Source organism: Streptomyces sp. CG4 (assembly GCF_041080655.1).
GTDB lineage: Bacteria > Actinomycetota > Actinomycetes > Streptomycetales > Streptomycetaceae > Streptomyces.
Genome location: NZ_CP163525.1, coordinates 7,571,211 through 7,798,488, shown reverse-complemented (window position 1 = coordinate 7,798,488; position 227,278 = coordinate 7,571,211). Strand labels below are relative to the sequence as shown.

General features: G+C 71.2%; 202 protein-coding genes, 7 tRNA genes and 8 pseudogenes (2 of these 217 only partly in view). 62 read left to right on the top strand and 155 right to left on the bottom strand.

Features of this window, described 5'->3' with window-relative positions; genetic code table 11:
• The 6 genes from AB5L52_RS35675 to AB5L52_RS35650 all read right to left on the bottom strand — a co-directional run.
• A protein-coding gene (locus AB5L52_RS35675; protein WP_369367664.1) for a nitrate- and nitrite sensing domain-containing protein crosses the window boundary here: on the bottom strand, positions 1-2,424 show its 5' portion. The gene continues 201 nt to the left of window position 1, outside the view; only the first 2,424 of its 2,625 coding nucleotides appear in the window; the start codon lies at positions 2,422-2,424; its stop codon lies off the left edge, out of view.
• 142 nt (positions 2,425-2,566) lie between these two features.
• Positions 2,567-4,033 (bottom strand): HAD-IA family hydrolase, encoded by a 1,467-nt coding sequence (locus AB5L52_RS35670; RefSeq protein WP_369367663.1) that lies wholly within the window; start codon positions 4,031-4,033, stop codon positions 2,567-2,569.
• A gap of 14 nt (positions 4,034-4,047) precedes the next feature.
• A complete protein-coding gene (locus tag AB5L52_RS35665; RefSeq protein ID WP_351028347.1) occupies positions 4,048-5,127 on the bottom strand; it encodes an ABC transporter ATP-binding protein in 1,080 nt (359 codons plus the stop codon).
• The gene (locus tag AB5L52_RS35660; protein WP_351028349.1) at positions 5,124-5,945 is read right to left on the bottom strand and encodes an ABC transporter permease subunit; all 822 of its coding nucleotides are present in this window, start codon (positions 5,943-5,945) and stop codon (positions 5,124-5,126) included. The genes AB5L52_RS35665 and AB5L52_RS35660 overlap by 4 nt, the downstream gene beginning before the upstream one ends.
• Positions 5,930-6,829, bottom strand: a complete 900-nt coding sequence (locus tag AB5L52_RS35655; RefSeq protein ID WP_351028351.1) for an ABC transporter permease subunit — start codon at positions 6,827-6,829, stop codon at positions 5,930-5,932. The genes AB5L52_RS35660 and AB5L52_RS35655 overlap by 16 nt, the downstream gene beginning before the upstream one ends.
• On the bottom strand, positions 6,826-7,986 hold the full coding sequence (locus tag AB5L52_RS35650) for an ABC transporter substrate-binding protein (protein ID WP_369367662.1): 1,161 nt from the start codon (positions 7,984-7,986) through the stop codon (positions 6,826-6,828). Before AB5L52_RS35650 ends, AB5L52_RS35655 begins: the two co-directional genes overlap by 4 nt.
• 205 nt (positions 7,987-8,191) lie before the next feature.
• Here AB5L52_RS35650 and AB5L52_RS35645 point away from each other — a divergent pair, with 205 nt between their 5' ends.
• Positions 8,192-8,932: a GntR family transcriptional regulator gene (locus AB5L52_RS35645; protein WP_369367661.1), complete on the top strand. Its 741-nt coding sequence runs from the start codon at positions 8,192-8,194 to the stop codon at positions 8,930-8,932.
• A 168-nt stretch (positions 8,933-9,100) separates the two neighbouring features.
• On the opposite strand, the gene AB5L52_RS35640 is transcribed toward AB5L52_RS35645, so the two are convergent.
• The 9 genes from AB5L52_RS35640 to fmt all read right to left on the bottom strand — a co-directional run bounded on the left by AB5L52_RS35640 (position 9,101) and on the right by fmt (position 18,532).
• Positions 9,101-9,553 carry an Lrp/AsnC family transcriptional regulator gene (locus AB5L52_RS35640; protein ID WP_189951605.1) on the bottom strand — a complete coding sequence of 151 codons (453 nt, stop codon included), beginning with the start codon at positions 9,551-9,553 and terminating at the stop codon, positions 9,101-9,103.
• Between the two features lie 27 nt (positions 9,554-9,580).
• Entirely contained in the window at positions 9,581-11,068 is a 1,488-nt protein-coding gene (locus AB5L52_RS35635) for an amino acid permease (RefSeq protein ID WP_369367660.1), read from the bottom strand.
• 376 nt (positions 11,069-11,444) lie between these two features.
• Positions 11,445-12,887 carry a GuaB1 family IMP dehydrogenase-related protein gene (locus tag AB5L52_RS35630; RefSeq protein WP_351028360.1) on the bottom strand — a complete coding sequence of 481 codons (1,443 nt, stop codon included), beginning with the start codon at positions 12,885-12,887 and terminating at the stop codon, positions 11,445-11,447.
• 132 nt (positions 12,888-13,019) lie between these two features.
• The gene (locus tag AB5L52_RS35625; protein WP_351028363.1) at positions 13,020-13,382 is read right to left on the bottom strand and encodes a barstar family protein; all 363 of its coding nucleotides are present in this window, start codon (positions 13,380-13,382) and stop codon (positions 13,020-13,022) included.
• A complete protein-coding gene (locus tag AB5L52_RS35620; protein WP_351028471.1) occupies positions 13,379-13,798 on the bottom strand; it encodes a ribonuclease in 420 nt (139 codons plus the stop codon). Before AB5L52_RS35620 ends, AB5L52_RS35625 begins: the two co-directional genes overlap by 4 nt.
• Positions 13,799-14,139: 341 nt before the next feature.
• Positions 14,140-15,183, bottom strand: coding sequence for a sugar-binding transcriptional regulator (locus AB5L52_RS35615; protein ID WP_023552123.1), 1,044 nt, complete (start codon positions 15,181-15,183; stop codon positions 14,140-14,142).
• A gap of 90 nt (positions 15,184-15,273) precedes the next feature.
• The gene (rpe, locus tag AB5L52_RS35610) at positions 15,274-15,960 is read right to left on the bottom strand and encodes a ribulose-phosphate 3-epimerase (RefSeq protein ID WP_369367659.1); all 687 of its coding nucleotides are present in this window, start codon (positions 15,958-15,960) and stop codon (positions 15,274-15,276) included.
• A gap of 130 nt (positions 15,961-16,090) precedes the next feature.
• Positions 16,091-17,518, bottom strand: a complete 1,428-nt coding sequence (locus tag AB5L52_RS35605; protein ID WP_351028370.1) for a transcription antitermination factor NusB — start codon at positions 17,516-17,518, stop codon at positions 16,091-16,093.
• Positions 17,519-17,599: 81 nt separating this feature from the next.
• On the bottom strand, positions 17,600-18,532 hold the full coding sequence (fmt, locus tag AB5L52_RS35600) for a methionyl-tRNA formyltransferase (RefSeq protein WP_351028372.1): 933 nt from the start codon (positions 18,530-18,532) through the stop codon (positions 17,600-17,602).
• A 328-nt stretch (positions 18,533-18,860) separates the two neighbouring features.
• Between fmt and AB5L52_RS35595 the strand changes: the two genes are divergently transcribed.
• Positions 18,861-19,403 carry a hypothetical protein gene (locus AB5L52_RS35595; protein ID WP_351028374.1) on the top strand — a complete coding sequence of 181 codons (543 nt, stop codon included), beginning with the start codon at positions 18,861-18,863 and terminating at the stop codon, positions 19,401-19,403.
• Between the two features lie 232 nt (positions 19,404-19,635).
• On the opposite strand, the gene AB5L52_RS35590 is transcribed toward AB5L52_RS35595, so the two are convergent.
• The 14 genes from AB5L52_RS35590 to pyrR all read right to left on the bottom strand — a co-directional run bounded on the left by AB5L52_RS35590 (position 19,636) and on the right by pyrR (position 36,509).
• Positions 19,636-21,795 carry a primosomal protein N' gene (locus AB5L52_RS35590; RefSeq protein ID WP_369367658.1) on the bottom strand — a complete coding sequence of 720 codons (2,160 nt, stop codon included), beginning with the start codon at positions 21,793-21,795 and terminating at the stop codon, positions 19,636-19,638.
• A gap of 371 nt (positions 21,796-22,166) precedes the next feature.
• Positions 22,167-23,375: a methionine adenosyltransferase gene (gene metK, locus AB5L52_RS35585; protein WP_351028380.1), complete on the bottom strand. Its 1,209-nt coding sequence runs from the start codon at positions 23,373-23,375 to the stop codon at positions 22,167-22,169.
• A 261-nt stretch (positions 23,376-23,636) separates the two neighbouring features.
• Complete coding sequence (gene coaBC, locus AB5L52_RS35580) at positions 23,637-24,839, bottom strand: bifunctional phosphopantothenoylcysteine decarboxylase/phosphopantothenate--cysteine ligase CoaBC (RefSeq protein ID WP_351028473.1); 1,203 nt, start codon at positions 24,837-24,839, stop codon at positions 23,637-23,639.
• A gap of 132 nt (positions 24,840-24,971) precedes the next feature.
• Positions 24,972-25,244, bottom strand: coding sequence for a DNA-directed RNA polymerase subunit omega (gene rpoZ, locus AB5L52_RS35575; protein WP_005319902.1), 273 nt, complete (start codon positions 25,242-25,244; stop codon positions 24,972-24,974).
• A gap of 38 nt (positions 25,245-25,282) precedes the next feature.
• Positions 25,283-25,840, bottom strand: a complete 558-nt coding sequence (gene gmk, locus AB5L52_RS35570) for a guanylate kinase (RefSeq protein ID WP_076092326.1) — start codon at positions 25,838-25,840, stop codon at positions 25,283-25,285.
• A 60-nt stretch (positions 25,841-25,900) separates the two neighbouring features.
• Positions 25,901-26,224, bottom strand: coding sequence for an integration host factor (locus tag AB5L52_RS35565; RefSeq protein ID WP_003977346.1), 324 nt, complete (start codon positions 26,222-26,224; stop codon positions 25,901-25,903).
• A 299-nt stretch (positions 26,225-26,523) separates the two neighbouring features.
• Complete coding sequence (pyrF, locus tag AB5L52_RS35560) at positions 26,524-27,369, bottom strand: orotidine-5'-phosphate decarboxylase (protein WP_351028386.1); 846 nt, start codon at positions 27,367-27,369, stop codon at positions 26,524-26,526.
• Positions 27,366-28,472 (bottom strand): quinone-dependent dihydroorotate dehydrogenase, encoded by a 1,107-nt coding sequence (locus AB5L52_RS35555; protein WP_369367657.1) that lies wholly within the window; start codon positions 28,470-28,472, stop codon positions 27,366-27,368. The genes pyrF and AB5L52_RS35555 overlap by 4 nt, the downstream gene beginning before the upstream one ends.
• A 66-nt stretch (positions 28,473-28,538) precedes the next feature.
• Complete coding sequence (gene carB, locus AB5L52_RS35550; protein ID WP_351028391.1) at positions 28,539-31,847, bottom strand: carbamoyl-phosphate synthase large subunit; 3,309 nt, start codon at positions 31,845-31,847, stop codon at positions 28,539-28,541.
• Positions 31,840-32,982 (bottom strand): glutamine-hydrolyzing carbamoyl-phosphate synthase small subunit, encoded by a 1,143-nt coding sequence (gene carA, locus AB5L52_RS35545; protein WP_369367656.1) that lies wholly within the window; start codon positions 32,980-32,982, stop codon positions 31,840-31,842. Before carA ends, carB begins: the two co-directional genes overlap by 8 nt.
• The gene (locus tag AB5L52_RS35540; RefSeq protein ID WP_351028397.1) at positions 32,979-33,539 is read right to left on the bottom strand and encodes a hypothetical protein; all 561 of its coding nucleotides are present in this window, start codon (positions 33,537-33,539) and stop codon (positions 32,979-32,981) included. The genes carA and AB5L52_RS35540 overlap by 4 nt, the downstream gene beginning before the upstream one ends.
• Positions 33,536-34,822 carry a dihydroorotase gene (locus tag AB5L52_RS35535; protein ID WP_351028400.1) on the bottom strand — a complete coding sequence of 429 codons (1,287 nt, stop codon included), beginning with the start codon at positions 34,820-34,822 and terminating at the stop codon, positions 33,536-33,538. The genes AB5L52_RS35540 and AB5L52_RS35535 overlap by 4 nt, the downstream gene beginning before the upstream one ends.
• A 5-nt stretch (positions 34,823-34,827) precedes the next feature.
• Positions 34,828-35,808 (bottom strand): aspartate carbamoyltransferase catalytic subunit, encoded by a 981-nt coding sequence (locus AB5L52_RS35530; RefSeq protein WP_351028403.1) that lies wholly within the window; start codon positions 35,806-35,808, stop codon positions 34,828-34,830.
• Positions 35,809-35,933: 125 nt separating this feature from the next.
• Complete coding sequence (gene pyrR / locus AB5L52_RS35525) at positions 35,934-36,509, bottom strand: bifunctional pyr operon transcriptional regulator/uracil phosphoribosyltransferase PyrR (protein WP_369367655.1); 576 nt, start codon at positions 36,507-36,509, stop codon at positions 35,934-35,936.
• Between the two features lie 264 nt (positions 36,510-36,773).
• On the opposite strand from pyrR, the gene bldD reads away from it, so the two are divergent.
• Entirely contained in the window at positions 36,774-37,277 is a 504-nt protein-coding gene (gene bldD, locus AB5L52_RS35520) for a transcriptional regulator BldD (RefSeq protein WP_014671524.1), read from the top strand.
• A gap of 253 nt (positions 37,278-37,530) precedes the next feature.
• Here the strand turns inward: bldD and nusB are convergent, their stop codons facing one another.
• The 13 genes from nusB to AB5L52_RS35455 form a co-directional block, all read right to left on the bottom strand.
• Positions 37,531-37,959: a transcription antitermination factor NusB gene (gene nusB, locus AB5L52_RS35515; protein ID WP_351028409.1), complete on the bottom strand. Its 429-nt coding sequence runs from the start codon at positions 37,957-37,959 to the stop codon at positions 37,531-37,533.
• A 2-nt stretch (positions 37,960-37,961) separates the two neighbouring features.
• Positions 37,962-38,528, bottom strand: a complete 567-nt coding sequence (efp, locus tag AB5L52_RS35510; protein ID WP_351028412.1) for an elongation factor P — start codon at positions 38,526-38,528, stop codon at positions 37,962-37,964.
• 44 nt (positions 38,529-38,572) lie between these two features.
• Positions 38,573-39,706, bottom strand: a complete 1,134-nt coding sequence (locus AB5L52_RS35505) for an aminopeptidase P family protein (protein WP_351566981.1) — start codon at positions 39,704-39,706, stop codon at positions 38,573-38,575.
• Positions 39,707-39,817: 111 nt separating this feature from the next.
• The gene (locus AB5L52_RS35500; protein WP_369367654.1) at positions 39,818-40,738 is read right to left on the bottom strand and encodes a Pro-rich N-terminal domain-containing protein; all 921 of its coding nucleotides are present in this window, start codon (positions 40,736-40,738) and stop codon (positions 39,818-39,820) included.
• Between the two features lie 326 nt (positions 40,739-41,064).
• Complete coding sequence (gene aroB, locus AB5L52_RS35495; protein ID WP_351028421.1) at positions 41,065-42,210, bottom strand: 3-dehydroquinate synthase; 1,146 nt, start codon at positions 42,208-42,210, stop codon at positions 41,065-41,067.
• On the bottom strand, positions 42,207-42,689 hold the full coding sequence (locus tag AB5L52_RS35490) for a shikimate kinase (RefSeq protein WP_351567215.1): 483 nt from the start codon (positions 42,687-42,689) through the stop codon (positions 42,207-42,209). The genes aroB and AB5L52_RS35490 overlap by 4 nt, the downstream gene beginning before the upstream one ends.
• Before the next feature lie 32 nt (positions 42,690-42,721).
• Positions 42,722-43,906: a chorismate synthase gene (aroC, locus tag AB5L52_RS35485; RefSeq protein WP_369367653.1), complete on the bottom strand. Its 1,185-nt coding sequence runs from the start codon at positions 43,904-43,906 to the stop codon at positions 42,722-42,724.
• Positions 43,907-44,071: 165 nt separating this feature from the next.
• A complete protein-coding gene (locus tag AB5L52_RS35480) occupies positions 44,072-44,911 on the bottom strand; it encodes a shikimate dehydrogenase (protein ID WP_351566987.1) in 840 nt (279 codons plus the stop codon).
• A complete protein-coding gene (gene mltG / locus AB5L52_RS35475; RefSeq protein ID WP_351028429.1) occupies positions 44,892-46,553 on the bottom strand; it encodes an endolytic transglycosylase MltG in 1,662 nt (553 codons plus the stop codon). The genes AB5L52_RS35480 and mltG overlap by 20 nt, the downstream gene beginning before the upstream one ends.
• A gap of 121 nt (positions 46,554-46,674) precedes the next feature.
• Positions 46,675-47,139 carry a Holliday junction resolvase RuvX gene (ruvX, locus tag AB5L52_RS35470; RefSeq protein ID WP_023552096.1) on the bottom strand — a complete coding sequence of 155 codons (465 nt, stop codon included), beginning with the start codon at positions 47,137-47,139 and terminating at the stop codon, positions 46,675-46,677.
• A 25-nt stretch (positions 47,140-47,164) separates the two neighbouring features.
• Entirely contained in the window at positions 47,165-49,837 is a 2,673-nt protein-coding gene (gene alaS, locus AB5L52_RS35465) for an alanine--tRNA ligase (RefSeq protein ID WP_369367652.1), read from the bottom strand.
• Positions 49,837-50,196 (bottom strand): hypothetical protein, encoded by a 360-nt coding sequence (locus AB5L52_RS35460; RefSeq protein ID WP_351028435.1) that lies wholly within the window; start codon positions 50,194-50,196, stop codon positions 49,837-49,839. Before AB5L52_RS35460 ends, alaS begins: the two co-directional genes overlap by 1 nt.
• A 15-nt stretch (positions 50,197-50,211) precedes the next feature.
• Positions 50,212-50,646, bottom strand: a complete 435-nt coding sequence (locus AB5L52_RS35455; protein WP_351028438.1) for a DUF948 domain-containing protein — start codon at positions 50,644-50,646, stop codon at positions 50,212-50,214.
• Positions 50,647-50,798: 152 nt separating this feature from the next.
• Between AB5L52_RS35455 and AB5L52_RS35450 the strand changes: the two genes are divergently transcribed.
• On the top strand, positions 50,799-52,988 hold the full coding sequence (locus AB5L52_RS35450; protein WP_369367651.1) for a regulator: 2,190 nt from the start codon (positions 50,799-50,801) through the stop codon (positions 52,986-52,988).
• A gap of 315 nt (positions 52,989-53,303) precedes the next feature.
• Here AB5L52_RS35450 and rpsD read toward each other — a convergent pair whose 3' ends face one another.
• The 3 genes from rpsD to AB5L52_RS35435 form a co-directional block, all read right to left on the bottom strand.
• Positions 53,304-53,918 (bottom strand): 30S ribosomal protein S4, encoded by a 615-nt coding sequence (gene rpsD, locus AB5L52_RS35445; RefSeq protein ID WP_067046311.1) that lies wholly within the window; start codon positions 53,916-53,918, stop codon positions 53,304-53,306.
• A 306-nt stretch (positions 53,919-54,224) separates the two neighbouring features.
• A complete protein-coding gene (locus tag AB5L52_RS35440; protein WP_369367649.1) occupies positions 54,225-55,580 on the bottom strand; it encodes a replication-associated recombination protein A in 1,356 nt (451 codons plus the stop codon).
• Positions 55,581-55,664: 84 nt separating this feature from the next.
• Positions 55,665-56,324 (bottom strand): vitamin K epoxide reductase family protein, encoded by a 660-nt coding sequence (locus tag AB5L52_RS35435; RefSeq protein WP_351028448.1) that lies wholly within the window; start codon positions 56,322-56,324, stop codon positions 55,665-55,667.
• 146 nt (positions 56,325-56,470) lie between these two features.
• Here AB5L52_RS35435 and AB5L52_RS35430 point away from each other — a divergent pair, with 146 nt between their 5' ends.
• The 4 genes from AB5L52_RS35430 to AB5L52_RS35415 are packed head-to-tail and all read left to right on the top strand — an operon-like array spanning position 56,471 to position 60,001.
• A complete protein-coding gene (locus tag AB5L52_RS35430) occupies positions 56,471-57,337 on the top strand; it encodes an ABC transporter ATP-binding protein (protein WP_351028451.1) in 867 nt (288 codons plus the stop codon).
• Positions 57,334-58,179, top strand: coding sequence for an ABC transporter permease (locus AB5L52_RS35425; RefSeq protein ID WP_369367648.1), 846 nt, complete (start codon positions 57,334-57,336; stop codon positions 58,177-58,179). Before AB5L52_RS35430 ends, AB5L52_RS35425 begins: the two co-directional genes overlap by 4 nt.
• Complete coding sequence (locus AB5L52_RS35420; RefSeq protein WP_369369018.1) at positions 58,155-59,378, top strand: sensor histidine kinase; 1,224 nt, start codon at positions 58,155-58,157, stop codon at positions 59,376-59,378. Before AB5L52_RS35425 ends, AB5L52_RS35420 begins: the two co-directional genes overlap by 25 nt.
• A complete protein-coding gene (locus tag AB5L52_RS35415; RefSeq protein WP_369367647.1) occupies positions 59,375-60,001 on the top strand; it encodes a response regulator in 627 nt (208 codons plus the stop codon). The genes AB5L52_RS35420 and AB5L52_RS35415 overlap by 4 nt, the downstream gene beginning before the upstream one ends.
• 40 nt (positions 60,002-60,041) lie before the next feature.
• On the opposite strand, the gene hisS is transcribed toward AB5L52_RS35415, so the two are convergent.
• A complete protein-coding gene (gene hisS, locus AB5L52_RS35410; RefSeq protein ID WP_351028459.1) occupies positions 60,042-61,304 on the bottom strand; it encodes a histidine--tRNA ligase in 1,263 nt (420 codons plus the stop codon).
• A gap of 12 nt (positions 61,305-61,316) precedes the next feature.
• The gene (locus AB5L52_RS35405; RefSeq protein WP_351028461.1) at positions 61,317-62,027 is read right to left on the bottom strand and encodes an MBL fold metallo-hydrolase; all 711 of its coding nucleotides are present in this window, start codon (positions 62,025-62,027) and stop codon (positions 61,317-61,319) included.
• Positions 62,028-62,196: 169 nt separating this feature from the next.
• Here AB5L52_RS35405 and AB5L52_RS35400 point away from each other — a divergent pair, with 169 nt between their 5' ends.
• Together AB5L52_RS35400 and AB5L52_RS35395 are read left to right on the top strand one after the other, a co-directional pair.
• Complete coding sequence (locus AB5L52_RS35400; RefSeq protein WP_351567012.1) at positions 62,197-63,024, top strand: peptidylprolyl isomerase; 828 nt, start codon at positions 62,197-62,199, stop codon at positions 63,022-63,024.
• A gap of 153 nt (positions 63,025-63,177) precedes the next feature.
• Complete coding sequence (locus tag AB5L52_RS35395; RefSeq protein ID WP_351028465.1) at positions 63,178-64,407, top strand: DUF349 domain-containing protein; 1,230 nt, start codon at positions 63,178-63,180, stop codon at positions 64,405-64,407.
• A 60-nt stretch (positions 64,408-64,467) separates the two neighbouring features.
• Here the strand turns inward: AB5L52_RS35395 and relA are convergent, their stop codons facing one another.
• The 15 genes from relA to pgsA all read right to left on the bottom strand — a co-directional run bounded on the left by relA (position 64,468) and on the right by pgsA (position 79,889).
• Complete coding sequence (gene relA / locus AB5L52_RS35390; RefSeq protein WP_351567015.1) at positions 64,468-66,999, bottom strand: GTP pyrophosphokinase; 2,532 nt, start codon at positions 66,997-66,999, stop codon at positions 64,468-64,470.
• 260 nt (positions 67,000-67,259) lie between these two features.
• A complete protein-coding gene (locus AB5L52_RS35385) occupies positions 67,260-67,799 on the bottom strand; it encodes an adenine phosphoribosyltransferase (protein ID WP_351567018.1) in 540 nt (179 codons plus the stop codon).
• On the bottom strand, positions 67,796-68,899 hold the full coding sequence (gene secF / locus AB5L52_RS35380; RefSeq protein ID WP_351021685.1) for a protein translocase subunit SecF: 1,104 nt from the start codon (positions 68,897-68,899) through the stop codon (positions 67,796-67,798). The genes AB5L52_RS35385 and secF overlap by 4 nt, the downstream gene beginning before the upstream one ends.
• 3 nt (positions 68,900-68,902) lie before the next feature.
• The gene (secD, locus tag AB5L52_RS35375; RefSeq protein ID WP_351021687.1) at positions 68,903-70,690 is read right to left on the bottom strand and encodes a protein translocase subunit SecD; all 1,788 of its coding nucleotides are present in this window, start codon (positions 70,688-70,690) and stop codon (positions 68,903-68,905) included.
• Between the two features lie 142 nt (positions 70,691-70,832).
• Positions 70,833-71,336: a preprotein translocase subunit YajC gene (gene yajC / locus AB5L52_RS35370; protein ID WP_351021688.1), complete on the bottom strand. Its 504-nt coding sequence runs from the start codon at positions 71,334-71,336 to the stop codon at positions 70,833-70,835.
• Between the two features lie 198 nt (positions 71,337-71,534).
• Positions 71,535-72,605, bottom strand: coding sequence for a Holliday junction branch migration DNA helicase RuvB (gene ruvB, locus AB5L52_RS35365; protein WP_369367646.1), 1,071 nt, complete (start codon positions 72,603-72,605; stop codon positions 71,535-71,537).
• Positions 72,606-72,644: 39 nt separating this feature from the next.
• Positions 72,645-73,253 carry a Holliday junction branch migration protein RuvA gene (ruvA, locus tag AB5L52_RS35360; RefSeq protein WP_369367645.1) on the bottom strand — a complete coding sequence of 203 codons (609 nt, stop codon included), beginning with the start codon at positions 73,251-73,253 and terminating at the stop codon, positions 72,645-72,647.
• Positions 73,250-73,789 carry a crossover junction endodeoxyribonuclease RuvC gene (gene ruvC / locus AB5L52_RS35355; protein WP_351567221.1) on the bottom strand — a complete coding sequence of 180 codons (540 nt, stop codon included), beginning with the start codon at positions 73,787-73,789 and terminating at the stop codon, positions 73,250-73,252. The genes ruvA and ruvC overlap by 4 nt, the downstream gene beginning before the upstream one ends.
• A 145-nt stretch (positions 73,790-73,934) precedes the next feature.
• On the bottom strand, positions 73,935-74,687 hold the full coding sequence (locus AB5L52_RS35350) for a YebC/PmpR family DNA-binding transcriptional regulator (protein WP_351021694.1): 753 nt from the start codon (positions 74,685-74,687) through the stop codon (positions 73,935-73,937).
• A 50-nt stretch (positions 74,688-74,737) separates the two neighbouring features.
• Positions 74,738-75,343, bottom strand: a complete 606-nt coding sequence (pdxT, locus tag AB5L52_RS35345; protein ID WP_369367644.1) for a pyridoxal 5'-phosphate synthase glutaminase subunit PdxT — start codon at positions 75,341-75,343, stop codon at positions 74,738-74,740.
• A gap of 13 nt (positions 75,344-75,356) precedes the next feature.
• Positions 75,357-76,262, bottom strand: coding sequence for a pyridoxal 5'-phosphate synthase lyase subunit PdxS (pdxS, locus tag AB5L52_RS35340; RefSeq protein WP_351021698.1), 906 nt, complete (start codon positions 76,260-76,262; stop codon positions 75,357-75,359).
• A gap of 114 nt (positions 76,263-76,376) precedes the next feature.
• A complete protein-coding gene (locus AB5L52_RS35335) occupies positions 76,377-76,919 on the bottom strand; it encodes a hypothetical protein (RefSeq protein ID WP_351021700.1) in 543 nt (180 codons plus the stop codon).
• 245 nt (positions 76,920-77,164) lie between these two features.
• Positions 77,165-78,328, bottom strand: a complete 1,164-nt coding sequence (locus AB5L52_RS35330; protein ID WP_351021702.1) for a glycosyltransferase family 4 protein — start codon at positions 78,326-78,328, stop codon at positions 77,165-77,167.
• On the bottom strand, positions 78,325-79,233 hold the full coding sequence (locus AB5L52_RS35325; RefSeq protein WP_351021704.1) for a phosphatidylinositol mannoside acyltransferase: 909 nt from the start codon (positions 79,231-79,233) through the stop codon (positions 78,325-78,327). The genes AB5L52_RS35330 and AB5L52_RS35325 overlap by 4 nt, the downstream gene beginning before the upstream one ends.
• Positions 79,230-79,889 (bottom strand): phosphatidylinositol phosphate synthase, encoded by a 660-nt coding sequence (gene pgsA, locus AB5L52_RS35320; RefSeq protein ID WP_351021706.1) that lies wholly within the window; start codon positions 79,887-79,889, stop codon positions 79,230-79,232. The genes AB5L52_RS35325 and pgsA overlap by 4 nt, the downstream gene beginning before the upstream one ends.
• A gap of 292 nt (positions 79,890-80,181) precedes the next feature.
• On the opposite strand from pgsA, the gene AB5L52_RS35315 reads away from it, so the two are divergent.
• On the top strand, positions 80,182-82,383 hold the full coding sequence (locus tag AB5L52_RS35315; protein WP_351021708.1) for an elongation factor G-like protein EF-G2: 2,202 nt from the start codon (positions 80,182-80,184) through the stop codon (positions 82,381-82,383).
• 212 nt (positions 82,384-82,595) lie between these two features.
• On the top strand, positions 82,596-84,242 hold the full coding sequence (locus tag AB5L52_RS35310) for a hypothetical protein (protein ID WP_369367643.1): 1,647 nt from the start codon (positions 82,596-82,598) through the stop codon (positions 84,240-84,242).
• A gap of 31 nt (positions 84,243-84,273) precedes the next feature.
• Here AB5L52_RS35310 and AB5L52_RS35305 read toward each other — a convergent pair whose 3' ends face one another.
• The 4 genes from AB5L52_RS35305 to AB5L52_RS35290 all read right to left on the bottom strand — a co-directional run bounded on the left by AB5L52_RS35305 (position 84,274) and on the right by AB5L52_RS35290 (position 88,892).
• On the bottom strand, positions 84,274-84,831 hold the full coding sequence (locus tag AB5L52_RS35305; protein ID WP_351021711.1) for an HIT domain-containing protein: 558 nt from the start codon (positions 84,829-84,831) through the stop codon (positions 84,274-84,276).
• Between the two features lie 130 nt (positions 84,832-84,961).
• Positions 84,962-86,938: a threonine--tRNA ligase gene (gene thrS / locus AB5L52_RS35300; RefSeq protein ID WP_369367642.1), complete on the bottom strand. Its 1,977-nt coding sequence runs from the start codon at positions 86,936-86,938 to the stop codon at positions 84,962-84,964.
• Positions 86,939-87,096: 158 nt separating this feature from the next.
• Positions 87,097-88,329 carry a hypothetical protein gene (locus AB5L52_RS35295; RefSeq protein ID WP_351021715.1) on the bottom strand — a complete coding sequence of 411 codons (1,233 nt, stop codon included), beginning with the start codon at positions 88,327-88,329 and terminating at the stop codon, positions 87,097-87,099.
• On the bottom strand, positions 88,326-88,892 hold the full coding sequence (locus AB5L52_RS35290) for a DUF4365 domain-containing protein (protein ID WP_351021717.1): 567 nt from the start codon (positions 88,890-88,892) through the stop codon (positions 88,326-88,328). The genes AB5L52_RS35295 and AB5L52_RS35290 overlap by 4 nt, the downstream gene beginning before the upstream one ends.
• A gap of 168 nt (positions 88,893-89,060) precedes the next feature.
• Here AB5L52_RS35290 and AB5L52_RS35285 point away from each other — a divergent pair, with 168 nt between their 5' ends.
• Complete coding sequence (locus AB5L52_RS35285; RefSeq protein WP_369367640.1) at positions 89,061-89,786, top strand: 3'-5' exonuclease; 726 nt, start codon at positions 89,061-89,063, stop codon at positions 89,784-89,786.
• 45 nt (positions 89,787-89,831) lie between these two features.
• Here the strand turns inward: AB5L52_RS35285 and AB5L52_RS35280 are convergent.
• The 7 genes and pseudogenes from AB5L52_RS35280 to AB5L52_RS35250 all read right to left on the bottom strand — a co-directional run bounded on the left by AB5L52_RS35280 (position 89,832) and on the right by AB5L52_RS35250 (position 94,754).
• Positions 89,832-89,903, bottom strand: a tRNA-Val gene (locus AB5L52_RS35280).
• A gap of 39 nt (positions 89,904-89,942) precedes the next feature.
• Positions 89,943-90,389 (bottom strand): SRPBCC family protein, encoded by a 447-nt coding sequence (locus tag AB5L52_RS35275; RefSeq protein WP_369367639.1) that lies wholly within the window; start codon positions 90,387-90,389, stop codon positions 89,943-89,945.
• Between the two features lie 154 nt (positions 90,390-90,543).
• Positions 90,544-91,203, bottom strand: a pseudogene (locus tag AB5L52_RS35270) (carbohydrate ABC transporter permease); the annotation flags it as partial.
• A gap of 156 nt (positions 91,204-91,359) precedes the next feature.
• Positions 91,360-91,763, bottom strand: a pseudogene (locus tag AB5L52_RS35265) (extracellular solute-binding protein); the annotation flags it as partial.
• 187 nt (positions 91,764-91,950) lie between these two features.
• Positions 91,951-92,955: an alpha/beta hydrolase gene (locus AB5L52_RS35260; RefSeq protein WP_369367638.1), complete on the bottom strand. Its 1,005-nt coding sequence runs from the start codon at positions 92,953-92,955 to the stop codon at positions 91,951-91,953.
• A gap of 1,166 nt (positions 92,956-94,121) precedes the next feature.
• Positions 94,122-94,193: transfer RNA gene (locus tag AB5L52_RS35255), tRNA-Val, on the bottom strand.
• Positions 94,194-94,277: 84 nt separating this feature from the next.
• On the bottom strand, positions 94,278-94,754 hold the full coding sequence (locus AB5L52_RS35250; RefSeq protein ID WP_369367637.1) for a TIGR02611 family protein: 477 nt from the start codon (positions 94,752-94,754) through the stop codon (positions 94,278-94,280).
• A gap of 191 nt (positions 94,755-94,945) precedes the next feature.
• On the opposite strand from AB5L52_RS35250, the gene AB5L52_RS35245 reads away from it, so the two are divergent.
• Positions 94,946-95,359 (top strand): SsgA family sporulation/cell division regulator, encoded by a 414-nt coding sequence (locus AB5L52_RS35245; RefSeq protein WP_004002642.1) that lies wholly within the window; start codon positions 94,946-94,948, stop codon positions 95,357-95,359.
• Between the two features lie 309 nt (positions 95,360-95,668).
• Positions 95,669-96,229 carry a CGNR zinc finger domain-containing protein gene (locus AB5L52_RS35240; protein ID WP_369367636.1) on the top strand — a complete coding sequence of 187 codons (561 nt, stop codon included), beginning with the start codon at positions 95,669-95,671 and terminating at the stop codon, positions 96,227-96,229.
• Positions 96,230-96,460: 231 nt separating this feature from the next.
• On the opposite strand, the gene AB5L52_RS35235 is transcribed toward AB5L52_RS35240, so the two are convergent.
• The gene (locus AB5L52_RS35235; RefSeq protein WP_351021727.1) at positions 96,461-96,616 is read right to left on the bottom strand and encodes a hypothetical protein; all 156 of its coding nucleotides are present in this window, start codon (positions 96,614-96,616) and stop codon (positions 96,461-96,463) included.
• Between the two features lie 197 nt (positions 96,617-96,813).
• Positions 96,814-97,257 (bottom strand): hypothetical protein, encoded by a 444-nt coding sequence (locus tag AB5L52_RS35230; RefSeq protein ID WP_351021728.1) that lies wholly within the window; start codon positions 97,255-97,257, stop codon positions 96,814-96,816.
• Between the two features lie 282 nt (positions 97,258-97,539).
• On the opposite strand from AB5L52_RS35230, the gene AB5L52_RS35225 reads away from it, so the two are divergent.
• On the top strand, positions 97,540-98,064 hold the full coding sequence (locus AB5L52_RS35225; protein WP_351021730.1) for a DsbA family protein: 525 nt from the start codon (positions 97,540-97,542) through the stop codon (positions 98,062-98,064).
• A gap of 89 nt (positions 98,065-98,153) precedes the next feature.
• Here the strand turns inward: AB5L52_RS35225 and AB5L52_RS35220 are convergent, their stop codons facing one another.
• The 3 genes from AB5L52_RS35220 to AB5L52_RS35210 form a co-directional block, all read right to left on the bottom strand.
• Positions 98,154-98,981 (bottom strand): GNAT family N-acetyltransferase, encoded by an 828-nt coding sequence (locus AB5L52_RS35220; protein WP_369367635.1) that lies wholly within the window; start codon positions 98,979-98,981, stop codon positions 98,154-98,156.
• A 108-nt stretch (positions 98,982-99,089) separates the two neighbouring features.
• Positions 99,090-99,911, bottom strand: coding sequence for an aminotransferase class IV (locus tag AB5L52_RS35215; RefSeq protein ID WP_369367634.1), 822 nt, complete (start codon positions 99,909-99,911; stop codon positions 99,090-99,092).
• Positions 99,908-100,963, bottom strand: a complete 1,056-nt coding sequence (locus AB5L52_RS35210; protein WP_369367633.1) for a chorismate-binding protein — start codon at positions 100,961-100,963, stop codon at positions 99,908-99,910. The genes AB5L52_RS35215 and AB5L52_RS35210 overlap by 4 nt, the downstream gene beginning before the upstream one ends.
• 177 nt (positions 100,964-101,140) lie before the next feature.
• Between AB5L52_RS35210 and AB5L52_RS35205 the strand changes: the two genes are divergently transcribed.
• The 5 genes from AB5L52_RS35205 to AB5L52_RS35185 all read left to right on the top strand — a co-directional run bounded on the left by AB5L52_RS35205 (position 101,141) and on the right by AB5L52_RS35185 (position 101,618).
• Positions 101,141-101,213: transfer RNA gene (locus AB5L52_RS35205), tRNA-Gly, on the top strand.
• 38 nt (positions 101,214-101,251) lie between these two features.
• Positions 101,252-101,325: transfer RNA gene (locus tag AB5L52_RS35200), tRNA-Cys, on the top strand.
• A gap of 1 nt (position 101,326) precedes the next feature.
• Positions 101,327-101,398: transfer RNA gene (locus AB5L52_RS35195), tRNA-Val, on the top strand.
• A 47-nt stretch (positions 101,399-101,445) separates the two neighbouring features.
• A tRNA-Val gene (locus tag AB5L52_RS35190) sits at positions 101,446-101,517 on the top strand.
• 29 nt (positions 101,518-101,546) lie between these two features.
• Positions 101,547-101,618 (top strand) — tRNA-Val (locus AB5L52_RS35185).
• A gap of 61 nt (positions 101,619-101,679) precedes the next feature.
• Here AB5L52_RS35185 and AB5L52_RS35180 read toward each other — a convergent pair.
• The 3 genes and pseudogenes from AB5L52_RS35180 to AB5L52_RS35170 all read right to left on the bottom strand — a co-directional run bounded on the left by AB5L52_RS35180 (position 101,680) and on the right by AB5L52_RS35170 (position 103,510).
• On the bottom strand, positions 101,680-101,994 hold the full coding sequence (locus AB5L52_RS35180) for a zf-TFIIB domain-containing protein (RefSeq protein WP_351567070.1): 315 nt from the start codon (positions 101,992-101,994) through the stop codon (positions 101,680-101,682).
• A gap of 80 nt (positions 101,995-102,074) precedes the next feature.
• Positions 102,075-103,021, bottom strand: a pseudogene (locus tag AB5L52_RS35175) (phosphotransferase family protein).
• A gap of 312 nt (positions 103,022-103,333) precedes the next feature.
• A complete protein-coding gene (locus tag AB5L52_RS35170) occupies positions 103,334-103,510 on the bottom strand; it encodes a hypothetical protein (protein WP_023552040.1) in 177 nt (58 codons plus the stop codon).
• A gap of 637 nt (positions 103,511-104,147) precedes the next feature.
• On the opposite strand from AB5L52_RS35170, the gene AB5L52_RS35165 reads away from it, so the two are divergent.
• Positions 104,148-105,671 carry a protein kinase gene (locus AB5L52_RS35165; RefSeq protein ID WP_369367632.1) on the top strand — a complete coding sequence of 508 codons (1,524 nt, stop codon included), beginning with the start codon at positions 104,148-104,150 and terminating at the stop codon, positions 105,669-105,671.
• A gap of 181 nt (positions 105,672-105,852) precedes the next feature.
• Here the strand turns inward: AB5L52_RS35165 and AB5L52_RS35160 are convergent, their stop codons facing one another.
• Both AB5L52_RS35160 and AB5L52_RS35155 read right to left on the bottom strand, forming a co-directional pair.
• The gene (locus AB5L52_RS35160) at positions 105,853-107,703 is read right to left on the bottom strand and encodes an FG-GAP-like repeat-containing protein (RefSeq protein WP_369367631.1); all 1,851 of its coding nucleotides are present in this window, start codon (positions 107,701-107,703) and stop codon (positions 105,853-105,855) included.
• A 67-nt stretch (positions 107,704-107,770) separates the two neighbouring features.
• Positions 107,771-108,490: a hypothetical protein gene (locus AB5L52_RS35155; protein ID WP_351021748.1), complete on the bottom strand. Its 720-nt coding sequence runs from the start codon at positions 108,488-108,490 to the stop codon at positions 107,771-107,773.
• Positions 108,491-108,899: 409 nt separating this feature from the next.
• On the opposite strand from AB5L52_RS35155, the gene AB5L52_RS35150 reads away from it, so the two are divergent.
• Together AB5L52_RS35150 and AB5L52_RS35145 are read left to right on the top strand one after the other, a co-directional pair.
• Entirely contained in the window at positions 108,900-110,006 is a 1,107-nt protein-coding gene (locus AB5L52_RS35150; protein ID WP_369367630.1) for a hypothetical protein, read from the top strand.
• Positions 110,007-110,050: 44 nt separating this feature from the next.
• Positions 110,051-110,551, top strand: a complete 501-nt coding sequence (locus AB5L52_RS35145) for a hypothetical protein (RefSeq protein WP_369367629.1) — start codon at positions 110,051-110,053, stop codon at positions 110,549-110,551.
• Between the two features lie 65 nt (positions 110,552-110,616).
• On the opposite strand, the gene AB5L52_RS35140 is transcribed toward AB5L52_RS35145, so the two are convergent.
• Positions 110,617-112,143 (bottom strand): RICIN domain-containing protein, encoded by a 1,527-nt coding sequence (locus AB5L52_RS35140; protein ID WP_369367628.1) that lies wholly within the window; start codon positions 112,141-112,143, stop codon positions 110,617-110,619.
• Positions 112,144-112,683: 540 nt separating this feature from the next.
• On the opposite strand from AB5L52_RS35140, the gene AB5L52_RS35135 reads away from it, so the two are divergent.
• Positions 112,684-113,277, top strand: a complete 594-nt coding sequence (locus AB5L52_RS35135; protein WP_351021754.1) for an isochorismatase family protein — start codon at positions 112,684-112,686, stop codon at positions 113,275-113,277.
• A 112-nt stretch (positions 113,278-113,389) separates the two neighbouring features.
• On the opposite strand, the gene AB5L52_RS35130 is transcribed toward AB5L52_RS35135, so the two are convergent.
• The gene (locus AB5L52_RS35130; protein WP_369367627.1) at positions 113,390-114,283 is read right to left on the bottom strand and encodes a TauD/TfdA family dioxygenase; all 894 of its coding nucleotides are present in this window, start codon (positions 114,281-114,283) and stop codon (positions 113,390-113,392) included.
• Positions 114,284-114,374: 91 nt separating this feature from the next.
• Between AB5L52_RS35130 and AB5L52_RS35125 the strand changes: the two genes are divergently transcribed.
• Positions 114,375-115,346, top strand: a complete 972-nt coding sequence (locus AB5L52_RS35125; RefSeq protein WP_369367626.1) for an aldo/keto reductase — start codon at positions 114,375-114,377, stop codon at positions 115,344-115,346.
• A gap of 160 nt (positions 115,347-115,506) precedes the next feature.
• On the top strand, positions 115,507-116,658 hold the full coding sequence (locus AB5L52_RS35120; protein WP_369367625.1) for an alpha-hydroxy acid oxidase: 1,152 nt from the start codon (positions 115,507-115,509) through the stop codon (positions 116,656-116,658).
• 8 nt (positions 116,659-116,666) lie between these two features.
• Here AB5L52_RS35120 and AB5L52_RS35115 read toward each other — a convergent pair whose 3' ends face one another.
• The 10 genes from AB5L52_RS35115 to AB5L52_RS35070 form a co-directional block, all read right to left on the bottom strand.
• Complete coding sequence (locus tag AB5L52_RS35115; protein ID WP_369367624.1) at positions 116,667-117,836, bottom strand: aminotransferase class I/II-fold pyridoxal phosphate-dependent enzyme; 1,170 nt, start codon at positions 117,834-117,836, stop codon at positions 116,667-116,669.
• Positions 117,837-117,975: 139 nt separating this feature from the next.
• Positions 117,976-118,863 carry a TrmH family RNA methyltransferase gene (locus AB5L52_RS35110; RefSeq protein WP_369367623.1) on the bottom strand — a complete coding sequence of 296 codons (888 nt, stop codon included), beginning with the start codon at positions 118,861-118,863 and terminating at the stop codon, positions 117,976-117,978.
• 151 nt (positions 118,864-119,014) lie between these two features.
• Positions 119,015-120,247, bottom strand: a complete 1,233-nt coding sequence (gene cobA, locus AB5L52_RS35105; protein ID WP_369367622.1) for a uroporphyrinogen-III C-methyltransferase — start codon at positions 120,245-120,247, stop codon at positions 119,015-119,017.
• Positions 120,248-120,467: 220 nt separating this feature from the next.
• Positions 120,468-125,072: a nicotinate-nucleotide--dimethylbenzimidazole phosphoribosyltransferase gene (gene cobT, locus AB5L52_RS35100; RefSeq protein ID WP_369367621.1), complete on the bottom strand. Its 4,605-nt coding sequence runs from the start codon at positions 125,070-125,072 to the stop codon at positions 120,468-120,470.
• Positions 125,073-125,486: 414 nt separating this feature from the next.
• Positions 125,487-126,743, bottom strand: a complete 1,257-nt coding sequence (gene cbiE / locus AB5L52_RS35095) for a precorrin-6y C5,15-methyltransferase (decarboxylating) subunit CbiE (RefSeq protein ID WP_369367620.1) — start codon at positions 126,741-126,743, stop codon at positions 125,487-125,489.
• A gap of 87 nt (positions 126,744-126,830) precedes the next feature.
• Positions 126,831-127,469, bottom strand: a complete 639-nt coding sequence (locus AB5L52_RS35090) for a GNAT family N-acetyltransferase (RefSeq protein ID WP_351021772.1) — start codon at positions 127,467-127,469, stop codon at positions 126,831-126,833.
• Between the two features lie 218 nt (positions 127,470-127,687).
• Positions 127,688-128,518: a MetQ/NlpA family ABC transporter substrate-binding protein gene (locus AB5L52_RS35085; protein ID WP_369367619.1), complete on the bottom strand. Its 831-nt coding sequence runs from the start codon at positions 128,516-128,518 to the stop codon at positions 127,688-127,690.
• A 66-nt stretch (positions 128,519-128,584) separates the two neighbouring features.
• Positions 128,585-129,322, bottom strand: coding sequence for a methionine ABC transporter permease (locus AB5L52_RS35080; protein WP_351021776.1), 738 nt, complete (start codon positions 129,320-129,322; stop codon positions 128,585-128,587).
• The gene (locus tag AB5L52_RS35075) at positions 129,319-130,353 is read right to left on the bottom strand and encodes an ATP-binding cassette domain-containing protein (protein ID WP_351021778.1); all 1,035 of its coding nucleotides are present in this window, start codon (positions 130,351-130,353) and stop codon (positions 129,319-129,321) included. The genes AB5L52_RS35080 and AB5L52_RS35075 overlap by 4 nt, the downstream gene beginning before the upstream one ends.
• A gap of 342 nt (positions 130,354-130,695) precedes the next feature.
• Complete coding sequence (locus AB5L52_RS35070) at positions 130,696-131,346, bottom strand: HAD family hydrolase (protein ID WP_369367618.1); 651 nt, start codon at positions 131,344-131,346, stop codon at positions 130,696-130,698.
• Positions 131,347-131,427: 81 nt separating this feature from the next.
• Between AB5L52_RS35070 and AB5L52_RS35065 the strand changes: the two genes are divergently transcribed.
• Entirely contained in the window at positions 131,428-131,787 is a 360-nt protein-coding gene (locus AB5L52_RS35065) for a hypothetical protein (RefSeq protein WP_351021782.1), read from the top strand.
• On the top strand, positions 131,768-132,211 hold the full coding sequence (locus AB5L52_RS35060) for a hypothetical protein (RefSeq protein ID WP_369367617.1): 444 nt from the start codon (positions 131,768-131,770) through the stop codon (positions 132,209-132,211). The genes AB5L52_RS35065 and AB5L52_RS35060 overlap by 20 nt, the downstream gene beginning before the upstream one ends.
• Here AB5L52_RS35060 and AB5L52_RS35055 read toward each other — a convergent pair.
• The 3 genes from AB5L52_RS35055 to AB5L52_RS35045 all read right to left on the bottom strand — a co-directional run bounded on the left by AB5L52_RS35055 (position 132,201) and on the right by AB5L52_RS35045 (position 134,599).
• Positions 132,201-132,698 carry a GNAT family N-acetyltransferase gene (locus AB5L52_RS35055; RefSeq protein ID WP_351567124.1) on the bottom strand — a complete coding sequence of 166 codons (498 nt, stop codon included), beginning with the start codon at positions 132,696-132,698 and terminating at the stop codon, positions 132,201-132,203. The genes AB5L52_RS35060 and AB5L52_RS35055 overlap by 11 nt on opposite strands.
• 44 nt (positions 132,699-132,742) lie before the next feature.
• Positions 132,743-133,249 carry an RNA polymerase sigma factor gene (locus AB5L52_RS35050; RefSeq protein WP_369367616.1) on the bottom strand — a complete coding sequence of 169 codons (507 nt, stop codon included), beginning with the start codon at positions 133,247-133,249 and terminating at the stop codon, positions 132,743-132,745.
• A gap of 144 nt (positions 133,250-133,393) precedes the next feature.
• Positions 133,394-134,599, bottom strand: a complete 1,206-nt coding sequence (locus AB5L52_RS35045; RefSeq protein ID WP_369367615.1) for a glycerophosphodiester phosphodiesterase — start codon at positions 134,597-134,599, stop codon at positions 133,394-133,396.
• A gap of 344 nt (positions 134,600-134,943) precedes the next feature.
• Here AB5L52_RS35045 and AB5L52_RS35040 point away from each other — a divergent pair, with 344 nt between their 5' ends.
• Positions 134,944-135,615 (top strand): lysophospholipid acyltransferase family protein, encoded by a 672-nt coding sequence (locus tag AB5L52_RS35040; RefSeq protein ID WP_351021792.1) that lies wholly within the window; start codon positions 134,944-134,946, stop codon positions 135,613-135,615.
• Positions 135,616-135,724: 109 nt separating this feature from the next.
• Here the strand turns inward: AB5L52_RS35040 and AB5L52_RS35035 are convergent, their stop codons facing one another.
• From AB5L52_RS35035 to AB5L52_RS35015, 5 genes are all read right to left on the bottom strand, one after another.
• Entirely contained in the window at positions 135,725-137,248 is a 1,524-nt protein-coding gene (locus AB5L52_RS35035; RefSeq protein WP_369367614.1) for an MFS transporter, read from the bottom strand.
• A gap of 38 nt (positions 137,249-137,286) precedes the next feature.
• A complete protein-coding gene (locus AB5L52_RS35030; protein WP_369367613.1) occupies positions 137,287-137,835 on the bottom strand; it encodes a TetR/AcrR family transcriptional regulator in 549 nt (182 codons plus the stop codon).
• A 107-nt stretch (positions 137,836-137,942) separates the two neighbouring features.
• The gene (locus AB5L52_RS35025) at positions 137,943-138,914 is read right to left on the bottom strand and encodes an aldo/keto reductase (RefSeq protein ID WP_369367612.1); all 972 of its coding nucleotides are present in this window, start codon (positions 138,912-138,914) and stop codon (positions 137,943-137,945) included.
• Between the two features lie 56 nt (positions 138,915-138,970).
• On the bottom strand, positions 138,971-140,398 hold the full coding sequence (gene argH, locus AB5L52_RS35020; RefSeq protein WP_351021800.1) for an argininosuccinate lyase: 1,428 nt from the start codon (positions 140,396-140,398) through the stop codon (positions 138,971-138,973).
• Between the two features lie 41 nt (positions 140,399-140,439).
• Positions 140,440-141,633, bottom strand: a complete 1,194-nt coding sequence (locus tag AB5L52_RS35015) for an argininosuccinate synthase (protein ID WP_351567135.1) — start codon at positions 141,631-141,633, stop codon at positions 140,440-140,442.
• 167 nt (positions 141,634-141,800) lie between these two features.
• On the opposite strand from AB5L52_RS35015, the gene AB5L52_RS35010 reads away from it, so the two are divergent.
• The 3 genes from AB5L52_RS35010 (at position 141,801) to AB5L52_RS35000 (ending at position 144,132) form a co-directional block, all read left to right on the top strand.
• Positions 141,801-142,667: a hypothetical protein gene (locus AB5L52_RS35010; RefSeq protein ID WP_369367611.1), complete on the top strand. Its 867-nt coding sequence runs from the start codon at positions 141,801-141,803 to the stop codon at positions 142,665-142,667.
• Between the two features lie 169 nt (positions 142,668-142,836).
• The gene (locus AB5L52_RS35005) at positions 142,837-143,424 is read left to right on the top strand and encodes a pyridoxamine 5'-phosphate oxidase family protein (protein ID WP_351567141.1); all 588 of its coding nucleotides are present in this window, start codon (positions 142,837-142,839) and stop codon (positions 143,422-143,424) included.
• A 3-nt stretch (positions 143,425-143,427) separates the two neighbouring features.
• A complete protein-coding gene (locus AB5L52_RS35000) occupies positions 143,428-144,132 on the top strand; it encodes a L,D-transpeptidase (RefSeq protein WP_369367610.1) in 705 nt (234 codons plus the stop codon).
• A gap of 52 nt (positions 144,133-144,184) precedes the next feature.
• Here the strand turns inward: AB5L52_RS35000 and AB5L52_RS34995 are convergent.
• Positions 144,185-145,086, bottom strand: a pseudogene (locus tag AB5L52_RS34995) (sensor histidine kinase); the annotation flags it as partial.
• 3 nt (positions 145,087-145,089) lie between these two features.
• On the opposite strand from AB5L52_RS34995, the pseudogene AB5L52_RS34990 reads away from it, so the two are divergent.
• From AB5L52_RS34990 to AB5L52_RS34960, 7 genes and pseudogenes are all read left to right on the top strand, one after another.
• Positions 145,090-145,272, top strand: a pseudogene (locus AB5L52_RS34990) (FMN-binding protein); the annotation flags it as partial.
• A 59-nt stretch (positions 145,273-145,331) separates the two neighbouring features.
• Positions 145,332-146,714, top strand: a complete 1,383-nt coding sequence (locus tag AB5L52_RS34985) for a ferredoxin reductase family protein (protein WP_351021809.1) — start codon at positions 145,332-145,334, stop codon at positions 146,712-146,714.
• A gap of 45 nt (positions 146,715-146,759) precedes the next feature.
• Positions 146,760-147,590, top strand: a complete 831-nt coding sequence (locus AB5L52_RS34980) for an FMN-binding protein (RefSeq protein ID WP_369367609.1) — start codon at positions 146,760-146,762, stop codon at positions 147,588-147,590.
• A 4-nt stretch (positions 147,591-147,594) separates the two neighbouring features.
• On the top strand, positions 147,595-148,386 hold the full coding sequence (locus AB5L52_RS34975) for an FAD:protein FMN transferase (protein ID WP_369369017.1): 792 nt from the start codon (positions 147,595-147,597) through the stop codon (positions 148,384-148,386).
• 117 nt (positions 148,387-148,503) lie between these two features.
• Positions 148,504-148,674 carry a hypothetical protein gene (locus tag AB5L52_RS34970; RefSeq protein WP_351021813.1) on the top strand — a complete coding sequence of 57 codons (171 nt, stop codon included), beginning with the start codon at positions 148,504-148,506 and terminating at the stop codon, positions 148,672-148,674.
• A 75-nt stretch (positions 148,675-148,749) separates the two neighbouring features.
• Entirely contained in the window at positions 148,750-150,567 is a 1,818-nt protein-coding gene (locus AB5L52_RS34965; RefSeq protein ID WP_369367608.1) for an ABC transporter ATP-binding protein, read from the top strand.
• Positions 150,564-151,499 carry a serine/threonine-protein kinase gene (locus AB5L52_RS34960; RefSeq protein ID WP_369367607.1) on the top strand — a complete coding sequence of 312 codons (936 nt, stop codon included), beginning with the start codon at positions 150,564-150,566 and terminating at the stop codon, positions 151,497-151,499. The genes AB5L52_RS34965 and AB5L52_RS34960 overlap by 4 nt, the downstream gene beginning before the upstream one ends.
• Before the next feature lie 49 nt (positions 151,500-151,548).
• On the opposite strand, the gene AB5L52_RS34955 is transcribed toward AB5L52_RS34960, so the two are convergent.
• The 7 genes from AB5L52_RS34955 to argC form a co-directional block, all read right to left on the bottom strand.
• Complete coding sequence (locus AB5L52_RS34955) at positions 151,549-152,313, bottom strand: hypothetical protein (protein WP_369367606.1); 765 nt, start codon at positions 152,311-152,313, stop codon at positions 151,549-151,551.
• On the bottom strand, positions 152,303-152,890 hold the full coding sequence (locus AB5L52_RS34950; protein ID WP_351021821.1) for a sigma-70 family RNA polymerase sigma factor: 588 nt from the start codon (positions 152,888-152,890) through the stop codon (positions 152,303-152,305). The genes AB5L52_RS34955 and AB5L52_RS34950 overlap by 11 nt, the downstream gene beginning before the upstream one ends.
• Before the next feature lie 110 nt (positions 152,891-153,000).
• Positions 153,001-153,546 (bottom strand): arginine repressor, encoded by a 546-nt coding sequence (locus AB5L52_RS34945; RefSeq protein ID WP_351021823.1) that lies wholly within the window; start codon positions 153,544-153,546, stop codon positions 153,001-153,003.
• A 7-nt stretch (positions 153,547-153,553) separates the two neighbouring features.
• On the bottom strand, positions 153,554-154,795 hold the full coding sequence (locus AB5L52_RS34940) for an acetylornithine transaminase (protein ID WP_369367605.1): 1,242 nt from the start codon (positions 154,793-154,795) through the stop codon (positions 153,554-153,556).
• Positions 154,792-155,706: an acetylglutamate kinase gene (gene argB / locus AB5L52_RS34935; RefSeq protein WP_351021827.1), complete on the bottom strand. Its 915-nt coding sequence runs from the start codon at positions 155,704-155,706 to the stop codon at positions 154,792-154,794. The genes AB5L52_RS34940 and argB overlap by 4 nt, the downstream gene beginning before the upstream one ends.
• A complete protein-coding gene (gene argJ, locus AB5L52_RS34930) occupies positions 155,703-156,881 on the bottom strand; it encodes a bifunctional glutamate N-acetyltransferase/amino-acid acetyltransferase ArgJ (RefSeq protein ID WP_351021829.1) in 1,179 nt (392 codons plus the stop codon). Before argJ ends, argB begins: the two co-directional genes overlap by 4 nt.
• On the bottom strand, positions 156,878-157,906 hold the full coding sequence (gene argC / locus AB5L52_RS34925) for an N-acetyl-gamma-glutamyl-phosphate reductase (RefSeq protein WP_351021831.1): 1,029 nt from the start codon (positions 157,904-157,906) through the stop codon (positions 156,878-156,880). Before argC ends, argJ begins: the two co-directional genes overlap by 4 nt.
• A gap of 209 nt (positions 157,907-158,115) precedes the next feature.
• Between argC and AB5L52_RS34920 the strand changes: the two genes are divergently transcribed.
• The 5 genes and pseudogenes from AB5L52_RS34920 to AB5L52_RS34900 all read left to right on the top strand — a co-directional run bounded on the left by AB5L52_RS34920 (position 158,116) and on the right by AB5L52_RS34900 (position 164,340).
• Entirely contained in the window at positions 158,116-158,937 is an 822-nt protein-coding gene (locus AB5L52_RS34920; RefSeq protein ID WP_369367603.1) for a TnsA-like heteromeric transposase endonuclease subunit, read from the top strand.
• Positions 158,937-161,225, top strand: coding sequence for a transposase (locus AB5L52_RS34915; protein ID WP_369367602.1), 2,289 nt, complete (start codon positions 158,937-158,939; stop codon positions 161,223-161,225). The genes AB5L52_RS34920 and AB5L52_RS34915 overlap by 1 nt, the downstream gene beginning before the upstream one ends.
• Entirely contained in the window at positions 161,222-162,505 is a 1,284-nt protein-coding gene (locus AB5L52_RS34910; protein ID WP_369367601.1) for a TniB family NTP-binding protein, read from the top strand. Before AB5L52_RS34915 ends, AB5L52_RS34910 begins: the two co-directional genes overlap by 4 nt.
• A gap of 8 nt (positions 162,506-162,513) precedes the next feature.
• Positions 162,514-162,963 (top strand): annotated as a pseudogene (locus AB5L52_RS34905) (TniQ family protein); the annotation flags it as partial.
• A 141-nt stretch (positions 162,964-163,104) separates the two neighbouring features.
• Positions 163,105-164,340 carry a hypothetical protein gene (locus AB5L52_RS34900; protein WP_369369095.1) on the top strand — a complete coding sequence of 412 codons (1,236 nt, stop codon included), beginning with the start codon at positions 163,105-163,107 and terminating at the stop codon, positions 164,338-164,340.
• 195 nt (positions 164,341-164,535) lie between these two features.
• On the opposite strand, the gene AB5L52_RS34895 is transcribed toward AB5L52_RS34900, so the two are convergent.
• The gene (locus AB5L52_RS34895; RefSeq protein ID WP_369367600.1) at positions 164,536-165,138 is read right to left on the bottom strand and encodes an ABATE domain-containing protein; all 603 of its coding nucleotides are present in this window, start codon (positions 165,136-165,138) and stop codon (positions 164,536-164,538) included.
• Positions 165,139-165,220: 82 nt separating this feature from the next.
• Here AB5L52_RS34895 and AB5L52_RS34890 point away from each other — a divergent pair, with 82 nt between their 5' ends.
• Together AB5L52_RS34890 and AB5L52_RS34885 are read left to right on the top strand one after the other, a co-directional pair.
• Positions 165,221-166,453 (top strand): cysteine desulfurase, encoded by a 1,233-nt coding sequence (locus tag AB5L52_RS34890; RefSeq protein ID WP_351021834.1) that lies wholly within the window; start codon positions 165,221-165,223, stop codon positions 166,451-166,453.
• Between the two features lie 158 nt (positions 166,454-166,611).
• On the top strand, positions 166,612-167,352 hold the full coding sequence (locus tag AB5L52_RS34885) for a class I SAM-dependent methyltransferase (protein ID WP_369367599.1): 741 nt from the start codon (positions 166,612-166,614) through the stop codon (positions 167,350-167,352).
• A gap of 32 nt (positions 167,353-167,384) precedes the next feature.
• Here AB5L52_RS34885 and AB5L52_RS34880 read toward each other — a convergent pair.
• Positions 167,385-168,455: pseudogene (locus AB5L52_RS34880) on the bottom strand (alpha-L-arabinofuranosidase C-terminal domain-containing protein); the annotation flags it as partial.
• A 104-nt stretch (positions 168,456-168,559) separates the two neighbouring features.
• Between AB5L52_RS34880 and AB5L52_RS34875 the strand changes: the two are divergent.
• The gene (locus AB5L52_RS34875) at positions 168,560-169,012 is read left to right on the top strand and encodes a DUF6314 family protein (RefSeq protein ID WP_351021838.1); all 453 of its coding nucleotides are present in this window, start codon (positions 168,560-168,562) and stop codon (positions 169,010-169,012) included.
• On the opposite strand, the gene AB5L52_RS34870 is transcribed toward AB5L52_RS34875, so the two are convergent.
• Complete coding sequence (locus AB5L52_RS34870) at positions 168,994-169,587, bottom strand: histidine phosphatase family protein (protein ID WP_351021840.1); 594 nt, start codon at positions 169,585-169,587, stop codon at positions 168,994-168,996. The genes AB5L52_RS34875 and AB5L52_RS34870 overlap by 19 nt on opposite strands.
• Positions 169,588-169,768: 181 nt before the next feature.
• Positions 169,769-171,244, bottom strand: a complete 1,476-nt coding sequence (locus AB5L52_RS34865) for a PLP-dependent aminotransferase family protein (protein ID WP_369367598.1) — start codon at positions 171,242-171,244, stop codon at positions 169,769-169,771.
• Between AB5L52_RS34865 and AB5L52_RS34860 the strand changes: the two genes are divergently transcribed.
• Positions 171,243-172,154 carry a DMT family transporter gene (locus AB5L52_RS34860; RefSeq protein ID WP_369367597.1) on the top strand — a complete coding sequence of 304 codons (912 nt, stop codon included), beginning with the start codon at positions 171,243-171,245 and terminating at the stop codon, positions 172,152-172,154. The genes AB5L52_RS34865 and AB5L52_RS34860 overlap by 2 nt on opposite strands.
• 18 nt (positions 172,155-172,172) lie before the next feature.
• Positions 172,173-172,370: a DUF1918 domain-containing protein gene (locus AB5L52_RS34855; RefSeq protein WP_069781885.1), complete on the top strand. Its 198-nt coding sequence runs from the start codon at positions 172,173-172,175 to the stop codon at positions 172,368-172,370.
• 1 nt (position 172,371) lies between these two features.
• Here AB5L52_RS34855 and AB5L52_RS34850 read toward each other — a convergent pair whose 3' ends face one another.
• Complete coding sequence (locus tag AB5L52_RS34850) at positions 172,372-173,607, bottom strand: glycoside hydrolase family 10 protein (RefSeq protein ID WP_369367596.1); 1,236 nt, start codon at positions 173,605-173,607, stop codon at positions 172,372-172,374.
• Positions 173,608-173,777: 170 nt separating this feature from the next.
• Between AB5L52_RS34850 and AB5L52_RS34845 the strand changes: the two genes are divergently transcribed.
• Together AB5L52_RS34845 and AB5L52_RS34840 are read left to right on the top strand one after the other, a co-directional pair.
• Entirely contained in the window at positions 173,778-174,653 is an 876-nt protein-coding gene (locus AB5L52_RS34845) for a 3-hydroxybutyryl-CoA dehydrogenase (RefSeq protein ID WP_369367595.1), read from the top strand.
• A gap of 217 nt (positions 174,654-174,870) precedes the next feature.
• Positions 174,871-175,131: a hypothetical protein gene (locus AB5L52_RS34840; protein ID WP_351021852.1), complete on the top strand. Its 261-nt coding sequence runs from the start codon at positions 174,871-174,873 to the stop codon at positions 175,129-175,131.
• Here AB5L52_RS34840 and AB5L52_RS34835 read toward each other — a convergent pair.
• The 10 genes from AB5L52_RS34835 to infC all read right to left on the bottom strand — a co-directional run bounded on the left by AB5L52_RS34835 (position 175,128) and on the right by infC (position 186,067).
• Entirely contained in the window at positions 175,128-175,664 is a 537-nt protein-coding gene (locus AB5L52_RS34835; RefSeq protein WP_351021854.1) for an NUDIX hydrolase, read from the bottom strand. The two genes, AB5L52_RS34840 and AB5L52_RS34835, sit on opposite strands and share 4 nt — an antisense overlap.
• A gap of 65 nt (positions 175,665-175,729) precedes the next feature.
• Positions 175,730-177,070, bottom strand: a complete 1,341-nt coding sequence (locus tag AB5L52_RS34830) for a transcriptional regulator (RefSeq protein WP_369367594.1) — start codon at positions 177,068-177,070, stop codon at positions 175,730-175,732.
• Positions 177,071-177,299: 229 nt separating this feature from the next.
• Complete coding sequence (locus tag AB5L52_RS34825; protein ID WP_351567293.1) at positions 177,300-178,379, bottom strand: PP2C family protein-serine/threonine phosphatase; 1,080 nt, start codon at positions 178,377-178,379, stop codon at positions 177,300-177,302.
• 255 nt (positions 178,380-178,634) lie between these two features.
• A complete protein-coding gene (pheT, locus tag AB5L52_RS34820; protein WP_351567296.1) occupies positions 178,635-181,163 on the bottom strand; it encodes a phenylalanine--tRNA ligase subunit beta in 2,529 nt (842 codons plus the stop codon).
• Positions 181,163-182,284 carry a phenylalanine--tRNA ligase subunit alpha gene (pheS, locus tag AB5L52_RS34815; protein WP_351021862.1) on the bottom strand — a complete coding sequence of 374 codons (1,122 nt, stop codon included), beginning with the start codon at positions 182,282-182,284 and terminating at the stop codon, positions 181,163-181,165. Before pheS ends, pheT begins: the two co-directional genes overlap by 1 nt.
• 155 nt (positions 182,285-182,439) lie before the next feature.
• Positions 182,440-183,582 (bottom strand): ATP-binding protein, encoded by a 1,143-nt coding sequence (locus tag AB5L52_RS34810; protein WP_369367593.1) that lies wholly within the window; start codon positions 183,580-183,582, stop codon positions 182,440-182,442.
• 50 nt (positions 183,583-183,632) lie between these two features.
• On the bottom strand, positions 183,633-184,493 hold the full coding sequence (locus tag AB5L52_RS34805; protein WP_351021866.1) for an RNA methyltransferase: 861 nt from the start codon (positions 184,491-184,493) through the stop codon (positions 183,633-183,635).
• 116 nt (positions 184,494-184,609) lie between these two features.
• Entirely contained in the window at positions 184,610-184,993 is a 384-nt protein-coding gene (rplT, locus tag AB5L52_RS34800) for a 50S ribosomal protein L20 (protein WP_006141703.1), read from the bottom strand.
• Positions 184,994-185,099: 106 nt separating this feature from the next.
• Positions 185,100-185,294: a 50S ribosomal protein L35 gene (gene rpmI / locus AB5L52_RS34795; RefSeq protein ID WP_003977225.1), complete on the bottom strand. Its 195-nt coding sequence runs from the start codon at positions 185,292-185,294 to the stop codon at positions 185,100-185,102.
• 110 nt (positions 185,295-185,404) lie between these two features.
• On the bottom strand, positions 185,405-186,067 hold the full coding sequence (infC, locus tag AB5L52_RS34790) for a translation initiation factor IF-3 (RefSeq protein ID WP_078630469.1): 663 nt from the start codon (positions 186,065-186,067) through the stop codon (positions 185,405-185,407).
• Positions 186,068-186,424: 357 nt separating this feature from the next.
• Between infC and AB5L52_RS34785 the strand changes: the two genes are divergently transcribed.
• Positions 186,425-186,793, top strand: a complete 369-nt coding sequence (locus tag AB5L52_RS34785; protein WP_351567303.1) for a DUF1844 domain-containing protein — start codon at positions 186,425-186,427, stop codon at positions 186,791-186,793.
• A 35-nt stretch (positions 186,794-186,828) separates the two neighbouring features.
• Here AB5L52_RS34785 and AB5L52_RS34780 read toward each other — a convergent pair whose 3' ends face one another.
• Positions 186,829-187,560 (bottom strand): SseB family protein, encoded by a 732-nt coding sequence (locus tag AB5L52_RS34780; RefSeq protein WP_351021871.1) that lies wholly within the window; start codon positions 187,558-187,560, stop codon positions 186,829-186,831.
• Positions 187,561-187,689: 129 nt separating this feature from the next.
• On the opposite strand from AB5L52_RS34780, the pseudogene AB5L52_RS34775 reads away from it, so the two are divergent.
• Positions 187,690-188,634: pseudogene (locus tag AB5L52_RS34775) on the top strand (serine hydrolase).
• 196 nt (positions 188,635-188,830) lie between these two features.
• Here AB5L52_RS34775 and mycP read toward each other — a convergent pair.
• A complete protein-coding gene (mycP, locus tag AB5L52_RS34770) occupies positions 188,831-190,018 on the bottom strand; it encodes a type VII secretion-associated serine protease mycosin (protein WP_351021872.1) in 1,188 nt (395 codons plus the stop codon).
• Positions 190,015-191,304 (bottom strand): hypothetical protein, encoded by a 1,290-nt coding sequence (locus AB5L52_RS34765; RefSeq protein ID WP_369367592.1) that lies wholly within the window; start codon positions 191,302-191,304, stop codon positions 190,015-190,017. Before AB5L52_RS34765 ends, mycP begins: the two co-directional genes overlap by 4 nt.
• A 672-nt stretch (positions 191,305-191,976) precedes the next feature.
• Here AB5L52_RS34765 and AB5L52_RS34760 point away from each other — a divergent pair.
• A complete protein-coding gene (locus tag AB5L52_RS34760; protein WP_369367591.1) occupies positions 191,977-193,179 on the top strand; it encodes an amino acid deaminase/aldolase in 1,203 nt (400 codons plus the stop codon).
• Between the two features lie 13 nt (positions 193,180-193,192).
• Here AB5L52_RS34760 and AB5L52_RS34755 read toward each other — a convergent pair whose 3' ends face one another.
• The 3 genes from AB5L52_RS34755 to AB5L52_RS34745 are packed head-to-tail and all read right to left on the bottom strand — an operon-like array spanning position 193,193 to position 196,754.
• Positions 193,193-193,975 carry a 3-oxoacyl-ACP reductase gene (locus tag AB5L52_RS34755; protein WP_351021878.1) on the bottom strand — a complete coding sequence of 261 codons (783 nt, stop codon included), beginning with the start codon at positions 193,973-193,975 and terminating at the stop codon, positions 193,193-193,195.
• Positions 193,972-195,360, bottom strand: coding sequence for an aldehyde dehydrogenase family protein (locus tag AB5L52_RS34750; RefSeq protein WP_351021880.1), 1,389 nt, complete (start codon positions 195,358-195,360; stop codon positions 193,972-193,974). Before AB5L52_RS34750 ends, AB5L52_RS34755 begins: the two co-directional genes overlap by 4 nt.
• Before the next feature lie 35 nt (positions 195,361-195,395).
• Positions 195,396-196,754 (bottom strand): glutamine synthetase family protein, encoded by a 1,359-nt coding sequence (locus AB5L52_RS34745; RefSeq protein WP_369367590.1) that lies wholly within the window; start codon positions 196,752-196,754, stop codon positions 195,396-195,398.
• A gap of 97 nt (positions 196,755-196,851) precedes the next feature.
• Between AB5L52_RS34745 and AB5L52_RS34740 the strand changes: the two genes are divergently transcribed.
• Positions 196,852-197,589, top strand: coding sequence for an FCD domain-containing protein (locus tag AB5L52_RS34740; RefSeq protein ID WP_351021884.1), 738 nt, complete (start codon positions 196,852-196,854; stop codon positions 197,587-197,589).
• 53 nt (positions 197,590-197,642) lie between these two features.
• Positions 197,643-198,329, top strand: coding sequence for a gamma-glutamyl-gamma-aminobutyrate hydrolase family protein (locus AB5L52_RS34735; RefSeq protein ID WP_351021886.1), 687 nt, complete (start codon positions 197,643-197,645; stop codon positions 198,327-198,329).
• Between the two features lie 66 nt (positions 198,330-198,395).
• Here the strand turns inward: AB5L52_RS34735 and AB5L52_RS34730 are convergent, their stop codons facing one another.
• Positions 198,396-199,319 carry a LysR family transcriptional regulator gene (locus AB5L52_RS34730; protein WP_351021888.1) on the bottom strand — a complete coding sequence of 308 codons (924 nt, stop codon included), beginning with the start codon at positions 199,317-199,319 and terminating at the stop codon, positions 198,396-198,398.
• A 70-nt stretch (positions 199,320-199,389) separates the two neighbouring features.
• Between AB5L52_RS34730 and AB5L52_RS34725 the strand changes: the two genes are divergently transcribed.
• Positions 199,390-200,556 carry a TDT family transporter gene (locus AB5L52_RS34725; RefSeq protein WP_369367588.1) on the top strand — a complete coding sequence of 389 codons (1,167 nt, stop codon included), beginning with the start codon at positions 199,390-199,392 and terminating at the stop codon, positions 200,554-200,556.
• Here AB5L52_RS34725 and AB5L52_RS34720 read toward each other — a convergent pair.
• The 4 genes from AB5L52_RS34720 to AB5L52_RS34705 all read right to left on the bottom strand — a co-directional run bounded on the left by AB5L52_RS34720 (position 200,468) and on the right by AB5L52_RS34705 (position 205,032).
• On the bottom strand, positions 200,468-201,184 hold the full coding sequence (locus AB5L52_RS34720; protein ID WP_369367587.1) for a helical backbone metal receptor: 717 nt from the start codon (positions 201,182-201,184) through the stop codon (positions 200,468-200,470). The two genes, AB5L52_RS34725 and AB5L52_RS34720, sit on opposite strands and share 89 nt — an antisense overlap.
• Complete coding sequence (locus AB5L52_RS34715; protein ID WP_351021894.1) at positions 201,184-201,753, bottom strand: helix-turn-helix domain-containing protein; 570 nt, start codon at positions 201,751-201,753, stop codon at positions 201,184-201,186. Before AB5L52_RS34715 ends, AB5L52_RS34720 begins: the two co-directional genes overlap by 1 nt.
• Before the next feature lie 395 nt (positions 201,754-202,148).
• On the bottom strand, positions 202,149-203,963 hold the full coding sequence (locus AB5L52_RS34710) for an ABC transporter permease/substrate binding protein (protein ID WP_369367586.1): 1,815 nt from the start codon (positions 203,961-203,963) through the stop codon (positions 202,149-202,151).
• Entirely contained in the window at positions 203,956-205,032 is a 1,077-nt protein-coding gene (locus AB5L52_RS34705; RefSeq protein ID WP_351021898.1) for a betaine/proline/choline family ABC transporter ATP-binding protein, read from the bottom strand. The genes AB5L52_RS34710 and AB5L52_RS34705 overlap by 8 nt, the downstream gene beginning before the upstream one ends.
• 202 nt (positions 205,033-205,234) lie before the next feature.
• Between AB5L52_RS34705 and AB5L52_RS34700 the strand changes: the two genes are divergently transcribed.
• Complete coding sequence (locus tag AB5L52_RS34700; RefSeq protein WP_369367585.1) at positions 205,235-206,155, top strand: 5'-3' exonuclease H3TH domain-containing protein; 921 nt, start codon at positions 205,235-205,237, stop codon at positions 206,153-206,155.
• A 112-nt stretch (positions 206,156-206,267) separates the two neighbouring features.
• Positions 206,268-207,113, top strand: a complete 846-nt coding sequence (locus AB5L52_RS34695) for a siderophore-interacting protein (RefSeq protein WP_369367584.1) — start codon at positions 206,268-206,270, stop codon at positions 207,111-207,113.
• Between the two features lie 4 nt (positions 207,114-207,117).
• Here AB5L52_RS34695 and AB5L52_RS34690 read toward each other — a convergent pair whose 3' ends face one another.
• Together AB5L52_RS34690 and AB5L52_RS34685 are read right to left on the bottom strand one after the other, a co-directional pair.
• Positions 207,118-208,056: a 5'-nucleotidase gene (locus tag AB5L52_RS34690; protein ID WP_351021904.1), complete on the bottom strand. Its 939-nt coding sequence runs from the start codon at positions 208,054-208,056 to the stop codon at positions 207,118-207,120.
• Positions 208,057-208,102: 46 nt separating this feature from the next.
• Positions 208,103-208,684 (bottom strand): GNAT family N-acetyltransferase, encoded by a 582-nt coding sequence (locus tag AB5L52_RS34685; protein WP_369367583.1) that lies wholly within the window; start codon positions 208,682-208,684, stop codon positions 208,103-208,105.
• Between the two features lie 64 nt (positions 208,685-208,748).
• Between AB5L52_RS34685 and AB5L52_RS34680 the strand changes: the two genes are divergently transcribed.
• On the top strand, positions 208,749-209,699 hold the full coding sequence (locus AB5L52_RS34680; protein ID WP_369367582.1) for an RluA family pseudouridine synthase: 951 nt from the start codon (positions 208,749-208,751) through the stop codon (positions 209,697-209,699).
• 6 nt (positions 209,700-209,705) lie between these two features.
• Here AB5L52_RS34680 and AB5L52_RS34675 read toward each other — a convergent pair whose 3' ends face one another.
• The 16 genes from AB5L52_RS34675 to AB5L52_RS34600 all read right to left on the bottom strand — a co-directional run bounded on the left by AB5L52_RS34675 (position 209,706) and on the right by AB5L52_RS34600 (position 226,411).
• On the bottom strand, positions 209,706-211,199 hold the full coding sequence (locus AB5L52_RS34675; protein ID WP_369367581.1) for a cytochrome P450: 1,494 nt from the start codon (positions 211,197-211,199) through the stop codon (positions 209,706-209,708).
• A 73-nt stretch (positions 211,200-211,272) separates the two neighbouring features.
• Positions 211,273-211,893, bottom strand: a complete 621-nt coding sequence (locus tag AB5L52_RS34670; RefSeq protein WP_351021912.1) for an ATP/GTP-binding protein — start codon at positions 211,891-211,893, stop codon at positions 211,273-211,275.
• The gene (locus AB5L52_RS34665) at positions 211,874-212,290 is read right to left on the bottom strand and encodes a DUF742 domain-containing protein (protein ID WP_351021914.1); all 417 of its coding nucleotides are present in this window, start codon (positions 212,288-212,290) and stop codon (positions 211,874-211,876) included. The genes AB5L52_RS34670 and AB5L52_RS34665 overlap by 20 nt, the downstream gene beginning before the upstream one ends.
• On the bottom strand, positions 212,287-212,691 hold the full coding sequence (locus AB5L52_RS34660) for a roadblock/LC7 domain-containing protein (RefSeq protein ID WP_023551950.1): 405 nt from the start codon (positions 212,689-212,691) through the stop codon (positions 212,287-212,289). Before AB5L52_RS34660 ends, AB5L52_RS34665 begins: the two co-directional genes overlap by 4 nt.
• The gene (locus tag AB5L52_RS34655) at positions 212,688-214,352 is read right to left on the bottom strand and encodes an ATP-binding protein (protein ID WP_351021916.1); all 1,665 of its coding nucleotides are present in this window, start codon (positions 214,350-214,352) and stop codon (positions 212,688-212,690) included. The genes AB5L52_RS34660 and AB5L52_RS34655 overlap by 4 nt, the downstream gene beginning before the upstream one ends.
• 335 nt (positions 214,353-214,687) lie before the next feature.
• Positions 214,688-217,540, bottom strand: coding sequence for a DEAD/DEAH box helicase (locus AB5L52_RS34650; protein ID WP_351021918.1), 2,853 nt, complete (start codon positions 217,538-217,540; stop codon positions 214,688-214,690).
• Between the two features lie 110 nt (positions 217,541-217,650).
• Positions 217,651-218,595 carry a twin-arginine translocase subunit TatC gene (tatC, locus tag AB5L52_RS34645; RefSeq protein ID WP_351021920.1) on the bottom strand — a complete coding sequence of 315 codons (945 nt, stop codon included), beginning with the start codon at positions 218,593-218,595 and terminating at the stop codon, positions 217,651-217,653.
• A gap of 47 nt (positions 218,596-218,642) precedes the next feature.
• Positions 218,643-218,930, bottom strand: a complete 288-nt coding sequence (tatA, locus tag AB5L52_RS34640) for a Sec-independent protein translocase subunit TatA (RefSeq protein ID WP_351021922.1) — start codon at positions 218,928-218,930, stop codon at positions 218,643-218,645.
• 241 nt (positions 218,931-219,171) lie between these two features.
• Positions 219,172-219,366: a hypothetical protein gene (locus AB5L52_RS34635; protein WP_351021924.1), complete on the bottom strand. Its 195-nt coding sequence runs from the start codon at positions 219,364-219,366 to the stop codon at positions 219,172-219,174.
• Between the two features lie 76 nt (positions 219,367-219,442).
• Positions 219,443-219,703 carry a hypothetical protein gene (locus tag AB5L52_RS34630; protein WP_351022344.1) on the bottom strand — a complete coding sequence of 87 codons (261 nt, stop codon included), beginning with the start codon at positions 219,701-219,703 and terminating at the stop codon, positions 219,443-219,445.
• Between the two features lie 224 nt (positions 219,704-219,927).
• Entirely contained in the window at positions 219,928-220,932 is a 1,005-nt protein-coding gene (locus AB5L52_RS34625; protein WP_351021927.1) for a WYL domain-containing protein, read from the bottom strand.
• Positions 220,933-220,947: 15 nt separating this feature from the next.
• A complete protein-coding gene (locus AB5L52_RS34620) occupies positions 220,948-221,901 on the bottom strand; it encodes a WYL domain-containing protein (RefSeq protein WP_351021930.1) in 954 nt (317 codons plus the stop codon).
• A gap of 192 nt (positions 221,902-222,093) precedes the next feature.
• Positions 222,094-222,465 (bottom strand): FKBP-type peptidyl-prolyl cis-trans isomerase, encoded by a 372-nt coding sequence (locus AB5L52_RS34615; RefSeq protein ID WP_132889134.1) that lies wholly within the window; start codon positions 222,463-222,465, stop codon positions 222,094-222,096.
• 84 nt (positions 222,466-222,549) lie between these two features.
• The gene (locus tag AB5L52_RS34610) at positions 222,550-223,554 is read right to left on the bottom strand and encodes an FKBP-type peptidyl-prolyl cis-trans isomerase (RefSeq protein WP_369367580.1); all 1,005 of its coding nucleotides are present in this window, start codon (positions 223,552-223,554) and stop codon (positions 222,550-222,552) included.
• A 226-nt stretch (positions 223,555-223,780) separates the two neighbouring features.
• Complete coding sequence (gene pafA / locus AB5L52_RS34605; protein ID WP_351021939.1) at positions 223,781-225,142, bottom strand: Pup--protein ligase; 1,362 nt, start codon at positions 225,140-225,142, stop codon at positions 223,781-223,783.
• Positions 225,143-225,151: 9 nt separating this feature from the next.
• Entirely contained in the window at positions 225,152-226,411 is a 1,260-nt protein-coding gene (locus AB5L52_RS34600) for an MFS transporter (protein WP_351021942.1), read from the bottom strand.
• A gap of 134 nt (positions 226,412-226,545) precedes the next feature.
• Here AB5L52_RS34600 and AB5L52_RS34595 point away from each other — a divergent pair, with 134 nt between their 5' ends.
• Positions 226,546-227,278, top strand: the 5' portion of a protein-coding gene (locus tag AB5L52_RS34595) for a LacI family DNA-binding transcriptional regulator (RefSeq protein WP_369367579.1). Its footprint extends 284 nt past the window's final position; only the first 733 of its 1,017 coding nucleotides appear in the window; the start codon lies at positions 226,546-226,548; its stop codon lies beyond the right edge, outside the window.

The window sequence follows — 227,278 nt, the reverse complement described above, 5'->3', positions numbered from 1 at the left end:
GGCCGCGCCGTCGCCCGCGTCCCTGGGGGTTTGCTGTGACGTCGGCTTCGTGGTGCCGGTCGTCGGCAGGCCTCTGCGGCCGCGGTCCAGGCCGCGCTGGAAGGCGCCGAAGATCGCCCGCATCTCCTCGGCGTCGACCTCCGTCCCGGTGCCGCTCTCGCGAGTGGGCGGCTCGTCCCGCAACTCCGGTGCCAGAGAGGCCTGCCGGATCCGGGTGGGCAGTGCGGGCGAGGAGGACGGCCGCTCCCCTGTCGACGGCTCCCCTGTCGACGGCTCGGGTGCGGCGCCCGCGTCGGGCGCGGGCACGGAGGCGAGACGGTTCCGCGCGGGCGGTTCCGCCGCGGGCTCGCTGTGCGGTTCGCGCGGCGCGGCGGATCGTCGCCGGGACGGCAACTCGCGTACGGCAGACCCCTGTTCACGCTGCCCAGGCACCGCCGACTCGGGCGTCACCGGCTCCCGCACCGTCCGCTCGGGCAGCAGCGGCACCGGTGCCACCTGCCCGGGCGCCGGCCGCTCCACTTCCGCCAGCACCCCCTCCGGCAGCAGTACCACCGCCGTCGTACCGCCGTACGGGGAGTCCCCGAGGCTCACCTCGATGCCGTGCCGGGCGGCGAGACGGCCGACGACGTAGAGGCCCAGCCGGTCGTGGCGGGTGGGGTCGAAGGCGTCGGGGTCGGTGAGGGTGGCGTGGGCCCGCACGCGCGCGTCGGTGTCGAGGCCGAGCCCCCGGTCGTCGATCTCCAGCACGAACCCGCTGCCGACGCGCCCGGTGCGCAGGGTGACCTGGGTGTGCGGCGGTGAGAACACCGTGGCGTTCTCCAGGAGTTCGGCCAGCAGATGGACGACGTCGGCGACGGCGTCGGCCGCGACGCCGACCTCGGGCATCGGCGGCACGACCACGCGCGCGTAGTCCTCGATCTCGCTGACGGCCGAGGCGACCACGTCCGCGACCGGCACGGGCCGGCGCCAGCGCCGGCCGGGTGCCGCGCCGGAGAGGATGATGAGGCTCTCCGCGTGCCGGCGCATGCGCGTGGTGAGGTGGTCGATGCGGAACAGCTCGCGCAGCACGTCGGGGTCGTCCGTGCGCCGTTCCAGGGTGTCGACCAGCTTCAACTGCCGGTGCACGAGAGCCTGGTTGCGGCGGGCGATGTTGAGCAGCACCGCGAACAGGCCCCGGCGCAGGCCGGCCTGGATGACGGCGGCCTCGACGGCGGCGAGCCGCGCGGCGTTGAAGGACCGGCCGACCTGGGCGATCTCGTCGTCGCGCACCTCGTCGGCGGCCACCGGCGGCGCCTCGACAGCTGCGTCCACCTCGTCCCCGGCGCTCAGCCTGCGCATGACGTCGGGCAGTTGTTCCCTCGTCAGGACGTCGGCCGCGTCCCGCAGGGTCTCCAGGCGCCGCGAGATGCGCCGGGCCCCGCGCACCGCGAACCACAGTGACAGCCCGGCCGCGGCGAGGCCCGCACCGCCGACGACGGCCGCCTTGGTCAGCTCCCGGTAGGCGAAGGCCCGGCCGCGGGCGGCGGAGTTCTCGGCGGACGTGGTGCACAGTTCCCGGTAGCGGACGACAGCCCGGTCGGTGGTGGACCGCCAGGTGTTCGCCGCGACGGCCTTCCCGGCGCCGACGGCGCCGGCCCGCAGCAGCGCGTCCTCGCCGTGCACCAGCGAGCCGTACAGGCCGCCGCGCTGGAAGCCCTCGAACAGCCCCCGCGAGTCGGCGGGCAGGTCCGGCACATACGTCCGCTCGAACACCCGCCGGTCCTCGATGGTCGCGGTCAGCCTGTCGTACTGCCGGTCGGTCAGCGTGCCGGCCGCGCGCGCCCCGGCGACCAGTGCGTCCTCCCGCGAGACGAACTCCCGCACCCGCACCAGCTCGATGACGACCTGTGCCTCACGGGCGAGCTGTCCGGCCTGGAGGGCGGTGAGCGTGGACTGCACGTCGAAGCCGGGCTCCACGAGCGCGCTGTAGTCGTCCACGGCCCGGTCCCAGGTGATGTGCCGGGACAGCACCTGCGCACGCAGGTCGTCCAGTTTGCCGGTGGCGGTGACCATGGTGTCCAGCGACTGCCGCTGACGGTCCGTGAGCCGGCCGCGGTCGCCGTGCTGGACCGCCTGCCGCAGGGCGTCGACGGCCTGGTCGGTACGGCGTTGCTGCCCGAGCAGGTCGCTCGCGGTGGCCGTGTCGAGCGGGGCGCCCAGGTAGGCGGCGGACATCCGGCGCTCGATCTGGATCTGCCCGATCGCGGTGTCCACGGGGGTGCCGAAGTCCTCGTACACCCCCTGGACCCGGATCAGCGCGCGCAGTTCGCCGGTGACGGACCACATGGCGAAGCTCCACAGCCCCATCAACGCGACGGCCGGGGCGAGCGCGAGCGCCACGATCCGCGCGCGGACGGTGGTGGGACGGCCGAGGGGCCAGCGCATGAAGTACCTGCCGGTGTTACCAGTCAGTAGTGGGCAATGAGCGCGGCACAACCTACGGGATGGTCACCCCGGACCGCAATGGTGACCTGCGGTAACCCGGGGTCACCGCGCAGCCGGCCCGATCACCGCGCAGGCAGCCCGATCACCGCGCAGGCAGCACAAAGGTCGTGACGACCGCCGCGTGGTCGGAGGGCCAGTCGTTGTCCGCGACGTCCGGCCAGGGGCGCGGGGTGCCCGTGACGAGGGTCCGCGCGTCCCGGACGGTCAGGCCCCGGTGCAGGACGTAGTCGATCCGGTCCTGCGGCTCGGGCCGCCCGCTGCCGTCCTCGTGCACCGGGTGGATCGGCGACCAGGTGTGGCCGGGCTCGGCGACGGGGTCCGGATGGGCCTCGCGGTAGGAGTCGGCGAAGCCCGCGTCCTCGGCGGCCTTCGTCACCGGCCAGGCCACGTCCGGCCAGTCCAGGTGCGAGGGGCAGTTGAAGTCACCGACGAGGACGACCGGGACACCCCCGGCCGAGGACCCGGCGATGCGGTCCAGCGCGTCCCGCATCTGGGTCAGCCGCAGCTCCTCGTGGGCGATCAGCTCCGGCGCCGGCAGCCCGTCGAAGGCGGACTCGTAGGGGCCGTACGGCGTGTAGTGCAGATGCGCGGTCCACACGTCGACCTCGCGGCCGGGCGCCACGGCGATCCGGACGCCCGCGGCGCCGTAGAAGCCGACGTCCGGGTCGCCGAAGCGGGCGGTGATCGGATGACGGCTGATCACGCCGAGGTTCTCGCCGGCCCGGTGGTGGTGCCAGCCGAGCGCCTCGGCCAGCTCCTGGGCGGATGTGCCCCCCGTCTCCTGGAGGCCCACGACGTCGGCGCCGCTCTCCAGGATGGCCTTGAGCTGCTTGGCGCGGTGGTCGTCGACCTCGCTGCCGCCCAGCCACAGGTTCCAGCTCATGACGCGGAGTTCGGGCGCGACCATCTGCCGCAGCTCCTGGACCGTGACGCCGGTGAGGCTGTCCCGTACGGTCCGGCCGGGCGCGGTGCCGATCGGTGCGAGGGACGGTACGGCGAGGACGGCGCAGCCGGCGGCCTCGGCGGAGGCGACGCCGGTCTCGGTGTCCTCGACGGCCACACAGGCGGCGGGGTCGACGCCGAGGGCACGGCAGGCGGCCCGGTAGGGGTCGGGGGCCGGCTTGGTGCGGGCGGTGTCGTCGGCGGTGACGGAGACCGCGAACCGGTCGGCGCCGAGGGCGTCGAGGACGACGTCGGCGACCGCGCGCGGGGACGCGGTGACCAGGGCGGCCGGGATGCCGGCGGCGGCCAGCGCGTCCAGCAGGTCCAGTGCGCCGGGCCGGGGCACGATCCCGGTGCGGACGCGGTCGGCGAACTCGCGGTGCAGCTCGGCCGCGAGGTCCGCCGCCGGGCGGGCCGTCGCCGCGGCGAGCCAGGCGGCGGTGTGCTCGACCGGGCGGCCGAGCACGTCCGGCTGGTCGTCCTCGGTCAGCGGGCGCCCGGCGACCTGCTCGACCGCCTCCCACCACAGCCGCTCGGTGTCGACGAGCGTGCCGTCCATGTCGAACAGGACTGCCTGCAGCGGGTGTTGGGGGGTGTGGGGGGTCACGTTCGGGAAATTCCTCACTTCTGGATACGTTCGGCCACGAGCACCGGCCGTTCGGGCAGCGACACGTCGACGGCGGTTCCGGCGCCGAGCCCGGTGGCCTCGTGCGCGGGCAGGTCGGCCTTGGCCTCGGTGCCGTCGGCGAGTCGCACGGTGACCCGGACGACCGCGCCGAGGAAGGCGGTGGCGACGACGCGGGCGGTGCCCTGTTCGTCGGCGCTCACCCGGAGGGCCTCGGGCCGCACCAGCACGTCCACGGCGCCGTCCGGCACCTCGCCGTCGGCCGGCAGCCGCTGCCCGAGCACCTGGACCGTGCCGTCCGTCAGCTCGCCCGGGATCCGGCTCATGGTGCCGACGAACTCGGCGACGAAGGCGGTGGCGGGACGGCCGTACAGCTCGGCGGGTTCGGCGCACTGTTCGAGGCGTCCGGCGCGCATGACGGCGACCCGGTCGGCAACCGACAGGGCTTCCTCCTGATCATGCGTCACGAAGAGGGTGGTGATGCCCAGTTCCTGCTGGAGGCGGCGGATCTCCTCGCGCAGGGTGAGCCGCACCTTGGCGTCCAGCGCGGACAGCGGCTCGTCGAGCAGCAGCACGCGCGGGCGCAGGGCCAGGGCGCGGGCCAGCGCGATGCGCTGCTGCTGGCCGCCGGAGAGCTGGTGCGGGTAGCGCTCGCCCTTGTCGGCGAGGCCGACCAGGTCCAGCAACTCGGTGGCTCGGGCGCGCCGTTCGGTCGTGCGGACCCCGCGCATGCGCAGCCCGAAGGCGACGTTGTCCACGGCGTTCAGGTGCGGGAAGAGGCTGTACGACTGGAAGACCATGCCGGCGTCACGGCGGTGGGCCGGTACGTGCGTGACGTCCTCGCCGTCGACCAGCACCGCGCCGGAGTCGGGGTGTTCGAACCCGGCGAGCATGCGCAGCGCGGTGGTCTTGCCGCAGCCGGACGGGCCGAGCAGGGCCAGGAACTCTCCGGGGCGGACGGTGAGGTCGAGTCCGTCGAGGGCGACGGTGGCCCCGAACTCCCGCCGGAGCCCGCGGAATTCGACGGTCGCGGCCTTTTCAAGTGTCTCGGTCAGGGTGGCGGTCATGGTGGTCATCCCCGGGAAGAAGCGGTTCGGTTGCGTCCGCCGCCGGCACCGGCGAGCGCGAGGAGCAGGGCCCAGGTGACGAGCAGGCTGAGCACGGACACGGCGACGGACATCTGGGCCTGTTCGCCGCCGACGTTGTAGATCCATACGGCAAAGGGCGCGTAGCCGAGCAGATGGGAGACCGTGAACTCGCCGAGGACCAGGGCCAGCGTGAGGAAGGACGCGTTCAGCAGAGCCCCGCGCAGATTGGGCAGGACGGCCTGCAGAAGGGCCTGCGGCCAGGAGGCGCCGCAGCTGCGGGCGGCCTCGACGAGGGTGCGTACGTCCATGGCGCGCAGGCCGGCGTCCAGGGCCCGGTAGACGAACGGCAGGGCCATCACGACGTAGGCGAGGACCAGTACGACGGGGAAGTTCTGGTTCTGGATCACCACGAACGTCTCGAACAGCGGTGTCCGGGAGAGATGCTCAGGGCCCCACTTCAGCACACTGGCGATACCGGCGACGAACGCGATGGGCGGTACCACCAGCGGCAGCGAGCAGACCACTTCCACCACCGGGCGCAGCCGGGGCGCGCCGAGCCGCAGCGCGACCACGGCGGGCACCATCAGCAGCAGGACGGCCGCGATGGTGGCGACGGCCAGCTCCAGCGAGAGCAGCAGGCTGGAGAGGAAGCCGTCGGCGGAGAGGATCTTCGTGTAGGCGTCGAAGGTGACGCCCTGGCCGGGCACGTCCACCGTGAAGATCACGGAGGCGGCGAGCGGCACCAGGAAGTACAGGGCGGCGAGGCCGAGGACGACCCACCGCCACGGGGTCAGGCGTCGAGCCATCGGGCACTCCGTCGCTGAAGGGGCAGGTACACGGCCATCACCAGGCCCGCCACCAGGACCATGTCGAGGCTGAGGGCGAGGGCGACGTTCTCCTGGCCGACCAGGACGTTGCCGGACAGGGCGTCGGCGATCTGCAGGGTGACCAGCGGGACCGCGCTGCCAACCATGGCGGCGGCGGTGGCGTAGGCCGCGAAGGCGCTGCCGAACAGCAGGACCAGGCCGCCGAGCAGCGAGGGCGCGAGCACGGGCAGGGCCACGTGCCGCCAGTACTGCACGCCGGTGGCGCCGTTGTTCAGCGCGGCCTCGCGCCACTGTGCGCGCAGGCCGTCCAGCGCGGGGGTGATGGTGAGGACCATGAGCGGAATGAGGAAGTACAGGTAGACGAGGACCAGGCCCCAGAAGCTGTAGAGGTCCCAGCCGCTGTCCTTCAGGCCGAGGTGCACGGTGAGGACGCCCGCGTTGCCGAGGGTGGCGACGAAGGCGAAGGCCAGCGGGACGCCGCCGAAGTTGGCGAGCACACCGGAGGCGGTCAGCACGGCCTCGCGCAGCCAGCGGGAGCGGGAGCTGACCACGGCCTGCGCGAGCGGCAGCCCGAGCAGGGCGCCGAGCGCGGCGGAGATCGCGGACAGCTTGACGCTGCCGAGCAGGGCGGTGAGGTACGGGCCCTTGAGCGAGGCCGTCATGTTGGCGCCGGTGTAGGTCGTGGCGCCCGTGGTGGCGTCGTCGACCGAGAAGGCGCCGTTCACGATGGCCACGGCCGGCAGGCCGAAGGCGATGGCGACGAAGACCAGCAGCGGTACGACCGCCAGCCAGCCGGGGGCGCGGCGCCGCCGCTTCGCCGAAGCGACGGGCGCCACGTCCGCACGCGGGAGAGCGGCGGTCATCCGGAGACGGCCTTCTGCCAGCCCGTCGCGATGGCCGTCTTGGCCTTGCTCTGCTGGTCCTCGGTCGGGAAGGAGGGCGTGCCGGTGACCTTCGGGAGCTTGGCGGCGGCGGTCTTGTCGAGCGTGCCGGCCTTGTCCAGGGTGGCCATCAGGGCCGGGCGGGCGTAGCCCTTGAGCCACAGGTTCTGGCCCTCGGCGCTGTAGAGGTACTCCTGCCACAGGCGGGCGGCCGCCGGGTGCGGAGCGTCCTTGTTGATGGCCTGGGAGTAGTACTGGGCGTACTGGCCGTCGGCCGGGATGTTCACCTTCCAGTCCAGGCCCTTGGACTTGAACTCGTCGGCGTAGCCGGCGTTCAGGTAGTCCCAGTCGATGGAGATGGGCGTCTCGCCCTTCTCGACGGTGGCCGGGGTGGACTCGACGGGCGTGTAGTTGCCGCTCTTCTTCAGCTTGGCGAAGAAGTCCAGGCCGGGCTGGATGTTGTCGAAGGAGCCGCCGTCCGCGAGGGCCGCCGCGTAGACGCCGCCGAAGGCGGAGCCGGACTTGGTGGGGTTGCCGTTGAGGGCGACCTGGCCCTTGTACTCGGGCTTGAGCAGGTCCTTGAAGCTGGTCGGGCACTCCTTGACGCGCTTGTCGTCGCAGCCGATGGAGATGTAGCCGCCGTAGTCGTTGTACCAGCGGGCCTGCGGGTCCTTCTGGGCCTCGGGGATGTCGCCGTAGGAGGCGACCTTGTACGGCGCGAGCAGGCCCTGCTGGGCGGCGCTCAGTGCGAAGGAGGAGCCGAGGTCGAGGACGTCGGGGGTGCGGTCCTGGCCCTTGCGCGAGGTGACGGCGTTGATCTCGTCCTGGCTGGTGCCGTCGGGGCTCTCGTCCTGGATCTTGATGCCGTACTTCTTCTGGAAACCGTCGATGATGGCACCGTAGTTGGCCCAGTCGCGGGGCACCGCGATGATGTGCAGCGTGCCCTCCTTCTTGGCCGCCTTCACGAGGGCGTCCATGCCGCCGAAGTCGGCTGCGGAGGTGGCGGTGGCGGCGCTCTTGCCGTCCTTGGTCTTGGCGGACGCGTTGTCGGGGGCGGCGCCGCAGGCGCTCAGCGCGAGCGCGGCGACGACGGCGAGGGAGCCGCCGAGCACGGCGTTTCTCGGCAGGGACACAATCACGGTCTCTCCAGGGGGACGCATGAAGGAGGGTGGGGAACTTGTCTGAACAAGTTGGCCTCAGTACGCCGGTCCCGGGTGTCCTGACCGTAAACACCGGCGAAACTCCAGGCCCTGATTCCCTGCACACTTCCGACTGACACGGATCACCAAGGCGTGTCGATTACGCTGGTCACGCTGTGCACAGTGACCTGAGCAGAGGGGAAGCATGACGGCGCGACACGAGGAGATCGCCGACGAACTGCGGCGGGCGATCGACCGCGAGGAGTACACGGTCGGCAGCCGCCTGCCCTCGGAGGCGGAACTCGCGACGCACTACGGCGTCTCACGCGGCACGGTCCGCCAGGCCGTCGCGACCCTCACCTCCGAGGGACTGATCGGCTCCCGCCAGGGCGCCCGGCGCGTCGTGCTCGCCAGCCGGCGCAGCCAGAGCTTCGAGGAACTGCGCAGCTTCGCCCAGTGGGCCCGCGCGATGGGCCGCGAGGCCACCGGCCACGTGGTGAGCCAGGAGTACCGGCCGGCGACCCACGAGGACGCCGCCCGCCTCCAACTCCCCATTGGAACACCGGTGTTGCACGTACTCCGGGTCCGCGGCCTGGACGGCGAACCGGTACTGCTGGAGCGCACCGTGTACGCCGACTGGATCTCCCCGGCGGTGGAGTCGATCGAGCCGGAGTGTCCGTCGGTCACACAGCGGTTGTACGACGACACCGGACTGGTCTTCGCGTACGGGGAGCACATCATCGACGCGGTCGCCTGCGGCGCACAGGACGCCGAGTTGCTGGGGGTCCGCCGGACGAGTCCGCTGCTGCGGGTGCGGCGGGTGACGACGACGCGTGAAGGACGGCCGGTGGAGTGGTCGGACGACCGGTACCGCTCGGACGCGGTGAGCTTCAGCGTGCGGAACTCCATCGGCAGCAACTCGCTGGCGCGGAAGACGGCGGAGTAGAGCTCGGGGCGCATGCGCCGTCGCCGGGTGCGGGTGCGTCGTGGTTTCTCGCGCAGTTCCCCGCGCCCCTGAGGATGCTGCAGTCCAGCATGCCTGAAAGGGGCGCGGGGAACTGCGCGATCAGCCACAGACCACCCGCACCCGGCGACGGTGAAAGCCCCCCGAGTTCTACCCCGGCGCCCCCGAAGAGAAGCGGCGCAGCAACGGCGAAAGCACCAGCACCGACTTGGTCCGTTCCACGAACGGCTCCCCGGCGATCCGCTCCAGCACTCGCTCGAAGTGCCGCATGTCGGACGCGAAGACCTGCGCGATCGCATCCGCGTCGCCGGTGACGGTCGACGCGGCCACGACCTCCTGATAGCGCTCCAGCCCCCGCTGAATGGTCTCCGGCGAGGTGTTTCGGCGGCAGTGGATCTCGATGTACCCCTCGGTCTCCCAGCCGAGCGCCGCCGGATCCACCCGGACGGTGAATCCGGTGATCGCTCCGGTGGCGCGCAGCCGGTCCACGCGCCGCTTCACCGCGGGCGCGGACAGTCCGACCATCTGCCCGATGTCCGCATAGGAGCGGCGGGCGTCCTCGGCGAGGGCGTGCACGATGCGTTCGTCGAGATCGTTCAGCACAGCGGGTGGTTCACTTCTTCGGTTCGGTCACTTCTCTGCCGTCACCGCGAGATCCTCGGCGGCCGCGAGACGGGAACGGCGATAGCCGTATACGAAGTAGAACACGAGCCCGACAGCCATCCAGACACCGAACACGATCCACGTGACGGCCGACAGGCTGCCCATCATCCAGACGCAGAAGGCGAAGCCCAGCACGGGCAGCACCGGCGACAGCGGGACGCGGAAGGTGCGGTGCATGTGCGGGCGCGTCCGGCGCAGCACCACGACCGCCACGTTGACCAGCGCGAAGGCGAACAGCGTGCCGATGCTGGTGGCGTCCGCCAGCTGACCCAGCGGGATCGCGGCGGCGAGGACACCGCAGAACAGGGAGACGATCACCGTGTTGGCGCGGGGCGCGCCGGTCCTCGGGTGGACCTTGGAGAAGATCTTGGGCACCAGGCCGTCGCGGGACATGGCGAACAGGATGCGGGTCTGGCCGTAGACCACGGTCAGGACGACGCTCGCGATGGCGATGACGGCACAGGCGGCCAGCAGGGTGCCCCAGAAGCTCTGCCCGGTGACGTTCTTCATGATCTCGGTGAGCGCGGCCTCGGAGCCGTTGAAGGTCCGCCACGGCTTGGCGCCCACGGCGACGGCGGCGACCAGCACGTACAGGGCGGTCACGATGACCAGGGACAGCATGATCGCGCGGGGCAGGTCGCGCTGGGCGTTCTTCGCCTCCTCACCGGCGGTGGAGGCGGCGTCGAAGCCGATGTAGGAGAAGAACAGCGTGCCGGCGGCGCCGCTGACGCCCGCCATGCCGAGCGGCATGAAGTGCGCGTAGTTGCCGGACTTGAAGCCCGCGAAGCCGATGGCACAGAACAGGATCAGCGCGCCGATCTTCACGCACACCATGATGGTGTTGGCCCGCGCGGACTCCCGGGCGCCGCCGAGCAGGAACACCATCGCGAGGATCACGACGATCAGGGCGGGCAGGTTGAAGATGCCGCCGTCGCCGGGTGGAGCCGACAGGGCCGTCGGGATGGTCACGCCTATCGTGCCGTCGAGCAGCTCATTCAGGTACTCGCCCCAGCCGACGGCCACGGCGGCCACCGAGACGCCGTACTCCAGCAGCAGACACCAGCCGCAGATCCACGCGATCAGCTCGCCCATCGTTGCGTATGCGTACGAGTACGAGGAGCCGGAGACCGGGATGGTGCCCGCCAGCTCGGCGTAGGACAGGGCCGAGAACAGCGCGGTGAGACCGGCGATCACGAAGGCGAGCGTGACGGCCGGGCCCGCCTTGGGGACGGCCTGGCCGAGGACGACGAAGATGCCGGTGCCGAGCGTGGCACCGATGCTGATCATGGTCAGCTGCCACAGCCCGAGGGAGCGCCGCAGCGAGCCTCCCTCGCCCTGGCCGCCCTCCGCGACCAGGCGTTCCACGGGCTTACGCCGCATGAGGCGCGCGGCGAGGCCCGGGGACGCGGGGGCGGTCGCTGTGCGGTCGTGCGGGGGTGCGCCTTGGTCGAGCACGCGCTGGCTCCTTAATCCTGCCGGTCATTGCGGACGGGGACCGGTGGCAGCCCTGCGAGGACAGGAACCCACCGAGCGGAGTCCCCGCCACGCCACGTACAGACGAGCACCCTATGAGTCAGGCCTTCACGGGCGTAATGCAGCAACCTTGCGCGTCCCCGCATGATCATTGCGTTCCTCGCACCGGATTGACAAATCGTTGCGCGCGGGCTGACAACCGTTGCGCAGCATCCTCACCGCCGCCTTCGTCCCGACCATTTGGGGGGCGAGGGAGGCCGTCCGGATATCCAGACATCCGGGGGCCCGGAAACGCGGACGGCCCCCGCCCCTCCCGCTCGGGGAGGAACAGGGGCCGTACCGGACGACGTTTCGCCGGTCAGCTCCAGCTGGCGTGCAGCGGCTTGCCCTCGGCGTAGCCGGCGGCGCTCTGGATGCCGACGATGGCCTTCTCGGCGAACTCCTCCAGGGAACCGGCACCCGCGTAGGTGCAGGAGGAGCGGACGCCCGCGATGACCGAGTCGATCAGGTCCTCGACGCCCGGGCGGGTCGGGTCGAGGAACATGCGGGAGGTGGAGATGCCCTCCTCGAACAGCGCCTTGCGGGCACGGTCGTACGCGGACTCCTCGGACGTGCGGTTGGCCACCGCGCGCGCGGACGCCATGCCGAAGGACTCCTTGTAGGCACGCCCGTTGGCGTCGTGCTGGAGGTCGCCCGGCGACTCGTAGGTGCCCGCGAACCAGGAGCCGACCATCACGTTGGACGCGCCGGCCGCGAGGGCCATGGCCACGTCGCGCGGGTGCCGGACGCCACCGTCGGCCCACACGTGCTTGCCGTACTTCTTCGCCTCGGCGGCGCACTCCAGGACGGCCGAGAACTGCGGCCGGCCCACGCCGGTCATCATGCGGGTGGTGCACATGGCGCCGGGGCCGACACCGACCTTGATGATGTCCGCACCGGCGTCGATGAGGTCCTTGACGCCCTCGGCGGAGACGATGTTGCCCGCGACGATGGGCACCTGCGGGTCGAGGGCGCGCACCAGCCTGATGGCGCTGATCATCGACTCCTGGTGGCCGTGCGCGGTGTCGATGACGAGCGTGTCCACGCCCGCGTCGAGCAGCTGCTTGGCCTTGCCCGCCACGTCGCCGTTGATGCCGACGGCGGCGGCGATGCGCAGCTTGCCCTGCGCGTCGACGGCCGGGGTGTACAGCGTGGCGCGCAGGGCGCCCTTGCGGGTGAGGATGCCGGCCAGCTTGCCGTCCTTGTCGACGGCCGGGGCATAGCGCCGGTTGTGGTGGTCCAGGGTGTTGAAGGCCTCGCGCGGGTCGATGTCCGCGTCGAGCAGCAGGAGGTCCTTGGACATGACCACTTCGAGCTGCGTGAAGCGGTCGACGCCGGTGAGGTCCGCGTCGGTGACGACGCCGACGGGCCGCTGCTCCTCGTCCACGACCACACCGGCGTTGTGGGCCCGCTTGGGCAGCAGTGCGAGCGCGTCGGCGACGGTCTGGTGCGGGGCGAGCACGATCGGCGTGTCGAGCACCAGGTGGCGGCTCTTCACCCAGGAGACGACGTCGGTGACGACGTCGATCGGAATGTCCTGCGGGATCACCACGAGACCACCGCGCCGGGCCACGGTCTCGGCCATGCGGCGACCGGCGATCGCGGTCATGTTGGCGACGACGAGCGGGATGGTGGTGCCCGTGCCGTCCGGCGAGCTGAGGTCCACGCCCTGACGCGAACCGACCGCGGAGCGGCTCGGCACCATGAAGACGTCGTCGTACGTCAGGTCGTACGCGGGCTGGATGTCATTGAGGAAACGCACGTGCTGCTCATCCCAGTCGTTCAGAAGTGGCCCCCGGACAGGTGTGCCAGGGGGAAAGAGCACGTACTTCATTGTCCCATGTCGGGGCCGTTGTCACGCCCCGACGGAACATCCAGGGTGCCGGCCGATCACCTAGGAGGATCCTCCAAGTGGCGATCCGCCCAGGGCCAGCACGACGGCCAGCGCGGGCGTACGGTCCACCGCCTCGCCGAACACCTCCTGGGCCGTCCGCCACTCCCCCGGGTTCGCCTCGGCGTACGGCTGCCAGCCGCGCACCACGATCAGCAGCCCCTGCTCGACGGCCCCCTCGGGCCATACGGTGTGGTCGGAGAGGGAGTCGGCCAGCGCGTCCCAGTTGCGCCCGAACCAGTCGGGCAGCGCCAGCGCCCGCGCGGTGCGGTCCATCAGCCCGGCCTTGTCGGTGACACCGTCGAGGTCGAGGTCGACGACGAGCCGCCCTGCCGGCTCCGACGTGCCCGTCGGGTCTTCGCTCATCTCAGTACCGCCCGGAACGTGTTGTAGTGATCATCGGTGTAGTAGATCTCCCCGCCCTGCCCGGTGACGATGCGCCGGGCCCCGCGGTCGCGCGAGCCGGGCGTCCTGACCGTGTATTCGTGGTAGTAGCCGCGCTGGTGCTTGGGCAGCCGCCCTTCGAAGTTCCCGAAGACGACGCCGTCCTTGGCGTACGGGAAGGGGCCGCCCTTGTCGATGCGGGCGAGCGTCGTACGGGCCTCGGCCGGCAGCTGAGCCTCCCTGACCGTGCCCATCCCGTGCACCCACGCCGGCACGGACACTCGCGCACCGGCCGACCTCGCCCCCGCACTGGCTCCGCCACCGGCTCCCGGGCCGGCCCCGGACGAACATCCCGCGAGGAGGACGCCGAGGACGGCAGCCAGCAGCCCCCAGAGCAGGCGGGGCGGCTTCCGGGGCGGTGCGGAGGCGCGGGGCGGGGTGAGGGACCGTCCGTGAGCGGGGGACGGCGCCTCGGACAGCCAGGCGCTGTGGAGCAGCGTGAGGGACCGTCTGAGCGTGTGGGAGATGAGCCGCGGCAGCATGCCGACGATGCTGCCACGCAGGTCCCACTCACCGCCTCGACTCGCCGCGCCCCGCGGGTCCCGCCCGGCCCCCGGGCCGCCACGCCGACACACCGCCTGCACCGCCACGGGGCGCCGCGGGGTTCGCGGCTCGCCCCAGGCCCCCTCCGCGTGTCCCCTCCGCCTGTCCCCTCCGCCTGTCCCCTGCGCGGGGCCCGTCAGATGCCGTCCGGGTCCGCTCGGCTGAGGGCCGGCTTCGGGGTGGGGCCCGCGGTCATCAGGTAGTCCGCGGCCGAGGTGTCCGTGACCAGGCTGGTGACCAGGCCGGAGCGGAGTACCGCGTCGATCGCGGACGCCTTGCGCTGGCCGCCGGCGATCGCCACGACCTCCGGGACCCGGCGCAGTTGGTCGGCCTTGACCGTGATGCACCGCTCCCCCAGGTCCCGCCCGATCCGGCGCCCCTCGGCGTCGAAGAGGTGCGCCGCCATCTCCGCGGCCACGCCGAGCGAGGCGTAGTGCGCCCGTTCCTCGTCGCTGAGCATGTCGTGCACCGTCGAGATGCCCGGCTCCCAGGAGCCGATGGAAACACAGGCGACCGTGACCTTGTCGAAGTACTCGAAGGCCCGGGCGATCCCGGTCTGGTTGCGCAGGGCGGCCGCGGTGGCCGCGTCCGGCAACAGCATCGGCGCATAGATCGGATGGGCGTCGCCGCCCGACACCTGGGCGGCGCGGCGTACGGCCTCGACCGAGCCGCGCTCCGAGGTCCCGGCGTCGTACACACCCGTCAGCTGCACGACCGTGCACGGCGGCAGCCGGTCGAGCGCCGCCGCCATGTGGATGGTGGACCGGCCCCAGGCCAGACCCAGCACGTCCCCTTCGTTGACGAGCTCGCCGAGCAGGTCGGCGGCGACCTCGCCGAGGTTCTCGGGGTCGGGGGTCTCCTCGGCCTCGGCCGGGGACTCGACCACCACGGCGTGCCGCAGGCCGTAGCGGGCGCGGAGCGCGTCGGAGCGCTCGGCGTCCAGCTCGGCCGGGACACGGATCTCGATACGTACGAGATCCCGTTCGAGAGCCGTCTCCAGGACCCGGGCCACCTTGAAGCGGCTGACGCCGAACTCCTCCGCGATCTGGATCTTGGACTTGCCCTCGAGGTAGAAGCGGCGGGCCATGGCCGCCGCCTGCACCAGCTCAGCGGGTCCCATCCGCATGGCTGACCGGCCCGCCGACATACCCGACACGGCGATCTCCTCACTGCTGTTCACACTCTGGATTCGCCGTTCATCCTTGCAGATTCGGCGCTACGGATCTGCCCTGATGGGGGCCGTTCACTTAACCGTTCACGTAGCCGTGGCTCAGTGGTCGCATGCCCAGGATGCCTTGGCGGTGGCGGTCTGCGCCTGTGTGCGCAGGGCACGCACCGCCTCCGCCGGGTCCTCGGCCCCGTACACGGCCGAGCCGGCCACGAACACGTCCGCTCCCGCGTCCGCGCACCGCTCGATCGTCGAGGCCGAGACACCGCCGTCCACCTGGAGCCACAGCTGCAGGCCGTGCTTGCCGATCAGCTCACGGGTGCGGCGGATCTTCGGCAGCATGATGTCGAGGAACGCCTGACCGCCGAAGCCGGGCTCGACCGTCATGATCAGCAGCATGTCGAGTTCCGGGAGCAGGTCCTCGTACGGCTCGATCGGCGTCGCCGGCTTGAGCGCCATGGAGGCACGGGCACCCTTGGCGCGGATCTCCCGGGCGAGCCGCACGGGCGCGGCGGCCGCCTCCACGTGGAACGTGACGGAGGAGGCGCCCGCCTCGACGTACTGGGGCGCCCAGCGGTCGGGGTCCTCGATCATCAGGTGGCAGTCCAGCGGGGTGTCCGTCGCACGCGCCAGGGACTCCACGATGGGCACGCCGAGCGTGAGGTTCGGGACGAAGTGGTTGTCCATGACGTCGACGTGGAGCCAGTCGGCGCCTTGGACCGCCTTGGCCTCCTCCGCGAGGCGAGCGAAGTCGGCGGACAGGATGCTGGGGTTGATCTGCACGGCCATGCCCCAAGCCTGCCATGTCGCTGCGCTTGGCTGTAACCGCGGTCGCCTGGGGTCGTGCGTCGGCTGCGGGCCGGTGGGGGCTGGACGCGCAGTTCCCCGCGCCCCTCGGTTGGCTGTCGTCAGCGGTGTTTCAGCCGGTTCTGCGGATCAAGGCCAGGTACATCGCGTCCGTGCCGTGCAGATGCGGCCACAGCTGTACGTCCGGCCCGTTGCCGAGCGCCGGGACGCCCGGCAGCAGCGGACGCGCGTCGATCAGCTCCGCCTCCGGGCGCTGCTTGAGGACGTCGGCGACGACCGCGCGGGTCTCGGCGAGGTGCGGCGAGCAGGTCGCGTAGCCGACGATCCCGCCGACGCGCACCGAGTCGAGCGCGGTGCGCAGCAGCGCCCGCTGCAGCGGCGCGAAGCTGTCCAGATCCTCCGGGCGGCGCCGCCAGCGGGCCTCGGGGCGCCGGCGCAGCGCGCCGAGCCCGGTGCACGGCACGTCCATCAGCACCCGGTCGAAGGTGCCGGGCCGCCACGGCGGCCGGGTCCCGTCGGCGGCGATGACCTGGTACGGCCCCGGATTGCCGGCCAGTGCCTTGGCGACCAGCCCCGCCCGGTGCGGCTGCTTCTCGGAGGCGAGCAGCGTGGCTCCCCGCTCGGCGGCGAGGGCGGCCAGCAGCGCGGCCTTGCCACCGGGCCCGGCACACCCGTCGAGCCATGTCGTGTCGGACCCCTCGATGGGCGCGTTGGCGAGCGCCAGGGCGACCAGCTGGCTGCCCTCGTCCTGCACTCCGGCCCGGCCCTCGCGGACGGCCTGCACCGCGCCCGGCTCACCGCCCTCGGCGAGCCGCACGGCGTACGGCGACCAGCGCCCCGCCACGGCTGCCTCCTCGCGCAGCAGCTCCTCGGTGGTGGCCCGCCCCGGCCGCGCGACCAGGGTCACCTCGGGCCGTTCGTTGTCGGCCTCCAGCAGGTCCTCGATACCGGCGCGCCCGCCGCCCAGGGAGTCCCAGAGCGCGGAGACGACCCAGCGGGGATGCGAGTGGACGACGGCGAGGTGGTCCTCGGCATCCTCGTCGTACGGCGGCGCGACCTTCTCCAGCCAGCCGTCGAGATCGTCCTGCGCGACCTTGCGCAGCACCGCGTTGACGAACTTGGCGCGCCCGTCACCGAGCACTACTCGCGCCAGCTCGACGGAGGCGGACACGGCGGCGTGCGTCGGGATCCGCGTCCCGAGCAGCTGGTGCACACCGAGGCTGAGCACATCGAGCACCGGCGGGTCGACCTCGCGCAGCGGCCGGTCGACACAGGCGGCGATCACCGCGTCGTACGTCCCCTGCCGGCGGAGCGTGCCGTACACCAGCTCGGTGGCGAGGGCCGCGTCCCGTGCGTCGAACTTCTCCGGTCCCTCCTTCTCGCGCGCCTTGCGCAGCAGCGGCGGCAGCACGAGGTTGGCGTACGCGTCCCGCTCGTCGACCGCGCGCAGCGCCTCGAAGGCCAGGATGCGGACGGGGTCCTTCTGCGGACGGCGGTAGGGCTTGGCGGGCCTGCGCGGCCGCCGGGACTGCTCGCTCACGAAAAAGGTGCTCCGGATGTCAGGAAGGGAGTGCGGTTCCCAGCCTACGTCGGCGCACCGTCACCCCCTCCTACCGGGCTCTCAGCCGCCGAGCTTCTCGCCCTCGGCGATCCGCACGCCACGGGCCCAATCGGCCGCCCGCATCGGCTTCTTGCCCTGCGCCTGTACCCAGAGCAGCTCGACGGCGTACGAACCGGTGCCCACGTGCACGCTGTTCTTGCCGACCGCCATCCGCCCCGGCGCGAGATCGGTGCGCTCGGGCACGGGCGTGACCTGGATGAGCTTGAGCCGCTCGCCGCGGAAGGTGGTCCAGGCGCCGGGGGCCGGGGTGCAGCCGCGCACGACCCGGTCGACCCGCAGCGCGGGCGCGGCCCAGTCGACCTGCGCGTCCTCGACGGTGATCTTCGGCGCGAGGGTGACGCCCTCGGCCGGCTGCGGTACGGCCTTCAGGGTGCCGTCCTCGATGCCGTCCATGGTCGCGGCGAGCAGCCCCGCGCCGGCGAAGGCGAGCCGGGTCAGCAGGTCACCGCTGGTGTCGGTGGCCCGGATCGCCTCGGTCACGGTGCCGTAGACGGGCCCGGAGTCCAGCCCCTCCTCGATGAGGAAGGTGGAGGCGCCGGTGATCTCGTCGCCCGCCATGATGGAGTGCTGCACCGGAGCCGCGCCGCGCCAGGCGGGGAGCAGCGAGAAGTGCAGATTGACCCAGCCGTGAGCGGGGACGTCGAGGGCGACCCGGGGCAGCAGCGCGCCGTACGCGACGACCGGGCAGCAGTCCGGGCCGATCTCCTTCAGCCGCTCCAGGAACTCGGGGTCCCGCGGCTTGAGGGGCTTGAGCACCTCGATCCCGGCCTCCTCCGCCCGCTCGGCCACGGGCGATGCGACCAGCCTGCGCCCGCGCCCGGCCGGTGCGTCGGGCCGCGTGACAACAGCGGCCACCTCATGCCGCCCGGAGGCGATCAGAGCGTCCAGAGCGGGAACGGCGACCTCGGGGGTACCGGCGAAGACAAGCTTCATGGGCGGGATCGGGCCTCTCGGGCGGGGGTGGGCGGGCAGCGCACCAGTCTATGACCACCGGCGGCCGGACGGGTTAGAGCCACGGGTGTGTGGACGCCGACGGCGCGGGGCCCCAGGTTGTCCGGTCTCTTGGCCCACTGGACGACGGGTGGTGCGCGGGTGGCAGAGGGAACCCGGGCGCGCGCCGGGACGACCGGCGTACGCATATGCCCGTACGCCCCCACCCCGTGACCAGCGGAGCGCACAGGCGTTGGTCAAGAAAGAGTTGACAACACAGGGCCGCTTTCGCGGCCCAATTCCTTTCAACGCCGGTTCGAGAGGCTTGTTCATGGCCGACCATGCAACCCACGACGCCCAGGCCCGGGCCAGCCTGCACTTGCTGGTGCGGGACATCGAGCGAGTCCGCCGGCAGGTGGACGCGCTGCGCACGCTCACCGCCCAGCTGGGAAACGTCTACCGCCCGCGCCGCTCCGGCCCGTCCACGGGCTTCGTCGTCTACGGACGCGCGCCAGCCCCGACGGTGCGCCTTGCCCAGGAACTCCGGGACAGTGTCGAAACCCTGGTCACGGCCGCCGTGGACTTCGACCGCTCACTCGGCTTCTCGTGGGACGCGGTGGGCTCGGCGCTCGGGGTCACCAAGCAGGCGGTGCACCGCCGTTACGGCGCCCGCCGCGCCGCGACCCAGGCGGCCGCCGAGGCCGAGCGCGGCCCGGAGCCCTCAGGGACCCGCACCCTCAATGTGCCCACCGGCCTGCCCGCGGTCCCGACGGTTCCCGCGGCCCGCTCGATGCCCACACAGCCGACGGCGGGCAGCCCCGCCCTGCGCGACGAGGCCCGCCCGACGGCTTTCCCCGGCCCACGCAACGGCTGACACCACGGCCGACAGTTCTGCCCCGCCCTCCCGGGCACGTCCGGGAGGGCGGATACGTATGCGGACACGGCGGCCGGGACACCCGGCACGACCACATCACTTCACCATCACTTCAACGACAGCCCGGCGACCCTCGCCTCACCGCGCGCCCGGCGCCCGACGGCACGTCACCTCACGCACTGCCCCGTGCCCCTGGTCCGGGGCCGGGTGCTCGGTGCCCGCCGCATCGACCTCACCCGATGTCCGCCGGATCGATCCGCACCCGCACCGCCTCCCCGCTCCCCCGTGCCATCCGAGCGGCCTGGGCGGTCTTCAGCGCGGCGGCCAGCGCGGCCCCGCTGCCCGGCCGTACCCGCACCAGTGCCCGGTCCCAGTGCTCGCCCGGCGGTGGCGCCCCGGGCCTGCGAGGCCGCCCGGGCGGGGCTGACGGTATCGGCACCGGCCCCAGCACCTCCGCGTCCGGCGGCAGTTCGGCCGAGGCCAGGAACTCGGCGACGGCCGCCGGTGTCCCGGACACGGCCGCCATCCGCGACACCGGGGGGAAGCCCAGCTCGGCCCGCTCGGCCAGTTCCCGTACCGCGTGCCCGACGGGGTCCCACCGCACCAGCGCCTGCACCGGCCGCAGGGTCGGCTCGGCCACCACGACCACCGTGCCGCCCTCGCTCTGCGGCCGTACCAGCGCGCCCGCCGCGATCCACCGGCGCAGCGCGTCCTCGCCGGCCCGCAGGTCGGGTCGTACGAGCATGGCCCAGCCGTCCAGCAGCAGGGCGGCCGCGTAGCCGCCCTCGGCGACCGGTTCGGCGCCCGGTGTGCTCACAACGAGCGCGGGTGTGCCCGGCACCGTGTCCAGCACATGCTCGCGCCCCGAGGTGCGCACCGGGACCGCGGGAAAGGCGCGCCCCAGCTCCTCGGCCGTCCGCCGCGCCCCCACTATCTGGGCGCGCAGCCGGAAGCCGCCGCACTCCGGGCAGTGCCACGCGTTCTCCTCGCGCCCGCACCAGCCGCACCGCAGCACCCCGGCGTCCTGTCCCTGGAGCGGCCCGGAGCAGTGCCGGCAGCGGGCGGGCGCCCGGCACCGGTCGCAGGCCATGCGGGGGGCGTAACCGCGTCGGGGCACCTGCACCAGCACCGGTCCGTGCCGCAGCCCCTCGCGGGCCGTCTGCCAGGCGAGGGTCGGCAGCCGGGCGGCGCGGGCCGCCTCGTCGCGCGCGAGATCCTCGTCCCCGACCGTCCGGACCAGCGGCGCGGCCCGGCGCACCTGCTCCCGGTCGGCGGCCAGCGGCCGGGCCCAGCCGCTCTCCACGAGCTGGGCGGCCTCCACGGTGCAGGAGAACCCGCCCAGCAGGAAGGCGCACTTGTCCAGCGCGGCCCGCAGCAGCAGCACATCGCGTGCGTGCGGCTGGGGGGCGTGCTGCTCGCTGTGGCTGTCGTCGCCGTCGTCCCAGATGGCGACGAGCCCCAGGTCCTGCACGGGTGCGAACATGGCGGCCCGCGTCCCGACCACGGCCCGTACGGAACCCCGGCGCACCGCCAGCCACTGCGCATACCGCCTCTCGGGCCCCGCGTCGGCGGTGAGCAGCGCATGCCGCCCCGCACCGAGCAGCGCGGTGAGCGCGGCGTCGACCCGCGCGGCGGTCCGCCCGTCCGGTACGACGACGAGGGCGCCGCGTCCCGAGGCGAGCGTGGCGGCGACGGCGCGGGCCAGTTCCTCGCTCCACAGCGGGCCCGGCAGCGCGGTCCAGACCGCCCTGGGCGATCCGCCGGAGGCCAGCGCGTCGAGGAACGCGCCGCCGTGCTCGTACCGCCCCCAGGAGGCCTGTTCCGGTGGCTTCGGCGGCGGGAGCGGAGCGGGCGAGGGCCGTTGCTCGGCTCGCACGCTGCGCGGCGGCACGGCCAGCTGGAGCACGTCGGCGAGGCTTCCGGCGTACCGGTCGGCCACGGCCCGGGTGAGCCCGAGCAGTTCCGCGCTCAGCACCGGCTCCGGCGAGACGACCTGGGCCAGGGCGGCCAGCGGACCGGTGTAGTCGGACTCGGCCCGCCGCTCGATCAGGAAGCCGTCGATGAGCCCGCCGCCCTCCCGGCGCCCTTCGCGCACCCGGTGCCGCCCGGCTCCGAACCGCACCCGCACCCGCACGCCGGGCTGCGCCTGCGCGTCCAGTTCCTCGGGCACCGCGTAGTCGAAGTACCGGTCGAGGTGCAGCACGCCCTTGTCGACCAGCACCCGCGCGACGGGCAGTTCCTTGGCGAGCGCGGCGCCCCGCCAGGTCCGCGGCTTGGCTCGGGGCGTCTTCGCCTGGCGCACGCTCTCCCGGATGAGCGCGAGCTGCTCCGGCGGCGCCCCTTCGGCCCCGCCGTCCCCCTCTGCCCGGGACACCCCGTTCTCGCTGCTCACGCTTGCATTCTTACCAAACGGCTCTGACAACGGCCCCCGGCCGCCCTGCACCGCCCGAGATCCTCTCGGCCCCGGCAACGCCGTCCGGCGCTTCCGCCATGGCCCACTCGGCCATACCGCTCCCGATCGGGACCGGCAGCAGGATTCGAACCTGCGAGGGTGTTCTCACCCAGAAGTAGCCGGGGCCCGCGCACCGGGCGGTGTCGGCCTCCACAGCGTAGGAGCCGCCCACTCGCGCACGCCACCGCATTCGACCGCCGGCAGCTGGCTCGTTGTCCCACGAAGGCTGCCCCATGACGCCTGCCCCGTGACAGGCCGAGGCCCGGCATCCCCGAAGGGAAGCCGGGCCTCGGAGAGAGGAAGGCGCGGGCTTACAGGCCCACGGCCGCGCGCAGGGCGTCCACGCGGTCCGTGCGCTCCCAGGTGAAGTCCGGGAGCTCGCGGCCGAAGTGACCGTAGGCGGCCGTCTGGGAGTAGATCGGGCGGAGCAGGTCGAGGTCGCGGATGATCGCGGCCGGACGGAGGTCGAAGACCTCGTCGATCGCCTTCTCGATCTTCTCGGCGTCGACCTTGGCGGTGCCGAAGGTCTCGACGAACAGACCGACCGGCTCGGCCTTGCCGATCGCATAGGCGACCTGCACCTCGCAGCGGGAGGCCAGGCCCGCCGCCACCACGTTCTTCGCGACCCAGCGCATCGCGTACGCGGCCGAACGGTCCACCTTGGACGGGTCCTTGCCCGAGAAGGCACCGCCACCGTGGCGGGCCATGCCGCCGTACGTGTCGATGATGATCTTGCGGCCGGTCAGGCCGGCGTCACCCATCGGACCGCCGATCTCGAAGCGGCCGGTCGGGTTGACCAGCAGACGGTAGCCCTCGGTGTCCAGCTTGATGCCCTCGTCCAGCAGCGCCTTCAGCTCCGGCTCCACGACGAACTCGCGGATGTCGGGCGCCAGCAGCGACTCCAGGTCGATGTCGCTCGCGTGCTGGGAGGAGACGACCACCGTGTCGAGACGGACGGCCTTGTCGCCGTCGTACTCGATGGTGACCTGCGTCTTGCCGTCCGGGCGCAGGTAGGGGATGGTGCCGTTCTTGCGGACCTCGGACAGGCGCTTCGACAGGCGGTGCGCCAGGAAGATCGGCAGCGGCATCAGGGTCGGCGTCTCGTCGGACGCGTAGCCGAACATCAGGCCCTGGTCGCCCGCGCCCTGCTTGTCCAGCTCGTCCTCGTCGCCCTCGACCCGGGTCTCGTACGCCGTGTCGACACCCTGTGCGATGTCCGGGGACTGTGCGCCGATGGACACCGAGACACCGCAGGAGGCGCCGTCGAAGCCCTTCTTGGAGGAGTCGTAGCCGATCTCGAGGATCTTGCTGCGGACCAGGGTCGCGATGTCCGCGTAGGCCTTGGTCGTCACTTCGCCGGCCACATGGACCAGGCCGGTGGTGATCAACGTTTCGACGGCGACCCGGGAGGTCGGGTCCTCGCGCAGAAGCGCGTCGAGAATGGTGTCGCTGATCTGGTCAGCGATCTTGTCGGGGTGACCCTCGGTCACGGACTCCGAGGTGAACAGGCGACGGGACACAACGCTCCCTGTGGTTGCAGCGGCTGCTGGCTGATCATTTGCGGCGACGCGCGGGGCTGCGCCCGGCGTCGACCGTGAACAGTTTATCGGTCGCACTCGGCCAATGGGCCACTGTCTCGCCTCTCGGGAGCGCTGTGACCTGCGGCACGGGCATTCTGCACAATGCCGGGCGGCCTTGGCCAGGGCCGCCACACCCGATTTGATCGGTCCACGGGCCTGCCGTCAACGGGTCCACGCGGTCCGGCCGGGGACGCGCCGGGGTCAGCCGAGCCGTCGGACGACCAAGTCCCAGACGGTGTCGGCCAGGGCTTCCTTGGGGCCGTGCGGCACCGGAGTCTCGCTGCCGTCGGCGCCCAGCACCACGGCCTCGTTCTCCTCGGAACCGAACGTCTTGCGCTCCCCCACCTCGTTGACGACGAGCAGGTCACAGCCCTTGCGGGCGAGTTTGGCGCGGCCGTTGGCGAGGACGTCGTCGGTCTCGGCGGCGAAGCCGACGATCACCTGGCCGGTACGTGCCCGATCGGCCGAGATCTCCGCGAGGATGTCCGGATTTCGCACCAGGACGATCGGGTCGGGGTCCTGGCCGTCCTTCTTCTTGATCTTGCCTGTGACATAGGTCTCCGGGCGGAAGTCGGCGACCGCGGCGGCCATGACGACCGCGTCGGCGTCCGCCGCCGCCTTCAGGACGGCCTCGCGCAGCTGGACGGCCGTGCCGACCGGTACGACGTCCACGCCCGCCGGGTCGGGCAGGCCCGCGTTGGCCGCGATCAGCGTGACCCGGGCGCCGCGGGCGGCGGCGGTGCGGGCGAGGGCGTAGCCCTGCTTGCCGGAGGAGCGGTTGCCGAGGAAGCGGACCGGGTCGAGGGGCTCGCGGGTGCCGCCGGCGGAGACGACCACGTGCCGCCCCTCCAGGTCGGGTTCGGCGGCGCCCCGGGCCAGTACGCGGCGACAGACCTCGAAGATCTCCGCCGGGTCGGGCAGCCGGCCCTTGCCGGTGTCGACGCCGGTGAGCCGGCCGACGGCGGGCTCGATGACGACGGCGCCGCGGCGGCGCAGCGTGGCCACGTTCTCCTGGGTGGCCGGGTGCTCCCACATCTCGGTGTGCATCGCGGGCGCGAAGACGACCGGGCAGCGAGCGGTCAGCAGCGTGTTGGTCAGCAGGTCGTCGGCGAGGCCGTGAGCGGCCTTGGCGAGCATGTCGGCCGTGGCGGGCGCGACGACCACCAGGTCGGCGTGCTGGCCGATGCGGACGTGCGGGACCTCGTGGACGTCGTCCCAGACCTCCGTGGAGACGGGGTTGCCGGACAGGGCGGACCAGGTGGCGGCCCCGACGAAGTGCAGCGCGGAGGCGGTGGGCACCACGCGGACGTCGTGATCCGACTCCGTGAACCTTCTCAGCAGCTCACAGGCCTTGTACGCGGCGATGCCGCCGCTGACCCCCAGGACCACCCTCGGCTTGTCCACCATCTCTCCCCGGCTCGGCAACGAACGCGACGGAACGTATGAGTCCATCACACACCACAGGCCCGGCAACGTGCTGCCGGGCCTGTGGACAAGTCGATCGCAGTCTGAAAGTACTACTGCTACTGCGCAGGACTACTGAGCGGGGCCCTCGATGGCCTCGGACGTCAGCAGACCCGCGTTGATCTCGCGCAGGGCGATCGACAGCGGCTTCTCGTGAACGTGGGTGTCGACGAGCGGACCCACGTACTCGAGGAGACCCTCGCCGAGCTGGGAGTAGTACGCGTTGATCTGACGGGCCCGCTTGGCGGCGTAGATCACGAGGCTGTACTTCGAGTCGGTGGCCTCAAGCAACTCGTCGATCGGCGGGTTGATGATGCCCTCGGGCGCGGTGATGGAAGAGGACACGCTCTACCTTCCGAAAGAGGGGAAAAGATCAGTCATGATCACACAACGTCCATCAAGGCTAGCAGCTCGCGCGCCACGTCCTCGACGGAGGTGTTGACCAGGGTCGTATCGAACTCCGGCTCGGCCGCCAACTCGGTCCTGGCCGCCTCCAGGCGGCGCTCGATGACCTCGGGCGGCTCGGTGCCGCGGCCGGTCAGCCTGCGCACCAGCTCCTCCCAGGAGGGCGGAGCCAGGAACACCAGCTGAGCGTCGGACATCGACTCCCGCACCTGCCGGGCGCCCTGGAGGTCGATCTCCAGCAGGACGGGCTCGCCGTTCTCCAGGCGCTCCAGCACGGCCGCGCGGGGCGTGCCGTAGCGGTTGCCGGCGAACTCGGCCCACTCCAGCAGCTCGCCGTTGGCGATCAGCTTGTCCATCTCCTCGTCGGTGACGAAGAAGTAGTGGACTCCGTGCCGCTCGCCGGGCCGCGGCTTGCGGGTGGTGGCCGACACGGAGAGCCAGACCTCGGGGTGTTCCTTGCGCATATGGGCGACGACCGTGCTCTTGCCGACCCCCGAGGGGCCGGAGAGCACGGTCAGCCGCGGACGTTCACTCATGCAGCGATTATTCCAGCAATCCCGGAGTGCCCGGGACGCCCGGTCCGGCAGGGCCCGGACTCAGGAGCCGGTGCTGCCGAACTCACGCTCCAGGGAAGCGATCTGGTTGGAACCGAGGCCGCGCACGCGACGGCTCTCGGAGATCCCCAGACGCTCCATGATCTGCTTGGCGCGGACCTTGCCCACGCCCGGCAGGGACTCGAGCAGCGCGGAGACCTTCATCTTGCCGATGACGTCGTTCTCCTGGCCCTGCTTGATGACCTCGTGCAGGGAGGCGCCGGAGTGCTTGAGTCGATTCTTGACCTCGGCCCGCTCCCGGCGAGCCGCGGCGGCCTTTTCGAGCGCGGCTGCGCGCTGTTCGGGGGTAAGGGGCGGAAGAGCCACGCCTACGTCACCTCGGATGTCGAACTGTCGGATACGGACCGGTGAGGAACCTAGTCGCCCCACACCTGGGGAGCTACGAGCAACACGCTGCCCGGTCTCCCCCACTGCCTTAACGGCGTGGGAGGTGCCCCCACTGCTCGGAGACTAGCGGTCAAGTCCGCCAGAGTCAGCGAGAACAGCGGAAAAGTCCTGGTCAGCCTCCGCCAGGACGGACATTTCAGACATAATGCCCACGATTTGAGGATGTATTCACACTCAAGTCGCCGAGCCGCCGCTTCCCGGGGCACCCCTCCGAGGACTCAGGCACCCACGACGGCGGCCTGGATCTCCTCCGCGAAGCGCTCGGCGGACGCGCGCAGCGCCCCGGCCTCGGGTCCGTGCCGCAGCACACCCCGGCTGACGTTCGGAACGACGTTGCGCAGCGCCGGTCCGAAGACCTTCGGAAGGTCGGCCGCGGTCGCGCCCTGCGCGCCGACGCCGGGCGCGAGGAGCGGGCCGTTGATGGCGAGGTCGTAGGACGAAAGGTCGCCGACCGTGGCGCCGACGACGGCGCCGAAGGAGCCCAGCGGCTCCTCCCCCGCGTTCTCGGCGGCCAGGTGGGCCAGCATGGTCGCGCCCACGGTGCGGCCGTCGGCGCGGACCGCGTGCTGGACCTCGGGGCCTTCCGGGTTGGAGGTCAGCGCCAGCACGAACAGGCCGGTGCCGCTCTCCCGGGCCAGCGCGACGGCCGGGCTGAGCGAGCCGTAGCCGAGGTACGGCGAGACGGTCAGGGCGTCGGAGAACAGCGGGGAGTCCTGGTGCAGGTAGGCCTCGGCGTACCCGGCCATGGTCGAGCCGATGTCGCCGCGCTTGGCGTCCATCACGACGAGGGTGCCGGCCGCGCGCGCCTCCTGGACGATCTTCTCCAGGACGGCGAGGCCGCGGGAGCCGAAGCGCTCGAAGAAGGCGCTCTGCGGCTTCATCACGGCGACCCGGTCGGCCACCGCCTCGACGACCGTGCGGCCGAACCGCTCCAGACCGGCCACGTCGTCGTTCAGACCCCACTCGGCGAGCAGGGAGGCGTGCGGGTCGATGCCGACGCACAGCGGGCCGCGCTCGTCCATGGCGCGGCGCAGCCGGGCGCCGAAGGGCTCCATCGAGGTCATGCGGGCTTCCTCACGTCGGCGCCGACCGCGTCGGCGAGGGTGGCGTACGGGCTGGTGCGCAGGCGGGCGGCGAGGCCCTTGTGGAGGGCGCGGGTCCAGAAGGGGCCCTCGTAGATGAAGGCGCTGTACCCCTGGATCAGCGTGGCACCGGCCAGGATGCGCTGCCAGGCGTCCTCGGCGGTCTCGATGCCGCCGACGCCCACGAGCGTGATCCGGTTGCCCACCCGCGCGTACAGGCGGCGCAGCACCTCCAGGGAACGCGCCTTGAGCGGGGCGCCGGACAGTCCGCCGGTCTCCTTCACCAGCGAGGCTTCGGAGGCCAGACCGAGACCGTCGCGGGCGATGGTGGTGTTGGTCGCGATGATGCCGTCCAGGCCCAGCTCCACGGCCAGGTCGGCGACGGCGTCGATGTCCTCGTCGGCGAGGTCCGGGGCGATCTTCACCAGGAGCGGGACGCGCCGGTTCGCGACCGTGCGGTCGGCGGCCTCGCGGACGCCGGTCAGCAGCGGGCGCAGCGCCTCGGTGGCCTGCAGGTTGCGCAGGCCGGGCGTGTTCGGCGAGGAGACGTTGACGACCAGGTAGTCGGCGTACGGGGCGAGGCGCTCGGCGGACTTCACGTAGTCGAGGACGGCCTCCGCCTCCGGGACGACCTTCGTCTTGCCGATGTTGACGCCCACGACCGTCCTGAAGACCGGCCGGCGGGTGGCGAGACGGGCGGCCACGGCCAGCGAGCCGTCGTTGTTGAAGCCCATGCGGTTGATCAGCGCGCGGTCCGCGACGAGGCGGAACAGCCGCTTCTTGGGGTTGCCGGGCTGCGGCTCGCCGGTGACCGTGCCGATCTCGACGTGGTCGAAGCCCAGCATCGACATGCCGTCGATCGCGACGGCGTTCTTGTCGAAGCCGGCGGCGAGCCCGAAGGGGCCGTGCATGCGCAGCCCGAAGGCCTCCGTGCGCAGTTCCTTGTAGCGGGGCGCGAGGGCGGCCGCGATGAACGTGCGCAGGACGGGGATGCGGACGGCGCGGCGGATCCAGCGGAAGGCCAGGTGGTGGGCCTGCTCGGGATCCATCCGGGTGAACACCAGACGGAAGAACAGTTTGTACATCTCGGAAAAGTCCTCGGGGTCCTCATACAGAGGGGGACACCGTTTCCGGTGTCCCCCTCAGGGCTGCTAGTCGCGGGCCGCGGTCAGGTGTTCCGCGTGTTCCTGGAGCGAACGGACGCCTACGTCACCGTGGTTGAGGGCGTCGATGCCCTGGACCGCCGCGGCGAGCGCCTGGACCGTGGTCAGACACGGCACGGAGCGGGCCACCGCGGCCGTACGGATGTCGTAGCCGTCGAGGCGGCCGCCGGTGCCGTACGGGGTGTTGACGATGAGGTCGACCTCGCCGTCGTGGATCAGCTGGACGATGGTCCGCTCGCCGTTCGGGCCGGTGCCCTCGGACTGCTTGCGCACGACGATGGCGTTGATGCCGTTGCGCTTGAGGACCTCGGCGGTGCCGGAGGTGGCGAGCAGCTCGAAGCCGTGCGCGACCAGCTCACGTGCCGGGAAGATCATCGAGCGCTTGTCGCGGTTGGCGACCGAGATGAACGCGCGGCCCTTGGTGGGCAGCGGGCCGTAGGCGCCCGCCTGCGACTTGGCGTACGCCGTGCCGAAGACGGAGTCGATGCCCATGACCTCGCCCGTGGAGCGCATCTCCGGGCCGAGGACCGTGTCGACGCCGCGGCCCTGGACGTCGCGGAAGCGCGACCACGGCATCACGGCCTCCTTGACGGAGATCGGCGCGTCCAGCGGCAGCTCGCCCCCGTCGCCGCGCTTCGGCAGCAGGCCCTCCGCGCGCAGCTCGGCGATGGTCGCGCCCAGCGAGATCCGGGCGGCGGCCTTGGCGAGCGGCACCGCGGTCGCCTTCGAGGTGAAGGGGACGGTGCGGGAGGCGCGCGGGTTGGCTTCGAGGACGTAGAGGATGTCGCCGGCCATGGCGAACTGGATGTTGATCAGTCCGCGCACCCCGACGCCCTTGGCGATGGCCTCCGTAGAGGCGCGCAGCCGCTTGATGTCGAAGCCGCCGAGGGTGATCGGGGGCAGGGCGCACGCCGAGTCGCCGGAGTGGATGCCGGCCTCCTCGATGTGCTCCATCACGCCGCCGAGGTACAGCTCCTCGCCGTCGTAGAGCGCGTCGACGTCGATCTCGATCGCGTCGTCCAGGAAGCGGTCGACGAGGACCGGCCGCGAGGGGCTGATCTCGGTCGACTCGGCGATGTAGGCGGCGAGACGGGTCTCGTCGTAGACGATCTCCATGCCGCGCCCGCCGAGCACGTAGGACGGCCGGACCAGGACCGGGTAGCCGATCTCGTCGGCGATGGCCTTGGCCTCGTCGAAGGTGGTGGCCGTGCCGTGCTTCGGCGCCGGCAGGCCCGCCTCGGCGAGGACCCGCCCGAACGCGCCCCGGTCCTCGGCCGCGTGGATGGCCTCGGGGGACGTGCCGACGACCGGCACGCCGTTGTCCTTCAGGGCCTGGGACAGGCCGAGCGGGGTCTGGCCGCCGAGCTGCACGATGACGCCCGCGACCGGGCCGGCCTGCTGCTCGGCGTGGACGATCTCCAGCACGTCCTCCAGCGTGAGCGGCTCGAAGTACAGCCGGTCGGAGGTGTCGTAGTCGGTGGAGACGGTCTCCGGGTTGCAGTTGACCATCACGGTCTCGTAGCCCGCGTCGCTCAGCGCGAAGGAGGCGTGGACGCAGGAGTAGTCGAACTCGATGCCCTGGCCGATGCGGTTCGGGCCGGAGCCGAGGATGATGACGGCCGGCTTCTCGCGGCTCGCGACCTCGGACTCCTCGTCGTAGGCGGAGTAGAAGTACGGCGTCTTCGCGGCGAACTCGGCGGCGCAGGTGTCGACCGTCTTGTAGACGGGGCGGATGCCGAGGGCGTGCCGGACCTCGCGGACGACGTCCTCGCGCAGGCCGCGGATCTCGCCGATCTGCTGGTCGGAGAAGCCGTGCCGCTTGGCGTCGGCGAGCAGCTCGGCGGTCAGCTCCGGCGTCTCGGCCAGCTCGTCCGCGATCTCCTTGATCAGGAAGAGCTGGTCCACGAACCACGGGTCGATCTTCGTGTACTCGAAGATCTCCGCCGGGGTGGCGCCGGCGCGGATGGCCTGCATGACCGTGTTGATCCGGCCGTCGGTGGGGCGTACGGCCTCGCGCAGCAGCGCGTCCTTGTCACCGGGCTCGCCGACGAACGTGAACTGGGAGCCCTTCTTCTCCAGCGAGCGCAGCGCCTTCTGGAAGGCCTCGGGGAAGTTGCGGCCGATGGCCATGGCCTCGCCGACCGACTTCATGGTGGTGGTCAGCGTGGAGTCGGCCTGCGGGAACTTCTCGAACGCGAAGCGCGGGGCCTTCACGACCACGTAGTCGAGCGTGGGCTCGAAGGAGGCCGGGGTCTCCTGCGTGATGTCGTTCGGGATCTCGTCCAGGGTGTAGCCGACGGCCAGCTTGGCGGCGATCTTCGCGATCGGGAAGCCGGTCGCCTTGGAGGCGAGCGCGGAGGACCGGGACACACGCGGATTCATCTCGATGACGATCACGCGGCCGTCCTCGGGGTTCACCGCGAACTGGATGTTGCAGCCGCCGGTGTCGACGCCGACCTCGCGGATGACGGCGATGCCGATGTCGCGCAGGATCTGGTACTCGCGGTCGGTCAGCGTCATCGCGGGCGCGACGGTGATGGAGTCACCGGTGTGCACGCCCATGGGGTCGAAGTTCTCGATGGAGCAGACGACCACGACGTTGTCGTGCTTGTCGCGCATCAGCTCCAGCTCGTACTCCTTCCAGCCGAGGATGGACTCCTCCAGGAGCACCTCGGTGGTCGGCGAGAGCGTGAGGCCCTGCCCGGCGATGCGGCGCAGCTCCTCCTCGTCGTGCGCGAAGCCGGAGCCGGCGCCGCCCATGGTGAAGGACGGGCGGACGACCACCGGGTAGCCGCCGAGGGTCTCGACGCCCTGGAGGACGTCCTCCATGGAGTGGCAGATGACCGAGCGGGCGGACTCGCCGTGGCCGGTCTTGCGCCGGACCTCCTCGACGACCTCCTTGAACAGGTCGCGGTCCTCGCCCTTGTGGATGGCCTCGGGCTTGGCGCCGATCAGCTCGACGCCGTACTTCTCCAGAACGCCGTTCTCGTGCAGCGAGATCGCGGTGTTCAGGGCCGTCTGACCGCCCAGGGTGGGCAGCAGGGCGTCGGGGCGCTCCTTGGCGATGATCTTCTCGACGAACTCCGGGGTGATCGGCTCGATGTACGTGGCGTCGGCGATCTCCGGGTCGGTCATGATCGTCGCCGGGTTGGAGTTGACCAGGACGACGCGCAGGCCCTCGGCGCGCAGGATGCGGCACGCCTGGGTGCCGGAGTAGTCGAACTCGGCGGCCTGGCCGATGACGATCGGGCCGGAGCCGATGACCAGGACGGACTGGATATCGGTGCGCTTAGGCACGCTGGCCCTCCATCAGGGAAACGAAGCGGTCGAACAGGTAGGCGGCGTCGTGCGGGCCCGCTGCCGCTTCGGGGTGGTACTGGACGGAGAAGGCCGGCTGGTCGAGCAGCTGCAGCCCCTCCACGACGTCGTCGTTCAGGCAGACGTGCGAGACCTCGGCGCGGCCGAACTTCGTCTCGCTGACCTGGTCGAGCGGCGCGTCGACGGCGAAGCCGTGGTTGTGCGCGGTGACCTCGACCTTGCCGGTCGTACGGTCCTGGACGGGCTGGTTGATGCCCCGGTGGCCGTACTTCAGCTTGTAGGTGCCGAAGCCGAGGGCGCGGCCGAGGATCTGGTTGCCGAAGCAGATGCCGAACAGCGGCGTCTTCCGCTCCAGGACGGCGGTCATCAGGGCGACCGGGCCGTCGGCGGTGGCCGGGTCGCCGGGGCCGTTGGAGAAGAACACACCGTCCGGGTGCACGGCGTAGACGTCCTCCTCGGTGGCCGTCGCGGGCAGCACGTGCACCTCGATGCCGCGCTCGGCCATGCGGTGCGGGGTCATGCCCTTGATGCCGAGGTCGATCGCGGCGACGGTGAACCTCTTCTCACCGATCGCGGGGACGACGTAGGCCTCCTTGGTCGCGACCTCGGCGTAGAGGCTCGCGCCCTTCATGTGCGGCTGGGCCTGGACGCGCTCGAGCAGCTCGGCCACGGGGGCGATCGCCTCGCCGGAGAAGACGCCGGCGCGCATGGAGCCGCGCTCGCGCAGATGGCGGGTGAGGGCGCGGGTGTCGATCCCGGAGATGCCGACCACGCCCTGCGCGACCAGCTCGTCGTCCAGGGAGCGCTGGGCGCGCCAGTTGGAGGGCACGCGCGCGGGGTCGCGCACGACGTAGCCGGAGACCCAGATGCGGCTCGACTCGTCGTCCTCGTCGTTCCAGCCGGTGTTGCCGATCTGCGGGGCGGTCGCGACGACGATCTGGCGGTCGTACGACGGGTCGGTCAGCGTTTCCTGGTAGCCGGTCATGCCGGTGGAGAACACGGCCTCGCCGAAGGTCTCCCCCACGGCCCCGTAGGCACGGCCGCGGAAGGTGCGGCCGTCCTCCAGGACGAGTACGGCGGGAACCTTGGCGGCTCCCCTGGTGGAGGTCGTCATCGTGCGCCTTCCGTGTCGTTGATCATCTGGTTCAGGGTGTCGACCCATTCGGTGTGCTCGGCCGCGTGGTCGGAGCGGAAGCCGGAGTCGATCAGCTTCTCCCCGTGTGCCCAGGTCACCACCAGCAGGCCGCCCTCGGTGAGGACCTTGCCGGCGATGCCCTTGTCCAGCCGGGCCTCGCGCAGTGCGGCGGCCGGGACGAAGAAGTCGGTCGCCCCGGGGCGTACGACCTCCAGGCCCGCGTCCGTGAGGGTCAGCTCGGCGCGGCTGCGGGTGCCGAGGCCGTGGGCCACGATGCGGTCCAGCCACTGCCCGGCGGTGGTCGAGCCGTGGTAACGGCCACTCATCGTCAGTCTGGCCGTACCGGGCTCGTCCGGCGCGCTGGGGAGCTCGGGCAGGTCGCCCTGGAGCGTGCCGCGCCACTTCCAGCCCTCGCGCATCAGCCAGTAGACGAGCGCGATGAAGAGCACGAGTCCGACGAGCCAGCCGATACGGGCCGGCCAGTCGGTGACCGCGGCCGACTTCTTGGCCTCGGCCAGCAGGATTACAGGTGTCACGTGAGCTTCCCGTCGACGAGCGTGGCCTTGCCCCGCAGCCACGTGTGCGTCACACGGCCTGGCAGCGCACGCCCCTCGTAGGGGGTGTTGCGGCTGCGCGAGGCGAAGCCCGCGGGGTCCACCTGGCCACGGTATTCCGTGTCGACCAGGGTGAGGTTGGCGGGCTCACCGGCCGAGACGGGACGGCCGTGCCCGGTGGCCTGTCCGATCTGCGCGGGCTTGACGGACATGCGGTCGGCGACGCCGGCCCAGTCCAGCAGGCCCGTGTCGACCATGGTCTCCTGGACCACTGACAACGCGGTCTCCAGTCCCACCATCCCCATGGCGGCGGCGGCCCACTCGCAGTCCTTGTCCTCGTGCGGGTGCGGGGCGTGGTCGGTGGCGACGATGTCGATCGTGCCGTCGGCGAGCGCCGCACGCAGGGCGTGCACGTCCCGCTCCGTGCGCAGCGGCGGGTTGACCTTGTAGACGGGGTTGTACGTGCGCACCAGCTCGTCGGTGAGGAGCAGGTGGTGCGGGGTCACCTCGGCGGTGACGTCGATGCCGCGGGACTTGGCCCAGCGGACGATCTCCACGGACCCCGCGGTCGACAGGTGGCAGATGTGGACGCGGGAGCCGACGTGCTCGGCGAGCAGCACGTCCCGCGCGATGATCGACTCCTCGGCGACGGCCGGCCAGCCGCCCAGGCCCAGCTCGGCGGAGACGACGCCCTCGTTCATCTGGGCGCCCTCGGTGAGCCGCGGCTCCTGTGCGTGCTGGGCGACGACACCGCCGAAGGCCTTCACGTACTCCAGCGCGCGGCGCATGATCACCGCGTCGTCCACGCACTTGCCGTCGTCGGAGAAGACGGTGACCCCGGCGGCCGACTCGTGCATGGCGCCCAGCTCGGCGAGCTTCCTGCCCTCCAGGCCGACGGTGACGGCGCCGATGGGCTGGACGTCGCAGTAGCCGTGCTCCTGGCCGAGCCGGTAGACCTGTTCGACGACACCGGCGGTGTCGGCGACCGGGAAGGTGTTGGCCATGGCGAACACGGCGGTGTAGCCGCCGGAGGCGGCCGCGCGGGTGCCGGTCAGGACCGTCTCGGAGTCCTCGCGGCCCGGCTCGCGCAGATGGGTGTGCAGGTCGACCAGGCCCGGCAGCAGCACCTTGCCGGCGGCCTCCACGACCTCGGCGCCCTCGGCGCTCAGACCGGTCCCCACCTCGGCGATCGTCTCGCCGTCGATCAGCACGTCCTGCGGCTCGCCGCCGAGCACCTTCGCACCACGGATCAGGATCTTGCTCATGGGTCTTACTTCTCCTCGTTGGTGCGGGCGTGGGTGACGGCGGGCTCGTTGCCGCCGAGCAGCAGGTACAGCACGGCCATCCGGATGGAGACGCCGTTGGCGACCTGCTCGACGGCGGTGCAGCGGTCGGAGTCGGCGACCTCGGCGGTGATCTCCATACCGCGCACCATCGGGCCGGGGTGCATCACGATGGCGTGCTCGGGCAGCTTGGCCATGCGGTCGCCGTCGAGGCCGTAGCGGCGGGAGTACTCGCGCTCGGTCGGGAAGAAGGCGGCGTTCATCCGCTCGCGCTGGACCCGGAGCATCATCACCGCGTCCGACTTCGGCAGCGCGCCGTCGAGGTCGTACGCCACCTCGCACGGCCAGGTCTCGACGCCGACCGGGACCAGGGTGGGCGGGGCGACCAGGGTGACCTCGGCGCCGAGGGTGTGCAGCAGGTCGACGTTGGAGCGGGCGACCCGGCTGTGCAGGACGTCGCCGACGAGGGTGATGCGCTTGCCGGACAGGTCCTGGCCGAGCCCGGCGTCCCGGCCGATCAGCCGGCGGCGCATGGTGAACGCGTCCAGCAGGGCCTGGGTGGGGTGCTGGTGGGTGCCGTCGCCGGCGTTGATGACGGCCGCGTCGATCCAGCCGGAGTTCGCGAGGCGGTACGGGGCTCCGGAGGCGCCGTGCCGGATGACCACGGCGTCGACGCCCATGGCCTCCAGGGTCTGGGCGGTGTCCTTCAGGGACTCGCCCTTGGAGACGCTCGACCCCTTGGCGGTGAAGTTGATGACGTCGGCGGACAGGCGCTTCTCGGCGGCCTCGAAGGAGATCCGGGTGCGCGTGGAGTCCTCGAAGAAGAGGTTGACGATCGTGCGGCCGCGCAGGGTCGGCAGTTTCTTGATCGGCCGGTCGGCGACCCGGGCCATCTCCTCGGCGGTGTCGAGGATCAGGACGGCGTCGTCGCGGGTGAGGTCGGCGGCCGAGATGAGATGACGCTGCATCTGTCAGGCTCCGTAAGGCAGTTCATTCGGGATCCGGGGGGTCTGGGGGATGTCCCCCAGAGGGCACAGTGGGGCAAACGGGAGCGTGCGCGGGTACGCCGAAGCGGGCCCTCGCGCCCGACTTGCTACTGGCCGGCCTGCTTCACACCGAGCAGCACGGTGTCGCGACCGTCCTCCTCGGCGAGCTGGACCTTGACCGTCTCCCGCAACGACGTGGGGAGGTTCTTGCCGACGTAGTCGGCGCGGATCGGCAGTTCGCGGTGGCCGCGGTCGACGAGGACCGCGAGCTGGACCGCGCGGGGGCGCCCGATGTCGTTCAGGGCGTCGAGAGCGGCGCGGATGGTACGGCCGGAGAAGAGCACGTCGTCGACGAGGACGACCAGCTTGCCGTCGATGCCGTCACCGGGGATCTCGGTGCGGGCCAGCGCCCGCGGCGGATGCATGCGCAGGTCGTCGCGGTACATCGTGATGTCGAGCGAGCCGACCGGCACCGTGCGGTCGGTGATCTGCGCCAGCTTGACGGCGAGCCGCTGGGCGAGGAAGACACCCCGGGTGGGGATGCCGAGGAGCACCACGTCGTCGGCGCCCTTGGCGCGCTCGACGATCTCGTGGGCGATACGGGTCAGCACCCGCGCGATGTCGGGGCCTTCGAGAACGGGCCGCGCATCGGACGCGGTGGCGTGCGAGTCCTGCTTGTCCATACGAAACGGACCTCCTTCTCCGCCTCACGGGACGGACCTTAAAGGACGTCGGATTTGCGCCATCCACCCTAGCAGGCCGCGGGGAGGCCCTGATCACCCCGTCCTTCACCCGCTTGGCCTAATGGGCCGCCACTACCACGGAAGAGTCGGTGTGGACCATTCGGCTTGACGCACAAGAGTCACGCTGCGTAACCTCACAGTGAGTTACCAGCCGCGCGGCGGGAACACCCTCCGACCGCGTCGACACAGTGTCCGGGGAGCTATATGTCCAGCGAATACGCCAAACAGCTCGGGGCCAAGCTCCGGGCCATCCGCACCCAGCAGGGCCTTTCCCTCCACGGTGTCGAGGAGAAGTCCCAGGGTCGCTGGAAGGCCGTTGTGGTGGGGTCGTACGAGCGTGGCGACCGTGCGGTGACCGTACAGCGGCTCGCCGAGCTGGCTGATTTCTATGGTGTTCCGGTGCAGGAGCTGCTGCCGGGCACCACGCCTGGCGGCGCCGCCGAGCCGCCGCCGAAGCTGGTCCTGGACCTGGAGCGGCTGGCCACCGTGCCGGCCGAGAAGGCGGGCCCCCTCCAGCGCTACGCGGCCACGATCCAGTCCCAGCGCGGTGACTACAACGGCAAGGTGCTCTCCATCCGCCAGGACGACCTGCGCACTCTGGCCGTGATCTACGACCAGTCCCCCTCGGTCCTCACCGAGCAGCTGATCAGCTGGGGCGTCCTGGACGCGGACGCGCGCCGCGCCGTGGCCACTCACGAAGAGGCCTGAGCCGCCCTACAGCCGAGCAGAAACGTGCCGCCGGGGTGGCCGGACCCGTATGGGTTTCCGGCCACCCCGGCGGCGTTTTTACGACTTTTTCGGTGCGGTCTCGCTACCGGGTGGCACCAACGCCAAAGGGGCGCGGGGAACTGCGCGAGCAACCACGGACGACCCGCGGATCACCCGGTTGCCGCAGTCCCACGGCACCCCTCTGTCGGCTGGGCCCGGCGAAGCGTTCGGCCGGGCCCGGCGAAGCGTTCGGCTAGGCCCGGCGGAGCGAAGGCTTGAGTTCCTTCAGCCGGCCCAGCAGGCCGTTCACGAACGACGGCGACTCGTCGGTCGAGAACTCCTTCGCCAGCTGCACCATCTCGTCCAGGACGACGGCGTCCGGGGTCTCGTCGACCCAGATCAGCTCGTACGCGCCCAGCCGCAGGATGTTGCGGTCCACGACCGGCATCCGGTCGAGCGTCCAGCCGACCGCGTACTGGGCGATCAGCTCGTCGATGCGCTTCGCGTGCTTGGCGTAGCCCTCGACCAGCTGCATCGTGTACTCGCTGACCGGAGGCTGCCGTGTGTCGGACCGGGACAGCCGGACCCAGTCTGCGAGGACCGTCAGGACGTCGGCGCCGCGCTGGTCGCCCTCGAAGAGGATCTGGAAGGCGCGCTTGCGGGCCGTGTTGCGGGCAGCCACGGTTAGCTGTTCACCCGGCCGAGGTAGTCGCTCGTGCGGGTGTCGACCTTGATCTTCTCACCGGTGGTGATGAAGAGCGGCACCTGGATCTGGTGACCGGTCTCCAGGGTGGCGGGCTTGGTGCCACCGGTCGAGCGGTCGCCCTGGACGCCCGGCTCGGTCTCCTGGATGGTCAGCTCGACGGCGGCCGGCAGCTCGACGAAGAGCACCTCGCCCTCGTGCTGGGCGACGGTGGCGGTGAAGCCCTCGATCAGGAAGTTGGCGGCGTCGCCGACAGCCTTCCGGTCGATGTGCAGCTGGTCGTAGGTCTCCATGTCCATGAAGACGAAGTAGTCGCCGTCCATGTACGAGAACTGCATGTCGCGCTTGTCGACAGTGGCGGTCTCGACCTTGACGCCGGCGTTGAAGGTCTTGTCGACCACCTTGCCGGACAGCACGTTCTTCAGCTTGGTGCGCACGAAGGCCGGGCCCTTGCCAGGCTTGACGTGCTGGAACTCGACGACGGACCAGAGCTGGCCGCCTTCGAGCTTGAGCACCATGCCGTTCTTGAGGTCGTTCGTGGAAGCCACGGTTGCGGAATCTCCTGGACTGACGTACGACCCCGGATCACGCGCTACAGCGCGAGCAGCTCCTTGGTCGTGATGGTGAGTAGCTCGGGTCCGCCGTCCGCCTCGGGGCGTACGACGAGCGTGTCATCGATCCGGACACCGCCCCGGCCCGGGAGGTGGACCCCCGGTTCGACGGTGACCGGCACGCAAGCGTCCAGTTTACCCATGGCCGCGGGCGCCAACTGCGGGTCCTCGTCGATTTCGAGTCCGACGCCGTGTCCGGTCAGCGGTGGGAGGGCCTCCGCATAGCCGGCGGAATCCAGTACCTGGCGTGCCGCGCGGTCCACATCACCGAAGGCCGCGCCTGGTGCCAGGGACTCGCGTCCGGCGCGCTGGGCGGCGAAGACGAGGTCGTACAGGTCGATCTGCCAGTCGGCGGGCGAGGTGCCGATGACGAAGGTCCGGCCGATCTCGCAGCGGTAGCCGCGGTAGGTCGCGCCCAGGCACACGGTGAGAAAGTCGCCCTCCTCCACCCGCCGGTCGGTGGGCCGGTGACCGCGCCGGCCGGAGTTCGGACCGGTGGCCACGGACGTGGGGAAGGCCGGGCCGTCCGCGCCGTGGTCGACCAGACGGCGCTCCAGCTCCAGCGCGAGGTGCCGCTCGGTGCGGCCGACCAGGATGGACTCCAGCAGCTCACCGAGGGCCTGGTCGGCGATCTCGGCGCCGATGCGGAGGCAGGAGATCTCCTCCTCGTCCTTGATCACCCGGAGCTGCTCGACGGCCCCGCCGAGGTCACCCAGGCGGATCCCGGGGGCCACGGTGGAGAGGGCTCTGTGCCGGGTGACCGTGAGGTGGTGTTCCTCGACGGCCAGGGAGTCGGCGCCCTGGGCCACGGCCAGGCCCGCAGCGGCGACCGCGGCGTCGCCGGGGCCTGGGCCCGTGCCTGCTCCGGTGGCGTTCGGGGGGAGGACGTGTACGCGCAGGTTGTCGTCGGGCCGGCCCTCGTAGGGGCGGTCTTCGGGCGGGCCTGCGCAGACGAGGAGGTCCTCGCGTCTGCCGAGCAGCAGAGCGGAGCCCTGCGGGGCCGCGGCGGCGAGGTAGCGCACGTTGGCTGGGCGGGTGACGAGCGCTGCCGCGGTGCCGGCCGCGGTGACGTGGTCTCTCAGCCGGGATCGGCGGGTCGCGTACACCTCTGACATGAGATGAGCGTAGAAGTTTTGTCGCGTTTGTGCCGATTCGGGAGGGCCGAGTGGGGTCCGCGAGGCCGATACAGTCCCGCGCCCCTTCAGGTGGGGCCGCTTGCCCCCTGCCTACCAGCTCGGGGGGCTTGCTATCGCTCTCGCCAAGACCTCGTCCAGGATCCTGGCCGTGCCGGGGACGTCCAGCTGGGAGTTGTCGATGATCGGGAGGCCCGAGCCGTACCAGCCCGCCATGCGGCCGTGGATGCGGGCCACCTCCTCGTCGGTGAGGCGGCGGTTGCCCGAGCGCTCGGCGTTGCGTTCCAGGACGATGTCCAGGCCCGGCAGGAGGACGACCGGAAGCAGGCCGGGGCCGACATGGCGCTTCCAGCCGCCGAGGCCGACCACCGGGCGGTCCGGGAAGACGGCGTCGTCCAGGATGCAGGAGATGCCGTTGGCGAGGAAGTTCCGGGCGGCGAAGCCGCAGGTGCGGCGGGCCAGGCGGTACTGGGCCTCGGAGTTGTCGTTCCAGCCGGACTGAGGGTCGGCGAAACCTGAGCGGACCCATTCGCGGACGTCGTCCAGGCTGATGTGCGCGGTGGGTACGCGGCGGTGGTCCGCCCAGTACTTGGCGACGCTGGTCTTGCCCGCGCCGGCCGGGCCGATCAGCAGGACGGCCAGGGTGGTGGTCGCCGGGTCGGGGAGCGCAGCGGGGGCCGGGGGCACCGTCGGCACGCCGACCGGGCCGCCGGGCGGCAGCGGTACATGGCCGGTGGTGTCGGGGGCCGGCGGGGCGGCCGCGACTCCGGGGTGCGGGACCGGGGACGGAGGCGGGAGCTGGGTGACCGGAGGCTGGGGCGCGGGGGGTTGCGGGGGCGTCGGCGGGACAGCGCCGGTCGGTGCCGGGAAGCCCGGCGGCGGAGACACAGGGGCGGGCCCCTGAGGGGCTCCCGGGTGCGGGCCGGGGTGGTGTGCGGCCGACGCCCAGCCGGCGTGCGCCAGCTGCCCCGGCTGGTGGGGCGGCGGCAGCGGAGACCCCACTGCGTGCTGCATCCGTGGCCACTCCGTCTCGTCTCTTCGGCTCGCTCGCCTCCGGGGCGCCGCGGTATCCGGTATGCGGCTACCGCGGCGTGGCGGTGTCGACAGCCCGATCGTGCTCGGCCCTTCGGGCCTCCGCGCGTTCGATCCGTCGCCTCCGACACTCCCCTCCAGCTCACTCGCGGCAAACAGTTCGCGCTGGCAGCGGGGCCGGACCCCGCTGCCTACCGAACGGTACCGTCCCCCGCCGTCATTTGGTGAAACGGCCGGGGGCCGCCTGAAGTGCCCATTCCGCAAAGGAAGTCGAGGCCGGGAATCGGGCAGACGGAACAGCCGGGGACTTACTGGCCCACTTCTCCGTACGCGGCGAGCAGCACGGCCGGGTCCGGGCCCTCCAGGACGGTCGGCTTGGCGAGGCCGTCGAGGACGATGAAGCGCAGCAGGTCGCCACGGGACTTCTTGTCGATCTTCATCGTCTCCAGCAGCTTGGGCCACTGGTCATGGCGGTAGTACAGCGGGAGGCCGACCGCCTCGAGGACCGTACGGTGGCGGTCCGCCGTGGCGTCGTCCAACCGGCCCGCCAGCCGGCCCAGTTCGGCGGCGAAGTGCATGCCGACCGCGACCGCGGCGCCGTGCCGCCACTTGTAGCGCTCGTTCTTCTCGATGGCATGGCCGAGCGTGTGGCCGTAGTTGAGGATCTCGCGCAGCCCGGACTCCTTCAGGTCCGACGAGACGACCTCCGCCTTCACCCGGATCGATCGCTCGATCAGCTCGGCCGTGTGCGGGCCCTCGGGTGTCCGGGCGGCCTCCGGGTCGGACTCGATCAGCTCCAGGATCACCGGGTCGGCGATGAAGCCGGCCTTGATGACCTCGGCCAGCCCGGAGACGTAGTCGTTGACCGGCAGGGAGTCCAGCGCGGCCAGGTCGCACAGGACGCCGGCCGGCGGGTGGAAGGCACCGACGAGGTTCTTGCCCTCGGCGGTGTTGATGCCGGTCTTGCCGCCGACCGCCGCGTCCACCATCGCCAGGACGGTGGTGGGAACGGCGATCCAGCGCACCCCGCGCAGCCAGGTCGCGGCGACGAACCCGGCGAGGTCCGTGGTCGCGCCGCCGCCCACGCCGACGACGACGTCGGAGCGGGTGAAGCCCGACTGGCCGAGCGCCTTCCAGCAGTAGGCGGCGACCTCGGCGGTCTTGGCCTCCTCGGCGTTCGGCACCTGGATGGCGATCGCCTCGTAGCCCTGCCCGGCCAGGTCGGCGCGGAGCGCGTCACCGGTCTCGGCGAGCGCCTCCGGGTGGATCACCGCGACCCTTTGGACATCACTGCGGCGCGAAGCGCCTCCGTTAAGGGTGGTGGTGGGCGACGGGCGGGACTTCGGACCGATCAACCCGGCCAGCTCGCCCAGCAGTTGCCGGCCGACCAGCACCTCATAGGGGTCGGTGCCCGCCGTGCCGGCGACCTGGATCCGGGTGACTGCCTCGCTCATGCTTCTTTCAACTCCAGTGCGTCCAGCGCTGCTTGGGTGACCTCTTCGGGGGTACGGCCGTCCGTCGCCACGACGGCGGTGGCGACCTCCTCGTACAGGTGCCGCCGGGCCTCCATCAGCTCGCGCCACTGCTTGCGCGGGTTGACCGCGAGCAGCGGGCGGGCCACGTTCAGGCCGGTGCGCTTGACGGCCTCCTCCACGTCCATCGAGAGGTAGACCACCCGGTGCCCGGCGAGCAGCGCGCGCGTGTCGGCGTCCAGGACGGCACCGCCGCCGAGCGCGAGGACGCCCTCGTGCTCGGCGAGCGCGCTGTGCACGGCCCGCTTCTCGATCGCCCGGAAGGCGGGCTCGCCCTCGTCGACGAAGATCTCGGCGATGGTGCGGCCCTCGGCGGCGACGATGTCCTCGTCGGTGTCCCGGTAGCCGACGCCGAGGCGCTCGGCCAGCAACTGCCCGACGGTGGACTTGCCGACGCCCATCGGGCCGACCAGGACGAGCGCAGGCACGGCGCTCACCGGATCCGCAGGTTGTCGAGGTACGACCGCACGTTGCGGCGGGTCTCGGCCACCGAGTCGCCGCCGAACTTCTCCGCGACCGCGTCCGCGAGGACCAGCGCGACCATGGCCTCCGCGACGATGCCGGCGGCCGGGACCGCGGACACGTCGGAGCGCTGGTGGTGGGCCTGCGCGGCCTCGCCGGTGGCCACGTCGACGGTCTGCAGGGCCCGCGGCACGGTCGCGATCGGCTTCATCGCCGCCCGCACGCGCAGCAGCTCACCGGTGCTCAGGCCGCCCTCGGTACCGCCGGCCCGGCCGGAGACCCGCCGGATGCCCTCGTCGGTCTTCACGATCTCGTCGTGTGCCTTCGAACCCGGCACCCGGGCCAGCTCGAACCCGTCACCGATCTCGACGCCCTTGATCGCCTGGATGCCCATGAGCGCGCCCGCCAGCCGGGCGTCCAGCTTGCGGTCCCAGTGCACGTGCGAGCCCAGGCCGACCGGCACTCCGTAGGCCAGCACCTCGACCACACCACCCAGGGTGTCGCCGTCCTTGTGGGCCTGGTCGACCTCCGCGACCATCGCCTTCGACGCGTCCGCGTCCAGGCAGCGCAGCGGGTCGGCGTCCAGCTTCTCGACGTCGGCCGGGGTGGGGTACACACCCTGCGGAGCCTTCACCGAGCACAGCTCGACGACGTGCGAGACGATCTCGATGCCGGCCGTCTCCTTCAGGTACGACCGGGCGACGGCGCCCAGCGCCACACGGGCCGCGGTCTCCCGCGCCGACGCGCGCTCCAGGATCGGGCGGGCCTCGTCGAAGCCGTACTTCTGCATGCCGGCCAGGTCGGCGTGACCGGGGCGCGGCCGGGTCAGCGGGGCGCTCCGGGCAAGACCGGCGAGGATCTCGGGGTCGACCGGGTCGGCCGCCATGACCTGCTCCCACTTGGGCCACTCGGTGTTGCCCACCATGATCGCGACCGGGGAGCCGAGGGTGAGGCCGTGCCGGACGCCGCCCAGGAAGGTGACCTCGTCCTGCTCGAACTTCATGCGCGCACCGCGGCCATAGCCGAGCCGCCGCCGCGCCAGATGGTCCGCCACCATCGCCGTGGTGATCGGCACGCCGGCGGGAAGCCCCTCCAGCGTCGCGACAAGAGCGGGACCGTGGGACTCCCCCGCGGTCAGCCAACGCAGCCTGCTCAACGGTGCTCCTCAGTGTTCGCGCCCGGCACTGCCCTCCGTACCCGCGTCCTCGCGTACGGCGACGGCGCGACCGGGTGCGCGACCCCGGTACGCCACCTCCGATCCTCCCACGTCCGGGCACCGGACCCGGCCGCCGGTCCAGCAGACGGACGCCGATATGTCAGGTCAGCGCTCGGCGAGCGCCTTCTCCCCGGCGCGGCGCATGGCGTCCAGGGGGGCCGGTGCACGGCCGGTCATCTGCTCGACCTGGAGGACGGCCTGATGGACGAGGAGATCGAGGCCGCTGACCACGGCACCGCCGAACATGGACCAGCGGGCCGCCAGCTCGGTGGGCCAGGGGTCGTAGAGCACGTCGAAGAGGGTGGCGGGACGCTCGGGCACGGCGGTGGCGAGGGCGTCGGTCGTGCCGGCCGGGGTGGTGGCGATCACCAGCGGGGCGCGCAGCGCCCGCCCGGCATCCGCCCAGTCCGCCGTACGCACGTCCACGTCGAGCCGTTCGCCCCACTGGCGCATCTCGGCCGCGCGGGCCGCGCTGCGGACGTAGGCGACCACCTCGCCGGTGCAGATCCGGGCGAGGGCGGCTAGCGCGGAGGAGGCGGTGGCGCCGGCGCCGAGGATCGCGGCGGAGTCGACCTGTTCGATGCCGTGCTCGCGCAGAGCCGCCACCATGCCCGGGATATCCGTGTTGTCGCCGATTCGGCGGCCGTCCTCGGTGAAGACGACCGTGTTGACCGCATCGACGGAGGCGGCCGTCTCGCTGATGTCGTCCAGCAGCGGGATGACCGCCCGCTTCAGCGGCATGGTCAGCGACAGCCCCGCCCACTCCGGCCCGAGCTTCTCGACGAACCCGGGCAACCCGGCCTCGTCCACCTCGAAACGGTCGTACGACCATGCGGTGAGCCCGAGCGCGTCGTACGCGGCCCGGTGCAGCACCGGGGAGAGGGAATGGGCGATGGGCTGACCGAGCACCGCGGCCCGGCGGGCGTCAGTTGCCCGAGCTGGCATTGAACTTTTCCTTGAGTTGCTGGAATTCGGCGTTGGTCTTGGCGAATTCGGTGTCGTTCACGCCGTCGGTCGCCACGAAGTACATCCAGCCGTCGTGGGTCGGATTCAGCGCCGCCTTCAACGCGTCCTCGCCGGGGTTGCCGATCGGGCCGGGCGGAAGCCCCCTGTGCGTGTACGTGTTGTAGGGGTTGTGGTTTCCATTGATCTCCTTCTCGGAGATATGGATGTTGCTGGTGCCCTTGAGGTAGTTGTACGTCGAGTCGAACTGGAGCAGCTGGTTGGTCTCGTGGTTCGTGGGCTTCAGACGGTTGTAGACGACCTCCGCCATCTTGCGGAAGTCGTCGTGCGTCTTGCCCTCCGCCTGTACCAGGCTCGCCACAGTGACCAGCTGGAACGCGTCGTTCAAGCCCAGCGCCCGGGCCTTCGCCGTGAGGCCGTACGCGTCATACCTGGACGTGGCCTGCGCGATCATCTGCTTCAGGATGCTCTCCGGCTTCATCCCCTTGGCGGCCGCGTAGTTGCCCGGGAAGAGGAAGCCCTCCAGCGGGTCCTTGACCTCGCCGCTGTTCTGCGCCCAGGCCGGCAGACCGAGGTTCTTGTACTCCTTTACAGCGACCTTCTGCGTGGTGCCGTCGGCGAGTTCGAGTTTCTTGTCGATAGCCTCGTAGACGCCCGCGTTACGCTCGCCCGGAGTCACCACGACATTGTTCTGGCTCTTCGGGTCCAGCATCATTTTCACCGCGCTTGCGGCGGACATCTGTTTCCTCAGGAGGTATGCACCGGCCTGGATGCTGTTACCACCCTGGATGTCGTTCTGCGCATGCACGAAGGCATCGGCGCTCTTGACGACGCCGGCCTCCTTCAGCCGGCGGCCGATGTCCCAGCCGCCCGCGCCCTTGGGGATCTCGACCATCACCGTCTCGCTGGTGCCGGTGCCCGGGTAGTCCGGGGCCGCGGCGAAACGATTTTGGTAGAACTTGTAGCCGAAGTAGCCGGCGCCCGCGAGGCCGCCGCCGAAGACCAGGACGACGACCATGCAGGCACAGCCGGTACGTCGTTTCTTGCCCTTCTTCGCGGGCTTCTTGCCCTTGCCGCGCCGGCCCTGGCGGCTCTGGAGCTCGTGCTCCTCGTCGTCGTCTTCGTCGCCGGCTCCGGTGAAGAAGGGGTGCTGCTCCTCCTCGTCGGGCGCGGTCTCCGGCTCCGCTTCCGGCCCGGGGCCCCTGCGGCCGGGCGGCTGCGGCGGCGGGTAGGCGTCGTCCGTGCCGTAGAAGTCGGGGTGTTCACCGCCATAGCCGACGGGTTGCTGAGCGTACGGGTCGCCGGGGTCGGGGGCGTACGGCACCTGGCCGTTCGAGCCGGCCGCGTTCCAGGCGCCGGGCTGCTGGTAGGGCTGCTGGGCGTGGCCGGCGTACTGCTGCTGGCCCTGTTCGCCGTAGTACCGGTACTGCTCATGGCCGTAGCCGGGCTGCTGCCCCTGGCTCCAGTCGCCGTACTGCGGCTGCTGTGGATAATGCTGCGGCTGGCCGCCGTAGGGGGACTGCTGACCGTTGTGGGCCTGCTGTCCTCCCCATCCGCCGTCCCCGTACAACGGGTCCTCCGGATGCCACGGTTCGGGGCCTGGACCCCGGCCATACTCAGTCATCGATCCCCTAGAGCCGCGAGGCCGACCGAGCGCCGGCCGGTGGCCCGCTTCCGTTCCGCCTCTTGTTGTGCGCCGACTGTTCGAACACCGGCGCATCGCGCGGAACGTTACCGTATCGCGATCAGATGACCACTTCGACGCCCTCGCCGGGTGCTTTACCTGACACCCGTTCGGATTCGAGGGCTTGCTGGAGGATGATCACAGCGGCGGCCTGGTCGATGACGGCGCGGCCCTTCTTCGATTTCACGCCCGAGGCACGCAGTCCCTGACTGGCCGTCACGGTCGTCATCCGCTCGTCCACCAGGCGCACCGGCACCGGCTTGATGCCTTTGGCCAGCTCCTGGGCGAAGGCGCGGACCTTCACCGCTGCCGGACCCTCGCCCCCCTTGAGGGAGCGGGGGAGGCCGACGACGACCTCGATCGGTTCGTACTCCTCCACCAGTTGCCTGAGCCGGCGGTGGGCTGCGGGGATGTCCCGGCCGGGGACGGTCTCCACCGGTGTGGCGAGGATCCCATCGGGGTCACACGAGGCGACCCCGATCCGGGCGTCCCCGACGTCGATCGAAAGTCGACGTCCTCTGCGCATTTCCGACCGCTTCCTTACTGGGCTGTCACTTGGCGGTCTCGGCGACGAGTCGCTCTACGGCCTCGACGGCCTCGCCGACGGCGGCCGGGTTCTGGCCGCCGCCCTGGGCCACGTCCGGCTTGCCGCCACCGCCGCCGCCGAGGGTCTTGGCCGCGGTGCGGACCAGGTCACCGGCCTTGAGACCGCGCTCGCGGGCGGCGTCGTTGGTCGCGATGACGGTCAGCGGCTTGCCGTTGTTGACCGTGAAAAGCGCCACAACCGCGGCCCGGCCGCCCTGGATACGGCCGCGCACGTCGAGGACCAGCTTGCGCAGGTCGTCCGGGGTCGTACCGTCCGGGACCCGACCCGTGACGACGGCCACACCGCGGACCTCCTTGGCGGACTCGGCGAGACCGGCGGCGGCCTGCAGCACCTTCTCGGCGCGGAACTTCTCGATCTCCTTCTCGGCGTCCTTCAGCTTGCCGAGCATCGCGGAGACCTTCTCCGGGAGCTCCTCCGGACGGCCCTTGATCAGCTCCTGGAGCTGGGCGACGACCGTGTGCTCGCGGGCGAGGAAGTTGTAGGCGTCGACGCCGACGAGAGCCTCGATACGGCGGACACCGGAGCCGATCGACGACTCGCCGAGCAGCTTCACCAGGCCCAGCTGGGCGGTGTTGTGCACATGCGTGCCGCCGCACAGCTCCTTGGAGAAGTCGCCGATGGTCACGACGCGGACCCGCTCGCCGTACTTCTCGCCGAACTCGGCGATGGCGCCCTGCTTCTTGGCCTCGTCGATGCCCATGACCTCGGCGTGCACGTCGAGATCGCGGGCGAGCACCTCGTTGATCTTCTGCTCGACGTCGGTCATCACGGCCGTCGGCACGGCGGACGGCGAACCGAAGTCGAAGCGGAAGCGGCCGGGCTGGTTCTCGGAACCGGCCTGGGCGGCCGTCGGGCCGAGGGCGTCGCGCAGGGCCTGGTGGGTCAGGTGGGTGGCCGAGTGGGCGCGGGCGATGGCCTTGCGGCGACGGTTGTCGATCGAGGCGTGGGCCTTGGCACCGACGGTGACCTCGCCGACCTGGACGACACCCTTGTGGACGTACACACCCGGGACCGGCTTCTGGCAGTCGCGGACCTCGATGACGGCACCGGAGTCGACCTTGATCCGGCCGGTGTCGCCGATCTGGCCGCCGCCCTCGGCGTAGAACGGGGTGCGGTCGAGGACGATCTCGACCTCGTCGCCCTCGGTGGCGGCCGGCGAGGACACGCCGTCGACGAGGATGCCGACGACCGTGGTCTCGCCCTCGGTGTCGGTGTAGCCGATGAAGTCGGTCTCGCCGGCGGAGTCGGCGATCTCCCGGTAGGAGCCCATGTCGGCGTGGCCGGTCTTCTTGGCCTGGGCGTCGGCCTTGGCGCGCTCCCGCTGCTCCTTCATCAGGCGGCGGAAGCCGTCCTCGTCGACGGAGAGGCCCTGTTCGGCGGCCATCTCCAGGGTGAGGTCGATCGGGAAGCCCCAGGTGTCGTGGAGCAGGAAGGCCTTGTCGCCGGAGAGGACCGTGCCGCCGGACTGCTTGGTCTCGGTGACGGCGGTGTCGAGGATGTTGGTGCCGGCCTTCAGCGTCTTGAGGAAGGCGTTCTCCTCGGCGAGGGCGACCTTCTCGATGCGCTCTCGGTCGGTGATCAGCTCGGGGTACTGCTGCCCCATCATGCGGATGACGACGTCGATCAGGTCCTTGACGACCGGACCGGTGGCGCCGAGCAGGCGCATGTTGCGGATGGCGCGGCGCATGATGCGGCGCAGGACGTAACCGCGGCCCTCGTTGCCGGGGGTGACGCCGTCGCCGATGAGCATCGTGGCGGTGCGCATGTGGTCGGTGACCACGCGGAGGGACACGTCCGAGTCGTGGGCGTCGCCGTAGCGGACACCGGTCAGCTCGGTGGCCTTGTCGATGACGGCCATGGAGGTGTCGATCTCGTACATGTTCTGCACGCCCTGCAGAATCATGGCGAGGCGCTCCAGGCCAAGGCCCGTGTCGATGTTCTTGCTCGGCAGGTCGCCGAGGATCTCGAAGTTGTCCTTGCCGGTGCCCTCGCCTCGCTCGTACTGCATGAAGACGAGGTTCCAGATCTCCACGTACCGCTCGTCGTTGACGGCGGGGCCGCCCTCGACGCCGAACTCGGGGCCGCGGTCGTAGTTGATCTCGGAGCAGGGGCCGCAGGGGCCGGGGACGCCCATGGACCAGTAGTTGTCCTTCATGCCGAGGCGCTGGATGCGCTCCTTCGGCACGCCGACGACCTCGTGCCAGATGCGCTCGGCCTCGTCGTCGTCCTTGTAGACGGTGATCCAGAGCTTCTCCGGCTCAAGGCCGTAACCGCCCTTGTCCTGGGGGCTGGTGAGCAGCTCCCAGGCGAACGTGATGGCGCCTTCCTTGAAGTAGTCGCCGAAGGAGAAGTTGCCGCACATCTGGAAGAACGTGCCGTGCCGCGTGGTCTTGCCGACCTCTTCGATGTCGGGCGTGCGCACACACTTCTGCACGCTGGTGGCGCGCGGGAACGGCGGCTTGACCTCACCCAGGAAGTAGGGCTTGAAGGGCACCATGCCGGCGGGGACGAGGAGCAGAGTCGGGTCGTCCGCGATGAGCGACGCCGAAGGGACGACGGTGTGCCCGCGCTCCTCGAAGAAGCTCAGCCAGCGGCGGCGAATCTCGGCCGACTCCATCAGTGGTCCTCATTCCGGTTGTACGAGTACATAGGGGCTTCGATGTACTTCGGTGTGCTGCGGTTGTCGCTGGGGTCGTTCTCGATGGCGGAGTACCGCCGGGGTCCGGGGAGTTCGGGCTTCTCGTGAATGCCCAGGGCATCCGCCAGCTCGGCCTCCCGCTGGGCCATGTTGTCGCGGACGTCGAGCGCGAAGCCGACCGCGCGGTCCTTGAGGCGGTGACCGGTCTCCAGGGCCTTGTTCGCCGCGGTCGCGGCGAGGCTCTCCGGGGTCAGCTGCTTCAGCTTGCGGTTGACCTTGGTGGTGGCCCACACACCGGCGGCGACACCTGTGGTGAACCAGAACGTACGGCGGAACATCGCTCGGTCTCGTCCTCACTTCCGCTTGCGTCGTGCGGCGGGGACCGTGCGGCCCACGATCACGGTACGCCGGGGCGCCTTGGCGGGCACGTCCTCCTTGCGGCCGCCCAGCGCCCGGCGGACGCCGTAGCCGAAGGCCGCGACCTTGACCAGGGGGCCGCCGAAGGTGGAGGCGACGGTGGTGGACAGCGCGGAGGCGTTCGACGTGACCTCCTGGACGTCGGAGGCGATCGCGTCGACGCGATCGATCTGGGTCTGCGCGGAGCGCACCGCGGCGGAGGCGTCGGCGAGCAGCGGGACGGCCTGGTCGGTCACGTCCGCCACCAGCTTGGTGGTCGCCTTGAGCGTCTGGGCCACCCTCGCGAGAGCCACCGCGAGGAAGGAGACCAGGATCGCCCAGAACACGGCCACCAGGATCCCGGCCACCTCACCACCGGACACTGTGCGCACCCGCTCCCTGAAACGTGCCTCACCATCGAAAAAGTCGTGTCCGAGCCTATCGCGCCGGGGCCGGGCTTCCGTACCGCGTTACCGGGGCCGCGGGGCGGAGTTGCGAGAAGCGATTGTACGCATTGAACACACTTCAGTACGCTCCGTGTCCCATGCGAGGTCCTCTGCGTCCTGATCCGTTCGCCGACGGCGATCCGCCCCTGGAACTGACCACATTCGTCGGGCGTGCGGCCGAGTTCGCCGAGCTGACGGCCGCGCTCGGCCGGGCGCGGCTGGTGACCGTGACCGGGATCGGTGGCGTCGGCAAGTCCCGGCTGGCCGCGCGGGTCGCCGCCGGGTGGGAGTCCGCCGCCGGGCGGGTGGAGCTGGCGCCGGTACGCGATCCGCAGTTGGCGGAGTACGCGGTCGCGGAGGCACTGGGGCTGACCGACCACACCGCCCGGCTGCCCCGGGAGACGCTGCTGGAGCATCTCGCCGGCCGTCCGGCCCTGTTGGTGCTGGACGGGTTCGAGCATCTCGCGGCGGCCTGTGCCGAGTTGACGGCGGAACTGCTGCGGAAGCTGCCGCAGCTGCGGGTGCTGGCCGTGGGGCGGCGTCCGCTGGGGCTGCCGGGCGAGCGGCTGTTCCCGCTGGCGCCGCTCGGCGAGGGCGAGGCGGTGGAGCTGTTCACCGACCGGGCGCGGGAGCAGGGGCTGACGGTGACCGACGGCCCGCAGGTGCGCGAGCTGTGCCGACGGCTGGAGGGGATCCCGCTGGCCGTGGAGCTGGCGGCCGGGCGGCTGCGCGCGCTGTCCCCGGCGCAGCTGCTGGAGCGGCTGGACGACCGGTTCCGGCTGCTGCGCGCGAGCAGTTGGGACGGCGCACCGCGCTCGGTCCCCGGCGGGCCCCCGTGCCGCCATCGGACGCTGCGCACGGCGATCGGCTGGAGCCACGAGCTGTGCACGCCGGCCGAGCGACTGCTGTGGGCACGGCTGTCGGTGTTCGCGCAGACCTTCGACCTGGAGGCGGCGGAGTACGTGTGCGGCGGGGTCGGGCTGCCCGCCGAGGACGTCCTGGACGTGCTGTCGGAGTTGGTGGCCCAGTCCGTTGTCACCCGTGAGGAGAACCCGGCCGGCTCCCGCTACCGGATGCTGGACACCGTCCGGGCCTACGGCACCGACTGGCTGGAGGGGATGGGGGACGCGGCCCGGCTGCGCCGACGGCACCGGGACTGGTATCTGGGCCTGGCGACCTGGTGCGAGCTGGACTGGTTCTCGCCCCGGCAGGACGAGGTCGCCGCCCGGGTGGAGGTCGAGCTGCCCAATCTGCGGACGGCCCTGGAGTTCTGTCTGACGGAGCCGGACGAGGCCCATCTCGGCCAGTACCTCGCGGGCTCGCTGTGGTTCTGCTGGGTCGGCTGCGGCCGGCTCGCGGAGGGCCGGCGCTGGCTGGCGCGCAGCGTCGAGCTGGATTCGGAGTACGAGCAGTCCCGGCTGAAGGCGCTCTGGGTGCTCGGCTATGTGGCGATCCTCCAGGGCGACACCGTGCCCGCGCTGGCGGCGCTGCGGGAGTGCCGGGAACTTGCCGAGCGGGCGGCGGATCCGACGGCGGTGGCGTACGCCGAGCACCGCACCGGCTGTCTGGCCCTGGTCACCGATGACATGGCGCGTGCAGAAACGCTGCTGCAGTCCGCACTGGAGCGCTATCAGGAGATCGGCGAACTCAACAGCAACGTCTTGATGGGCCAGGTGGAGCTGGCGATGACGCGGGCCTTCCAGGGGGACCTGGCGGACGCGGTGCGCCTGTGCGAGGACGTGCGCCGGGTGTGCGAGGACCACGGGGAGCGCTGGGCCCGCAGCTACGCGTTGTACGTGCTCGCGTACGCGGCCTGGCAGGACGACGCCCAGGACAGGGCGCGGGAACTGCTCGCGGAGTGTCTGCGCAACGCCCACGCCTTCCGCGACCTGCTCGGCTCGGTGATGGTGCTGGAGCTGCTGGCGCTGGTGACGGCGGCCCAGGGCGAGCCGGCCGAGGCCGCGCTGCTGCAGGGCGCGGCGGGCCGGATGTGGCCGTCGGTGGGGCTGCCGCTGTTCGGCTCGGCGTACTTCAACGCCCCGCACGAGCGCTGCGAGGCGATGGCACGGCAGGCCCTCGGGGACGCGCGGTACGAGGAGTGCGTGCGCCAAGGGTCCCGGCTGGACCGGGTCACGGCCGTGGCACGTGCACTGGGTCGTGACCGGGGGCAACCGCTGGACGCGCTACCGGCCCCACGAGGGGCGGTACCACAGGGCGGCCAGGAGAGCGGCGCAGGCGCGAACCGAGCCGAGGCCGCCGAACGCGCCGCTGACTCCGCACGGGGCTGACGCGCGCGTCGGGGGCGCGGGGCGGGCGGGAACACGAGGCCGTCGGGAGCGCGAGGCGAGCGGAAGCGCCAGCCCACCGGAAGCCCGAGCCCACCGGAAGCCCGAGCCCACCGGAAGCCCGAGCCCATGTCCATCTGCGGCTCCGCCGCGATGGGGCCCCAGGTTCGAGCGAAGCCGAGAACTTGGGGAGCGGCCGGCCCCCACCGGCCCGCGCCCGCGCTGTTCGGGCGACTGGAAACACGAACCCGCCGCCTCGCCCGCCCGGCAGGGCCGGGCGGGGAGACGGCGGGCTGAGGTGCTGCGCCGGGGCTGGGATCAGCGGGCGTAGTACTCGACGACGAGCTGCTCGTCGCAGATCACCGGGATCTCCTTGCGGTTCGGCTCGCGGTCCAGGCGGAACGCCAGGGCCTTGAGGTTCACCTGCAGGTAGCGCGGGGTCTCACCCTCGGGGGCGAAGCCACCCTCGCGGGCGATCGTGAAGAGCGTCTTGTCCTTGGAGCGGTCGCGGACCTGCACGACGTCGTCCGGGCGGACACGGAAGGACGGCTTGTCGACCTTCTGGCCGTTGACCTGGATGTGGCCGTGGACGACCATCTGACGGGCCTGGTAGATGGTGCGGGCGAGGCCCGAACGCAGGACCAGGGCGTCGAGACGGCGCTCGAGCTCCACGATCAGGGCCTCACCGGTCTTGCCCTGGACCTTGGACGCGCGCTCGTAGGCGCGGACCAGCTGGCGCTCGGAGATGTCGTACTGCGCGCGCAGACGCTGCTTCTCCAGCAGACGGACCTTGTAGTCCGAGTTCTGCTTGCGGCCGCGGCCGTGCTCACCCGGCGGGTAGGGGCGGGCCTCGAAGTACTTGACGGCCTTCGGGGTCAGCGCGATGCCGAGGGCACGCGACTTCTTGACCTTGGGGCGGGACTGGTTCGCCACTGTCTCTGTCTCTTTCGTAGTTTCCGGCTCGTCAGAGTTAAGGGAGGTCGCCTCCGCAGCCGGGGAAACCCGCCGGGTCCGCATGGGACCTGCCGGGCAGCCGCTCCCCTGGTCTGGGCACAACGTGCAGCACGCGAGTGGCCCACCGGCCGTCCCGGGGATCCGGGGGGTGGTGGGCTGCCCGCGACACCGTTCGACGGTGCGCGACGCTCCTGGAACCTCTCGTCCTTGCGGCCGTGGGGTTCCGGCTGGGTGTCCCGCTCTGACTGCGCGGGACTCAGCACTTCGGGGAAGTCTACAGGGCGCTCAGGACCGTCTGCGACCGAGGTGCTTCCTGGTCCACTCCACCGCGTCCGCGTACCGTGCCTCGGTGCCGTGCCGGGTCGGGGCGTAGTACTCGCGGTCCTTCAGGGCGTCCGGGGCGTACTGCTGCTGGGCGATGCCCTCGGGCAGGTCGTGCGGATACACATATCCCTGGGCGTGGCCGAGCTTGGCCGCGCCCTTGTAGTGCCCGTCGCGCAGATGCGGCGGGACCGGGCCGGCCAGGCCCTTGCGTACGTCCTCCATGGCGGCGCCGATCGCGGTGGTCGCCGCGTTGGACTTGGGGGCGAGCGCGAGGGCGATGGTGGCGTGGCTGAGGGTGAGGGCGGCCTCGGGGAAGCCGATCATGGCGACGGCCTGGGCCGCGGCGACCGCGATGGGCAGCGCGTTCGGATCGGCCAGGCCGATGTCCTCGCTGGCGGAGATCATCAGGCGGCGGGCGATGAAGCGGGGGTCCTCGCCGGCCTCGATCATGCGGGCCAGGTAGTGCAGGGCCGCGTCGACGTCGGAGCCCCTGATGGACTTGATGAGGGCGCTGGCGACGTCGTAGTGCTGGTCGCCGTCGCGGTCGTACTTCACCGCGGCCCGGTCGACGGTCTGCTCCAGCGTCTGGAGGCCGATCTCGCGCTCGCCCTGGTCGAGGGCGGCGCCGGCGGCGGCCTCCAGGGCGGTCAGGGCCCGGCGGGCGTCGCCGCCGGCGATGCGCAGCAGGTGCTCCTCGGTGTCCTCGGGGAGGCCGACGGCGTCCTTCAGGCCGCGCTCGTCGGCCAGGGCACGCTTGAGCAGGCCGCGGATGTCGTCGTCGGTGAGCGGTTCGAGCGTGAGCAGGAGCGAGCGGGACAGCAGGGGTGAGATCACCGAAAAGTACGGGTTCTCCGTGGTGGCCGCGATCAGGGTCACCCAGCGGTTCTCGACGGCCGGGAGCAGGGAGTCCTGCTGGGCCTTGCTGAAGCGGTGGATCTCGTCCAGGAAGAGGACGGTCTCCTTGCCGAAGCCCCCGGTGGCGCGGCGGGCGCCGTCGATGACCGCGCGGACCTCCTTGACCCCCGCGGTGATCGCGGACAGCTCCACGAACCGCTTGTTCGTCGCCTTGGAGACCACGTACGCGAGCGTGGTCTTGCCGGTGCCGGGTGGACCCCAGAGGATCACCGAGGACGGTCCTGCGGGGCCGCCGGAGCCCTCGCCGACCAGCCGACGCAGCGGGGAGCCGGGCCCCAGCAGATGCTGCTGGCCCACGACCTCGTCGAGGGTGCGCGGGCGCATCCGCACCGCCAGGGGGCTGCCTGCCGGGTCCTTCTCCTGGCGCTCTTCCGCTGCGGCGGTGAACAGGTCGGGTTCCACGTCCGAAACCCTAAATCACCGCACTGACAACGCGGCCGGGCCGGGGAGGGACAGAGCCCTTCGGAAGGATCGGAAGGACGGTCTCTACGCCCAGAGCTGGCTGCCCCAGCGGGTCAGGATCAGCATGGCGATGACACCGCAGTGGGTGACCGGGACGACCCAGGTGAACTCGGCGAGGAACCGCTTCAGCCAGCCCGGCGCGGGCAGGAAGCCGTTGCGGACGTTGAGCGAGGTCACGTACCAGAACATGGTGATCGTGGCGACCCAGGCCAGCGAGCACCACAGGCACAGCGCGTTGATCCGGTACAGGGACTCGAACTGCAGCCAGGTGACGAAGCAGACGCCGAAGAGCGTGCCGAAGTTGAAGGTGAGCCAGTACCAGCGCGGGAAGCGGGCGCGGGTCAGCAGGCTCATGCCGACACAGATGACGATGCCGTAGCAGATCAGGCCGAGCATGGGGTTCGGGAAGCCGAAGACGGTCGCCTGCTTGCTCTCCATGACGCTGCCGCAGGACACGATCGGGTTGACGCTGCAGCCCGGCGTGAACGTCTTTCCGACGGCCTTCGCCTCAAGGATCTTGTTCTTGTCGATCGTGATGACCCAGGCGGCCAGCAGTCCGGCCGCGCCGGTGATCACCAGCAGCAGGGCGAGGGCACGGCTGGTGCCCACCGTGCGCGGGATGGCGGCGGCACGCTCGGGACCCGATTCCGCGGTGGAGACGTCGTTGACTGTCGTCTTGCTCATCACGCCGATTCCGTCACTTGAGAGTTGGACCATCTTCGGGCACGGGCTCATTGTGCCGCACGCGCATGCGTGTCCACCGTTCGAAGGACATAAGGAGGTACGCACGGTGGTCCCGGATCGTTCGGTTCCGGCCGATGCTCAAGGGCATGACAGCACACGCGAACGATTTCGCGGTGGACGTCCGGGGGCTGCGCAAGCGGTACGGGGGCGTGACCGCGGTGGACGGGCTGGATCTCGGTATTCGGCACGGTGAGGTGTTCGGGCTGCTCGGGCCGAACGGCGCCGGCAAGAGCACCACGGTGGAGATCCTTCAGGGCAACCGGTCGCGGGACGCCGGCGAGGTGTCGGTACTCGGCGCGGATCCGGCGACGGGCACGCGCGCGTGGAGGTCCCGTGTGGGAATCGTCTGGCAGGACGAATCGGCACCCGCGGAGTTGACGGTGCGCGAGACGGTACGGCACTTCGCCCGCTACTACCCGCGCCCGCGGGACCCGGAGGAGGTCATCCACCTGGTCGGCCTCGAAGCGAAGACGAACAGCCGGATCAAGGCCCTCTCCGGCGGCCAGCGGCGCCGCCTGGACGTGGCGCTCGGTGTGATCGGCGGTCCCGAGCTGCTGCTCCTGGACGAGCCGACCACCGGTTTCGACCCGGCGGCCCGACGGCAGTTCTGGGACCTGATCCGGCAGCTCGCCGACGAGGGCACGACGATCCTGCTCACCACGCACTACCTGGAGGAGGCCGAGACGCTCGCGGACCGGCTCGCGGTCGTCGCGAAGGGCCGGGTCGTCGCCGAGGGCACGCCCGCCGACCTGCGCCGGCGCTACGGCGGCGAGGTCACCGTCGCCTGGACGGAAGCCGACGGCTCCCCGCGCACGGAGCACACCACCACCCCGACCCGGACCGTCGCCGAGCTGATGCGCCGCTTCGACGGCGAGATACCCGGACTGACCGTGACCCGCCCCGCCCTGGAGGACGTCTACCTCCGGCTGACCGGACAGGAGGCCGTGCGATGACCACGACCGCCGTACGTGCCGCCGCCCCCGCTTCCGCCGGGTCCCTGCCCGGCGCCTGGTCGCTGGGGCTGCGGCGGGGCGCCCTGGAGATCAGGCAGTTCTTCCGGCAACGCGAACAGGTGGTCTTCACCTTCGCCTTCCCGGTGGTCTTCCTGTTCCTGTTCGCGTCGATCTTCCGGGACGACGTCCGGGGCGCCGGCATCACCTCCTCCCAGCTGTACGTGCCCGCGATGACGGCCTCCGGGATCATGTCGACGAGCTTCCAGTCCCTCGGCATCTCCATCGCCGTCGAGCGGGACGAGAGGGTGCTGCGGCGGCTGCGCGGCACGCCGATGCCGCCGGCGGCCTACTTCCTGGGCAAGATCTGGCTGGTTCTGTGCACCGGCGTCCTGGAGACCGCGATCCTGCTGGCCGTCGGCACGGGGTTCTACGACGTCCGTCTGCCCTCCGGCCCCGGCCGCTGGCTGGACTTCGCATGGATCTTCGTGCTCGGGCTGACCGCGTGCGCGCTGCTCGGCATCGCCATCAGCTCGGTACCCAGGTCGGCGAAGAGCGCCAGCTCCGTCGTCGTCCTGCCCTTCCTGCTCCTCCAGTTCGTCTCCGGGGTCTACATCTCCGTGAACACCCTTCCCGGCTGGATGCTCGACATCGGCGCCCTGTTCCCGCTGAAGTGGCTGTGCCAGGGCCTGCGGGGCGTGTTCCTGCCCGACTCGGCGAAGGTGCTGGAGCAGGCGCACGCCTGGGAGTTCGGGCGGATCGCCTGGGTGCTGGGCGCGTGGTGTGCCGGAGGATTGGTGCTGTGCTTGCTGACCTTCCGGTGGAAGAACCGGCGCGACGGGTGACGGGCGGCCGGGCTCGGGACGCCGATGCCTGGGACCGCGCGATCCGGCTCTGGGACGTCTACTTCACCGTCGCATGGGCGGCCACGCTGGCCCTCGTCCTCGGCGCGGAGCATCCGCCCGGGCCGGTGCGTGCCGTCGCGGCCGGGCTGCTCGTGCCGCTGGTGCCCTGGTACGCGCTGTTCGGCCGCCGCATGCTCGCCGAGGACCCGCCGGGCGGGCGCCGGGCCCTGTGGTACCTGGCCGGGGCCCTGGCGCTGTTCCTGCCGTCGGCGGTCCTGGCGGGCGAGACCCGGCTGGTCTCGTTCGCGCTGATCCCGCAGTGCTTCATGGCCCTGCGGATGCGCGGCGCGCTGGCGGCGGTGACCGTGATCAACCTGGCGCCGGTCGCGGGCTGGGCGCTGCTGTGGCGGCCGGGTGCCGAGGACCTGTTCGCCAACGCGCTGTTCGCCGTGGTCAGTCTGGCGTTCTCGACGGTGATCGGCGCCTGGATCATCAGGATCATCGAGCAGAGCATGGAACGGGCGGAACTGATCGCCGAGTTGGACGCGAGCCGGCACGAGGTGGCCCGGCTGTCGGCCGCGCACGGGGCCCTCGCCGAGCGCGAGCGGCTGGCCCGGGAGATCCACGACACCCTCGCCCAGGGCTTCACCAGCCTGCTGATGCTGGTCCAGGCCGTGGACGCGGAACTCGACTCCGACCCCGCGCAGGCCCGCCGCCACCTGGCCCTCATGGACGACACGGCCCGCCGCAACCTCGCCGAGGCCCGCGCGCTGGTGGCCGGCGGCGCACCCGCCGACCTGGCCGGCACCTCCCTGCCGGACGCCCTGCACCGTCTGACCGCCCGGCACACGGCGGCGCTGGAGGTGACCGGCCCGGTGCGCGCGCTCCCCGCGGGCGTGGAGGTGGTGGCCCTGCGGGCCTGCCAGGAGGCGCTGACCAACGCCCGTAAGCACGCGGGGAGTTCGGCATGCGTCGAGGTCCGGCTCGGCTACGCGGACGACACGCTCACCGTGTCCGTGCGCGACGACGGCTGCGGCTTCTCCCCCGCCGTGGTGTCCGGCGGGTACGGTCTGGCCGGGCTGCGCGCCCGCGCCGCCGAGGTGGGCGGCATCGCGGCCGTCCGCAGCGCACCCGGCGACGGTACGACGGTGACCGTACGCCTGCCCGTCCCCGCCGCCGTCGTGAGTGAGGTGCCGTGATCCGGATCGTGCTGGCCGACGACCATCCCGTCGTACGGGAGGGGCTGCGCGCCATGCTGAGCGCCGAGCCGGACCTGGAGGTGGTCGGGGACGCGGCGAGCGGGCCGCGGGCGGAGGCGCTGGCGGCGGAACTGCGGCCCGACATCGTGCTGATGGACCTGCGGATGCCGGGGGGCGGGGGCGTCGACTCGATCGAGCGGATGAGCGCGGCGGGGCTGCCGTGCCGGGTGATCGTCCTGACGACGTACGAGACGGACCGGGACATCCTGCGCGCCGTGGAGGCGGGCGCTGCGGGCTATCTGCTGAAGGACCTGCCCCGGCGCGAACTGGCCGAGGCGGTACGGGCGGCCGCGCGCGGCGAGACCGTGCTGGCCCCGTCGGTCGCGGCCCGCCTGGTCGACCAGCTCCGCGCCAGGCCGGAACGTCCCCGGCTGTCGGACCGGGAGACGGCGGTCCTCCGCCTGGTGGCCGAGGGCTGCACCAACGCCGAGATCGGGCGCCGGCTGCACATCGGTGAGTCGACGGTGAAGACGCATCTGCTGCGGATCTTCGGCAAGTTGGGGGTGGACGACCGTACGGCGGCGGTGACGAGCGCGCTGCGCCGCGGCTTGCTGGAGCAGTGAGAAGGGCGCCGGGAGACGCCCGGCGCCCTTCTGTCGACTGCTAGCCGAGCCGGGACCGCAGTTCCGCCACGATCTCGTGCACGCCGATCGCCGTCTGCTCGCCGGACTCCATGTCCTTGAGCTGGACGACGCCGTCGGCGAGGTCGCGCTCGCCGGCCACGATCGCGTAGCGGGCGCCACTGCGGTTGGCGTTCTTCATGGCGCCCTTCAGGCCTTTGCCGCCGTACGCGAAGTCCGCCGCGACGCCGGCCTTGCGCAGCTCGGTGACCTTCGCGAACAGCACCCGGCGGGCCTCCTCGCCGAGCGGCACGGCGTAGACCGACGTGGCGGAGGGGATGTCCAGGCGCACGCCCTCGGCTTCCAGGGCGAGGACCGTGCGGTCGACGCCGAGGGCCCAGCCGACGGACGGCAGCGCGGGGCCGCCGATCATCTCGGACAGGCCGTCGTAGCGGCCGCCGCCGCCCACCGCGGACTGAGAGCCCAGTCCGTCGTGCACGAACTCGAAGGTGGTGCGGGTGTAGTAGTCCAGGCCGCGCACCAGCTTCGGGTCGTCCTCGAAGACGACGCCCGCCGCGGTGATCAGGTCGCGCACCTCCTCGTGGTACGCCTTGCACGCGTCGCACAGGTAGTCGCGCAGCAGCGGGGCGCCCGTGAGCTGCTTCTGGACCGACTCGCGCTTGTCGTCGAGAACGCGCAGCGGGTTGATGTCGACGCGGCGGCGGGTGTCCTCGTCGAGGTCCAGGCCGCGCAGGAAGTCCTGCAGCGCGGCCCGGTACACCGGCCGGCACTCCTTGTCGCCGAGGCTGTTCAGCAGGATGCGGAAGTTGCTGAGGCCCAGCGAGCGGTACGCCTGGTCGGCGAGGATGATCAGCTCGGCGTCCAGCGCCGGGTCCTCCGCGCCGATCGCCTCGGCGCCGACCTGGGAGAAGTGCCGGTAACGGCCCTTCTGCGGGCGCTCGTAGCGGTACTGCGAGCCCGAGTACCAGACCTTCACCGGGAGGTTGCCCGTCTTGTACAGGTTGGCCTCCAGCACCGCGCGCAGCACGGGGGCCGTCGTCTCCGGGCGCAGGGCCAGCTTGTCGCCGCCCTTCGTCTCGAAGGCGTACATCTCCTTCGTCACGATGTCGGTGGACTCACCGACACCGCGCGCGAACAGCTCCACGTTCTCGAAACCGGGCGTCTCGATGTAGCCGTAGCCGGAGTTCCTGAGCGGCGCGGCGATCGCCTCGCGGACGGCCAGGAACGTGGCGCTGTCCGGCGGCAGCAGGTCGTACGTGCCCTTGGGGGCCTTGAAAGTGCTCACGGAGATCTCTCGTCACATTCCTCGTCGGGGAGCGTCGACATGCGCTCCCGGGCCGGCGGCCACCTGCCGCAGGTACGGGTTGGTGGCACGCTCCTGACCGATGGTCGTGTACTCGTTGTGACCCGGGAGCACCACGGTGGAGTCGTCGAGCGGCAGGACCACACGGGCCAGCGATTCGAGCATGTCCTCCATGGAGCCACCGGGGAAGTCGGTGCGTCCGATGGAGCCGGCGAACAGCAGGTCGCCCGAGAACAGGATCGGCGGGATGTCCGCAGCCTCGGGCAGACCGAAGGTCACCGACCCCTTGGTATGGCCCGGCGCATGCGCGACGGAGAGCTCCAGACCGGCGAGCTCCAGCCGCACCCCGTCCGTCAGCTCCTTCACGTCGTCCGGCTCCCCCACGGTCAGCTCGCCCATCAGCGGCATGCCGATGGAGCGGCCGAGCGCCTTCTCGGGGTCGCTCATCATGAAGCGGTCCTCGGGGTGGATCCAGGCCGGCACGTCGTGTGCGCCGCAGACCGGGACGACCGAGGCCACATGGTCGATGTGGCCGTGGGTGAGGACGACGGCGACGGGCTTGAGCCGATGCTTCTTCAGTGCTTCCTCGACGCCGTCGGCGGCCTGGTGGCCGGGGTCGATGATCACGCACTCCTCACCGGCGGCGGGGGCGACGAGATAACAGTTCGTCCCCCAGGCCCCGGCGGGGAACCCGGCAATGAGCACGATCGTCCTTCGTTGTGTCGATTACTGACGGCTTCAGCTGCAGTCAGAGACTACCGGCGCTGCCGTTTCCTCAGCGAACCCATATACGGTACGGGGCTACACGCAGCGGTCGGCTCACGAGGACGCACGCGTACCGGTCGACACACGACACGCATGAGGAGAGAACCCGGTGGTCAGCCAGGAGCAGCGGCGGCGTCAGCTCGCCCGGGAGAAGTTCTTGCGGCAGCAGCAGCGGCGCACCCAGGCGCGCCGCAAGGCCCGCGTACGCAACTCCGTGATCGCGTCGGTACTGGGCGTGATCGTGATCGGCAGCGTCGCGCTGTACACGACCGGAGTGCTGAAGGGCGACGGCAAGAAGACCAACACCGCCGCGGACGTCACGCCCAGCGCCACGCCGAGCAAGGCTCCGGACCCGTGCGCGAAGCCGGCGGCCGGCTCGGCGCAGAAGCTGAGCTGGAAGACGGAGCCGGCGACGACGATCGACACGTCGGCCAAGTACACGATGAAGCTGGCCACGACGTGCGGTGACATCGACATCGACCTGAAGACGGCGGCGGCCCCGCACACGGTGAACTCGTTCGACTTCCTGGCCGGCAAGGGCTTCTTCGACCACACCAAGTGCCACCGGCTGACCACGAGCGGCATCTATGTGCTGCAGTGCGGCGACCCGCAGGGCACCGGCATGGGCGGTCCCGGTTACACGCTCCCGGACGAGAACCTGAAGGACAAGAGCCTGAAGGGCAACACGTACCCGGCGGGCACGGTGGCGATGGCCAACACCGGTCAGAAGCACACCGGCGGCAGCCAGTTCTTCCTGGTCTACAAGGACAGCCCGTTGCCGCCCCAGTACACCCCGTTCGGCACGGTCTCGGACGCGGGCATGAAGGTGCTGCAGAAGATCGCCGCCGCCGGTGCCCAGGCGGCCGACCCGTCGACGGGCAACACCGCTCCGAACGCGACCGTGGTGATCAACAAGGCGACGGTGACGAAGTCCTGACGCCGCCCTCAAACCCAAGACGGCCAACTGCGGAATTTCGGTCGCGCTGGATGCGGACAGGCAACCCGCTGGTCGCCTATGTTGGCCGTGACGAAACTGTGGACGATGCCCGGGGCGCCGAAGCCCCCGCAGGCATCATGTGGAGGAGGCGCTGTGAGCAGCGACCCGTGGGGCCGCGTCGACGAGACGGGGACCGTGTACGTGCGTACGGCCGACGGCGAGCAGGTCGTCGGATCCTGGGCGGCCGGCTCCCCTGAGGAGGCGCTGGCCTACTTCGAGCGCAAGTACGAGGGCCTGGTTGTCGAGATCGGCCTCCTCGAGAAGCGAGTACAGACCACCGACCTGTCGGCGAAGGACGCCATGGCCGCGATCGACCACCTGCGTGAGCAGGTGGACGCGCACCACGCGGTCGGCGATCTGGACGCGCTCCGCGGGCGGCTGGACAAGCTCGTGGCGACGGTCGAGGCGCGTCGCGAGGAGCGCAAGCAGCAGCGGGCCAAGCAGTCCGACGAGGCCCGCAAGGCCAAGGAGGACCTGGTCGTCGAGGCGGAGCAGCTGGCCCAGTCCGACCAGTGGCGGGCCGCCGGTGAGCGGCTGCGGTCGCTGGTGGACACCTGGAAGGGGCTGCCGCGACTGGACCGCAAGTCCGACGACGAGCTGTGGCACCGGTTCTCGCACGCCCGGTCGGCGTTCTCCAAGCGGCGCAAGGCGCACTTCGCGCAGCTGGACGCGCAGCGCGAGGAGGCCCGCCGGACCAAGGAGCGGCTGGTCGCCGAGGCCGAGGCGCTGTCCGACTCGACGGACTGGGGTACGACGGCGGCCCGTTACCGCGAGCTGATGACGCAGTGGAAGGCCGCGGGCCGCGCCCAGCGCGAGCACGAGGACGACCTGTGGAACCGCTTCCGCGGTGCCCAGGACGTGTTCTTCGCCGCCCGCAGCTCGGTGTTCGCCGAGCGGGACGCGGAGCAGTCGGAGAACCTGAAGCTGAAGGAGGAACTGGCCGAGGAAGCCGAGAAGATCCTCCCGGTCACGGATCTCAAGGCAGCCCGAGCCGCCTTCCGCTCGATCAACGAGCGCTGGGAGGCCATCGGCCACGTCCCGCGGGACGCGCGTCCGAAGGTCGAGGGCCGGATGCACACGGTCGAGCGGGCGATCCAGGAGGCCGAGGAGGCCGAGTGGCGCCGGACGAACCCGGAGGCACGCGCGCGTGCCGAGGGTCTGACCGGTCAGCTGCAGGCCGCCGTGGACAAGCTGCGGGGTCAGATCGACCAGGCCCGCGCCCAGGGCAACACCTCCAAGGCCGAGAAGCTGGAGCGCGAGCTGGAGGGCCGCCAGGCGCTCCTGGACCAGGCTCTGAAGGGCCTGCAGGAGTTCGGCGGCTAGGTTCCCTCACCGGCACAGGAAAGGGCCCCGTACGCGCGTACGGGGCCCTTTCCTGTGCCGTCAGGAGCGACTCCGCCCGGAGGTCACGCGGTAGACGTCGTACACGCCCTCCACGCCCCGCACGGCCTTCAGGACGTGGCCGAGGTGCTTCGGGTCGCCCATCTCGAAGGTGAACCGGGAGGTGGCCACGCGGTCCCGGGAGGTCTGGACGGCCGCGGAGAGGATGTTGACGTGCTGGTCGGACAGCACACGCGTGACGTCCGAGAGCAGCCGGGAACGGTCCAGGGCCTCGACCTGGATGGCGACCAGGAAGACCGAGGACTGGGTGGGCGCCCACTCGACGTCGAGGATGCGCTCGGGCTCGCGGGACAGCGAGTCGACGTTGACGCAGTCGCTGCGGTGAACCGATACGCCGCTGCCGCGCGTGACGAAGCCGATGATCGGGTCGCCGGGCACGGGCGTACAACAGCGGGCCAGCTTGACCCACACGTCGTCGACACCCTTGACCACGACACCCGGGTCAGCGCTGGAGCGGCGCTTGCGGCCGCGGCTGCGCGACGGCGGAACCGCCTCGTCGATCTCCTCGGTGGCCGCCTCCTCGCCGCCGAGGGCCTGCACGAGCTTCTGCACGATGTTCTGCGCGGAGACATGGCCCTCGCCGATCGCCGCGTACAGCGCGGAGATGTCCGAGTAGCGCATCTCGTGCGCGAGCGTGACGAGGGAGTCGCCGGTGAGGATGCGCTGGATCGGCAGGTTCTGCTTGCGCATCGCCCGGACGATCGCGTCCTTGCCCTGCTCGATCGCCTCGTCCCGGCGCTCCTTGGAGAACCAGGCCCGGATCTTGTTGCGCGCCCGCGGTGACTTGACGAAGCCGAGCCAGTCGCGGGAGGGTCCGGCGCCGGGTGCCTTGGAGGTGAAGACCTCCACCAAGTCGCCGTTGTCCAGGGTGGATTCGAGCGGTACGAGCCTGCCGTTGACCCGCGCCCCTATCGTGCGATGGCCGACCTCGGTGTGGACGGCGTACGCGAAGTCGACCGGTGTGGCTCCCGCGGGCAGGGCGATGACATCGCCCTTGGGGGTGAAGACGAAGACCTCGTTGCGGGACAGGTCGAAGCGCAGGGACTCCAGGAACTCGCCCGGGTCCTCGGTCTCCTTCTGCCAGTCCAGCAGCTGCCGCAGCCACGCCATGTCGTTGATGGCGTCCTTGTCCTTGCCGGCCTTGGGCACGTCGGTACGCACCTTGGAGGCGCCGGCGACGGCCTCCTGCTTGTACTTCCAGTGCGCGGCGATGCCGTACTCGGCGCGGCGGTGCATGTCGAAGGTGCGGATCTGCAGCTCGACCGGCTTGCCGTTGGGCCCGATGACCGTCGTGTGCAGCGACTGGTACATGTTGAACTTGGGCATCGCGATGTAGTCCTTGAACCGGCCGGGGACCGGGTTCCATCGCGCGTGCACGGTGCCGAGGGCGGCGTAACAGTCGCGGACCGTGTCGACAAGGACACGAATCCCCACCAGGTCGTAGATCTCGGCGAAGTCGCGACCCCGCACGATCATCTTCTGGTAGACGCTGTAGTAGTGCTTCGGGCGGCCGGTGACGGTCGCCTTGATGCGGGCGGCGCGCAGATCGGCCTGGACCTCGTCGGTCACTATGGCCAGGTATTCGTCACGCTTCGGCGCCCGCTCGGCCACCAACCGTACGATCTCGTCGTACATCTTGGGGTAGAGGATCGCGAACGCGAGGTCCTCCAGCTCCCACTTGATGGTGTTCATGCCGAGGCGGTGGGCGAGCGGCGCGTAGATCTCCAGCGTCTCGCGCGCCTTCTTCTCCTGCTTCTCGCGCTTCAGGTAACGCATGGTGCGCATGTTGTGCAGGCGGTCGGCGAGCTTGATGACCAGGACCCGCGGGTCCTTGGCCATGGCGACGACCATCTTGCGCACGGTCTCGGCCTGCGCGGCCTCGCCGAACTTGACCTTGTCCAGCTTGGTGACGCCGTCGACGAGCAGGGCGACCGTGTCGCCGAAGTCGCGGCGCAGCTGGTCGAGGCCGTACTCGGTGTCCTCGACGGTGTCGTGCAGCAGCCCCGCCATCAGCGTGGCCGGATCCATGCCCAGCTCGGCGAGGATGGTGGTGACGGCGAGCGGATGCGTGATGTACGGGTCGCCGCTCTTGCGCTTCTGGCCGCGGTGCCAGCGCTCGGCGACCTGGTAGGCGCGCTCGATCTGGCGGAGCGTGGCGTTCTCGATCTTGGGGTCGTTGCTGCGGACTATGCGCAGCAGGGGCTCCAGAACCGGGTTGTAGGGGTTCGCGCGCTGCACACCGAGCCGGGCCAGGCGGGCGCGGACGCGGTTGGAGGAGCCGGTGCGGGCCTGGCCGGCGGGCTGGCGCACCACGGGCGGCTGCACCGGGCGCTCGGCCGGGGGCGGCTTGGGACGTGAAGCCTCGGCAGACTTTTCGACGGGCGCGGACTGGGCGTGCTCGATCGGCCCGCGGGTGTCGTTCTTCGCGTTGGACGCGTGCGGCGCGGGCTTGGCCGCGGGCGCCGAGGCGGGCTCGGGCTTGGCGGCGGTCAGTGGCTGGGCCTCGTCTGGCAAGAGGGCTCCTCGTGCGCGATCCGGGTCCCCCGGTCAGGCTCCGGAGACCCCATGGTAGCGATCCTGCGGCTGGTCATCGCCTTCAGGCCGAAGTGAGGACCGTTCACTGCTGAAACACGGGAGGCGTCCGCCGGATTCCGGGAGGTGGATTCCGGGTGCTTCGGGGGCGTGCGGGGGGTGGCTGGGAAGTGGACGGCGCGGGCGGGAAACACGAAGCGGCCTACGGCGAAGAAGCCGAGGCCGCTCGTGCAGCAATCCGCTCAGACCTGGAGCAACGCCTCCAGCGGCGCTCCGCCCAGGGCAGGCTCCAGCCGGGCCCGGCCTCCCAGGAAGCCGAGCTCCATCAGCACCGCGAGGCCGGAGACATCCGCACCGGCCCGCTGGATCAGCTGGATCGCGGCCTCGGCCGTACCCCCCGTGGCGAGGACGTCGTCCACGATCAGCACGCGGTCCCCGGCGGCCAGATCCTCCGCGTGCACCTCGATCTCGGCCGAGCCGTACTCCAGCTCGTACGCCTGTCGCAGCGTCGCTCCGGGCAGCTTGCCCGCCTTGCGGACCGGGATGAAGCCGAGGCCCGCGCGGACGGCGACCGGGGCGCCGAGGATGAAGCCCCGGGCCTCCAGACCGACGACCTTGGTCGCGCCGGTGTTCGTGGCGATCTCGGCCAGTGCGTCGGTGAGCGCCGTGAACGCGGCCGGGTCCGCCAGCAGCGGCGTGATGTCCTTGAACATCACGCCCGGCTCGGGGTAGTCGGCGACGTCGCGGATGCGGCTGAGCAGCAGCTCCTTGATGTCGGTCATCGGCGCTTCCCGGAGGGTCGGCCACGGCCGCGGTTGCGGGACGCGGGCTGGTTGCGCGGGCCCACGACGGCGGGGGCGGCGTCGGCGGGCTCGGCGTCGGCCCGGTCCGCGGCGAGGTCCTCCTCGGCGGCGGCCTGGGCGCGCTTGGCCATGACCCGCTTGGTGAGGGCCTTCATCGCCGGCTCGCGCTCCTTGAGGTCGGCGACGAGCGGGGTGGCGATGAAGATCGAGGAGTAGGCACCGGCCGCGAGACCGACGAACAGCGACAGCGAGATGTCGTTCAGCGTGCCGGCGCCGAGGAAGCCGCCGCCGATGAACAGCAGGCCGGCGACCGGCAGCAGGGCAACCACGGTGGTGTTGATCGAGCGGACCAGCGTGCCGTTGATCGACTGGTTGGCGATGTCGCTGTAGGTGAGGCGGGTCTGCTTGGTGATGTCCTTCGTCTGCTCCTTGAGGCTGTCGAAGACGACGACCGTGTCGTAGAGCGAGTAACCGAGGATCGTCAGCAGACCGATGACCGTGCCGGGCGTGACCTCGAAGCCGACCAGGGCGTAGATACCGGTCGTGATGGTGATGTCGTGGATCAGCGCGACCAGGGCCGCGACGGCCATGCGCCACTCGAAGGCGATGGCCAGATAGATCACGACGAGCACCATGAAGATGCCTAGGCCCTCCCAAGCCTTGTTGGCGATCTGCTCGCCCCAGCTCGGGCCGACCAGGTCGGCGGCGAGCTTCTCGGGGTTGAGGCTGAGGTCCTTGGCCAGTTCCTGCTTGATCTTGTCGGACTGGCCGGTGTCGATGCCGGCGATCTGGATGCGCAGGCTGCCGTTGCCGAGCTTCTGCACGATCGCCTCGTGGCCGGAGGCGTCCTTGGCGTACGTCTCCGCCTGGGCCACCGAGGTGCTCATCCCGGTCGGCGTGGTGAAGACCGCGCCGCCCTTGAACTCGATGCCCATGTTCAGGCCGCGCACCGCCAGGCCGACGATGGCCGTGATGGTGATCAGGATGGAGATGCCGTACCAGATCTTGCGCTTGCCGACGAAGTCGTACGAGATCTCGCCGCGGTGCAGTCGAGCGCCGAGGTTGCCGAGTTTCGACATGGCTCAGGCCTCCTTCGGGTCGACAGAGCCGGCGACAGGACCGGCGGGACGGCGGGTGCGGCGCAGCGGCGGCTTGGCACCCAGGCTCTGCGGGTCGAGGCCGGACCACTTGTGGCCGTCCGCGAAGAACTTGCGGCGGGCGAGCAGCGTCATCAGCGGCTTGGTGAAGAAGAAGACGACGACGACGTCGAGCACGGTGGTCAGGCCGAGGGTGAACGCGAAGCCCTGGACCTTGCCGACGGTCACGATGAACAGGACGGCGGCGGCGAGGAACGACACGAAGTCGGAGACCAGGATGGTGCGCCGGGCGCGCGGCCAGGCCCGCTCGACGGCGGGGCGCAGCGAGCGGCCCTCGCGGATCTCGTCCCGGATGCGTTCGAAGTACACGATGAACGAGTCCGCGGTGATACCGATGGCGACGATGGCACCGCAGACGGCCGGCAGGTTCAGCGCGAAGTGGATGGTCGGGCCGAGCAGCGACATGATCACATAGGTGAGGATCGCCGAGACCAGCAGCGAAGCCATGGCGACAAGCGACAGGCCGCGGTAGTAGACCACCAGATAGAGCACGACCAGTGCGAGGCCGATCGCGCCGGCGAGCAGACCGGCGTGCAGCTGCTCACCGCCGAGCGCGGCGGTGACGGTGGTGACGGACTGCTCCTGGAAGGAGAGCGGCAGAGCGCCGTACGACAGCATGTTGGCGAGGCTCTGGGCGTCCTGCTGGGTGAAGCTGCCGGAGATCTCCGCCTGGCCGCCGGTGATGGCCTGGCTCACGTACGGGCTGGAGACGACCTCGCCGTCGAGGACGATGCCGAATTCGTTCTGCGGGGCCTGGTTCTTCGCCAGCTGCCCGGTGACGTCCGCGAACTTCTTGGAGCCGCTGGAGGTGAAGTTCATCACGACCTGCCAGCCGGAGGCACCCTGGGTGTCGAACCGGGCGGCGGCGTTCTTCACCTCGGTGCCGTCCACGGCGGCCGGGCCGAGCACGTACTTGTACCAGACCTTCCGGATCTTGCCGCAGGCCACCGTGGGTTCGCCGGGCTTGGCGGCGCCGCCGACCTTGGCCAGCTGGTCGGGCTTGGTGCAGTCCAGGGCGGCGTACTGGGCCTGGAGCTTGGCGGCGGCCGAGCCGGCGCCGCTCGCGGAGGCCGAGGGGGTGGCCGACGGCTTGCCGCTGCCGGAGGAGGAGCTGGGCGAGGGGGTGGAGCCGGCCTTCAGCGCGTCGCTGACGGCGCGGCCCTGGGAGGTCGCCGAGGCCTTGGGGGACGCGGTGGAGGACGAGGAGGCCTTCTCCTTGGAGGAGGCGCTGTGGGAGGGGCTCGCGCTCGGCTTCGGCGTGGAGCTGCCGCCGGAGGAGGCGCTCGGCGACGGGCTCTGGGCAGGCGTGCTGTTGGGCTCGCTGGCCAGGACCGGGCGGAAGTACAGCTTGGCGGTGGTGCCGACCTGCGCTTGCGCTTCCTTGGAGTTGGTGCCCTTGGGGATGTTGACGATGATGTTGTCGTTCCCCTGGGTCTGCACCTCCGCCTCGGAGACGCCGAGGCCGTTGACACGGCGGTTCATGATGTCGACCGCGGTGTCCATGTTGGCCTTGTTGATCGCGGACCCCTGGTCGGCCTTCGCCTTGAGCGTGATGCTCGTACCACCGGCGAGGTCGATGCCGAGACGCGGAGTGGTGTTCCCGGACAGGAACATGCCTCCGGTGAGCGCCACGATGGCGATCAGGATGAGGGCCAGCGAGCGCCCCGGCTTGCTCTGGGCGCTCGCACTCCGGCCCCTCTTAGGTGCTGCCACCTTCTCGTACTCCCTCTCGGGCCGCTCCGCGTTGGTCGGCGCGGGTCGGCCATGACATGGTGTCGGGCTGTTCCGTACGGGAAACAGACGCCCCGTGGTGCGCGGGGCGGATTATGCCGCGCAGCGCACCACCGGGGCGTGACTACTTCGCGTCGGAGTCGCCGTCGGTCTTCTTCGGCTCGTCGTCCGCCTTGGCCTCGGCGGCCTCGGCCGCGCCGGCGCCGTCCTCGCCGGCATCCTTCTTACCGAGGTCGACGGCCTTGTCGTCGGAGGCGGCGGCAGCGGGCGAGTCGGACTCGTCGGTCTCGGTGAGGGAGGAGGCGTCGTCCGGGACGATGTCGGCGTCGGACTTCAGGTCGTGCTCGATGCCGTGGACGATGCGGTTGTACTCGTCGTCGGTGAGAACGGCGCCGATCGCGTTCTTGGCGAAGAGGAGCTCGACACCGGGGCCGGCGTCGAGGAGGACCGTGTCCTCGCCCACCTCCTTGACCGTCGCGTACATACCCCCGATCGTGCGGACACCGGAGCCGGGCTGCATCTCGTTCCGCATCTGGTTGGCCTGCTGCTGCTTCTTCTTGGCCGAGCGTGTCATCAGGAACATGGCCGCGATGAGCACGATGAACGGGAGAAGGGTATAGGCATTCACGGGACGGAATTTCCTTCGCGCGACCGCGCGGGTGAGCGGCCTGTTGATGGGGGCTGGTCGGCGCCGCCCGCAAAGGCGGCATCGGCGGAGTCTAAGCGAGTCCGCGCGCATGGAACAACGCTCAGCATGGCACCTGGGTTCCTGCCCGGGCCAATGCCTCGCCCGTCACGGAGAGATCACGACGGCATCACGGCGCCGTCAGGTCCCGAACAGATCCTGTTGTCCGATTCCCCCGGTCGCCGGGCGGGGCGGGGTCAGACCGAGGTGCGCCCAGGCGGCGGGCGTGGCGACCCGGCCGCGCGGGGTACGGGCGAGCAGGCCCTCACGGACGAGGAACGGTTCGGCGACCTCCTCGACGGTCTCCCGCTCCTCCCCCACCGCGACGGCGAGCGTCGAGAGGCCGACCGGGCCGCCGCCGAACAGTTTCAGCAGGGCCTCCAGGACGGCGCGGTCGAGGCGGTCGAGCCCGCGCGCGTCGACCTCGTAGACGGCGAGGGCGGCCGCGGCGATCTCGCGGGTGATCAGGCCGTCCGCCTTGACCTGCGCATAGTCGCGGACGCGGCGCAACAGCCGGTTGGCGATGCGGGGCGTGCCACGGGAGCGGCCGGCGATCTCGGCGGCGCCGTCCGACTCGATCTCGACGTCGAGCAGGTGAGCCGAGCGGTGTACGACGCGCTCCAGCTCGTGCGGCTCGTAGAACTCCATGTGCGCGGTGAAGCCGAAGCGGTCGCGCAACGGGGGCGGCAGCAGGCCCGCGCGCGTGGTCGCGCCGACCAGGGTGAACGGCGGCAGTTCGAGCGGGATGGCGGTGGCGCCGGGGCCCTTGCCGACGATGACGTCGACGCGGAAGTCCTCCATCGCCATGTACAGCATCTCCTCGGCGGGCCGGGACATGCGGTGGATCTCGTCGAGGAAGAGGACCTCGCCCTCCTGCAGGGAGGAGAGGATCGCGGCGAGGTCGCCCGCGTGCTGGATGGCCGGGCCGGAGGTGATGCGGATGGGCGCGCCCATCTCGGCCGCGATGATCATCGACAACGTGGTCTTGCCGAGGCCGGGCGCGCCGGAGAGCAGCACATGGTCGGCGGTGGCGCCCCGCGCGCGTGCGGCCCGCAGGACGAGGTCGAGCTGTTCGCGGACCTTCTCCTGGCCGATGAACTCGCCGAGGTCCTTGGGGCGCAGGGCGGCCTCGACGGCCTGGTCCTCCCCGTCGGCGGACGCACCGACGAGCCGCTCGGCGGCGGGGGTGTCGGTGGTGTCGTCCCAGTTCATGTGGTGTGCCTCGATCGTCGTGGGGTCAGCGTCGTGGGGTCAGCGGGCGCGGTTCAGGGTCTGCAGGGCGGCCTTCAGCAGCTGACCCACCTGGGGCGTGCCGGCGGCGGCCTCGGCCTGCGGGGCCACGGCGGTGACGGCCTCATCGGCCTCGCGGGTGGCGTAGCCGAGGCCGATCAGGGCCGCGTGCAGCTGGTCGCGCCAGCCCTGGGTGACCGGCGTGCCGATCGCGGGCGCCGTCCCGACGGGTTCGCCGAGCCGGTCCTTCAGCTCCAGGAGCAGCTTCTGCGCACCCTTCTTGCCGATGCCGGGGACGGCGGTGAGCGCCTTCTCGTCGCCGGTGGTGACGGCGCGGCGCAGCGCGTCCGGGCTGTGCACGGCGAGCATGGCCTGGGCCAGGCGCGGGCCGACGCCGCTCGCGGTCTGGAGCAGCTCGAAGACCTGGCGCTCGTCGTCGTCGCCGAAGCCGTACAGGGTCAGTGAGTCCTCGCGGACGACGAGCGAGGTGTGCAGCTTGGCGGGCTGGCCGATACGGAGCGTGGACAGCGTGTTCGGCGTGCACTGGACGGCCATGCCGACGCCGCCGACCTCGACGACCGCGGCGTCGGGGGCGAGCGCGGCGACCGTGCCGCTGACGAAGGCGATCATGCCGTACGGCCTTTCGTTGCGTGGACTGTGTGGCGGGCGACCGCCTGCTGGAGCCGGTTCTGCGCGGGGGCGCGCCAGATGTGGCAGATGGCGAGCGCGAGGGCGTCGGCGGCATCGGCCGGCCTGGGCGGCGCGGAGAGCCGCAGCAGCCGGGTGACCATGGCGCCGACCTGCGCCTTTTCGGCGCGACCGCTGCCGGTGACGGCCGCCTTGACCTCGCTCGGGGTGTGCAGGGCGACGGGGATGCCGCGCCGGGCGGCACACAGCATGGCCACGGCGCTGGCCTGGGCGGTGCCCATCACCGTGCGTACGTTGTGCTGGCTGAAGACGCGCTCGACGGCGACGAACTCGGGCCGGTGCTCGTCCAGCCACTGCTCTATGCCCTGCTCGACGGCGAGGAGGCGGTGGCTGAGGTCGGCGTCCGCGGGGGTGCGGACGACACCGACGCCGAGCATGGTGAGCGGACGGCCCGCGACCCCCTCGACGACGCCGACACCGCACCGGGTCAGCCCCGGGTCCACCCCCAGTACGCGCACCACGCCCCCCTCTCCTCGCCGACTCGATCAGCTGTTTGTGCAGGCTATCGGTTGCCACTGACAACGGCGTGCACCGCCGCCCGGACGGCGACGGGCCGACGGGATGTCCCGTCGGCCCGTGAGACCTGCGCAGCTCGCGGCGGCGTTACGCGTCGACCTTCTCCATGATCTCGTCGCTCACGTCGAAGTTGGCGAAGACGTTCTGCACGTCGTCGCTGTCCTCCAGCGCGTCGATGAGCTTGAAGATCTTCCGGGCGCCGTCCTCGTCCAGCTCGACCTGGACGGACGGCACGAAGCTGGACTCGGCGGAGTCGTAGTCGATGCCGGCCTCCTGGAGGGCGGTACGGACCGCGACCAAGTCAGTGGCCTCACTGATGACCTCGAAGGTCTCGCCGAGGTCGTTGACCTCCTCGGCGCCCGCGTCCAGCACGGCGCCGAGGACGTCGTCCTCGGACAGCTCGCCCTTGGGGACGATGACGACGCCCTTGCGGCTGAACATGTACGACACCGAGCCGGGGTCGGCCATGTTGCCGCCGTTGCGGGTCATGGCGACGCGCACGTCGGAGGCGGCGCGGTTGCGGTTGTCGGTGAGGCACTCGATGAGCACCGCGACACCGTTGGGGCCGTAGCCCTCGTACATGATCGTCTCGTAGTCGGCGCCGCCGGCCTCGAGACCGCCACCGCGCTTGATCGCGGAGTCGATGTTCTTGTTCGGCACCGACTGCTTCTTGGCCTTCTGAACGGCGTCGTAAAGCGTCGGGTTGCCGTCGAGGTCGACGCCGCCCATGCGCGCCGCGACCTCGATGTTCTTGATCAGCTTCGCGAAGAGCTTGCCGCGCTTGGCATCGATCACGGCCTTCTTGTGCTTCGTCGTGGCCCATTTAGAGTGGCCGGACATCTGCCTGTCTCCTTCGCGTAACCAATCTCTGTAACGGAACGCCAGAGATCCTACAAGGACTCAGACGCCCGTTTGGCGCGCACCATGTCCACGAACAGGGAGTGCACGCGGTGGTCGCCGGTCAGTTCCGGGTGGAACGACGTGGCGAGCGCGTTGCCCTGACGGACCGCGACGATGTGGCCCTCGTGCTCGGCGAGCACCTCGGCCCCGGCGCCCACGGACTCCACCCACGGGGCGCGGATGAAGACGCCCTCTACAGGATCGCCCGCGACTCCCTTGACGTCGACCGCCGCTTCGAACGACTCGTTCTGCCGCCCGAAGGCGTTGCGGCGCACGATCATGTCGATGCCGCCGATCGTCTCCTGGCCCGAGCGCGGGTCGAGGATCTTGTCGGCGAGCATGATCATGCCGGCGCAGGTGCCGTAGACGGGCATACCGCCGTGCACGCGCGCGCGAAGGGGCTCCATCACGCCGAACAGGATGGCCAGCTTGGAGATGGTGGTGGACTCGCCGCCGGGCAGGACGAGGCCGTCGACCTCGGCGAGTTCTTCGGGGCGCCGCACCGGCCTGGCCACGGCGTCCGCCGCGGCCAGGGCGATGAGGTGCTCCCGTACGTCGCCCTGGAGGGCCAGGACGCCTATGACGGGGGTGTTCATGTGTGTCGGTGCCTTACCAGCCGCGGTTGGCGTAGCGCTCGGTCTCGGGGAGGGTGTCGCAGTTGATGCCGACCATGGCCTCGCCGAGGTTGCGGGACGCGTCCGCGATGATCTTCGGGTCGTCGTAGAAGGTGGTGGCCTTCACGATGGCGGCGGCGCGCTTGGCCGGGTCGCCGGACTTGAAGATGCCGGAGCCGACGAACACGCCCTCGGCGCCGAGCTGGCGCATCAGGGCCGCGTCGGCCGGGGTGGCCACGCCACCGGCGGAGAACAGCACGACCGGGAGCTTGCCCAGCTCGGCGACCTCCTTGACCAGCTCGTACGGGGCGCGCAGCTCCTTGGCGGCGGCGTACAGCTCGTGGTTGTCGAAGCCGCGCAGCTTGGCGATCTCGTTCTTGATCTGGCGCAGGTGGCGGACGGCCTCGACGACGTTGCCGGTGCCGGCCTCGCCCTTGGAGCGGATCATCGCGGCGCCCTCGGCGATGCGGCGCAGGGCCTCACCCAGGTTGGTGGCACCGCACACGAACGGGGTGGTGAAGGCCCACTTGTCGGAGTGGTTGACCTCGTCGGCCGGGGTGAGGACCTCGGACTCGTCGATGTAGTCGACGCCGAGGGACTGCAGCACCTGGGCCTCGACGAAGTGGCCGATACGGGACTTGGCCATGACCGGGATGGAGACGGCCTCGATGATGCCCTCGATCATGTCCGGGTCGGACATGCGGGCCACGCCGCCGTCCTTGCGGATGTCGGCGGGGACCCGCTCCAGGGCCATGACGGCGACGGCGCCCGCGTCCTCGGCGATCTTCGCCTGCTCCGGCGTGACGACGTCCATGATCACGCCGCCCTTGAGCTGCTCGGCCATACCGCGCTTCACGCGGGCGGTGCCGGTCTCGGGAGCCTGGTTCTCGGTGGTGGACACGGGTGACCTCACTGACGGGAAAGAGGATTTCTGCATCGACGAGGAAACGCGAGTGGACCAGGCCACAGCAAGGGCCAATGGCAAGCCGGTGGATCCTTTTCGTCCACCTGGGGTTCAGGCGGCCCGTTCCACCAGGGCTGCGGGGGGCTCGTCGTCCATCTCGAAGGCCAGCGGGAACGGGGCGTGGCCGGCGAGCCGGAACCAGCGGACCTTGCGGTGTTCGCGCAGCCTGCGGGCGGCGCCCACGGCGTCGTTGTGGAAGCGGCGGGCCATCGGGACCCGGCGGACGGCCTCGGCGAGCTCACGGGCCGCCGCCTCGCCGCCCGGGGCCTCCCGTACGGCCTCCACCTGGGCCGAGTCCTCGAACACCGCACGCAGCGCCTGGCTCAGCTCGCTCTCGGCGACCTCCCGCTGTTCCTCCTCGGCCTGCCGGGCCGCGTGCGCGGCCTCGTACAGCACGATCGAGGCGGCCGGGTCCAGTACGCCCGAGGTCGCGAGTTCCTGTGCGACGGAGGCCCGGCGCAGCAGCTGCGCGTCGAGCGCGGCCCGCGCGGCATCCATGCGCACGTGCAGCCGGTCCAGCCGCCCGGCCGTCCAGCTCAGGTACACGCCGATGGCGACGAGTGCGACGAGGATCCAGATGAGTGTTGCGGTCACGGCCGAAGGCTATCGGCACACTCGGGCAGTACTCGCAGCCCGTCGTTCCCGTGGCCGGGCTCGAAACCCTGCGGCCCGACGGACCCGGCTCGAAGCCCGCCGGCCCCGCAAGGCCCGTCAGTCCCTGGGGCCGAGCCCCTGAAGCCGACCTCAGAGCCCGCCGCTCCCGCTCCCTGAGCCGAGCCCGAAGCCCGTCCCGCAAGGCCCGGGCCGTCAGTCCCGGGCCGTCAGTCAGTCCCGGGCTGTCAGTCCCGCGCCAAGCCGAAGCGTGCCCGCAGGCCCGTCGTGCGCTCGTCCGTCGCGACCGCCGCCGCGCCGGCCGTGACCGTCTCGTAGACGGACAGGATGTCCGCGCCGACCGTCGACCAGTCGAACCGCCGCACATGCGCGCTGCCGCGTTCGCGCAGCTCGGCGCGGCGCACCGGGTCCTCCAGCAGCCGTACGGCCGCCTCGGCGAGCGCGTCGGCGTCCTCGTTGGCGAAGACCTCGCCCGCCTCCCCCTGGTCGAGGACCTGGACGAAGGCGTCCAGGTCGGAGGCGAGCACGGGGGCGCCCGCCGACATGGCCTCGACGAGGACGATGCCGAAGCTCTCGCCGCCGGTGTTGGGCGCGACGTACAGGTCGACGCTGCGCAGGAAGCGCGCCTTGTCCTCGTCGCTGATCATGCCCAGGAACTCCACGCGCGGGCGCAGTTCCTTCGGCAGGTCCTCGACGGCGGCCTCCTCGTCGCCGCGGCCGGCGACCAGCAGCCGGGTCTGCGGGCGGGCGGCCAGGATCTTCGGCAGGGCCTTCATCAGGACCGGCAGGCCCTTGCGGGGCTCGTCGATCCGGCCGATGAAACCGAGGGTGTCCCCCTGCCACTCCGGCTTCGGCTCGGCCTTGGCGAAGAAGTCCACGTCGACGCCGTTGGGAATGACCACCGCGTCCCCGCCGAGGTGCTCGACCAGGGTCCGGCGGGCGTACTCGCTGACCGCGATCCGCGCGCTGATCTTCTCCAGGGCGGCCTGGAGGATGGAGTACGCGGCGATCATCGCGCGCGAGCGCGGGTTGGAGGTGTGGAAGGTGGCCACGATCGGGCCGGAGGCCGCCCAGCAGGTCAGCAGGCCCAGCGAGGGCGAGGTCGGCTCGTGGATGTGGACCACGTCGAAGGCGCCGTCGTGCAGCCAGCGGCGCACCCGCGCGGCCGACAGGAAGCCGAAGTTCAGCCGGGCCACCGAGCCGTTGTACGGCACCGGGACCGCGCGGCCGGCCGAGACGACGTACGGCGGCAGCGGGGTGTCGTCGTCGGCCGGGGCGAGCACGGAGACCTCGTGGCCGAGCCGGAGGAAGTACTCGGCGAGGTCGCGGATGTGGAACTGGACACCGCCGGGCACGTCCCAGGAGTACGGGCAGACGATCCCGATTCTCACGAGGGTCCCTTCGCGGGGTCGAGGTCGGCGAGCCACAGCCGCTGGAGCATGTGCCAGTCCTCCGGATGGTCGGCGATCCCGGTGGCGAAGGCGTCGGCCAGCGCCTGTGCCATGACAGACGTCTTCTCGGCCCGGGTACCTGACTCCGGTACCTCGATCGGGGGGTGCACCTGGCCCTGCATGACGGGCGAGTCGTCGTACCAGAGCGTGACCGGCAGCAGCAGCGCGCCGGTCTGCTGGGCGAGCAGGGCCGGACCGGCGGGGATCCGGGTCTTCTCGCCGAAGAAGTCGACCTCGACGCCGGAGGCGGACAGGTCCCGGTCGGCGACCAGGCAGACCAGGCCGCCGTCGCGCAGCCGCCGGGCCAGGGTGCCGAAGGCGGTGCCGCCGCTGTGCGGCAGGACCTCCATGCCGAGGCCCTCCCGGTAGGCGACGAAACGGTCGTAGAGCGTCTCGGGCTTCAGGCGCTCGGCGACGGTCGTGAAGGGCGTCTCCAGCTTGGTGGTGACCCAGGCGCCGGCCAGGTCGTAGTTGGCCATGTGCGGCAGGGCGAGGATCACGCCCTGGCCGGAGGCGAGGCCGTCGGTGAGGTAGTGGATGTCCTTCGGGTCGAATCCGGTCTTCACTCGCTCCCGGCTCCAGGCCGGGAGCCGGAAGGACTCCATCCAGTAGCGCAGGTACGAGCGCATGCCCGCGCGGGAGAGCTCGGCGAGGCGCTCGGGCGTCGCGTCGGGCACCACGCGCGCGTAGTTGGACTCCAGGCGCTGTACGCCCTTGCCGCGCTGCTTCCAGGCGGCGTCGGCGATGGTGCGGCCGAGGCGGACCGCGACGGGTTCGGGGAGCTTCTTGACGGTGCTCCAGCCGACGCCGTACAGCGCGTCGCTGAGCCGTTCGGCGGCGCTCACTTCGCCGCCTCGGCGTTCTGCTGGGCCGCCTCCGCCTCGGCGGACTCGCGGCGGACGGTGACGACGCGCTGGATCAGCGTCACGAGGCTGCCCGCCGCGACGATCCACAGCGCGACCGGCAGCAGCCACTGGATGCCCGGCACACCGAACGTGTGCAGGCCGGCGAGACCGGCCGCGACCAGCGAGATCACCAGCCGCTCGGCGCGTTCGACGAGGCCGTTGACGGCGACCGGCAGCCCGATCGACTCGCCGCGCGCCTTGGTGTACGACACCACCTGACCGCTGGCCAGGCAGAAGATGGACACGGCGCACAGGACGTTGTTGTTCCCGTTGCCCGCGTACCAGAGCGCGAAGCCGCCGAAGATCGCGCCGTCGGCGACCCGGTCCAGGGTGGAGTCCAGGAAGGCGCCCCAGCGGCTGGAGCGGCCCAGCTGACGGGCCATGTTGCCGTCGACCAGGTCGGAGAAGACGAACAGGGTGATCACGACCGTGCCCCAGAAGAACTCGCCCCGGGGGAAGAAGACCAGCGCGCCCGCGACCACACCGGCCGTGCCGATGAGCGTGACCGTGTCGGGGCTCACCCCTCGCCGGATGAGAAACGCGGCGAACGGTGTGAGGACACGCGTGAAGAATGCACGCGCGTACTTGTTCAGCATGGCCTTCCCGAAGGTCGTGTCGCCGCGGCCCCTGGTGGCTCCGGCTGGCCCATCGTAGCCACGCGCGCGTGTGCGTGACGGGCGGGCACCCACAGCCCGTGGCATGAGCCGCTGTGCGCCACCGTGCGGGGGCGCACGGTGGCGCGCTCGGCGACGGTGGCTGTCGTTCGTATGGACGCAGCGTGACGGGAGTGGAAAGCTCGAATAACCGCGGGCGTCGCCGGAGCCGCCAGCGCGCGGTTCCCGCATGTCCGCGCCCACAGTGACCTCACCGTGCACGGGAGGCAGGATCATGGGCGACAAGGCACAAGCACACCACCTCGGGGCCGCCGGCAGGGCTCTTGAGGCCGACCAGCCCGCGTCCGTACGGAACGTGGTGCTGGTCGGCCACTCCGGTTCGGGCAAGACGACTCTGGTGGAGGCCCTCGCGCTGAGTGCGGGGGCGGTGAACCGGGCGGGCCGCGTGGAGGACGGCGCCACCGTCTCGGACTACGACGAGATCGAGCACCGGCAGCAGCGCTCCGTACAGCTGTCCCTGGTGCCGGTCGCATGGGACGGCATCAAGATCAACCTCCTCGACACCCCCGGGTACGCCGACTTCGTCGGGGAGCTGAGGGCCGGTCTGCGCGCCGCGGACGCGGCCCTCTTCGTGGTCTCGGCCTCGGACGGCGTGGACGGCTCGACCCGGATGGTCTGGGAGGAGTGCGCGGCCGTCGGCATGCCGCGCGCGATCGTGATCACGCATCTGGAGGCCGCGCGCGCGGACTTCGAGGAGATGACCCGGACCTGCGCGGAGGCCTTCGGCGGGGACGACCCCGACGCCGTGCTTCCGCTGTACCTGCCGCTGCGCGGCCCCGAGGGCCCCGACGGGCACGCGCCCGTGACCGGTCTGGTCGGGCTGCTGTCGCAGAAGCTGTTCGACTACTCGACCGGGGAGCGCAAGGAGTCCGAGCCCGGCGCGGACCAGCTGCCGGACATGGAGGACGCCCGCAACCGGCTGATCGAGGGGATCATCGCCGAGAGCGAGGACGAGACCCTCATGGACCGCTATCTCGGCGGCGAGCAGATCGACGTCGGGACGCTGATCGAGGACCTGGAGCGGGCGGTCGCCCGCGGCTCCTTCTTCCCCGTCCTGGCCGCCGCCCCCGCGGCCGACGGCGCCAAACAGGGGCTCGGCACGGTCGAGCTGCTGGAGCTGGTCACCGGCGGGTTCCCGACCCCGTTCGAGCACCCGCTGCCGGACGTCACCACCATCGACGGCAAGCCGCGCGAGCTGAAGCCGTGCGACACCGGCGGCCCGCTGGTCGCCGAGGTCGTCAAGACCTCCTCCGACCCCTACGTCGGCCGGGTCTCCCTGGTCCGTGTCTTCTCCGGCACCGTGCGCCCCGACCAGACGGTGCACGTCTCCGGGCACGGGCTGGCCGACCGCGGGCACGAGGACCACGACGTCGACGAGAAGGTCGGCGCCCTGTCCATGCCCTTCGGCAAGCAGCAGCGCCCGGTGACGCACGCCGTCGCGGGCGATCTGGTGTGCGTGGCCAAGCTGGGCCGCGCCGAGACCGGGGACACGCTCTCCGCGAAGGACGACCCGCTGCTGATGGAGCCCTGGCGGATGCCCGACCCGCTCCTGCCGCTCGCCATCCATGCGCACAGCAAGGCCGACGAGGACAAGCTCTCGCAGGGCCTTTCCCGGCTGGTGGCCGAGGATCCGACGATGCGTCTGGAGCAGAACCAGGACACCCACCAGGTGGTCCTGTGGTGCCTGGGCGAGGCCCACGCGGACGTCGCCCTGGAACGGCTGCGCAGCCGCTACGGCGTCCAGGTCGACGTCGTCCCGCACAAGGTCTCCCTGCGGGAGACGTTCGCGGACAAGGCCACCGGGCGCGGGCGGCATGTGAAGCAGTCCGGCGGGCACGGCCAGTACGCCATCTGCGAGATCGAGGTGGAGCCGCTGCCGGGCGGCTCGGGCATCGAGTTCGTGGACAAGGTGGTCGGCGGCGCCGTACCGCGGCAGTTCATCCCGTCCGTGGAGAAGGGCGTACGCGCCCAGGCCGCCAAGGGGGTCGCCGCCGGCTATCCGCTGGTGGACGTGCGGATCACGCTGCTGGACGGCAAGGCGCACTCGGTGGACTCCTCCGACGCCGCCTTCCAGACGGCGGGCGCGCTCGCGCTGCGCGAGGCCGCCGCGGAGGCCAGGATCCATCTGCTGGAGCCAGTGGCCGAGGTGTCCGTGCTGGTCGGCGACGACTACGTGGGCGCGGTGATGAGCGACCTGTCCGGAAGGCGCGGCCGGGTGCTCGGCACCGAGCAGGTGGGGTCGGGACGGACCCTGATCCGGGCCGAGGTGCCCGAGTTCGAGATCGGCCGGTACGCCGTCGACCTGCGCTCGCTGTCGCACGGCACGGCACGCTTCGACCGCGCCTACGCCCGGCACGAGCCGATGCCGCCGCAGATCGCCGAGCGGATCCGCGAACAGGCGGGCGAGAACGGGTAGTTCACCGGCCCTCGGCCGGGTGTGCGGGCGGGCGGCTTCGGCCGTCCGCCCGCGGGTTGTCGGTGGCGGCGGATACGCTGAACACCTGATCGCGTCGTGCCGCAGTCGTCCGGTGCCGACGGGTAATCGGCGTGACGGCCTGTTCAACAGGTGTGCGGAACGTGGAAGTCGGGAAGGCCGCAGAGACGACGCCGGCGGCCGAGGGGGCGGGAATGTCGTTGGGAACGGAGTGGGACGGGCCCCAGGTGCCCGTCTCGGGCGACGAGGGTCAGGCGGCGACCTCCGCACTGGCCTCGGCGGCGTACCGGGACAGCTCGATCGAGGAGATCAAGAAGGCCGACAACGAATGGCATCAGTCGACGGTCAAGGCCGGCCGGATCGCGCTGCTGCGGCCCAATCTGGGTGAGGCGTTCTCGCGGGCCGTGGTCGCCCGGATGCTCGCTCCCGGCCGCAAGCCGCTCATCCAGTCCTTCGGCTCGGAGCCCCAGTTCGTCGTCGAGCACTGCCTCGCGGCCAACAACATCCGCCGGGAGCGCGACAACCGCCTGACGGCCGTGACGCTCCTGTGCGGGGGGCTCTTCCTGCCGGGGCTGATCGCCTGGCTGCTCGTCTTCCAGTTGCGCACGTTCATCGCCCGGCGCGAGGACAGGCGGGCAGGGACGCTCGCCACCGCCCTACTCCTCGCCGTCGGTGTGCTCGCCGCGCTGTTCCTGATCAAGATGCCGTTCAACGGCTTCTGGGCGTGGTACGCCCGGGCGGCCGTCGCGCTGCCCGTGCTCGGCTGGTTCTGGGCCAAGCAGATCTGCGAGCGCACGGCCAGGGATCTGCGGGGACGCTGGGACGGCCTGCTCTCGGGCACCAGCGTCGGCGCCAAGGTCCCCGAGGCGGTACCGCGCGGTCCGAACGAGACCGCGGCCGAGGAGCTGCGCCAGTCGCTGGCCCGGCTCACCGCCGAGCAGCAGTCCAACTCGGTCTTCTACGCCGGTCCCAAGGGCATACTCGGCATGGGCACCCGCTGGGGCGCCTGGCAGCTCGCCGAGGATCTGGTGCCCGCCGACCCGACCCGGGAGATCCACCCCTTCCGCAGCTGGGACGTCATACGCGTGATCCATGACCAGCTGGCCCGGCTGGAGCGCGGCCCGCTGAACACGGGCGGGTTCCCGAAGCCGTCCGTCAAGCACTGGATCGTCACGCCGATCGGCGAGGGGGCCGCCGCGGTGTCCCGGCCCGAGGGCACCGATGTCGAGGCCTTCCAGGTCAAGCCGCACGCGATACAGGACATCTGCAACAAGCAGCAGTTCGGCAGCGGCGACCGGCACTACCTGGGCGTGCAGTGGACGCTGTGGGACGGGCAGCTGATCCTCACCATGCTGATCACGGTGACGGTGTTGCACGAGACGCTGCGCATCGAGGTGACGGGGCATGCGCTGGGACCGGTGAACTCCCTGTTCACCTCCAAGCCGGAGGCGCCGACCAAGGAGGTCTCCAAGTCCCTCAAGCCCTGGGAGACGCGCACGGTCAAGCTGCCGCTCGTCGACGCCGACGAGGTGGTGCGCCTTGCCACGCGCGCCCCGCTGACCTGGTATCCGCCGCTGCTCAACTGGCTCGGCGGCTCGCTCGCCCTGCCCGAGCCGTTCGGTCTGCGGCACGCCTGGGCGGACCAGCCGTGGCGGCACCGCTTCATGGCCGACGACGCGCTGCGCGCGGCCACGCCGGTGCTGCGGGTGGTCCACTCGGCGGCGATCAGGGTGCTGGCGGAGAACGGCGTGGACACGGAGAAGTTCGGGACGCGTTCGGGCATGCTCAGCGGGCTGGTCCAGGACCCGACGCCGAGGAAGGCGGATCTGTACGACGCGTGAGCGGTGCCCTCCGCGGAGGGCACCCCGGGTCCTATGCCGGCCACGCCTCCGCCAGCATCTTCCGGGTGTCGGCCAGCAGCTGCGGCAGCACCCTGGTGTGGCCGACGACCGGCATGAAGTTCGTGTCGCCGCCCCAGCGCGGGACGATGTGCTGGTGCAGGTGGGCGGCGATGCCGGCGCCCGCGACCGTGCCCTGGTTCATGCCGATGTTGAAGCCGTGCGCGCCGGACGCGGTGCGCAGGGCCGTCATCGCCTGCTTGGTCAGCTCGGCCAGCTCGGCGGTCTCCGGCCCCGTCAGCTCGGTGTAGTCGGCGACATGCCGGTAGGGCACGGTCATCAGATGGCCGCCGTTGTACGGGTAGAGGTTGAGGACCGCGTACACATGGTCACCGCGCCGGACGATCAAGCCGTCCTCGTCGGACTTGGCCGGGATCGAGCAGAAGGGACAGCCGTCTTCGGCCCCGGGGCCGGTCGGCTTGTTCTCGCCCTGGATGTAAGCCATCCGGTGGGGCGTCCACAGGCGCTGGAACGCGTCCTGCGTCCCCACTCCGATCTGCTGCTCCGGCTCAGTCGTCATGCTAGGCAGCATATGGCTTCGCCGGTTCCCGGCGTGTCGCCGGGGCGGCCGGAAGCCGGTCGCGCAGTCCCGCGCGCCCCATGAGCCCCAGCACAGAACCCCGGGGGGCGTCATCCCCCCGGGGTTCTGCGGATCAGGCCCTTCAGACCTGGGCCCGCTCCTCGACGACCCGCGCGATCTTCGCGATGGCCTCGTCGAACGGGATGCCGTTCTCCTGCGAGCCGTCGCGGTAGCGGAAGGACACCGAGCCGTTCGACATGTCCTCGTCGCCCGCGATGACCATGAAGGGCACCTTCTGCTTCTGGGCGTTGCGGATCTTCTTCTGCATGCGGTCCGAGGAGGAGTCCACCTCGACGCGCAGGCCCTTCTTGCGGGCCGCCGCCGCGAACTTCTCCAGGTACTCGACGTGGGCGTCGCCGATCGGGATGCCGAGCGCCTGGACCGGAGCCAGCCAGGCCGGGAAGGCGCCCGCGTAGTGCTCCAGGAGCACCGCGAAGAACCGCTCGATGGAGCCGAACAGCGCGCGGTGGATCATGACCGGGCGCTGCTTGGAGCCGTCGGAGCCGGTGTACTCCAGGTTGAAGCGCTCCGGCAGGTTGAAGTCGAGCTGGATGGTCGACATCTGCCAGGTCCGGCCGATCGCGTCCTTGGCCTGGACGGAGATCTTCGGGCCGTAGAAGGCGGCGCCGCCCGGGTCGGGGACGAGGGGCAGGCCCTGCTTCTCGGCGACCTGGCGCAGCGTCTCGGTCGCCTCCTCCCAGACCTCGTCGGAGCCGACGAACTTCTCCGGGTCCTTGGTGGACAGCTCCAGGTAGAAGTCGGTCAGGCCGTAGTCGCGCAGCAGACCGAGGACGAAGGTGAGCGTCTTGTCCAGCTCCTCGGACATCTGCTCACGGGTGCAGTAGATGTGCGCGTCGTCCTGCGTGAAGCCGCGGGCCCGGGTCAGGCCGTGCACGACGCCCGACTTCTCGTACCGGTACACGGTCCCGAACTCGAAGAGGCGCAGCGGCAGTTCACGGTAGGACCGGCCGCGCGCGTCGAAGATCAGGTTGTGCATCGGGCAGTTCATGGGCTTGAGGTAGTAGTCCACGCCCTCGTCGAGCTGCATGGGCGGGTACATGCCCTCGGCGTACCAGTCCAGGTGCCCGGACGTCTCGAAGAGCTTCCCCTTCGTCGCGTGCGGGGTGTAGACGAACTCGTAGCCCTCTTCCTCGTGCCGGCGGCGCGAGTAGTCCTCCATGACCCGGCGGACGATGCCGCCCCTGGGGTGGAAGACGGCGAGGCCGGAGCCGATCTGCTCCGGGATGGAGAAGAGGTCCAGCTCACTGCCGAGCTTGCGGTGGTCGCGCTTCTCGGCCTCGGCGAGGAAGTCCAGGTACGCCTTCAGCTCGTCCTTGGACGGCCAGGCGGTGCCGTAGATGCGCTGGAGCATGGGGTTCTTCTCGCTGCCGCGCCAGTAGGCGGCCGCGTTGCGCATCAGCTTGAACGCCGGGATCAGGCGGGTCGAGGGCAGGTGCGGACCGCGGCAGAGGTCCTTCCAGCACAGCTCGCCGGTCTTGGCGTCCAGGTTGTCGTAGATCGTCAGCTCGCCGGCACCGACCTCGACGTCCGCGCCGTCGTCGCTGGACGCGGAGCCCTTGAGGCCGATCAGCTCCAGCTTGTACGGCTCGGACGCAAGCTCGTCACGCGCCGCTTCGTCGGTGACGACACGGCGGGAGAACTTCTGCCCGCGCTTCTGGATCTCCTGCATCTTCTTCTCGATGGCCTTGAGATCCTCGGGCGTGAACGGCTTCTCGACGTCGAAGTCGTAGTAGAAGCCGTCCTTGACGGGCGGGCCGATGCCCAGCTTGGCCTCGGGGAAGATCTCCTGCACGGCCTGCGCCATGACGTGCGCGGTGGAGTGCCGCAGGATGTTCAGGCCGTCCTCGGAGGAGATCTCGACGCCCTCGACGGTCTCGCCGTCCTGGAGCGCGTAGGTGAGGTCCTTGAGCTCGCCGCCCACGCGCGCGGCGATGATCGAGCGCTCGCCGGCGAAGAGGTCGGCGGCCGTAGTGCCCGTCGTCACCACGCGTTCTTCCCGCTCGGAATCGCGCTGGATGATCACACGGACGTCTGACACCGGTCTCTCCTGACTGCAGGTGGGGTGCGGCGCCGTACCAGGAGCGCGCGCACAGGCGATCGTACCGACCCGACGGCACCGACCGCGAAACGGTCACCGACAGTCCCCGGACCGGTACGCCCCCGGTCCCGTCCCCACGATGCTCGTCCCCGTGTGCCTCAGTCCTCGTCCCGGTACGACTCCCCGCACGCCTCCTCGAAGAAGTCCAGGTTCCCCTGGAGGGCTTTCATCAGCCGGTCCCGCTCGGCCTCGTCGACCTGCACGGGGACGACCCCGGAGGCGCCGGTGAGCCGGCGGAAGCCGCCCCTGCGCTCCAGCCGGCCGTGCACGCGCACCGGGAGTCCGACGAGGTGGGCATGGCCGGCGATGCGGTAGTCCTCCTCTTCCAGGGTGACCCGGACGTGCGGCACCTCGGCGCCGGCGAGGACGCGCAGCCGTACGGTGCCCTCGCCGCCAGGCCCGGAACGGCGCATCCGGACGACGGCGCCGGTGATACGGACCGGCACGGAGGGTTCCTCGCGCAGATAGCGGGCGGCGGCCTCGCGCAGGACGGGCAGGTCGCCGGGTGAGAACTCGACGGGTTCGACGGAGGGGGCGCAGCCCTCGGGGACGCCTTCGCCGGGTGCCCAGGCGACGGCGATCCGGGCGCCCTCGGTGCCCCTCACGAGCGCGGCCAGCGCCTCGGTCAGCTCACGGCTGACGCCCGCCTCGACCGCGCCGTCGAAGGCGTCCATACCGCCGGTGGCCCGCCGGTAGTCGATGGCCTCGCGGGCGGCGTACAGGGCCTGGTGGAGGCGGACGGCCAGCGGGCGCCCGGTCGGCACGGGCGCGAAGGCGGTGAGGTGGTGACCGTCGGCGGCGGGGCCGACGAGGACGTCGTCCAGGAGAGCGGAGGCGGCGCGGCGGTGGCGGGCGCCGTAGTAGCCGGCTCGCGCGCGGGTGGCGAGCGCGGCGGCGAGGAGCATCTGCCGGGCGGCGCCGCGCAGTTGCTCGTCGGCCGTCCAGGGCGCGGCGCCGACAGGTCCGCTCGGGGTGTCGCGCCACCAGCGGATCTCGTCGCTGGGCACGGCGAGGGAGATGAGCACCTCGCGGGCGGCGGGTGCCGCGCTGCGGGCGAGGGCGTCGAGGGCCTCGCCGAGCAGGTCGTCGCTGTCGGGGAAGGCCCGGCTCTCCGGCACCAGCAGGCTGGTCCCGCCGCCGCCCGGCCCCGGCGGGGTCCAACGGCCGTAGCGTCCCGGGGCTCCCCCGCGCCGCTGCCAGCCGTGCCGGTGCAGCAGGGCGCCGAGCACGGCGGGGTCGACCTGGGCGGGGTCGGGGGGCCGGTGCCAGGCGAGATCGTCGGGATGCGGCCGGACCTGGCGTGGCAGCTCCTCGTACGGACGGCTCCTCATGGCCTGCCTCCCGTCCCGACCCGCGTCATGATCTCGCAGAGCGCCCGGTCGTCGAAGATGCGCGAGGTCGGGATCCGCACGGTGGTCCGGTGCCGGCCGGTGATGGAGTGGCCGGCGAGGTTGACCCAGTAGCAGCAGTGCCTCAGATCGAGCCGGTCGTGACTGGCGCGCAGCCAGTCGTCCTGCGAGCGCGGGACGAGCATCACGACCAGGATCTTGTGCACCGAGACCGGGGTGCGGGCGAGCTTGCGCAGATGGTCGTTGTCGAGGGTGAAGGAGAAGGAACGCCCCGGAGGGTTGGGCGCGACCTGGTACGTGGCCTTGAGCTGCACCTTGATGGTGACCTCGTCGTCGACGGTGTGTCCGGGCGCGCTGTGGCTGACGTGCCAGTCGATGCCGTTGTCCGGGAAGGGCTGGGACAGCGAGCATCCCGCCGCGGCGGCGACCGCGTGCAGATAGCCGACCTGCAGTGTCTCCATGCACGCCGTGGTGGCGAGCGTGCCGCGGACGGTGCCCGGACGATCGGGCAGCAGCCCGCCCCGCTCGGGCTGCGCTATGGCCATGACCAACAGCCTTCCAAGCAATGAGTGTCCCCGCTGCGGGCTGCTGAACTGCAAAGACCCGTACTCCTGTTGTCTCCTCCCGGCGTACGGCGCAAACGGCCCGGGTATCACCAAACGGGCAGAAGACGGAACGTCATCTGCTGTGGGTGAACGAGGAGTTGGGTTCAGATGACGACCTGGTACGAGGGGCCGCTGGCCGCTTTCGACACGGAGACGACGGGCGTGGACGTCGAGACCGACCGCATCGTGTCGGCCGCCGTCGTCGTCCAGGACGCGCCGGGCACCCGGCCTCGGGTCTGCCGCTGGCTGGTGAACCCGGGCGTGCCGGTGCCGGAGGCGGCGACGGCGGTGCACGGATTGACGGAGGAGCACCTGCAGCGCAACGGCCGCTGGCCGGCGCCGGTGATGTACGAGATAGCCGAGCAGCTGGCGGAGCACGCGGCGATGGGCCGCCCGCTGGTGGTGATGAACGCGCCGTTCGATCTGACGCTGCTGGACCGGGAGTTGCGCCGGCACCGGGCGTCGTCACTGGACCGCTGGTTCGAGTCGGCGACACTCAGGGTGCTGGACCCCAGGGTCCTGGACAAGCACCTGGACCGGTACCGCAAGGGCCGCCGTACGCTGACGGACCTGTGCGAGCACTACGGCGTGGCGCTGCAGGACGCGCACGACGCGGCGGCGGACGCGATGGCTGCCCTGGATGTCGTACGGGCGCTGGGCCGCCGTTTCGCGACCCGGCTGGAGCGCCTGACCCCCGCCGAGCTGCACACGCTCCAGGCCAACTGGCACGCGGCGCAGGCCCGCGGGCTGCAGGCCTGGTTCGCGCGCAGCGGCTCGGAGGAGATCGTCAGCACGGACTGGCCGCTGCGGCCGGAGCTGCCGGCGGCGGCGTGACCATGCGAAAGGCCGGTCCGCTGCTGCGGACCGGCCTTCTGCGGGTGGGCGATACTGGGTTCGAACCAGTGACCTCTTCGGTGTGAACGAAGCGCTCTCCCACTGAGCTAATCGCCCGGGAACGCACTGAACAATACAGGTCGAGGCGCCGATCCTTCAAACCGCTGCGAGGTACCTCACCAGTCCCCGCCGTCCGGCGGCCATCATCAGCCGGTGGTTGAGACGGAGGACGGGCCGTGCCGGTACCGCGAGCCGCCTGAGCAGGGGCTTGTTCACGCTCACCACCTGGTCGTAGCGGGCGAGGGTGCCGGAGCCCGCCGCGGTGACCGTCCAGCGGGCCCAGCCCTCGATGTCACCGGACATGGCGATTTCCAGGATCCCGGCGTCCGGGTCATGGCGCGTCTCGCGTGCGGTGAAGGTCATGGTGTACGGCAGCACGGACCGGACGGTGAGGACGCCGGTGCCGGAGTCCAGCCTGGTCACCGAGCGCACCTGTGGCCACCAGCGGGGATAGTCCTCGGGCCGCTCCAGCACGGCGTACACGGCCGCGGGCGGGGCGGGCAGGGACCACAGGCTGAGGAAGCGGTAGCGGTTCCAGTCCATGGAGGGAGTCTGCCCGGCCGGGCGCGGGCGATCTGAGTACGTGTACTCATGCGCCCCGGCGTGGCGCGGGACACACTCGGGAGGCGAGCGCCGCCGCCCGTGCGACGGCGCTCCCCCAGCCCTGCCAGCCGGGCATCCTGTCGCCGAGCAGCGCCTGGAAGGAGTGGATGGTCTCCAGGAGCACGTTGAAGGAAAGCACCGGCGAGATCATCGGCAGGGTGATGTTCCAGAACCGCCGGAAGGGTCCGGCGCCGTCCATCTCGGCCGCCTCGTACGCTCCTTCGGCACCTGCTTCAGCCCGGCCAGGAAGATGACCACGGGCGCGCCGAACTGCCGCACCGTCAGCGCGACCAGGCAGTACAGCACCCAGTCGGCGTTGCCGACCCAGCCGCCGACATGCCGGTGAAGAAGTACTGGGTACGGTCCACGATCGCGCCGTCGGAGAAGAGGGAGCGCCACACGAAGCCGACGGAGACGCTCGCGCCGATCAGCGAGGGGTGGAGAAGGCGGCCCGGTAGAAGGCCTGGCCGCGCCGGCTCTGCGCGAGCAGCAGGGCAACCCCGAGGGCGAGCAGCAGCTTCAGCGGGGTGCCGATGATCACGTACTTCGCGGTCACCTCCACCGGCTTCTGCCAGCGGGGGTCGTCGAACATCCTGGTGAAGTGGCCGAGCCCGACCCACTTCGGGCTGTTGAAGAGGTTGTAGTCGGTGAACGCGAAGTACAGCGAGGCGACCATCGGGCCCGCGGTCAGCAGCAGGAAGCCCGCGATCCACGGGGACATGAACGGATAGCCGGCGAGGTTCTCGCGCCGGCGGCCGGGCCGCCCCGCGGTGGCGGGGGGCCGAACGCGTCCTGCGGCCGGCGGGCAGGGAGGCCTTGACGAGCGTCACGGCAATGCCCCGTCAGGCATGGAAGGCGGCCTCGGACTCGGTGAAGAACTGCTTCACCGCGTCCGCGACCTTCGTCAGTCCCGGAAGTGATTCAGGGCCAGATTACCTGCCTGACCCTGCGGCTTGAGGTCGAGAAGAATTCCGCGCTTGTCGTACTTGCGAAGAAACGTGACGGCATTTTGGAAAACGTCCGGGGATTTCCGCCGGCGGCCTGGGTCTGGAACTTCCCCCAGAACGATTGATACGTCTGGAAGTCGGTCTTCACCTTGATCTTCGGGTACTTCTTCTCGAAGAGCGCGACGGTCTGGTCGATCTTCCTGGCCCGCTCCTCGGCACCCCACCATGAGTTACGGATCGTCACCGTCCCGTCCCCGGAACCGCTTTCGCCGCCGCACCCGGTCGTCGCGGCGAGCCCGAGCGCGGCCGCCGAAGCCCCGGCCGCCTTCAGGACCGTACGCCACTCAAGATTCCTGCTGGTTCCCATGACCGGGCCTCCCCGCAGCGTCGCCTCCGCCGTCATCAGCGCCGTCATAAGCGCCCTCACGAAGGTGTCGTGAACCGTGCGTGTCGTGAATCGTTTCGAGCAAGCCAGCAGCCCTCCGCCCGCCCAGCCCGCAAGAGGGGAGGGGGAGGGGGAGGGCCGGGGTGGGACATGAGAGTGGGCGAGGAGGTCAGGCGGGCAGGGAGGCGAGCCAGTCGATCAGGAGCCGGTTCGTCTCCTCCGGGCGCTCCTGCTGGACGAAGTGCCCGCAGCCGTCGAGGATGTGCGAGCCGAGGAGGCCGGGCAGGGTCTGGGGGTACGCCGTGACCGCGTCGGCCAGCCAGGCGAGCGAGGCGTCCAGGGCGCCGCCGATGAACAGCGAGGGCTGCCGGATCGGGGCGCCCTCGTAGTCGGCCAGGTCCGCCCAGTCCCGGTCCATGTTCCGGTAACGGTTGAGCGCTCCGGTCATACCGCTTCGCTCGAACTCCCCGGCCAGGAAGTCGAGTTCGCCCTCACCGAGCCAAGCCGGGAGCGAGTCGGCGGGGAAGCGTTCCCGCAGGGTGCCGCCGCGGCCGACGAAGTGCGGGGCGGTGGCGCCGGGCGGGGGCATGGTCCCGGCGGACAAGGCCGCGTAGAAGCCCGCGAGCCAGCCGCGCACATCGGGCTCGATCTCCGCCTCGGCCCGGCCCGGCTGCTGGAAGTAGGAGACGTAGAACTCCTCGTCCCCGCCCATCCGCGCGAAGACGTCGCTGGGCCGCGGGCCACCGGGCGGGCTGTACGGCACGCCCAGCAGGCCCACGGCACGGAACACATCGGGCTTGGTCAGGGCGGAGGTGGCGGCGATCGTGGCACCCCAGTCATGCCCGACGACCACCGCGGACCGCTCCCCCAGCGCCTCGACCACGGCGACGTTGTCCGCGACCAGGTCGAGCATCCGGTACGCGTCCACAGCCACCGGCTTGGAGGAACGGCCGTAGCCCCGGACGTCCATGGCCACCACTCGGTAGCCGGCGGCGGCCAGAGCGGGCAACTGGTGCCGCCAGGAGTACCAGGACTCGGGGAACCCGTGCACCAGCAGCACGAGGGGGCCGCGGCCCTGCTCCACGAGGTGCGTACGGCCGGCTGGGGAGGGGACGAGGTGGTGGGTCGCGGGGACGAGGGCGGGGGTGGGGGTGGGGGTGGGGTTCTTGGCCATGGGAGCCTCCTGGGGTGCCGGGTGTGGGGGTTACGGGCTGGTGCGGGGGAGCTGATCTGGTGGGTGTGGATTGGCTGGTGGGGGCTGGGCGGGCGATTTGGGGGTACGCATGGAGGGGGATCGGGCTGCGGGGCCGGGAGCGCGTGTGGGGTGGTCGGATCTATGTCGGGCCAAGGGGTGGGGGCAGCTGACTCTCGGCCCACAGGCGTGCGGGAGGCAGCGGGCCACCGGCCAGGGTGAACTCGGGCGTGGTGGGCGGCTGTCGCCCCACGGGGCCGGGTGCGGGGCAAGGCGACTGTTGATCCCGGCGGTCTGTTCGCAAGTAGCTGACTCTCGGCCCGCACGCGCGCCGGAAGCAGCGGGCCACCGGCCAGAGTGAACTCGGGCTTGATCGGGTGACTGTTGGCGCAGGGGCCGGGTGCGAGGTCGGGGGGCTGTCGAGCCAAGGGCGGGTGCCGAGACGGCTGGCTGTCGGCACAAGGGGGCTAGTACGGGGCGGGCTGATTCTCGGGCCAGGAGGCGTGTGCGGGGTGGCTGTCTTGTCGGTCCAGAGGCGTGTACGGGGGCAGGGTGCCGGCGGTCAACGGGTGCTCGTGCCCGGTCGGCCGGCTGTCGATGCGGTGGAGGGGCGAAGAGCCGGTGCGGTCGGGGCTTACATCGACGATGGTGCGGTGGGTGGCCCGGCGGGCACGAGTGATGTTGCCGGTTCGGCAAAATGCGAGGCGCTCGTTCAGCCTCCGCGCAAGGAGCCGGCAGGCTGCGGACGCTCCTGTTGGCGGCACCCGGACACACAGGGGTGGACGGCCGTGTCCGAGGCACCGGACTCAGCGCCCTGGACATCGCCCGACCTCGCCCACCGGACTCGGGAACCCGGACATCGCGGGACCTGGACCTGGACCACCGGACTCGGCGGCGGCTTGGCCCGCCGTTCACCCGCCGTGCTCACCGTCGTGCCGAGCCGCAGACGTCACCCCAACCCGCTCAGCGACATGTGGACCCGTGACGGTCACCCGTCCTGCCCATCGTCGCCCTGTGCGGTCGCGCTGTCCCGTCGTACCGGCACGCGGTGTTCGGCGGGGTGGGCTCGGCTGGGCTCGTCAGCTCAGGGCGGGTGCGCGTACGCCGACGGCCCACCTGCTGTTTCGCAGATGGGCCGTTGGTCCGGGTGGGCGATACTGGGTTCGAACCAGTGACCTCTTCGGTGTGAACGAAGCGCTCTCCCACTGAGCTAATCGCCCGGGCGCAGGAAGAACATTACCCCATGTCAGGGGGTGCTTCCGACCGGAGGCCGAGGCGCCGGACAGCCGACCGGCGGAGCCGGATCACTGATCCTTGATCTTCCACGGCATGACGACGCCGTACTTCCACAGGTAGATCCCGACCAGCACGCCCACGGTCACCAGCCCGATCCCGGTCAGTGTGATGTTGCGGCGGCGCACCCTGGGATCGAGGGCCCGTTGGGCCGCCTCGGTGACCTTGCGTCTGGTCCAGCGGAGCACGAGCTGTGCCCAGACGAACTCGGTCGCCCAGATCGCCATGCCGCCGAAGATCACCACCCAGCCGGGTCCCGGCAGCGGCAGCATGATGATCCCGGCGACGACGACCGCGAAGCCGACCAGGAAGATGCCGACCTGCCAGCTCAGATGCAGCAGCCGGCGGGCCTGGATGAATTCCGGCGCACGGGAACCGAGCCCCGCGCTGTCATCGGTCCCGTCCTCGAAGCTCGTCTCCTGCCGGTCCTCCTTCGCCTCGTCCGTCGCCGCGGCAACCTCGCCCGGATCGTCACTCCCCGTATTCATACAGTCAAACCCTACCGGGGTGAATCCAGTCACCGGAATGGGCGTAGATCCCGTACGAGTTCTCGGCCGGAAGAGTTACGTAAAGACACGCAAAACCCTCAGAGGGGTTTACAACGGCATCGTAGGTGGCATGTCGATTTCGCCGACGTGCGAATCCCCGAGCGCACACTGAGCGAAAGGCCCTGGCGCTTATGAACACCACGGTCAGCTGCGAGCTGCACCTGCGCCTCGTTGTGTCGAGCGAGTCCTCCCTGCCTGTCCCCGCAGGCCTGCGGTACGACACGGCCGACCCCTACGCCGTGCACGCCACCTTCCACACCGGAGCCGAGGAGACCGTCGAGTGGGTGTTCGCCCGCGACCTCCTCGCCGAGGGGCTTCATCGGCCCACCGGCACCGGCGACGTCCGTGTCTGGCCGTCGCGCAGTCATGGTCAGGGCGTCGTGTGCATCGCCCTCAGCTCTCCGGAGGGGGAAGCCCTGCTCGAGGCCCCGGCGCGGGCCCTGGAGTCCTTCCTGAAGCGAACCGACGCCGCCGTGCCACCCGGCACGGAACATCGGCACTTCGATCTGGATCAGGAGCTCTCGCACATCCTGGCGGAGAGCTAGGTCGCGCCCATCGAAAGCAGCCCGGCGCCGTCCACTCGGGGAGACGGCACGGGCCAGGACAACCGCATACGGCACAGCCGGGCGCCGTCACCGTGAGCGTTTCACGGTACGGCGCCAAGCTGTGCCCGCCCGGCTCCGTACCGGGCCATGACCTGTGTGCGCCTGCCTCGGTACGGGAACCGCCGCGGGCTTCGCGGCGTTGTACCGACGACCGAGGCCGGGCAGAGCACGGTGCGGTGGGCGGGGTTGTCGCTACCATCGGCCAGCATCGGCGGGCGTCGGCCCGTCCCTCAGGCCAGGGAGCGAAACGTGCTGATCACCCATGACACCCGGTGCGCCCTCGAAGCCGTGGTGGATCTGGTGAACACCGCGCCGGAGGACGACGCGGCGGCCGACGGACTGCCCGATGTCCCGGCTCTCGCGGATTTCATACGAAACCACGACATCAGCGATGTCGGCGTGCTGTCGGAGTCCGACCTCGCGGCGCTGCGCCGGATCCGGGGGCACTTCGCGGCGATCTTCGCCGCCCCGGACGCCCGCGGCGCGGCAGGGCTGATCAACGAACTGGTCGCCGCGGCGGGCACCACCCCGCGCCTGACGGACCACGACGGCTACGACTGGCATGTGCACTACTTCGCGCCCGGCGCCTCGGTGGCCGACCACCTCGCCGCCGACTGCGGGATGGCGCTGGCCTTCTTCGTGGTCGCCGGAGAGCAGGAGCGGCTGCGCCGTTGTGAGGCACCGGACTGCCGGCGCGCCTTCGTCGACCTCTCCCGCAATCGCTCGCGCCGCTACTGCGACAGCCGCACCTGCGGCAACCGCCTGCACGTGGCCGCGTACCGGGCCCGCCGCAAGGAAGCGACCGGCTGATCCATCGGCAACCCATCGGCACGGCACGGATTGCCGGACCGGCACAGCCCGCCAGACACCAGCACAGGCCGACTAAGCAGCGCAGGCCGACCGACAGGCAAGGGGGCGGTCGCGCGACGCCGGACCGGCAAAGCGCCCCTCACACCGTCGACCGACCACCGGAGCACCCATCACATCCGCGGGTGGGCGACATCCGTCCCGGCGGGTGGCGCCGGGACGAACGTGTACGGCTCACAGCAACAGCAGGTCGTGCAGCGCAGCCATGAGGAGCAGACACCCGATCACCGCAAGGAAGATCATCAGCGGTGGCTGGGATAGGGCGAAGAGGCACCCGCGCGGCTCGTCCTTCGGCGGCGCGGCCTCGCTGCTCTCTGTTGTGTCCAGCATCTCTCGGAGATCATGGCGCAGAAGAGACCCTGCCCGCGATCAACACGCCTGCGATATGCGGGAGTTGCCGCATATCGCGCCGTCTCGCCCGACTTGCTTCGGGTTGTGAACGGTTCCGGACGAGCGCACGACGCTCTGTGTCGATTCAGTCCGAGCGGGCCGACGGGGTCCGGCACCGCCGCGACCGCATGACGCCGTCATATGCCGTGCTTCTTGAGGATGGCCTCGATGTCGCTGAAGTCCTCGGTCGAGCCGGTGGTACGCGGGGCAGTCGCGGACCCGGTCGCGGGTCGGTTGCCCGCGCCCAGGGAGGGTGCGGAAGCCGTCGGAGCCACGGCCTCGGCCTGGCCGCCGCGGGCCGCTCGGCGCTCGGCTCGGGTCCCGCCGCGCCGGCGTTCGACCGCGCGGGTGCCCGCGAACAGGAGCCAGGCCGCGCCCAGCACCCCGAAGCCCGCCCAGGCGGTGGGGCTGAAGGCGGTGTCGGCGAGCCAGCCGACGACCCCGGTCATCACCAGGCCGACCGGCACCAGCGAGTAGGCCGCGATGCGGGTCGCCGCGAGGAAACGCTTGCGGTAGGCCGTGACCACCGCGATACCCAGGCCCGCCGCGGACGCGGCGGAGCAGACGGTCTCGGCAATCATCCGGTCCTCCTGGCGGGCTCGGTCGGGTGGCGGGGAGGGAAGGCGCCTCTCGGCGGACGCGGCGCACCGGCACGGCACACCGCCTCCGTCCCCTCCATCCTGCACCGCCTCGTACGCGCGATGCCACGCCCCCGTAGGACATCAGGGACATCTCCGGGTCGTCTCCTACTGGAGTGCCGGTGCCTGCCGAACCTCCCCATACAGGCCCACCGGACCGGGCGAGGCGGCCGCCGTACCGTCTCGATTGGGTCGCCCCGCATCCGGCCTGGAAGACTGGGCGGCATGAGCGACTCCTCCCCCGCACGCACCGACGCCCTCGTTCTCGACGTCTGGTGCGAGCTGCAGTGCCCCGACTGCCGTACCGCCCTGGACGACGTCCGCGCTCTGCGCGCCCGCTACGGCGACCGGCTGGAGCTGCGGCTGCGGCACTTCCCGCTGGAGAAGCACCAGCACGCCTTCGCCGCCGCGCAGGCCGCCGAGGAGGCGCTGGAGCAGGGCAAGGGCTGGCCGTACGTGGAGACCGTGCTGGAGCGGGTCGAGGAGCTGGACCGTAAGGGGGAACCCTTCCTGGTCGAGGTGGCCCGTGAACTCGGCCTGGACGCCGAGGAGTTCGACACCGCACTGATCGACGGCCGGCACATCCTGATCGTGGACGCCGACCAGGCCGAGGGCAAGGCGATCGGTGTGACCGGCACCCCGACGTACGTCATCGGCGGCGAACGCCTCGACGGCGGCAAGAGCCAGGAAGGGCTGCGCGAGCGCATCGAGGAGATCGCCGACCGGCTGCTGGGCGGCCGGGAGGCCTGAGCCCCACGGCAGACATCCCGAGCCCTCCTCCGAGCGGCCTTCCGAGCAGCCTTCCGCGCGGCCAGCACCAGAGGCCTAGAGCCAGAGGCCTAGAGCAAGGGCTTGGCGAGGGAGTGTTGCGTGGTCTCGTAGCCGAGCGACTCGTACAGCCGCTCCGCCGGGGTGTTGCCCGCGTGCACATTGAGGCCGAGGACCGGTCGGCCGGCCTCGATGGCCTGGCGCTCCGCCAGCAGCATGAGCGTGCGGCCGTGGCCCCGGCCGCGGTGGGCGTCCTCGGTCCGGACGTCGAACACGAACGCCTCCTCGGGGTCCTGCACGGCCAGCCACAGCCTGCCCACCCCGACCCCTTCGTGCTCCAGGACGCTGAAGCGCATGCCGTCGGTCGCAAGCCCGTGCGGCAGCAGCTTCTCGTGGTCGCGGCGGGCCTTGGCGCAGGCTGCGGCTTCGGGGATTCCCCGCTCGGTCCACATCCGCGCGTAGTCGTCGGACTCGCGCTCCTGCCACGCGTCGAACTCGGCTCCGGTCATGGGCCGTGCGCTGCTGCCCGGCGGCAGTGCGGGCGGGACGGTGCCGAGGCGCTTCTTCATGCCGCGGTTGCGCAGGGTGTAGCCCAGGGCGCCGAAGAGCCGCAGGGCGCCCTCCGCCGAGGCGGGGACGACGGTCTCGATCTGGGTGCAGCCCCAGCTCCGCGCCACCTCCTCCGCGGCGAGCGCGGCCACCGTGCCCCGGCCGCGCCGCCGGTCGGACTCGTCGATCCGCAGGTCGTTGACGCATGCCATCACCTCGCCGAAGGAAGGCGAGGTGCCGAGGTGGATCTCACCGACGGGGCGGCTGTTCACGCACACCTGATAGCGGCGGGAACGGGTGCCGTCGGGGTTCTGCCGGAGCGGCTCGAGCGGCCGCAGGGTCGTGGTCATCACTGGTGTTCTACCCGTGGCCGACCACCGAGTCAGCCCTGTTTCCCGGGCCGGAGCCGCTCCCGCAGCCCGCGCGACCGGCCGGGTTCAGGTCCGGCTGAGGCCGCCTCAGGGGTCCAGGTCCTGCCCGGACCGCTCGTCGAAGATCCGCATCGCCTTGGCGGTGACCGGGCCCGGGGCGGCGGGCAGCTCGCGGTCGTCGACCCGGTGCACGGCCTGGACGTCCCGCAGGGTCGAGGTGAGGAAGACCTCGTCGGCGCGGCTCAGAACGTCCAGCGGCAGGTCGGTCTCCTTGGCGCCCGTCCACTCGACGGCCAGCGCGCGGGTGATGCCGGGGAGGCAGCCGGAGGCGATCGGCGGGGTGTGGATCTCGCCGTCCAGGACGACGAAGACGTTCGAGCCGGTGCCCTCGCAGAGCTGTCCCACCGTGTTCCCGAACAGCGCCTCGGAGGCCCCGTGTTCATGGGCGCGGGCCAGGGCGACGACGTTCTCGGCGTACGAGGTGGTCTTCAGGCCGGTGAGGGCGCCGCGCTCGTTGCGGGTCCACGGGACGGTGATCACGGCGGTGGTGTCGGGGCGGCGGGTGGTCGCGCCGACGGCGACGACGAGGGTCGGGCCGTGCTCGCCGCGGTCGGAGCCGAGCGGGCCGTGGCCGCCGGTGTAGGTGATCCGGAGCCGGCCGAGCGGCATCGGGTTCGCCTCAAGCACAGCCGTGCAGGCCTCGCGGACCTCGTCGTGGTCGGGGTCGGGCAGGCCGAGGCCGCGGGCCGAGCGGGTCAGCCGGTCCAGGTGCCGGGTGAGGGCGAAGGGCCTGCCGTCGACGGCCTTCAGCGTCTCGAAGATGCCGTCGCCGACGGTGAGCCCGTGGTCGAAGACGGAGACACGGGCGGACTCCAGGTCCCGCAGCCCGCCGTCCAGCCAGATCTTCATGCGAACACCCCTCCACTCGCCTCGTACGCTCCCGACGCTATCGCGAGCAGCCGGGACGCCTTCAGTTCGGTCTCACGCCACTCCCCCTCGGGGTCCGACCCCCAGGTGATGCCCGCGCCGGTGCCGAAGCGCAGCACGCCCTCGGCGCGGTCGATCCAGAAGGTGCGGATGCCGACGGCCAGCTCACCGACGCCCCGGTCGGCGTCGACCCAGCCGATGCCGCCGCAGTACGGCCCGCGCGGGGCGGTCTCCAGAGCCTCGATGATCCGCAGGGCGCTGGACTTCGGCGCGCCGGTCACCGAGCCGGGCGGGAAGGCGGCGGCGAGCAGCTCCGGCCAGCCGGCTCCGGCCCGCAGTTCGCCGCGGACCGTGGAGACCAGGTGGACCAGGCCCGGGTGCTTCTCGACGGCGCACAGGTCGGGGACGGTCACGCTGCCGGTCGTACTGACCCGCCCGAGGTCGTTGCGGACCAGGTCCACGATCATCACGTTCTCGGCGTAGTCCTTCTCCAGGAGGTCCGCCTCCGTGCGTCCGGTGCCCTTGATCGGCCCCGACTCCACGACACGCCCGTCCCGGCGCAGGAACAGTTCGGGCGAGGCGGTGGCGATCTCCACGCCGTGCTCGGGCAGCCGGATCGTTCCGGCGTACGGCGCCGGGTTGCCGCGGGCCAGCAGGGCGGTCAGGGCGTCCACGTCGGCGTCCGGGGCGACCGGCGCGCTGAGCACGCGGCAGAGGTTGGCCTGGTAGACCTCGCCGGCCGCGATGTACGCGCGGATCCGGCGGACCGCCGCGGTGTACGCGGCCCGGTCCAGGGAGGAGGTCCACTCCCCCGCCGCCGGGCCGCGCCAGCCGCCGGGCACCGGCATGGGCACGGGCTCCTCGCGTACGTCCGCGAAGCGGGCGCAGGTCAGCCGCCCCTCGAAGTCCGCGCAGACGGCCCAGAAGCCGGCGGAGTCCAGGGCGGCGGGGTCGCTGGTGACGTCGAGGAGACCGCTGGCGACGCGGTCGCCGAAGCGGGCCAGAGCGGGGAGCGGGAGAGGGTGGTGGAGCACGTGGTCGAGTCTAGGCGGGTGACCGAAAGGTGGCGCCGGGGTGGCTCCGAGGGGCCTGTGACCACGTCGTCCATCGGGTGCGGCGCAGCACGCTGGGCAAACGCGTTTTTGTGCTGGCCCGGGAATCCGCTAGAGTTCAACACGTCGCCGGGACGCGGAAGCGGAACGAAACGACAAGCGGACGTAGCTCAGTTGGTAGAGCGCAACCTTGCCAAGGTTGAGGTCGCGAGTTCGAGCCTCGTCGTCCGCTCGAAGGAAGAAGGGGTCATCCCGATCCCCTACACTCCTGGTGGAGTGGCCGAGAGGCGAGGCAACGGCCTGCAAAGCCGTCTACACGGGTTCAAATCCCGTCTCCACCTCCAAGGACGATTAGCTCAGCGGGAGAGCGCTTCCCTGACACGGAAGAGGTCACTGGTTCAATCCCAGTATCGTCCACTGGATCTTCTCGCAAGATCCATGGGCCTTCTCGAAAGCCCCCACCCGCGCGATTAGCTCAGCGGGAGAGCGCTTCCCTGACACGGAAGAGGTCACTGGTTCAATCCCAGTATCGCGCACTGACTGTGACCCCAAAGTCACGGCCTGCGGACGATTAGCTCAGCGGGAGAGCGCTTCCCTGACACGGAAGAGGTCACTGGTTCAATCCCAGTATCGTCCACACAGCAAAGAGCCCCCGGCCGTCCTGTACGGCCGGGGGCTTCTTCGTGTGCTCGCCGCGCTCAGCTGGAGAAGAGCATGTGGGCCCAGCTCTTGTGACCGTGGTGGCCGTGATGGTCGTAGTGCCCGTGGCCGCCGTGGTGACCACCGTGATGACCACCGTGCGGCGCGCCCCAGGCGGGCGCGGGCGGGGCCGGGTACGGCTGGGCCGCGGGCGGGGCCGGCGGGACGGGGTTGGACCACCGGGCCTCCAGCTGGGTCAGTGCCTCCAGCTCGCCGTAGTCGAGGAAGATGCCGCGGCAGCCGCTGCACTGCTCGATCTGGACGCCGTTGCGGTTGTAGGTGTGCATCGGCGCGTGGCACTTCGGACACTGCATGCTCGGCTCAACTCCTCGCCGGTCGATACTGCTTCGCGTTTCCCCAGGACAGACTCCGTGCCGCCCCGGTCGGTTGCAGCCTAGTGCGGGCATCCGGGCGCCAACTGGTATGGAATCGGGGCCATTCGGGCACACGCGTCGACGAGTTGCTGTTCCACCTCGTCCAGCGGACGGCCGGCCGTGAGCGCCTTGGTCAGGGCGAGGGCGGCCGTCTGCACGGTCAGCGCGCGGGCCGGGACGTCCAGAACGGGCCAGGGATCGCCGGCCGCGGGGACGGCCGGGCCGCCGGCCCGTCGGTACGCGCCGAGGAACCGGGTCCACTCGTCCGCCGGGAGGAGGCCGCAGGCGTACCAAGCGGCGGGGCGGGCGAGGTCCCAGGCCGGGACGCCGGTGCCCAGGTCGTCGATGTCGATCAGCCGCCAGGGGCCGTCCGGTGCGGGGTGGCGGACGAGCTGGCCGAGGTGCAGGTCGCCGTGGCAGAGGGCGGGGGTGCCGGGCAGGGGAGCCTCCGCGCGGGCCCAGGCGGGCAGGGCGGCCCAGGCCCGCAGGACGGGGCCGGCCGCCGGGTGGGTCTCGGCCGCGGGGCCGTCCGGAGCCGGGCGAGGGCACGGGCGACTTTGGCGGGGCCGCGCATCGGGGGCAGGCCGTCGAGCGGGGCCGTACGGTGCAGCCGGGCGAGGAGGGTGGCGGTGGCTTCCCAGGGGACCGCGTCCCGGGCGTCGGGGTCGACGGGAGCGCCGTACGGCCAGAAGGTGACGAGGCGGTCCCGCAGGGGGGTGGGCGCCGGGACGAGCGGGGCCAGGAGGACGTCCTGGAGGCGGGCGGCCATGGCCAGGCGGAGGGTCAGCTCGGCGGGGTCCGTGCCGGGGGCGTGGGCCTTCGCAACGGTGTCGGCATGGCGTACGACGGTGGCGTCGGGGCGGTCGGCCAGCGGGGTGGGGGTGGCGGCGCAGACGCAGGCGGCTCCGCCGGTGTCCGGGTGCGCGACGGCTCTGACCTTCGCGGTGATCGCGGGGAGAAGGAGCAAGGGGGCCTCTACGGTCGCGGGGGGGCCGGGAGGGGTGAGCGTACGACGATTTCGGGGGGCGGGGTCCGTCTTGGTGCAGGGTGCTGCTGCGGCTGGGTGGGGGGCGGCTTGGCTTGCCCGCGCTCGCGGGTCCCTCCCACAGAGACAGAGGGGGTGCTCCGGCACCCAACCGTGCCGCCGCATAAACGGCGCATGCCGGCGCAGCTCCCCAGCTGCGCCGGCATTTGTGCCGTCCGCCGCACCCCCGTCCCCACGGGGTTTCCTGGATGGATGTCCCCACCCGGACCGCTCTTCCGGGCCTGGGGTCGCCGCTCAGCGCCCCAGCATCGCACCCACGGACGACGCCTGTGTGGCCACCGTCTCCCAGCCGTCGAAGACGAGCAGGAGCAGGGCCGCCAGGGGAAGGGCCATGAGCGTCGCCACCAGGGGGTGGCGACGGCCCGTGCGGCGGGGTGCGAACGTCGTGCGTCGCGGTGCCGTGTGGGCCATGGTCCCTCTCCTGACCGTGTCGGTTGTCGTCTGCAGCGGCGGGTGTCTGACCTCGGGGGACGAGTGCTGCACCCGCCGCTTGACTTCAAATCTAGGTGCGGCGCGGGCGGTGGGCGTCATGCCCTCGTACCGATTGGCGGGCCTCCCGGAGGATGAGCCATGACCTGGGAAGTACTCCCCTGGGTGGAGACGCGGGTCCGGGTCTCGGGGTCTTCCCGGAGGGGGCGCCCGCCGTGTCCGGTCATGTCGGAACCGTCCGGCGGGCCCGTGTCCGGTCATGTCCGAAGCATCCGGCGGATCGGGAGGAGTGACTTCGATCACTCCGACCGGCGGCGGGACGTACGCTGTGTCCGGTTCGTGATCCGTACCGTGCCCGGGTCGCCGGACGGCCCCGGGTCTCCGTCCGGCGGCTGTGCCACCCGGCGCCACCCGCCGTCCCCTGCCCCCAACACCCATACACCCAGGATCGGTTGACGGAAGGTGAGCCCCAATGCCCCGGGAGCCGCCGACTTCCTGAGCGTGTTTCACCTCCCCCCGGTGACCGGCACAATCCGTCCGGCCCGGAGGGCGCGGCCTCTGCGCGCCGACGGCCGTGGAAACGTAAGCTGTGCCACGTCACAGGGACCGGGCAGCGGGGATGAACATGGCGATGATGCGCCTGAGGCGCGAGGACCCGCGCGTCGTCGGCTCGTTCAGGCTTCACCGACGGCTCGGCGCGGGCGGAATGGGCGTGGTCTACCTCGGCTCCGACAAGAAGGGGCAGCGGGTCGCGCTGAAGGTGATCCGGCCCGATCTGGCGGAGGATCAGGAGTTCCGGTCGCGCTTCGCCCGCGAGGTCTCGGCGGCTCGGCGGATCAGGGGCGGCTGCACGGCCCGGCTGGTCGCCGCGGACCTGGAGGCCGAGCGGCCCTGGTTCGCCACGCAGTATGTGCCCGGCCCCTCGCTGCACGACAAGGTCGCCGACGAGGGTCCGCTCGGCGCGGCCGACACCGCGGCGATCGGTGCGGCGCTCTCCGAGGGGCTGGTCGCCGTGCACGAGGCCGGTGTCGTCCACCGGGACCTGAAGCCCTCCAACATCCTGCTGTCCCCCAAAGGGCCGCGGATCATCGACTTCGGCATCGCCTGGGCCACCGGCGCCTCCACCCTCACCCATGTCGGCACGGCGGTCGGCTCCCCCGGCTTTCTCGCGCCCGAGCAGGTGCGCGGCGCGGCCGTCACCCCGGCGACGGACGTCTTCTCGCTCGGCGCGACCCTCGCCTATGCCTCCACCGGCGACTCGCCCTTCGGGCACGGCAGTTCCGAGGTGATGCTGTACCGGGTGGTGCACGAGGAGCCGCATGTGCAGGGCGTGCCGGACGCGCTGGCCCCGCTGCTCCGGGCCTGTCTGGCGAAGGATCCCGACGACCGGCCGAGCACGCTGCAGCTGTCGCTGCGGCTCAAGGAGATCGCCACCCGTGAGGCGCAGGGCCTGGCCGACGTACGGCCGCCCGCGCCGCGCGCCGCGGAGGCGGACCGGCCCACCGGGCGGCTCGTCGACACCTATCCCGACCCGCAGCGCACCCAGCGCCGCACCTCCCCGAACACACCGGTGACGCGCGGTGAAGCCCCCGCCCGGGGTGCCGTACCGTCGCGCGGCGCCCCGCCTGTGCGGGGCGGCAACGGCTCGCGTGCGACCGGTACGGGCGCTCCCGCACGGCAGGGCTCGGCCCGCCCGACCACTCCGGTGCCGCGCGGCACCGGGGCGCGCTCGGGGAACGGGAACCGTCCCGCCGTACGCGGCGGTGCCGGGCGGCCGGTGCACCGTACGGCGAGCGGCGGGCGTCGGCCGGCCAATCCCCGGCTGCTGCGCCAGCGGCTGTTCGTGTTCGTGGTGGTGACGCTGCTCGTGGCGCTCGGCATCGCGGTGGCGCAGGGCTGCCAGGGTCCCGCGCGCGGGCTCGGCGACGACGACGGACGCCATCCGCAGCACGCCCAGCAGGACTACCCGTCGGCGGACACCGACCAGCCGACGTCCGACGGGCACGACGCGTCGCCGTCGCCGGACCTGCCGTTGTCCGACGGGCACACGGCGCCGGTGCCCGACCTGCCGATGCCCGGGGGCCACGCGGTGCCGATGCCCAACCCGTACAAGTCGACGCAGAGCCGGGACTTCGGAAGGTAGCCGTGCAGGCTACGGGGGCGTGGGAGCCGGGCGGGGCGGGTCAGGAGTCCGGGCGGCCGGTGGCCACCGCGTAGAAGGCGACCGCCGCGGCCGCGCCCACGTTGAGCAAGTCGACACCGTGACAGGTTCCGGCACGACGATGGCGAGTCGCCGTGATGGGACTGTGGCGGTCCTCCGGGGGTTATCGGGTCCTGAAGCGGCGGTAGAGGTTTCGGGCCACGTACACGCCCGGGCCGCCGAAGCCGACGATGTCGACGCGTCCGTCACCGGTGATGTCGGCGAGGAAGCGGGGGTGGCGGTCGACCCGCCAGCCGCCGGCGTCCTCGTTGTACCCGAACCCGCGGCACACCAGCTGGGCCTGCTCGAACTGGCCGCCGCCGCGGCTGTGCGACACCCAGACCCCCTCGTCGCCGAAGCCGACGATGTCCGGGTTGCCGTCGCCGGTGACGTCGGCGAGGAAGCGAAGGTGCTTCTCGCTGGTCCACCCCTGGGCGTGTCCGAAGTCGTTCAGGACGAGCTTCGGGGGCTCGAACGTGCCGTCGCCGCGCCCGCGTGAGACGACGACGCCCTGCGGGCCGAACCCGACGATGTCCACTGCTCCGTCGCTGGTGGTCTTGATCAGGAACCGGGGGTGCTCCTCGACCGAGGTCCACCCCTGGTCGGCCCCGAAGTCGTCGAGGACGTACAGAGGGTCGGCGAACGTGCCTTCCTCATCCTGGTGGAGTGACACCCAGACGCCGTCGTCGTGGCAGCCGACGATGTCGAGCCTGTGGTTGCCGGTGGTGTCGGCGAGGAAGCGGGGGTGCTTGTCGGCCAGCCACCCGCCCGCCTTCTCGTCGTGGCCGAACGCCCGGAGGACCGGTTCGTCGGCGATCGGTGCGAACTCTCCTTCCTGGACCTGGAGTGACACCCAGACGCCGTCGTCGTGGCAGCCGACGATGTCGAGCCTGTGGTTGCCGGTGGTGTCGGCCAGGAAGCGGGGGTGCTTGTCGGCCAGCCACCCGCCGGCCTGCTGACCGTGTCCGAACGCCTTGAGGACCGGCTCGCCGCCCGCGGGCGTGAACGTCCCGTCCTCGTCCTGAGGGGACACCCGGAGACCGGCAGTGGAGAGCACGACGACGTCGGGCTTGCCGTTGCCTGTCGTGTCCACGACGGTCCACAGGTCCGCGGAGTCCCGGGAAGGCGGGGGTTGGTGCAGGACGCGCTCCTTGTCGTCGAAGGTGCCGTCGCCTCTGCTGGACGAGGTCACAGCCCCCTTCGTGGGTTTGAGTCCTACGATGTCCGCGCGTCCTGCTCCCGTGGTGTCGGCGAGGAACCGCGTATCGCGCCCGGCCCACCAGCCCGGTTGTCCACTGGAAGAGCGGTTGGCCTTGTCGCTCTTCCACCCGCCGGCGCCCTGGTCGCTGCCGAACTGCGGGAGGACCAGCAGCATGTCGCTGAAGGAGGGTGTCGCACCGGGTGCCGGGCGCAGCGCGGTCGAGCGGGCCAGTGGCCAGGACCGGCGGCTGTTCCAGTGGTCCAGTGGGGCCCAGCGCAGCACGGGGTCGCTGGTGCGTTCGGGCTCGGCCGGGACGAACCGCCAGCGCTGGCTCTCCGCGCTGTCGTCGTACTCGCGCAGGACGATCCGGGTGTCGTCCGGGCCGGGGTCGGCGAGGTCGAGAACGGTGCCGTCGGTCGCGCCCTCGATGAAGTAGAGGCCCGCTTCGCCCTCGACGGGGACGACGTGCCACTGCTGGCTCTTCTTGCCGGCGGTGGCGTCCCACTGGCGGACGCCGCGGTCCGCGGCGGCGGGGTTGTCGAGCACCTTGCCGCTGACCGCGTTGCGGATCACGTACGCCTGGTCGTCTTGCGTTTGCCCGCCTTGCGCGGTCTGCACGGGGGTGAGCTGCCACTGCTCCGGGCTCGGGCCGCCATCGGGGAAGTCGCGGACGACGAGCGCCCCGTCCGCGCCCGGCGCGGCCTTGGCGCCGAGGGTCTTCCCCGTGGCGGCGTTGACGATCTCCAGTTTCAGTTCTTTCGTGGGCACGGGCATCGTGGTGCCTCTTCCAGGCGGTTGGGGCGTGGGCTCGGGACGGGTCTGGCGCGGTGGTGGCTGCGGATCACGTGAAGACGTGGTGGTAGGGGACGTTCCACTCGCTGGGCAGCCGCGGGTAGAACGTGTTGATGACCGTCCCGGTGAAGTCCCCGCCCCAGTTGTAGGTGAGCCGCACCTCGCTGTCGGCCGTCACCGCGTGGTCCTTGAACCCGAGGATGGTGTCGGGGTGGGTGATCGGCACGAAGGTGATCCCGCCCCACGGCGTCACCGTGACGACCCAGAGCTGGGTGTCCTCGATCGCGCCGTTCTTCCCGCGCCACTTCTCGTCGACCTTGTCGGGCAGGCCCACCTGGACGGTGTCGCACGTGCTCTTGGGGGCGTCCTGGTGGACGGTGATGCGCCTGCGCTGCGGCTTGGGCGCGCCGTCGTCACCGCGTCCGGCGTCGGCGTCGCCTGTACCGGCGGGTTTGGGCGACACCTGGCCGGCGGCGCTCTCGATGAGGTACAGCGGTCGCTGACCGAAGAAGCCGGCGGGGGTGATGTGCCAGAGGTGGCCCTGCGCGTCCTTGGTGGCCGGGTCGAGTGCGGTGGCCAGCTTGACGCCCTTGTTGTGGATCTCCTCCTTCAGCTCGGTGGGCCGCAGGTAGCCGCCGTTGAAGGCGTGGACGAGCATGACCGGCCGGTTCTCGACCAGCGCTGCCACGATCGCGTTGTCGTAGCTGTTCACCGCCACCGGGCCGCCGACCACCAAATTCGACATCGTCGTGCGCTCTTGGGTGTACATCGCGGAAACCTCACCTGTCCTGAATATGGAGAACAACGCGTCGGATACTCAATGCAGTGGCCTGTCGCGCGGCATTGCCGCAAACTCAACCGCATTCGATGGAGACGGCTTTCGAAAACGATTGGGTGACTGACGTGCATATCTCACCCACGGCAACGGCCGAGGCCATGAAATCCGCAGGTAGAGGCGATTCGGAAAGTGACGATCGAGCGATCAACAGGCACCAAGTTACCTTTACACTGGGTGAGTTGGGACAGCCATCGAGTCTTAATCACTCGATTGAGCGCATAGCGTGTAGGCATCTTTCCGGGCTGCGGAGCCCGTGCTAGCTTCGCCTTTCGGAAACGCGCGCAGATTCTTGTTTACATTTCACCGAGCGTAATTCGGCCAAATTAGTCGAGGACGGTGCATGTCTTCCAACGCGTACAACCTGGACCGGGCCAAGCGCCAGCCGCTGACGAAGAAGAACCTGCGGGAACTCAACATCAACATCGAAGACGAGAAGACCTGGCGGCCCATCCTGGACCACCCCAAGCTGGTCTACGTCGACGACTACGGTGTACGGCACAAGCCCGTCGGGTTCTCCGTGAACAAGTCGAGCTTCGGCACTTTCCCCGGGACCGCATTCCAGCTGGGCTGGCTCGCCTACATGAACCTCGGGGAGCCGCTGATCGAGGAGCGGCGCAACATCACCCAGCCGCCGCCCGACACGTTCTCCTCGCGCGCCTACGTCAATCGCAGCCAGACCAAGATGACGTTCACCGACTCGGTCGATTTCACCGTGTCGAACGGGGTCACCTGGTCGCTCCACGGGGACGCCAAGCTCACCTTCGGTGGCAGCGTCAGCGCACAGCTTCAGCTGCAACTGCAGAACCAGCTGCGTCTGGACCTCCAGTCCCAGCTCCAGGCGCAGCTGCGAAACGACATGACGACCAAGAACACCACCACCGTGACCCAAAAGGCCAGCCCGCAAAACACGGGGACGGACAACGCCAACGCCACCGATATGGGCGCGACGAACTCGGCGGGGAACACCGCGTCGGTCGGCATGACGAACTCGGTGGGGTTCACGACCACGGGCAGTGCGACCGGCAGCGCCACACTCAATGCTCAGCTGGCGCTGGGCATCGCGGCCTCCGTCGGTGGCTCCCTGTCCACCAGCTGGGCCTCGAAATCGCAGATTTCCGGTGAAGTCCCGCCGAACTCCCGCGTGGAGACGATCGTCACGCAGCGGCGTACGCACAAGCAGTACACCTACGAAATCCCGGTGACCTTCTCCGGGTTGATCGCGGTGAAGTACGACGTGCCGGTGGCGGTCCTGTCTCCCCCGCAGCCCGGGGACTACCCCGGCCTCGACCAGGTGGTCGCCCGCCCCATCGGCGACATCGACCTGGCGGTCGGCGGTTTCCTGATGAAGGGGCTGGCCGAGGTGGTCTCCGCCCTGGAGGTTCACCACACGATGTTCGACGGCGAGAGCCTGACCGACAGCGACCGAGCGCTGTACAAGCAGCCTTGACCGGGCGGGCGGCGCCGCCACGACGACGACCAGGGGTGACGACCATGGTATTCGACAACATCTTCGACTTCGCGAACAAGAGTGCGGGGCTCTTCTCCGTAACCACCGACGGCACCAAGCCGCGGCCGGGTGCCGGCGTCGACTTCGAGGACGCCGTCGACAGCACCTACGACGACACGACCACGAGCCTGTTCACCAGTGGGATCCACGGGGCCAACCACCGCGCGAAGGTCGTGCGGGAGGAGTCGCCCGAAGCGCGGGCCATCCTGGGCTTCCTCGGCTCCTTCATCCAGACCACCCAGACATCGGCCGGTACGCAGGCCCAGTACGCCCAGGATCCCGGCTCGGTGTCGAACGCGGCAGCCGGCGGCATGCAGAAGGCGAGTGAGACGGTGAAGAAGGACAACGGCCTCCAGAAGGACGAGGACCTGAAGAAGGAGAACAGGCCGAAGAAGAGCGATTTCGATTTCACCAAGCCGCCCAAGGTCCCGGAGGCCCCCAAGGCGTCCAAGCCGACCGCCGAGGACCCGTCCGCTTCCCAGTAGCAGTGCCCGGCTCCCGAGGGGGTCAGGGGCGAGGCCGTCCCTGACCCCCTCGGGCGTTGCGTGCGTTACACGGGGAGCAACTGCCACTGCCGGTCCCGGTGGTCGCCCTCTGCCCCGTCCTGCTTGATCGCCGTACGGGCGTTGGTGTCGACGCGCAGCAGCAGACCGCTGTTCCGGTTCGCGATCTCGTACACCCGCGGAGTGTCGGTCACCGAGCCCACCGGGATCAGCCTCCACTGCTGGTGGTGTGCGTCGCCGCCCTCGTAGGCGCGCTGCGCGACCACCGCCCCGGCCGCCTCCTGCGCCCCGACGACCTCCAGGACCTTGCCGCTGCGCACGTTCTCGATCCTGTACAGGACGTCGCCGTTGTCCTGGCCTGCCGCGACCAGCCGCCACCGCTGGTGATCCCTGGGGACGGCGAGCAACTGGTGGATCTCGGCCCCGTCCTTGGTGGACTCACGCGCGACCGCCATCCGCAGCCTGCTGCGGACGTTGGCCCAGGAGACCACAGTGCCCGAATCGGGCAGCCCGGCCATCTTCGCCGACGCAACCTTCCGAACCCGGTTGTTGGCGTGGTCGGCGATGTAGAGGGTGTCGACACAGTCCACAGCGAGCCCGTACGGGTAGTTCAGCTGGGCAGAAGCGGCCGGGCCGCCATCGCCGCCGAAGCCCGCGGCGCCCGTGCCGACGACCGTACTGATCCTGCCGTCCGCCGTGATCTTACGGACCCGGTGATTGCCGAGGTCGGAGATGTAGACGGTGCCGGTGCTGTCCACCACCACTCCTACCGGGCTGTTCAGCTGGGCCGAGGCCGCCGGGCCGCCATCGCCGCTGAAGCCCGCGGCGCCCGTGCCGGCGACCGTACTGATCCTGCCGTCCGCCGTGATCTTCCGGACCCGGTGATTGCCCAGGTCGGAGATGTAGAGGTCGCCCGCGCCATCCACCGCCACTTCGTGTGGGCCGTTCAGCTGGGCTGAAACCGCTGGACCGCCGTCTCCCCTGAATCCCGCGGACCCGGTCCCCGCGACCGTGCTGATCTTCCCATCGGTCGTGATCTTCCGGACCCGGTGGTTGCTGTACTCGACGACGTAGAGGACGCCGGTGCTGTCCACCGCCACCCCCAACGGAAGGTTCAACGGGGCGGCGGTGGCGGGGCCGCCATCGCCGCTGAAGCCCGCGGCGCCCGTGCCGGCGACCGTACTGATCCTGCCGTCCGCCGTGATCTTCCGGACCCGATGGTTGTTGGCATCAACGATGTAGACGGCGCCTGCGCTGTCCACCGCCACCTCACGCGGGTAGTTCAACTGGGCCGAGACGGCAGGGCCGTTGTCCCCGCTGAATCCCGCGACCCCGGTCCCCGCGACCGCGCTGATTTTCCCGTCAGCCGTGATCTTCCGGACCCGGTGGTTGTTGAAGTCGGAAAAGTAGACAGTGCCGGTGCTGTCCACCGCGATCCCGTACGGGCGGTTCAACTGAGCCGAAACGGCAGGCTCGTTGTCGCCTTTGAACCCCGCGGCCCCGGTCCCCGCGACCGTGCTGATCGGAGAGGCGGAGTTCTCACCCTCTGCGGCTGCCGCGCGGGCCGTGCTCATCGTCGTCCCTTCACCGTTCACCGGACCGCCTCTCGCAGCCGCTCCAGCCACTTCTGCTCCACCGTCATACCGCGCCCCTTGTCCCGATGGATCGGATGGTCTTCGCCCTCCCGGAGGCGAACCGACAAGACGGATCCTCCCGCCGCCCGGAGGGCACAGAAATAGGAATGTATGTACAAACAGGATTTCCGGACAGGTCGCGTCAAGAGGCAGGATGGTTTCTTCCCCACGCGTGCACGCCGCGCGCTCCCGGCCCGGCTCCGGAAAGCAGGCTGAGAGAAGATCGCCCACACGGGGTGCCGTATGACTCAGCGCTTAAGGGGGTTCCCGGCATTCGGGCTGTTTCCGCACCCTTCAGGGCGGCGCCGGATGGCTTTGACCGCCCGAACTGGCGATGCCTTTCGGTATTGCGCGCCGATCCGGCAAGGGCTGCCATGGATTCCGGGGCCTGTCGGGTGAACGGCCGGGCGGGGATGCACCCGACCACGGCCGAAGTGGCATACCTCCAGGCACGGGTTCCCTTGCCGAGAGGATTGCGCCATGCGCCGAGCATTGATCGTCGTCGATGTGCAGAAGGACTTCTGCGAGGGCGGCAGCATCCCCGTGAGGGGAGGCGCCGACCGGGCTCGCGCCATCGCCGATCTCGTACGACGCTCGGCCGGCGATGATTACGCGCACATCGTCGCCACCCGCGACCACCACATTGATCCCGGCGGCCACTTCTCCGACCATCCGGACTTCCAGAACTCCTTTCCTGTGCACTGCGTGGCCGACAGCGATGGCAGCACATTCCACCCCGACTTCGCGCCGACCGCCGCCTCCAAGGCCGTCGACGAGGTCTTCTACAAGGGTGCGTACTCCGCCTCGAAGAGCGGCTTCGAGGGCTCGGCCGAGGACGGCACATCCCTGGCCGACTGGCTTCATGCGCGCGGCGTGAGCGACCTCGATGTTGTCGGTATCGCCACCGACCACTGCGTGAAGGCCACCGCCCTGGACGGTGCGAAGGCCGGCTTCGCCGTACGCGTCCTGCTCGACTACACCGCCGGCGTCGCCGCCGACAGCACCGACAACGCCATCCACGAACTGCGCCAGGCAGGCGTCGCACTGACCGGCGAACCTGTCGTCCTCAGCTGATTCCCCTCCCGCAAGTAGGTCGGTCCCCAGCTCGTCACGCCCCATGGCTGCGAGGACGCGCCCCTCCTGGGGAGGGACCCAGCGGAGCCCGCCCGGCCTGGTGGTGAGGTGCTCACCCCGCCCGGCCTGCCTCGGCGTGGAACCGCAGCATGACGCGTACGAGGCAGCGGCGGCGGTCGGGGTCACGGTGGTCCTCGTAGGACGTACGACCGTGCAGCACCCGGCGGTCGTCGATGACCAGGCAGTCGCCGTCCTCCAGCGGGATCGTGACCTTCAGTTCCGGGCGGCCCAGCACCTGCCGCAGGGTTTCGACGGCAGCGCGCCGCTCGGCTGCCAGGGGTTCGCCGGTCAGTTCGGCGGCGGTTTCGATGCGTTTGAGGTTGCATCGGAGGTGGACGCGGCCGTCAGCCTGCTCGAACACCGGGGTCCGCACCACGGGGTTCGCGCCCGGGGGCGTGACGTGGCGGCGGTCGACGGGGTACGGAGAGCTGAGCAGGTCCAAGGCGTGCGGTGACTCCTCGCGGAGGATGTGATGGACCGTCCAGCCGTCCATCAGGTGGGAGGCGCCGCCGTGTGCGGCCTTGCGGTGGGTGAGCAGGGCGATGCAGTCGGGTACATGACCGAAGGGTTGGACCGCGCGGTCATTGTGCAGGTGCAGGTCGCCACGTGATGTGGACGTATAGGCGTTCTCGTGGAAGCGGCGGTCGTCGGTGTAGGCCGAGACACCCTCGTCGCGGACCAGCCAACCGAGGGCGGTGTCCTGACCCCGGCCCTGCGGAAGCACTTCTCCGAGGTTGCGGAGCATCGACACGGCGAACTCCTGGGCATCCGTGGTGCTCATGGTGCCGGCGGGTGTGCCCGTGACCACGGTGAAGCCGGGGCCTTCGAGCAGTTCGGTGCGTATGCGGCGGGTCAGGAGAGCGTGGTCAGGCCCGTACGGGAGGCGGAAGGCATCGGGGAAGGCGAAGGTCTGCCGCATCCAGCCGCTCATGGCGTCCCGGGGCATCGGCGGCCTCCTTCCGGATACACGCCAACTGTCCTTATAAGGGTAGGAGTTCACCGATGACGCGGGGAAGACCCAGCCGAGGAGGGGGCGAGTGTTGCTCAAGGAACTGGGACATGGTGGTCCCATGGTGTCGGCGATGGGCCTGGGCTGCATGGGTATGTCCGACTTCTACGGCCCTGCCGACGAGATGGAGTCGGTCGCGACGATCCACTACGCACTCGACCGCGGTCTCACCTTCCTCGACACCGCCGACATGTACGGCCCTCATGTCAACGAGGAGTTGGTGGGGCGAGCCATCGCAAGGCGTCGCAACGAAGTGTTCCTGGCCACCAAGTTCGGCGTCGTGCGGTCCGAAGACCGCCGAGCGCGCCGGGTCGACTCCACGCCCGCGTACGCGAAGAGGGCGTGCGAGGCGTCGCTGCGCCGGCTCGGGGTGGACCATCTCGACCTCTACTACCTTCACCGTCGCAACCCCGCGGTCCCCGTCGAGGACACCGTCGGTGCCATGGGCGAGCTGGTGGCCGAGGGCAAGGTGCGCCATATCGGCCTGTCGGAGGTGAACGCCGGCACTCTGCGCCGGGCATGCGCGACGGCGCGGGTCGCTGCTCTGCAAAGCGAGTACTCACTGTGGACACGCGGCCTGGAACGGGAGATCCTGCCCGCCGCCCGCGAACTCGGCGTCACGCTGGTGGCGTACGCACCACTCGGCCGCGGGCTGCTTACAGGGAAGCTCACTTCCGTGGACGCCCTCTGCGCCGACGACATCCGCCGCGACCAGCCCCGCTTCCGCGGAGCGAACCTGGCAGCGAACCTCCGCCTGATCCAGCGCGTACGGGCCTTCGCCGCCGGCATCGGCTGCACCCCGGCACAGCTCGCCCTGGCCTGGGTCCTGGCCCAGCCGGGCGTCATCCCCCTGCCGGGCATGCGCCGTCGCGCCCACCTCGACGAAAACGCCGGGGCGTGTGCCATCACGCTCTCCACTGAGCAACTGCGGCTGATCACCGAGGTGATCCCGGAAGCTGCCGGCAACCGCGCACCGGATCTGTCCCGACTGGAGCAATAGGAACCTGGAGCAATAGGAACCTGGAGCAATAGGAACAACGTGCGGTTCCCCGGCAACTGCCGCCACGTCCACAGCCGCTGTCCGATGGGCCGCACCTCCCCACGCGGGGCTGGCCGGAACCGGGCTTGCCTCCGGTGAGCGGGCCTGGTGAGGTGACCTCGTGGCGACAGACAAGGACAAATCTGACAACTTTCCTGGCACCGACGGCCGGAGCATGGTCGCGCTGGACGACTACTACACCGCCGCGCGTTCCTTGGTCGAGCCCGCCGCCTGGGACTACATCGACGGCGGCAGCGGTGACGAGACGACCCTGCGCGAGAACCTGGCCGGCTACCGGCGCTACCGGCTGCGCCCGCGTGTCCTCGTGGACGTCTCCCGCTGCGACATGCGCACCACACTGCTCGGTTCCCCGGTCGCCCTGCCCATCGCGGTCGCCCCCATGGGCTTTCACGGGCTGGTCACGCCGGAGGCCGAGCCGGCCTGTGCCCGCGCCGCGGGAGCGGTGGGCGCGTTGATGGTGGTCAGCACGTTCGCCACCTCGCGACTTGAGGATGTCGCACGGGTGGCGCAGGGACCGTTGTGGATGCAGCTGTACGTCTTCCGGGACCGGGCGGTCAGCGAGGATCTGGTCAAGCGGGCCGAGGCGGCTGGGTACCGGGCGCTCGTCGTCACCGTGGACGCCCCGGTCCGGGGGCGCCGGGTACGTGATCTGCGCAACGCTTTCGCCCTCCCCTCGGGGCTGGCACCGGCGAACTTCCCCGGCATCCCCGCCGACGGCTCTTCGGCCGAGCTGTCCGCGCACCTGGCCCTGCGTATCGACCCCGCCTTCACCTGGGACGATCTGGACTGGCTGCGCTCGCTGACCCGGCTTCCGATCGTCCTCAAGGGCGTACTGACCGCCGAGGACGCGGCCCGCGCGGCCGAGTGGGGGGTGGCCGCGATCGTGGTGTCCAACCACGGCGGCCGCCAGCTGGACGGGGCGGTCACCGCTCTCGATGCGCTCCCCGAGGTGATCTCCGCCGTCGCCGGACGCTGCGAGGTCCTCATCGACGGGGGCATCCGCCGTGGCTCGGACGTGCTGGTCGCCCTGGCCCTGGGCGCCCGGGCAGTGCTGGTGGGCCGGCCCGTGCTGTGGGGCATGGCCGTCTCGGGGACCGAGGGCGCACGGGAGGTACTGTCCATCCTGGGCACCGAGTTGGAGACCGCCATGGCGCTCTGCGGCCGTACGGACCTCGCTTCCGTGGACGCGAGCCTGCTGCGCCTGGGGTTTCAGGACGTATCCGCGCCTGCTTCCGAGCCTCACCCCTGGTAGCCCCCTTGTCAGCGCCAGCGGACGGCTTGGATCCTGCGGACGGCCTCGGCGATCTGTGCGGAGTCGGCGCAGACCGTCAGCCGCAGGTAACCCTCGCCGCCGGGGCCGAAACCGGTCGCGGGAATGCCGAGCACTCGGGCGTCCTCGATCAGCTTCTTGGCGAACCCCTCGCTGGTCAGACCGTAGGGGGCGCGCACCAGGCAGTAGAAAGTGGCTTTCGGGCGGAGCGCGTCGAGGCCGGCGGCCTCCAGTCCGTCGCACAGCACCCGCATCCGGTCACGGTAGGTGGCGCGCAGGCGGTCCGGATAGCCGGTGTGGTCCGTCAGGGCGCGGGCGGCGGCGTGCTGAATCGCGCCGAAGGTGCCTGAGTCGGTCTGCGTCTTGATGGCGCGCAGCACGGTGACGGCGGTGGAACTGCCTGCGGCGAATCCGACGCGCCAGCCGGGCATGTTGTACGTCTTGGACAGGGAATGGAATTCGATGCCGCACTCCATCGCCCCGGGAGAAGCCAGGAAGGAGGGCGGTGGCTCGCAGTCGTAGTAGATCTCGCTGTAGGCCAGGTCCGAGGCGACGAGGATGTCGTGCTCCAAGGCGAACTGGGCCAGCCGGTCGAAGAATTCGGTGGTCGCGAGGGCGGCGGTCGGATTGTTCGGGTAGCAGACCCAGAACAGCTTCGCCCGCCGGGCCACGTCGTGATCGATGGCGTCCAGGTCCGGCAGGAAGCCGTTGCTCTCGCGTAACGGGACACGTACGACGTCGGCGCCGCACCAACGCGCCCAGGTCGCGTACACCGGGTAGGCGGGATCGGGCACCAGGACCACGTCGCCCGGGTCGACGAACCCCAGGGCCAGATGCGCCATCGCCTCCTTGCTTCCCAGCGTCGCCACCACCTGCGTCTCGGCATCCGTCCGGACACCGAAGCGGCGCGCCAGGAACGCCGCGGCAGCCTCCCGCAGCTCCCGTGTGCCGGCGTACGGCGGATACCGGTGGTGCAGCGCGTCCCCCACCGCTTCCCGCGCCCCCGCGACGATGTGCTCTGGTGTCGGCAGATCGCAGTCGCCCACGCCCAGCGCGATCGGCGCAAGCCCGCCCTGTTCCGCCAGCGCTCTCGCCCTGTCGATGAACGAGAAGAGGTAGTCCTCTGTGCTGAGCAGACGCCTCGACTGACGCACCCTCATGCCTCCGCGTCGGGAACCGCAGACACTGATCGTCCACCCGCAGACGGGCCGGCGATACCCCTTGTCGGTGTCAGACAGCCGACGTCTCGAACAGAACCGGGGCCTACGAGCCGTGAAGTGCGCTCTGCGGTGACGGGGCTCAGAGCCTCGTCGCGTAGAAGGCCACGGCGGAGGCCGCGGCGACGTTGAGGGAGTCCACTCCTGCGGTCATCGGGATCCGGACCCATTCATCGGCCGCGCGCAGGGCGGCGATCGTCAGTCCGTCGCCTTCGGTGCCGAGCATCAGAGCCAGCTTCTCGTACCGGCGGGCGGCCAGTTCGTCCATCGTGATCGACTTCTCGTCGAGGCACAGGGCAGCCGTCACGAAGCCCTGCTCGCGGAAGAGCTCGACGTCCTTCGGCCAGGAGGTCAGCCGGGTCCAGGGGACATGGAAGACAGCGCCCATCGACACCTTCACGGCCCGCCGGTAGAGGGGGTCGGCGCAGCGTGGCGTGAGGAAGACGGCGTCCACGCCCAGAGCGGCCGCGTTGCGGAAGGCTGCCCCCAGATTCGCGTGATCGACGATGTCCTCGAAGATGGCAACGCGCTGACCCGCACTCCTTTGTGGACCCGAAGGCAACACCGCGCCGATGTCGGTGTGGTCGTCGACCGACTCCATGGCCACGCCCCGGCGGGCGGAGCGGAGGAGTTCACCGGCCGTGGGCAGCGGCTTGCGCTGCATGGAGGCGAGCGCGCCGCGGTGCACGTGGTAGCCGGTGACCTGCTCGGCGAGTTCGGGATGTACGGCGTAGACCGGGGCCGGGAGTTCGTCGATGACGTCGCGCATGACGTCGATCCACTTGGCCGAGAGCAGCATGGAGCGCATCTCGTAGCCCGCTTCCTTGGCCCTGCGGATGACCTTCTCGCCCTCCGCGATGAACAGGCCCTCGGCGGGCTCGCGCTTGCGGCGCAGCTCGACGTCGGTCAGGCCCGTGTAGTCACGCAGGCGCGGGTCGTCGGGATCCTCGACGGTGATGAGATCGGCCACAGGGTGATACTGCCTTGTCCTGGGTGTCGTGCCAACGGCTGGGAAGGGGTGCGTTACCCCGGGTTACGCGTGATCACGCCACGGGTGATCACGCCACGGGTGATCACGCCACGGGTGATCCGGCGGCGAGCGGTACTCGGGCGAGCGGAGATCAGGCGGCCGGTCGCGGGCCGACCGTCACGACGTCGCCGATGACGATGACCGCCGGGGGCTTCACGTCCTCGGCGCGTACGGTCTCGGCGACCGTGGCCAGGGTGGCGTCGACGCGGCGCTGCGCGGCCGTCGTGCCCTCCTGGACGAGCGCGACGGGGGTGGCCGGCGACTTGCCGTGCGCGACGAGCGTCTCCGCGATCTTCCCGATCTTGTCGACGCCCATCAGGATCACGAGCGTGCCGGTGAGCTTCGCCAGCGACGGCCAGTCGACCAGGGAGCGCTCGTCGTCCGGGGCGACATGACCGCTGACGACCGTGAACTCATGGGCGACGCCCCGGTGCGTGACCGGGATGCCGGCCGCGCCCGGCACGGAGATCGAGCTGGAGATACCGGGGACCACGGTGCAGGGGATCCCGGCCTCGGCGAGCGCCTGGACCTCCTCCATGCCCCGGCCGAAGACGAAGGGGTCGCCGCCCTTGAGGCGTACGACCGACTTGCCCTGCTTGGCGTGCGCGATGAGGGCGTTGTTGATGGCCTCCTGGGCCATGTACCGGCCGTACGGGATCTTCGCCGCGTCGATCACCTCGACGTGCGGCGGGAGTTCGGCGAGCAGGTCGCGCGGGCCGAGCCGGTCGGCGATGACGACGTCCGCCTCGGCGAGCAGCCGACGCCCGCGCACCGTGATCAGGTCCGGGTCGCCGGGGCCGCCGCCGACCAGGGCGACGCCGGAGGCGCGCGTACGGTGATGAGGCGCCACCAGGGTGCCGTCGCGCAGGCCCTCCACCACCGCGTCCCGGATGGCGGCGGTGTGGCGCGGGTCGCGGCCGCGCGCGTCCGTGGTGAGGACGGCGACGGTGACGCCCTCGCTGTGGCCGGTCGCGGGGGTCCAGGCGGTGGCCTGGTCGGCGTCGTCGGAGCGGACGCACCAGACGCGGTGGCGCTCCGCCTCGGCGGAGGCGGCGGCGTTGGCGTCCGGGTCGCTGGTGGCGATGAGGGCGTACCAGGCATCCGCGAGGTCGCCTTCGGCGTAGGGGCGCCTCTCCCAGGTGAGCTCGCCCGCGTCCGCCATGGCCTCGACGGAGGGGGTCGCTTCGGGGGATACGACGACGATGTCCGCGCCGGCCGCGATGAGTGCGGGGAGGCGGCGCTGGGCCACCGTGCCGGCGCCGAGGACGACCACGCGGCGGCCGGAGAGGCGGAGGCCTACGGGGTAGGCGGGGTGTTCGGCCATGGGATGGCTCCTCCGGTGGCTGGGCGGTGGCGCTGACGTGCGGATTTTACGTTGGCGGCGGTGAAGGCGGCTCAGCAGTCCGGTGGCTGGGCATCGTCGCCGGGTGCGGCTGCGTGGGTCCGTGCCCACCCGTTCCGCCCTGCGGGACGACTGCCCACGGGCCCACGGACGCGGACAACAGGGGCCCGACACCGCAGTCCCGGACCCCGTGTGGCGGCCGCTACTTCTCAGTGACCCCCGCCGAATCGAACGTCGCCACCTCGTGCATCGCCCTCGCCGTGCTCTGCACCAACGGCAGCGCCAGCAAGGCACCGGTGCCCTCGCCCAGCCGCAGGTCCAAGTCGACCAAGGGGCGCAGGCCCAGCTTGTTGAGGGCGGCCACGTGGCCCGGTTCGGCGCTGCGGTGGCCCGCGATGCAGGCCGCCAGTACCTCGGGGGCGATGGCGCGGGCGACCAGGGCCGCGGCGCCGGCGCTGACGCCGTCCAGGATCACCGGCGTACGCAGCGAGGCGCCGCCGAGGAGGAGGCCGACCAGGGCAGCGTGCTCGAAGCCGCCGATGGCCGCGAGGACGCCGATGGGGTCGGCCGGATCCGGCTGGTGGACGTCCAGGGCGCGGCGGACGACCTCGGTCTTGCGGGCCAGCGTCTCGTCGTTGATGCCCGTGCCCCGGCCCGTCACCTCCGCCGGGTCGGCGCCCGTGAAGACCGCGATGAGGGCAGCGGACGCGGTCGTGTTCGCGATGCCCATCTCGCCGGTGAGCAGCGCCTTGTTCCCTGCCGCCACCAGGTCGCGGGCGGTCTCGATGCCGACCTCGATGGCCGCCTTGGCCTCCTCGCGGGTCATCGCGGGGCCGGTGGTCATGTCGGACGTACCGCCGCGGATCTTGCGGGGCAGCAGGCCGGGCGTCGCGGGCAGGTCGGCGGCGACGCCGACGTCCACGACGCACACCTCGGCGCCGACCTGGTTGGCGAAGGCGTTGCAGACCGCTCCCCCGCCCAGGAAGTTGGCCACCATCTGGGCGGTGACCTCCTGCGGCCAGGGGGTGACGCCCTGGGCGTGCACGCCGTGGTCGCCGGCGAAGATGGCGACGGCGGCGGGCTCCGGGATCGGCGGCGGGCACTGCCGGGACAGCCCGGACAGCTGCGCGGAGATGATCTCCAGCATGCCGAGCGCGCCGGCCGGCTTGGTCATGCGCTTCTGCCGCTCCCAGGCCTCGCCGAGGGCCTTCGCGTCGAGCGGGCGGATCTGTGCGACGGTCTCGGCAAGCAGGTCGTGGGGTTCCTCTCCGGGCAGGGCGCGGCGGCCGTACGTCTCCTCGTGCACCACCCAGGACAGGGGGCGTCGCTTGGACCAGCCGGCCTGCATCAGCTCGGGCTCGTCCGGGAACTCGTCGACGTACCCGACACACAGGTACGCGACGACCTCCAGGTGCTCGGGCAGGCCGAGCGCGCGGACCATCTCCCGCTCGTCGAAGAAGCTGACCCAGCCGACACCGAGGCCTTCGGCGCGGGCGGCGAGCCAGAGGTTCTCCACCGCGAGCGCCGAGGAGTAGGGCGCCATCTGCGGCTGGGTGTAGCGGCCGAGGGTGTGGCGGCCGCCGCGGGTGGGGTCGGCGGTGACGACGATGTTGACCGGGGTGTCGAGGATGGCCTCGATCTTCAGTTCCTTGAACTGCTTGGCCCGGCCCTTGGGCAGCGACTTGGCGTACGCCTCGCGCTGTCGCATCGCCAGTTCGTGCATCGTCCGCCGAGTGTCGGCGGAGCGGATGACGACGAAGTCCCAGGGCTGCGAGTGGCCCACGGAGGGCGCCGTGTGGGCGGCCTCCAGGACGCGCAGCAGCACCTCGTGCGGGATGGGGTCGCTGCGGAAGCCGTTGCGGATGTCCCGGCGTTCACGCATGACCTTCAGGACGGCCTCGCGCTCGGCGTCGGCGTAGCCGGGCGCGGCGGGGCCGGTGGGCTGTGCTGCTTCCGCCACGGCGGCCGTGCTCTCTTCTTCCCGGTCTTCCTGGTTTTCCTGATCTTCTTGGTCGGCGGCCCTGGTCTGCAGGTCCTCCGCCTGTTGTACGACGTCGGGGGCGTGCTCCGCGCCCGCTGCCGTGGCTGCGGCGGCCGGTTCGCCCTCGCGCGGCGCGGGCACCGTGACCACCGGCTGCTGCGCCTCCTCCGTGGGCAGGACCAGAGGCTGCGGCGGGGTCGGCGCCAGGTGCGGGGTGGTGGGCACCTGGCCCTCCACCGGCACGAACTGCCCGAGCGGCTGCTCCGGCTCCGGCGCCGTCGGCATGTGGGGCGGCAGCGGCCCGGTCTGCGCCGCCTGCTCGGCGGGGGCCGGCTGTCCGGCGGCCTCCGGGTGCGCGGGGGCACCGTCGACGGGGGCTGCGGGGGCGGCCGGCGGCGCGGGCTCGGCTTCGGCCGGTGCGGGGACGGCTTCGGCCTCGGCCGGTGCGGGAGCGGCTCCGGCGGACTGCGTCTGCGGGCCGGAGAGGGCGCCGGGGTTCGTCACGGGGGCCACCTCGGTAGCGGCAGCGACTTGGTCTTGGTGGACGGTGTTCTGGCCGGCCGGGCCGGGCTGCTGGGCCTGCGGGTGCGGCTCGGGCTCGGGCTGCGGTACGCCGGGCACCGCCTCGGCGGACGCCATGGGCTCGGCCAGCTGGGGGCCCTGGGCCGGGTAGGGGTGCGGCTCGGGGGTGCCGGTGCCCTGGGCGGCGGCCGGGGCAGGTACCGCGTCCTGAACCGACGCGGCGGTCTGAGCCGGTCCGTCTGCCGGGACCGGTACGGCCGCCGGGGCCTCGGCCTCCGGCGTCCCCGGGGTGCCGGGGTCGGGCACGGCCGTCGCCATCGGTTCGGGCGCCGGTGCGGCTTCGGCGGCGGGTACGTGGTGGGCGGTGACCGGCCGGCCCTGCACCGCGCTGGGCTGTACCTGTGCGACCGCGGCGGTGTTCGCATCGGGCTGCGCCGGGACGGCGGCCGCGACCTGGGCCGGAACGGCCTCCTGGGCAACCTGGGCCGCGTCCCGCTTCCGCTGTGCCGGAACCGTTTCCGTGGTCTCGGCGGCGCCCTGCGCGGGAACGGTCCCCTCGGCGGCCGCCGAGGCCTGCGCGGCGACGGCACCGTCGGGGGCAGTGGCGGCCTGCGCGACAACGGCACCCTCGGGAGCCTGGGAAGCCTGCACGGCAGCACCGGCCTCGGGGGCCACGGAAGCCTGGGCGGCACCGGCACCCTCGGGCACCGCCGATGCCTGCGCGGCGACGGCACCCTCCGGCACCGTTGAGACCTGGGCAGCGCCGACACCCTCCGGTGCTACGGAAGCCTGCGCGGCAGCAACGCCCTCCGGCACCGGGGACACCTGCCCCGCGTCGGTGACCGGAGCACCCTCGGCCTGGTCCGAGGCCCCGCCCGGCTGAGCGGGCACGGACGCCTCGGCGGCGACCTGGGCCTGACCCGCAGGCTGAGCCGGCGCGGCCTCGGCCGGCGCCGACGGGGCCGCCGCCTGGGCCTCTGCCGGGTGGGCCCCTGCCTGGGCCGCTGTCTCCTGGGCGGCACCCGGCTCGGGCGGGTTCGCCGATGCGGTCTCCGACGCGGGGGCCACATCCGTTCCCTGAACGGCCGCGCCCTGCTCGCCGGCCACCTCCGTCACCACCGCGGCAGCCTGCTCGGCATCGGCCGACACCACGGCACCCTCGGCAGGGAGGCCGGCGTCCGCCGGGGGCACGGGCGCACCGGCGACGGCGACACCGCCGTCGGCACCGAGGCCTCCGTCCACGGCGGTCGTACCGTCCACCGGCGGGACGCCGGGCGCGGCCTGGACGCCCTCAGGGCCGTATCCGGATCCGGAAACGGGCGACGGGACGGCGTCCGGGCCTTCAGCCACAGCGGCACCCGGGCCCTCAGTCCCCTCAGACACGGCGGATACGTCGGATACGGCGGCGGAGCCGTCAAACTCCTGCCCCTCAGCGGACATCACAGAACCCTCAGGCCCCTGACCCTCGGCCGCCGGCTGCACGCCCTCACCAGCCGTGTCGGCCGGAGCCGTGTACACCCCGTCGTGGCCGTGCACGGGCTGCACGCCGTCGTGGCCGTGCACCATCCGAGCCGTGCCCGGAGGCGGCGCGGCCGTCTGGGTCGCGACGCGGGCGACCGCAGCCTGGGCGGCGCCGGGCGGGTCGGTGAGGTCTGCGGGCGGGTCAACCGTTTCGGCAGCCGGGGCCGTTGCGCCGACCTGAGCCACCTCGGCCGGTGCCGGTGCGCCGGCCTCGGCCGGCGCGGGGGCGACGGGCGCCGCGCCCCAGGGGACCGCGTTCTGCGGGGCCATGTCGCGCACCGGCTGGACGTCGAGGTACTCGGGGCCGGTCGCGGGCGGACCCGGCTGCCGTACCGGCGCTCCGGCGGGACCGCGGTCGGCGAGAGAGCGGACCGGGCTCGCGGAGGCGTCGGGGATCGGCGGGCCGAGGTGCAGCGGACGGCGCGGCGGCTGCGGGGCGGCCGACTGGTCCTGTGGAGCCGAGAGGATGGGCGACGGCGGTACGGACCCCGGGGCCGGGGGCGGGTTCGGCAGGCGGACGCCGCCGAGGTCGACGGAGCCGCTGTCACGGCCGGCCGTCTCGTGCGGGCCCGGCTCGTGGACGGCCTCGACGACCGGTTCCGGAGCGGGTGGTGGCACCTCGTTGCCCCACGCGCCCTGGGCACCCGGCAGCAGCAGGTCTTCGTCCTCGGCAGGAGCCTCGGAGAGGTAGGCGTACGCACCGTGCGCGGGGACGCCCGGCTGTTCCACCATGCCTGCACTCTCCGGCTGCCCCTCGCCCGGGACCTGGCCGGTGTCGGTCATGCGTACCCCTCGCCCATCGGTTAGTGCTTCCTACGACCAGCTCACCCGGAACGGCGCACCGACCGCCCGTAATGAAGAACGAGCGTCCGTGCCCAGCGGCACGAACGACCCGCCGGAAAAGGCGACAAAGCCATTCAGTGGCATTGTCCCGGCCGTTCCGCCGTCGCGACAGCATGATCCGCGACAGCCCGCTGTGGACTGCGCCACGTTGCGCATCCACCGGTTCCGCAGTACCACACCCACCCCAAAACGGGCGTGCTTTCCGGACATTGGCGAACGAATTTCCGGGCCGCCCGGTGCGGTACAACGATCGGCCAGCCTACCGCGCGCAGTACGACAACCGGATCACGGGGAGCGATCGGGCAGGCCCGCCCGTCACCCGACCACCACCCCTCAACGAGACTCCCCCAGTGCTCAACGCCTGGGGGCACCCCCATCGCGCCGCAGCAATTCTCCTGTGAGCAGGAACGCGACACTCCGCTCCGTCTCGGTCCAGGCCCGCGTGTCGAGTTCGACGGACTGCAGCAGCGCGCACTCGACCCGGTATCCGTGCTCGGTCAGGTCGCGCCCGACGAGTTCGGCCTCGTCACGGGTCGCGGCGTGCGTGACGATGCGCTGTGGGCGCCGGTCGGCGACCGCGGAGACGACGGGCACTCCCCCGCCGCCGACCCGGACGACGTCCGGTTCGGGCAGGTTCTCCAGGACGTGCGGCGCGATGCCCTCGACGACTTGGAGCTGGACGCCGTAGCGGCGTGCGACCGCCTCGGTCCGGGCGCAGGCCTGCGGGTCCCGGTCGACGGCGATGACGGCCGCGCCGGCGCGCGCGGCCTCGGCGGCGAACGCGCCGGCACCGCAGCCGATGTCCCAGACGAGGTCGCCGACCCGGGGGCCGAGGCGGGCGAGTTGCGCGGCGCGCAGCAGTTCCGTCTCGCCCTCGCCGAGCCGGCGCGCGGGTCCGTCGCCGTAGGAGCCGTAGGACTCGTCGGGCTGTACCCAGCCGCGCGGTCCGGCGCCCGGGTCGCGGCCGGCGATCCAGTCGCCGCTGTCGGTCGTGACGCCTCGTCCGGCGGGCCCGCCGATGACGATGACGACGTTGGGGTCGCGCCAGGTGTGGTCGGCGGCCTTGTCGGAGGTGACGACGGTGACCTGCTCGCGTTCGGTGCCCAGCTCCTCGCAGATGACGAAGGTCCGGTGGACGCCCTCCAGCAGCAGCCCGAGTTCGGCGGGGCCGGCGCCCGGTGCGGTGAGGACGGCGACCTTGGTGTGGGCGCGGCAGACGTTCACGGCCCGGCGCAGGGTGCGCGGGTGGGCGACGACCACCTGGGCGTCGTCCCAGGGCATGCCGGCCCGGGCGAAGGCGGCGGCGACCGAGGAGACGGCGGGGACGACCTCGACCTCCAGGCCGAACTCGGGTGCGCGCAGGGTGCGTACGACTCCGAAGAAGCCGGGATCGCCGTCGGCGAAGACGACCGCGGTGCCGCGGTGGGCGGCGATCCGGCGGGCGGCGAGCGCGATGCTGCCCAGGCGGACGCGTTCGGCGGTGGGCGGGACCTCGGGCAGCGCCAGGTGGTGGGCCGCGCCGGCCACGAGCGTGGCGGCGCCGAGGGCGGCGCGTGCCGCTTCGGTCAGCGGCGAGCCGTCCCAGCCGATCACCGTGACCCGGTCGGCCATCGTCGTCTCTCTCCAGGTCTTCGCAGGTCGTCAGGGGTGCGGGCCCGTGGCCCGGCTCGGTGAGGGTACCTGGTGCCGCTCGGGGGCTCAGTTCCAGTCGGAGTACGACGTGAAACCACCGGTGTCGGCGAGCTGCTCGTCGGCACCTTCCAGGTCCTCGGGGAGAAGGCTCCACACGATGTAGTCGGAGCGTACGTCGGTCCAGGTGCCGTCCTCGGCTCGATGGCGCACTATGCAGGCGTTGCGCAGCACGCCCTCGCTGATGCAGCCGATCTTCTGGGCGACCTGCTGGGCGGCGGTGTTGTCGGCGGCGGTGCGCAGCTCGATGCGCTCGAACTTCCGGTCGCCGAAGAGCCAGTGGGCGGTGGCGAGCGCGGCCTCGGAGGCATAGCCCTCGCCGCGGGCCCAGGGGGCGATGACGTACGACAGCTCGGTGGCGCGTACCCGCCAGTTGGTCCTGGCCAGCTGGACGATGCCGACCAGGCGCTGGGTGAGGAACTCGGTGACGGCGAGGTCGAGGCCGCGGCCCGCGAGGCGTTCGGCGGGGGCGTCCCGGGTGATCCAGCGGCGGGCCTGGTCCTGGGTGTAGGGCTGCGGGACGCCGGTCCAGGCGCCGACCTGTTCGTCGTTCATCATCTCGGCCAGGGCGGGCGTGTCGTCCTCGTCGAGGGGACGCAGCACCAACCGCTCCGTGCTGATGGAGATGTTGGGGAAGGTGCTAGTCATGCGCCGCTCCGTAACCTTCGGAAATACCGTCAGGGCCTGCTGAACTGCCCAGCATGCAGCATGAAACCACTGAACCGCACGACGGGGTCCACACCCGGTGAGGGAGTGGACCCCGTGCGTGGCGAATCGCCGTATACGTGCCGTCAGCTGCCGGTCACGGGCAGGACGGACCCCTTGTCATCGTCTCGTCATCGTCTTGTCGGCGTCCTCGGCCGGTCTCAGAAGGACGGGATGACCGAGCCCTGGTACTTGTCCGCGATGAACTTCTTGACCTCGGGCGAGGTGAGGAGCTTGGCGAGCTTCTCGACCCGCGGGTCCTTCTCGTTGCCCTTCTCGACGGCCAGGAAGTTGGCGTACGGGTTGTTCTTCGCGGACTCGAGGACGAGCGCGTCCTTGGCGGGCTTCAGACCGGCGGAGATGGCGTAGTTGCCGTTCACGACGGCGGCGTCCACGTCGTCCAGGGAGCGCGGGGTCTGCGCCGCCTCGACCTCCTTGAACTGGAGGTGCTTGGGGTTCTTGGTGATGTCCTGCGGGGTGGCCTCGTTGCCGACGCCGTCCTTGAGGGTGATGAGTCCGTTGGCCGCGAGCAGCTTCAGGGCGCGGGCCTCGTTGACGGCGTCGTTCGGGACGGCGACGGTCGCACCGCTCTTCAGGGCGTCGGCCTTCTTGACCTTGTGGGAGTACAGGCCGAGCGGCTCCAGGTGCACCGTGACGACGGGCACGATGTGGGTGCCGCGCTTGTTGTTGAAGTCGTCGAGGTACGGCTGGTTCTGGAAGTAGTTGGCGCCCACCGAGCCGTCCTCGGTCGCCGTGTTCGGCGTGATGTAGTCCGTGAACTCCTTGACCTCCAGGTCGAGGCCCGCCTTCTTCGCCAGGTTCTTCTTGACGAAGTTCAGGATCTCGGCATGCGGGGTCGGGCTCGCGGCGACGACGAGCGGGCCGCTGTAGTCGTGGGAGGCGGAGGACTTGCCGGATCCGCAGGCGGTGAGCCCGAAGGTGAGGGCTCCGGCGGCGAGGACGGCGGTGGTGAGCTTGGCGGTGTTACGCACGAAAAGTGCCTTTCCTTAAGGTGGTGCGACCCCGTGTATGGGTGAACGGGGAGTCTTGAGGGACGCTCAGGCGACCTTGTCGACGTCGGCTGCGGCGGGCGCCTTCGCCTTCAGCAGGCGGAGCTTCGGCCCCGGGCCGGAGCGGCCGCCGCGGCTGTGCAGGGAGCGGGCCGCGAGGTCGCCTGCGAACTGGATCAGGGAGATCACGACGGCGAGGATCGCGACGGTGATCCACATCAGCTCGGTCTCGAAGCGCTGGTAGCCGTAGCGGACGGCGAGGTCGCCGAGGCCGCCGCCGCCGACCGTGCCGGCCATGGCGGAGTAGCCGATGAGCGCGATGATCGTGGTGGTTGTGCTGGCGATCAGCGAGGGCAGCGCCTCGGGGACGAGGACCTTGCGGACGATCGTCCAGGTGTTGCCGCCCATGGACTGCACGGCCTCGACGAGACCGTTGTCCACTTCGCGGACAGCCGTCTCGACCAGTCGGGCGAAGAACGGGATGCCGCCGATGGCGAGCGGCACGATCGCGGCGGTCGTACCGATCGTGGTCCCGGTGACCCAGCGGGTGAAGCTCATCAGCGCGACCATCAGGATGATGAACGGCATGGAGCGGCCGATGTTCACGATCTGGCCGATCACCTTGTTGGCGACGACGTTCTGCAGCAGGCCGCCCCGGTCCGTGAGGACGAGCAGCACGCCGAGCGGAAGGCCGACCGCGACGGCTATCAGCGTGGACCACAGCACCATCGAGAGCGTCTCGGAACACGCCTGCGACAGCAGCGGCTGCATCTCGGACCAGGTCACTTGGCACCTTCCTTCACCAGCTGAGCCTCCTGGCCCACCACGTCGATCTGGAGCCCCTGTTCACGCAGGAACCCGATCGGCACCACGTTGTCCTCGTAGCGGCCGGGCAGTTCGATGCGCATACGGCCGATCTGCAGGCCGCCGACGGTGTCGATGGCGGCGCCGAGGATCGAGATGTCGATGTTGTAGGTGCGCGCGAGCTGGGAGACGACCGGCTGGGTGGCGGCCTCGCCGTGGAAGGTGACGTCGAGGACGGTCCGGTCGTCGCCGGTGCGCTCCCCGCTCACCGGGAACAGCGCGGCGGCCAGCTCGGAGCCCGGGGTGGCCAGCAGCTCGCTGACCGTGCCGGACTCCACGATCCGGCCCTTCTCCATGAGGGCGGCGGAGTCGCAGACCGACTTCACGACGTCCATCTCGTGCGTGATGAGCAGGACGGTGAGGCCCAGCTGCCGGTTCAGGTCGCGCAGCAGCTGGAGGATGGAGCGGGTGGTCTCCGGGTCGAGGGCGCTGGTGGCCTCGTCGGAGAGCAGCACCTTGGGGTCGCCGGCGAGGGCGCGGGCGATGCCGACGCGCTGCTTCTGGCCGCCGGAGAGCTGGGCGGGATGGGCCCCCGCCTTGTCGGCGAGGCCGACCAGGTCGAGGAGTTCGAGCGCCTTGCGGGAGCGCTCCTTGCCGGACTTGCCGAGGATTTCGAGCGGCAGCTCGACGTTGTCCTGCACGGTCCGCGAGGACAGCAGGTTGAAGTGCTGGAAGACCATGCCGATGCGGCTGCGCGCCCGGCGCAGTTCCTTGCCGGCGCGCGGGCCGCGCCCGACGAGGGCGGTGAGGTCCTGGCCGGCGACGGTCACGGTGCCGGAGGTGGGGCGCTCCAGCAGGTTGACGCAGCGGATGAGGGAGGACTTGCCGGCGCCGGACTGGCCGATGACGCCGTAGACCTCGCCTTCGCGGACGTGTAGATCGACGCCGTCGAGGGCGGTGACCTCACGGCCGCGGGAGCGGTAGACCTTGGTCAGGCCCGAGGTGGTGATCACGTGGGTTTCCGTCACTGTCGAGTGCGCGGGCGTGGGTGTGCCCGGGCACGGGTGCATGCGGTTCCGGCATGGGGAGTGGTCGTGCGTCTCGTACGGTCACGGCGCACGGACCTGCCACGGCTCTCGCTTCGGGGGCGAGGCTCAGCTGATGCGAGGGCCCTCTAGAAGGCGCACATTCGGCACATCAGGCGACACATACAACGAGCACCGGGCGTCATGGTCGCCTCGGTCGCAAGGATGCGGCAGCTCGTCGTGGTCATGCGATCAGTAAAGCAGACGCAGGGTCCTGACCGGTCGCCGCCGTCCGGATAGTGGACAGCGGCGGACAGCCCGGTCCGGGACTCAGCGGCGGACGGAGATCTCCACGCCCTCGTCGGTGACCAGTGCCGACAAGGCCGACAGGTCCTGGACCACGAGGTCGGCGTCCAGTTCCTCCGCCCGGTGGGTTGTGGTCAACGCCACGGTGGTCATGCCGGCGGCGCGGCCCGCCCGGAGTCCGGCCGGGGCGTCCTCGAAGACGACACAGCGGGCGGGGTCGACGCCGAGCTGCCGGGCGGCGAGCAGATAGGGCTCGGGGTCCGGCTTGCCGCGCGTGATGTCGTCGGCGGCGATCAGCGTCTTGGGCAGGATGCCGACGGCGTCCAGCCGGGCCTGGGCGAGCCGCCGGGTGGCGGAGGTGACGACGGCCCAGCGGTCGCCGGGGAGGGAGTCGAGGAGTTCCCGCGTGCCGGGCAGCAGCCGGACGTCTCCACCGGGCACGTCGTCCACCTCCAGCTGCTCCACCCGGAAGACCGCCTCCGGTACGAGAGGGGCGGGCAGCAGGTCGGCGACTATCTCGGCTGCGGGCCGTCCGTGCAGCGCCACGCGCCCGAACTCCTCGGCGGTGATCCCGTACTCCTGCGCCCATCGGGTCCAGCAGCGCTCCACGGAGTCGAGGGAGGAGACCAGGGTGCCGTCGTTGTCGAACAGGAGGGCATGCGCATGGATCGTCATGGTCTAGACCCTACGGTGTACGGCACGGCGTACGGCGGGGTCGGCGGCCGGGGTCCGTTTCGGCCGTAATAAGGTCACCGCATGCTCAATGCCCTGACGCTGGTGACCGGCGTCGCCGCGCTGCTGCTCGCCGCCTGGTGCGGCTGGGCCGCTTATCGGGACCAGCCGACCAAGGACTGGCACTTCATCGGCATGGCCGTGGTGTCGCTGCTCGCGGTGGTCCAGCTGGTGGTCGGGATCGTGCAGCTGGCGCGGGGCGAGAAGCCGGAGCAGGGCACGACGATCTTCGTGGCGTATCTGCTGGGCGCGTTCGCGTGTGTTCCGGCGGCGGGGTTCATGTCACTGGCCGAGCGGACCAAGTGGGGCTCGGTGACGGTCGCCGCCGGCGGTGTGGTGCTGGCCGTGCTGGAGGTGCGGCTCTATGACATCTGGGGAGGCTGAGGTGACGGCCGTGGAGGAGAAGCCGACCCGGTTGATCAGCGGGCCGGGCATGCTGCTCGTGTGGTTCTACGGCGTGATGGTGGTCGGGGCGGTCTCGCGTTCCGCGTACCAGATCGCGACGGAGTTCGACCGGGCGCCGCTCGCCTATGCGCTGTCGGCGGTGGCCGGGCTGGTGTACGGGTTCATCACGTACACGCTGATCCGTGGCGGGGAGACGGCCCGCAGGGCGGCACTGGTGTGTTGTGCCGCCGAACTCGCGGGGGTGCTGATCGTCGGTACCTGGACCCTGGCCGACCGCTCGGCGTTCCCGGACGCGACGGTCTGGTCGTACTACGGGGCGGGGTACATCTTCATTCCCATGCTGCTGCCGCTCTCCGCAATGTACTGGCTGAAGAAGGCGGCGGACAACGCGGTCACGCCGTAGCCGCGTAGGCTCCCGCCTGCTTCTCCAGGATGATCAGCTCCACCCCGTCGGCACCCTTGGAGCGGCCCACCGTCTCGTAGCCGGAGCGGCGGTAGAGGCGGAGGTTGCCCTCGCTGCGGTGGCCGGTGAGGAGGCGGAACCGCTTGGCGCCGCGCTCCTCGGCCAGCGCCGCCTCGGCCGCGCGCAGCAGCCGCGCGCCGATGCCGTGACCCTGCAGACGCGGGTGGACGCAGAGCTTGCCGATGGCGGCCGCGCCGTCCTCGGTGACCTTGCCGCGCACGGAGCCGACCACTTCCTCGCCGAGCCGGGCGACGAAGACACAGTCGGAGGCGACCTCCTGGCGGACGGAGTCCAGGGTCTGGACGAGCGGGTCGATGCGGTAGTTGCCGTACAACGCCGCCTCGCTCTGGAAGCACAGGTACTGGAGCCTGAAGATCTGCTCCGCGTCCTGCTCGGTCGCCACCGAGATGGTCACGCTCATGCCCATGTGCGCACGCCTCCCGCTCACCTGATCGCCTGTCGTTCCCACTCCTATCCCCGCACTTCGCGCGCCGCAACCTCCGGTGTGAGCAAACGCCGTAGACATCCCAGACATCTGGAGCGTTCCGGGCCAAGACTGCCCTGTGAGATACCCAACTCCCCCGCGATCTCCCGGTATGTCAGGTCCTTCGGGGAGAGCAGGGCCTCGATGAGCCGGGGACAGCGGCCGGGCAGCCGGCCCACCGCGTCGCGCAGGACGTGGTCCTGGGCGGCCGTGAGGACGTACTGCTCGGGGTCGGTGCGGGCGTCGGCGGCCGGTTCGGCGCCGTACGGACGTTCCCGGCGGGTGGTACGGCGGCTGCGGCGGGCCTCGGCGCGAACGGCCTTGCGCAGCCAGCCCTCAGGGTCCGGCGGCGGCCCCTCGGTCTCCAGGCGCTCCAGCAGGCGGAGCCAGACGGCCTGCTCCAGGTCGCCCGGCTCGCTCCCGGCGGCATATGCCTCGGCCGAGGCCTCGGCGGTGAGCAGCGGGTGCAGAGCGGCTATCAAGTCGTGCGTCATATGCGGAACGACGCGCCGCCCCGGGAGCAGGTTTCCGGGGCGGCGCACAGTCAGCCCGAACGAGGTGCCGACGCGGTCACTCGTTGACGGCGCCTCAGCCGTCAACGAGGCCGGCGGCTTCGGCCGACGGGGAAGGCGTCGGGGTCAGCCCGCCAGGAAGTCGGCGCGGGCGAGCACGCCGGTGTCGGCGTTGTCGGTGAAGACGCCGTCGATGCCGGTCGCGAAGTAGGTCTTGAACGCGCCGAAGGAGTCGCCGTAGGCGTCGGCCGCGCTGCCCTTGCGGTACTCGGCCGGGAGGAACGGGTTCTCGTTGCGCATCGTGTACGGGTGGAGGATCAGGCCCACCTTGTGCGCGTCGCCGACGAGAGTGGTCGGCTTGGTGAGGTTGCCGTTCGCGTCCTTCGGGATGATCAGGTCCAGCGTCGGGCCGATGCCCTGCGCGTAGCCGGCGATCTCCCGCAGGCCCTTGGGGGTGATCAGGTCGGCGACCGTGCGCGGGTCGCCCGCCGCGACGAAGTCGTAGGGGCGGCTGTCCGCCGTGGAGAGCAGCACGACGAGCGGATTGTCGACCAGCTGGTTCAGCTTCTGGATGCTGGTGGGCTCGAAGGACTGCAGGATGACCGGCGAGTTCCGGCCGTCCTTGCCGTACTTTCGCAGCAGCTTCGCCACCCGCTCCTCCAGACCGAGGCCGAGCCTCCGGAAGTAGGTGGGGTGCTTGGTCTCGGGGTAGATCCAGACCTGCTTGCCGCGCTTGCGGGTCTGCTCGTCCTGCCACTTCAGGACCTCTTCGAACGTGGGGATCTCCCAGCGCCCGTTGTAGAGGGTGTTGTGCGGACGGTTGGCCGGTATGCGCTCTATCGCACGCAGCGTCTTCAGTTCGGCGAGCGTGAAGTCCTCGGTGAACCAGCCCGTGGTCGCGACCCCGTCCAGCATCTTGGTGGTCTTGCGGTCGGCGAACTCCGGGTGCGCGGCGACGTCGGTGGTGCCGCCGATCTCCGGCTCGTGCCGGCAGACGAGATGGCCGTCCTTGGTGGGCACCAGGTCACCGGCCTCGACGACGTCGGCGCCAAGGTCCAGGGCCAGGTTGTACGAGCCGAAGGTGTGCTCGGGGCGGTAGCCGCTGGCGCCACGGTGGCCGACGATCGTCGGCTTCGGCAGGCTCTTCAGCCCCCGGCCGCCCTGCCCGGCCGCACCGTTCGTGACGGTCGCACCGGCCGTCCCGGTCTCGGCGGCGCCGGCCGCGCCCGGCAGCCCGAGGACCGCTCCGCTCGCCGCACCGAATACCGCCGCGCCGAGGATCGCCCGTCGTCCGGTGCCCTGCGCCTTCTCGTTCGCCTGGTCGCTGCCCATCAGCGTCTCCTGCCCGTTCGTTCTTCAGTCCGGGCCGATCGTAGGGGGGTTGATGTGACCGGAGAGAGTCCTGGGCCGGAACGCGTGGGTGCCGCCGGTTGTCCGCTCGGGACGGACCCGGCCCGGCGAGTGATGTTCCGCGCGAGTGATGTTCCGCGCGATCTCCGTCACATCGTCGCGGGACGGTCACAGCCCGTCTCCCGGACGTCACCGCAGGTAAACCCGTGTCAACTCTTCGTAAGACCTCGGTGAACCGGGCCTCCCCGATGTGCGTCTTCCCCGGAGCCGCGAGTAATGTCCTCACCTGCACAGACTCATAACGCCCCTCGACATCGGAGGACCCGTTGTCCCGCTTCCGGCTCATCAAGGCAGTGCTCGGACCGATCATGCGCCTGATGTTCCGCCCACGGGTGGAGGGCGTGGAGCACATCCCGGGCGACGGCCCGGTGATCCTGGCGGGCAATCACCTCACGTTCATCGACTCGATCGTGCTGCCGCTCGTTACCAAGCGGCAGGTGTTCTTCATCGGCAAGGACGAGTACGTCACCGGCAAGGGCTTCAAGGGCCGTCTGATGGCCTGGTTCTTCACCGGCGTCGGCATGATCCCGGTGGACCGGGACGGTGCGAGCGGCGGTGTGGCCGCGCTGATGACCGGGCGGCGGATCCTGGAGGAGGGGAAGGTCTTCGGGATCTACCCCGAGGGCACGCGGTCGCCCGACGGACGGCTGTACCGGGGGCGCACCGGTATCGCGCGGCTGACGCTGATGACCGGTGCGCCTGTCGTTCCCTTCGCCATGATCGGTACGGACAAGTTGCAGCCCGGCGGCAGTGGTATCCCGCGGCCCGGCCGGGTGACCGTTCGCTTCGGCGAGGCCATGGAGTTCTCGCGGTACGACGGGATGGACCGGGACCGGTATGTGCTGCGGGCGGTGACCGACTCCGTGATGGCCGAGGTCATGCGGCTGTCCGGGCAGGAGTACGTGGACATGTACGCCACGAAGGCCAAGGCCGCGTAGCGCCGCTGGCAGTTCGGCCGGCTGTCCGGGTGCAGGCGCGTGGGGGCTGGTCGCGCCCACGCGGCGGAGCCGCATATCGACAGGGCCCCGCGCCCCTGAGTAGCTCAGCTCACCCCGCGCTTTCCAGTTTCTGGCCCTTCAGCAGGAACCATGCCGCCACCGCCGTTGCCAGCAGGACCGCTGCTCCTGCGCCCGAGGCCAGGTGGAGGCCGTGGACGAAGGATTCCCGGGCCGCGTCCAGCATCGGCTGGGCCGTGTGCGGGGGCAGGTGGGTGGAGGCCTCGACTGCCGCGCCCAGTGACTCATGGGCCTGGGGCGGAGTGCCCGCCGGACCCGTGAAGTCACGGTAGACGCCCGTCACGATCGAGCCCAGCAGGGCGATGCCCAGGGCCGCACCCAGTTCGTACGCCGTCTCGGAGACCGCCGAGGCGGCGCCCGCCTGTTCCTTGGGCACGCTGGACAGGATGACGTCGGCCGTCACCGTGAAGGAGAAGCCGGCGCCGATGCCGACGACCAGCAGTACCGCGCCGAGGACCGGGTAGCCCGTCGACGTACCCAAAGTGGTCAGCACAGACAGGGCGAGCCCCACCGCGGCAAGGCCGCCGGAGACCACGGCCCGTACCGAGAAGCGGCGGGCGGCGCGGCCCGCGATCAGGCCGGCCACCACCGCGCCGGCGGCGGCGGGCAGTTCGGCCAGACCCGCCTCGAACGGGCGCCTGCCCTGGACGAGTTGCAGATACTGGGAGAGGAAGAACACCAGGCCGGACAGGCCGAGCACGGTCAGCAGGTCGGCGATGACCGCCCCGGTGAAACCGCGGCGCCCGAACAGCCGCATGTCCAGCAGCGGGGTCGGCATGGTGAGCTGACGGTGGACGAAGCCGTAGAGCGCGGCCGCGCCCAGCAGGCCCGCGGCGAGCGTGGGGCCGGTGAGGCCGTGGGTGGCCGCTTCCTTGACCGCGTACACGATGCCGATCATGCCGACCAGCGACAGGACGACGCTGATCAGGTCCCAGGGGCCGGGGTTCGGGTTGCGGGACTCGGGCAGCGTACGGATGCCGACGACGACCAGGACCGCCATCACCGGCAGGTTGATGAGGAAGACCGAGCCCCACCAGAAGTGTTCCAGCAGGAAGCCGCCCGCGATCGGGCCGACGGCCGTACCGGCGGAGGCGGTCGCGCCCCAGATGCCGACGGCGAGGCTGCGCTCGCGCGGGTCGTGGAAGAGGTTGCGGATCAGGGCGAGGGTGGCGGGCATCAGGGTCGCGCCCGCGACACCGAGCAGCGCCCGCGCCAGGATCATCAACTCCGGTGTCGTGGCGTAGGCGTTGAGCACGGATATCGCGCCGAACGCCGTGGCACCGCCGAGCAGGATCCGCTTGCGGCCGATGCGGTCGCCGAGGCTGCCCATGGAGACGAGCAGACCGGCGATGACGAAGGAGTAGACGTCGCCGATCCACAGCAGCTGGGTGCCGGAGGGGCTCAGGTCTTCGCTGATGTAGGGGGTCGCCAGGCCGAGGACGGTGGCGTCGACGGCCACCAGCAGCACGGCCAGAACGAGGACGGAGAGCGCGAGCCAGCGGCCCGGACGCTTCTCCACCTCCGCCACGCGTGCCGGCTGCAGGGTGCTGGTCATGGTTCCTCTCTTCTTACGCGTCGGTACGTCTACGCGCCTTACGCGTTCGTACGTCGGGCCCCGCCGAGCAGCAGCTCGACGATCATGTAGGTGAAGTCCTTGGTCGCCACCCGGCCCTCGGCCACCGCCCAGGCGCCGGAGGCCAGCAGGCCGTACAGCGCCTCGGTGAGCCAGGCGGGGGTGAGGTCGATACGGAACTCGCCGCTCTCCTGGCCGCGCCGGAACAGGGCGGTGAGGCGTTCGTCGATACGGGCCCAGCCCTGGTTCTGCTCCTCGCCCTCGAAGAGCTGGTTCTCGGTGTAGAGGAAGGCGAGCAGGCCGGCGGCCGGTTCGATGGCGCGGACCAGGCGGTGGACGGCCTCGCCCGCCGGGCCCTCGTCCAGCCGGGCCGCCTCCAGCGCCGCCTCGCACTCTTCGATGCCGAGCGCTTCCAGCGCCCGTACGAGCGCGTCCCGCCCGGCGAAGTGGCGGTGCAGCGTCGCCCGGCTGATCCCGGCGGCCTTGGCGACCTCGTCCATGGTCGCGGTGGATTTGCGGGTCAGCAGGGCGGCCGCGCTGCGCAGCACCTGGTCACGATCGAAGGCCATGAGACGAGGATAGACCATGTGAGACATTTTTGTCTCACTCCAGGCGTACGTGACTCATATCCGCTGGTCGGCGCGGCTGATTTCGGCTGGTCTGCGCGGCTGCGGGGTCAGTGCCAGGGCAGCTGTCCGCGCCGTTCCCAGTAGGCGCGGGGGTGCTCGGCGAGCGTGCCGAGGCGGGTCAGCTGGTCCGCGTCGAGGTCGACGGCGGGAGCGTGCAGATTGGAGACGAGCTGCGGGACCGTCGCGGCGCCGGAGAGGACGACGCCCGCCCAGGGCCGGCGCAGGATCCAGGCGAGGGCCACCGCGTCACAGCCGAGCGAGGTCTCCTCGGCGACGGCCCGCAGCGCCTGCGGGGCGTGCGGCGCGGCCAGCCGGCCGTTGGCCATGCCCTCCTTGACGATCACCGTGAGCCCCGCGTCGTGCGCCTCGGCGAGCGCGGGTTCCGCCGAGGTCTCCAGGGCGTTGTACGTCGACTGGACGGTACGGAAGAGAGGCTCGCCGTCGACGGTGATCGCGAGGGCGGCGCGGATCGCGTCGGCCTGGGCGGGGCCGCTGGTGGAGAAGCCGACGGTCAGGCCGGTGGCGGCCGCTTCGGCCAGGCGGGCGTGGAGTTCCTTGTCCGTGAGGGCCGGGCTGTCGGGGGTCACCGAGTGGATCTGGTAGAGGTCCAGCCGGTCGCCGAGCAGCGCGTCGGTCTCGGCGCGCTGGCGGTCGTAGGCCGCCGGGCTGTGGTCCTTGACCTCGTGCTGTTCGGCGTCGGTGGACCAGCCGGCGGTGTAGGTGTAACCCCACTTGCTGCCGACGACCACGTCGTCGATGTCGGGGCGGGCGTTCAGCCAGTCGGCGAGGAACTCCTCGGAACGTCCGTACGAGCGGGCCACGTCGAAGTAGCGGACGCCCTGGGCATAGGCGGCGTCGAGGAGTTCGTGGGTACGGGTGCGCAGTGCCTCGACGCTGCGGTTGTCTCCGAGGTCCTCGTCGCGGCCGAGGTTGATGTAGCCGGGGCGGCCGACGGCGGCCAGGCCGAGGCCGATGTGGCAGGTCGGCGTCGTGGCGGTCGCGAGACGGGCGAAGGGCATCGCGGGCTCCGTTCGGTCGGCAGACTACGACCAACGTAACCCGCGATGCCCTCACGTCACTTCTTTGCGGCGGCCCACACGTGCTGTGCCGCCACGTCCGCCTTGACCTCCGCCAGCTGGACCGCGACCGCGCCGGGTGCCGTACCTCCGCGTCCGTTGCGGGAGGCCAGGGCGCCGGGGACGTTGAGGACGGACCGCACCTCGGGCGTCAGGTGGGCGCTGATCTTCGCGAACTGCTCGTCCGTCAGCTCGTCCAGCTCCTTGCCCTCGGCCTCGGCCGCCTTCACGCACTCCCCCGCGACCTCGTGCGCCACGCGGAACGGCACACCCTGCTTGACCAGCCACTCGGCGATGTCGGTGGCGAGCGAGAAGCCGGCCGGGGCCAGTTCCTCCATGCGCTCGCGGTGGACGGTGAGGGTGGCGATCATGCCGGTGAAGGCAGGGAGCAGCACCTCCAGCTGGTCGCAGGAGTCGAAGACCGGCTCCTTGTCCTCCTGGAGGTCGCGGTTGTAGGCGAGGGGCAGGGCCTTCAGCGTGGCCAGCAGCCCGGTCAGGTTGCCGATGAGGCGACCGCTCTTGCCGCGCGCCAGCTCCGCGATGTCCGGGTTCTTCTTCTGCGGCATGATCGACGAGCCCGTGGAGAACGCGTCGTGCAGGGTCACGAAGGAGAACTCCTTCGTGTTCCAGATGATGATCTCCTCGGCGATCCGGGAGAGGTTCACGCCGATCATGGCCGTGATGAAGGCGAACTCGGCGACGAAGTCGCGGGAGGCCGTGCCGTCGATCGAGTTGCCGACGCTGCCGTGCTCGAAACCGAGGTCCTGAGCCACCGCCTCCGGGTCCAGACCGAGGCTGCTGCCGGCGAGGGCGCCGGAGCCGTACGGCGAGACGGCCGTGCGCTCGTCCCACTGGCGCAGCCGCTCGGCGTCCCGGGACAGGGGCTGGACATGGGCGAGGACGTGGTGGGCGAAGAGCACCGGCTGGGCGTGCTGGAGGTGGGTGCGGCCGGGCATCGCGACGTCCGGGTGGGCCTCGGCGAGGCCGATCAGGGCGTCCTGGAGGTCGGCGATCAGGCCGCCGATCGTACGGGCGTGGTCGCGCAGGTACATTCGGAAGAGGGTCGCCACCTGGTCGTTCCTCGACCGGCCGGCGCGCAGTTTGCCGCCGAGGTCGGGGCCGAGGCGCTCCAGCAGGCCGCGCTCCAGGGCGGTGTGTACGTCCTCGTCGGCGATCGTGCCCACGAAGGAGCCGTCGGCGACGTCGGCCTCCAGCCCGTCGAGCCCGGCGATCATGCGGGTCAGCTCGTCCTCGGTGAGCAGCCCCGCCTTGTGCAGCACGCGTGCGTGGGCCCGCGAGCCGGCGATGTCGTACGGCGCGAGGCGCCAGTCGAAGTGGACGGACGCGGACAGCTTGGCCAGGGCCTCGGAGGGACCGTCGGCGAAACGGGCGCCCCAGAGCCGTACGTCACCGCTGCTGCTGCTCACTTGCGCTGCTCCTAGAGAGGGTGTGGATGGACGAACACTACTTACGCGAGGTCTCGCTTGGCGGCGATCTTCGACGACAGGCTGTAGATGTCGATGAATCCCTTGGCGGCGGACTGGTCGAACGTGTCGCCGGTGTCGTAGGTGGCGAGGTTGAAGTCGTACAGGGACGACTCGGAGCGCCGGCCGGTGACGACGGCGCGGCCGCCGTGCAGGGTCATCCGGATGTCACCGGTCACGTGCTGGTTGGCCTCGTCGATGAAACCGTCCAGGGCCCGCTTGAGCGGGGAGAACCACTGGCCGTCGTAGACGAGTTCGGCCCAGCGCTGCTCGACCTGCCGCTTGTAGCGGGCCAGTTCGCGCTCGACGGTGACGTTCTCCAGCTCCTGGTGGGCGGTGATCAGGGCGATCGCGCCCGGGGCCTCGTAGACCTCGCGGGACTTGATGCCGACGAGGCGGTCCTCGACCATGTCGATCCGGCCGATGCCCTGGGCGCCGGCGCGCTCGTTGAGCTGCTGGACGGCCTGCAGGACGGTGACGGGCTTGCCGTCGATCGCGACCGGGACGCCCTCCTTGAAGGTGATGATCACCTCGTCGGGCTCGCGCGGGACGGCCGGGTCGGCGGTGTAGTCGTAGATGTCCTCGATGGGGGCGTTCCAGATGTCCTCCAGGAAGCCAGTCTCGACGGCGCGTCCGAAGACGTTCTGGTCGATGGAGTACGGGGACTTCTTGGTGGTGGCGATCGGGAGCTGCTTGGCCTCGCAGAAGGCGATCGCCTTGTCCCGGGTCATCGCGTAGTCGCGGACGGGGGCGATGCAGCGCAGGCCGGGGGCGAGGGCGACGATGCCGGCCTCGAAGCGGACCTGGTCGTTGCCCTTGCCGGTGCAGCCGTGGGCGACGGTCGTGGCGCCGTGCTTCTCGGCGGCGGCGACCAGGTGCTTGACGATCGTGGGCCGGGACAGGGCGGAGACCAGCGGGTAGCGGTCCATGTAGAGGGCGTTGGCCTTGATCGCCGGGAGGCAGTACTCGTCGGCGAACTCGTCCTTGGCGTCCGCGACCTCGGCCTCGACGGCACCGCAGGCGAGGGCGCGCTTGCGGATGACGTCCAGGTCCTCGCCGCCCTGGCCGACGTCCACCGCGACGGCGATGACCTCGGCGCCCGTCTCCTCGGCGATCCAGCCGATGGCGACGGAGGTGTCCAGACCGCCCGAATAGGCGAGTACGACGCGCTCGGTCACGGGTTTCTCCTCACACTGCACTGGCTGTCATGCATGAGTATGCAGAACTCTGCATGATTCGTCAATCGACGGTGGGAGTGAACAACTGAAACCGCTTTCCCGTACTTCCCTGTGCACGCAGGCGCCGCGTTGCCCAGACGTCGATCCGACCCAAGTGAGGCTTCCGCATGTCCAGGGCTCTTCCGAAGTACAACAAACGCCGCGTGGCGGTCGTCGGCGGCGCTGCGGCCGTGGTGCTGTCCGGTGCGTTGATCGCCGGCTCGGCCCTCGCCGGCACCCCCGCCAAGAGCGATGGCGCCACCCAGGCCCGCACCCTGGCGAGCCCCGGCACGATCACCTGCCCCGATGTCGCCTCCCAGCTCCCCGCCGTGCCCGCCACCGCGAAGGCCGAGGTCGACCGCAACCTCGCTCTGCTCCAGACCCAGATCCAAGAAGCCAACAAGCGTTTGCAGACCACCGTGGGCCAGGGCGGACCCAACTTCGTCAACAACGCCATCCTCGGACCCCTCAAGGACAAACGCGTCTCCACCATCGACCGCATCGCCATCGCCATCGGCCGCACGTCCGCCAAGCCCACCGGACTGGACTCCCTGGCCGCCTGCACCCTGAACGCGAGCGGCGCGAACACCGGCGCCGGGGCCGCGTCGGGCAGCACGGCGACCCGGCAGTCGGGCACCGGCGCGACCGGCGGCAAGAACACCGGAGGCGGCGGCAGCACCGGGGCCGGCAGGAACACTGGGGCCGGCACGATCACCTGCCCCGACGTCGCCTCCAAGCTCCCCGCCGTGCCCGCCACGGCCAAGGCCGAGGTCGACCGCAACCTCGCTCTGCTCCAGACCCAGATCCGAGAAGCCAACAAGCGTTTGCAAACCACCGTCGGCCAGGGCGGACCCAACTTCGTCAACAACGCCATCCTCGGACCCCTCAAGGACAAACGCGTCTCCACCATCGACCGCATCGCCATCGCCATCGGCCGCACGTCCGCCAAGCCCACCGGACTGGACTCCCTGGCCGCCTGCACGCTCACCAAGTGAGGTAGCAGGCAGCCGTGGCCGCCCCGACCAGCGCGGGCCGGGGCGGCCAGGGCGGGTCCGCATGCGTACGTCCGGATTCCGCATGCGTACGTCCGGATGAGGAGCCGTTCCGTAAATTCCTTAGACAGGCGAAAGACAGGCGAAGGAATTTCGTCGATACTCGGTGGACATGGGAAAGACCTACGAGCGCATCGACGGCAGGCTCCGGACGTTCATCGAGGAGCAACCCCTCTTCTTCACCGCGACCGCGCCGCTGTCCGGTGACGGCACGGTCAATCTCTCCCCCAAGGGCCTCTGCGGCTCCTTCGTCGTGCTCGACGAGCTGACCTTGGCCTATCTGGACTTCGCCGGGTCCAACGCCGAGACCGTCGCGCACCTCAGGGAGAACGGGCGGATCACCCTGATGTGGTGTGCCTTCCAGGGCCCGCCGAACATCGTGCGCGTACACGGCCGGGGCGAGGCCGTCTTCCGGGACGACCCGCGCTTCAAGGAGTTGCTCGCCCGCTTCCCGGACATCGACCCCAGCCCGCACGGGCTGCGCGCGGTCATCGTCGTGCACGCGGAACTGATCCGGGACAGCTGTGGGTACGCCGTCCCCTACATGGCCTACGAGAGCGATCGTGAGCTGCACGGGAAGCGGTTCGCGCGGGAGGACGACGCCTCGCTGAGCGCGTACTTCGAGAAGAAGGAGCACATCGCGACGAGCCTGGACGGGCTACCCGGGCTGCCGTTGCCGCTTCCGCCGTCTACCGTCTGAGCCATGCGCCCCGGTGTCGTACTCGCCCTTGTGATCGCGTCCTCGCCGGCCCTGCTCGGTCTCGCACCGGAACCCGGGGCCGTACCGCTGCCCGCGCGGATGGCGGACACCGGGGGCGGCACCCAGCTGATCACCGCTCAGGCACCGCGCAACGACGCGACGTCGGGGACCCTCACCTGGTGGGACCTGCGACACGGACGGTGGGTGCGGGCCGGTTCCGCACCGGCGCGGTTCGGGGCGAAGGGGCTGGTGGAGGGGGTGAAGCGGAAGCAGAGTACGAACACGACACCGACCGGCCTTTACGACCTTCCCTTCGGCTTCGGGATCAAGGCGGCACCGGGCGGGACAAGGGTCAAGTACCGTGCGGTGAAGGGCAGTTCGTGGTGGTGCGAGGACAATGACTCACGGTCGTACAACCGGTGGGCCGAGCCGTTGCCGGGCGACTGCCGGGCCACCGAGTCCGAGCATCTGATCTCGTACACCGCTCAGTATGCGTACGCCCTCGTCATCGGGTTCAACTACGACCGGCCTGTTCGGGGCCGGGGCGCCGGGATCTTTCTGCATGTCAACGGGCGTGGGGCTACGGCCGGGTGTGTGTCGGTGCCCGAGGCTGCGATGCGGCGGATTCTCCAGTGGGCCGACCCCGGGAAGCGGCCGCATGTCGCCATCGGGACCGTGGCGGGGGCTACGGCGGTTACGCGGTACTGAGCCACGGTGCGCCCACGCGGCGTCGCCGCACATCGACACCGCCTCGCGCCCCTCACGTCGGCAGGCTGACCCGGAATGTCGTAGAGCCGGGGCCGCTCTCCAACCCCACGCTCCCCCCATGTGCCTCCGCCACCGCCGCCACGATCGACAGGCCCAGGCCCGCTCCTCCGCCGGAGGCGTCCGGGCGGCGGCGGTGGTCGGCCCGCGTGAAGCGTTCGAAGACGCCGGGCCGGACCTCTTCGGGGACACCGGGGCCGTCGTCGTGGACCGAGAGGACGGCCGCCTCGGAACCGGCCTCCAGGGTGACCGTCACCGGGTCCTCGGGCAGATCCAGCGTCCAGCCGTGGTCGGGGCCGGTGGCGCGGGCGTCGGTGACCGCGTCCAGGACCAGACGGGTCAGGTCCACCGGGCTGCTCTCCAGCGGTCGGCCCGCATCGAGGCGGGCCGGCAGGAGGAGGTCGTCCACCATCTCGCCCATGCGGGCGGACTCGGCCTTGATGCGCTCCAGGGCCCGGGTGACCTCCGGTGGCACCGGGCCGGGGCGGAGGAGGGCCGGCTCGGCGTGGCCGCGGACCGAGGCGACCGGGGTGCGCAGCTCGTGGCCGGCGTCGGCGGCGAAGCGGCGCAGCCGCTCCTCGCCGGTGTGCCGCTTGGTCAGCGCGTCCTCGACGTGCCGCAGCATCCGGTTGAACGCCGCCGCCCCCGGCCGACCTCGCTGCGCGGGTCGCTGCCCGGGCCGCGCGGCGGCAGCGCCACCTCACCGCTGGCCAGGGGCAGCTCGCTGACCCGGGTGGCGGTCGCGGCGACCCGGGTCAGCGGGCGCAGCGACCAGCGCACCCACAGCGCCCCGGCCACACCGGCGACGGTCAGGGCCAGGCCGAAGACGGCCACCGCGACCAGTTCGAGGCGTCGCACGGCGGCCCGCACCGGCTCCGTCGGCAGCCCCGTGATCAGCCGGCCGTGCAGTACCCGTCGGACAACCCGCGCGACCAGGAGATCAACGGCTACGCCCTGCCTCAGCTGCGGCGCGAGGCGCCGGCCGCGCAGAGCGCGGAGATCGACATGGTGTCGGGCGCCTCGTACACCAGCACCGGGTACCGGCGGTCGCTGCAGTCCGCGCTGGACTCGGCGGGGCTCTGAACACTCAGCGCATGCGGCACGTATCTCTGGGCCAAGGGCCGAGTCCCCACGGAGGAACCGTGACCACCACGCTCGCAGGCGGACGTGCCGCCCGCCGACAGACGATGCGCCGCATCCGCCCGCGCCGCAGCCCGGCCGTACCGCTGCTGATCGCCCTCTGGGCGGGCGCGGCGGCCGTGCTGTGGCTCTGGTGGCACAACACACCGTCCATCGCCGACAACACCGGCAGGATCCTCAACGCGGGCCGGATCACCGGCCTGTTGGCCGGCTATCTGATGGCGCTGGTCGTGCTCCAGATGGCGCGGGTGCCGGCGCTGGAGCGGCGGGTCGGCTCGGACCGGGTGGCCCGCTGGCACGCGATGAGCGGCCGGTACACGCTCTGCCTGATCGTGGCGCACGTCTTCCTCACCATGTGGGGGTACGCGCTCCAGGCGGGCAAGTCGCTCGGCGACATCGTCCAGCAGACCGTCGACTCCATCAACCAGCTGCCCGACGTGGGCAAGGCGGCGATCGGCACCGGCCTGTTCGTGCTGATCGGGCTGACGTCGATCGGCGGTATCCGCCGCCGGATGCCGTACGACACCTGGTATCACGTCCATCTGCTGACCTACGCGGCGGTGTTCCTGACGTTCTGGCACCAGATCACCACCGGCAACGACTTCGCGGTCGAGCCGGTCGCCAAGACCTTCTGGTACGGCCTGTACGGCGCGGTCACCGCACTGGTGGTCTGGTACCGGATCCTCACCCCGATCCGGCTGAACCTCAAACACCGGATGCGGGTGGAGGCGGTGATCGAGGAGACGCCGGGCATCGTGTCGGTGCTGATCGGCGGGCGCAAGCTGCACCGGATGGGCGCGGAGGCGGGCCAGTTCTTCCGCTGGCGGTTCCTCGCGCCCGGGATGCGGTTCAGCTCGCACCCGTACTCGCTGTCGGCGGCGCCCCGCCCGGACATGCTGCGGATCACGGTGAAGGCGATCGGCGACCACAGCGCCCGGCTGCGGGAGCTGACGCCCGGCACCCGGGTGTGGGCGGAGGGCCCGTACGGGGCGATGACCGCGCAGCGCCGCAGCCGGGGCAAGGTGCTGCTGGTCGCGGGCGGGGTGGGCATCACACCGATGCGGGCGCTGTTCGAGACCCTGCCCGGCGCGGCCGGCGACATCACCCTGCTCTACCGGGCCAACAGCACCCAGGACCTGGCGCTGTGGGACGAGCTGGCGAAGATCGCCGACGAGCGGGGCGCCCGCCTGATGTACGCGGTGAACAGCCCGGAGGGCGAGCGGCCGGACATCTCGGCGGAGAACCTCCAGCGGAAGATCCCGGACATCGACCGGCACGACGTCTTCATGTGCGGTCCGGCCGGGTTCGCGCAGTCGGTGTACGAGGCACTGCGCGGTGCGGGGGTCCCCGCCCGCCGTATCCATCACGAGTCGTTCGAGATGTGAGCGGGCGCAACGGATAGACCGGGAGCTACGGAGAGATACGGACAGATGAGGAAGAGCCATCCCATTCGACGGGTCGTGCTGGCCACCGCCGCCACCGTGTCCGGAGTCGTGCTGCTGCTGGCGCTGAAGCCGGCGTCCGATCCGGCCGCGGTGTCGGCGGCGGGCGCGGCACCGCAGGCGACGGCGGGTCAGCAGGCACCGCAGGGCGGCGCGCAGGCGGCCGGTGCGGCGGGCGGCACGGTGACCGGTGACGCGACGCAGACGCAGTACGGGACCGTGCAGGTACGGCTGACCGTCGCCGGCGGCAAGGTCACCAAGGCGGAGGCGGTGCAGGCGCCCAAGGGCGGACTCAGCGACCAGAAGACGGCGATGGCCGTCCCCAAGCTCAACCAGGAGGCCGTGACCGCGCAGAGCGCGCGGATCGACGCGGTCTCCGGGGCGACGTACACGAGCACCGGCTACAAGAAGTCGCTCCAGTCGGCGCTGGACAAGATGAAGGCGTCCGCGGGGTCTTCCGCCGGGTCCTCGGCCGGTTCTGCCGCGGGATCCTCCGGCGGGTCCTCGGCCGGGTCCGGCGGCTCCTCGTCGTCCGGTTCCGCTCCGGCTCGTACGGTGACCGGGCAGGTCGCGCAGACCCAGTACGGCCCGGTCCAGGTGCGGATCACGGTCAGCGCGGGCAAGATCACCAAGGCGGAGGCGGTGCAGGCGCCCAAGGGCGGACTCAGCGACCAGAAGACGGCGATGGCCGTGCCCAAGCTCAACCAGGAGGCCGTCGCGGCCGGCAACGCGCGCATCGACGCCATATCCGGCGCCACCTACACCAGCACCGGCTACCGGCAGTCCCTCCAGTCGGCGCTGGACCAGGCCGGTGGCTGACACGGTGGCCGAGCCGGCCGAAGCTCCCGCCGCGGTGCGTCATGCGGAGGAGGTCATGGGGACCGTCTTCTCCTTCGACGTCCGCGGCGGGGAACCCCATGCGGTGCGCGAGGCCCTGACCGAGGCGGTCGCCGGACTGCACGCGGCGGACGCGGTCTTCAGCACCTACCGCGAGGACAGCGAGGTGTCGCGGCTGGCGCGGGGCGAGTTGACCGTGGCGCAGTGCGCGCCCGAGGTGGCCGAGGTGCTGGACCTCGCGGCGGAGGCGGAGCGGGTGAGCGAGGGCTGGTTCAGCAGTCGCTACCGGGGCGCGCTGGATCCCACCGGCATCGTCAAGGGCTGGGCCGCCGAGCGCGCGGCGCGGCTGCTCGCGGGGGTGGCCGGGGTGTGCGGGGTGAGCGTCAACGGGGGTGGGGACGTCCAGTTGCTCGGTTCGCCGGAGCCGCAGCGGCCGTGGCGGGTGGGGGTGGCCGATCCGCTGCGGCCGGGCGGGCTGGCGGCGGTGATCTCGGCGGCGGGCGTGTCCGAGTTGTCGGTGGCGACCTCGGGTACGGCCGAGCGGGGTGCGCACATCGTGGATCCGCGCACGGGGAAGTCGGCGGTGACGGACCTGGTCGCCGTGACGGTGGTGGGGCCGCGGCTGACGTGGGTGGACTGCTGGGCCACGGCGGCGTTCGCGATGGGCTCGCGGGCCGGGTTGGCGTGGCTGGAGTCCCTGCCGGACGTGGAGGGCCTGCTGATCACCGCCGGCGACGAGGTGCGGTGCACCGGGGGGTTGGCGGCGAGACTGGGCTGACGCCGACTTTTCCGGACAGCTTTTTCGGGCGGCTTTTTTTGCCGTGGCGCCATCCGTTCGCGGTCCTCGGACGTATCCCATGTACAGCAAGTTTCGTGAGGAACGGAGAGGAACGGAATGGCCATCTTCACCAGTCTTCTGCCGGCCAGCCGCCATGACCGCAGGAAGCACACGTCGCATCACGACCACGGCGACCACGATCACCGGCACGGCCACCGCCACGACCACGATCACGACCGCGGCGACCGCCACGACCACGGCGACCGTCACGGCCATGACGGCTACTGAAGCGCACATCAGGGCTGAGCGGACCGGTGGCCAAAGGACCCGGTCCGCTTCGCCGGTCCCCGAGGAACGCCTCCCATGGTGCACGTCCCGCGGCGTCCACTGGCGGTGGGCGAGGCCTGCGACGGTGTCGTCGCGGCCGCGCCCGCGGTATCGCCGCGCGCGGTGTTCCGGCGGTTCTGGCCGTACACGCGCGGCGGCCGCCGCTGGCTCGTCCCCGTTCTCTGCTTCAGCCTGGCCGGACCGGCCGTCGACGCCGCGCAGATCTGGCTCTTCAAGATCGTGGTGGACGGCGTGCTCGTCCCCCGCGACCTGCGGCCGTTGCTGTGGATCGCACCGGCTTGTCTGGGACTCATCGTCTGTTCCGGGGTGCTGGGGTTCGCCGACGACGTGACGTCCACCTGGGTCGGCGAGCGCTTCCTGCTGTCGCTGCGCGCCGATGTGTTCCGGCACGTCCAGGGGCTGTCCCTGGGCTTCTTCGAACGCCGGCGGCTCGGGGACGTGCTGTCCCGCATCACCGGGGATGTCGACGCGGTCGAGACGTTCCTGCTCTCCGGGGTGGCGGACGTCCTCTACTACGTCGTCCAACTGGCCGTATTCCTCGGCCTGTTGCTCTATCTGCGCTGGGACCTGACCGTGCCGGCCCTCGTCATCGTGCCGCTGTTCTGGGCCGCGGCCCGGCACTTCGCGCGGCGGATCAAGGCGGCGGCACGGGAGCGCAGGCGCCGCAGCGGCTCGCTCAGCGCGATCGCCGAGGAGGTGCTCGGCAATGTCGCGCTGGTGCAGGCGTACAACCGGCAGGAGTGGGAGGAGCGCCGGTTCGAGCGGGAGAACAACGGCAGGTTCCGGGCGGCGATGGCCTCGGCCCGGATCCGGGCGGTGTACGGACCCGTCGTCGAGATCATCGAGGTGACCGGCGGCCTCGCGGTGATGGGCCTCGGCACCTGGCAACTGGCCCGGGGACAGCTCACCCTGGGCGGTCTGCTGGTGTTCCTGGCGCTGATCGGCAAGCTGTACGGCCCGGTCCACGGCCTCTCCGGGCTGGGCACCACCTTCTACGCGGCCTCCGCCGCCGCGGAACGGATCATCGAGCTGCTGGACCAGCGGCCGCAGGTCGTCGAGGCTCCGGGCGCCCGGCGGATCGGCCGCGCGCGGGGCGAGGTGGAGTTCGACGGGGTCTGGTTCCGCTATCCCGGCGCATCCTCCTGGGCGCTGTCGGACGTGTCGTTCCATGTCGCGCCCGGGGAGACCCTGGCGCTGGTCGGGGCGAGCGGGGCGGGCAAGTCCACGGTCGCCAAAATCCAGTTGCGCTTCTACGACCCCGAGCGCGGCGCGGTCCTGCTCGACGGCACGGACCTGCGGGACCTGAGGCTGTCCGACGTGCGGGAGAACATCGCGGTGGTGCTGCAGGAGACGCTCGTCTTCCACGGCACCGTGCGGGAGAACATCGCCTACGGGCGGCCGGGGGCGAGCGAGGCGGACATCGTCGCGGCGGCGCGCGCGGCGGACGCCCACGAGTTCATCGAGCGGCTCCCGGAGAGCTACGACACCCTGGTCGGCCAGCGCGGCCGGACCCTGTCCGGCGGGCAGTGCCAGCGGCTGGCGATCGCCCGCGCGATGATCAGGGACGCGCCCGTGCTGCTGCTGGACGAGCCGACCACCGGGCTCGACGTGCGCTCGGGCCGGCGGATCATGGATCCACTGCGCCGGCTCATGGCCGGACGGACCACCGTCGTCATCTCCCACAATCTGCTGACCGTCCGCGACGCCACCCGGATCGTGGTGCTCGACCACGGCCGGGTGGTGGAACAGGGCACCCATGACGACCTGCTCCGCGGCCAGGGGACGTACGCCCGGCTGCACCGGCTGAGCGACGCGGGCATGGTGCCGTCATGAGCGGCGTCGCGGTGGGCGGAGGCGGCGCCGGGGCGGGTGGGAGCGGCGCCGGGGCGGGCCGGAGCGGGCCCGCGCCCCTCGCGCCGGGTACGAAGCCGGCGCCGGGTTACGAGATCCTGGCGCATCTGACCCGGACCGGCTGGCTCGACGTGTACGACGCGTGGAGCGCGGAACGGGCCTGCCGGTGCGTGATCAAGACGGTGCGACCGGACCGGCGCGGCAGGGAGCAGCTCGGCGAACGGCTGCTGCGGGAGGGCCGGTGGCTGCGGGAGTTCAGCCATCCGCATCTGGTCCGGGGGTACGAGACGGTCGCGTCGCCCGAGCCGCTCGTCGTGCTGGAGACGCTGACCGGCGAGACGCTGTCCCACCTCGTGCACCGGTTGCGGCGCCGGCCTGCGGCCGCCGATGTGGCGCTTCTCGGCGTGCAGCTGTGTTCCGCGGTCCATTACCTGCACGGCCGGGGTCTGCTGCACCTGGACCTCAAACCGGCCAACGTGGTGGTGGAGCGCGGGCATGCCAAGGTGCTGGACCTGAGCGTCGCCCGGCCGCCCGGACCGGCCCCCGCCGGGCTGGGCACGTGCTGCTACCGCGCTCCGGAGCAGGCCCGGGGCGGCCCGCTCACGGCCGCCGCCGACGTGTGGGGCATCGGCGTCACCTTGTACGAGGTCGCATGCGGCGAGGTGCCGTTCGGCTGCGGGGAGAGCGGGGCGCAGTCCGAGGAGGGCGGCGGGGGCACGGGCGACTCGTGCCCGCGGACGGACGACCGGTATGAGCGGACGCAGCCGGCGGCACCGCCCCTCGCGTCCCGGCGGCGGCTGCCCGCCGCGCTGGCCGCCGCCGTCGACGCCTGTCTGCGGGCCGACCCGGAAGCGCGGCCCACGGTCGCCGAGCTGGCCGCCGCGCTGGAGGCGACCCTGCCGGGACATCCCTGATGCCGTAACCGGCTGAGCGGTGACCGGCTGAGCCGTGCCCGGCCGCGGTTCACGCCTCCGGCTCCACGACGTGGCCCTTCGCCAAGTGGGCCGTGGCGAGGACCGTGCCGTCGGGTGTGGTCAGCCGGGCGCCGGAGAGGGTCGAGAGGTCGCCGGGGGCGGCCACGCCCCACTCGCCGTGGCCGCCGGTCAGGGTGAAGTCGCCGACGCGCACGGTCGTACCGTCGGCGTGTTCGAGGAGGCAGGTGACCTTGCCGTTGTACGCGGCGTGCGGGCCGGCGAGCGCGACGGACACGAAGATCCAGCCGGGGGTTCCGGGGTGGGCGTAGACCTCGCCGACGGTGCCGCCGTTCGTGGCCGAGGTCATGTCCCCGACCAGCATGGGCTCGGACGCGGGGGCGGGCGCGGACGAGGCGAGGACCTCCTCGACGGCGGTGCCGACCCCCCAGCCGGCGAACCCGACGGCGACGGTGACCGCGGTGGCGACGGCCGCGAGCCGCAGCCGGGCGCGCCGGGCCCGCCCGCGCAGGGTCCGGGACGCGCGGGCGGAGGCGCTCGTGGCAGCCTCGGCCGCCGGCGCCTGCCGGGCCAGCCCGCGCGCCACCCGGGTCTCGAACCCGGGCGGCGGCTCACTGTCCGGGAGCAGGCCGATCAGCCGGTCGCCGACCAGGGTGAGCTGGCGGACGTACTCCCGGCAGTCCGCGCACCGGTCCAGATGGGCCATGGCCTCGGCGCGCTCCCGGCCGGGCAGCACGCCCAGCGCCAGCTCGGCGGCGATCTCCCGGAGCTTGTCGCAGTTGGCGTCACCGGACATGGTCGCCTCGCTTCGGAGCCGCGAGTGTGGTGCGCAGTTTCGCCATGGCGGCCCGGATCCGCGTCTTGGCGGTGCCCAGCGGGATCCGCTCCGTGTCGGCGATCTGCTGGGCGGTCATTCCGTAGATGCCCGCCATCACCAGGGCCCGGGCCTGTTCCCGGGGCAGCCGGGCCACGGCGGCGCGCAGCTGGGAGGAGGTCTCGTCGGCCAGCGCCCATCGCTCGGGGGTCTCGGTGACGACACCGAGGAGGGCGTCGAGGTCCTCCGGTGCGACCGGCTCGGTCCGTCGGGCGCGGACGGCGTCGACGGCGAGGTTGTGCGCGATGGTGGTGAGCCAGGTGGTGACCGAGCCGCGGCGCGAGTCGTAGATCTGGGCATGGCGCCACGCCCGCTCGAACGTCAACTGGGCGACGTCCTCGGCGAGTTGTTCATCCCCGGTGACGGCCATGGCGACCCCGAAGACCCGGTGCTGGAACCTGCGTACGAAGACGACCGCGAGTTCCGGATCGCCGGTGGCCAGCCCAGCCAGCAGAGCCTCGTCCGGGAGGCGGCCCACGGGGAACCGAAAACCCGACACACCTCTGTATACGGTCGACGGTCGCCAGGGGATTGCCCGCCCTCCTGACCGCCCGTCGCGGAAGATCACATTCCCATTCTCCGCCGACGGGTGGGGCGCCGCATGCGGGCTCAGTGCCCGTTCTGCGCCAGCCGCAGCATGTGGTCGGCGAGGGCCTGCCCGCCGGTCGGGTTCCGGCTGATCAGCATCAGGGTGTCGTCGCCGGCGATCGTGCCCAGGATGTCGTGCAGTTCGGCCTGGTCGATGGCCGAGGCGAGGAACTGGGCCGCCCCCGGCGGGGTGCGCAGGACCACGAGGTTGGCGGAGGCCTCCGCGGAGATCAGCAGCTCCTGGGAGAGCCGCCGCATCCGCTCCTCCTTCGCCGACTCCCCGAGCGGCGCGCGCGGGGTGCGGAAACCGCCCTCGCTCGGCACCGCGTAGATCAGCTCGCCGTCGGTGTTGCGGATCTTCACCGCGTTCAGCTCGTCGAGGTCCCGGGAGAGCGTCGCCTGGGTGACGCTCAACCCGTCGTCGGCGAGCAGCTTCGCGAGCTGGCTCTGCGACCGCACCGGCTGCCGGTTGAGGATGTCCACGATCCGGCGGTGCCGCGCGGTCCGGGTCTGCGGCACGGCGGGTCCGGCACCCGCCGCCTGCTCGTGGTCCTGCGCCTCGCTCATCGTCGTCTCATTCTCCGGATCGTCCGTCCCCATTCGCTGGGTTCGCTGGGTTCGCCGGGTTCGCTGGGTTCGCTGGGTTCGCTGCGTCGAGGATGCCGGGCAGCGCCCGGAGGAAGGCGCCTGTCTCGACGTCGCTCAGATTCAGCGGCGGCATCAGCCGTACGACGTCGGGAGCGGGCGCGTTCACCAGGAACCCGGCCTCCTGGGCCGCCTGCTGCACCTGCTGCGCGCGCGGCCCGGTGAGCACGATACCCAGGAGCAGGCCGGCACCCCGCACATAATCGATCAACGGGTGGCCGAGGCTCTCGATTCCTTCGCGGAGCTTCTCGCCCTGCCGCTTGACGTTCTCCAGCAGCCCCTCGCCCTCGATGGTGTCGAGGACGGCGAGTCCGGCGGCGCAGGCGACCGGGTTGCCGCCGAAGGTGGTGCCGTGCTGGCCGGGCTGGAGCAGTTCGGCGGCCCGGCCGAAGGCCACGGTGGCGCCGAGCGGCAGTCCGCCGCCGAGCTGCTTGGCGAGGGTGACGACGTCGGGGAGCACGCCCTCGTGGGCCTGGTACTCGAACCAGGTCCCGGTGCGGCCGATGCCGGTCTGCACCTCGTCCAGGACCAGCAGGGCGCCGGTGGCGGCGGTGATCGCGCGGGCGGCCTTGAGGTAGCCGGGCGGGGGTACGACCACGCCGTTCTCGCCCTGGACCGGCTCGATGATCACCAGGGCGGTCTCTTCGGTGACCGCTGCCGCCAGCGCCTGTGCGTCGCCGTAGGGCACATGGGTGACCTCGGCGGGCAACGGCCGGAACGGGTCCTGCTTGGCGGGCTGGCCGGTGAGCGCGAGGGCGCCCATCGTACGGCCGTGGAAACCGCCGTCGGTGGCGACCATGTGGGTGCGCCCGGTGCGCCGGCCGATCTTGAAGGCGGCCTCGTTGGCCTCGGCGCCGGAGTTGCAGAAGAAGACCCGGCCCTCCCGGCCGAAGAGCTGGAGCAGCCGCTCGGCGAGGGCGACGGTGGGCTCCGCCATGAAGAAGTTGGAGACATGGCCCAACTGGCCGATCTGCCGGCTGACGGCCTCGACGATCGCCGGGTGGGCGTGGCCGAGGGCGTTGGTGGCGATGCCGCCGACGAAGTCGTGGTACTCGCGGCCCTCGGCGTCCCACACTTTCACGCCCGCGCCGCGCACGAGGGGCAGGCGCGGGGTGCCGTAGTTGTTCATGAGCGCGCCCTGCCAGCGCCGGGTCAGCTCCTGGTTGCTCATGACTCCCCCTGTTCGTCGGGCACGACCATCGTGCCGATGCCTTCGTCGGTGAAGATCTCCAGCAGGATCGAGTGCTGGACCCGGCCGTCGATGACACGGGCCGTCGTCACGCCGCCCCGTACGGCGTGCAGACAGCCCTCCATCTTCGGCACCATGCCGGAGCTCAACTCCGGCAGAAGCTTCTCCAGTTGGGAAGCGGTGAGGCGGCTGATCACCTCGTCGGAGTTCGGCCAGTCCTCGTAGAGGCCCTCGACGTCGGTGAGGACCATGAGGGTCTCGGCGCCCAGTGCCGCAGCGAGTGCCGCAGCCGCCGTATCAGCATTGACGTTGTAGACCTGGCCCCCTGTGTCAAAGGCGTCCTCGGAGCGGGCGATGGAGGAGACGACCGGGATACGGCCGTCGGCGAGCAGCGCCTCGATGGCGCCCGTGTCGATCGCGGTGATCTCGCCGACCCGCCCGATGTCGACGCGTTCGCCGTCGATCTCGGGCCGGTGCTTGGTGGCGGTGATGGTGTGCGCGTCCTCGCCGGTCAGGCCGACGGCGAGCGGGCCGTGCTGGTTGAGCAGGCCGACCAGCTCGCGCTGCACCTGCCCGGCGAGCACCATCCGTACGACGTCCATGGCGTCCTCGGTGGTGACGCGCAGGCCCGCCTTGAACTCGCTGACGATGCCGTGCCGGTCGAGGGCGGCGCTGATCTGCGGGCCGCCGCCGTGCACGACGACCGGCTTGAGGCCGGCGTGCCGCAGGAAGACGACATCCTGGGCGAAGGCGGCCTTCAGGTCCTCGTCCACCATGGCGTTGCCGCCGAACTTGATGACGACGATCTTGCCGTGGTGCCGGGTCAGCCAGGGCAGCGCCTCGATGAGGATCTGGGCCTTGGGCAGCGCGGTGTGCTTACGCGTGAGGGTCATGACGAGTAGGCGCTGTTCTCGTGGACGTAGTCGGCGGTGAGGTCGTTGGTCCAGATCGTCGCGGTCTCGGTGCCCGCGGCCAGGTCGGCGGTGATGTGCACCTCGCGGTAGCGCATGTCGACCAGCTCGCGGTCCTCGCCGACACTGCCGTTCTTGCACACCCACACGCCGTTGATGGCGACGCCCAGCTGGTCCGGCTCGAAGGCGGCCGAGGTGGTGCCGATCGCGGAGAGCACCCGGCCCCAGTTGGGGTCCTCGCCGTGGAGCGCGCACTTGAGGAGGTTGTTGCGGGCGATGGAACGGCCCACCTCCACGGCGTCCTCCTCGCTCGCCGCGTTGACGACCTCGACCTTGATGTCCTTGCTGGCGCCCTCGGCGTCGCCGATGAGCTGCCGGCCGAGGTCGTCGCAGACCTTCGTCACGGCCTCGGCGAACGCGGCGTACTCCGGGGTGATGCCGGAGGCGCCGGAGGCGAGGAGCAGCACGGTGTCGTTGGTGGACATGCAGCCGTCGGAGTCGACGCGGTCGAAGGTGACCTTGGTGGCGCCGCGCAGGGCCTTGTCCAGGGTCTCGCTGCCGAGGTCGGCGTCGGTGGTGAGGACGACCAGCATGGTGGCGAGGCCGGGCGCGAGCATGCCGGCGCCCTTGGCCATGCCGCCGACGGTCCAGCCGTCCTTCGTCACGACGGAGGTCTTGTGGACGGTGTCGGTGGTCTTGATGGCGATGGCGGCCTTCTCGCCGCCGTGCGGGCTGAGCTGGGCCACCGCCTTGTCCACGCCGGGCAGCAGCTTGTCCATCGGCAGCAGCACACCGATCAGGCCGGTGGAGCAGACGGCGACGTGGCCCGGTGCGTGGCCGCCGGTCTCGTCGTGGCCGGCGGTGTTGAGGGACTCGGCGACCTTCTCGGCGGTGGCGTGCGTGTCCTGGAAGCCCTTGGGGCCCGTACAGGCGTTGGCACCGCCGGAGTTCAGGACGACGGCGGTCAGCTCGCCGCCCTTGAGGACCTGCTCGGACCACAGCACCGGCGCGGCCTTCACACGGTTGGCGGTGAAGACGCCCGCGGCGGCACGGCGCGGCCCGTTGTTGACCACGAGGGCCAGGTCGGGGTTGCCGTTCTCCTTGATCCCGGCGGCGATGCCCGCTGCCATGAATCCCTTGGCTGCCGTGACACTCACGGTGCGACTCCGATCGTGGAAAGCCCGGTGGTCTCGTCGAGACCGAGGGCGATGTTCATGCTCTGGACGGCACCGCCGGCGGTGCCCTTGGTCAGGTTGTCGATGGCGCTGATCGCGATGATGCGGCCTACCGACTCGTCGTATGCGACCTGCACCTGAACGGCGTTGGAACCGTGGACGGCCGCCGTGGCGGGCCACTGGCCCTCGGGGAGCAGATGGACGAAGGGCTCGTCGGCGTAGGCCTTCTCGTAGGCGGCCCGGACCGACTCCGCCGTCACCCCGGCGACGGCGGACGCGCTGCAGGTGGCGAGGATCCCGCGCGGCATCGGCGCGAGCGTCGGTGTGAAGGAGACCGCGATCCGCTGCCCCGCGACCCCGCTGAGGTTCTGGATCATCTCGGGGGTGTGCCGGTGGCCGCCGCCGACGCCGTACGGCGACATGGAGCCCATGACCTCGCTGCCGAGCAGATGCGGCTTGGGCGTCTTGCCCGCGCCGGAGGTGCCGGACGCGGCGACGATCACCGCCTCGGGCTCGGCGAGTCCGGCGGCGTAGGCCGGGAACAGGGCGAGGGTGACGGCGGTGGGGTAGCAACCGGGTACCGCGATGCGTCGGGACCCCGTGAGCCGGGTGCGGGCACCCGGAAGTTCGGGGAGGCCGTAGGGCCAGGTGCCGGCGTGCGGGGAGCCGTAGAACCGCTCCCAGTCGGCCGGGTCCGTCAGCCGGAAGTCGGCGCCCATGTCGACCACGAGGACGTCGGGTCCGAGCTGTTCGGCGACGGCCGCGGACTGTCCGTGCGGCAGCGCGAGGAAGACCACGTCGTGCCCGGCGAGTACCTCGGACGTGGTCTCCGTGAGCACGCGGTCGGCCAGCGGCAGCAGATGCGGCTGCAGCGCGCCGAGCCGCTGGCCGGCGTTGGAGTTCCCGGTCAGGGCACCGATCTCGACCTCGGGGTGCGTAAGGAGCAGGCGCAGGACCTCGCCGCCCGCGTATCCGCTCGCTCCGGCCACCGCCGCACGTACCGCCATGTCCATCCTCCTCTAGATGGCATGACTATACGTAGCGCTGCAGTTTTATGCAACGCTATGCGATCGGCTCGGTCTCGGCGCTTGTGACCGAGATTTTTAGTTGGCACATGGAGAGTGCTAGTTGGCACATCTTGGTCCTGTAACGCTGTGTTGCGGTCAGTACCGAAGAAGTGCCCCCGTTGCCGGTCGAGTGGTGCTGCTCTGGGTGAGTGGGCGAGGCAACGATTGCGAAGATCCCGTCGGATTCAAGTCATCTGGACCAGCTTGTCATGGCGTACGACGGGGACGCGGGGCTGCGGGATCAGCTGAGGCTCGGCGATGACTGGGTACGTCGGTGGAGCTCGACATGGCAGGTGGGTGACGGCAAGGTCTGCTGGCCGATCCGGGATATGGCTCACGTACCGGTGCTGTCGTCCCGCCCGATGCGGGGGTTCACGTGGCGGGCGAAGCAGCGGCATCGCCCCGGGCTTGAGGTGATGGCCTCAACAGGCAGGACGCACGGCTTCGAGTCGTTGGAGGAGATGCGCCTGCTGGTTGCGCTGGACTTCTTGAGGGCATCGGAGGTGCTGTCGCAGCCGTTCCGGCTGGACTTCGAGCACGTGGGCGGGCAGGCCTGGCACATCCCGGACTTCCTGGCCGTGATCGGCGGCGGGATGTGGTTGCTGGACGTCCGCCCGATGGAGCTGATCAAGGAAGAGGACGCGCTGAAGTTCGCGGCGGCCAGGGAAGTGGCAGCCGCCTGCGGCTGGCGGTACTCGGTGGTCGCGGGCTGGCGCTCGCATGTCTGGAGCGTCCTTGATCACCTGTCCTCGCGCCGACGGCCGGCGAGGGACCTGCTCGGCATGCGCGACCAACTGCTCACCGCCATCAGCGGACAGCAGGGGCGAGCGATGACATTTTCCCAGCTGGCGGACGCCACCAGTGTGCCTTCCGTTGGCCGGGCGAACATCGTCCGGCTGCTCTGGCAACGCGAGCTCGGCGTTGACCTGGGCAGCCCCTTGCGCGACAGCTCGCTGATCTGGGCGGTGTGATGGCAGCCAAGGGGTTCTTGCAGGTCGCGCCAGGCAGGCGGGTCGCGCTCAACGGTGTCGAGTGGACGATCGAAGACGTCCACGGTCAGTTCGGCCGCCTCGTCCTCACGGATGACGATGGTCGCACGGAGACCCGCTCGTTCCGCTGGCTCATCAACCATCCCGACCTGCGGCTTCTTCCGACGGTCGAAGCGTCGGGGCACCCGTCGCCTGTCTCTCGGCAGCCGAGGACACTGGCCGACCTGACCAAGGACCAGCTGGAGCGGGCCCGGCTGCGGGCTGCGCACGTGCTGGAGGCCGAGACGGGGTTCCGGGAGGGCCACCCGGCTCGGGCCCTGCCGGGTGAGCCCCGGCCGGCCTACGACCCGGACCGCACGACACTGACCCAGCGCCGCCGCTCGAAGGCAGCGGAGCTGGAGGCGATGCCCCGTCCGGAGGCGGTCCGGCTCGGTCTGCAGCACCTCAGCTACCGGACGCTGATGCGTCTGTCGGGACTGGCGGGCGACAGTCTCCTGCTGGCCTGCGCGGATGGACGCTGGACACGGCGACGCAGTGGACACCGCAGCATCACTGGGGAGATACGTGAGGCGATCTTCGCGGTCAAGGCCGAGTGCGGCCCACGCGCCCGCCTGAGCCAGGCGGCCAAGCACCGGTTGATGCACCAGTACGTCCGTGAGCGGTTCCCGACCTTTCCGACCGAGAAGATCCCTTCCCGCTGGACGCTCGCTGCCGTCTGGAAGGAGTGGTTCGGGTCCGACGGTTCCAGGCGGCGCTACGACCGGACGGCCCAGGCCGCCGCGGAGGCCGGGGTCTCCGGCCGGATGGTGGTGCACCGGCCGGGCCAGGTTCTGGTGCTGGACTCGACGCCGATGCCGGTGAAGCTGCGCGAGACCGTGTTCGGCGACGCGGTCACCGCGACGCTGACCCTCGCGCTCGATCTCTACACGCACGGGCTGCCGGCCTTCCGGCTCACGCTGCAGTCCGACACCTCGGTCGACGTCGCGATGCTGCTGCGGGACGTGATGCTGCCGCTCCCGATGCGGGACGGCTGGGGCGAGGACATGGAATGGCCCTACGCCGGGGTCCCGGCCGACGTGATCGCCGAGTTCACCGGACACAAGGTCGCCGCCCTGCCGTTCTTCGCCCCGGAGACGGTCACCACCGACCACGGCGGCCCCTACAAGAACCACGACCTGGTGGAGGCCGAGCGGGAGATCGGCTGCCGGATCCTTCCTGCCCGCGTCCTGCGCCAGACCGACAAATTCGCGGTCGAGCGCCAATTCCTCACCGTCCAGACCATGCTCTTCGAGCACCTGCTGGGCTTCACCGGCGGCGACGTCGCGGACCGCGGGGCCGACCCGGAACGCGATGCGAGCCTCACGCTCGCACAGGCCGAGCACATCATCGCGACCTGGATCGTCCAGATCTGGCAGAACCGCAAACTAGGTGAATACGCCCCGAGTTGGGCGCCGGGTGAGGACCATAGCCCCAACACCCTGTTCGCCGCGGCGATGGAACAGGGCGGCTTCGACCTGGACTTCCCCGAAGCGAGCTTCTACTACAAGGTGCTGCGCAAACACCACGTGAAAATCCATCCGCGACGCGGGGTGAAGATCCTCGGGCTCTGGTATCACCACCCGGTCCTCGAGGAGCCGCGCTTCCAGCAACCCTCCGCCCGAGGCGGCAAGCACGCGCGCCAGTGGGTGGTCCGCAGCGACCGAAGGGACCGCCGGCAGGTGTTCTTCCAGGACGACGCCGACCACGACACCTGGCACACCCTGCGCTGGCGAGGGCTGCCGCCCGAAGGCGAGATCCCCGCCTTCTCGGACAAGACCGCCGACGCCCTCCTGGCACACGTGAAGGCGAACAACATCAGAATCCACTCCGAGAGCGAGCTCCTGGAACATCTGCTGGAGATCCTCGGCTCGGTCACCCCCGTCGACCAATGGCCCAGCCAAGCCAAGCAGAAGGCCGGGAAGAAGCGGCGCGTCGCCCAGGCCCGCGAGATCACCCGAGCACAGGCCGCGGCGGCCGACCGCCCCACCGCACCGGCCCCTGCGGACGAGCCGACTCCAGCCGAAATGCCTGCGGCCTGGGCCGAGCACGCCCGCGCGATAGACCGCGCAGTCGATGTCGACCGCCGCCGGCGACGCGAAGAAGCCCTGGCCGACACCAGGCCAGTGGCCCCGGCAACGCTGCACGAGGCCCTGAACCGACGCCCCATGTTCCGGCTTCCGCCCCCTGACGGCCCGCAAGCCGAGACGACTGTCCGGGAGGAAGACACGTGACTCGAGCCCTCTCTCACGATGATCTGCTGGAGGGCCTGCCTTCACGAGCCAGAATCGCCGAGTTGATCCTGAGCAGCCACCCGCCCCGCGACACCTACGTCGGCTGGCAGCACTACCGCACCCACTGCGGTCTGCTTGTCCCAGCTCCGACGATCTCGCCGAAGCAGTGGTCGACGATCCCCGAGAGCCGCCAGTACGACTACGACCTCTACCGAGAGCTGACGAATGCGAACCTGCCGCTGCAGGACACCCCCATGCACGACAAGGTCGGCAAGCTGATCCGGCGCCGGTTGAGCGGCAACACAAGGAAGAAGGATGACCCGACGCGCGCGGGCATCATGGTGAGCGGTTGGGGCAACTACGGCAAGACCGCGTCCGTCTGCGCCGCCGGGGCTGTCTTCGAAGACCAGTGGCTGGAACTGCACAACTGCCTCAACCCCGGGTCTCTGCTGGGCACGCGTGATCTCCACGCGCCGGTCGTCTATGTCTCTACCCCGGTGACAGCGACCCCGAAGAGCCTTTGCGCGTCAATTCTGGGCTTCTTCCGTGCCCCGATCCGCAAGGCGGCCACACTGCCGGAACTGGTACGGCAGGTCGCCGACTCCCTCCACGACCATGGCGTCAAAGCGCTGATTCTGGACGACATCAGCCGACTGCGGATGCACCGGGCCGACGACCAGGACGTCCTTGACCTGATGCGGGCCTTCATGAGCCTGGACGTCACCCTGATCCTGACCGGCGTCAACATCTCCGGCATCGGGCTGCTGCGCGAGGCCAAGTGGAACAAGAAGACCCGGCAGTGGGAGATGCCGCCGCTGGAGTCGACCCGCATCCACGGCCTGGAGGTCACCCAGACAGAGCACCGCTTCGAGCTCATCGAGATCGACCGCTTCCGTTACATCACCCCGAGGCAGATTCAGGCATTTGTCGACCATTTGGAGGGGATCGAGCGCCACCTGCGGCTACTGAACTCGAAGCCGGGCATACTCACCGGCGGTGCTATGCCAGAGTATTTGATGCGTCGCACCGGTGGCGTCGTCGGTCTGCTGGGACGCCTACTGGAGGACGGCGCTCATGAGGCCATGGAGTCCGGGAAAGAACTGATCGACGAGAACCTGCTGGACGAGATCGTGCTCCGCCGGGACGAGCCCGAGCAGCCACCTGACGAGCCCGTGATCCCGACCGACTCGTCGGCCCGGGGCAAGAAGGCCCAGCGGGCGAAAAGGCCCCGGAACACCGTTTTCGACGACCACGGCCCTGCTGGCGCAACGGGGAGTTGAAACAAGCTATGCACCCATTACCCCGAAGCTTGAACCCGATCCAAGATGAATCAATGGGGAGTTACCTGCGGAGGCTCTCATATCGCCTTGGGATCTCTCCAGTGCATCTGGCAAGCCTCACGGGCCTGCACAGCACTGACCGTCAGCGCAATCGCATGGGGCGCCATGCGTTGATGGAGCTTGACAGTGACACCGCCACGACCTTCGGCCAGGCGACACGACTTACCCGAGAAGAGGTCACTTCACTCACCTTGTCCGCCTGGAAGTATCGCTATCCTCCAATCCTTCGTTCCCTTCCTGGGCCTAAACAGCCTCTCCGGCCGGACAGCTGGATCCTCATTACTCCACGCTTCTGTCCGCAATGCCTCGCTGGTGACACCGAACAAGACCGTATCCTCTACGGAGGCTCATGGAAAAAGGAGTGGCACCTCCCCGTTGTTTTTGCCTGCACGGAACACGGCACATTCCTGCGTGATAGATGCCCCCGTTGCAACCAGCCGGCACAAGACAGCGCCACACTGATGCCGCGGTCGAACGACCACACTCTGCGTCCCGCGCAGTGCCGATGGACCGTGGAGGTTCCCGGGGTCCGGAAGCGAATGAGCAGGGCATGCGGCTGCCCACTCGACAAACTCGCCACTGCCGGGCGCAAGCTGGATCCGACGGATTCCCTGCTCGCCCTGCAACGGGAGATCATTGAGACTCTCACCCTCACCACCTCGCATGAAGATGCCGCATCCTTCTTCACCCACCTACGGCTCGTCGTTGCTGCCCTCAGTGCGTCATGGCCGGGAAGCAGTGATCTTATTGAGCCTGAATACAGAGATCGCGTTGATCTCTACGTGTCAGGCCAGACTGATTACCGGCGAACAAGCGGAGGCGGGACCCGCAGATATCAGGTTATTGATGCGCTCCCCCGAGACGCTGCCGCATGCGCGGCACTCTTGTCGGCGGCGCGTTCACTCCTTGATGCCGAAGATCTTCGCGAAAGCTTGGCCCCTCTCATTCGCGAGGGGTTCAAGGACAAGGCCGGACGGGCGTCTTGGAACGGACTCGTATCGAGACACGAAGAAGCTTCCTCTCGTGAATTCCGAACCGCCGTTGAACCACTGACACGATCATTCCGGATGGCCAGAGGTGCCGCCAACATCCGCTCGGCCACACGCAATGACTACCGACCTGAGCAGATCCCTGCATTCTTGGAGAAAGACTGGTTCACACGCTATCTTCCCTATGTTCCCGAGACATCACCCAAGCTCTTACGCAGGACAGCAGCGGTTCGTCTAGTGCAGTGGGTTCTCGGCGGTTCCATGGGAGATTCTGCAGCATACCTGGGAATTCCCAGCCATGGAGCAAATTTCCATACAGGAGTAGCCGTCAGCCGGGTCGACCCTTTTGATTTCCACAAGGCGCTTGAAGGCATCGCCGGTGAGATCTGCTCGACGTCATTTCCAGTCGACTATCGACGGCGTCGAGAAGCCCTGCGGGGTTGGGAACTTGACCAGGTTGCCTGGGAGAACATCATCAAGCAGCTGACGCCGACCCCGGCCAGCTGGCATCCGCCAGCGTTCGACGATCGCAAGCGGCAAGTAGCCTCCGTCTTCGTCTGGGTTCAAGTGACCCAAGGCGAGCACGTCTTCGCCCCGAGGCCGATTGAGGCCGCTCAGGCACCGGAGATCCAGCGCAAGTGGGGGCTCACTCGCAACACAACGTGGTGCCATCTGACCCGCCCCGATGCCGCCCCGCATTACGCCGACCTGCGCAAGGTCCTCACCGAGTACGCCAGCCAGCTGGCCCGGAGCATCGATGACGGGGAATCGCTCACGCAACAGTGAACAGGCCACGTTCGACTCCCATCGGGGCTTCGGGGCCCCCACCACCCTCACGCACAGTGAGCATCCGTGCCCTTGAGGTGCCAACTATCCCGCTCAAGATGTGCCAACAAGAATTCTCCAAGCCGGCCTGACCTGCACGGCTCAGACCGAGATGTGCCAACTAAGAATCTCGGTCACAGCGCTTCCCGCTCGTCTTTACGGCGCAGCGCTCTTGCGGGCCGCGTAGGCGCGGGCGGCCCTGACCCGGTTGCCGCACTTGGTCGTGCACCAGCGGCGGGCGCCGTGGGAGCGCAGGAACCAGCGGGCGCAGCCCTGGGCGGCGCACTCGGTGAGCTGGTCGGCGTCGGCGCCGGTGAGCAGGTCGGCGGCGTCCTCGGCGAGCAGCGAGAGCGCGGCGGCGGCCGGGTTCCCGGTGTCGGGGACGTCGGCGCGGCGGGGGCCGTCGGCGGCCCAGACGAGCCGGGGGGTGGCGGGTGCGGCGGCGAGGGCGCCATTGAGGGCGTCGAGGGCGTCGGCGGGCGGGAGTGCCGCCGCGGCCCGGGCCGCGAAGAGGGCGCGCAGCGCCTCACGCAGGCCGCGCAGCCGTCCGGACTGCCTGCCGCCCAGCGCCACCCGGTCGGGCAGCAGCTCGTGCCGGACGAGCCAGAGATGCGCGGCCTCGGTGTCGTCGAGCAGGTCGACCTGGCCATGGCTGACGGTGAAGCGCGTGTTGGCCAGCGCCAGCGAGACATACCGGTCCTCGCCCGGCACCGGGAGCTGGTGCAGATAGACAGGGGCCTCGTGATCCACGGTCCTCATGGTAATCCTTGCGCTTCTCCGTGAGGAAGGCTTAGCGTGCCTCACGGAGAATGTAATAAGAAACCGTGAGAGGTGAACCGTCGTGGTCTTCGACGTGGACGCGCTGCGCAAGGACTTCCCGATCCTGGAGCGGACCCTGGACGGCGGCGCCCCGCTCGTCTACCTGGACTCCGGTGCCACCACCCAGAAACCCCTCCAGGTCCTCGACGCCGAGCGGGACTTCTATGTGCGCCACAACGCGGCCGTGCACCGCGGCGCGCACCAGCTGGCGGGCGAGGCCACGGAGGCGTACGAGCGGGCCCGGCAGACCGTCGCCCGGTTCATCGGTGCCGCCGCCGACGAGGTGGTCTTCACCCGGAACACCACCGAGGGCATCAACCTCGTCGCCTACGCACTGGGCAACGCCGGCCGGCTCGGCCCCGGTGACCGGATCGTGGTGACGGAGATGGAGCATCACGCGAACCTGGTCCCCTGGCAGCAGCTCGCCGAGCGGACCGGGGCCACGCTGGACTGGTTCGGCCTGACCGACGAGGGCCGGCTGGACCTCGCGCGTGCGGACGAACTCCTGGACGAGCGCACCAAGGTACTCGCCGTCAGCCACCAGTCCAACGTCCTCGGCACCATCAACCCGGTGCGCGAACTCGCCGACCGTGCCCATGCGTTCGGCACGCTGGTGGTCGTGGACGGTGCCCAGTCGGTGCCGCACCGCCCGGTCGACGTGGCGGAGCTGGGCGCGGACTTCCTGGCGTTCTCGGGGCACAAGATGCTCGGCCCGAACGGCGTCGGTGTGCTGTGGGGCCGCGCGGAGCTGCTCGCCGGTCTGCCGCCGTTCCTCACCGGCGGCTCGATGATCGAGATCGTGGAGATGGACCGGACGACCTTTCTGCCGCCGCCGCAGCGCTTCGAGGCGGGCGTGCCGATGGCCTCGCAGGCGGTGGGGCTCGCGGCGGCGGTGGAGTACCTGGAGCGGCTCGGCATGGCGGAGGTGGCGGCGTACGAGGACACGCTCACCGCCCGTGCCCTGGCCCTGCTCGCCGAGATCCCGGGTGTCCGCGTCGTCGGCCCGTCCGACCTCACCGACCGGGGTTCGGCCGTCTCCTTCACGGTCGACGGCATCCACCCGCACGACGTGGGCCAGGTGCTGGACGAGCGCGGCGTGGCCGTCCGCGTCGGCCACCACTGCGCCCGGCCCATCGTCCGGCGCTACGGCATCCCGGCGACGACCCGGGCGAGCTTCTACGTCTACAACACCCCGGCCGAGGTGGACGCGCTGGCGGACGGAGTCCGGGCGGCGCAGCAGTACTTCGGCGTCTGATCCGTACGGAGGCCGAGTCGACGTCCGTATCTTTGTGGCTTCTGCCAGTACGACGGTCGCCCGGGGTACGGGAAGACTGCCCGCCGGGAGCCGCGGCGTGTCCCGGGAGCGGGGGCCGCGGCCACGGACATGGCGAAGGCAACGGGGAGGACGTCACGATGAGCACGCAGCAGTACGACGAGATCGGTGAGGCGTACGAGGGCTTCAAGTCGCTGCCGCTGGAGCAGTACGCGGTGGTGCCCGGGTTCCTGGCGCTGGTCGGGGACGTGCGCGGCAAGTCGGTCCTCGACCTGGCCTGCGGCACCGGCTTCTACAGCAGGGAGTTCAAGCGGCGCGGTGCCACGGAGGTGCTCGGCATCGACATCTCCGGCGAAATGATCGCCGTGGCGCAGGAGTTGGAGAAGAGCAGCCCGCTGGGGGTGCGCTACGAGGTGGGCGACGCGTCCGAACTGCGCCCACTGGAGCAGCGCTTCGACGTCGCCCTCGGCGCCCATCTGCTCAACTACGCGGAGGGCGTCGCCGCCATGGAGCGGATGTGCCGCACCGTGCACCGGAGCCTGGAGCCCGGCGCCGAGTTCTTTGTGCTCGCCCAGTCACCCGGCTTCCGCTTCGACGGGCCGTCCCCGGACAAGTACGGCTTCCGCACCGAGCTGACCGGCGAGGAGGCCGAGACCGGAGCGCGGGTGCGGACCACGGCGCTGCTCGACCCGCCGATCTCGTTCGTCAGCACGCTCCCGCGCCGCGAGGTCTACGAGGACTGTCTGCGAAGCGCCGGATTCAGCGAGCCGGCCTGGGTCCCGCTGGAGGTGTCCGACGCCGGCGTGCGCACGTTCGGCGCGGACTACTGGGCGGACTTCCTCGACAACCCCCCGCTGGAGATGCTGCGCTGCCGCGCCTGAGGGGCCACTTCTCTTTGATCACCTCTCAGGAGGGTCACCCCGGCTTTGGACGCCACCTTCGCGCCACCGAGGTCGATCGCCGTACGGGCCGCCGAGGACTGGTCGTTGACGACCTTGACGATCAGCTCTCCGGTCTTCGCGTCCCGCGTCACGACCTGCCGGAACGGCTCGGCCGGCTTGTCGTCGGTGAAGCTGCCCCACTGCTGCCCGTCGAGGTACGGGGTGATCTGGCGGCCGCGCACCTTGATGTCGATGTCGCAGGCGCGACCGGTGTCGACCGAGCCCGGCTTGGAGACCTCGTAGTTGGCCGAGCCCCAGGAGGCGTGGTTGTTGAACCACACCAGGTCCGGGCGCCACTGCACCGAGTCCTCGTTGGCGAACAGCGGGGCGTAGGAGGCGAGTTTCACGACGTCCGCGTTGGGCTCCAAGCCGGTCAGGTAGGCGGCCTCGGCGAGCCCGTTCTTGAAGGCGTTGCCCTGGGAGGCGTACCGAAGAACTGCTGCGGCAGGGGCTCCCCGTTGCCGACCTCGATGTGGGTGAGGCGGAACGGCTCGGGGTGGCCCATCCGGGCGCGCACCCTTGGCGAACTCGATCAGATCGAGGGTGTCCTGGATGTGCCGCTTGAGCAGCGCGTCGTCGTCGACGGCCTGGTTCTGGCCGCAGCCGGTCACGAGGGCCGGCACGACGGGCAGGGGCATGGCGCCCATGTCCTCGGCGAGGTCCTTGCGCAGGCCGTTGGGCTCGTGCCGGTAGGTGTCACGGGGGAAGAGGGACACCATGTCGAGGGCCGCGGCGGCGCCGGAGGCGACGGTGAGCCGGCCGGTGGTGCTGGTGCGGCTCGCGGTGAAGGCGGCACGGTAGCGGACCCAGCCGCTCTTCGTCACGGCGATCCGCCGTGCCGTGGCCAGGCTGCCGCCGGCGTCCTGGAGGCTGACGGTGAGCGTGGTGCCGGCGTCGGCGCGGGCCCACACCGAGAAGTCGTACTTCTCGCCGTCCTGGACCGCGATGCCGGTGTTGTAGCCGGAGTTGGTGACCGACGAACCGGCGCCCAGGGAGAGGTAGTCGCGGTTGCGGTCGTTCAGGCGGCCGGAGTCGTTCACGACGATGGTTCGAAATATCAGACACTGACCAGTACTTCGAACGCACGGTGAGAGGAGGGATGTGAGCATGTCCATGGGGCGAACGCCGTGGCCCGTAAGCTCGACCCATGGATGTGCAGCCGCGGTACTGGCCGGTCGCCGATGTGCTGGCGTATCTGGCCGGACGCTGGCGCGTCGAGCGGAGCGTGCGGGATCTGGCGAGCGGGGACGACGGGAGCTTCTCGGGGGCGACCCGCTTCAGCGCGCTGGCGGGCGGCGGGCTGCTGCACGAGGAGTCCGGCACGTTCACCTGGCAGGGCGTGGCGCGGCCCGCGACCCGGACGCTTCGGTTTCTGCCGGGGTCCGTTCCGGGCACGGCGGACGTGCGGTTCGCGGACGGGCGCCCCTTCCACGCACTGGACCTGACCTCGGGGCGGTACGTCGCCGGCCACCCCTGCGCGGCCGACCTCTACCGGGGCGAGTTCACCGTCCGGGACGCCGGCCACTGGCGCACGGTGTGGCGGGTCGGCGGCCCGGCCAAGGATCTGGTGCTCGCCACGGACTACGAGCGCGAGGACTGAGCCGAGCCGCCGTCGAGGCGGAGGTTCCAGCGACCCGCGCGGCCGGTGACGGTGGACATGGACAGCGGGCGCACGTCGATGTTCCAGTACGTGGCGGGCGGTGCCTTCAGGGCGTAGACCAGGGCCGCGCGGATCACGGCGGGCTCGGCGACGGCGACGATCCGGCCGCCGTCCTCCGCCGGCCGGGTGTCCAGCCAGCCGCCGACCCGGGAGATGAAGGCCAGCAGGGACTCCCCGCCGTGCGGGGTGGCGCGCGGGTCGGCGAGCCAGGCGTCCACCGCCTCCGGCTCGCGGGCCATCGCCTCGCCCAGCGTCAGTCCGCGCCAGCGGCCCATGTCGCAGTCCCGCAGCGCCAGTTGGACCAGCGGGGCATACCCCAGCGCCTCGCCGGTGGCCCGGCTGCGCGGGGTCGGCGAGCAGTAGCGCAGTTCGGCGGCGGCCAGCGGCAGCAGATCCCCGGCGACCCGCTGCACCTCGTCCCAGCCGGCCCGGTCCAGCGGCCGGTCGTCCGCGAAGCGCTCGGCGAGCAGCGGGGCGCTGCGCGCGGCGGCGACGAACGTCACCCTCAGTGGCATGCGGTGATGGTGTGCCGTGAGTGAGGGGAGGTCAAGGGGTGACCCCTGTGAGCTACGACGGGTAAGCGGTCGCTTACTCCCGGCCCGCGACAGCGGTACGAGGACCTCCCGCGGGCCTACGGCGCCACGCCGGTGCGGGGGCTCACACCGGCGCAGCCGCTCCGGGCGCCGGGCCGGACGATCATCCGGGTCGCCCACCCAACCGCGCGCTGGTGGCGCCGCCCTGGAACGCCTCGTCGCACGCGGTCCGCAGCCGGCGTACGCCCTCCGTGATCTCCCCGGTGCCGGCGACCGCGGCGAAGCTCAGGCGGAGGTGGGCGGCGGGGGGTTCGGCACTGAAGTAGGGGCGGCCGGGGGTGAGGGCGACACCGGCGCGGAGGGCGGCCGCGGTGAGGGCGGACTCCTCGGTTCCGTCGGGGAGGCGGAGCCAGAGGTGGTAGCCGCCGGACGGGACGTGCGGCAGGGCGAGTCCGGGAAGGTGGTGGGCGAGCGCGGCCGTCATGGTGTCGCGGCGGGTCTTCAGCTCGGCCGACAGGGCCCGCAGGTGGCGGGGCCAGGCCGGTGAGCCGACGAGCTCCAGGGCGGCTTCCTGGAGGGGGCGGGGAACGAAGAAGCTGTCCACGACCTGGATGGCGCGCAGTCGTTCCAGCACGGGTCCGCGCGCGGCCAGCGCGGCCACCCGGAAGCTGGGCGAGGTCGCCTTGGTGAGCGAGCCGACGTGGACGACGACGCCGTCGGGGTCGTCGGCGACCAGTGTGCGGGGCAGCGGGGCCGCGTCGGCGTGCACGAGACGTCGTACGTAGTCGTCCTCGATGACGAACGCGCCCGCGGCGCGGGCGATGCGCAGCACCTCGGCGCGGCGGTCGGGGGCGAGGACCGCGCCGGTCGGGTTCTGGAACAGGGGCTGGCAGACGAACACCCGGGCGCCGGTGGCCCGGAAGGCGTCGGCGAGCAGGTCGGGCCGTACGCCGTCGCGGTCGACCGGCACCGGGACCGGGCGCAGCCCTGCCGAGCGGGCCAGGGCCAGCATGCCCGGGTAGGTGGGCGACTCCACGAGGACCTGGGCGCCGGGCGGTGCGAGCGCCCGCAGGGCCGTGGCCAGCGCGGACTGTCCGCCGGCGGCGATCAGCACCTCCGCGGCCGTGACGGCACCGCCGATGTCGCGCGCGAACCACTCCCGCAGTTCCGGCAGGCCCTCCAGCGGGGGTCTGCCCCAGGCACCGGGCCGCCGGCCGGCCCGGGCGAGGGCCGCGGCCATCGCCCGCTCGGGCTGGAGGGAGGGGTGGGGGTATCCGCCGTTGAACTCCAGCACGCCCGGGGGCGGTGCGGCGAGGCAGATCGTGACGCCGGAGGCGTCCACCGTGCGCGGGACGAGGTCGGCCGCGCCCTCCGCGCTCAGCGCGACCTCCTGCCAGGAGGTGTCCCCGGCGGGCTCCGCGACGGTGCGCGGCCTGGCGCGGAAGGCACCGGCGCCCGGCCGGGTGACCACCAGTCCCTCGGCGGCCAGCTGGGCGAGGGCGCGCGAGACGGTCACCGGACTCACGTGGAAGCGCTCGACCAGCTCCCGGCTCGACGGGAGTTTTCCACCTGGAGAGTAGCGGTCGAGGTCCCCTCGGAGCTGTTCTGCCAGTTCACAGACACTGCTACGCTGATGCATGAGAACACAGAGTAGCGCTACTGCCCCGAGTCGGATAGCGGTCACCGCGCTCCGCGAGCGGCACGGCTTCGGCACCGCACTGGCCGCGCTCGGCGTCGCCGCCTTCTCGCTGACCTTCCCGGCCACCGCCTGGGGCCTGCAGAGCTTCGGCCCCTGGTCGCTGGTGGCCGTGCGCAGCGCCCTCGCCGCACTCGTCGCGGGCGGGTGTCTCCTCTTCCTGCGCGTTCCGCTGCCCGAACGCCGGCATCTGCCGGGGCTCGCCGTTGTCGCCGGCGGTGTCGTGCTCGGCTTTCCGCTGCTGACCACGCTCGCGCTGCAGACCTCCACCACCGCGCACGCCGCCGTCGTGGTGGGGCTGCTGCCGCTGACCACCGCCGTGCTGTCGGCCCTGCGCATCGGCAGCCGCCCCTCGCGCCGGTTCTGGCTGGCCGCGCTGGCGGGGGCCGCGGCCGTGGTCACCTTCACCGTCGCGCAGAGCGGCGGTGCGCTGACGGCCGCCGACGGCTATCTGTTCGCGGCCCTGCTGGTGTGCGCGGCCGGCTACACCGAGGGGGGCCGGCTGGCCCGGGTCATGCCGGGCTGGCAGGTCATCGGCTGGGCGCTGGTGCTGTGTCTGCCGCTGAGCGTGCCCGCCGCCGTGGTGGCGCTGACGTACGAGCCGGTCCGTCTCACCGCGCAGGGCATCGCCGGGTTGCTGTGGGTGGCGCTGGGCTCGCAGTTCCTCGGCCTGGTCGTCTGGTACCGGGGCATGGCGGCCATCGGCATCCCGAAGGCGAGCCAGTTGCAGTTGGCTCAGCCGCTGCTCACACTGGTGTGGTCGGCGTTGCTGCTCGGCGAGCACTTCACGGCGGCCGCTCCCCTGACCGCTGTCGCCGTGCTCGTGTGCATCGCCGTCACACAGCGGTCGTGAGCATGAGGAGGGCCTGACATGCGTGCCAAAAAGGGCGACAAGCTGGTGCGGCACGGCAGGGTGGTCGGCGAGCACGACCATGTCGTGGAGGTCGTCGAAGTACTCGGTCCCGAGGGGAACCCGCCCTATCGTGTCCGAGCCGAAGACGGGCACGAGACGATCATGTCCCCGGGTCCCGACTGCCTCGTAGATCACCGGAAAGAGCACCAGCGGTAGCTCACCGCGGAGGTCGCGGAGGTTTCGCCGATCGGCGGTAGTGGTCGGCGACCACGCGTGACATCGCCCCGATCGGATCGGCCGCCACGTCCTTGGCGGCGAAGAAGACATGACCGCGCACCTGCGGGTGACGGGCGGCGAGGGTGAGGTGCCGGGACAGCTCGGCCGGGTCGTGCCAGGCCGGGGGCTGCCCGGCCGCCCCGGCCTTGTACAGGGCCTCGCCGATGTACAGCTGTGTCCTGGTGCCCTCGGCGACCGCCGCCCACCAGTCGACGAGCTTGGCGTAGTCGGCGGCGGCGAAGCCGAGGTTCCAGTACAACTGCGGCACGACGTAGTCGATCCAGTGACCCCGCACCCAGGCACGGGTGTCCGCGTGCAGATCGTCGTACGTCTGCACGCCCGCCCGCGTGTCCGAGCCACGCGGGTCGCTCGCGGCGTTGCGCCACACCCCGAAGGGGCTGACCCCGAACGGGGTGCCCGGCCGGACCCGTCGGATGCCGGCCGCCATCTCCCTGACCAGCTTGTTGATGTTGTCCCGCCGCCACGCTGCCCGGCTGTCGAAGGCGCCGCCGTAGCGGTCGTACGCGGTGTCGTCGTCGAAGGTCTGACCGGCGACCGGGTACGGGTAGAAGTAGTCGTCGAAGTGGACGCCGTCGACGGGATACCTGGCGACCGCGTCGAGCATCGCCCGCTGGACGAAGGCGCGGACCTGGGGCAGGCCGGGGTTGTAGTAGAGCTTCCCGCCGTACGGCACCGCCCAGTCGGGGTGCTTGCGGACCGGGTGCGCGGGGGCGAGCCGGCCGCGGTCGGTGTGGTTGGCGATCCGGTACGGGTTGAACCAGGCGTGCAGGTGCAGGCCCCGGGCGTGCGCCTCCTGCACGGCGGTGCCCAGCGGGTCCCAGCCGGGGCTGCGGCCCTGGGTTCCGGTGAGGTACTCGGACCACGGCTCGTACGGTGACGGCCACAGGGCGTCGGCGGTGGGCCGCACCTGGAAGATCACCGTGTTGAGCCGGCGGCGGGCCGCCTTGTCGAGCAGCGCGATCAGTTCCGTGCGCTGCGCCGCGGCCGTGAGGCCGGGCTCGGACGGCCAGTCCCGGTTGGACACGGTGGCGAGCCACATCCCGCGCATCTCGGCGGCCGCCCGGGGCCGGTGATCCGCTGCCGCCCGCGCGGCCGGTGCCGCGCCCAGCGTGGACAGCGCGGCCAACGTGAAAGCCCGCCGTGACAGTTGCCCCATCTGCACACCCCCATACGCTCCGGATCCGCTCCGTCACGGATCGTTTCGCGCCCCAGGATGCCCCCACCCGGCCGATCGATCATCGATACTTGACGGTAACGTGCACGATCGGAGCAGGCGCCGAACCCGGAGGTCCTGCCAGCGAGCCGGAGAACAGCGAAGGGGTCGATGTGACAGGCTTCCCATCGGGAGATATCGCGCGCGTCGGAGTCGTGGGCTGCGGCCAGATGGGCGCGGGCATCGCTGAGGTGTGCGCCCGCGCGGGACTGGACGTGAGGGTCGCGGAGACCACCGGCGAGGCCCTGGAGATCGGCCGTACCCGGCTGTTCGGCTCCCTGGCCAAGGCCGCCGAGCGCGGGAAGATCTCCGAGGAGGAGCGGGAGACCACCCAGGCGCGGCTGAGCTTCACCACGGACCTCGGCGAGTTCGCCGACCGCGATCTGGTGATCGAGGCCGTCGTGGAGAGCGAGCCGGTGAAGACGGAGATCTTCCAGGTGCTCGACCAGGTGGTGACCCGCCCGGACGCGATCCTCGCCTCCAACACCTCCTCGATCCCGCTGGTGAAGCTGGCCGTCGCCACCTCCCGCCCGGACCACGTGGTCGGCATCCACTTCTTCAACCCCGCCCCGGTGCAGAAGCTGGTCGAGCTGATCCCGGCGCTCACCACCTCCGAGGGCACCCTCAGCCGCGCCCAGGTCTTCGCCGAGAAGGTGCTCGGCAAGCACGCGATCCGCGCCCAGGACCGCTCCGGGTTCGTGGTCAACGCGCTGCTCGTGCCCTATCTGCTCTCCGCGATCCGGATGTTCGAGTCGGGCATCGCGAGCCGCGAGGACATCGACAACGGCATGGAGATGGGCTGCGCCCACCCGATGGGCCCGCTGAAGCTGTCGGACCTGATCGGTCTGGACACCATCGTCTCCATCGCCAACTCGATGTACACCGAGTACAAGGAGCCGCTGTACGCCGCTCCCCCGCTGCTCCAGCGCATGGTCGAGGCGGGCCGGCTGGGCCGGAAGACCGGCTCGGGCTTCTACACCTACGCCTGATCGGCCGCCCTGCCTACGGCCGATCACACAGAGCTACGGCTTACGGGCCCGGCACCGCACTCGGTGCCGGGCCCCTCTGTTTCACTCCCCGTGTGCGCGCCGGGCACGCATATGCCCGTCGCACACGCTCCCCACGCGCCCACCAGGCGAGTTGACTCCTCATGCGCATGCAAGGGATGCGGAACCATCCATGCCGACTACCGAAAGGAGTGGACTCGTGACCGCCGAACCGGAGCATCCCGTGATCCACGGAGAACTCGCAGAGTTACGGCGCCGCCTCGACGTGGCCTACGCCCGCGTCGAGGGCGGGCTGGCGTTGCTCAGTCATCGCACCGAGGAGACCGCCAAGGAGCTGGACGAGCTGAACTCCCGCATGGTCTCGCTGGAACACGCACGCTGGCCGCTGCCCTCGCTCGCGGCGCTGACAGCACTGGGCGCGCTCGTGGTGACGATCTGGCAGGCGCTGGCTCCGCACTAGCCGTCGGCGAGCCTGAGGTGGTGCAGCAGGAGTAACGCGGCCGCCATGTTGGCGGCCGGGACCTCCCCACGGGCGATCATGTCGGGGACGAGTTTGAGGGGGACCCATTCCCGGCGGTCCGACTCGAAGTCGTCCACGGGATGCCCGATGTACTCGCCCCGGTCGGACCAGTAGATGTGGTGCCGGGCGTCGGTGAGGCCGTTGGACGGCTCCACGCTCATCAGGTGGTGCAGGGGTCCCGGCCGCCAGCCGGTCTCCTCCTCCAGCTCTCTGGCGGCCGCGCGCGCTATGTCCTCGCCGTCCTCCACGACACCGGCGGCCAGTTCCCACCCCCAGCTGTCGGTGATGAAGCGGTGCCGCCACAGCAGCAGCACCTCGTTGGCGTCGTTGACCACGGTGGCCACGGCCACGGGCCGCAGCCGGATCAGGAAGTGGTCGAGGTGCCGGCCGTCCGGCAACTCGACATCAGCGAGATTGACGCTGAACCAGCGGTTTGCATACACAGTCTGTTCGTTCTGTTTCGTCCACTGCACGGTTCTGCCACCTTCCGCCGAGTAAGTGGCAATATCGCAGCAGGGACTGTGCACCTACAGAGGGCCTACAGCGGTACGCGCAGTGCCCCGTCGATGAGTTCGGCGGCCTCGGCGGTCCCGGCCGAGCCGCAGCGCACCAGGTGCTCGCGTACCGCACGGAGTCTGTCGCGCAGCCGCTGCGACTCCATCCCGCGGGCCTGCTCGGCCATCTGCACGGCGGTGGCCACCGCTTTGTCGGCGTTCCCCTGGCGCAGCTCGATCGTGCTGAGCATGGCGAGCCGGTGCACCCGCCCCCGGTCGTGGGCGGGGTTGTCGACCGCGGCCGCGGCATGCTCCCGGGCGGCGGCCAGCTCGCCGAGGCTCAGCAGCGCCTCGGCCACCTGCACATTGACCAGGCCCGGCTGGACATAGCCGGTCTCGTCGGGCTCGTAGCCCCGCCGGATCCGTTCGGCGGCCGCCTCCGCGCGCCGGATGCAGGACAGGGCGGCCGAGGAGTCGCCGAGGTGGGCGTAGGCCTTGGCCTGCATCGCGTACAGGTCCGAGGCGAGCGCCGGGGTGATGTGCTTGCCTGCGGCCCGCAGCGCGGCCTCGGCGAAGGCGACGGCCTGCCGGTACTCGCGCATGTGCAGCGACTGGTTGACCAGCAGTGCTATCACGTACGCACCGAGTCCCCGGTCCCCGCTGGCCTTTGCCAGCCTCAGCGCCTGGTGGAAGTAGCGCTGGGCGAGGCCGTGGGCGTCGGAGTCGTACGCGCAGATCCCCGCGATCGCGACCAACCCGCCGGTCGCCCGGTGCAGTTGGCGTCCGGTGGCGTCGGTGTAGCTGCCGCGCAGCAGCGGCGCCGCCTCGGCGTTGAGGAAGCCGACGATCCGGGTGCGGGTCGCGATGCCGCCGGCCTTGCGGTACATCTGCTCGTAGTGGGTCCGCGCCGCGCGCAGCATCTGGATGTCGGCCGCGGTGACCCGGTGCCGGCCGCCGCGCGAGACGTCGACGTCCTCGGGCGGGTTCTCCCACTCCCACACCGGCATGACCGCCGGGGTCCCGGTGACGGCGGGCGCTCCCAGCACATGCGGCCGCTGCTGTTCGTCGGAGCGCCACAGGGCGGTGGCCCGCTCCACGAAGCCGTTCAGCGAGCCGATGTGCGGGGTGCTGGGCTCGCCGGGTACGCCGAGGCCGATGTCGTCGAGGGTGACGGGGCGGTGCAGGCGGGCGGCGAGCACTTCACAGATCAGGTCGGGGACCTGGCCGCGCGGCCGCTGGCCCTTCAACCACCGTGCCACGGCGGTGTGTTCGTACCGCAGCGCGAGGCCCCGTCTCCGGCCGGCCTGGTTCACATGGGCGGCTAGACCGGCGTGCGAGATCCCCGCCTCGTCCAGGATCGCGTCGAGCAGAGTGTTGGGCTGCATGGGATGCCCCCCGGGTGGCCTGTGCGGTCAGCGTAGTGGCTTGGCCTTCACACGGGGTGTGAACGGAGTGCCCGCATCCGCAGCGTACGCACACTGTCGCGGAGAGTGTCCGGCCCGGTTCACTGGGAATCCTCGCAAGAGACTGGCCAAGCCGCCGGCTCCCCCTCGAAAAGCGGTGGCTTGGCCAGGCGAAGCGGCTACGGGGGCGCGGCTAGCGGTGTGTGGTCGGCTACGGGTGTGAGGTGGCTGGTCGCGCCCGCGCGCCGGAGCCGCATGTGTCGCCGTCCCGCGCCCCTGGGGAACTGCGGCCCTCCCTGCTTCGTTCGTTCCGCAGGACCAGGAGCGCTATGTCGTCCTTCGGGCTGCCGGCCGTGTGGTGCAGGAGAGCTGCGAAGACCGTACGCAGCACGGTCTGCGGAGACACCGGGTGATCGCATACGGCTCCTCGCAGCACTTCGGGCAGCGAGAAGAAGCGGCCCCGAACGTCCCGTGCGTCCTCCACCCCGTCCGTGAAGAGGACCAGGGAGTCACCCGCGAGCAGTGGGCCACAGGACTCCGCCTCCAGCTCGGCCGGCAGCGGAAACGGACCCAGTGGCGGAAGAGGATCGACGCGCGTCAACGACTCGACACTCGTGCCGCGGATCCGATACGGCCATGGATGGCCGCAGTTGAGGGCGTGCAGCTCGCCGTCGCGGCCGATCTCCAGCAGCAGGACGGTGACGAACTCCTCGGCGACCGGGTGGTCGGGGTCCGGGCCGCCGCCCGCCGGGTGTTCGGCGCGGGCCCGCTCGCGCAGATGGCGGGCGAGGGCGCGCTCCAGCCGGCGCAGGACGCTGCCGAGGTCGGGCTCGTCGTGGACCGCCTCGCGGAAGCTGCCGAGGACGGCGGCCACGGTGCCGAGGGCGGCCAGACCGTGCCCGCGCACATCGCCCATCACCACCCGCACCCCGTACTCGGTGGCGATCGCCTCGTACAGATCACCGCCGACGCACGCGCCCCGATCGGCGGACAGCTGGGCCGCAGCGACATGCAGCCCGTCGAGGCGCGGCGGCAGCGGCCGCAGTACGACGCTCTGCGCGGCCCGCGCCACCCGGCGGGCCTGGCGCAGCTCACGCAGCAACGCGCGGCGGACATGGATGATGAGCCCGGTGCCGACGGCGAGGAAGACAGCGCTGGTGACGATGCGCGCCCCGACCCCGGTCTGCTGGGCGAGCGGGCAGCCGAACTTGTAGGCGACCGCCACGGCTCCCCAGAGCGTGGGCAGTACGACTGCCCGTGTGGTGGGCGCCCGTGCCTTGATGCGAATCATGCCTCTGGTCCCCCATGGAGAGTCCCTGACAGAGCAGACGGACCGACCCCGAAAGGCCGGTCCGATTCTGTCGACGCCATGGCCCGGGAAGACCAGATCGCCAGGAGTTCCCACCCGATCGAGTGAGCCCGTGCCGGTCAACTCGCATTTATGCAGCTCGCCGAAGGGGTGACCCCCGCCCCCGGGGGTCGGTCGATGAGCACGGCCGACCGCGGAAGACCCGCGGCCGGCCGGCAACACCACACGAGACGGCGATCAGCCGCGCAGCACCGCCCCGGTCCGCTCGCCCGCGAGGGCGACCGCCGCATCCCGGGCCGCCGACGCCTCGTCCACCGTCAGCGTCCGGTCACCCGCGCGGAAGCGGAGCGCGTACGCCAGCGACTTCTTGCCCTCGCCCAGCTGCTCGGCGTTCTCGTAGACGTCGAAGAGCCGGATGGACTCCAGGAGTTCGCCCGCGCCCTCGCGGAGCGCCGACTCGACCTCGCCGGAGGGCACCGGCCGGTCGACCACGAGGGCGACGTCCTGCGTGGCGACCGGGAACGTGGAGATCCGCGGCGCCTGTGGGGTGCCGTCACCCACCGCCTCCAGGGCGTCCAGGTTCAGCTCCATCGCGCAGGCGCGCTCGGGCAGCCCCAGAGCCTTCAGCACCCGCGGGTGCAGCTCTCCGGCGTGGCCCACGACCCGCTCCGTACCGTCGGCGACGATCGCCAGCTCGGCACAGCGGCCCGGGTGCCAAGGACCGTACTGCCCCTTGCGCACGAGCAGCTCCGCACCGGCCTCACGGGCGACGGCCCGCGCGGCGTCGATCGCGTCGGCCCACCCGGCCGGACGGCCCTGGCCCCACCAGCCGGCCTGCTCGCGGGAGCCCGTGAGGACGACGGCCACGTGCCGCGGCTGCTCGGGCAGCGCGGCGTTCAGGACGGCGATCTCCTCGTCGGTGGGACGCCGGTCGACGGGCAGGTGCGTGGCGACAGCCCGCTCCTGCTCCGGCCGCGGGTGGAACACCAGCCCCGTCTCGAACAGCGCCAGGTCATGGCTGCCCCGGCCGTCGTTGCGCCGCAGCGCGCCGAGCAGGCCCGGCAGCAGCGTCGTACGGAGCGCGGGCTCCTCGTCGCTGAGCGGGTTGACCAGCTTGACGACACGGCGGGCCGGGTCGTCGGACTCCAGGCCGAGCTGGTCGAAGACCTGCTCGCTGACGAAGGGGTAGTTCGGCGCCTCGACGTAGCCCGCGCCGGCCAGCGCCCGGCCGACTCTGCGGTGCAGCCGCTGGCGGTGGGTCAGGCCGCGGCCCGAGGGGAGCTTGGGCAGCGTGGAGGGCAGGTTCTCGTAGCCCTCGAGGCGGATGACCTCTTCGGCGAGGTCGTTCGGGTCCACGAGGTCCGGCCGCCAGGACGGGACGGTGACGATCAGCTCGTCCTGCCCGTACACGTCGCAGCCGACCTCCTGGAGGCGGCGCACGACCGTCTCCCGGCCGTAGTCCACGCCCGCCACCTTGTCCGGGTGGTCGGCCGGGACGGTGATGGTGTGCGGCGCGGAGGGCGCGACGACCTCGGTGACCCCGGCCTCCGCCGTACCGCCCGCGAGGAGCACCAGCAGGTCCACGGTGCGCTGCGCGGCAGCCGCGGCGGCCTGCGGGTCGACGCCGCGCTCGAAGCGGCGGGACGCCTCGGAGAGCAGCTTGTGGCGGCGGGACGTACGGGCGATCGCGACGGCGTCGAAGTGGGCCGCCTCGATGACCACGTCGGTGGTCCCGTTCGCCCCGTTCTCGGTGACCTCGTGGTCGGCGATCTCCGTGTTGGCGCCGCCCATCACGCCGGCGAGGCCGATCGGGCCGCGGTCGTCGGTGATGACCAGGTCCTCGGCGTGCAGCCCCCGCTCGACGCCGTCGAGGGTGACGAGCTTCTCGCCCTCCGCGGCCCGGCGTACGCCGATCGTGCCCCGGACCAGGGAGCGGTCGTAGGCGTGCAGCGGCTGGCCGAGCTCCATCATCACGTAGTTCGTGATGTCGACGGCGAGCGAGATCGGGCGCATGCCGACCTTCTGCAGCCGGCGCTGCAGCCAGATCGGGGAGCGGGCCTCGGGCCGCAGGCCGGTGACCGTGCGGGCGGTGAAGCGGTCGCAGCCGAACGGTTCGGAGACCTGGACCGGGTAGCCGTAGGCGTTCGGGGCCGGTACGTCGATGAGGGCCGGGTCACGCAGCGGGAGGCCGTAGGCGATGGCGGTCTCGCGGGCGACACCGCGGATGGACAGGCAGTCGCCGCGGTTGGCGGTGACGGCGATGTCCAGGACCTCGTCGACCAGCTCCAGCAGCTCGATGGCGTCCTTGCCGACCTCGGTCTCCGGCGGCAGCACGATGATGCCGTGGTTGCCGTCGTCGCCCATGCCCAGCTCGTCGCTGGAGCAGATCATGCCGTGCGAGACCTTGCCGTAGGTCTTGCGGGCGGCGATGGAGAAGCCGCCGGGCAGCGTGGCGCCGGGCAGGACCACGACGACCTTGTCGCCGACCGCGAAGTTACGGGCGCCGCAGACGATCTCCTGGGGCTCACCGGTGCCGTTGGCCTGGCCGACGTCGACGGTGCAGAAGCGGATCGGCTTCTTGAACTCCGTCAGCTCCTCGATGGTCAGCACCTGGCCGACGACCAGCGGGCCCTTGAGGTCGGCGCCGAGCTGCTCGACGGTCTCGACCTCGAGGCCGGCCGAGACGAGCTTCTCCTGGACGTCGCGGCCGGTTTCCGTCGCCGGCAGGTCGACGTACTCCCGCAGCCAAGAAAGCGGGACCCGCATCAGATCTCCATCCCGAACGGCCGGGTGAACCGGACGTCACCCTCGACCATGTCTCGCATGTCTTCGACGTTGTGGCGGAACATCAGCATCCGCTCGATGCCGAACCCGAAGGCGAAGCCGCTGTACTTCTCCGGGTCGACGCCGCAGGCGGTGAGCACCCGCGGGTTGACCATGCCGCAGCCGCCCAGCTCGATCCAGCCCTCGCTGGAGCAGGTGCGGCAGGGCCGGTCCGGGTTGCCGACGGACTCGCCCTTGCAGACGTAGCAGAGCATGTCCATCTCGGCGCTCGGCTCGGTGAAGGGGAAGAAGTTCGGCCGCAGCCGGGTCTTCATGCCCTCGCCGAACAGGGACTGCACCATGTGGTCCAGGGTGCCCTTGAGGTCGGCCATGGTCAGGCCCTCGTCCACGGCGAGCAGCTCGACCTGGTGGAAGACGGGCGTGTGCGTGGCGTCCAGCTCGTCGGTGCGGTACACGCGGCCGGGACAGATCACGTAGACCGGCAGCTCGCGGTCGAGCAGCGAACGGATCTGCACGGGCGAGGTGTGGGTGCGCAGCACGACGCCGGACTCGGTGCCGCCGCCCCGGCCCTGCACGAAGAAGGTGTCGGCCTCGCCGCGGGCCGGGTGGTCCGGGCCGATGTTGAGCGCGTCGAAGTTGAACCACTCGGCCTCGACCTGCGGGCCCTCGGCGACCTCGTAGCCCATGGCCACGAAGATGTCCTCGATCCGCTCGGAGAGCGTGGTCAGGGGGTGGCGGGCGCCGGCCGGGACACGGTCGTACGCCAGCGTGACGTCGACGTCCTCCTCGACGAGCACCCGGGCGTCGCGCTCGGCCTCCAGCTCGGCCTGGCGGCCGGCGAGAGCCTTGTTCACGGCGCCGCGGGCCATGCCGACGCGCTTGCCGGCCTCGGCCTTGGCGTGCGGGGGCAGGGCGCCGATCTCGCGGTTGGCGAGAGCCAGCGGGGAGGCGGGGCCGGTGTGGGCGACCTTGGCCTCGTGGAGCGCGTCGAGGGAGTCCGCGGCGGCGAAGGCGGCGAGCGCCCCGTCCCGCATGCGCTCGATCTCTTCCGGTTTCAACGCCTCGACCTCTACAGGGTCGTACGACTTATTCGGTGCCGACATCTCTTCCCGTGCTTCCGATTGTCCCCCAGCTGACGCTGGGAGGTGCCCCCAGGCGGATGGTCCCCGTCACCGACTCGCGAGGGCCGCGCGAAGGACACAAAGGTGCCAAAGGCCGAGTCTAACGGGGTGAAGGTGGCCGAAGAGCCCGCGGGCCGTCAGGCGAGATACGCCGGGGCGGCCACGGGCAACGTAAATCGGAACTCGGCGCCGCCGTCGGGGGCGCGGCCGACCGTGATCGTGCCGCCGTGGGCTTCGACGATGCCCTTGACGATGTACAGCCCGAGGCCGGTGCCGCCGCGCTTGCTGCCCCGCCAGAAGCGGGTGAAGACGCGGTTCATGGATTCCTCCGGGATGCCGGGCCCTTCGTCGCTCACCGTGACCGATGTGCCGGTTTCCTCTCCCTCGCGCGGGGATGCGCAGGGCGTGACGTCCATGGTGACGGTTCCCTCGCCGTGTCGCACGGCATTTTCGATGAGGTTGCTGAGGACCTGGTCGATCTTGTCGGGGTCGGCCCACAGGGCGGGCAGCGGCTGCTCGATGCGGAGCAGGAAGCGGTCGGCGGGCTGGCCGGCCGCGACATAGGCCTGGATGTGCCGGGAGACGGCGGCGCCGATGTCGACGAGCTGCCGGCGCACCTCCAGCCGTCCGCTGTCGATCCTGGAGATGTCCAGGAGCTCGGCGATGAGCCGGGTGACCCGGTCGGCGTCGGCGTCGACGGTCTCCAGCATCAGCCGCTTCTGGTCGTCGGTGAAGCGTTCCCACTTGGCGAGGAGCGTGGCGGTGAAGCCCTTCACGGAGGTGAGGGGCGAGCGCAGCTCATGGGCGACCGTCGCTATCAGCTCGGCGTGACTGCGCTCGGTACGGCGGCGGGCCTCGGTGTCCCGCAGGGAGACGACGACGCGCTGGACGGGCCCGAGGGGTTCGGCGCGGATGTACCGGGCGGAGACGAGCACCTCCCGCCCGCCGGGCAGCAGCAGGTTCCGCTCCGGCTGCCGCACCCGGATGGCGAGCCCGCCGTAGGGATCGGTGAGCTGCCACCAGCGCCGCCCCTCCAGGTCCTCCAGCGGCAGCGCCTTGTCCAGGGGCTGCCCGAGGGCGTCGGCGGCGCGTACGGCGGTGACGCGGGCGGCGGCGGCGTTGAAGCAGACGACGCGACCGTGTTCGTCGGCGACGACGAGTCCGTCGGGCAGCTGGTCGGGGTCGAGGTCCGCATGCTCGCCGTAGCGGGGCACGCAGGTGCGCCTCGCGTCCCGTCCCTCCGGTCCCCCCGGCGCGGTGCTCGTGCCGGCCACACTCATCCCCGTACCCCACCTCTCAGACGGCGCAGGGCCCCGCGCTGGTCACCCTACTAGCTCTCGGTGACCGTGCGGCACCCTCCGGCGGCGCGCTGTGCACGGGCCGATGCGTAGAGACATACGGCGGCGGCCGTCGCCAGGTTCAGGCTCTCGGCCTTCCCGTGGATGGGTACGCGCACGACGGCGTCGGCGAGGGCGCGGGTCTCCTCCGGCAGCCCCCAGGCCTCGTTGCCGAACACCCAGGCGGTCGGCCCGCCCATGCTCCCCTTGTCCAGTTCCTCGTCCAGATCACGATCCCCGGCCCCGTCGGCGGCGAGAACGCGCACACCGGCGCCCTTCAGCCTCGCCACGGCCTGCTCGACGGGGACGCCGACGGCGACGGGCAGATGGAAGTGGGAGCCGACGGAGGCGCGTACGGCCTTGGGGTTGTACAGGTCGACGGAGGCGTCGGTGAGGATCACCGCCTCGGCGCCGGCGGCGTCGGCACAGCGCAGCACGGTGCCGGCGTTGCCGGGGTCGCGCACATGGGCCAGCACGGCGACCAGCTTCGGCCGGGCGGCGAGGATCTCCTCGAACGGGGTGTCCAGGAACCGGCACACCCCGACCAGCCCCTGCGGGGTGACGGTGGTGGAGATGTCGGCGATGACGTCCTCGGAGGCAAGATGCACCCGGGCGCCGGCGTCACGTGCGGCGCCGATGATGTCGGCGTATCGCTCCGCGGCCTCGACCGTGGCGAACAGCTCGACGAGGGTGGGGTCGCCGTCGGCCCGATGCCCGGCCGCCTCCCTGACGGCCTGCGGCCCCTCCGCAAGGAACAGCCGGTCCTTCCCCCGGAAATTCCGCTTGGCCAGCCGGCGCGCTGCGCTGACACGGGCGGAGCGGGGGGAGATCAGCTCGGGGCTGACGGAGGGCATGTTCTTCACCTTCGGTAACTCAAGTTCCGCATTCTTTTCCTGCGACAAACGCAACGGACCCGCAGGCAGAAGCCCACAGGTCCGTACAGTCACGTCGGCCTAAAGCCAGCGCAGCGTCACGCAGCCTTGGGAGCGTTGACGTCGCTCGGCAGCGCCTTCTGCGCGACCTCGACGAGCGCGGCGAACGCGTTCGCGTCGTTCACGGCCAGCTCGGCCAGGATCTTGCGGTCGACCTCGACGTTCGCGGCCTTCAGACCCTGGATGAAGCGGTTGTAGGTGATGCCGTTGGCGCGGGCAGCGGCGTTGATGCGCTGGATCCACAGCTGACGGAAGTCGCCCTTGCGCTTCTTGCGGTCGTTGTAGTTGTAGACCAGCGAGTGGGTGACCTGCTCCTTGGCCTTGCGGTACAGACGCGAACGCTGACCGCGGTAGCCGGAGGCCTGCTCGAGGATCGCCCGGCGCTTCTTGTGGGCGTTGACTGCCCGCTTGACGCGTGCCACTTGTTAACTCCTTGTAGCGGGGTCGTGGTGGTCCTCACACGACCCGGAAACGACTTCGGTCCCGGTTTGGCGTACGGCGCTCAGGGGTTGACGAGCGCCGCGTACGTCACTTGCCGAGAAGCTTCTTGATCTTCGCGGCGTCGCCCGGGGCCATCTCGGCGTTGCCGGTGAGGCGACGCGTGACACGGGACGACTTGTGCTCGAGCAGGTGGCGCTTGCCGGCGCGCTCGCGCAGCACCTTGCCGGAGCCGGTGATCTTGAAGCGCTTGCTGGCACCGCTGTGCGACTTGTTCTTCGGCATAGCGCCGTTATCTCCTCGTCGGTGGCGCTCCGGTGCCCGGTCGCGAAACCGGGCACGGTGGAGCGTCGTCTTCTATCGGTTACATCCTTGGGGACCTGGGTCCCCCGGGATCACGCCTCGGCGGGCTCCTCGGCGGACGCCTCGGCCTCGGCAGGGTTCTGCGATCGACCGGGGTTGGCCTTCGCTTCGGCCTTGCGGGCTTCCTGCGCCTGACGGGCCTCGGCCATGGCCTCGGTCTTCTTCTTGTGCGGACCGAGAACCATGATCATGTTGCGGCCGTCCTGCTTCGGGTTCGACTCGACGAAACCGAGGTCCTGGACGTCCTCCGCGAGGCGCTGCAGCAGTCGGTAGCCCAGCTCGGGCCGGGACTGCTCGCGACCACGGAACATGATCGTGATCTTGACCTTGTCGCCCTGCTTGAGGAACCGTACGACGTGACCCTTCTTGGTGTCATAGTCGTGCGGGTCGATCTTCGGCCGGAGCTTCATCTCCTTGATGACCGTGTGCGCCTGGTTCTTGCGCGCCTCACGGGCCTTCATGGCCGACTCGTACTTGAACTTCCCGTAGTCCATGAGCTTGCACACGGGCGGACGGGCGTTCGCCGCGACCTCGACCAGGTCCAGGTCGTACTCCTGCGCAAGCTCCAGTGCCTTAGCGAGCGGGACGATGCCCACCTGCTCGCCACTGGGACCGACAAGTCGCACCTCGGGAACGCGAATCCGGTCGTTGATGCGGGGCTCGGCGCTGATGGATCCTCCTCGGTAGCACCACACGGTTTGTCTGGCGGACAGCCGCGTATGTCTCTTTTCGTTAGACCTAACCGCGCCGAAGCACAAAAAATGCCCCGGACGATCACAGGCGGGGCTCCAAAACACTACCGGAGCACCGCCGCGATGCCGCGGGGCGCGCTTTCGGGCGACTCCATCGTCCGTACGGAACGATGGTGGCCGCCTGACCGGGTGACCCGCCGTCCCGGAGGACGGTCAGGTGGGAGATCGGAGCCTCCACTTGTGGGCCGGATGCTCTGTTGTTGGCAGGGCATGTCCAGCCGGTCGTCACACAAGGTTAGCAGCACCGTCCGGGAAGGGCTAATCGAAGGGCGTGCGCCCGCACCGCTTATCGTGTGGGGCATGAGTCAGACCCCTCCTGAGAACCCCGCCGAGAATCCCGACTTCGACGCGATGACCCGGGACATCGCCGAGGTCCCCGCCGTCGAGGTGATCGTGACGGTCGCCGTCAACCTGATGAGCGCCGCAGCCGTGAAGCTCGGGCTGAGCGAGGAGGGCGAGAAGTACAAGGACCTGGACGAGGCCCGCAAGCTGATCAGCGGCCTCGCCGGTCTGCTGGACGCGAGCGCGACCGAGATCAGCTCCTTCCACGCGGCTCCGCTGCGCGACGGCCTGAAGTCGCTGCAGCTGGCGTTCCGCGAGGCGTCGATCGTCCCGGACGAGCCGGGCCAGGGGCCGGGCGAGAAGTACACCGGCCCGGTCTACGGCTGAGCCCGGTCTTCAGCTGAGCCCGGTCCACGGCTGAGCTATCCCTTCACGTACAGGGGCTCGCCCGGAGGCGTGGTCCCGGCCGGCAGCAGTGCCAGGTCGAGGCCGCGCACCAGGCGGGCCCTCAGTGTTTCGTCGGCGGCGAGGCGCTCGGCGACCGCGCGGGCGGCCCGGGCGGGCTCCGCGGCCGGGTCGAGGACGAGGGCGAGGGTGCCGTCGGCCTGCCCGGGCCCGAGGTGGGCGCGGAGCACGGCGGGTTCCGCCGCCACGGCCGTACGGACGGCCTCGATGACGGCCGGGTCGGCGAGCGGGTCGGTGCTGGTGCGCCCCTCGGCGAGGGCGAGCAGCGCCGGGCCGGTCAGCTCGAACGGCACCGGTCCGGCGAGGTCCAGCACCACCGTGTCGGCCTTCTCGTGGGCGGCGGCCTCCAGCGCCTGGTGCAGCGGTACGGCGACCGGGCGGGCCGCGGGGTCCCAGCGGGCCAGGGAGTCGGTGGAGGTGAAAGCGGGCAGGGCGGTGCGATGGCCGGCCTTCAGCGTGGGTACGGCCATGTCGCTGGTCTTCTCCCGGCGCAGCCCGTTCTCGTCCTCCTCGGCCTCGCCCAGCACGGCGACGACCGGCACGAGCAGGCGGGCGCCCTTCAGCGCCGCCAGGACGGGCCCGAGGGCGCCGCGGTCCTCGGCCCAGGCGGCGAGCGCGGCGCTCAGCCGGGGGTCGGCGGAGCCGTCGTCGTCGGAGAAGCCGGGGTCGGGAATGTTCTTGTTCGCCACGGTCACCGACCCTATCGGCACGTCACCGGCCCTCCGCACGGGAGTCTTCACCGGAATCCCAGGGTTCCCCGATGCCCGTCTCACGTCCGTCCGGCGCTGCGCACAGTCCGCGCCCCGAGCATCCCGGCCATGGAGTCTCCCGGAGCCCGCCGTGGCCGTCGTGCGCGCCCGCCCCGGCGCCGTCCGCTGCTGTACACCGCGCTCGCCGTGGCCGCCGTGGGCGGGGTGACGGCCGGCGGCACGGCGTAGGTGAAGGCGCGGGCGCACCCGGGGACCGCGGCCGTATCGTCGGCGGCGGCGCCCGCGGTCTCCGCCTCGGCCGGGGCGGGTGAGGAGGCCTCCGTGACGGAACCGGCGGTGGACCGGGACGCGCTGCTGGGCAAGGCGATGGCGGCGGTGAGCGTGCCGTCGGGCGCGCGGGTGTCGGCGGCGGTGCTGGCGCCGGACTCCGGGGAGAGCGCCGTGTACGGGGACGCGGCGTTCGACACGGCGAGCATCGTCAAGGTCGACATCCTGGCCACGCTGCTGCTCCAGGCGCAGGACGCGGGCCGGCGGCTGACGGCCGCCGAGCGTGCGTACGCCACGAAGATGATCGCGAACAGCGACAACGCGTCCGCGACGGCGCTGTGGCACGCGATCGGGCGGGCGGCCGGCCTGGACGCGGCGAACGGGCGCTTCGGGCTGACCGCGACCCTGGGGGGCGACGGCGGGCTGTGGGGGCTGACGCAGACCACGGCCGCGGACCAACTCGTCCTGCTCCGGCAGGTGTTCGGCACGGACTCCCGGCTGAGCGCGGCCTCCCGGACGTATGTGCAGGGGCTGATGACGTCGGTCGAGGCGGACCAGCGGTGGGGGATCTCGGCCGCCGCCGAGGGCACCTCCTGGGCGCTGAAGAACGGTTGGCTGCCCCGCAGTACGACGGGGCTGTGGGACGTGAACAGCATCGGACGGGTGACGGTGGACGGCACCGACTACCTGGTGGCGGTGCTGTCGAACGGCACCGAGAGCCGGGCGCGGGGCATCGCGCTGGTGGAGGCGGCGGCGAGGGCGGCGGTGTCGGCGTTCGCCGGTTGAGGGATCCGGCCCCCGCGGCCCCCGGTTGACCGATCCTGAGCCGCACTCAAAGTAGCCTGGAATTCAAGGGACTTGGACGATCAGACCGGACGACGGCATCCTCTTCGCCGTGCCTCGGGGTCCGGCCTCCACGCCGGCCGCGGCGGCCGCTCCCGCGCGTTCTGTGCCCGGACAGCAGGCCGGAGCCCGGACGCTCTCAGACCGTCTGTCTGCGGCTCCGCCACAGGACGACGCCTGCCACCAGCAGCACCCCGCCGGTGCCGCCGGCCAGCGGGCCCGCCCAGTCGGCGGTCGAGGAGGTGGCCCTGGGGGCGTCCGGGCCGGTGCCGAAGTACTTCCTGTCGTACGACGACACGCGCAGGCTCTGCGGCTGGATCCGGTCGGCCGCCTGGAGCGCGGCGGCCGGGTCGATCATGCCGAAGCCGCGGGAGTCGTCCCGGCCGCCGACCGGCGGGTCCTCGGCGGTGTCCTCCAGGAGCTTCTTGATCTGGACCGGGTTCAGGGTGGGGTGCGCGGCCTTGACCAGGGCCGCGGCGCCGGAGACGAAGGCGGAGGCGGCCGAAGTGCCCCAGCCCGAGTAGTACTTGTGGTCGGGGTCGGCGATGACCACGTTGACGCCGGGCGCGCTGACCGCCGCGTACCAGCGGCGGGTGGAGAAGGAGGCGCGGGTGCCGTAGCGGTCGACGGCGGTGGCGGCGATGACGCCGGGGTAGGCGGCCGGGTAGGAGATGTGGTCGCCCTTGTCGCCGCCGTTGCCCGCGGAGGCGACGACCACCACGCCCTTCTTCAGGGCGTACTGCACGGCGTCGTCCTCGCTCGGCTCGGGGTGCGCGGAGTTCGAGTCGTCGCCGAGGGACAGGTTGATGACGTCGGCGCCGTGGTCGGCGGCCCAGCGGATGCCGTCTGCTAGGGCGTTGCCGCGGGTGGTGCGGGCCTTGGCGCGGGCGGGGTCGTCGTCCTCCAGGATCACCCGGACGGGCAGGATCTTCGCCTCGGGGGCGACGCCCATGACACCGGCGGAGTTGCCGGGGCCGTGGCCGTGCCCGGCGATGATGCCGGCCATGGCGGTGCCGTGCCGGGCCCAGGTGCGGTCGCCCTGCCCGGCGCCGAAGCCGATCATGTCCTTGTCGGGCAGGACGTTTCCGGCGAGGTCGGGATGGTCGGCCTCGACGCCGGTGTCCAGGACGGCGACGGTGACGCCCCGGCCCTTGGTGGTGCGCCAGGCCTCGTCCAGGTGCAGCGCGGACAGCGCCCACTGCTGGGCCCGGATCCCGTCGGCGTGGGCCGCGGTGGCCGGCAGCAGGGCGAGGGCGCCGGCGAGCAGCACGCTCAGCGCGGCTCCGGCGGGGGCCACGCGGCGGCGGCCGGGTATCGATCGCCTCATGAGGGTTTCTCCGTGGCCGTTCCGATGCTCTGGCGCAGGCGCCGTTCGATGCGGTCGGCCAGGCCCTGGGCCTCGTTGCCGAGCCCGGCCTGGGCCGGTGCGGTGGTGGCGTCGGCGTTGACGGCGTCGGCGGCGGGCTGGGGCTCGTCGACGGTGCGGCCGTCGGCCCAGCCGGAGACGGCGTAGCCGACGACGGGGGCGTCGGTGAGGACGGAGATGGTCCAGGAGGCGCGCTGCTGGTCGCCGAAGCCGGCCGCGGCGGTGCCCTTGGCCGCGTACGGGCGGGGCATCAGGTCGGCCCGCCGGTCCAGGCGATCGGTGCGGAAGCGGTGGGCGAGCGCGGACATGGCGGCGGGGTCGGCCTTGGTGAACAGCAGGCCGACGGTGGTGACATAGGTCTGGGTGGCGTCGGTGTAGGTGGCGCGCAGCAGCCGCTGGCAGCCGACGGGGGCGAGGACCTTGGACAGCAGCGGGTCGAAGGCGTGGGCGCAGCCGCTGTCCGGGGCGACGGCGATCCGGGTCCAGGTGCGGTCGGCGCCGCCGGGTCCGGCGCCCGTGCCCTGGACGGTGGGCGGGAACAGCCGGTCGACGGGCACGCTGTGCCAGCTGGTGCCGGCGGTGGCGAAGTGGTCACCGGAGGCATCGTCCCCGCCGTCGTCGGTGAGCCAACTCCCGGTCACGGCACCGCCGATGAGTCCGAGGCCGAGCACGAGACAGACGGCCGCGGCGACGGTGCGGGGCCCGACCCGGTGCCGGGACCGCTCGTGGAAGACCTCGGGCTGCCCGAACGAGATGACGGGCCGCGCGGCGGTGCTCCAGGACAGCGCGGGGTCCGGGGCGGCGGCGGGCGTGTGCGGGCCGACGGGGTGGGCGGGCGCCAGGGGGCTCCAGGCGGTCGCCTCCCGCGGGGACGCGGAGGAGGGAGCCCTGGGAGGAGCGGGTTTCGGGGAGCCGGCAATCGGGCGGAGCCGGGTCGTGGTCTCCGCGGCCGTGGGCTCCGCCGGGGGTACGGGACGCAGCCGGGCGGTCGTTTCCGTGGCGCGCTCGGCAGGACCTCCCGGCCGGCGGCGCCCGGCACGCGGCGGCGCGTCAGGGAACCGGGCCGAGGCGGGCGGCGGAGGCGGACTCACGGCGTCCGCGCCCTCGGGCACGCCGGGCTTCGCCTCGGCACCACTCCCTTGATCGGCACGCCCGGTCTCCCGGCCGGCAGGCCGGGCGGCCCGCGGGACGAAGACGGACGGCTCGTCGTCGGGATCCTCGACGGAGACGGTGTCGGCCGGGCGCACGGAGGCGGGATCGGGCGGGAGCGCTGGAGCGGTACCGGCCGGACGCGTGGCGGGGGTCCCGGCCGGACGCGTGGCGGCGGTACCGACGGGGCGCGTGGCGGTGCCCGGACGCACCGGAACCTGCGAGCGCGCCGGGACGGGCCGCACCTGCGCGGACGACGCACCCGGCGAGGACGGCAGCCCCTGCCCGGACGACGTACCCGGAGAGGACGACGACCCATGCCCGGACGACGTACCCGGAGAGGACGACGACCCATGCCCGGACGACGTACCCGGAGAGGACGACGGCCCCTGCGCCGACGACGGAGCCAGCGGAGTCGAAGGGCGTGGTGGAGTCGAGGGGCGTGGTGGAGTCGAGGGGCGCGGCGGGATCGGGGCGTGGCGCGCTTCCGTGCTCATGCACCCCCCGTTTCCTCGTGCCCGGTGCGTCTTCACGTACGCGGGCCGCCACGCTGCTCGGCCGCGCCCGGGGCGGAAGCTCCGTCCGGGCACGCATACCCGTACGGCCGGACCGGCATCCCGGTTCAGGCGAAGCGGCCGGGGGCGTTCCGCCGTACGTGCGCGTCACTCTACGGGTTGTCGGGGCCGGAATCAGAACCAGTCCGGGGCGCCGGGGCATCTGCCCGGAACGTCCCCCTACCCTGCGGTAATCCTGTCTGGCAGGCTTCCGTCATGACTGCGCGTGCCGCTGACCGGGCCCGTTACGACCGGGCCACCGCCCCTCTCGACGCCCCTCTCGCGATCGTGGACCTGGACGCCTTCGACGCCAACGCGGCCGATCTAGTCCGCCGGGCCGCGGGCAAGCCCGTGCGGGTCGCCAGCAAGTCCGTGCGCTGCCGGGCCCTGCTGGAGCGGGCCCTGGCCAAGGACGGCTTCCGGGGCATCATGTCGTTCACCCTGGCCGAGTCGCTGTGGCTCGCCCGTTTCGGGTTCGACGACATCCTGCTGGCCTATCCGTCCGCCGACCGGAGCGGCTTCGCGGAACTGGCCGCCGATCCCAAGCTCGCCGGTGCGGTGACCGTGATGGTGGACGATCCGGCGCACCTGGACCTCATCGACGCCGCCCGCGACGGCGGGCGTGAACTCATCCGGGTCTGTCTGGAGTTGGACACCTCGCTGCAGCTGCTCGGCGGCCGGGTCCGGGTCGGGGCCCTGCGCTCCCCGCTGCGCTCCCCCGCCCAACTCGCCGAGCTGGCCCGGTCGGTGGTCCGGCGGCCGGGCTTCCGGCTGGTGGGGATCATGGCGTACGAGGGACACATCGCGGGGGTCGGGGACTCGCTGGCCGGACGGCCGCTGCGGTCGCGGGCCATCCGGCTGATGCAGGCGGCGGCCCGCCGGGAACTGGCCGAGCGGCGGGCCGCGGTCGTCCGCGCGGTGCGGGCCGTCGTACCTGACCTGGAGTTCGTCAACGGCGGTGGCACGGGCAGTGTGCAGCACACCGCCGCCGAGGACTCCGTGACGGAGATAGCCGCCGGTTCCGGGCTGTACGTGCCGCGGCTCTTCGACAACTACACGTCCTTCACCGGCCGCCCGGCCGCCCTGTTCGCCCAGCCCGTCGTACGGCGGCCGGGTGTCGGGGTCGTCACCGTGCTCGGCGGCGGGTATCCGGCCTCCGGTGCCGCCGGTCCCGACCGGCTGCCGGTGCCGTATCTGCCCGAGGGCCTGAAGTACGACCCGCAGGAAGGCCCCGGCGAGGTGCAGACCCCGCTGCTGGGCTCGCCCGCCGACGACCTCCTCGTCGGCGACAAGGTGTGGTTCCGGCACGCCAAGGCGGGCGAGCTGTGCGAGCGGTTCGAGAAGCTGCACCTGATCGAGGGGGACACGGTCACGGCGACCGTGCCCACCTACCGGGGCGAGGGACAGACCTTCCTCTGACTCCGCAGGCTCCCTACACGGGCGTGACGTACGCGCCCGCGATGCCGCCGTCCACCAGGAAGTCGGTGGCGTTGACGAACGAGGAGTCGTCGCTGGCCAGGAAGGCGACGGCGGCGGCGATCTCCTCGGCCTCGGCGAACCGGCCGACCGGGATGTGCACGAGACGGCGCGCGGCCCGCTCCGGGTCCTTGGCGAACAGCTCCTGGAGGAGCGGGGTGTTGACCGGCCCGGGGCACAGGGCGTTGACCCGGATGCCCTCGCGGGCGAACTGCACCCCCAGTTCACGGGACATGGCCAGCACGCCGCCCTTGGACGCCGTGTACGAGATCTGGCTGGTGGCCGCGCCCATCCGGGCCACGAAGGACGCGGTGTTGATGATGGAGCCCTTGCCCTGGCGGCGCATGTAGGGGATGGCGGCCTTGCAGCACAGGTAGACGGAGGTGAGGTTGACCTCCTGGACCCGCTTCCAGGCCTCCAGGCCGGTCTCCAGGATGGAGTCGTCGTCGGGCGGGGAGATGCCGGCGTTGTTGAAGGCGATGTCGACGCTGCCGTAGGTGTCGTACGCCGTCTTGAACAGCGCCTCGACCTGCTCGGGGTCGGTGACGTCGACCTTGACGAAGAGTCCGCCGACCTCGTCGGCGGCGGCCTTGCCGCGGGCCTCGTCCACGTCCGCGCAGACGACGTGGGCGCCTTCGGAGGCGAGCCGGCGGGCGGTGGCGAGGCCGATGCCGCTGCCGGCTCCGGTGACGACGGCGGTACGGCCGACCAGGCGGCGGCAAACAGATTCTGCGGTCACTGTGCGGAGCCCTCCGTGCTGGGGGAGACGTCGCTGATGAAGACGTTCTTGGTTTCGGTGAAGGCGGTCAGGGCGTCGGGGCCCAGTTCGCGGCCGAGGCCGGACTGTTTGTAGCCGCCGAACGGGGTCCAGTAGCGGACGCTGGAGTGGGAGTTGACGGACAGGTTGCCCGCGCGGACGGCCCGGGACAGGCGCAGGGCGCGGCCGAGGTCCCGGGTCCACAGGGAGCCGGAGAGGCCGTAGGGGGTGTCGTTGGCGAGGCGGATCGCGTCCTGCTCGTCGGTGAAGGGGAGGAGGACGGCGACCGGCCCGAAGATCTCCTCGCAGGCCGCCGCGCTGTCGTGCCGCTCCCCCGTCAGGACGGTCGGCGGGAACCAGAAGCCGGGCCCGTCGGGGGCGCTGCCGCGCAGGGCCGGGGCGTCCTCGGGGACGTAGGTCCGTACGCGCTCCAGCTGCTGACGGGAGATCAGCGGGCCCATCTGGGTCTTCTCGTCGGCGGGGTCGCCCACGACCACGGAGGCGAGCGCGTCGGCGAGGAACTCGCGGGCCTCGTCAAGCACCGTCTCCTGGACCAGGATGCGGGTGCGGGCGCAGCAGTCCTGGCCGGAGTTGTCCAGGAAGGAGAAGGGGTCGAGGGCGGTCTTGAGGTCGGCGTCGGCGAAGACGACGTTGGGGCTCTTGCCGCCGAGTTCGAGGGTGACCGGCTTGACCAGGCGGGCGCAGCGCTCCATGACCTCGCGGCCGGTGCGGGTGGAGCCGGTGAACACGATCTTGGCGACGTCCGGGTGGTCCACCAGGGCGCGTCCGGCGGTGTGGCCATAGCCGGGAAGGACCTGGAAGACGTGCTCGGGCAGGCCTGCCTCCAGGGCGAGTTCGGCGAGGCGGAGCGCGGTGAGCGGGGTGGTCTCGGCGGGTTTGAGGACGACCGCGTTGCCGGCCGCGAGCGCCGGGAAGGAGCCCCAGGCGGCGATCGGCATCGGGAAGTTCCAGGGGGCGATCACGCCGATGACGCCGAGGGGTTCCTGGAAGGTGATGTTCCAGCCGCCGGGCACCGGGATCTGCCGGCCGAGGAGGCGTTCGGCGCCACCGGCCGCGTACAGCAGCAGGTCGCGGGCGTTGCCGGCCTCCCAACGGGCGTTGCCCACGGTGTGCCCGGCCTCGCGGACCTCCAGCTGGGCGAGTTCCTCGGTGTGGGCGTCGACCACGTCGGCGAAACGCCGCAGCAGCCGGGCCCGGTCGGCGGGGGCGAGGGCAGCCCACCGGGTCTGGGCGCGCGCGGCCCGTACGACGGCGGCGGCGACGTCCTCTTCGCTCGCGGCGGGGACGGTGGCGACGACCTCTTCCGTGGCGGGGTTGAGGACCTTCAACTCGGCTGAGTCGGACACGAATTGACCTTTCACGGGCTGGGTCACGGGCTGGCTCACAGGCGTTCGAAGGAGCGGCGCAGCTCCCAGTCGGTGACCGCGGCGTCGAAGGCCTCCAGCTCGACGCGCGCCATGTTGCGGTAGTGCGCGACGACCTCGTCGCCGAAGGCGGCCTTGGCGATGGGGCTGTTCTCCCACAGCTCGGCCGCCTCGCGCAGGGTGGTCGGGACGTGTGCGAGGCCGGCGGTGTAGGCGTTGCCGGCGCAGGGTTCGGGGAGTTCGAGCTTCTGCTCGATGCCGTACAGGCCGGCCGCGACGAGTCCGGCGACGGCGAGATGAGGATTCACGTCACCCCCGGGCAGGCGGTTCTCGAAGCGCAGGGAGCGGCCGTGGCCGACGACGCGCAGCGCGCAGGTGCGGTTGTCGTGGCCCCAGGCGACGGCGGTGGGGGCGAAGGAGCCCGGCTGGAACCGCTTGTAGGAGTTGATGTTCGGGGCGTAGAGCAGCGAGAAGTCGCGCAGGGCGGCGAGCTGTCCGGCGAGGAAGTGCCGCATGACGTCGGACATGCCGTCGCCGTCGGCCATGGCGTTGGTGCCGTCGGCGTCGGCGAGGGAGAGGTGGATGTGACAGGAGTTGCCCTCGCGCTCGTTGTACTTGGCCATGAAGGTGATCGAGACGCCCTCCTGGGCGGCGATCTCCTTGGCGCCGGTCTTGTACAGCGCGTGCTGGTCGCAGGTGACGAGGGCTTCGTCGTAGCGGAAGGCGATCTCGTGCTGGCCGGGGTTGCACTCGCCCTTGGCGGACTCGACGGTGAGGCCGGCGCCCGCCATGTCGTTGCGCAGGCGGCGCAGCAGGGGCTCGATGCGGCCGGTGCCGAGGATGGAGTAGTCGATGTTGTACTGGTTGGCGGGCGTGAGTCCCCGGTAGCCCGCGTCCCAGGCCGCCTCGTAGCTGTCCTTGAAGACGATGAACTCCAGCTCGGTGCCGACCTGGGCGGTGTAGCCGAGCTCGGCGAGCCGCTCCAGCTGGCGGCGCAGGATCTGGCGGGGTGCGGCGACGACCGGGGTGCCGTCGTTCCAGGCGAGGTCGGCGACGAGCAGGGCGCTGCCGGGGTGCCAGGGGATGCGGCGCAGGGTCGACAGGTCGGGGCGCATGGCGAAGTCGCCGTAGCCGCTGTCCCAGGAGGACATCGCGTAGCCGTCGACGGTGTTCATCTCGGTGTCGACGGCGAGGAGGTAGTTGCAGCCCTCGGTGCCGTGGTGCAGGACTTCGTCGAGGAAGAAGCGGGCGGCGAACCGCTTGCCCTGGAGGCGCCCTTGCATATCGGGGAAGGCCAGGACGACAGTGTCGATCTCACCGCTCGCGACGAGGGCATGCAGTTCCTCGGCGCTGAGCGGGGGTGTGCGGTCTGCCACGGGAGAGCCTCCTTCGGCGCCTTCGCGCTTTTTTCGGCCGGGCCGGGAGTCATAAGGTATTGCTCAGAACCATTGCTTGGGAAGGGGGTACGGCCGGATGTCCTGGGAGAGCGACACTCAGGGGGTGGGTGACCGGCTCGCTCCGGTGCTGCGGCCGGTGCGGGCGGGCAACGGCTTCGAGGAGGCGCTGGAGCAGATCCTCCAGGTCGTACGGCTCGGTCTGGTGCCGGGCGGCGAGCGGCTGCCGGCCGAGCGGGAACTGGCCGAGCGGCTCGGGATCAGCCGGGTGACCCTGCGCGAGGTGTTGAAGGTGCTCCAGGACCAGGGTCTGGTGGAGGCGCGGCGCGGGCGCTACGGCGGGACGTTCGTGCGGCCGCGCACGGACGCCGGCGGCGAGGACGAGCTACGGCGGCGGATCGCGTCGGTCGACATCGAGGACGTGCTCCGATTCCGCGAGGTCCTGGAGGTGGGCGCGGCCGGCCTGTGCGCGGCGCACGGCCTGACGCCCGAGCAGGCGGACCGGCTGCGCGAGGCGCTGGACCGCACCCACGAGGCCCCGCTGGCGGACTACCGGCGGGCGGACACCCTGCTGCATCTGACCCTGGCCGAGCTGTGCGGCTCCCCCTCCCTGACCGCGCAGTACGCGGCGGTCCGGGCCACGGTGAACGATCTGCTCGACTGCATCCCGCTGCTGGTGCGCAACCTGGAGCACTCGCAGCGCCAGCACACCGCGCTGGTGGAGGCGGTGCTGGACGGGGATGCGGACGGCGCGCGGGAGATGATGCGCGAGCACTGCGCGGGCACGGCGGCACTGCTGCGGGGCTTCCTGACCTGAGCGCACATCTGCAAAGGTGTGAGTGCGAACCTTTTACTGCCGGGGAGGGCAGCATGACCGTACGGCCATTGATCGGCGTGAGCACCTATCTGGAGTCCGGCGCGCGCTGGGGCGTGTGGGAGCTGGACGCGGCGCTGCTGCCGGCCGGCTATCCCCGGCTGGTGCAGCGGGCCGGCGGGCTGGCCTGCATGCTGCCGCCGGACGCACCCGAGCACGCGGCGCAGGCGGTGGCCCGGCTGGACGGGCTGGTCATCGCGGGCGGCCCGGACGTGGACCCGGCCCGCTACGGCGCCGAGCGCTCCGCGCGCACGGGGCCGCCGGCGCGGGAGCGGGACGCGTGGGAGCTGGCCCTGATCGACGCGGCGCTGGCGGCGGGGGTGCCGCTGCTCGGCATCTGCCGGGGCATGCAACTGCTGAACGTCGCGACCGGCGGCACCCTCGTCCAGCATCTCGACGGGCACGCGGAGGTGGTCGGGGTCTTCGGACACCACCCGGTCAAGCCGGTACCGGGCACGCTGTACGCCGGACTCGTACCGGAGGAGACCTCCGTGCCGACCTACCACCACCAGGCGATCGAGCGAATGGGCCAGGGGCTCGTCGCCTCCGCGTACGCGGCCGACGGGACGGTGGAGGCGGTGGAACTGCCGGCGGCGAAAAGCTGGGTGCTCGGAGTCCAGTGGCATCCGGAGATGGGGAAGGATCTGCGGGTGATGCGGGGGTTGATCGCGGCGGCGGGCTGAGCGCTCAAGGGGCGGATGCGGTGCGGGAGTTGGCCGGCCACTCGCCGGGACCCGAGACCCGCGCCCTCATCCCCGGGTCAGCGACAGCAGCTCCCGGGCCGGTCCCGCAGGCCGGTGCCCCGTGGGCCAGACCGCTCGTAGATCGCGGCGCAGGGTGATGTCCTGGAGCGGGATGCTGACCAGGCGCCGCATGGCCAGTTCCTCGCCGACGACGAGTTCGCTGAGGACCGAGGGGCCCGCACCGCTGACCGCCGAGGCCTTGACCGCCGTGGTGGAGGACAGCTCGATCAGCGGGCGGGCGAGGCCCCCGAGTGCCGCGTCCAGGACCTGGCGGGTGCCGGAGCCGCGCTCGCGGAGGATGAGCGGGGTGGCGGACAGCTCCTCGGCCGTCAGGGGGCGCCGGCGGCGGGCCCAGGGATGGCCGGGCGCGGTGACGACGATCAGGCGGTCGTGGGCGATGACGGTGGAGTCCAGGCCCGTCGGGACCGTCAGGCCCTCCACGAAGCCGAGATCCGCCTCGCCGGCCAGCAGGAGTTCCGCGACCTTCGCGGAGTTGCCGGCGAGGAGGGAGACGGCCGTGTCGGGGCGCTCGGCGTGCAGCGCGAGGAGCCAGCCGGGCAGCAGGTACTCGGCGATGGTCATGCTCGCCGCCACCCGCAGGCGGGAGTCCCGCCGGTCGCGCAGGGCCCGTGCGCCCGCGTCGAAGGCGGCCGCCGCCTCCACCACCCGGCGGGCCCAGTCCGTCACCAGGGCGCCCGCGTCCGTGAGCCGGGATCCGCGCGGCGAGCGGTCGACCAGGGCCACCCCCAACTGCCGTTCCATGGAACGGATCCGGCTGCTGGCAGCGGGCTGGGTGATGCCGACCTCGCGCGCCGCCGCACCGAGACTACCCAGCCGCGCCACCGCCAGCAGCAGCTCCAGTGCGGCCAGATCGGGCACCCGGTGTGCCAGTGACCCGGTGTGCTCTCGCTGCCCCTCCACCTTGCTCATAAGACCAGCTTATGCCCTGATAGAGAGGAACCCCCTGGTCAGGGGCGGGCGGCGGCGGGACCGTGGAGTCATGGTCACCGCAGCCCACCCCCTGTCCGCCGCCTCCGCCCCACCCGCCTCCCGGGTCCGCCGGCTCGGCCCGAACTGGTACGCCTGCGTCATGGGCACCGCCATCCTCGGCTCCGCCGGTGTCGCGCTGCCCGCGCACGCGGCTGCCCTGCCCGAGGTGTTCGCGGGGGCCTGGGCGCTCTCCCTGATCCTGCTGGTGACCCTGCTGGCGGCCCGTGCCGTGCACTGGGCCCGCCACGCCGACCAGGCCCGCGCCCATCTCCTCGACCCGGCCATGGCGCCCTTCTACGGCTGTCTGTCGATGGCTCTGCTGGCGGTCGGCGGCGGCGCCCTGATCGCCGGTCGCGGCCTGATCGGCACCGGAACGGCGGTCGTGCTGGACGCCGTGCTGTTCACCGCCGGTACGGCGGTCGGGCTCGCGGCCGCCGTGGCCGTGCCGTACCTGATGGCCGTCCGGCACCGGGTCGAGCCCGCGCAGGCGACCCCGGTGTGGCTGCTGCCGCTGGTCGCGCCCATGGTGTCGGCCGCGCTCGGCCCGCTGCTCGTCCCGTATCTGCCGGCGGGTCAGCCCCGCGAGACCCTGCTGCTGGCGTGCCTGGCGATGTTCGGGCTGAGCCTCGTCGCGACACTGCTGATGCTGCCGCTGGTCTTCGCCCGGCTGATCGGCCCCGCCCCGCTGCCGCTCGCGCTCACCCCGACCCTGTTCCTGGTCCTGGGTCCGCTCGGCCAGTCCACCACCGCCGTCGGCAAGATCGCCGACGCGGCGCCCGGGGTCGTACCGGCCCCGTACGACCGTGGCCTCGGCGTCCTCGCCGTGCTGTACGGGGTCCCGGTCATGGGCTTCGCACTGCTGTGGCTGGCGCTGGCGACCGCACACGTGGTGCGGGCCCGTCGGCACGGCATGGGGTTCGCGATGACCTGGTGGGCGTTCACCTTCCCGGTCGGCACCTGTGTCACCGGCGCCATGGCGCTCGCCCGGCACACCGGCCTCGCGGTCTACGACGGGCTGGCCGTCGTGCTGTACACCGTCCTCGCCGCCGCCTGGCTGGCGGCCGCCGTCGGCACCGTACGCGGCCTGCTCAGCGGCGAGTTGCTCGCAGCGCCCCGGCCAGCACCTGTGGCGCTGCGCGCAGGGACGGTCCGTACCAGGTCAGATGCCGTCCGCTGACCAGCGCGCAGGGCAGCCCCGGGAAGGCCTCCGGGCCGTCGTCGGTGGTGAAGCGGTAGGGCTCGTCGGGGAGGACCACCAGGTCAGGGGCCGCCGCGCGCAGTTCCTCCAGCGGGATGCGGGGGTAGCGCTCGGGGTGGCCGGCGTACAGGTGGCCGACGCCGAGCCGGGCCAGGACGTCACCCGCGAAGGTGTCCCGGCCGAGAACCATCCAGGGCCGCCGCCAGATCGGTACGACCGCCGTCCTACGATCCTCCGGCTGGGGCAGGTCGGTCCAGGCCTGCTCCGCCTCCGCCAGCCAGCGCGGCCTTCGCGCACCGCACGCGCCGAGCACCCGCGCCAGTTCGGCGAAGGCCTGCGGCACGCTGCGTACCTCGGTGACCAGCACCGGAAGGCCTGCGGCGCGCAGGGCGTCGAGATCCGGGGCCCGGTTCTCCTCCTCGTTGGCGATGACCAGGTCGGGAGCGAGGGCGACGATCCGGTCGACGTCCGGGTTCTTCGTGCCGCCGATGCGGGGGACATCGAGGTCCGCGGGGTGCGTGCACCAGTCGGTGGCGCCGACGAGGGCCCCGGGGAGCGTCTCGGCGACTGCCTCGGTGAGGGACGGTACGAGGGAGACGACCCGCACTAACGGGTCCGGTCCTGGACCGCCTCGATGTGTTCGGCGACCGCCACCACGATGATCCGCGTGTCGGGGACCGTGGCCCGCCACCGATGCCGGACCCCGCCGGTCAGATACAGGGTGTCCCCGCGGCCCAGGCGGTACGCGCGCCCCTCGGCCTCGATCTCCACCGCGCCGTCGACGACGTACATCAGCTCGTCGTTGCGGTGCTGGAACTCGCGGCCGGCGTCGTGGTCGCCGGTGAACTCGGAGGCGTGCAGCTGGTGGTGGCCGCGCACCAGGGAGCGGGTGCGGGGCGCGAAGTCGTCCTCGGCGGCCGGGTCGGCACGCACGACGTCCACGCTGGCCGCCGGGTCGGCGGCGGCGAGGAGTTCGACGGCCGTGGTACGCAGGGCGTCGGCGAGCTTCTCCAGCGAGGTGCGGCTGGGGCGGGCCCGGTCGTTCTCGACCTGGCTGAGGAAGGGCACCGAGAGACCGGTGCGCTCGGCCACGACGGCGAGCGTCAGCTCCAGGGCGCGGCGGCGCCGCCGGACGGCCGCGCCCACCCGCACGGGCTGCTCTTTGTGGTCGCCCATCGCTCCGGCTCCCTCCCTCGCTCGTCGTGCCGCCGTCCGGGTGACCGGGTCGGGGCAGCCGTCTCCTGATGACTTCTCTGCACCCTACGCATGTTCGGCAAACCGTTTCACGCGCCCGTCACTTCCCCGTCATGCGGCCGAGCCCCCAACCTCACGGTTCACGCCAGTGTGCCGGGGTTTCCGGCCCGCCCGGGACGTGGTCGCGGACGGGGGTGAATATGCCGACCAGCTGGGCCAGGCACCCCGGCCAGGGCCAAGGCTCGTCACGGAACGTGGTTGGCCGGATTCTTGCCGTACCCGCAAGGACCTGGAGATGCCGCGAGGGGCGGGCGCACCGGACGCTCCGTGGCGTCCGGCGGCGCCCGCCCCTCGGGTGGCGGTCCGGGCCGGTCAGGTCACCCGGCCGCATGGCTCCCGGCGGCGTCCTTGGCGACCGGGGCCCACTTGTCGACCAGGCCGGGGTGCTTGCGCAGCCAGCCGCGGACGGCGTCCTGCTCCTTGCCCTTGCCGGCCTGCTGGATCAGCGACTCCAGGCCAGTGAGCTGCTGCTCGGTCATCGAGAAGTTCTTCAGCCACTTGCCGACCTGCGGGTTGTCGCCGGCGAAGCCCTTGCGGGCGAGGGTGTGCACGCCGTCGCCCTTGCCCCAGGCGCCCTCGGGGTCCTTGAGCTTCTTCAGGTCGTAGTCGCTGTAGGCCCAGTGCGGGGACCAGAGGGTGACGACGACCGGCTCCTTCCTGGCGTAGGCGCGCTTGAGCTCGGCGAGCATGGCCGGGGTGGAGCCGTCGATCACCTGGTAGGCGCCGTCGAGGCCGTACGCCTTGAGGACCTTGCTCTTGAGCAGGCTCATCTCGCCCGCGCTGGGCTCGATGCCGACGATCCTGCCGCCGAACTCGGAGGCGTGGGCCTTCAGGTCCGCCAGCGAGTTCACGTCCTTCACGTACGACGGGACGCTCAGCTCCAGGGAGGTGGGGCCGAACCACGAGCCGAGGTCGTCGAGCTGCTTGCCGTACTTCTGCCAGTACTCGGCGTGGGTGGTGGGCAGCCAGGAGTCGGTCTCGAAGTCGATCTGGCCGGTGGCGAGGCCGGTGTAGAGGGGGCCGGCCGCGTACTGGGTGGTGGTGACCTTGAAGCCGCGTTCCTCCAGGATCTCCTTCCAGAGGAAGGTCGAGGCGATGCCCTCGTCCCAGGGGATGTAGCCGATCTTGATCTCCTTGCCCTTGCCGACGTTCGTGCCGGATGCCTCGGAGGTCCCGGAGGAGGAGCCGAGGATGCCCATGCCGCCCGCGACGAGCGCGAGGACGACGACACCGACGACGGCGACGGCCGGGCGCGGCCGGTACGTCCACACGCGGGTGGGCGCCTTGGCGGCGGCCCTGCGGCCCAGCGGGGAGAGCTGGGTGCCGAGCGCGCCGGTGACCCGGTCCAGGTAGATGGCGAGGACGACGATGCCGACGCCCGCCTCGAAGCCGTAGCCGATGTCGAGCTGGCCGATGGCCTCGTTCACGGCGCCGCCGAGGCCGCCGGTGCCGACCATGCCGGCGATGACGACCATGGACAGACCGAGCATGATCACCTGGTTGACACCGGCCATGATGGTCGGCAGGGCGAGCGGCAGCTGGACCCGCCACAGGATGTCCCGCGGGGTGGTGCCGAACGCCTCGGCGGCCTCGACCAGGTCCGCGTCGACCTGGCGGATGCCCAGCTCGGTCATGCGGACGCCGGGGGCGAGTGCGAAGATCAGGGTGGCGACGACGCCGGCGGCGGTGCCGAGGCCGAAGAAGAGCATGGCCGGGATCAGCAGGACCATCGACGGCATCGTCTGGAGCAGGTCCAGGACGGGGCGTACGGCCGCGCCGACCGCCTTGGAGCGGGCCGCCCAGATGCCCAGCGGGAGCGAGATCAGCAGCGCGAGCACGGTGGCCACCAGGACCAGGGCGAGCGTGGACATGGCCCGGTCCCACAGGGCGAGCGAGTCGACCAGCGCGAATCCGGCGAAGGCGAGGACGCCCGAGAGAAGGCCGCGCAGCCACCAGGCGATGACGGCGAGGATGCCGGCCATCAGCAGCGGCGCGGGCGCGCCGAGCACGGCGTCGATGCCGTTGTACATGCCCTCCATGACGGCCTTGATGGCGTCGAAGAGCCAGGAGAGGTGGTCGACCAGCCAGTTGACGCCGGAGTCGACCCAGTCGCCGAGGTGGATCCTAGGCACGGGTGATCACCTTCCCGTCCGGGTTGTCGCAGGGCGCGGGGTCGGCCGTCTCGTCGCCGAGGAAGCCGACCAGCCGCTGCCTGGGTACGACACCGACGACCCGGTTCGCCTCGTCCACGACCGAGACGCGGTGCGACAGCCGGGCGCTGATCGCGCACAGTTCCGTGAACGGCGTGTCGCGGGTCGCGGTCTCGCAGCCGCAGAGGGGGGCGTCGCTGGTGACCGAGGCGTCCATGAGGGCGCCCGCCGTCAGCACGCGGGAGCGGTCGACGTCCTGAATGAAGGAGGCGACGTAGTCGTTCGCGGGGCGCAGCAGGATGTCCTCGGCGGTGCCGGTCTGCACGATACGGCCGTCACGCATGACGGCGATGCGGTCGCCGAGGCGCATGGCCTCGTTGAGGTCGTGGGTGATGAAGACGATGGTCTTCTTCAGGGTCTGCTGCAGCTCCAGCAGCTGGTCCTGCATGTCGCGGCGGATCAGCGGGTCCAGGGCGCTGAAGGACTCGTCCATGAGGAGCAGATCGGCGTCGGTGGCGAGGGCGCGGGCGAGGCCGACGCGCTGCTGCATGCCGCCGGACAGCTCGTCGGGCCAGGAGTCCGCCCAGCCGTCCAGCCCGCACAGGGCGAGCGCCTCGTCGGCACGGCGCTCGCGCTCGGCGCGGGACACGCCCTGCACGGCGAGGCCGTAGGCGGCGTTGTCGCGGACGCTGCGGTGCGGGAACAGCGCGAAGTGCTGGAACACCATGCTGATCTTCTTCGAGCGCAGTTCGCGCAGTTCGCGGGCGGTCAGCTCGGTCAGATCCTGGCCGTCGAAGCGGACGCTGCCCGCGGTCGGCTCCAGCAGGCCGTTGAGCATGCGCAGCAGGGTGGACTTGCCGGAGCCCGACAGCCCCATGACGACGAAGATCTCGCCGGCCTCGACGCGGAAGGAGGCGTCGATCACGGCGGCGGTGATGCCGTCGGTACGCAGTTCCTCCCGGTCGGCGCCCTGCCGCAGGCGCTGTACCGATTCGTCCGGTCGTCTGCCGAACACCTTGAACAGGTGCTCGGTCTCAAGCCTCGGTTGCACGCGTGCCTCTCGTCTCGGGAACAGAAAGGGAGACGAAGAGTCGCCGACAGTTGAAAAGAGCAACCTCCCTCGCTCCAGTGGCGGCGCCTGCCCAGGTCAAGGGGAGGCAAACCCGCCAGTGGCAGGGCTCACGGTGATGTGCATCACGCAACGTGTTCCGGACCGGAAGGCACCTGTCGGTGCCGTACGGCATGATGCGAGCGTGACCGGACGACTCATGCTCCTCGACACCGCTTCCCTGTACTTCCGCGCCTATTTCGGCGTGCCGGACTCGGTGAGGGCACCGGACGGCACGCCGGTGAACGCCGTGCGCGGGCTGCTGGACTTCATCGACCGGCTGGTCAGGGACCACCGGCCACAGCAGCTGGTGGCCTGCATGGACGCCGACTGGCGGCCGCAGTGGCGGGTGGACCTCATCCCCACCTACAAGGCCCACCGGGTCGCCGAGGAGCACGAGGGCGCCCCGGACGAGGAGGAGGTGCCCGACACCCTCTCCCCGCAGGTGCCGGTCATCGAGGACGTGCTGGACGCGCTCGGGATCGCCCGCGTCGGCGTGGCGGGGTACGAGGCGGACGACGTGATCGGCACGTTCACCGCGCGCTCCGCGGGCCCGGTGGACATCGTCACCGGCGACCGCGATCTGTACCAGCTGGTGGACGACGCCCGCGGGATCCGGGTGCTGTACCCGCTGAAGGGCGTCGGCACGCTCCAGCTGACCGACGAGGCGGTGCTGCGCGAGAAGTACGGCGTCGACGGACGGGGGTACGCGGATCTGGCGCTGCTGCGCGGCGACCCGAGCGACGGTCTGCCGGGCGTGGCCGGGATCGGCGAGAAGACGGCCGCCAAGCTGCTCGCCGAGTTCGGCGACCTGGCCGGGATCATGGCGGCGGTGGACGATCCGAAGGCGAAGCTCACCCCGTCGCAGCGCAGGCGGCTGGACGAGGCCCGGCCGTATGTGGCGGTCGCCCCGAAGGTGGTGCGGGTGGCCGACGACGTACCCCTGCCGGACGTCGACACGGCCCTGCCGCACGCCCCGCGCGACCCGTCGGCCCTGGACAGGCTGTCCGGGCGGTGGGGGCTCGGCGGCTCCCTGCAGCGGCTGCTGACCACGCTCGCCGCGTGAAGTTGACCGGTATTTTCCGGCGAAAGCCCCCATCCGGCACTCAGGAAAGCGGTGTTGCACCGGGACGAGATGCTAACTTAGGTAAACCTAACCAATTTTGCAGGAGGTCGTGATGGCAGAGCGTCCGGGACGAAAGCCTCGCCAGGCCCGAACCGCCCAGGTGATCCGCACCGAGCGACTGACCCCGCACATGCGGCGCGTGGTGCTCGGCGGCGAGGGCCTGGCCGGCTTCGCGGCGGACACCTGCACCGACCACTACGTGAAGCTGCTCTTCGGCCCCGCGGGCGTGACCTATCCGGAACCCTTCGACCTGGAGCGGATCCGCGCCGAGTTCCCGCGGGAGCAGTGGCCGGTCACCCGGACGTACACCGTGCGCGCCTGGGATCCCGAACACCGCGAGCTGACCCTGGACTTCGTCGTCCACGGCGACGAGGGCCTGGCCGGCCCGTGGGCCGCCCGCGTACAGCCGGGTGAAACGGTCCGCTTCATGGGCCCCGGCGGCGCCTACACCCCCGACCCGGCGGCCGACTGGCATCTGCTCGCCGGGGACGAGAGCGCGCTGCCCGCGATCGCGCGGTCCCTGGAGGCGCTGCCCGCCGGCGCCCGCGCGCACGCCTTCGTGGAGGTGGCGGGCCCGGAGGAGGAGCAGAAGATCGACTCCGACGTGGAGGTCGTCTGGCTGCACCGCGGGGACCGGCCGGTCGGCGCGGCGCTGGTGGAGGCCGTCCGCGCGCTGGAGTTCCCCTCGGGCCGGGTGCACGCGTTCGTGCACGGCGAGGCGAGCTGGGTGAAGGAGCTGCGCCGGCTGCTGCGGGTCGAGCGCGACATCCCGCGCGAGGACCTGTCGATCTCCGGCTACTGGCGCCTGGGCCACGACGAGGACGGCTGGCAGGCCTCCAAGCGGGACTGGAACGCCCGGATCGAGGTCGAGCAGGAGGGCGGCGCGGCGGCCGCGTAAGCGGTCAGGGTGCCGTCTCGTTGATCTTCCCGAACGGGATGTGCACGCTGGGCGTGGTCCGCGAGGCGCTCTCCAGGTGGGTCACCTGGTCGTCGAAGAAGATGTGCGGTCTGAGCACCTTCAGGACCGCGCCCTTCTCTATGCCGCCGAGGAAGAAGGCGCCGTTGACCCGCACGCCCCACTGCTTGAGGCTGCGCACGGCCCGTTCGTGCGCCGGCGCGTTGCGCGCGGTCACCAGAGAGACATGCACCCGGCTCGGGTAGTCCGGATCGCTCGCGCGCCGCTCCTCCTCCCGCCGCTGGATCCGGTTCACCCCGGCGAGGAAGTCGCGCAGCGGCCCGGGGTCGTGCGGGGTCGCCGCGTTACGGGCCTCGTACGCCCGGAACTCCTCCAGACCGTCGGACTGGTACACCCGCTCGGCGGCGTCGCCGGCCAGCACCCCGTCGAAGTCGAACGCGATCCGCAGCTCACGGTCGGCGGGGTCGTCCGCGTACGACGATCCCAGCACATGCCCGGCCGGCAGCCCGGCGGCGACCGCCTCGCGCACGTCGTCGCCGTTCGCGGACAGGAACAGGGACATGTTCAGCGCGGTGATGAACGCGTGCGGCGACCTGCCCTGCATGAACACGGCCCGGCTGATGGGCAGTTCATGGGCCTGGATGGAGCGCATGACCCGCAGGCCCGTGTCGGGGTCGTTGCGGGAGAGGATGATGACCTCGACGAGCGGATCGCCCGGCTCGCCGAGGTCGTTCAGCGACAGCAGCCTGCGGATGAACGCGAACGCGACGCCGGGCCGGAGCGTGTCGTCCACGTGCTGCTCCTGGTAGGCCCGGTAGGCCTCCTCGCCCTGCTCGCGGAAGACCGCGTCCGACTCCCGCAGATCGAACAGGGCGCTGGAGGCGACACCGACGACGAGTCGGTCCGCGAGGTCATAGGCCGGCATGCGCTCCATCATCACACCGCCCACGACGGGCGGGTGCACGGTGCGGTCAGTCGCCGCGGACGCGGGCGTGCAGATGCATGTCGTGCCAGCCGTCGGGGTGCAGCAGGGCGCTGCGCTTGGTGCCCTCCGCGGCGAAGCCGGCCTTCACGGCCACGCGGCAGGAGGCCTCGTTGGCCGTGGCGTGGGAGAGTTCGAGGCGGTGGAGGCCGATCTCGTCGAACGCCCAGCGGGACAGGGTGGTGGCGGCCCGCACCGCGACACCCCGGCCACGTGCCCGCGCGACGGTCCAGTACGCGACCTCCGCGCAGCCGTCGCCGAGCAGGATCTGGAGCAGCGAGACGCGGCCCTGCAGTTCGTCGGTGTCCGCGTCCACGACGGCCCACTGGGCCTGGCGCTCGTCCTTCCAGCCGTTCTGCCACTGGGCGATCCAGCCGGCGGCCTCCTCCTCGGAGTCGGCGGCCCTGATGTGCCACTGGTGCATCAGCGGGTCCTGGAAGGCGGCGTGCACGGCGGGCGCGTCCTCGGCCCGCCAGGGGCGCAGCAACAGGCCGTCGCCGGTGGGCAGGGCGGGCTGGGCGGTACGGGCGAGTGTTCCGGCGGGCACGACCGGACTGATGAGATACGGCATGATCCACATCCTGCCGAGCGCCCGCCCGTCGGTGCACCGGTTTTCCGCCTCGTACCCTTGACCGATGAGACGCCGTACGCCGCCCCCGCCCGCCCCGCTCCCCCAGCGCGACGGTGTCGATCCCGTGCGGGTGCGGCTGCCGTACGGCGGGACGTGGGCCACGGTGCGGGGGTATCTGGTGGAGCGGCTGACGGGGGCCGGGCCCGGCGTGGTCGCGGCGCTGTTCGACGCCGGGCTGATCGTCGGCGCGGACGGGCGGGCGGTGGCACCGGACGCGCCGTACGAGCCGGGGATGTTCGTGTGGTTCCAGCGCGAGCTGCCGGCCGAGGTGCCGGTGCCGTTCCCCGTGGACGTGGTCCACCAGGACGCGCACATCGTCGTCGTCGACAAGCCGCACTTCCTCGCCACGACCCCGCGCGGCACGCATGTCACGCAGACCGCGCTGGCCCGGCTGCGGTGTGAGCTGGGCCTCCCGGCACTGACCGCCGCGCACCGTCTGGACCGGCTGACGGCGGGGCTGGTGCTGTTCACCGTGCGGCCCGAGGAGCGCGGGACGTACCAGACACTCTTCCAGGACCGGCGGGTGCGCAAGGAGTACGAGGCGATCGCGCCGTACGACCCCGGGCTGATGCTGCCGCGGACCGTGCGCAGCCGGATCGTGAAGGAGCGCGGGGTGCAGGCGGCCCGGGAGGTCGCGGGCGAGCCGAACGCCGAGACGTATGTGGAGCTGGCCGGACACCGGGGCGGGCTGGGCCGGTACCGGCTGGTGCCGGCGACCGGCCAGACCCATCAGCTGCGGGTGCATCTGAACGCGCTCGGCGTGCCCATCCTCGGCGATCCGCTGTATCCGGAGGTGACCGGCCCGGTGCCGGCCGGTGACTTCCGGCGTCCGCTGCAACTGCTCGCGCGGAGGCTGGAGTTCACCGATCCGGTCACCGGTGCGGAGCACGCGTTCGTCAGCACCCGCACGCTCCGGGCCTGGGCGTCGTACGACGCCTGGGCCGGCGAGAGCTGACTCCGGTCACTCTCCGCGCCACCAGTGGAGCAGGCGCTGCCAGATGCCCCGCGGGCGGCGGGCCGGCTCCGGGGCCGTGGGGTGGGGCTCCGGGGCGGCGGGGGGCGGCGTGGCGGGACGGGCTTCGGCGGCCGGGGCCTGCTCGGTGCGCAGGGGGTCGGCCTGCCAGGCACGCTGTGCGGGTACGGCCATGGGACGCGGCGGGAGGTTGACGTCCTGCTGCGGCTTCGGTTCGAAGCGCACGGGCAGAGCCACCAGATGCCGGGAGGCGATGGACGAACGCCAGCGCAACTCCTCTTCCGCGCAGTCCAGTTGGACGTCGGAGAGCCGGGTCAGCAGCGCGTCGACGCCGACGTCGGCGATGGCGCGGCCGATGTCCTGTCCGGGGCATTCGTGCGGGCCGCCGCCGAAGGCTAGGTGGGAGCGGTTGCCCTGCATGCTCGCGGACAGGTCCGGGCGGATGCGCGGGTCGAGGTTGCCCGGCGCGGGCGCGAAGAGCAGGCCGTCGCCCTTGCGGATGCGCTGCCCGCCCAGCTCGGTGTCCTGCTTGGCGTAGTAGCCGAGGACGGTGCTGAACGGCGGCTCGTCCCACAGGGACTGCTCGATCGCCTCCGGCACGGTCATCTGGCCGCCGCTGAGCCGGGCGCGGAAGCCGGGCTCGGTGAGGACCATGCGCAGCGCGTTGGCGAGGAGGTTCGCGGTGGCCTCGTAGGCCGCGAAGAGGACGAGCCGCAGGTGTTCGCGGACCTCGTCGTCGCTGAGTCCGGCCGGGTGGGTGACGAGGTGACTGGTGAAGTCCTCCTCGGGCCGGGTGCGGCGCCGGGTGGTGAGCCGGCTCAGCGCGTCCATGACGTAGCTGTGGCTCTGGATGGCGGTCTCGGTGCCCTTCAGAGCGTCCCGCGCGGCCTGCACCATCCGGTCGTTGTACTCCTCCGGCATGCCGAGGATCTCGCACATGACAGCCATCGGCAGATGGTCGGCGAACTGGGAGACCAGGTCGGCCCGGCCGCGTTCGCAGAACCTGTTGACCAGGCTCTGGGTGTGCAGGCCGATGTGGCGGCGCAGGGTGCGGTAGTCGATGGTGGTCATGGCCGCGGTGACCGCCGCGCGCAGCCGCTGGTGCTCGTCGCCCTCGGCATGCGAACAGATCGGCTGCCAGGCGATGTGCGGCATGAGCGGGTGGTCGGCCTTGACCGTGCCGTCCGCCAGCGGGCTCCAGATCCGGCTGTCGCGGGTGTAGAGGGAGGGGCTGCGCACCAGGTGCTGGTTCTCGGCGTGCCCGAGGACCACCCACATCGGTACGTCCTCGTGCAGCAGCACGGGCGCCACGGTGCCGTGCTGCTCCCGCAGCCGCTCGTAGAGGTCGCCCAGGTCCTGCGCGTCGGGGCCGTAGAGCCGCTGCAGGCCGCCGGGGCCGAGGTTGTGCGCGGGGCAGCCGGGCGGCGGGCCGGGGATGGGGTCGGTGTCGGTGTCGGTCAGCGAGGAGGAATCAGACGTCACGGTGTCGCTCCGGAACGGGAAGGTTGTGGGGGTCGTCCGACCGCGGTCGGACCGGGTTCGGATGAGGTAGGGGTCAGGTGCGGGCGCGGGACATGGCCAGCGCGTGCAGGAAGCGCATCAGGGTCATCAGCACGTCCCTGCTGGAGGCCCGGCGCCGTACGTCGCACTCCATGATCGGGATCTCCGGGGTCAGGTCGAGTGCGGTACGCAGTTCCTCGACGGGGTAACGGGGCGCGTCCGGAAAGGTGTTGACGGCGACGACGAAGGGCACGCCGCACTCCTCCAGCCGGCCCATGACGTCGAAGCTGACCTCCAGGCGCCGGGTGTCGACGAGGACGACCGCGCCGAGCGCGCCTTCGAACAGCCCGTTCCACAGGAACCAGAAGCGCTCCTGGCCGGGGGTGCCGAACAGGTAGAGCACCAGTTTGTCGGAGACGCTGATGCGGCCGAAGTCCATGGCCACGGTGGTGGCCGTCTTGGATTCGGAGCCGTAGTTGTCGTCCACGCCGATACCGGCCTGGGTCATGGTCTCCTCGGTGGTCAGCGGCCTGATCTCGCTGACGGAACCGACCATGGTGGTCTTGCCGACGCCGAAACCGCCCACGATCACGATCTTCACCGCGGTCTCGGCCGAGTGCGGCAGATGCTCCTCGGTGCGGGGGCCGGGGATGGTGTCAGAGCCTTTGAAGTCCATGCATCACCGCTTCGAGGATGGAACGGTCGGGAACCGCCTGACGGGCGATCGGGGCGCGCGCCTGTACCAGTTCGGCCGTGATCATCTCGGTGATCAGGACGGTCATCGCGCTGAACGGCAGGTTCAGATAGGCCGAGAGCTCGGCCGTGGACAGGGGGTTGGCACAGAGCCGCAGTACCGCCGCCTGCTCGGGTGAGGCGGCCATCTGGGGCGTGTCACGCGCCACGATCAACGTCACGAGGTCGAGTTCGGCGCGTGCCCCGTCCTCGGATCCGGCAACCGTGTACAGCCGTTCGGGATTCCTGGGCGGGGGCTCGCCGCCCGCCGGTGCGGGTGCCGGTGGCGGCGGGGGCGGCAGGGGCTTCGGCTCGCGCCGTTTGCGTCGTGGAGGAGTCATACGGTCTGCCCGTTCCGCCGGGGCGGACTGGTGAGATGGGCGCCGATCCGGACGACGAGGTCGCGCATCATGCCGCTCATCCGGCCCGGCTCGCAGGTCACGTCGGCGAGCACGGCGAGGTAGGCGTTGTCGCCGGCGTTCATGAGGTAGAAGTAGCCGCCCTCGATCTCGAAGACGACGACCTTCATGTCGCCGGCGCCCGGGAGTTCCTGGATGATGGCGCCGGCCAGGCTCTGCACGCCCGCGCAGGCGGCGGCCACCCGGTCGCAGGCGTCGGGGTCGCCGCCGTAGCGGGCGATGCGCAGTCCGTCCGCGGAGAGGACCACGATCATCTCGATGCCCGGCACGCCGTCGTTGAGCTGCTTGAGCATCCAGTCGATGTTGCCTCGCTGCTGGATCACTTGAGGTCCCCCTCGTCGTCGGCCCCGGTTGCGGCCTCGGTGGCGGTGTCCGAATCGTTGAGCAGGTGCACGTACTTTTCCGGGTGCCGGGTGAAGTCGGTCAGTTCGGGTCCGGTGGCGCCCTCGGGCATGCCCTTGCGCAGGCCGTTCCAGAAGTCCTCGATCCCCTGGCCGATCGGCCGCTCCCTGAGCTTCTTGATCTCGGGGTCCATCTCGGGCTCCGGCTCGGGCTTGGGCTGCGACCAGATGCTGGGCCTGCCCTCGCGCTCGGCCTGCTCGACCTCGGCCTTCTCGGCGAAGCGCTGGCTCAGCGGGGTCTTCATCCGGCTGCGGCGCTGGGGCAGGCCGCCCGCGGTCCACTCGGTGACGACGGGGACGTCGTCCTCCATGGAGATCCCGGCGGGGATCTTGGGGCTGGTGGGGCGGCGCCTCTTCGGCGGGCGCTTGGGGCCCTCGACGGCGCCCAGCTCGGGCATCGGGGTGCCGGTGGCGCCGATGCCGTGGGCGGCGCCCACGCCGGGCTCGGTGGTCGTCATGACGCGCGGCACGACGAGGATCGCGCGGCAGCCGCCGTAGGCGGAGGCACGCAGCGAGACCTCCATGTCGAACATCTTGCACAGGCGGCCCACGACCGCTAGGCCCAGCCGCGGGCTCTCGCCGAGGTTGTGCGCGTCGTCGAGGTTCTTGGCGTCCTCGATCATCTTCTCGATGCGGGCGCGGGACTCCTCGGTGAGGCTGACTCCGGCGTCCTCGATCTCGATGACGATACCGGTCTGCACCTCGGTGGCGGTGACGTGCACCTTGGCCGTGGGCGGCGAGTAGCGGGTGGCGTTGTCGAGGAGTTCGGCGGCGGCGTGCAGGACCGGCTCGACGGAGGTGCCCTTGATGTTGATGTTGACGATGGAGTTCAGCTGGATGCGGCGGTACTCCAGGATGCGCGACATGGCGCCGCGCAGCGTGCTGTAGAGGGAGACCGGCAGGGGCCACTGGCGGCCCGGACGGCCGCCGCCCAGGACGCCGATGGTGTCGGCGAGGCGGCCGATCAGCGAGGTGCCGTGGTCGAGGCGCAGTAGGTCGTCGAAGACCTCGGGGTTGCGGCCGTGGTCCTCCTCCATCTCCCGCAGTTCCTTGGACTGCTGGTGGACGATGGCCTGGATGCGGCGGGCGATGCTCACGTACGAGCGCTCGGTGGCGTCGCGCATCGAGATCTCGTGGTCGGCGCCGCGCAGCGAGACGCGGAACATCTCGCGGTACATGTCCGGCAGGGCGCGCAGCTCGGGGTCGGCGTCGTAGATGTTGGTCAGCACGTCGCGGAGCGGTTCTCCGGCGCGCAGCCGCAGCAGACCGATGGGGATGATGTCGGTGGCGAACTTCTCGATCAGCTCGTCCTGGGCGGCGATCCGGTGCTGCAGATACGCGGCGTGACGGGCGTGCTCGGCCTGTTCCTCGCGGAGCCTGCGGCCGCGGCGGGCGGCCTCGGCGCCGGTGGCGAGGACCAGCAGCACGGCCAGGGCCCCGACCGCGCCGACGGCGATCCGGGCCGACGCCGGCGACAGGGCGACGGCGGCCCCGGTGGCGCCGGCCATCAATATGGCGGGCGGCAACAGCACGCGCGCATAGGGACGTTCACGGCGACCGGGAGGCTTACGAACACTCACCATGGATGCCTTCTGGGACGAATCGGCTGGGTGTCGGGGGAGCTTTTGAGGGGAAGGTTCATGGAACTGTCGGGATCTATCGCATGTTTGGGAACAGACGCACGAATTGCCTCAACTCGGTGCGCCGCGGGCGAGCTTAGTCCGACCGGATCATCGCCGTGTCATATTCGGCGAGCACCTGAAATCACCCATGCGGCAGGAGTACGCTCAGCCTTATTTACACACTGAGCTTCCATTCGAACACGTTTGGTAATGGTGTGGAGGCATGCGAAAGATGCTCACCGTAATGAGTGAAGGGGCCGCAGAAGCGGCCCCTTCAAGCAACTGCGGAGGGCAGGTCACCCCACGGACGAGTAGGCGACCACACCCCGCAGCAACTGATCAACGGCCTTGCGCGCGGCCTTGACCACGGTCGACCCCTCGACAGGCGCCGCAGCGGAAATCTGCCCCAGCACGTCGATCACCTGCTTGCACCAGCGCACGAAGTCACCGGCCGGCATCTCCGCCTCGCGCAGCACCTCGTCGAGCCCCTTGCCCGAGGCCCACATGTACGCGGCCCAGGCGAAGCCGAGATCCGGCTCGCGCTGCCCGACACCCTCGGTCTGGTTGATCCGGAACTCCTCCTCCAGACCGTCGAGCCTGCCCCAGATGCGCACCATCTCGCCCAGCGCGGCCTTCGCCTTGCCCGAGGGCAGCTTGGGCGCCATCGCGTCGTCGCCGACCCGCGCCTCGTACACCAACGCCGAGACGCACGCGGCGAGTTCGGCCGGGGCGAGGCCCTCCCAGACCCGCTCGCGCAGGCATTCACTGGCGAGCAGGTCGAGTTCGCCGTACAGCCGGGCGAGTCGCTTGCCGTGCTCGGTGACCTCGTCGCCGCGCAGATAGTCCAGTTCGGTCAGCAGGGCCACGATCCGGTCGAAGGTGCGCGCGATGGTGTTCGTACGGCCCTCGATGCGGCGCTCCAGCTGCGAGGTGTCGCGCAGCAGCCGGTGGTAGCGCTCGGCCCAACGGGCGTGGTCCTCACGGTCGTTGCACCCGTGACAGGCATGCGCGCGGATGGCGGCCCGCAACCGGGCGATCTCGCGGTCGTCTGCGGCCTGCGAGCGCTTCTTGCGGGCCCGCTCCGGCGGGATGTGCCCGGCCTTGCTGCGCAGCGCGGAGGCCAGGTCCCGGCGGGACTGTGGCGAGCGCGGGTTGAAGGACTTCGGGATCCGCATCCGGTCCAGCGGCTCGACCGGCACCGGGAAGTCCATCGACGCAAGCCGCTTGACCTGCCGCTCGGCGGTGAGCACCAGAGGGCGCGGGCCGTCGTGGTGGTCGAAGCCGCGGTGGCCCGTGGAGCGGCCGGCGGGCAGGCCGGGGTCCAGCACCAGGGCCAGACCGGCGTACTTGCCCGTGGGCACGTGGATGACGTCGCCCGGCCTGAGCTTCTCCAGGGCCACGGCCGCCTCCGCCCGCCGCTGGTTGGCGCCCTGCCGGGCCAGCTCGGTCTCGCGGTCCTTCAGCTCGCGGCGCAGTCGCGCGTACTCCTCGAAGTCGCCGAGGTGGCAGGTCATGGAGGCCTTGTAGCCGGACAGGCCCTCTTCGTTGCGCTGCACCTGGCGGGAGATCCCGACGACCGACTTGTCGGCCTGGAACTGCGCGAAGGAGGTCTCCAGCAGCTCGCGCGAGCGGTGCCGGCCGAACTGCTCGACCAGGTTGACCGCCATGTTGTACGACGGCTTGAAGCTGGAGCGCAGCGGGTACGTACGCGTGCCCGCGAGACCGGCCAGGTGCTCGGGGCTCATCCCGCGCTGCCAGAGCACGACCGCGTGGCCCTCGATGTCGATGCCACGGCGCCCGGCGCGGCCGGTGAGCTGGGTGTACTCGCCGGGGGTGATGTCGGCGTGCTGCTCGCCGTTCCACTTGACGAGCTTTTCCAGCACCACGGAGCGGGCGGGCATGTTGATGCCGAGCGCGAGGGTCTCGGTCGCGAACACGGCCTTGACCAGGCCGCGTACGAACAGCTCCTCCACCACCTCCTTGAACGTCGGGAGCATGCCCGCGTGGTGGGCGGCGATGCCGCGCTCCAGGCCCTCCAGCCACTCGTAGTAACCGAGGACGTGCAGGTCCTCGGACGGGATGGCGGCGGTGCGCTCCTCGACGAGGGCCCGGACCTGCTCCCGTGCCTCCTCGTCGTTGAGTCTGAGGCCCGCGTACAGGCACTGCTGGACTGCGGCCTCGCAGGCGGCGCGGCTGAAGATGAAGGTGATGGCCGGCAGCAGGCCCTCGGAGTCGAGGCGCTCGATGACCTCGGGCCGGCCCGGCGTCCACACGCGCGAGCGCTGTCTGCGCTCCCGCTCCCGGTCGGCCTCGCGCATCGCCCGGCCGCGCCTGCGGTCCTGGTACGACGGTCTGGTGGCCTCCATGCGGGCCAGGCGGACCAGATCGGGGTTGACGGCCTTCTTGTGACCCTCGCCCTCCTCGAACAGGTCGTACATCCGGCGCCCGGCGAGCACGTGCTGGAACAGCGGGACGGGGCGGTGCTCGGAGACGATCACTTCGGTGTCGCCACGGACGGTGTCCAGCCAGTCACCGAACTCCTCGGCGTTGGACACGGTCGCGGACAGCGACACCAGGGTCACCGACTCGGGCAGGTGGATGATCACCTCTTCCCATACGGCGCCGCGGAAGCGGTCGGAGAGGTAGTGCACCTCGTCCATGACCACGTAGCCGAGGCCGAGGAGGGTCTGGGAGCCGGCGTACAGCATGTTCCTGAGGACCTCGGTGGTCATGACGACCACCGGGGCTTCGGAGTTGACGCTGTTGTCGCCGGTGAGGAGGCCGACCTTGCCGGTGCCGTAGCGGCGGCACAGGTCGGCGTACTTCTGGTTCGACAGCGCCTTGATGGGTGTCGTGTAGAAACACTTCTTGCCCTGCTGCAGGGCGAGGTGGACGGCGAACTCGCCCACGATCGTCTTGCCCGAGCCGGTGGGGGCGGCCACCAGCACGCCCTTCCCCGTCTCGAGCGCCTCACAAGCCTCGATCTGGAAGGGGTCGAGGCCGAAGTCGTACATCTCGCGGAAGGACGCGAGCGCGGTGGCCTGCTCGGCTGCCCGCCTGCGGGCCGCCGCATACCGCTCGGCCGGTGAGAGGTCCTCTGTCATCGTGCTTTCGAGCGTACCGGGCCCCACTGACAACCGGACGATCATTATCCCGATCGTGTGCGGCACGCACCGGCGGGAGGGTGCAGAGCAGCGACACGGCGATGCCCCCGCCGGCCGGGGCGGGGGCATCGTCTGCGGCTGGGTGAGGTCCCGGCTCAGGTCACGTCGTCGTAGCCGTTGACCCGGTCCGTGCTCGAGCGCTCGGGCAGCGCCCGGGGCGCCGAGACGGATTCGACCTCGCCGATCTCCTCGGGCGTGAGGTCCAGCTCGGAGGCCTCGTCGTCGGCGGGTCCCTCGGCCTCCCGGCGTGCCCTGCGCCGGTCGTTGAGCAGCGCGATGGACACCGCGATGAAGAACAGCGCCCAGATCGGCGAGGCCAGCGCCAGCATCGTCCCCGGGTCGGGGGTGGGCGTGGCGACGGCCGCGAAGGCGGCGATGCCGACGATCATGCCACGCCACCAGCCGAGCATCCGCCGGCCGGACAGGACACCGGTGAGGTTGAGCATGACCAGCAGCAACGGCATCTCGAAGGCGAGGCCGAAGACGACGATCATGCGGGTGACCAGGTCGATCAGATCGTCCGCCGGCAGCAGGTTCTCGGCCCCGCTGGGCGTGAGGTCGATCATCACCTTCGCCGTCACGGGCAGCACGTTGTACGCGAGGTAGCCACCGGCGAGGAACAGCGGGAAGCCGAATCCGACGAACGCGTAGGCGTACTTCTTCTCGTGCCTGTGCAGACCGGGCGCGACGAACGCCCACAGCTGGTAGAGCCAGACCGGCGACGCCAGCACGATGCCCGCCGTCAGCGCGACCTTCAGGGCCAGCGTGAACGGCGCCAGCAGGCCGCTGACCGTGATGTGGGCACAGTGGGCGTTCTTGGTCTTGGCCAGCTCCCCGAAGGACTGCGAGCAGCCGACCGAGTCGAGCACCGGCTTGGTGACGACGTTGATGATGTCCTGGTAGAAGAAGGCGGCCACGATCGTGACGACGACGATCGCCAGGACTGCCTTCGCGAGCCGATTGCGCAGCTCACGCAAGTGATCCGCGAGCGGCATGCGCCCCTCGGGATCCCTCTCCTTCTTGCGGGCAGGCTTGAGCAACCCACATCCTCATCTCGTGCGGCGGACCGGATGTCCCGGTCCTCGAGTCAGCGCTGGGTCGTCGTGTCCGTCGGCTCGTTGACCGGCCGGGAGCTGGTCACGTCGCCGGGCGAGGCCTGGATCGTGCGCTGCGCCGGGGTCTGCTCCTCGGCGGGCTGGGCGGAGGTGGTGGACTGCTTGCCGTCGTCCTTCATCGCCTTGGCCTCGCTCTTCAGAATGCGAGCGGACTTGCCGAGCGAGCGCGCCATGTCCGGAAGCTTCTTGGAGCCGAACACGAGGACGATCACCAGAACCAGGAGCACCAGGTGCCACGGCTCAAGTGCGTTGCGGAACATAAGTCTTCACCTTCTCACTGAGGCGGGGCGACGGGGGCATGTCCGAAGGGTCGGACAATTGTCTGACCATCGTGCTGGCAGCGATCGTATCGCCCGGGGATGAACGTAAAACAATCCCCGTGCATACTCCCGCTCGGTCTGCGGACCGCGCCTCGTTGTTCGGGCCGCGACCAGCAGCGTACCTGGCCGGACCGACACGGTGACAGGGCGAAGTGACCCAAAGCGCACGGCCCGCGGCAATCTACAACGCATCGACGGCGCCGGCCGCGCTGACGGCCGCCCGCTCCAGGTCCTCGGCCGCACTGTTGATACGGCGCGCGGAGTCCGCGACCTGCTGCCCGAGGCGCCGCGCCTCCACGAAGACCCGGACGGCGAGCACCCCCAGCACCGCGAGACCCAGGAAACCCACCGCTACCGCGAACATCGGCCAGAACATGACGTCGAGACTAGACCGTCACCGGCCCGGCGGCGCACCCGCCCGCGTCCTGGTGCCGAGCCGCGGTGCCCTGCGCCTACACCGTGGAGTGCAGCCGCAGTGTGCTGACCCCGCCGTCGGTGAGCAGCTCGACGATGCGCTCCCCGGCGGGCTTGCGGACGGCGGCGCCGCACTCGGGGCAGGTGAAGGAGTAGAACGTGGTCCGGCTGCTGGCGCCGATGGCGAGGCGCAGCGCGCTCGCGGCGAGCTCGAAGCGGCCCCGGCAGTCCGGGCAGCCCGCCTTGAACACCACGGGGACGACTCTCTTCATCCCGGCGAAGGCTGTCGCCACCGTCATCTCACCTGCACCGGACACCGGAGACTCGCTCACAGGCCTCGCTCCTCATGTTGTGGTCGTTCGCCAGGCGCGCCGCCGGAAGTGCCGCGTTGTGCCGTCCCGCGTCCGCGGCACCGTCGTGGCCAGTCACTGCCCCGAATTCCCGGTTTCGCTCGAACCCGGGGAGGACCCCATCGCGGCGGAGCCGCATTTCTCACACAGCCCCGCGCCCCTTCAGGGCGCTCTCACTGCCCGGAGCCGGCCGGCTGCGCCATGTCATACGCCTGCAAGGCCTCGCGGGCCGCCCGGCGGGCGCTGTCGGCCAGGTCGGGCGGGGAGACGATCCGGCCGTCCCGGCCGAGCCGCAGCGCCAGCCGGCGCAGCGAGGCCGGATCGGGCGTACGCAGAGTGATACGCAGCCCGCCGTCGGGAAGCTCATCCGCGCTGTCGTGCGGGTAGTACTCGGCCACCCAGCGGCCGCCCGGGCCGACCTCGATCACGACCTCCGGGTCCTCGGCGGCCGGCTGCACCAGGGCCTCGGAGAGGTCGCGCAGCTCTATCTCCGGGGGCGCGGACGGCTCGTCCAGGATTCTGATCTCGGCGACCCGGTCGAGCCGGAAGGTGCGCCGGGCCTCGGAGCGGCGACACCAGGCCTCGACATAGGTGTGCCCGACGCTGACCAGGCGGATGGGGTCGATCTCGCGCTCGGTGACCTCGTCGCGGGCCGGCGAGTAGTAGCGGATCCACAGCCGGCGGCGCTCGGAGATCGCCCGGTCGACGTCGGCGAAGACCCCGCCCTCGGACTCGAACGTCACCGACAGCCGGGCGCTGGCGCCCGCGGCCTCACCGGCGGCGGCCTCCACCTTGGCGGTGGCCCGCAGCAGCGCCTGCCGGTCGCCCTCGCGCAGACCCGGCAGCGTCGAGACCGCACGGGCGGCCACCAGCAGGGCGGTCGCCTCGTCGGCCGCCAGCCGCAGCGGCTCGGCGGCCTCCTCGCCGAGCGCGGCCGGATTGTGCCACCAGATGCGCTCGCCGTCGGTGTCGATGTCCAGGAGATCGCCGCCGCGGAAGCTGGTGCCGCACATGGGCAGCAGGTCGAGGTCGGCGACCAGCTCGTCCTCGGTGATGCCGAAGGCACGCGCCACGTCCGCGATCCGCGCGCCGGGCCGCTCCCGGAGATACGTCACCAGGGAGAGCATCCGCCGGGTCTGGTCGATCGCGTTCACGGGCCTGACCGGTTTGCCTGCCACAGTCCTGCTCCCCCTTCAGCCCTTGGCCACGGCGCGCAGCCGGTCCACCACGTCCGCGCGCAGCTCGGCCGGCTCCAGGACCACCACGTCCGGCCCGAACTCCACCAGCCAGGCGTCCAGGCCGTGCCCGTACGGAATCTCCAACTCGTCCCAGCCGTCGCCGAGTTCCCGCACTCCGGTGGCCTTCGCCCGAAGGGGGTAACCGGCGCCGGAACGCAGCCGGATCAGGGCCGTACCGTCCGCGATCTCGCCCGCCCAGCTCGCGACCGTCTCCCGTACGGTGACGACGTCGGGCACGGCAGCGGTGAAGCCCGTGCCGCGCGAACGCACCCGGCCGGTGATCCGGGAGAGCCGGAAGACGCGCTCGGCACCCCGGTCCCGGTCGAAGCCGGCCAGGTACCAGTGCCCGCGCCAGCACTCCAGCGCCCACGGTTCCACATGCCGGGTCTCGGGATGGGCGGCGGAGGCCTTGCGGTAGTCGAAGACGACCGGGCGGCGGTCGCGGCAGGCCAGCATCAGCGGCTCGAAGGCGGCCTCGTGCACCGGGATCCGGGGTTCCAGAGCGCCGTGCGCCTCGTACGGGTCGACGTCCTCGGGCAGCCCCGCGGCACGCAGCTTCTGCAGGGCGCCGCTGGCCGCGCCGGCCAGGCGGGCCTGCTGCCAGACCTTCGCGGCGAGACCGAGCGCCGCGGCCTCCTCGGCGTCCAGGGTGATGGGCGGCAGCCGGTTGCTGTCACGGCGGGCGAGATAGCCGACCTCGCCGTCCAGGTTCTCCACCGTCTCGATGACCAGGCCCAGCTCGCGCAGGTCGTCCTTGTCCCGCTCGAACATCCGGTTGAAGGAGTCGTCACTGCCCGCTTCGAGGTAGGCCTCGATGGACGCACGCAGCTCCCGCTTGCTGAGCGGACGCCGTGTGCCGAGCAGACACAGCGCGAGGTTCATCAACCGCTCGGCCTTGGCAATGGCCATCGACGCCCTTCGCCTTTCCTCCGGTGCTTCCGAGCGATGACCGTACCGCTCCTCAGGGTGGTGACAAAAGCCGAGGGCCCATGCCCGGACAGGCATGGGCCCAAGGTGATCGGATCCGGTCGGACCCGGCCGGACGACCGGGCACGGTCCCGGCCGGACCCGACGGACGATCACGCGTGGATCAGACCGGGATCAGACGGCGAGCAGGTCCACCACGAAGATCAGCGTCTCGCCCGGCTGGATCGCCGGAGTCGGGCTCTGGTTGCCGTAGGCAAGGTGAGCGGGGATGGTCAGCTGGCGACGGCCACCGACCTTCATGCCCTGCACGCCCCGGTCCCAGCCCTTGATGACGCGGCCCCCGCCGAGCGGGAAGCGGAACGGGGTCCCCCGGTTCCAGCTGGCGTCAAACTCCTCGCCGGTACTGAAGGCCACACCCACGTAGTGCACCGTGACGGTCTGACCCTCCTTCGCGACCTCGCCGTCGCCCTCCCAGATGTCCTTGATCTCCAGGTCGGCCGGGGGCTCGCCACCAGGGAAGTCGATCTCGGGCTTGTCGATGCTCACGTCAAAAGCTCCTGCTTGTGTACGACACGAAACGCGGACAGTCTTTCATCCCCGCAACTCTGCCGCCCGCCACGGGCGCACCGGCTACATCGCCGCGAGGATGTCCACCGTGAAGACGAGCGTCGAACCCTTCTTGATCACCCCGCCGCTCGGCGGAGTGTCGCCGTAACCCAGCTCCGGCGGCACCACGATCAGCACCCGGCTGCCCACCTTCTTACCGGTCAGCCCCTGCGCCAGGCCCTTGACCGCCTGCTGCATCTGCTCCAGCGCGAACTGGCTCAGCCGACCCGAGCCGTACGTCCGCTGAAACGTCTTGCCGCCGTCCCAGACCAGCCCCTGGAACTGGCACAGCACCGCCTGGTCGGACTTCAGCTCCGGCCCGTCGCCCTCCAGGACATACGTCGACACCAGCTTCTTCGGCGGAGCCGTCTTGGGGACCGTGACCTTGGGGACATCGCCGTCGGTGTTCGTGGCCACCTTCGGCAGAGCGGCGTCGGTCTGCGCCACCGGCTTGCCCTTGACCGAACTCTTCGAGTTGAAGGAATCGATCAGGTCGATCACGAACACCAGCGTGTCCGTACCCTTGATACCCGCCTGCGGCTCACCCTCCTTGCCGTAACCCCAGGTCGGCGGCACCGCGATCTGGATACGGCTGCCCGTCTTCCGGCCCGCCAGCGCATACCGCCAGCCATCGATGACACCGCCCGCGGCAAGCTGCAGCACCAGCGGACGCTTCTTGTCGTAGGAGTTGTCGAAGACCTTCGCCGTGTCCCAGATCTGACCCAGATAGTTCGCCTGGATGAAGTCGTTCTCCGCGACCGTACGACCACTGCCCGCGATCAGCGTCTTCACCGCCAGGTTCTTCGACGGCGCCCCCGGCCCCTTGGCCACCGTCGGCTTCTCACCGAACTTCGTGCCCGCCGTGACTGCCGGCAACGGCCCCTCCACCATCTTCGGCGGCGGCGCCGAGGGCACCGACGGCGACGGCGAGGCACTGGCCTTGCTGGAAGCGGACTTGTTGTCACCACACGCGGCGAGTGTGACCAGTCCTGCGGGAACAGCGGCGAGGAGAAGTGAACGTCGGCGCACGGGAAGGCCTCGTAATCGGTCGATCTTGCGGATGGCGTGCGCGCTACCTTAGCCGCGTTCGGGCGCCGATCCAGGCTCCGGCCCGCATCGATCTGGGCCGGAGATCCGGGGGTTGTCCCCCGGGACCGCGCAGTCGACGTGAAAAGGGCGCCGTACGAGAAACGTACGACGCCCCTGCGGAGTTCCCGCATTTCACACCCGAAACGCTCGACCCACCTCGCTCCCGCTACATTCCGGCGATCAGCTTCTCCACCCGGTCGTCCACCGAACGGAACGGGTCCTTGCACAACACGGTGCGCTGCGCCTGGTCGTTGAGCTTCAGATGTACCCAGTCGACCGTGAAGTCCCTGCGCTGCTCCTGCGCCCGCCGGATGAAGTCGCCCCGCAGCCGCGCCCGAGTCGTCTGCGGCGGCACCGACTTGCCCTCGAAGATCTTCAAGTCGTTGCAGATCCGGGCCGCCTGACCCTTCTTCTCCAGCAGGTAGTACAGGCCACGACGACGGTGGATGTCGTGGTACGCGAGGTCTATCTGCGCGACCCGCGGATGCGACATCGTCATGTTGTGCTTGGCCCGGTACCGCTCGATCAGCTTGTACTTCATCACCCAGTCGATCTCGGTCGCGATCCGGTCCAGCTCCTCGGACTCGATCGCGTCGAGCGTGCGGCCCCACAGCTCCAGGACCTGGGCGACCGTGCCGGTGCGGATGCCACGGCGGTCACAGAAGTCCACGGCCTTGTCGAAGTACTCGCGCTGCACCTCCAGCGCGGAGGCCTCCCGGCCACTGGCCAGCCGCACCTTGCGCCGGCCCGTGATGTCGTGGCTGACCTCACGGATCGCCCGGATCGGGTTCTCCAGCGTCAGATCACGCATCACCGTGCCCGCCTCGATCATGCGCAGCACCAGATCGGTCGCACCGACCTTCAGCAGCATCGTCGTCTCGGACATGTTCGAGTCACCGACGATGACATGCAGCCGGCGGTAACGCTCCGCGTCCGCGTGCGGCTCGTCACGGGTGTTGATGATCGGCCGCGAACGCGTCGTCGCCGAGGAGACACCCTCCCAGATGTGCTCGGCGCGCTGACTGACGCAGTACACGGCGCCGCGCGGGGTCTGGAGCACCTTGCCGGCACCGCACAGCAGCTGCCGGGTGACCAGGAACGGGATGAGGATGTCCGCGAGCCGGGAGAACTCCCCGTGCCGGGCCACCAGATAGTTCTCGTGGCAGCCGTACGAGTTGCCCGCCGAGTCGGTGTTGTTCTTGAACAGGTAGACGTCGCCTGCGATTCCCTCCTCGTGCAGGCGTCGTTCCGCGTCCACCAGGAGTCCTTCGAGAATGCGCTCGCCGGCCTTGTCGTGGGTGACCAGTTCGATCACATTGTCACATTCGGGTGTCGCGTATTCCGGATGTGAGCCCACGTCGAGATAGAGCCGGGCGCCGTTACGCAGAAAGACATTGCTGCTGCGGCCCCATGACACGACACGGCGGAAGAGGTACCGCGCCACCTCGTCAGGAGACAGGCGCCGCTGTCCCCTGAACGTGCACGTGACGCCGTACTCGTTCTCCAGCCCGAAAATGCGGCGGTCCATGACTGAACATTACGCCCGATCCCCTGAGCTGAAACGGGGTTCGACAGCACGATTTGGATCATTTTCCGATGAAGCCGCAACCACCCCGCCCCGCGCGGGAGCTGCGAGGACCCGCCCCGTGGCCAGCAGGACCAGCAGCGACACGGCCCCCGCCGCCCCCGGCACCGCGAACCCCCACACCGTGCCACCGGCCTGCACCACGGGCCCGGCCACGCCCGTCCCCACCGACGCACCCACCGTGAACGTCGTCACAAGCCAGGAAAACGCCTCGGTGACCGTCCCGCTCGGCGCATGCCGGTCCACGATGATGAACGCACAAGCGATACAAGGCGCCAGAAACACCCCGGACAGCACGGACAGCACCACCATGGCCACCGCACCCGGCGTCAGCATCAACGGCAGATAACACACCGCCAGAAGCGCCACCAGCACCCGCAGTCGCCGCTCCGGCACACCAGCCCACTGACGAGCCCCGTACGCCGTGCCGCCCACGAGCGCGCCCAGCCCGAGCCCCGCCATCATCCAGCCGTACACCGCGTCACCACCGTGCCCGTCGGCATACGACACCGACGCGACCGTGATCGACCCCAGCGCCATACCCACGAACAGGAACGCCCCCAGCAGCGCCAGCAGACCCGGCGAACGCAGCGCGCCCAGCCAGTGCGCCTCACGCGGAGCCGACCGCCACGCGCGCGAGGGCGGCGACATCACCACCGAGAGCGCACCCAGCACGCCCAGCAGATTCAGCACGAGCAGCGCGGCACGCTCGTCCCACAGGGACGCACACAGCGTCACCAGCAGCGGGCCGACCGTGAACATGACCTCCTGCGCGATCGCGTCCATGGCGTACGCGGTGTGCACCTGCTCCTCACGCCGCAGCACCGAAGGCCACAGCGCCCGCAAGCCCCCCTCCAGGGGTGGCGTGAACAGGCCCGCCGCCGCCACGGACACATATGCCACCGGCAGCGGATCAGTGCCGGAGAACGCGAACACCGTCATCGAGAGGGCCGCGAGAACGGCCGCGGGCAGCTGCACCCGCGGCTGCCCGTACAGGTCCACCAGTCGGCCCAGCACCGGCTGGCCGACGGCGTTGGCGACGCCGTACACGGCCGCCAGCGCGCCCGCCAGGCTGTACGTACCGCCCTCGGCGCGGACGAACAGCACCAGGGCGATCGCCGCCGTCGCATTGGGCAGCCGCCCCACCAGCGTGCCGGTGAGCAGCCGCAGCGCATGCCTCGCCCGGAGTATCTCCCGGTATCCCGTGGCCATGTGCTGCCCTCCAGCGACTCGGCCGGGCCGCCGCGACGACCCGACGTTTTACGTATAACTTCCGCGCCCATACGTACCATGTGCGCTGTTCACACGTCCAGACGAACGACCCCACACAGAGGAGCAGGCCCACGGTGGCACGCAGCAGCACGCGCCCGACCAGCCGGGACGTCGCCCAGGCAGCCGGAGTCTCCCAAGCCGCCGTCTCCCTCGTCCTCGGCGACAAATGGCGCGGCCGAGTATCCGAAGCCACCGCCGAACGCGTCCGTCACGCCGCACGCGAACTCGGCTACCGCCCCAACCTCGCCGCCCGCAACCTCCGCCTCGGCCGCACCCGCACGGTCCTGCTCGTCGTACCCGCCCTGACGACCGAGTTCTTCGCCGGCGTCTACACCGGCGCCGCACGCGTCGCCGCCGAAAACGGCTTCGGCGTCGTCCTCTACCCCTCCCCCGAAGGCATCGGCCCCGCCCGCGACCCCTTCGCCTCCGCCCAAGCCGCCCTCGACGGCGTCATCGCCTCCTCCATGGCCGCCGACGCCCTCACCGCCATCCGCGGCGACCAGCTCCCCCTCGTCATGCTCGACAGCGACCCGGAAGGCAGCCTCGGCGCCGCCACCGTCAACCTCGACATCGCCGACGGCGTCCGCCAGGTCACCGAACACCTCCTCCACCTCGGCCACCGCCGCATCCTCCACCTCGCCGCCGACGTCCCCTCATGGACCTTCGACATCCGCGCGAATGAACTGGCAGCACGCATGGCAGCCGTACCAGGGACAGAGGTACGCACGGCCCGCGCCCCCATCTCCATCGAAGGCGCCCTCACCGCCACCGAGAAAGCCCTCACCACACCCGGCCCCCGGCCCACCG

What these genes read in the sequence shown, in the direction of transcription:
- AB5L52_RS35145 (WP_369367629.1), top strand. Translation starts at nt 110,051, where the DNA reads ATGGTATTCGACAACATCTTCGACTTCGCGAACAAGAGTGCGGGGCTC.
- pheS (WP_351021862.1), bottom strand. Translation starts at nt 182,284, where the DNA reads ATGTCGGCACCGAATAAGTCGTACGACCCTGTAGAGGTCGAGGCGTTG.
- AB5L52_RS34860 (WP_369367597.1), top strand. Translation starts at nt 171,243, where the DNA reads ATGAGAACACAGAGTAGCGCTACTGCCCCGAGTCGGATAGCGGTCACC.
- AB5L52_RS35430 (WP_351028451.1), top strand. Translation starts at nt 56,471, where the DNA reads ATGACAGCACACGCGAACGATTTCGCGGTGGACGTCCGGGGGCTGCGC.
- AB5L52_RS35055 (WP_351567124.1), bottom strand. Translation starts at nt 132,698, where the DNA reads ATGGGCATGAGCGTGACCATCTCGGTGGCGACCGAGCAGGACGCGGAG.
- rpe (WP_369367659.1), bottom strand. Translation starts at nt 15,960, where the DNA reads ATGGCCGTGCAGATCAACCCCAGCATCCTGTCCGCCGACTTCGCTCGC.
- AB5L52_RS34805 (WP_351021866.1), bottom strand. Translation starts at nt 184,493, where the DNA reads ATGCCCTCCGTCAGCCCCGAGCTGATCTCCCCCCGCTCCGCCCGTGTC.
- pafA (WP_351021939.1), bottom strand. Translation starts at nt 225,142, where the DNA reads ATGGACCGCCGCATTTTCGGGCTGGAGAACGAGTACGGCGTCACGTGC.
- carA (WP_369367656.1), bottom strand. Translation starts at nt 32,982, where the DNA reads ATGACGACCTCCACCAGGGGAGCCGCCAAGGTTCCCGCCGTACTCGTC.
- AB5L52_RS34865 (WP_369367598.1), bottom strand. Translation starts at nt 171,244, where the DNA reads ATGCATCAGCGTAGCAGTGTCTGTGAACTGGCAGAACAGCTCCGAGGG.
- AB5L52_RS35350 (WP_351021694.1), bottom strand. Translation starts at nt 74,687, where the DNA reads ATGTCCGGCCACTCTAAATGGGCCACGACGAAGCACAAGAAGGCCGTG.
- AB5L52_RS35220 (WP_369367635.1), bottom strand. Translation starts at nt 98,981, where the DNA reads ATGACCACGACCCTGCGGCCGCTCGAGCCGCTCCGGCAGAACCCCGAC.
- AB5L52_RS35060 (WP_369367617.1), top strand. Translation starts at nt 131,768, where the DNA reads ATGACATCTGGGGAGGCTGAGGTGACGGCCGTGGAGGAGAAGCCGACC.
- AB5L52_RS34695 (WP_369367584.1), top strand. Translation starts at nt 206,268, where the DNA reads ATGGCAGAGCGTCCGGGACGAAAGCCTCGCCAGGCCCGAACCGCCCAG.
- AB5L52_RS34680 (WP_369367582.1), top strand. Translation starts at nt 208,749, where the DNA reads ATGAGACGCCGTACGCCGCCCCCGCCCGCCCCGCTCCCCCAGCGCGAC.
- AB5L52_RS35535 (WP_351028400.1), bottom strand. Translation starts at nt 34,822, where the DNA reads ATGAGCAAGATCCTGATCCGTGGTGCGAAGGTGCTCGGCGGCGAGCCG.
- AB5L52_RS35425 (WP_369367648.1), top strand. Translation starts at nt 57,334, where the DNA reads ATGACCACGACCGCCGTACGTGCCGCCGCCCCCGCTTCCGCCGGGTCC.
- AB5L52_RS34735 (WP_351021886.1), top strand. Translation starts at nt 197,643, where the DNA reads ATGACCGTACGGCCATTGATCGGCGTGAGCACCTATCTGGAGTCCGGC.
- AB5L52_RS34970 (WP_351021813.1), top strand. Translation starts at nt 148,504, where the DNA reads ATGGCCATCTTCACCAGTCTTCTGCCGGCCAGCCGCCATGACCGCAGG.
- AB5L52_RS35530 (WP_351028403.1), bottom strand. Translation starts at nt 35,808, where the DNA reads ATGCAGCGTCATCTCATCTCGGCCGCCGACCTCACCCGCGACGACGCC.
- AB5L52_RS35290 (WP_351021717.1), bottom strand. Translation starts at nt 88,892, where the DNA reads ATGGCCATAGCGCAGCCCGAGCGGGGCGGGCTGCTGCCCGATCGTCCG.
- AB5L52_RS35135 (WP_351021754.1), top strand. Translation starts at nt 112,684, where the DNA reads ATGCGCCGAGCATTGATCGTCGTCGATGTGCAGAAGGACTTCTGCGAG.
- AB5L52_RS35025 (WP_369367612.1), bottom strand. Translation starts at nt 138,914, where the DNA reads ATGCCCTTCGCCCGTCTCGCGACCGCCACGACGCCGACCTGCCACATC.
- ruvX (WP_023552096.1), bottom strand. Translation starts at nt 47,139, where the DNA reads ATGCGCAGAGGACGTCGACTTTCGATCGACGTCGGGGACGCCCGGATC.
- AB5L52_RS35450 (WP_369367651.1), top strand. Translation starts at nt 50,799, where the DNA reads ATGCGAGGTCCTCTGCGTCCTGATCCGTTCGCCGACGGCGATCCGCCC.
- AB5L52_RS35655 (WP_351028351.1), bottom strand. Translation starts at nt 6,829, where the DNA reads ATGACCGCCGCTCTCCCGCGTGCGGACGTGGCGCCCGTCGCTTCGGCG.
- mltG (WP_351028429.1), bottom strand. Translation starts at nt 46,553, where the DNA reads ATGACTGAGTATGGCCGGGGTCCAGGCCCCGAACCGTGGCATCCGGAG.
- AB5L52_RS35260 (WP_369367638.1), bottom strand. Translation starts at nt 92,955, where the DNA reads ATGGCCAAGAACCCCACCCCCACCCCCACCCCCGCCCTCGTCCCCGCG.
- rpmI (WP_003977225.1), bottom strand. Translation starts at nt 185,294, where the DNA reads ATGCCGAAGAACAAGTCGCACAGCGGTGCCAGCAAGCGCTTCAAGATC.
- bldD (WP_014671524.1), top strand. Translation starts at nt 36,774, where the DNA reads ATGTCCAGCGAATACGCCAAACAGCTCGGGGCCAAGCTCCGGGCCATC.
- AB5L52_RS35050 (WP_369367616.1), bottom strand. Translation starts at nt 133,249, where the DNA reads ATGACGCACGACTTGATAGCCGCTCTGCACCCGCTGCTCACCGCCGAG.
- AB5L52_RS35555 (WP_369367657.1), bottom strand. Translation starts at nt 28,472, where the DNA reads ATGTACAAACTGTTCTTCCGTCTGGTGTTCACCCGGATGGATCCCGAG.
- AB5L52_RS35660 (WP_351028349.1), bottom strand. Translation starts at nt 5,945, where the DNA reads ATGGCTCGACGCCTGACCCCGTGGCGGTGGGTCGTCCTCGGCCTCGCC.
- AB5L52_RS34620 (WP_351021930.1), bottom strand. Translation starts at nt 221,901, where the DNA reads ATGGCCATTGCCAAGGCCGAGCGGTTGATGAACCTCGCGCTGTGTCTG.
- AB5L52_RS35500 (WP_369367654.1), bottom strand. Translation starts at nt 40,738, where the DNA reads ATGCAGCACGCAGTGGGGTCTCCGCTGCCGCCGCCCCACCAGCCGGGG.
- AB5L52_RS35295 (WP_351021715.1), bottom strand. Translation starts at nt 88,329, where the DNA reads ATGAGGAGCCGTCCGTACGAGGAGCTGCCACGCCAGGTCCGGCCGCAT.
- AB5L52_RS35170 (WP_023552040.1), bottom strand. Translation starts at nt 103,510, where the DNA reads ATGGCCCACACGGCACCGCGACGCACGACGTTCGCACCCCGCCGCACG.
- pdxT (WP_369367644.1), bottom strand. Translation starts at nt 75,343, where the DNA reads ATGAACACCCCCGTCATAGGCGTCCTGGCCCTCCAGGGCGACGTACGG.
- AB5L52_RS35130 (WP_369367627.1), bottom strand. Translation starts at nt 114,283, where the DNA reads ATGCCCCGGGACGCCATGAGCGGCTGGATGCGGCAGACCTTCGCCTTC.
- AB5L52_RS34830 (WP_369367594.1), bottom strand. Translation starts at nt 177,070, where the DNA reads ATGCAGCCCAACACTCTGCTCGACGCGATCCTGGACGAGGCGGGGATC.
- AB5L52_RS34655 (WP_351021916.1), bottom strand. Translation starts at nt 214,352, where the DNA reads ATGGTGAGTGTTCGTAAGCCTCCCGGTCGCCGTGAACGTCCCTATGCG.
- AB5L52_RS35305 (WP_351021711.1), bottom strand. Translation starts at nt 84,831, where the DNA reads ATGCTGCCTAGCATGACGACTGAGCCGGAGCAGCAGATCGGAGTGGGG.
- AB5L52_RS35285 (WP_369367640.1), top strand. Translation starts at nt 89,061, where the DNA reads ATGACGACCTGGTACGAGGGGCCGCTGGCCGCTTTCGACACGGAGACG.
- AB5L52_RS35010 (WP_369367611.1), top strand. Translation starts at nt 141,801, where the DNA reads ATGTCCAGGGCTCTTCCGAAGTACAACAAACGCCGCGTGGCGGTCGTC.
- AB5L52_RS34855 (WP_069781885.1), top strand. Translation starts at nt 172,173, where the DNA reads ATGCGTGCCAAAAAGGGCGACAAGCTGGTGCGGCACGGCAGGGTGGTC.
- AB5L52_RS34960 (WP_369367607.1), top strand. Translation starts at nt 150,564, where the DNA reads ATGAGCGGCGTCGCGGTGGGCGGAGGCGGCGCCGGGGCGGGTGGGAGC.
- AB5L52_RS34885 (WP_369367599.1), top strand. Translation starts at nt 166,612, where the DNA reads ATGAGCACGCAGCAGTACGACGAGATCGGTGAGGCGTACGAGGGCTTC.
- AB5L52_RS34725 (WP_369367588.1), top strand. Translation starts at nt 199,390, where the DNA reads ATGGTCACCGCAGCCCACCCCCTGTCCGCCGCCTCCGCCCCACCCGCC.
- AB5L52_RS35065 (WP_351021782.1), top strand. Translation starts at nt 131,428, where the DNA reads ATGCTCAATGCCCTGACGCTGGTGACCGGCGTCGCCGCGCTGCTGCTC.
- AB5L52_RS35070 (WP_369367618.1), bottom strand. Translation starts at nt 131,346, where the DNA reads ATGACGATCCATGCGCATGCCCTCCTGTTCGACAACGACGGCACCCTG.
- AB5L52_RS35505 (WP_351566981.1), bottom strand. Translation starts at nt 39,706, where the DNA reads ATGTCAGAGGTGTACGCGACCCGCCGATCCCGGCTGAGAGACCACGTC.
- pgsA (WP_351021706.1), bottom strand. Translation starts at nt 79,889, where the DNA reads ATGCTGAACAAGTACGCGCGTGCATTCTTCACGCGTGTCCTCACACCG.
- AB5L52_RS34955 (WP_369367606.1), bottom strand. Translation starts at nt 152,313, where the DNA reads ATGTCCGGTGACGCCAACTGCGACAAGCTCCGGGAGATCGCCGCCGAG.
- AB5L52_RS34715 (WP_351021894.1), bottom strand. Translation starts at nt 201,753, where the DNA reads ATGGGCGACCACAAAGAGCAGCCCGTGCGGGTGGGCGCGGCCGTCCGG.
- AB5L52_RS35215 (WP_369367634.1), bottom strand. Translation starts at nt 99,911, where the DNA reads ATGAAGATCTGGCTGGACGGCGGGCTGCGGGACCTGGAGTCCGCCCGT.
- argC (WP_351021831.1), bottom strand. Translation starts at nt 157,906, where the DNA reads ATGGCGGTACGTGCGGCGGTGGCCGGAGCGAGCGGATACGCGGGCGGC.
- AB5L52_RS34630 (WP_351022344.1), bottom strand. Translation starts at nt 219,703, where the DNA reads ATGACGGTGGCGACAGCCTTCGCCGGGATGAAGAGAGTCGTCCCCGTG.
- gmk (WP_076092326.1), bottom strand. Translation starts at nt 25,840, where the DNA reads ATGAGTGAACGTCCGCGGCTGACCGTGCTCTCCGGCCCCTCGGGGGTC.
- AB5L52_RS35000 (WP_369367610.1), top strand. Translation starts at nt 143,428, where the DNA reads ATGCGCCCCGGTGTCGTACTCGCCCTTGTGATCGCGTCCTCGCCGGCC.
- AB5L52_RS35180 (WP_351567070.1), bottom strand. Translation starts at nt 101,994, where the DNA reads ATGCAGTGTCCGAAGTGCCACGCGCCGATGCACACCTACAACCGCAAC.
- AB5L52_RS34760 (WP_369367591.1), top strand. Translation starts at nt 191,977, where the DNA reads ATGACTGCGCGTGCCGCTGACCGGGCCCGTTACGACCGGGCCACCGCC.
- AB5L52_RS35225 (WP_351021730.1), top strand. Translation starts at nt 97,540, where the DNA reads ATGAGCGACTCCTCCCCCGCACGCACCGACGCCCTCGTTCTCGACGTC.
- AB5L52_RS35230 (WP_351021728.1), bottom strand. Translation starts at nt 97,257, where the DNA reads ATGATTGCCGAGACCGTCTGCTCCGCCGCGTCCGCGGCGGGCCTGGGT.
- alaS (WP_369367652.1), bottom strand. Translation starts at nt 49,837, where the DNA reads ATGGAGTCGGCCGAGATTCGCCGCCGCTGGCTGAGCTTCTTCGAGGAG.
- AB5L52_RS35035 (WP_369367614.1), bottom strand. Translation starts at nt 137,248, where the DNA reads ATGACCAGCACCCTGCAGCCGGCACGCGTGGCGGAGGTGGAGAAGCGT.
- AB5L52_RS35460 (WP_351028435.1), bottom strand. Translation starts at nt 50,196, where the DNA reads ATGTTCCGCCGTACGTTCTGGTTCACCACAGGTGTCGCCGCCGGTGTG.
- AB5L52_RS35155 (WP_351021748.1), bottom strand. Translation starts at nt 108,490, where the DNA reads ATGTACACCCAAGAGCGCACGACGATGTCGAATTTGGTGGTCGGCGGC.
- AB5L52_RS34850 (WP_369367596.1), bottom strand. Translation starts at nt 173,607, where the DNA reads ATGGGGCAACTGTCACGGCGGGCTTTCACGTTGGCCGCGCTGTCCACG.
- argB (WP_351021827.1), bottom strand. Translation starts at nt 155,706, where the DNA reads ATGACCCTCACGCGTAAGCACACCGCGCTGCCCAAGGCCCAGATCCTC.
- AB5L52_RS35490 (WP_351567215.1), bottom strand. Translation starts at nt 42,689, where the DNA reads ATGGGCGTCGGCAAGTCCACCGTCGGGCAGTTGCTGGCCGAGCGCCTC.
- AB5L52_RS35235 (WP_351021727.1), bottom strand. Translation starts at nt 96,616, where the DNA reads ATGCTGGACACAACAGAGAGCAGCGAGGCCGCGCCGCCGAAGGACGAG.
- AB5L52_RS35625 (WP_351028363.1), bottom strand. Translation starts at nt 13,382, where the DNA reads ATGAGCGAAGACCCGACGGGCACGTCGGAGCCGGCAGGGCGGCTCGTC.
- AB5L52_RS34650 (WP_351021918.1), bottom strand. Translation starts at nt 217,540, where the DNA reads ATGATCGTCCGGTTGTCAGTGGGGCCCGGTACGCTCGAAAGCACGATG.
- AB5L52_RS34870 (WP_351021840.1), bottom strand. Translation starts at nt 169,587, where the DNA reads ATGCCACTGAGGGTGACGTTCGTCGCCGCCGCGCGCAGCGCCCCGCTG.
- AB5L52_RS34965 (WP_369367608.1), top strand. Translation starts at nt 148,750, where the DNA reads ATGGTGCACGTCCCGCGGCGTCCACTGGCGGTGGGCGAGGCCTGCGAC.
- AB5L52_RS35385 (WP_351567018.1), bottom strand. Translation starts at nt 67,799, where the DNA reads ATGACCGACATCAAGGAGCTGCTGCTCAGCCGCATCCGCGACGTCGCC.
- pyrR (WP_369367655.1), bottom strand. Translation starts at nt 36,509, where the DNA reads ATGGACAAGCAGGACTCGCACGCCACCGCGTCCGATGCGCGGCCCGTT.
- AB5L52_RS35595 (WP_351028374.1), top strand. Translation starts at nt 18,861, where the DNA reads ATGGCCGACCATGCAACCCACGACGCCCAGGCCCGGGCCAGCCTGCAC.
- AB5L52_RS34945 (WP_351021823.1), bottom strand. Translation starts at nt 153,546, where the DNA reads ATGAGCGAGGCGCAGGACCACGAGCAGGCGGCGGGTGCCGGACCCGCC.
- AB5L52_RS34670 (WP_351021912.1), bottom strand. Translation starts at nt 211,893, where the DNA reads ATGGACTTCAAAGGCTCTGACACCATCCCCGGCCCCCGCACCGAGGAG.
- AB5L52_RS35480 (WP_351566987.1), bottom strand. Translation starts at nt 44,911, where the DNA reads ATGCCAGCTCGGGCAACTGACGCCCGCCGGGCCGCGGTGCTCGGTCAG.
- AB5L52_RS34600 (WP_351021942.1), bottom strand. Translation starts at nt 226,411, where the DNA reads ATGGCCACGGGATACCGGGAGATACTCCGGGCGAGGCATGCGCTGCGG.
- AB5L52_RS35275 (WP_369367639.1), bottom strand. Translation starts at nt 90,389, where the DNA reads ATGGACTGGAACCGCTACCGCTTCCTCAGCCTGTGGTCCCTGCCCGCC.
- AB5L52_RS35115 (WP_369367624.1), bottom strand. Translation starts at nt 117,836, where the DNA reads ATGAGGGTGCGTCAGTCGAGGCGTCTGCTCAGCACAGAGGACTACCTC.
- AB5L52_RS34915 (WP_369367602.1), top strand. Translation starts at nt 158,937, where the DNA reads ATGGCAGCCAAGGGGTTCTTGCAGGTCGCGCCAGGCAGGCGGGTCGCG.
- AB5L52_RS34690 (WP_351021904.1), bottom strand. Translation starts at nt 208,056, where the DNA reads ATGCCGGCCTATGACCTCGCGGACCGACTCGTCGTCGGTGTCGCCTCC.
- ruvA (WP_369367645.1), bottom strand. Translation starts at nt 73,253, where the DNA reads ATGATCGCCTTCGTCAGCGGCACGGTCGCCGCGCTCGCCCCCGACGCC.
- AB5L52_RS35045 (WP_369367615.1), bottom strand. Translation starts at nt 134,599, where the DNA reads ATGGGCAGCGACCAGGCGAACGAGAAGGCGCAGGGCACCGGACGACGG.
- ruvB (WP_369367646.1), bottom strand. Translation starts at nt 72,605, where the DNA reads ATGAACTGGGACGACACCACCGACACCCCCGCCGCCGAGCGGCTCGTC.
- AB5L52_RS35030 (WP_369367613.1), bottom strand. Translation starts at nt 137,835, where the DNA reads ATGGCCTTCGATCGTGACCAGGTGCTGCGCAGCGCGGCCGCCCTGCTG.
- AB5L52_RS35140 (WP_369367628.1), bottom strand. Translation starts at nt 112,143, where the DNA reads ATGAGCACGGCCCGCGCGGCAGCCGCAGAGGGTGAGAACTCCGCCTCT.
- pyrF (WP_351028386.1), bottom strand. Translation starts at nt 27,369, where the DNA reads ATGACCTCGATGGAGCCCTTCGGCGCCCGGCTGCGCCGCGCCATGGAC.
- secF (WP_351021685.1), bottom strand. Translation starts at nt 68,899, where the DNA reads ATGTCGAAACTCGGCAACCTCGGCGCTCGACTGCACCGCGGCGAGATC.
- pheT (WP_351567296.1), bottom strand. Translation starts at nt 181,163, where the DNA reads ATGCGGGTCCCGCTTTCTTGGCTGCGGGAGTACGTCGACCTGCCGGCG.
- tatA (WP_351021922.1), bottom strand. Translation starts at nt 218,930, where the DNA reads ATGTTCCGCAACGCACTTGAGCCGTGGCACCTGGTGCTCCTGGTTCTG.
- AB5L52_RS34895 (WP_369367600.1), bottom strand. Translation starts at nt 165,138, where the DNA reads ATGAGGACCGTGGATCACGAGGCCCCTGTCTATCTGCACCAGCTCCCG.
- AB5L52_RS34785 (WP_351567303.1), top strand. Translation starts at nt 186,425, where the DNA reads ATGAGTCAGACCCCTCCTGAGAACCCCGCCGAGAATCCCGACTTCGAC.
- aroB (WP_351028421.1), bottom strand. Translation starts at nt 42,210, where the DNA reads ATGAGCGAGGCAGTCACCCGGATCCAGGTCGCCGGCACGGCGGGCACC.
- AB5L52_RS35645 (WP_369367661.1), top strand. Translation starts at nt 8,192, where the DNA reads ATGACGGCGCGACACGAGGAGATCGCCGACGAACTGCGGCGGGCGATC.
- mycP (WP_351021872.1), bottom strand. Translation starts at nt 190,018, where the DNA reads ATGAGGCGATCGATACCCGGCCGCCGCCGCGTGGCCCCCGCCGGAGCC.
- AB5L52_RS35165 (WP_369367632.1), top strand. Translation starts at nt 104,148, where the DNA reads ATGAACATGGCGATGATGCGCCTGAGGCGCGAGGACCCGCGCGTCGTC.
- AB5L52_RS35250 (WP_369367637.1), bottom strand. Translation starts at nt 94,754, where the DNA reads ATGAATACGGGGAGTGACGATCCGGGCGAGGTTGCCGCGGCGACGGAC.
- cobT (WP_369367621.1), bottom strand. Translation starts at nt 125,072, where the DNA reads ATGACCGACACCGGCCAGGTCCCGGGCGAGGGGCAGCCGGAGAGTGCA.
- AB5L52_RS34685 (WP_369367583.1), bottom strand. Translation starts at nt 208,684, where the DNA reads ATGCCGTATCTCATCAGTCCGGTCGTGCCCGCCGGAACACTCGCCCGT.
- AB5L52_RS34875 (WP_351021838.1), top strand. Translation starts at nt 168,560, where the DNA reads ATGGATGTGCAGCCGCGGTACTGGCCGGTCGCCGATGTGCTGGCGTAT.
- AB5L52_RS34740 (WP_351021884.1), top strand. Translation starts at nt 196,852, where the DNA reads ATGTCCTGGGAGAGCGACACTCAGGGGGTGGGTGACCGGCTCGCTCCG.
- AB5L52_RS35665 (WP_351028347.1), bottom strand. Translation starts at nt 5,127, where the DNA reads ATGACCACCATGACCGCCACCCTGACCGAGACACTTGAAAAGGCCGCG.
- AB5L52_RS35150 (WP_369367630.1), top strand. Translation starts at nt 108,900, where the DNA reads ATGTCTTCCAACGCGTACAACCTGGACCGGGCCAAGCGCCAGCCGCTG.
- AB5L52_RS34900 (WP_369369095.1), top strand. Translation starts at nt 163,105, where the DNA reads ATGAGCAGGGCATGCGGCTGCCCACTCGACAAACTCGCCACTGCCGGG.
- AB5L52_RS35315 (WP_351021708.1), top strand. Translation starts at nt 80,182, where the DNA reads ATGGGCGACAAGGCACAAGCACACCACCTCGGGGCCGCCGGCAGGGCT.
- AB5L52_RS34810 (WP_369367593.1), bottom strand. Translation starts at nt 183,582, where the DNA reads ATGAGTGTGGCCGGCACGAGCACCGCGCCGGGGGGACCGGAGGGACGG.
- AB5L52_RS35245 (WP_004002642.1), top strand. Translation starts at nt 94,946, where the DNA reads ATGAACACCACGGTCAGCTGCGAGCTGCACCTGCGCCTCGTTGTGTCG.
- AB5L52_RS35090 (WP_351021772.1), bottom strand. Translation starts at nt 127,469, where the DNA reads ATGACTAGCACCTTCCCCAACATCTCCATCAGCACGGAGCGGTTGGTG.
- AB5L52_RS35005 (WP_351567141.1), top strand. Translation starts at nt 142,837, where the DNA reads ATGGGAAAGACCTACGAGCGCATCGACGGCAGGCTCCGGACGTTCATC.
- AB5L52_RS35435 (WP_351028448.1), bottom strand. Translation starts at nt 56,324, where the DNA reads ATGAGCAAGACGACAGTCAACGACGTCTCCACCGCGGAATCGGGTCCC.
- AB5L52_RS34665 (WP_351021914.1), bottom strand. Translation starts at nt 212,290, where the DNA reads ATGACTCCTCCACGACGCAAACGGCGCGAGCCGAAGCCCCTGCCGCCC.
- AB5L52_RS34730 (WP_351021888.1), bottom strand. Translation starts at nt 199,319, where the DNA reads ATGAGCAAGGTGGAGGGGCAGCGAGAGCACACCGGGTCACTGGCACAC.
- AB5L52_RS34825 (WP_351567293.1), bottom strand. Translation starts at nt 178,379, where the DNA reads ATGATTCGCATCAAGGCACGGGCGCCCACCACACGGGCAGTCGTACTG.
- cobA (WP_369367622.1), bottom strand. Translation starts at nt 120,247, where the DNA reads ATGGCCGAACACCCCGCCTACCCCGTAGGCCTCCGCCTCTCCGGCCGC.
- AB5L52_RS35310 (WP_369367643.1), top strand. Translation starts at nt 82,596, where the DNA reads ATGTCGTTGGGAACGGAGTGGGACGGGCCCCAGGTGCCCGTCTCGGGC.
- fmt (WP_351028372.1), bottom strand. Translation starts at nt 18,532, where the DNA reads ATGAAGCTTGTCTTCGCCGGTACCCCCGAGGTCGCCGTTCCCGCTCTG.
- AB5L52_RS34635 (WP_351021924.1), bottom strand. Translation starts at nt 219,366, where the DNA reads ATGTTCTGGCCGATGTTCGCGGTAGCGGTGGGTTTCCTGGGTCTCGCG.
- AB5L52_RS34940 (WP_369367605.1), bottom strand. Translation starts at nt 154,795, where the DNA reads ATGAGCAACCAGGAGCTGACCCGGCGCTGGCAGGGCGCGCTCATGAAC.
- AB5L52_RS34980 (WP_369367609.1), top strand. Translation starts at nt 146,760, where the DNA reads ATGAGGAAGAGCCATCCCATTCGACGGGTCGTGCTGGCCACCGCCGCC.
- AB5L52_RS35160 (WP_369367631.1), bottom strand. Translation starts at nt 107,703, where the DNA reads ATGCCCGTGCCCACGAAAGAACTGAAACTGGAGATCGTCAACGCCGCC.
- cbiE (WP_369367620.1), bottom strand. Translation starts at nt 126,743, where the DNA reads ATGGCCGACCGGGTCACGGTGATCGGCTGGGACGGCTCGCCGCTGACC.